This is a genomic window from Octadecabacter sp. R77987 (assembly GCF_042466115.1).
Classification (GTDB): domain Bacteria; phylum Pseudomonadota; class Alphaproteobacteria; order Rhodobacterales; family Rhodobacteraceae; genus SW4.
Map to the genome: position 1 here is coordinate 1139624 of NZ_JAXHBQ010000001.1, position 227077 is coordinate 1366700.

221 protein-coding genes, 3 tRNA genes and 5 pseudogenes (1 of these 229 only partly in view) are annotated in these 227077 nt (G+C 60.2%); 94 read left to right on the plus strand and 135 right to left on the minus strand.

The annotated features are described in order from the left end of the window. The 3 genes in view from SJY21_RS05710 to SJY21_RS05720 are tightly spaced (each overlapping or abutting the next) and all read right to left on the minus strand, a layout consistent with a single transcriptional unit that may run on beyond the window. Positions 1-648 carry the 5' portion of a metal ABC transporter permease gene (locus SJY21_RS05710; RefSeq protein WP_377507443.1) on the minus strand. 141 nt of this gene lie to the left of the window's left edge, so the window shows 648 of its 789 coding nt (coding positions 1-648); its start codon is at positions 646-648; its stop codon lies beyond the left edge, outside the window. Next, positions 648-1373 (minus strand): ATP-binding cassette domain-containing protein, encoded by a 726-nt coding sequence (locus tag SJY21_RS05715; protein ID WP_377507446.1) that lies wholly within the window; start codon positions 1371-1373, stop codon positions 648-650. Before SJY21_RS05715 ends, SJY21_RS05710 begins: the two co-directional genes overlap by 1 nt. Continuing rightward, the gene (locus tag SJY21_RS05720) at positions 1370-1864 is read right to left on the minus strand and encodes a transcriptional repressor (RefSeq protein WP_377507448.1); all 495 of its coding nucleotides are present in this window, start codon (positions 1862-1864) and stop codon (positions 1370-1372) included. Before SJY21_RS05720 ends, SJY21_RS05715 begins: the two co-directional genes overlap by 4 nt. Positions 1865-1937: 73 nt before the next feature. Between SJY21_RS05720 and SJY21_RS05725 the strand changes: the two genes are divergently transcribed. Next, the gene (locus SJY21_RS05725; protein ID WP_377507450.1) at positions 1938-2828 is read left to right on the plus strand and encodes a zinc ABC transporter substrate-binding protein; all 891 of its coding nucleotides are present in this window, start codon (positions 1938-1940) and stop codon (positions 2826-2828) included. Here the strand turns inward: SJY21_RS05725 and SJY21_RS05730 are convergent. The 3 genes from SJY21_RS05730 to SJY21_RS05740 all read right to left on the minus strand — a co-directional run bounded on the left by SJY21_RS05730 (position 2825) and on the right by SJY21_RS05740 (position 5526). After that, positions 2825-4384, minus strand: coding sequence for a trimethylamine methyltransferase family protein (locus tag SJY21_RS05730; protein WP_377507453.1), 1560 nt, complete (start codon positions 4382-4384; stop codon positions 2825-2827). The two genes, SJY21_RS05725 and SJY21_RS05730, sit on opposite strands and share 4 nt — an antisense overlap. 85 nt (positions 4385-4469) lie before the next feature. Beyond that, complete coding sequence (locus SJY21_RS05735) at positions 4470-5168, minus strand: HAD family hydrolase (RefSeq protein WP_377507455.1); 699 nt, start codon at positions 5166-5168, stop codon at positions 4470-4472. Positions 5169-5247: 79 nt separating this feature from the next. Continuing rightward, a complete protein-coding gene (locus SJY21_RS05740; protein ID WP_377507458.1) occupies positions 5248-5526 on the minus strand; it encodes a DUF3572 domain-containing protein in 279 nt (92 codons plus the stop codon). 93 nt (positions 5527-5619) lie between these two features. Between SJY21_RS05740 and SJY21_RS05745 the strand changes: the two genes are divergently transcribed. After that, entirely contained in the window at positions 5620-7020 is a 1401-nt protein-coding gene (locus SJY21_RS05745) for a diguanylate cyclase (RefSeq protein ID WP_377507461.1), read from the plus strand. Between the two features lie 6 nt (positions 7021-7026). Here SJY21_RS05745 and SJY21_RS05750 read toward each other — a convergent pair whose 3' ends face one another. The 4 genes from SJY21_RS05750 to SJY21_RS05765 form a co-directional block, all read right to left on the minus strand. Next, complete coding sequence (locus SJY21_RS05750; protein WP_377507464.1) at positions 7027-7512, minus strand: periplasmic heavy metal sensor; 486 nt, start codon at positions 7510-7512, stop codon at positions 7027-7029. 3 nt (positions 7513-7515) lie between these two features. After that, positions 7516-7869, minus strand: a complete 354-nt coding sequence (locus SJY21_RS05755) for a hypothetical protein (protein ID WP_377507466.1) — start codon at positions 7867-7869, stop codon at positions 7516-7518. Beyond that, entirely contained in the window at positions 7850-8449 is a 600-nt protein-coding gene (locus SJY21_RS05760) for an RNA polymerase sigma factor (RefSeq protein ID WP_377507469.1), read from the minus strand. The genes SJY21_RS05755 and SJY21_RS05760 overlap by 20 nt, the downstream gene beginning before the upstream one ends. Positions 8450-8549: 100 nt before the next feature. After that, positions 8550-9056: an EF-hand domain-containing protein gene (locus SJY21_RS05765; RefSeq protein WP_377507472.1), complete on the minus strand. Its 507-nt coding sequence runs from the start codon at positions 9054-9056 to the stop codon at positions 8550-8552. A gap of 190 nt (positions 9057-9246) precedes the next feature. Between SJY21_RS05765 and SJY21_RS05770 the strand changes: the two genes are divergently transcribed. Together SJY21_RS05770 and SJY21_RS05775 are read left to right on the plus strand one after the other, a co-directional pair. Next, positions 9247-9636, plus strand: a complete 390-nt coding sequence (locus SJY21_RS05770) for a DUF983 domain-containing protein (protein ID WP_377507475.1) — start codon at positions 9247-9249, stop codon at positions 9634-9636. 12 nt (positions 9637-9648) lie between these two features. Next, entirely contained in the window at positions 9649-10332 is a 684-nt protein-coding gene (locus tag SJY21_RS05775; protein ID WP_377507478.1) for an NUDIX domain-containing protein, read from the plus strand. On the opposite strand, the gene SJY21_RS05780 is transcribed toward SJY21_RS05775, so the two are convergent. The 3 genes from SJY21_RS05780 to SJY21_RS05790 are packed head-to-tail and all read right to left on the minus strand — an operon-like array spanning position 10325 to position 12336. After that, positions 10325-11227: an EamA/RhaT family transporter gene (locus SJY21_RS05780; RefSeq protein WP_377507481.1), complete on the minus strand. Its 903-nt coding sequence runs from the start codon at positions 11225-11227 to the stop codon at positions 10325-10327. The two genes, SJY21_RS05775 and SJY21_RS05780, sit on opposite strands and share 8 nt — an antisense overlap. Positions 11228-11246: 19 nt before the next feature. Beyond that, a complete protein-coding gene (locus SJY21_RS05785) occupies positions 11247-12140 on the minus strand; it encodes a fatty acid desaturase (protein ID WP_377507484.1) in 894 nt (297 codons plus the stop codon). Continuing rightward, the gene (locus SJY21_RS05790; RefSeq protein WP_377507487.1) at positions 12133-12336 is read right to left on the minus strand and encodes a DUF2061 domain-containing protein; all 204 of its coding nucleotides are present in this window, start codon (positions 12334-12336) and stop codon (positions 12133-12135) included. Before SJY21_RS05790 ends, SJY21_RS05785 begins: the two co-directional genes overlap by 8 nt. Before the next feature lie 104 nt (positions 12337-12440). On the opposite strand from SJY21_RS05790, the gene SJY21_RS05795 reads away from it, so the two are divergent. Continuing rightward, positions 12441-13301, plus strand: coding sequence for a helix-turn-helix domain-containing protein (locus SJY21_RS05795; protein ID WP_377507490.1), 861 nt, complete (start codon positions 12441-12443; stop codon positions 13299-13301). On the opposite strand, the gene SJY21_RS05800 is transcribed toward SJY21_RS05795, so the two are convergent. The 7 genes from SJY21_RS05800 to SJY21_RS05830 form a co-directional block, all read right to left on the minus strand. Further along, positions 13298-14050, minus strand: coding sequence for an SDR family oxidoreductase (locus SJY21_RS05800; protein WP_377507493.1), 753 nt, complete (start codon positions 14048-14050; stop codon positions 13298-13300). The genes SJY21_RS05795 and SJY21_RS05800 overlap by 4 nt on opposite strands. Next, positions 14050-15513 carry a carnitine 3-dehydrogenase gene (locus SJY21_RS05805; protein ID WP_377507496.1) on the minus strand — a complete coding sequence of 488 codons (1464 nt, stop codon included), beginning with the start codon at positions 15511-15513 and terminating at the stop codon, positions 14050-14052. Before SJY21_RS05805 ends, SJY21_RS05800 begins: the two co-directional genes overlap by 1 nt. A gap of 47 nt (positions 15514-15560) precedes the next feature. Further along, positions 15561-15875 (minus strand): hypothetical protein, encoded by a 315-nt coding sequence (locus SJY21_RS05810; protein ID WP_377507498.1) that lies wholly within the window; start codon positions 15873-15875, stop codon positions 15561-15563. Further along, on the minus strand, positions 15875-16426 hold the full coding sequence (locus SJY21_RS05815) for a hypothetical protein (protein ID WP_377507501.1): 552 nt from the start codon (positions 16424-16426) through the stop codon (positions 15875-15877). The genes SJY21_RS05810 and SJY21_RS05815 overlap by 1 nt, the downstream gene beginning before the upstream one ends. Further along, positions 16414-16737: a hypothetical protein gene (locus SJY21_RS05820; RefSeq protein WP_377507504.1), complete on the minus strand. Its 324-nt coding sequence runs from the start codon at positions 16735-16737 to the stop codon at positions 16414-16416. Before SJY21_RS05820 ends, SJY21_RS05815 begins: the two co-directional genes overlap by 13 nt. Next, positions 16734-17645 (minus strand): 3-keto-5-aminohexanoate cleavage protein, encoded by a 912-nt coding sequence (locus SJY21_RS05825; RefSeq protein WP_377507507.1) that lies wholly within the window; start codon positions 17643-17645, stop codon positions 16734-16736. Before SJY21_RS05825 ends, SJY21_RS05820 begins: the two co-directional genes overlap by 4 nt. An 83-nt stretch (positions 17646-17728) precedes the next feature. Then, positions 17729-18772 (minus strand): aldo/keto reductase, encoded by a 1044-nt coding sequence (locus SJY21_RS05830; protein ID WP_377507510.1) that lies wholly within the window; start codon positions 18770-18772, stop codon positions 17729-17731. A gap of 121 nt (positions 18773-18893) precedes the next feature. Between SJY21_RS05830 and SJY21_RS05835 the strand changes: the two genes are divergently transcribed. Both SJY21_RS05835 and SJY21_RS05840 read left to right on the plus strand, forming a co-directional pair. Then, entirely contained in the window at positions 18894-20120 is a 1227-nt protein-coding gene (locus tag SJY21_RS05835) for an MFS transporter (RefSeq protein WP_377507513.1), read from the plus strand. Positions 20121-20195: 75 nt separating this feature from the next. Then, entirely contained in the window at positions 20196-20936 is a 741-nt protein-coding gene (locus SJY21_RS05840; protein WP_377507517.1) for an SDR family NAD(P)-dependent oxidoreductase, read from the plus strand. Positions 20937-20978: 42 nt separating this feature from the next. Here the strand turns inward: SJY21_RS05840 and SJY21_RS05845 are convergent, their stop codons facing one another. After that, positions 20979-22328, minus strand: a complete 1350-nt coding sequence (locus SJY21_RS05845; RefSeq protein ID WP_377507520.1) for a calcium-binding protein — start codon at positions 22326-22328, stop codon at positions 20979-20981. A 123-nt stretch (positions 22329-22451) separates the two neighbouring features. Between SJY21_RS05845 and metG the strand changes: the two genes are divergently transcribed. Then, complete coding sequence (gene metG / locus SJY21_RS05850) at positions 22452-24164, plus strand: methionine--tRNA ligase (RefSeq protein ID WP_377507523.1); 1713 nt, start codon at positions 22452-22454, stop codon at positions 24162-24164. On the opposite strand, the gene SJY21_RS05855 is transcribed toward metG, so the two are convergent. Next, complete coding sequence (locus SJY21_RS05855) at positions 24161-25012, minus strand: formate/nitrite transporter family protein (protein ID WP_377507526.1); 852 nt, start codon at positions 25010-25012, stop codon at positions 24161-24163. The two genes, metG and SJY21_RS05855, sit on opposite strands and share 4 nt — an antisense overlap. 264 nt (positions 25013-25276) lie before the next feature. On the opposite strand from SJY21_RS05855, the gene SJY21_RS05860 reads away from it, so the two are divergent. After that, positions 25277-26077: a lytic transglycosylase domain-containing protein gene (locus SJY21_RS05860; protein ID WP_377507529.1), complete on the plus strand. Its 801-nt coding sequence runs from the start codon at positions 25277-25279 to the stop codon at positions 26075-26077. Between the two features lie 34 nt (positions 26078-26111). Here SJY21_RS05860 and SJY21_RS05865 read toward each other — a convergent pair. From SJY21_RS05865 to SJY21_RS05875, 3 genes are all read right to left on the minus strand, one after another. After that, a tRNA-Leu gene (locus SJY21_RS05865) sits at positions 26112-26197 on the minus strand. A 44-nt stretch (positions 26198-26241) separates the two neighbouring features. Further along, a complete protein-coding gene (locus SJY21_RS05870) occupies positions 26242-26781 on the minus strand; it encodes a tetratricopeptide repeat protein (protein ID WP_377507532.1) in 540 nt (179 codons plus the stop codon). Positions 26782-26831: 50 nt separating this feature from the next. After that, complete coding sequence (locus tag SJY21_RS05875; protein ID WP_377507535.1) at positions 26832-27323, minus strand: Lrp/AsnC family transcriptional regulator; 492 nt, start codon at positions 27321-27323, stop codon at positions 26832-26834. Between the two features lie 105 nt (positions 27324-27428). Between SJY21_RS05875 and putA the strand changes: the two genes are divergently transcribed. The 4 genes from putA to SJY21_RS05895 all read left to right on the plus strand — a co-directional run bounded on the left by putA (position 27429) and on the right by SJY21_RS05895 (position 32504). After that, positions 27429-30884 carry a bifunctional proline dehydrogenase/L-glutamate gamma-semialdehyde dehydrogenase PutA gene (gene putA, locus SJY21_RS05880; protein WP_377507538.1) on the plus strand — a complete coding sequence of 1152 codons (3456 nt, stop codon included), beginning with the start codon at positions 27429-27431 and terminating at the stop codon, positions 30882-30884. A gap of 61 nt (positions 30885-30945) precedes the next feature. Continuing rightward, complete coding sequence (locus tag SJY21_RS05885; RefSeq protein WP_377507541.1) at positions 30946-31350, plus strand: RidA family protein; 405 nt, start codon at positions 30946-30948, stop codon at positions 31348-31350. Between the two features lie 45 nt (positions 31351-31395). Then, a complete protein-coding gene (locus tag SJY21_RS05890) occupies positions 31396-32136 on the plus strand; it encodes a rhomboid family intramembrane serine protease (protein ID WP_377507544.1) in 741 nt (246 codons plus the stop codon). Further along, on the plus strand, positions 32133-32504 hold the full coding sequence (locus SJY21_RS05895) for a GFA family protein (protein ID WP_377507547.1): 372 nt from the start codon (positions 32133-32135) through the stop codon (positions 32502-32504). Before SJY21_RS05890 ends, SJY21_RS05895 begins: the two co-directional genes overlap by 4 nt. On the opposite strand, the gene SJY21_RS05900 is transcribed toward SJY21_RS05895, so the two are convergent. Continuing rightward, on the minus strand, positions 32501-33295 hold the full coding sequence (locus tag SJY21_RS05900; RefSeq protein ID WP_377507550.1) for an inositol monophosphatase family protein: 795 nt from the start codon (positions 33293-33295) through the stop codon (positions 32501-32503). The two genes, SJY21_RS05895 and SJY21_RS05900, sit on opposite strands and share 4 nt — an antisense overlap. 159 nt (positions 33296-33454) lie before the next feature. On the opposite strand from SJY21_RS05900, the gene SJY21_RS05905 reads away from it, so the two are divergent. Further along, a complete protein-coding gene (locus SJY21_RS05905; RefSeq protein ID WP_377507553.1) occupies positions 33455-35404 on the plus strand; it encodes a putative bifunctional diguanylate cyclase/phosphodiesterase in 1950 nt (649 codons plus the stop codon). Here the strand turns inward: SJY21_RS05905 and SJY21_RS05910 are convergent. Next, positions 35401-36306 carry a LysR family transcriptional regulator gene (locus SJY21_RS05910; protein WP_377507556.1) on the minus strand — a complete coding sequence of 302 codons (906 nt, stop codon included), beginning with the start codon at positions 36304-36306 and terminating at the stop codon, positions 35401-35403. The two genes, SJY21_RS05905 and SJY21_RS05910, sit on opposite strands and share 4 nt — an antisense overlap. Before the next feature lie 91 nt (positions 36307-36397). On the opposite strand from SJY21_RS05910, the gene metF reads away from it, so the two are divergent. Next, a complete protein-coding gene (gene metF / locus SJY21_RS05915; protein ID WP_377507559.1) occupies positions 36398-37264 on the plus strand; it encodes a methylenetetrahydrofolate reductase [NAD(P)H] in 867 nt (288 codons plus the stop codon). Here the strand turns inward: metF and SJY21_RS05920 are convergent. From SJY21_RS05920 to SJY21_RS05930, 3 genes are read right to left on the minus strand one after another with little or no spacing between them, the layout of a single operon-like run. After that, entirely contained in the window at positions 37261-38313 is a 1053-nt protein-coding gene (locus tag SJY21_RS05920; protein WP_377507562.1) for a DUF2235 domain-containing protein, read from the minus strand. The genes metF and SJY21_RS05920 overlap by 4 nt on opposite strands. Continuing rightward, the gene (locus SJY21_RS05925) at positions 38300-40606 is read right to left on the minus strand and encodes a xanthine dehydrogenase family protein molybdopterin-binding subunit (RefSeq protein ID WP_377507565.1); all 2307 of its coding nucleotides are present in this window, start codon (positions 40604-40606) and stop codon (positions 38300-38302) included. Before SJY21_RS05925 ends, SJY21_RS05920 begins: the two co-directional genes overlap by 14 nt. A 49-nt stretch (positions 40607-40655) precedes the next feature. Further along, positions 40656-41777, minus strand: coding sequence for a type III PLP-dependent enzyme (locus SJY21_RS05930; protein WP_377507568.1), 1122 nt, complete (start codon positions 41775-41777; stop codon positions 40656-40658). A gap of 113 nt (positions 41778-41890) precedes the next feature. On the opposite strand from SJY21_RS05930, the gene SJY21_RS05935 reads away from it, so the two are divergent. Both SJY21_RS05935 and SJY21_RS05940 read left to right on the plus strand, forming a co-directional pair. Continuing rightward, positions 41891-42331: an Lrp/AsnC family transcriptional regulator gene (locus SJY21_RS05935; RefSeq protein WP_377507571.1), complete on the plus strand. Its 441-nt coding sequence runs from the start codon at positions 41891-41893 to the stop codon at positions 42329-42331. 60 nt (positions 42332-42391) lie between these two features. Then, a complete protein-coding gene (locus SJY21_RS05940; protein ID WP_377507574.1) occupies positions 42392-45424 on the plus strand; it encodes a valine--tRNA ligase in 3033 nt (1010 codons plus the stop codon). Positions 45425-45437: 13 nt separating this feature from the next. Here the strand turns inward: SJY21_RS05940 and SJY21_RS05945 are convergent, their stop codons facing one another. Next, positions 45438-45629, minus strand: coding sequence for a Tat pathway signal protein (locus tag SJY21_RS05945; protein ID WP_377507578.1), 192 nt, complete (start codon positions 45627-45629; stop codon positions 45438-45440). Positions 45630-45689: 60 nt separating this feature from the next. Between SJY21_RS05945 and SJY21_RS05950 the strand changes: the two are divergent. Then, positions 45690-46803, plus strand: a pseudogene (locus SJY21_RS05950) (pyridoxal phosphate-dependent aminotransferase). A gap of 6 nt (positions 46804-46809) precedes the next feature. Here the strand turns inward: SJY21_RS05950 and SJY21_RS05955 are convergent. Then, positions 46810-48039, minus strand: coding sequence for a pyridoxal-phosphate-dependent aminotransferase family protein (locus tag SJY21_RS05955; RefSeq protein WP_377507581.1), 1230 nt, complete (start codon positions 48037-48039; stop codon positions 46810-46812). 131 nt (positions 48040-48170) lie between these two features. Between SJY21_RS05955 and SJY21_RS05960 the strand changes: the two genes are divergently transcribed. The 3 genes from SJY21_RS05960 to SJY21_RS05970 are packed head-to-tail and all read left to right on the plus strand — an operon-like array spanning position 48171 to position 51326. After that, positions 48171-48857 carry a tyrosine-protein phosphatase gene (locus SJY21_RS05960; protein ID WP_377507584.1) on the plus strand — a complete coding sequence of 229 codons (687 nt, stop codon included), beginning with the start codon at positions 48171-48173 and terminating at the stop codon, positions 48855-48857. Beyond that, positions 48854-50608, plus strand: a complete 1755-nt coding sequence (locus tag SJY21_RS05965; protein WP_377507587.1) for an ABC transporter ATP-binding protein — start codon at positions 48854-48856, stop codon at positions 50606-50608. Before SJY21_RS05960 ends, SJY21_RS05965 begins: the two co-directional genes overlap by 4 nt. Next, positions 50601-51326 carry a YgfZ/GcvT domain-containing protein gene (locus SJY21_RS05970; protein WP_377507590.1) on the plus strand — a complete coding sequence of 242 codons (726 nt, stop codon included), beginning with the start codon at positions 50601-50603 and terminating at the stop codon, positions 51324-51326. Before SJY21_RS05965 ends, SJY21_RS05970 begins: the two co-directional genes overlap by 8 nt. Before the next feature lie 48 nt (positions 51327-51374). On the opposite strand, the gene efp is transcribed toward SJY21_RS05970, so the two are convergent. Next, positions 51375-51938: an elongation factor P gene (gene efp / locus SJY21_RS05975; protein ID WP_148056114.1), complete on the minus strand. Its 564-nt coding sequence runs from the start codon at positions 51936-51938 to the stop codon at positions 51375-51377. Between the two features lie 224 nt (positions 51939-52162). Here efp and SJY21_RS05980 point away from each other — a divergent pair, with 224 nt between their 5' ends. Beyond that, positions 52163-52486, plus strand: coding sequence for a DUF6280 family protein (locus SJY21_RS05980; protein WP_148056115.1), 324 nt, complete (start codon positions 52163-52165; stop codon positions 52484-52486). An 81-nt stretch (positions 52487-52567) separates the two neighbouring features. Here SJY21_RS05980 and SJY21_RS05985 read toward each other — a convergent pair whose 3' ends face one another. Beyond that, complete coding sequence (locus tag SJY21_RS05985) at positions 52568-53149, minus strand: cobalamin biosynthesis protein CobQ (RefSeq protein ID WP_377507593.1); 582 nt, start codon at positions 53147-53149, stop codon at positions 52568-52570. Between the two features lie 52 nt (positions 53150-53201). On the opposite strand from SJY21_RS05985, the gene SJY21_RS05990 reads away from it, so the two are divergent. Beyond that, positions 53202-54659, plus strand: coding sequence for a cobyric acid synthase (locus SJY21_RS05990; protein WP_377507596.1), 1458 nt, complete (start codon positions 53202-53204; stop codon positions 54657-54659). On the opposite strand, the gene SJY21_RS05995 is transcribed toward SJY21_RS05990, so the two are convergent. The 3 genes from SJY21_RS05995 to SJY21_RS06005 form a co-directional block, all read right to left on the minus strand. Then, a complete protein-coding gene (locus tag SJY21_RS05995) occupies positions 54656-55495 on the minus strand; it encodes a hypothetical protein (RefSeq protein WP_377507599.1) in 840 nt (279 codons plus the stop codon). The two genes, SJY21_RS05990 and SJY21_RS05995, sit on opposite strands and share 4 nt — an antisense overlap. A 75-nt stretch (positions 55496-55570) precedes the next feature. Then, positions 55571-56929: a TolC family outer membrane protein gene (locus SJY21_RS06000; protein ID WP_377507602.1), complete on the minus strand. Its 1359-nt coding sequence runs from the start codon at positions 56927-56929 to the stop codon at positions 55571-55573. A gap of 60 nt (positions 56930-56989) precedes the next feature. After that, positions 56990-57643 (minus strand): protein-L-isoaspartate O-methyltransferase, encoded by a 654-nt coding sequence (locus SJY21_RS06005; RefSeq protein WP_377507605.1) that lies wholly within the window; start codon positions 57641-57643, stop codon positions 56990-56992. A gap of 117 nt (positions 57644-57760) precedes the next feature. Between SJY21_RS06005 and SJY21_RS06010 the strand changes: the two genes are divergently transcribed. Together SJY21_RS06010 and SJY21_RS06015 are read left to right on the plus strand one after the other, a co-directional pair. Further along, positions 57761-57834: transfer RNA gene (locus SJY21_RS06010), tRNA-Cys, on the plus strand. 51 nt (positions 57835-57885) lie between these two features. Beyond that, a complete protein-coding gene (locus SJY21_RS06015) occupies positions 57886-58824 on the plus strand; it encodes an ATP-grasp fold amidoligase family protein (RefSeq protein ID WP_377507608.1) in 939 nt (312 codons plus the stop codon). A 29-nt stretch (positions 58825-58853) separates the two neighbouring features. On the opposite strand, the gene modC is transcribed toward SJY21_RS06015, so the two are convergent. From modC to modA, 3 genes are read right to left on the minus strand one after another with little or no spacing between them, the layout of a single operon-like run. Next, positions 58854-59951, minus strand: coding sequence for a molybdenum ABC transporter ATP-binding protein (modC, locus tag SJY21_RS06020; protein ID WP_377507611.1), 1098 nt, complete (start codon positions 59949-59951; stop codon positions 58854-58856). Next, positions 59948-60640: a molybdate ABC transporter permease subunit gene (gene modB, locus SJY21_RS06025; protein WP_377507614.1), complete on the minus strand. Its 693-nt coding sequence runs from the start codon at positions 60638-60640 to the stop codon at positions 59948-59950. Before modB ends, modC begins: the two co-directional genes overlap by 4 nt. After that, a complete protein-coding gene (gene modA / locus SJY21_RS06030) occupies positions 60633-61391 on the minus strand; it encodes a molybdate ABC transporter substrate-binding protein (protein WP_377507616.1) in 759 nt (252 codons plus the stop codon). The genes modB and modA overlap by 8 nt, the downstream gene beginning before the upstream one ends. A 126-nt stretch (positions 61392-61517) precedes the next feature. Between modA and SJY21_RS06035 the strand changes: the two genes are divergently transcribed. Together SJY21_RS06035 and SJY21_RS06040 are read left to right on the plus strand one after the other, a co-directional pair. Then, on the plus strand, positions 61518-61985 hold the full coding sequence (locus tag SJY21_RS06035; protein WP_377507619.1) for an NUDIX hydrolase: 468 nt from the start codon (positions 61518-61520) through the stop codon (positions 61983-61985). A gap of 63 nt (positions 61986-62048) precedes the next feature. Continuing rightward, a complete protein-coding gene (locus SJY21_RS06040; RefSeq protein ID WP_377507621.1) occupies positions 62049-62462 on the plus strand; it encodes a DUF1178 family protein in 414 nt (137 codons plus the stop codon). Positions 62463-63127: 665 nt separating this feature from the next. Here the strand turns inward: SJY21_RS06040 and SJY21_RS06045 are convergent. Together SJY21_RS06045 and yghX are read right to left on the minus strand one after the other, a co-directional pair. Beyond that, positions 63128-63760 (minus strand): annotated as a pseudogene (locus tag SJY21_RS06045) (tyrosine-type recombinase/integrase). Between the two features lie 170 nt (positions 63761-63930). Further along, positions 63931-64818 (minus strand): YghX family hydrolase, encoded by an 888-nt coding sequence (yghX, locus tag SJY21_RS06050; RefSeq protein ID WP_377507624.1) that lies wholly within the window; start codon positions 64816-64818, stop codon positions 63931-63933. A gap of 220 nt (positions 64819-65038) precedes the next feature. Here yghX and SJY21_RS06055 point away from each other — a divergent pair, with 220 nt between their 5' ends. Beyond that, positions 65039-65527 (plus strand): twin-arginine translocation pathway signal, encoded by a 489-nt coding sequence (locus tag SJY21_RS06055; protein ID WP_377507627.1) that lies wholly within the window; start codon positions 65039-65041, stop codon positions 65525-65527. A gap of 68 nt (positions 65528-65595) precedes the next feature. Continuing rightward, positions 65596-66147 (plus strand): ferric reductase-like transmembrane domain-containing protein, encoded by a 552-nt coding sequence (locus SJY21_RS06060; RefSeq protein WP_377507630.1) that lies wholly within the window; start codon positions 65596-65598, stop codon positions 66145-66147. An 86-nt stretch (positions 66148-66233) separates the two neighbouring features. On the opposite strand, the gene SJY21_RS06065 is transcribed toward SJY21_RS06060, so the two are convergent. Together SJY21_RS06065 and SJY21_RS06070 are read right to left on the minus strand one after the other, a co-directional pair. Then, positions 66234-66425: a DUF2892 domain-containing protein gene (locus SJY21_RS06065; protein ID WP_377507632.1), complete on the minus strand. Its 192-nt coding sequence runs from the start codon at positions 66423-66425 to the stop codon at positions 66234-66236. A gap of 71 nt (positions 66426-66496) precedes the next feature. Then, positions 66497-67087, minus strand: coding sequence for a Crp/Fnr family transcriptional regulator (locus SJY21_RS06070; RefSeq protein ID WP_377507635.1), 591 nt, complete (start codon positions 67085-67087; stop codon positions 66497-66499). Positions 67088-67349: 262 nt separating this feature from the next. Between SJY21_RS06070 and SJY21_RS06075 the strand changes: the two genes are divergently transcribed. Together SJY21_RS06075 and SJY21_RS06080 are read left to right on the plus strand one after the other, a co-directional pair. Beyond that, entirely contained in the window at positions 67350-67931 is a 582-nt protein-coding gene (locus tag SJY21_RS06075) for a DUF4956 domain-containing protein (protein ID WP_377507638.1), read from the plus strand. Between the two features lie 93 nt (positions 67932-68024). Further along, the gene (locus SJY21_RS06080) at positions 68025-68810 is read left to right on the plus strand and encodes a polyphosphate polymerase domain-containing protein (RefSeq protein WP_377507640.1); all 786 of its coding nucleotides are present in this window, start codon (positions 68025-68027) and stop codon (positions 68808-68810) included. A 105-nt stretch (positions 68811-68915) separates the two neighbouring features. Here SJY21_RS06080 and SJY21_RS06085 read toward each other — a convergent pair whose 3' ends face one another. Next, complete coding sequence (locus SJY21_RS06085) at positions 68916-69191, minus strand: hypothetical protein (RefSeq protein WP_377507643.1); 276 nt, start codon at positions 69189-69191, stop codon at positions 68916-68918. Between the two features lie 152 nt (positions 69192-69343). Here SJY21_RS06085 and SJY21_RS06090 point away from each other — a divergent pair, with 152 nt between their 5' ends. Next, positions 69344-69772, plus strand: coding sequence for a hypothetical protein (locus SJY21_RS06090; RefSeq protein WP_377507646.1), 429 nt, complete (start codon positions 69344-69346; stop codon positions 69770-69772). A gap of 18 nt (positions 69773-69790) precedes the next feature. Here SJY21_RS06090 and SJY21_RS06095 read toward each other — a convergent pair whose 3' ends face one another. The 3 genes from SJY21_RS06095 to SJY21_RS06105 form a co-directional block, all read right to left on the minus strand. Continuing rightward, positions 69791-70429, minus strand: coding sequence for a response regulator (locus tag SJY21_RS06095; protein ID WP_377507648.1), 639 nt, complete (start codon positions 70427-70429; stop codon positions 69791-69793). Beyond that, positions 70426-71826 carry a sensor histidine kinase gene (locus SJY21_RS06100; RefSeq protein WP_377507651.1) on the minus strand — a complete coding sequence of 467 codons (1401 nt, stop codon included), beginning with the start codon at positions 71824-71826 and terminating at the stop codon, positions 70426-70428. Before SJY21_RS06100 ends, SJY21_RS06095 begins: the two co-directional genes overlap by 4 nt. Before the next feature lie 212 nt (positions 71827-72038). Beyond that, the gene (locus SJY21_RS06105) at positions 72039-72518 is read right to left on the minus strand and encodes a c-type cytochrome (RefSeq protein ID WP_377507653.1); all 480 of its coding nucleotides are present in this window, start codon (positions 72516-72518) and stop codon (positions 72039-72041) included. 98 nt (positions 72519-72616) lie between these two features. Between SJY21_RS06105 and SJY21_RS06110 the strand changes: the two genes are divergently transcribed. Then, complete coding sequence (locus tag SJY21_RS06110; RefSeq protein ID WP_377507656.1) at positions 72617-73483, plus strand: LysR family transcriptional regulator; 867 nt, start codon at positions 72617-72619, stop codon at positions 73481-73483. A 12-nt stretch (positions 73484-73495) separates the two neighbouring features. On the opposite strand, the gene SJY21_RS06115 is transcribed toward SJY21_RS06110, so the two are convergent. The 3 genes from SJY21_RS06115 to SJY21_RS06125 form a co-directional block, all read right to left on the minus strand. After that, positions 73496-74461: a c-type cytochrome domain-containing protein gene (locus tag SJY21_RS06115; RefSeq protein WP_377507659.1), complete on the minus strand. Its 966-nt coding sequence runs from the start codon at positions 74459-74461 to the stop codon at positions 73496-73498. 64 nt (positions 74462-74525) lie between these two features. Continuing rightward, complete coding sequence (locus SJY21_RS06120; RefSeq protein ID WP_377507662.1) at positions 74526-75035, minus strand: pseudoazurin; 510 nt, start codon at positions 75033-75035, stop codon at positions 74526-74528. Positions 75036-75125: 90 nt separating this feature from the next. Beyond that, positions 75126-75650 (minus strand): hypothetical protein, encoded by a 525-nt coding sequence (locus SJY21_RS06125; RefSeq protein WP_377507664.1) that lies wholly within the window; start codon positions 75648-75650, stop codon positions 75126-75128. Positions 75651-76419: 769 nt separating this feature from the next. Here SJY21_RS06125 and SJY21_RS06130 point away from each other — a divergent pair. Continuing rightward, entirely contained in the window at positions 76420-77655 is a 1236-nt protein-coding gene (locus tag SJY21_RS06130; protein WP_377507667.1) for an aspartate kinase, read from the plus strand. 66 nt (positions 77656-77721) lie between these two features. Here SJY21_RS06130 and SJY21_RS06135 read toward each other — a convergent pair whose 3' ends face one another. Together SJY21_RS06135 and SJY21_RS06140 are read right to left on the minus strand one after the other, a co-directional pair. After that, positions 77722-78123 (minus strand): group III truncated hemoglobin, encoded by a 402-nt coding sequence (locus SJY21_RS06135; protein WP_377507670.1) that lies wholly within the window; start codon positions 78121-78123, stop codon positions 77722-77724. Beyond that, positions 78120-78275, minus strand: coding sequence for a hypothetical protein (locus tag SJY21_RS06140; protein WP_377507672.1), 156 nt, complete (start codon positions 78273-78275; stop codon positions 78120-78122). Before SJY21_RS06140 ends, SJY21_RS06135 begins: the two co-directional genes overlap by 4 nt. A gap of 80 nt (positions 78276-78355) precedes the next feature. On the opposite strand from SJY21_RS06140, the gene SJY21_RS06145 reads away from it, so the two are divergent. Further along, complete coding sequence (locus SJY21_RS06145; RefSeq protein WP_377507675.1) at positions 78356-78784, plus strand: RrF2 family transcriptional regulator; 429 nt, start codon at positions 78356-78358, stop codon at positions 78782-78784. Between the two features lie 102 nt (positions 78785-78886). Beyond that, positions 78887-81139, plus strand: a complete 2253-nt coding sequence (ptsP, locus tag SJY21_RS06150) for a phosphoenolpyruvate--protein phosphotransferase (RefSeq protein ID WP_377507678.1) — start codon at positions 78887-78889, stop codon at positions 81137-81139. Here ptsP and SJY21_RS06155 read toward each other — a convergent pair. Both SJY21_RS06155 and SJY21_RS06160 read right to left on the minus strand, forming a co-directional pair. Beyond that, a complete protein-coding gene (locus SJY21_RS06155) occupies positions 81136-81948 on the minus strand; it encodes an EcsC family protein (RefSeq protein ID WP_377507680.1) in 813 nt (270 codons plus the stop codon). The genes ptsP and SJY21_RS06155 overlap by 4 nt on opposite strands. Before the next feature lie 31 nt (positions 81949-81979). After that, positions 81980-82462, minus strand: a complete 483-nt coding sequence (locus tag SJY21_RS06160) for a GNAT family N-acetyltransferase (RefSeq protein ID WP_377507683.1) — start codon at positions 82460-82462, stop codon at positions 81980-81982. Between the two features lie 91 nt (positions 82463-82553). Between SJY21_RS06160 and SJY21_RS06165 the strand changes: the two genes are divergently transcribed. Then, positions 82554-83159, plus strand: a complete 606-nt coding sequence (locus tag SJY21_RS06165) for a flavin reductase family protein (RefSeq protein ID WP_377507686.1) — start codon at positions 82554-82556, stop codon at positions 83157-83159. Here SJY21_RS06165 and glyA read toward each other — a convergent pair. Further along, on the minus strand, positions 83156-84472 hold the full coding sequence (gene glyA, locus SJY21_RS06170) for a serine hydroxymethyltransferase (protein WP_377507689.1): 1317 nt from the start codon (positions 84470-84472) through the stop codon (positions 83156-83158). The two genes, SJY21_RS06165 and glyA, sit on opposite strands and share 4 nt — an antisense overlap. A gap of 100 nt (positions 84473-84572) precedes the next feature. Here glyA and SJY21_RS06175 point away from each other — a divergent pair, with 100 nt between their 5' ends. After that, positions 84573-85487, plus strand: a complete 915-nt coding sequence (locus tag SJY21_RS06175) for a LysR substrate-binding domain-containing protein (RefSeq protein ID WP_377507692.1) — start codon at positions 84573-84575, stop codon at positions 85485-85487. Here SJY21_RS06175 and SJY21_RS06180 read toward each other — a convergent pair. After that, positions 85451-87118, minus strand: a complete 1668-nt coding sequence (locus SJY21_RS06180) for a SulP family inorganic anion transporter (RefSeq protein WP_377513165.1) — start codon at positions 87116-87118, stop codon at positions 85451-85453. The genes SJY21_RS06175 and SJY21_RS06180 overlap by 37 nt on opposite strands. 197 nt (positions 87119-87315) lie before the next feature. Here SJY21_RS06180 and SJY21_RS06185 point away from each other — a divergent pair, with 197 nt between their 5' ends. The 3 genes from SJY21_RS06185 to SJY21_RS06195 are packed head-to-tail and all read left to right on the plus strand — an operon-like array spanning position 87316 to position 89401. Continuing rightward, complete coding sequence (locus SJY21_RS06185) at positions 87316-88185, plus strand: S-methyl-5'-thioadenosine phosphorylase (RefSeq protein ID WP_377507695.1); 870 nt, start codon at positions 87316-87318, stop codon at positions 88183-88185. Continuing rightward, positions 88182-88853: a DUF2927 domain-containing protein gene (locus SJY21_RS06190; protein ID WP_377507698.1), complete on the plus strand. Its 672-nt coding sequence runs from the start codon at positions 88182-88184 to the stop codon at positions 88851-88853. The genes SJY21_RS06185 and SJY21_RS06190 overlap by 4 nt, the downstream gene beginning before the upstream one ends. A gap of 17 nt (positions 88854-88870) precedes the next feature. Then, positions 88871-89401, plus strand: a complete 531-nt coding sequence (locus SJY21_RS06195; protein ID WP_377507700.1) for an adenine phosphoribosyltransferase — start codon at positions 88871-88873, stop codon at positions 89399-89401. Here SJY21_RS06195 and SJY21_RS06200 read toward each other — a convergent pair. The 10 genes and pseudogenes from SJY21_RS06200 to coxB all read right to left on the minus strand — a co-directional run bounded on the left by SJY21_RS06200 (position 89398) and on the right by coxB (position 98396). Then, positions 89398-90806: pseudogene (locus tag SJY21_RS06200) on the minus strand (FAD-binding oxidoreductase). The gene SJY21_RS06195 and the pseudogene SJY21_RS06200 sit on opposite strands and share 4 nt — an antisense overlap. Before the next feature lie 4 nt (positions 90807-90810). Further along, entirely contained in the window at positions 90811-91395 is a 585-nt protein-coding gene (locus tag SJY21_RS06205; RefSeq protein ID WP_377507703.1) for a GNAT family N-acetyltransferase, read from the minus strand. Beyond that, positions 91395-92660 (minus strand): M16 family metallopeptidase, encoded by a 1266-nt coding sequence (locus SJY21_RS06210; protein ID WP_377507706.1) that lies wholly within the window; start codon positions 92658-92660, stop codon positions 91395-91397. The genes SJY21_RS06205 and SJY21_RS06210 overlap by 1 nt, the downstream gene beginning before the upstream one ends. Beyond that, positions 92657-94045 carry a threonine synthase gene (gene thrC / locus SJY21_RS06215; protein ID WP_377507709.1) on the minus strand — a complete coding sequence of 463 codons (1389 nt, stop codon included), beginning with the start codon at positions 94043-94045 and terminating at the stop codon, positions 92657-92659. Before thrC ends, SJY21_RS06210 begins: the two co-directional genes overlap by 4 nt. Position 94046: 1 nt before the next feature. Then, the gene (locus tag SJY21_RS06220) at positions 94047-94721 is read right to left on the minus strand and encodes an SURF1 family protein (RefSeq protein ID WP_377507711.1); all 675 of its coding nucleotides are present in this window, start codon (positions 94719-94721) and stop codon (positions 94047-94049) included. A gap of 100 nt (positions 94722-94821) precedes the next feature. Beyond that, positions 94822-95622, minus strand: coding sequence for a cytochrome c oxidase subunit 3 (locus tag SJY21_RS06225; protein ID WP_377507714.1), 801 nt, complete (start codon positions 95620-95622; stop codon positions 94822-94824). 51 nt (positions 95623-95673) lie between these two features. Continuing rightward, positions 95674-96279: a cytochrome c oxidase assembly protein gene (locus tag SJY21_RS06230; protein WP_377507717.1), complete on the minus strand. Its 606-nt coding sequence runs from the start codon at positions 96277-96279 to the stop codon at positions 95674-95676. Beyond that, entirely contained in the window at positions 96276-96494 is a 219-nt protein-coding gene (locus SJY21_RS06235; protein WP_377507720.1) for a hypothetical protein, read from the minus strand. The genes SJY21_RS06230 and SJY21_RS06235 overlap by 4 nt, the downstream gene beginning before the upstream one ends. Next, a complete protein-coding gene (cyoE, locus tag SJY21_RS06240) occupies positions 96494-97429 on the minus strand; it encodes a heme o synthase (protein ID WP_377507723.1) in 936 nt (311 codons plus the stop codon). Before cyoE ends, SJY21_RS06235 begins: the two co-directional genes overlap by 1 nt. Positions 97430-97535: 106 nt before the next feature. Continuing rightward, positions 97536-98396, minus strand: a complete 861-nt coding sequence (coxB, locus tag SJY21_RS06245) for a cytochrome c oxidase subunit II (RefSeq protein WP_377507725.1) — start codon at positions 98394-98396, stop codon at positions 97536-97538. A 196-nt stretch (positions 98397-98592) separates the two neighbouring features. Between coxB and tldD the strand changes: the two genes are divergently transcribed. From tldD to SJY21_RS06290, 9 genes are all read left to right on the plus strand, one after another. Further along, a complete protein-coding gene (tldD, locus tag SJY21_RS06250; RefSeq protein ID WP_377507728.1) occupies positions 98593-100014 on the plus strand; it encodes a metalloprotease TldD in 1422 nt (473 codons plus the stop codon). Further along, positions 100011-100475 carry a hypothetical protein gene (locus SJY21_RS06255; RefSeq protein WP_377507731.1) on the plus strand — a complete coding sequence of 155 codons (465 nt, stop codon included), beginning with the start codon at positions 100011-100013 and terminating at the stop codon, positions 100473-100475. The genes tldD and SJY21_RS06255 overlap by 4 nt, the downstream gene beginning before the upstream one ends. Before the next feature lie 166 nt (positions 100476-100641). Further along, positions 100642-101784 (plus strand): DNA-processing protein DprA, encoded by a 1143-nt coding sequence (dprA, locus tag SJY21_RS06260; RefSeq protein ID WP_377507734.1) that lies wholly within the window; start codon positions 100642-100644, stop codon positions 101782-101784. Between the two features lie 127 nt (positions 101785-101911). After that, positions 101912-104515, plus strand: a complete 2604-nt coding sequence (gene topA / locus SJY21_RS06265; RefSeq protein ID WP_377507737.1) for a type I DNA topoisomerase — start codon at positions 101912-101914, stop codon at positions 104513-104515. 81 nt (positions 104516-104596) lie between these two features. After that, positions 104597-105310, plus strand: coding sequence for a CoA transferase subunit A (locus SJY21_RS06270; protein WP_377507740.1), 714 nt, complete (start codon positions 104597-104599; stop codon positions 105308-105310). After that, positions 105307-105930, plus strand: a complete 624-nt coding sequence (locus SJY21_RS06275; RefSeq protein ID WP_377513167.1) for a 3-oxoacid CoA-transferase subunit B — start codon at positions 105307-105309, stop codon at positions 105928-105930. Before SJY21_RS06270 ends, SJY21_RS06275 begins: the two co-directional genes overlap by 4 nt. 202 nt (positions 105931-106132) lie before the next feature. After that, positions 106133-107137: a YbhN family protein gene (locus tag SJY21_RS06280; protein WP_377507742.1), complete on the plus strand. Its 1005-nt coding sequence runs from the start codon at positions 106133-106135 to the stop codon at positions 107135-107137. A 3-nt stretch (positions 107138-107140) separates the two neighbouring features. Next, positions 107141-108442, plus strand: coding sequence for an FAD-binding protein (locus SJY21_RS06285; protein WP_377507745.1), 1302 nt, complete (start codon positions 107141-107143; stop codon positions 108440-108442). Beyond that, positions 108439-109176 (plus strand): SDR family NAD(P)-dependent oxidoreductase, encoded by a 738-nt coding sequence (locus SJY21_RS06290; protein ID WP_377507748.1) that lies wholly within the window; start codon positions 108439-108441, stop codon positions 109174-109176. Before SJY21_RS06285 ends, SJY21_RS06290 begins: the two co-directional genes overlap by 4 nt. A 7-nt stretch (positions 109177-109183) precedes the next feature. Here the strand turns inward: SJY21_RS06290 and SJY21_RS06295 are convergent, their stop codons facing one another. Both SJY21_RS06295 and SJY21_RS06300 read right to left on the minus strand, forming a co-directional pair. Next, positions 109184-110605: a UbiA family prenyltransferase gene (locus SJY21_RS06295; RefSeq protein WP_377507751.1), complete on the minus strand. Its 1422-nt coding sequence runs from the start codon at positions 110603-110605 to the stop codon at positions 109184-109186. Between the two features lies 1 nt (position 110606). Beyond that, positions 110607-111461 (minus strand): lytic transglycosylase domain-containing protein, encoded by an 855-nt coding sequence (locus tag SJY21_RS06300; protein WP_377507754.1) that lies wholly within the window; start codon positions 111459-111461, stop codon positions 110607-110609. Positions 111462-111818: 357 nt separating this feature from the next. Between SJY21_RS06300 and SJY21_RS06305 the strand changes: the two genes are divergently transcribed. The 14 genes from SJY21_RS06305 (at position 111819) to SJY21_RS06370 (ending at position 122960) form a co-directional block, all read left to right on the plus strand. Further along, positions 111819-112007, plus strand: coding sequence for a Flp family type IVb pilin (locus SJY21_RS06305; protein WP_148056186.1), 189 nt, complete (start codon positions 111819-111821; stop codon positions 112005-112007). Positions 112008-112033: 26 nt separating this feature from the next. Next, a complete protein-coding gene (locus SJY21_RS06310) occupies positions 112034-112222 on the plus strand; it encodes a Flp family type IVb pilin (RefSeq protein WP_148056187.1) in 189 nt (62 codons plus the stop codon). A gap of 26 nt (positions 112223-112248) precedes the next feature. Next, a complete protein-coding gene (locus SJY21_RS06315) occupies positions 112249-112437 on the plus strand; it encodes a Flp family type IVb pilin (RefSeq protein ID WP_148056187.1) in 189 nt (62 codons plus the stop codon). Positions 112438-112605: 168 nt separating this feature from the next. Next, positions 112606-112791 (plus strand): Flp family type IVb pilin, encoded by a 186-nt coding sequence (locus SJY21_RS06320; protein WP_377507757.1) that lies wholly within the window; start codon positions 112606-112608, stop codon positions 112789-112791. Between the two features lie 136 nt (positions 112792-112927). Next, on the plus strand, positions 112928-113782 hold the full coding sequence (cpaB, locus tag SJY21_RS06325; RefSeq protein ID WP_377507760.1) for a Flp pilus assembly protein CpaB: 855 nt from the start codon (positions 112928-112930) through the stop codon (positions 113780-113782). A gap of 204 nt (positions 113783-113986) precedes the next feature. Then, the gene (locus SJY21_RS06330) at positions 113987-115411 is read left to right on the plus strand and encodes a type II and III secretion system protein family protein (RefSeq protein ID WP_377507763.1); all 1425 of its coding nucleotides are present in this window, start codon (positions 113987-113989) and stop codon (positions 115409-115411) included. Positions 115412-115426: 15 nt separating this feature from the next. Beyond that, positions 115427-116080, plus strand: a complete 654-nt coding sequence (locus tag SJY21_RS06335) for an OmpA family protein (protein ID WP_377507766.1) — start codon at positions 115427-115429, stop codon at positions 116078-116080. A gap of 289 nt (positions 116081-116369) precedes the next feature. Further along, positions 116370-117617 carry a CpaE family protein gene (locus SJY21_RS06340; protein ID WP_377507769.1) on the plus strand — a complete coding sequence of 416 codons (1248 nt, stop codon included), beginning with the start codon at positions 116370-116372 and terminating at the stop codon, positions 117615-117617. Between the two features lie 10 nt (positions 117618-117627). Next, positions 117628-119043 carry a CpaF family protein gene (locus tag SJY21_RS06345; protein WP_377507772.1) on the plus strand — a complete coding sequence of 472 codons (1416 nt, stop codon included), beginning with the start codon at positions 117628-117630 and terminating at the stop codon, positions 119041-119043. Between the two features lie 5 nt (positions 119044-119048). Next, the gene (locus tag SJY21_RS06350) at positions 119049-120017 is read left to right on the plus strand and encodes a type II secretion system F family protein (protein WP_377507776.1); all 969 of its coding nucleotides are present in this window, start codon (positions 119049-119051) and stop codon (positions 120015-120017) included. A gap of 10 nt (positions 120018-120027) precedes the next feature. After that, positions 120028-121011 carry a type II secretion system F family protein gene (locus SJY21_RS06355; protein ID WP_377507779.1) on the plus strand — a complete coding sequence of 328 codons (984 nt, stop codon included), beginning with the start codon at positions 120028-120030 and terminating at the stop codon, positions 121009-121011. Positions 121012-121016: 5 nt separating this feature from the next. Continuing rightward, positions 121017-121577: a tetratricopeptide repeat protein gene (locus tag SJY21_RS06360; RefSeq protein WP_377507781.1), complete on the plus strand. Its 561-nt coding sequence runs from the start codon at positions 121017-121019 to the stop codon at positions 121575-121577. A 26-nt stretch (positions 121578-121603) separates the two neighbouring features. Next, on the plus strand, positions 121604-122464 hold the full coding sequence (locus SJY21_RS06365; RefSeq protein ID WP_377507784.1) for a tetratricopeptide repeat protein: 861 nt from the start codon (positions 121604-121606) through the stop codon (positions 122462-122464). 10 nt (positions 122465-122474) lie between these two features. Next, positions 122475-122960 carry a prepilin peptidase gene (locus SJY21_RS06370; RefSeq protein ID WP_377507787.1) on the plus strand — a complete coding sequence of 162 codons (486 nt, stop codon included), beginning with the start codon at positions 122475-122477 and terminating at the stop codon, positions 122958-122960. Here SJY21_RS06370 and SJY21_RS06375 read toward each other — a convergent pair. Then, positions 122957-124582 (minus strand): hypothetical protein, encoded by a 1626-nt coding sequence (locus tag SJY21_RS06375; protein ID WP_377507790.1) that lies wholly within the window; start codon positions 124580-124582, stop codon positions 122957-122959. The genes SJY21_RS06370 and SJY21_RS06375 overlap by 4 nt on opposite strands. Before the next feature lie 145 nt (positions 124583-124727). On the opposite strand from SJY21_RS06375, the gene SJY21_RS06380 reads away from it, so the two are divergent. After that, positions 124728-126038 (plus strand): ATPase, encoded by a 1311-nt coding sequence (locus SJY21_RS06380; protein ID WP_377507793.1) that lies wholly within the window; start codon positions 124728-124730, stop codon positions 126036-126038. 12 nt (positions 126039-126050) lie between these two features. Here the strand turns inward: SJY21_RS06380 and SJY21_RS06385 are convergent, their stop codons facing one another. From SJY21_RS06385 to ruvC, 18 genes are all read right to left on the minus strand, one after another. Continuing rightward, positions 126051-126689, minus strand: a complete 639-nt coding sequence (locus tag SJY21_RS06385) for a LytTR family DNA-binding domain-containing protein (RefSeq protein ID WP_377507796.1) — start codon at positions 126687-126689, stop codon at positions 126051-126053. A 226-nt stretch (positions 126690-126915) separates the two neighbouring features. After that, on the minus strand, positions 126916-127809 hold the full coding sequence (gene folD, locus SJY21_RS06390; protein ID WP_377507799.1) for a bifunctional methylenetetrahydrofolate dehydrogenase/methenyltetrahydrofolate cyclohydrolase FolD: 894 nt from the start codon (positions 127807-127809) through the stop codon (positions 126916-126918). A gap of 45 nt (positions 127810-127854) precedes the next feature. Next, a complete protein-coding gene (locus tag SJY21_RS06395; protein WP_377513169.1) occupies positions 127855-129531 on the minus strand; it encodes a formate--tetrahydrofolate ligase in 1677 nt (558 codons plus the stop codon). A gap of 132 nt (positions 129532-129663) precedes the next feature. Beyond that, positions 129664-130245, minus strand: coding sequence for an MOSC domain-containing protein (locus SJY21_RS06400; RefSeq protein ID WP_377507801.1), 582 nt, complete (start codon positions 130243-130245; stop codon positions 129664-129666). 118 nt (positions 130246-130363) lie between these two features. Continuing rightward, on the minus strand, positions 130364-132280 hold the full coding sequence (ftsH, locus tag SJY21_RS06405) for an ATP-dependent zinc metalloprotease FtsH (protein WP_377507804.1): 1917 nt from the start codon (positions 132278-132280) through the stop codon (positions 130364-130366). Between the two features lie 84 nt (positions 132281-132364). Continuing rightward, the gene (gene tilS / locus SJY21_RS06410) at positions 132365-133600 is read right to left on the minus strand and encodes a tRNA lysidine(34) synthetase TilS (RefSeq protein WP_377507807.1); all 1236 of its coding nucleotides are present in this window, start codon (positions 133598-133600) and stop codon (positions 132365-132367) included. Further along, positions 133597-134427, minus strand: coding sequence for a tol-pal system protein YbgF (gene ybgF, locus SJY21_RS06415; protein WP_377507810.1), 831 nt, complete (start codon positions 134425-134427; stop codon positions 133597-133599). Before ybgF ends, tilS begins: the two co-directional genes overlap by 4 nt. Positions 134428-134446: 19 nt before the next feature. Further along, entirely contained in the window at positions 134447-134968 is a 522-nt protein-coding gene (gene pal / locus SJY21_RS06420; RefSeq protein WP_377507813.1) for a peptidoglycan-associated lipoprotein Pal, read from the minus strand. Between the two features lie 82 nt (positions 134969-135050). Continuing rightward, on the minus strand, positions 135051-136364 hold the full coding sequence (gene tolB / locus SJY21_RS06425) for a Tol-Pal system beta propeller repeat protein TolB (RefSeq protein WP_377507816.1): 1314 nt from the start codon (positions 136362-136364) through the stop codon (positions 135051-135053). Further along, positions 136361-137491 (minus strand): cell envelope biogenesis protein TolA, encoded by a 1131-nt coding sequence (locus SJY21_RS06430; protein ID WP_377507819.1) that lies wholly within the window; start codon positions 137489-137491, stop codon positions 136361-136363. Before SJY21_RS06430 ends, tolB begins: the two co-directional genes overlap by 4 nt. A 7-nt stretch (positions 137492-137498) precedes the next feature. Further along, a complete protein-coding gene (locus SJY21_RS06435; protein WP_377507822.1) occupies positions 137499-137975 on the minus strand; it encodes an ExbD/TolR family protein in 477 nt (158 codons plus the stop codon). A gap of 1 nt (position 137976) precedes the next feature. After that, positions 137977-138651 carry a protein TolQ gene (gene tolQ / locus SJY21_RS06440; RefSeq protein WP_377507824.1) on the minus strand — a complete coding sequence of 225 codons (675 nt, stop codon included), beginning with the start codon at positions 138649-138651 and terminating at the stop codon, positions 137977-137979. A gap of 112 nt (positions 138652-138763) precedes the next feature. Beyond that, the gene (ybgC, locus tag SJY21_RS06445) at positions 138764-139153 is read right to left on the minus strand and encodes a tol-pal system-associated acyl-CoA thioesterase (protein ID WP_377507827.1); all 390 of its coding nucleotides are present in this window, start codon (positions 139151-139153) and stop codon (positions 138764-138766) included. An 11-nt stretch (positions 139154-139164) separates the two neighbouring features. Continuing rightward, positions 139165-140202 carry a DUF418 domain-containing protein gene (locus SJY21_RS06450; RefSeq protein WP_377507830.1) on the minus strand — a complete coding sequence of 346 codons (1038 nt, stop codon included), beginning with the start codon at positions 140200-140202 and terminating at the stop codon, positions 139165-139167. After that, a complete protein-coding gene (locus SJY21_RS06455; RefSeq protein ID WP_377507833.1) occupies positions 140199-140831 on the minus strand; it encodes a hypothetical protein in 633 nt (210 codons plus the stop codon). The genes SJY21_RS06450 and SJY21_RS06455 overlap by 4 nt, the downstream gene beginning before the upstream one ends. 51 nt (positions 140832-140882) lie before the next feature. Continuing rightward, positions 140883-141899 (minus strand): Holliday junction branch migration DNA helicase RuvB, encoded by a 1017-nt coding sequence (ruvB, locus tag SJY21_RS06460; RefSeq protein WP_377507836.1) that lies wholly within the window; start codon positions 141897-141899, stop codon positions 140883-140885. Positions 141900-141908: 9 nt separating this feature from the next. Beyond that, complete coding sequence (gene ruvA, locus SJY21_RS06465) at positions 141909-142571, minus strand: Holliday junction branch migration protein RuvA (protein ID WP_377507839.1); 663 nt, start codon at positions 142569-142571, stop codon at positions 141909-141911. Further along, a complete protein-coding gene (gene ruvC, locus SJY21_RS06470; RefSeq protein WP_377507841.1) occupies positions 142568-143074 on the minus strand; it encodes a crossover junction endodeoxyribonuclease RuvC in 507 nt (168 codons plus the stop codon). Before ruvC ends, ruvA begins: the two co-directional genes overlap by 4 nt. A gap of 327 nt (positions 143075-143401) precedes the next feature. Between ruvC and SJY21_RS06475 the strand changes: the two genes are divergently transcribed. Continuing rightward, positions 143402-143620, plus strand: coding sequence for a DUF1127 domain-containing protein (locus SJY21_RS06475; protein ID WP_377507844.1), 219 nt, complete (start codon positions 143402-143404; stop codon positions 143618-143620). Between the two features lie 78 nt (positions 143621-143698). On the opposite strand, the gene SJY21_RS06480 is transcribed toward SJY21_RS06475, so the two are convergent. The 3 genes from SJY21_RS06480 to SJY21_RS06490 all read right to left on the minus strand — a co-directional run bounded on the left by SJY21_RS06480 (position 143699) and on the right by SJY21_RS06490 (position 146265). Next, on the minus strand, positions 143699-144046 hold the full coding sequence (locus SJY21_RS06480) for a hypothetical protein (RefSeq protein ID WP_377507847.1): 348 nt from the start codon (positions 144044-144046) through the stop codon (positions 143699-143701). A gap of 104 nt (positions 144047-144150) precedes the next feature. After that, entirely contained in the window at positions 144151-145023 is an 873-nt protein-coding gene (locus SJY21_RS06485) for a 50S ribosomal protein L11 methyltransferase (RefSeq protein ID WP_377507849.1), read from the minus strand. Between the two features lie 12 nt (positions 145024-145035). Continuing rightward, the gene (locus SJY21_RS06490) at positions 145036-146265 is read right to left on the minus strand and encodes an MFS transporter (protein ID WP_377507852.1); all 1230 of its coding nucleotides are present in this window, start codon (positions 146263-146265) and stop codon (positions 145036-145038) included. 80 nt (positions 146266-146345) lie between these two features. On the opposite strand from SJY21_RS06490, the gene SJY21_RS06495 reads away from it, so the two are divergent. After that, entirely contained in the window at positions 146346-146639 is a 294-nt protein-coding gene (locus tag SJY21_RS06495; protein ID WP_377507855.1) for a DUF6958 family protein, read from the plus strand. A 319-nt stretch (positions 146640-146958) separates the two neighbouring features. On the opposite strand, the gene SJY21_RS06500 is transcribed toward SJY21_RS06495, so the two are convergent. Together SJY21_RS06500 and SJY21_RS06505 are read right to left on the minus strand one after the other, a co-directional pair. Further along, on the minus strand, positions 146959-149148 hold the full coding sequence (locus SJY21_RS06500) for a primosomal protein N' (protein WP_377507858.1): 2190 nt from the start codon (positions 149146-149148) through the stop codon (positions 146959-146961). Between the two features lie 3 nt (positions 149149-149151). Then, positions 149152-149778, minus strand: coding sequence for a LysE family translocator (locus SJY21_RS06505; RefSeq protein WP_377513171.1), 627 nt, complete (start codon positions 149776-149778; stop codon positions 149152-149154). An 85-nt stretch (positions 149779-149863) separates the two neighbouring features. On the opposite strand from SJY21_RS06505, the gene fsa reads away from it, so the two are divergent. The 4 genes from fsa (at position 149864) to SJY21_RS06525 (ending at position 153025) form a co-directional block, all read left to right on the plus strand. Further along, positions 149864-150517, plus strand: coding sequence for a fructose-6-phosphate aldolase (gene fsa / locus SJY21_RS06510; RefSeq protein WP_377507861.1), 654 nt, complete (start codon positions 149864-149866; stop codon positions 150515-150517). Between the two features lie 134 nt (positions 150518-150651). Then, positions 150652-151359 (plus strand): DUF484 family protein, encoded by a 708-nt coding sequence (locus tag SJY21_RS06515; RefSeq protein WP_377507863.1) that lies wholly within the window; start codon positions 150652-150654, stop codon positions 151357-151359. A 5-nt stretch (positions 151360-151364) separates the two neighbouring features. Further along, positions 151365-152291, plus strand: coding sequence for a tyrosine recombinase XerC (locus SJY21_RS06520; protein WP_377507866.1), 927 nt, complete (start codon positions 151365-151367; stop codon positions 152289-152291). Between the two features lie 35 nt (positions 152292-152326). After that, positions 152327-153025, plus strand: a complete 699-nt coding sequence (locus SJY21_RS06525; protein WP_377507869.1) for a CDP-alcohol phosphatidyltransferase family protein — start codon at positions 152327-152329, stop codon at positions 153023-153025. Here the strand turns inward: SJY21_RS06525 and SJY21_RS06530 are convergent. Beyond that, a complete protein-coding gene (locus SJY21_RS06530) occupies positions 153022-153474 on the minus strand; it encodes a methylated-DNA--[protein]-cysteine S-methyltransferase (protein WP_377507872.1) in 453 nt (150 codons plus the stop codon). The genes SJY21_RS06525 and SJY21_RS06530 overlap by 4 nt on opposite strands. A gap of 26 nt (positions 153475-153500) precedes the next feature. Next, positions 153501-156446: an isoleucine--tRNA ligase gene (gene ileS, locus SJY21_RS06535; RefSeq protein ID WP_377507875.1), complete on the minus strand. Its 2946-nt coding sequence runs from the start codon at positions 156444-156446 to the stop codon at positions 153501-153503. Between the two features lie 296 nt (positions 156447-156742). Here ileS and SJY21_RS06540 point away from each other — a divergent pair, with 296 nt between their 5' ends. Further along, positions 156743-157567: a bifunctional allantoicase/(S)-ureidoglycine aminohydrolase gene (locus SJY21_RS06540; protein ID WP_377507878.1), complete on the plus strand. Its 825-nt coding sequence runs from the start codon at positions 156743-156745 to the stop codon at positions 157565-157567. On the opposite strand, the gene bhcR is transcribed toward SJY21_RS06540, so the two are convergent. Next, positions 157564-158388, minus strand: coding sequence for an HTH-type transcriptional regulator BhcR (bhcR, locus tag SJY21_RS06545; protein ID WP_377507881.1), 825 nt, complete (start codon positions 158386-158388; stop codon positions 157564-157566). The genes SJY21_RS06540 and bhcR overlap by 4 nt on opposite strands. Before the next feature lie 173 nt (positions 158389-158561). On the opposite strand from bhcR, the gene bhcA reads away from it, so the two are divergent. The 5 genes from bhcA to SJY21_RS06570 all read left to right on the plus strand — a co-directional run bounded on the left by bhcA (position 158562) and on the right by SJY21_RS06570 (position 163452). Beyond that, positions 158562-159752, plus strand: a complete 1191-nt coding sequence (bhcA, locus tag SJY21_RS06550) for an L-aspartate--glyoxylate aminotransferase BhcA (RefSeq protein WP_377507884.1) — start codon at positions 158562-158564, stop codon at positions 159750-159752. Further along, complete coding sequence (gene bhcB / locus SJY21_RS06555; RefSeq protein WP_377507887.1) at positions 159752-160705, plus strand: beta-hydroxyaspartate dehydratase BhcB; 954 nt, start codon at positions 159752-159754, stop codon at positions 160703-160705. Before bhcA ends, bhcB begins: the two co-directional genes overlap by 1 nt. A gap of 59 nt (positions 160706-160764) precedes the next feature. Beyond that, positions 160765-161928, plus strand: coding sequence for a 3-hydroxy-D-aspartate aldolase BhcC (bhcC, locus tag SJY21_RS06560; RefSeq protein WP_377507890.1), 1164 nt, complete (start codon positions 160765-160767; stop codon positions 161926-161928). 123 nt (positions 161929-162051) lie between these two features. Next, complete coding sequence (gene bhcD / locus SJY21_RS06565; RefSeq protein WP_377507893.1) at positions 162052-163017, plus strand: iminosuccinate reductase BhcD; 966 nt, start codon at positions 162052-162054, stop codon at positions 163015-163017. Positions 163018-163074: 57 nt separating this feature from the next. Next, entirely contained in the window at positions 163075-163452 is a 378-nt protein-coding gene (locus tag SJY21_RS06570; protein ID WP_377507896.1) for a hypothetical protein, read from the plus strand. A 69-nt stretch (positions 163453-163521) separates the two neighbouring features. On the opposite strand, the gene SJY21_RS06575 is transcribed toward SJY21_RS06570, so the two are convergent. The 3 genes from SJY21_RS06575 to puuE are packed head-to-tail and all read right to left on the minus strand — an operon-like array spanning position 163522 to position 166895. Then, positions 163522-164943: a uracil-xanthine permease family protein gene (locus tag SJY21_RS06575; protein WP_377507899.1), complete on the minus strand. Its 1422-nt coding sequence runs from the start codon at positions 164941-164943 to the stop codon at positions 163522-163524. Positions 164944-164991: 48 nt separating this feature from the next. After that, on the minus strand, positions 164992-165486 hold the full coding sequence (locus SJY21_RS06580) for an ureidoglycolate lyase (protein WP_377507902.1): 495 nt from the start codon (positions 165484-165486) through the stop codon (positions 164992-164994). Then, positions 165483-166895: an allantoinase PuuE gene (gene puuE, locus SJY21_RS06585; protein ID WP_377507905.1), complete on the minus strand. Its 1413-nt coding sequence runs from the start codon at positions 166893-166895 to the stop codon at positions 165483-165485. The genes SJY21_RS06580 and puuE overlap by 4 nt, the downstream gene beginning before the upstream one ends. A 152-nt stretch (positions 166896-167047) precedes the next feature. Between puuE and uraH the strand changes: the two genes are divergently transcribed. Continuing rightward, the gene (uraH, locus tag SJY21_RS06590; RefSeq protein ID WP_377507913.1) at positions 167048-167401 is read left to right on the plus strand and encodes a hydroxyisourate hydrolase; all 354 of its coding nucleotides are present in this window, start codon (positions 167048-167050) and stop codon (positions 167399-167401) included. Here the strand turns inward: uraH and SJY21_RS06595 are convergent. Continuing rightward, on the minus strand, positions 167386-168318 hold the full coding sequence (locus SJY21_RS06595) for a LysR family transcriptional regulator (protein WP_377507916.1): 933 nt from the start codon (positions 168316-168318) through the stop codon (positions 167386-167388). The two genes, uraH and SJY21_RS06595, sit on opposite strands and share 16 nt — an antisense overlap. Positions 168319-168418: 100 nt before the next feature. On the opposite strand from SJY21_RS06595, the pseudogene SJY21_RS06600 reads away from it, so the two are divergent. Next, a pseudogene (locus SJY21_RS06600) lies at positions 168419-169649 on the plus strand (urate hydroxylase PuuD). A gap of 71 nt (positions 169650-169720) precedes the next feature. Beyond that, a complete protein-coding gene (locus tag SJY21_RS06605; protein WP_377507919.1) occupies positions 169721-170914 on the plus strand; it encodes an FAD-dependent oxidoreductase in 1194 nt (397 codons plus the stop codon). Here the strand turns inward: SJY21_RS06605 and SJY21_RS06610 are convergent. Both SJY21_RS06610 and SJY21_RS06615 read right to left on the minus strand, forming a co-directional pair. Beyond that, a complete protein-coding gene (locus SJY21_RS06610; RefSeq protein ID WP_377507922.1) occupies positions 170906-171901 on the minus strand; it encodes a YcjF family protein in 996 nt (331 codons plus the stop codon). The two genes, SJY21_RS06605 and SJY21_RS06610, sit on opposite strands and share 9 nt — an antisense overlap. Further along, entirely contained in the window at positions 171898-173307 is a 1410-nt protein-coding gene (locus SJY21_RS06615; protein ID WP_377513172.1) for a YcjX family protein, read from the minus strand. The genes SJY21_RS06610 and SJY21_RS06615 overlap by 4 nt, the downstream gene beginning before the upstream one ends. 109 nt (positions 173308-173416) lie before the next feature. On the opposite strand from SJY21_RS06615, the gene truA reads away from it, so the two are divergent. Further along, a complete protein-coding gene (gene truA, locus SJY21_RS06620; RefSeq protein WP_377507925.1) occupies positions 173417-174184 on the plus strand; it encodes a tRNA pseudouridine(38-40) synthase TruA in 768 nt (255 codons plus the stop codon). On the opposite strand, the gene SJY21_RS06625 is transcribed toward truA, so the two are convergent. Genes SJY21_RS06625 through SJY21_RS06635 form a run of 3 tightly spaced genes read right to left on the minus strand, consistent with a single transcriptional unit; the run spans position 174181 to position 177324 of the window. Then, positions 174181-174696, minus strand: coding sequence for a DUF3726 domain-containing protein (locus tag SJY21_RS06625; RefSeq protein WP_377507928.1), 516 nt, complete (start codon positions 174694-174696; stop codon positions 174181-174183). The two genes, truA and SJY21_RS06625, sit on opposite strands and share 4 nt — an antisense overlap. Continuing rightward, positions 174693-176348 carry a hypothetical protein gene (locus SJY21_RS06630; protein WP_377507931.1) on the minus strand — a complete coding sequence of 552 codons (1656 nt, stop codon included), beginning with the start codon at positions 176346-176348 and terminating at the stop codon, positions 174693-174695. Before SJY21_RS06630 ends, SJY21_RS06625 begins: the two co-directional genes overlap by 4 nt. Then, positions 176341-177324 carry a membrane dipeptidase gene (locus SJY21_RS06635; protein ID WP_377507934.1) on the minus strand — a complete coding sequence of 328 codons (984 nt, stop codon included), beginning with the start codon at positions 177322-177324 and terminating at the stop codon, positions 176341-176343. Before SJY21_RS06635 ends, SJY21_RS06630 begins: the two co-directional genes overlap by 8 nt. Positions 177325-177472: 148 nt before the next feature. On the opposite strand from SJY21_RS06635, the gene SJY21_RS06640 reads away from it, so the two are divergent. Further along, complete coding sequence (locus SJY21_RS06640) at positions 177473-179266, plus strand: autotransporter assembly complex family protein (protein ID WP_377507937.1); 1794 nt, start codon at positions 177473-177475, stop codon at positions 179264-179266. Further along, the gene (locus tag SJY21_RS06645) at positions 179266-183045 is read left to right on the plus strand and encodes a translocation/assembly module TamB domain-containing protein (protein WP_377507940.1); all 3780 of its coding nucleotides are present in this window, start codon (positions 179266-179268) and stop codon (positions 183043-183045) included. Before SJY21_RS06640 ends, SJY21_RS06645 begins: the two co-directional genes overlap by 1 nt. Positions 183046-183076: 31 nt before the next feature. Here SJY21_RS06645 and SJY21_RS06650 read toward each other — a convergent pair whose 3' ends face one another. The 6 genes from SJY21_RS06650 to SJY21_RS06675 all read right to left on the minus strand — a co-directional run bounded on the left by SJY21_RS06650 (position 183077) and on the right by SJY21_RS06675 (position 189042). Further along, positions 183077-183304 (minus strand): hypothetical protein, encoded by a 228-nt coding sequence (locus tag SJY21_RS06650; protein WP_377507943.1) that lies wholly within the window; start codon positions 183302-183304, stop codon positions 183077-183079. 110 nt (positions 183305-183414) lie between these two features. Beyond that, on the minus strand, positions 183415-184422 hold the full coding sequence (locus SJY21_RS06655) for an oligopeptide/dipeptide ABC transporter ATP-binding protein (protein WP_377507946.1): 1008 nt from the start codon (positions 184420-184422) through the stop codon (positions 183415-183417). Beyond that, complete coding sequence (locus tag SJY21_RS06660; RefSeq protein ID WP_377507949.1) at positions 184422-185390, minus strand: oligopeptide/dipeptide ABC transporter ATP-binding protein; 969 nt, start codon at positions 185388-185390, stop codon at positions 184422-184424. The genes SJY21_RS06655 and SJY21_RS06660 overlap by 1 nt, the downstream gene beginning before the upstream one ends. 1 nt (position 185391) lies before the next feature. After that, positions 185392-186315, minus strand: coding sequence for an ABC transporter permease subunit (locus SJY21_RS06665; protein ID WP_377507952.1), 924 nt, complete (start codon positions 186313-186315; stop codon positions 185392-185394). A gap of 13 nt (positions 186316-186328) precedes the next feature. After that, the gene (locus SJY21_RS06670; RefSeq protein ID WP_377507955.1) at positions 186329-187339 is read right to left on the minus strand and encodes an ABC transporter permease subunit; all 1011 of its coding nucleotides are present in this window, start codon (positions 187337-187339) and stop codon (positions 186329-186331) included. Positions 187340-187401: 62 nt separating this feature from the next. Further along, positions 187402-189042 (minus strand): peptide ABC transporter substrate-binding protein, encoded by a 1641-nt coding sequence (locus tag SJY21_RS06675; protein ID WP_377507958.1) that lies wholly within the window; start codon positions 189040-189042, stop codon positions 187402-187404. Positions 189043-189386: 344 nt separating this feature from the next. Between SJY21_RS06675 and SJY21_RS06680 the strand changes: the two genes are divergently transcribed. Both SJY21_RS06680 and SJY21_RS06685 read left to right on the plus strand, forming a co-directional pair. Further along, entirely contained in the window at positions 189387-191792 is a 2406-nt protein-coding gene (locus SJY21_RS06680) for an FAD-dependent oxidoreductase (protein ID WP_377507961.1), read from the plus strand. Further along, positions 191789-192421, plus strand: a complete 633-nt coding sequence (locus SJY21_RS06685; protein ID WP_377507964.1) for a TetR/AcrR family transcriptional regulator — start codon at positions 191789-191791, stop codon at positions 192419-192421. The genes SJY21_RS06680 and SJY21_RS06685 overlap by 4 nt, the downstream gene beginning before the upstream one ends. Here SJY21_RS06685 and SJY21_RS06690 read toward each other — a convergent pair. After that, complete coding sequence (locus SJY21_RS06690) at positions 192418-196740, minus strand: beta strand repeat-containing protein (RefSeq protein ID WP_377507967.1); 4323 nt, start codon at positions 196738-196740, stop codon at positions 192418-192420. The genes SJY21_RS06685 and SJY21_RS06690 overlap by 4 nt on opposite strands. Positions 196741-197010: 270 nt before the next feature. Between SJY21_RS06690 and hisD (SJY21_RS06695) the strand changes: the two genes are divergently transcribed. Continuing rightward, positions 197011-198306 (plus strand): histidinol dehydrogenase, encoded by a 1296-nt coding sequence (hisD, locus tag SJY21_RS06695; RefSeq protein ID WP_377507970.1) that lies wholly within the window; start codon positions 197011-197013, stop codon positions 198304-198306. On the opposite strand, the gene SJY21_RS06700 is transcribed toward hisD (SJY21_RS06695), so the two are convergent. The 16 genes and pseudogenes from SJY21_RS06700 to SJY21_RS06775 all read right to left on the minus strand — a co-directional run bounded on the left by SJY21_RS06700 (position 198288) and on the right by SJY21_RS06775 (position 214180). Beyond that, positions 198288-199601, minus strand: a complete 1314-nt coding sequence (locus SJY21_RS06700) for an amidase (protein WP_377507973.1) — start codon at positions 199599-199601, stop codon at positions 198288-198290. The genes hisD (SJY21_RS06695) and SJY21_RS06700 overlap by 19 nt on opposite strands. Further along, complete coding sequence (locus SJY21_RS06705; protein ID WP_377507976.1) at positions 199594-200295, minus strand: alpha/beta fold hydrolase; 702 nt, start codon at positions 200293-200295, stop codon at positions 199594-199596. The genes SJY21_RS06700 and SJY21_RS06705 overlap by 8 nt, the downstream gene beginning before the upstream one ends. Then, positions 200292-201413, minus strand: coding sequence for a cobalamin-independent methionine synthase II family protein (locus tag SJY21_RS06710; RefSeq protein ID WP_377507979.1), 1122 nt, complete (start codon positions 201411-201413; stop codon positions 200292-200294). Before SJY21_RS06710 ends, SJY21_RS06705 begins: the two co-directional genes overlap by 4 nt. 12 nt (positions 201414-201425) lie before the next feature. Further along, a complete protein-coding gene (locus tag SJY21_RS06715; protein ID WP_377507982.1) occupies positions 201426-202454 on the minus strand; it encodes a dipeptidase in 1029 nt (342 codons plus the stop codon). Next, positions 202442-203407 (minus strand): cupin domain-containing protein, encoded by a 966-nt coding sequence (locus tag SJY21_RS06720; protein ID WP_377507984.1) that lies wholly within the window; start codon positions 203405-203407, stop codon positions 202442-202444. Before SJY21_RS06720 ends, SJY21_RS06715 begins: the two co-directional genes overlap by 13 nt. A 139-nt stretch (positions 203408-203546) precedes the next feature. Beyond that, a complete protein-coding gene (locus SJY21_RS06725) occupies positions 203547-204521 on the minus strand; it encodes an ester cyclase (RefSeq protein WP_377507987.1) in 975 nt (324 codons plus the stop codon). Continuing rightward, positions 204518-205540 (minus strand): nuclear transport factor 2 family protein, encoded by a 1023-nt coding sequence (locus SJY21_RS06730; protein WP_377507989.1) that lies wholly within the window; start codon positions 205538-205540, stop codon positions 204518-204520. Before SJY21_RS06730 ends, SJY21_RS06725 begins: the two co-directional genes overlap by 4 nt. 3 nt (positions 205541-205543) lie before the next feature. Then, complete coding sequence (locus SJY21_RS06735; protein WP_377507991.1) at positions 205544-206557, minus strand: LacI family DNA-binding transcriptional regulator; 1014 nt, start codon at positions 206555-206557, stop codon at positions 205544-205546. Continuing rightward, positions 206557-207315, minus strand: a complete 759-nt coding sequence (locus SJY21_RS06740; RefSeq protein WP_377507993.1) for an SDR family NAD(P)-dependent oxidoreductase — start codon at positions 207313-207315, stop codon at positions 206557-206559. The genes SJY21_RS06735 and SJY21_RS06740 overlap by 1 nt, the downstream gene beginning before the upstream one ends. Next, positions 207312-208300: pseudogene (locus tag SJY21_RS06745) on the minus strand (ester cyclase). Before SJY21_RS06745 ends, SJY21_RS06740 begins: the two are co-directional and overlap by 4 nt. Positions 208301-208335: 35 nt before the next feature. After that, entirely contained in the window at positions 208336-209667 is a 1332-nt protein-coding gene (gene hisD / locus SJY21_RS06750) for a histidinol dehydrogenase (RefSeq protein ID WP_377507995.1), read from the minus strand. Then, positions 209664-209867, minus strand: a complete 204-nt coding sequence (locus SJY21_RS06755; protein WP_377507997.1) for a hypothetical protein — start codon at positions 209865-209867, stop codon at positions 209664-209666. The genes hisD (SJY21_RS06750) and SJY21_RS06755 overlap by 4 nt, the downstream gene beginning before the upstream one ends. Further along, positions 209864-210919: an ABC transporter ATP-binding protein gene (locus tag SJY21_RS06760; protein WP_377507999.1), complete on the minus strand. Its 1056-nt coding sequence runs from the start codon at positions 210917-210919 to the stop codon at positions 209864-209866. The genes SJY21_RS06755 and SJY21_RS06760 overlap by 4 nt, the downstream gene beginning before the upstream one ends. Before the next feature lie 11 nt (positions 210920-210930). Next, positions 210931-211812 carry a carbohydrate ABC transporter permease gene (locus SJY21_RS06765; protein WP_377508002.1) on the minus strand — a complete coding sequence of 294 codons (882 nt, stop codon included), beginning with the start codon at positions 211810-211812 and terminating at the stop codon, positions 210931-210933. A 14-nt stretch (positions 211813-211826) separates the two neighbouring features. After that, entirely contained in the window at positions 211827-212855 is a 1029-nt protein-coding gene (locus tag SJY21_RS06770; protein WP_377508005.1) for a carbohydrate ABC transporter permease, read from the minus strand. Positions 212856-212947: 92 nt separating this feature from the next. Continuing rightward, positions 212948-214180: an ABC transporter substrate-binding protein gene (locus SJY21_RS06775; protein WP_377508008.1), complete on the minus strand. Its 1233-nt coding sequence runs from the start codon at positions 214178-214180 to the stop codon at positions 212948-212950. A 304-nt stretch (positions 214181-214484) separates the two neighbouring features. Between SJY21_RS06775 and SJY21_RS06780 the strand changes: the two genes are divergently transcribed. Next, the gene (locus SJY21_RS06780) at positions 214485-215639 is read left to right on the plus strand and encodes an ester cyclase (RefSeq protein ID WP_377508011.1); all 1155 of its coding nucleotides are present in this window, start codon (positions 214485-214487) and stop codon (positions 215637-215639) included. A gap of 48 nt (positions 215640-215687) precedes the next feature. Here the strand turns inward: SJY21_RS06780 and SJY21_RS06785 are convergent. Both SJY21_RS06785 and ychF read right to left on the minus strand, forming a co-directional pair. Continuing rightward, positions 215688-215777: transfer RNA gene (locus SJY21_RS06785), tRNA-Ser, on the minus strand. Between the two features lie 243 nt (positions 215778-216020). Beyond that, positions 216021-217118 (minus strand): redox-regulated ATPase YchF, encoded by a 1098-nt coding sequence (gene ychF / locus SJY21_RS06790; protein ID WP_377508014.1) that lies wholly within the window; start codon positions 217116-217118, stop codon positions 216021-216023. Between the two features lie 122 nt (positions 217119-217240). On the opposite strand from ychF, the gene trpA reads away from it, so the two are divergent. Then, complete coding sequence (trpA, locus tag SJY21_RS06795) at positions 217241-218032, plus strand: tryptophan synthase subunit alpha (protein ID WP_377508017.1); 792 nt, start codon at positions 217241-217243, stop codon at positions 218030-218032. Between the two features lie 95 nt (positions 218033-218127). Beyond that, a complete protein-coding gene (locus SJY21_RS06800) occupies positions 218128-219291 on the plus strand; it encodes an L-lactate dehydrogenase (RefSeq protein ID WP_377508020.1) in 1164 nt (387 codons plus the stop codon). Here SJY21_RS06800 and SJY21_RS06805 read toward each other — a convergent pair. Beyond that, positions 219288-220439, minus strand: coding sequence for an MFS transporter (locus tag SJY21_RS06805; protein ID WP_377508023.1), 1152 nt, complete (start codon positions 220437-220439; stop codon positions 219288-219290). The two genes, SJY21_RS06800 and SJY21_RS06805, sit on opposite strands and share 4 nt — an antisense overlap. Positions 220440-220613: 174 nt before the next feature. On the opposite strand from SJY21_RS06805, the gene SJY21_RS06810 reads away from it, so the two are divergent. From SJY21_RS06810 to SJY21_RS06830, 5 genes are all read left to right on the plus strand, one after another. Then, positions 220614-221273: a 50S ribosomal protein L25/general stress protein Ctc gene (locus tag SJY21_RS06810; RefSeq protein ID WP_377508026.1), complete on the plus strand. Its 660-nt coding sequence runs from the start codon at positions 220614-220616 to the stop codon at positions 221271-221273. A gap of 100 nt (positions 221274-221373) precedes the next feature. Continuing rightward, positions 221374-222057 carry an aminoacyl-tRNA hydrolase gene (gene pth / locus SJY21_RS06815; RefSeq protein WP_377508029.1) on the plus strand — a complete coding sequence of 228 codons (684 nt, stop codon included), beginning with the start codon at positions 221374-221376 and terminating at the stop codon, positions 222055-222057. Then, a complete protein-coding gene (locus tag SJY21_RS06820; RefSeq protein WP_377508032.1) occupies positions 222054-223088 on the plus strand; it encodes a DUF2332 domain-containing protein in 1035 nt (344 codons plus the stop codon). The genes pth and SJY21_RS06820 overlap by 4 nt, the downstream gene beginning before the upstream one ends. Before the next feature lie 63 nt (positions 223089-223151). After that, on the plus strand, positions 223152-224315 hold the full coding sequence (locus SJY21_RS06825) for a serine hydrolase domain-containing protein (protein ID WP_377508035.1): 1164 nt from the start codon (positions 223152-223154) through the stop codon (positions 224313-224315). Between the two features lies 1 nt (position 224316). Then, positions 224317-224688 (plus strand): DUF2237 family protein, encoded by a 372-nt coding sequence (locus SJY21_RS06830; protein WP_377508038.1) that lies wholly within the window; start codon positions 224317-224319, stop codon positions 224686-224688. Here SJY21_RS06830 and SJY21_RS06835 read toward each other — a convergent pair. The 4 genes from SJY21_RS06835 to SJY21_RS06850 form a co-directional block, all read right to left on the minus strand. After that, positions 224685-225212 (minus strand): helix-turn-helix transcriptional regulator, encoded by a 528-nt coding sequence (locus SJY21_RS06835; protein ID WP_377508041.1) that lies wholly within the window; start codon positions 225210-225212, stop codon positions 224685-224687. The two genes, SJY21_RS06830 and SJY21_RS06835, sit on opposite strands and share 4 nt — an antisense overlap. Before the next feature lie 10 nt (positions 225213-225222). Continuing rightward, the gene (locus tag SJY21_RS06840; protein ID WP_377508044.1) at positions 225223-225672 is read right to left on the minus strand and encodes a PepSY domain-containing protein; all 450 of its coding nucleotides are present in this window, start codon (positions 225670-225672) and stop codon (positions 225223-225225) included. 136 nt (positions 225673-225808) lie between these two features. Further along, positions 225809-226432 (minus strand): TIGR02466 family protein, encoded by a 624-nt coding sequence (locus tag SJY21_RS06845; RefSeq protein ID WP_377508046.1) that lies wholly within the window; start codon positions 226430-226432, stop codon positions 225809-225811. A 120-nt stretch (positions 226433-226552) separates the two neighbouring features. Then, positions 226553-227050, minus strand: a complete 498-nt coding sequence (locus SJY21_RS06850; protein WP_377508049.1) for a PepSY domain-containing protein — start codon at positions 227048-227050, stop codon at positions 226553-226555. Between the last annotated feature and the right edge of the window lie 27 nt (positions 227051-227077).

Here is a 227077-nt window from a genome sequence, read left to right on the forward strand (position 1 = left end):
CAACACCGCCATCCCTTCGGGGGTGCGTGCCATCCCGCGCGCGGCGGCGGCGGGAACGATCAACAAGGCCGTGATCAACAGCGCGCCGACGACCTTGATCGACACGGCCACGACTGCGGCCAACAGCAAGGTCAGGATCAACTGTTCACGGCGCGGGTTGATCGTGGCCGCATGGGCCAGATCAGGCGAAAGGGTTGCCGTCAGCAAGGCCGTCCAGTGTCGCCACAACACCAAACTGACGATAAGCGCCCCACCCCAGATCACTGCCAGATTTGTCTCGCTCACCAGATAGACATCGCCAAACAGATAGGCGTCCAGATCAATCCTTTGTCCCGGCACCAGCGACACGGCCACAAGCCCCAACGCCAGCGCGCCGTGCGACACAACCCCCAGCAAGGTATCCAGCGCCACGCCCCGCCCGCTAAGGGCGAACACCAGCAGCGCCACCGCCAGCGATACCGCCAGAACCCCTGCGAAAACCGACAACGAAAACGCCAATGACAGCGCCACCCCAAGGATCGCCGCATGGGCCGTCGCATCTCCGAAATAGGCCATGCGCCGCCAGACCACGAAACAGCCCAACACGCCGGTGGCAAGGGCTGTGCCGATGGCTGCCAACACCGCACGCGTCACGAAATCATCCAGCATCAGGCGTGATCCTCGCAGTCGTGATCGTGATCATGGTCGTGACGATAAAGCGCCAGCGCGCCTTTGGTCCCTGTCCCGAATAACTCGCGATAGGCAGGCGCGGCGGTCACAACATCCGGCGTGCCCTCACAGCAAATATGTCCGTTCAAACAGATCACGCGGTCTGACGCACTCATCACCACGTGCAATTCGTGGCTGACCATGACAACGGCGCAGCCAAGTTCGTGGCGCACCGCGTCAATCTGGCGATAAAAACTGGCTGATCCGGGCTGGTCCAGCCCCTGTGTCGCTTCGTCCAGCAACAGCAGGTTCGGGCGTGACAGGATCGCGCGGGCCAGCAGGACGCGCTGGAACTGCCCGCCTGACAGTGTCACCATCTGCTGCTGCCCCAGCCCAGCAACGCCCGCCTTTTCAAGGGCTTGCGCGGCGTCCTGCGATGAAACGCGATGGGGCAGATCAAGGAAACGGCGCACCGTCATCGGCAAGGTCGGGTCGATATGCAGGGATTGGGGCACATAGCCGATCCGCAGATCGGGCGCGCGGGTCACGCTGCCTTTGGTCGGCTGCAACGCACCGATCATCACCCGCAACAGCGTGGATTTGCCCGACCCGTTCGGGCCGACAATCGTGACGATCTCGCCCTTTTCGATGGTCAGGGACACGTTATGCAGCACCGCGCCGCCGCTATGGCGCGCCTCGATCTCCTTCATGGTCAACAGGCTCATGGCTGCGCACCTTTTTGGCAATCCGGGCACAGGCCTTCGGCCTCGATCACGGTCTGTTCAATCCGAAAGCCGCTGCGTGCGGCGCTGTCGCCCAGTGGTTTCAGTGCACGCGCTTCGGCCACGGTGCCGCAGGCGCGGCAAATCATGAACGCGGGGCTGTGGGTTTCATCGGGCGCTGTGCAGGCGATGAAGGCATTCAGGCGTTCGATCCGGTGCACGAACCCCTGATCCACCAGAAACGTCAGGGCGCGGTAGGCCACGGGTGGCTTTGATCCCATCCCTTCGGCATCCAAACGCGCCAGAACATCATAGGCGCCCAGCGCCTCGTGGCTTTCCAGCAGGATTTCCAGCACACGGCGGCGCACCGGTGTGAATTGCACCCCGCGCGCGGCGCACAACCTGTCCGCGGTCGCGAGGGCGGCGGATTGGCAGGCGCTATGGTCATGTGCGGCGAACCCCAACGGGGTGGCGGATGTGTCGTGACGGGCCATGGTGATCCAAGGGGTTGTTACGTTATAACATATCTTCTATATCCACCGCGCATTCCGTTCGCAAGAGGTTCAAATGATTCGTTTCGCCCTGCCTTTTCTGATGCTTGGCCCTGTCGCCCTGCATGCCGAAACACCCAAGGTGCTGGCCGATATCGCGCCTGTGCACAGCCTTGTGGCGCAGGTGATGGGCGATCTGGGCGAACCCGCGTTACTGCTGCGCCCCGGTGCCTCGCCGCATGACTATGCCTTGCGGCCCGCAGATGCGCGCGCCCTGCAGGATGCGAATGTGGTGATCTGGGTTGGCGAAGGTTTGACCCCGTGGTTGCATGATCCGATCGAAAGCTTCGCGGATGGCAAGACCATGCTGGCCCTGCTGGAAACCGATGGATGGGAGGTGATTGGCCTCGAAGAAGGCCACGACGATCATGACCATGATCACGACCACGGCGATACCGACCCGCATGCATGGCTGGACCCGGATGTGGCGCAGGTCTGGTTGACGCAGATCGCAGAAACCCTGACCGCCGCGGACCCCGAAAACGCCGCGACCTACAAGGCAAACGCAACCGAGGCGGGCGCTGCGCTGGCCGCGCTTTCGGCAACTATTGACGGGCAACTGCGCCCTGTGCGCGGCACGCCCTATCTGGTGTCGCATGATGCTTATGGCTATTTCGCACGCCGCTTCGACATTCCCGACAGTGGTGCAATCGCCCTGTCAGATGCGCAAACGCCCAGTGCGGCACGCATTTCGGGCCTTCAGGAAACGCTTGCAGACAGCAATGTCAGTTGCATCCTGACCGATCCGCAGGTCGACTCCCGTTGGGCCGCGCTGGTCGGTGAAGGGACCGATGTGCGGCTGGTGCAGGTTGACGCCATCGGTGGCGATATTCCAGCGGGGGCAGACCACTATGCGGCGATGTTGACGCAATTGGCCGATCAGGTCACGGCCTGCCTGACGCCCTAGAAATCAGTCGGCGCGCCGCCCTCGGCCTTGCGCCGCTCCACGAATGCAGCAAGTTCTTCCTTGATGGCAATGTCCATCGGCGGGGCTTCAAATTCAGCGATGATGTTCTTGAACATCTTGTGGGCGCGTTCGGCTGTCCAGACCCCGCCCGCGATCTCCCAGGCTTCAAAGTTGCGCCAGTCACTGATAAAGGGCTGGTGGAACGCGGTTTCATAGCGGTCCTGCGTGTGCTGCACCCCGAAAAAGTGGCCGCCGCTGCCGACTTCCTTGATGGTGTCGACGGCAATTTCATCCGGCCCCGTGGCGGTGATCGCCGGGTCCATGTAGCGCTGGATCATCTGCAGGATTTCGCAATCCATGATGAATTTTTCAGGGCTCGCAATCAGCCCGCCCTCAAGCCAGCCTGCCGCGTGATAGACCACGTTGGTGCCCGATTGCACGGCCGACCACAGGCTGTTTGATGTCTCCCACATGGCCTGCCCGTCCGGCACGTTGGCCGCACACACACCCGATGCGCGCATCGGCAGCCCGTAAAACCGCGCCATTTGGCCCGTCATCTGCGTGGCGCGCATGTATTCCGGCGTGCCGAATGCGGGCGCGCCCGACATCATATCGACGTTGCTGGTAAATGTGCCGATCACGCAGGCGCAACCGGGGCGCACGTATTGGAACAGGGCAATCGCACTCAGGCCCTCGGCGATCGACAAGGTCACAGCGCCAGACATCGTAACGGGCGCCATCGCACCGGCCAGCGTAAAGGGCGTGACGATTACCGCCTGCCCCTTGCGGATCGCGCGCAGGCAGCCGTCAATCATCGGCACGTCATGTTTCAGCGGGCTGGTGGAGTTGATATTGGTGTACATATGCGGCTTGGCGGCGAATTCTTCATCCGTTAGCCCCCCCGCAATGCGCACCATTTCCATCACATCCTCAACCCGCTCCTTGCCCAAGCTATAGGCATGGCAGGCCTTGTCGGTCAGCAGCAGCTTGTCGTGCACCACGTCAAGGTGACGCACGGATGCATGGACATCCACAGGTTCAACCGGATAGCCGCCCGCGAAATGGATGCAGTTGAAATACTGCGTCAGTTTCAGCAGATTGGCGCATTGTTCGCGGTTGCCACTGACCTTTCTGCCAATTTCGAGGTCGAAATAGTTGGGCGGTGACGACACATTGCCAAACAGCATGTGTTTGCCGCCGATGGTGATTTCACGGTCGAGATTGCGCGGGGTGATGGTGAATTGCGCAGGCGCCTTGGCCAGCATCTCCATGACCCAGTCGCGGCCCATGCGCACATTGGTGCCATTGACCGTGCAACCGGCCTCCCTGAAAATCTCGAGCGCTTCTTCGTTCAGGAATTCGATCCCGATATCTTCGAGGATCCGCATCGCGCCATCGTGGATTGCCTGCACGCCATCGTCGTCCAGCGGTTCGGTCGGCCGGTCAATGTTGATTGGCGGGTTGAACGGCATCTGCTTGAACAGCTGCGCGCCACGGCGGGCGGTATTGGCAGCACGGCCACCAGAGCGGCGTTTGCGGGGGCTGGCATCGGTCATGGGAATCTCCGTTTCTCGCCCCAGCATCGCGCCGACAGATATTCATCGCGGGGCCGTTCGCGACGTGTTTTGTCGCAAACTGCGATTAGGGGTCGCAACCGTCCAGCCAGGCGGGAATTTCGGCGATACTGCGCAACACGATATCCGCACTTGGTGCCAGATCGGCGCGCGTGGCCAGGCCGGTTAGCACGCCCACCGTCACCATCCCCGCAGCGCGCCCGGCGTGCAGGTCGTGCAAGCTATCCCCGACCATGGCACATTGCGCAGGCGGCAGGCCGATATGATCGCAAAACGCCACAAGCTGCCCTGCGGCGGGCTTTGCGCCAAATCCGCTGTCAAATCCGGCGATGAAATCGAACATTTGCGCAATTCCGGCCGTATCAAGATGCGCGCGCGCAGGCGCTTCGGCATCGTTTGTCGCCACCCCAAGGCGCAATCCGCGCGCCGCCAGATCGGTCACGAAGGGGATCAGGGGCGTAGCTTCGGTTTGGGGTGCATGGGCGGCCTTGGCGTTCATCCGCGCGATCAGGCTGGCCTTGGATTGGGGTGGTAACAGCGGCAGGATCACATCGGCAACCTCGTCCGCCGTATGGGCGATCACGATACTGTCGGCGCGAAACAGGCCCGTGCCCAGATCATACCCCATGGCATCGGCCAAAGCCGCCATCAGCGCCGCATCACCACCGGATTCATCGTCCAGCAGGCCGCGTGTCCACCCGCCCCATGTCGCATTGAAATCAAACAGCGTGCCATCTTTGTCGAACAGGATCGCGTTAATCTTCATGTTAGGATATCCGTAAGGTTGATGAAGACGCGCGCAAGGTTTGCATCACGTTTTCGTTTACTGCGATGGTCTGTTGTGGTCATGTCCAGCTGATTTGTTCGGCACCGGGCAAGGAATAACGCGCGCGCAGCGGCAGATCGTAACTTAGTCCGTGATCGTCACAAAAAGCGATGATCCATTGATCATCCATCGTCAAATACTCAAGAACCGAGGCCAAAAAGGCCGGATCAGCGGCGCGCGCGCGCAAATCCTGGGCACTTGCCCCCGTCTGCCCAAGAAAGGCTGGGCCAAGATCGTCATGCCCCGCCAGCCAGCCCAAGGCCTGAATTGCGATCAGTTCGGCACGTTCAGGAGTCATTTTTGTTCCTTACGCAGACGGAAACAGTTTCTTAACCATTGCACGTCAGATTAGCACCATTGGTCGTTAAGACCCCGTGAAAGGACGGCAATAATGTCTGGCAAAATTCTGATTGTCGATACAGTTGCGACGAACAGAATCGTACTAAGGGTGAACCTTGTTGCGAGCCGGCACGAAGTGCGCCTGTGCGCCTCGCTTGATCAGGCGCGCGCCACCCTGAACGGCCCCCTGCCCAACCTGATCATCTGCGACACCGCCAATGGCGAGGACGCAGCGTTCGCATTCTTCCGCAGCGTGAAATCGGACCCGAAAACAAGCCATATCCCGATCATTGCGACCGGTCAGTTTGACACGCCCCAGGCGCGCGTTGCCGCACTTGAGGCGGGCGCGGACGACTTGCTCGCCAAACCCCTGAGCGACGATGTGTTGCAGGCGCGCATTCGCAGCCTGCTGCGCGCACAAGATGCGGAATCCGAACTGCGCCTGCGCGACGATACCAAACGCGCACTGGGATTTGCCGAAGCACAGCAAGCCTTTGTTACAGCAAGCGAAATCACGGTCGTCACGGCCCGCACCGACACTGCGCAGATGGATTGCGCTAAACTGGTCACTGGCGAAGGGCGCCGTTGCAACCGGGTTGCCCCGCAACAGCTGTTGACCTGCTTCAACCTGAACCCTTTTCCCGACTTGTTCGTGATTGACGCCACAAACGTTGCTGAAACCGGGTTGGGAATGGAAAAGCCGCAAATCTACAAACTGGTGTCCGAACTGCGCAGCAGATCAGAAACGCGCCACGCCGCCCTGTTGGTCCGCTTTCCCGAATGCGCGGATGATGTGGCCGCGATGGTGCTTGACCTGGGCGCGAACGACATTGTGCCCGCAACCGCCGATCCGGGCGAAGTCGCGCATCGTATCAACGCGCTATTGCAACACAAGCATCAACAAGACCGCCTGCGTGACACCGTGCGCTACGGCTTGCAGGCCGCCGTCACCGACCAGTTGACCGGCCTTTTCAACCGCCGCTACGCCCTGCCCCATCTGAAACGCATGGCGGATCGTGCTGCCGCCACGGGGCGGGATTTTGCCGTGATGGTTCTGGATATCGACCACTTCAAGGCCATCAATGACTCCCACGGTCACGCTGTGGGTGACGAAGTATTGACCGAAGTCGCCGACCGTTTGCGCAACAACCTGCGCGCCATCGACATGATCGCACGGATCGGTGGTGAAGAATTCCTGATCGCCATGCCCGACACCACATCGCGCGAAGCTCGCGATGCGGCCAAACGCCTGTGCGCGCTGATCCAGAATAACCCGTTCCAAAGTGCCACCAACGGCAAATCCATCCCCGTGACCCTGTCGATTGGTGTTGCCCTTGGCCACGGTCAGCAGCTTGCCGACAACGGCACAACCGAAATCATGGGCCGCGCCGATGCCGCCTTGTTTGATGCGAAAACCTCGGGGCGCAACACCATCGCCGTGTCGCCCGCCTAGCCGCGCCTAGTTGTCGCGCGCGCCGCCATTGCGGCCCATTTCCTGTTCAAGCCGATCCGCAAATGCTGCACGACCTTCCACGCTCATCCGGGCGATCCGATCCAGCACCAGCTCCTGCCCCAAAGCTTGAAACTGCGCAACGCGACCACGCTGTCGTGACAGGATTTCGGCGGCTGTTTCAGCATCATAGGGGTCGGCGCGCAGGGCCGCCACAAAGTTGCGCGTGTCCTCGATCATTGCCCGCCGGTCGCGGCGTAAATCGGGGCCACGCCCGCGCATTTCCGTGCGGATCGCGCTTACATCGCTGGGGTCAAGCGCGCGCGCATATGGCCCAAGCGACAGATCAACGCGCCGCCCGTCACCACCGCGCCCCGACAAAAGCCCTCCCGCGACCACGCCAACAACCAGCAGGTTCAAGGCAAGCGAGATCACCAGAACAATCCGGGTCTTGCGCCCAATCGCGTTTCGCGGTGGTAAGTTGTCACTGGCCATGGCCTAACCCTCCAATCCAAACGGATCATTCATCTCAAGGAACGGCACCGCCACATCGCTGGTGCCCAGCAAATCACTTGCAAGGTTATCAAGACGTTGTGGCGGCGCGAAACCCAACCAAAGACCGGCAACTGTGGCCGCAGCCAGCCCACCGATAGCCGCCCAGCCCCCCAAGGCGCCGACAAGTGTCGCGAAAAATCCGCCGCGCGGCGTGGCCAAGCGCGGCGCGGATGGTGCAAGCGCAGTTGCATCCGCCGAAATCCGCGCCATCAAGGCGTCGGATGGAACCACATCACGCCCGCGCGCCTGCGCAAACAGATCGTCCAGCATTTTGTCGTCATTCGCTGTCATCTTCATACCCCAAATCCGCCTTGCGCGGTGCCAGTGCGGCAACCAAGGCCCGTTTGCCCCGTGCGATCAGACTTTCGACCGCCTCGATGCTGATGTCCATGATCTGTGCAATCTCGGGATTGCCCAGTTCTTCAAGGTGGCGCAGGGCCACCGCTTGGGCCTGCCGTTCAGGCAAGCCTGCCAATCCGTCACGCAGCGCCATCATCCGCGCATCGTCCTGCATCTGCTGCGCCGCCGATGGCGCACCGCTTGCAGGTTCCGCGACCATGTCGAGCGCGACACCGCGTCCGCGTTTGCGCAACCGGTCCGTGCACAGGTTGGCGACCACGCGATAAAGCCATGTCGTGACCCGCGCCTCGCCCTGACGCCAGTCGGGTGCGATTTTCCAAAGGCGCATCAACGCATCCTGGGTCACATCCTCGGCCTCGGCGTGGTCTTGCAACATCCGATAGGCCTGCCCCATGATGCGCGGTGCCAATCGTGTGGCCAGTTCCTGCGCAGCCGCAACATCCCCGTTCGCATAAGCGATCAGAAGTGCATCGTCCGGTGCGTCCGTTTGGGCGCTGGGGGCCGGTCTTGTCTGCATTGATCGCTTTGCTAATCCCTTGCGCCGCATGCGGCAATACTGGTGCCCGCCCGCGTTGCGGGACAGCGGGAAGACGCGGGCGGGCACCACCGACCACAGCTTAGTTGCCGTGACGTCCACCACCATGACCGCGACCGCCACGTTCAGCCATATAGGCCAATGCCGTTTCGTATTCCTGCGCGCTTACCGACCCATCATCGTCGGTATCCATCATGTCGAACATGCGGCCCTGGCCTTGGGCGCGGCGGTCATCCCCACGGGCTTGCATTTCTTCAATTTGCAAGACCCCGTCACCATTGGTGTCCAGCCGCGCGATCATGCGGGTAATGTTGCTGTCACGGCGGGAATTTTCGCGGGCCAGCGCGGCAGCGGCGAGTTCTTCGGCCGAAAGCGCACCATCGCCATCCGTGTCGGACTGCGCAAACCGTTCGGCCGCCTGCGCCTGCATCGCGGCTTGCAGTTCTGCGGTTGTGACCAGACCGTCGCCATTGGCGTCAATCTGTTCAAACGCGGGCAATTCCGGCCCTTGGCCGCCTTGGCCACGGGCTTCGGCCACGTTTACCATCAATGCCGTTGCGATACCTGCCATCAGTAGAGTCGTTTTCATTTTTAGGTCCTTTCGAGGTTCAACTTTATCAGCGGCCCTCACCTGCCGCCGATACACCTCAAACGGGGCAGCGCGCCTATTCCGTCGCAACAAAATGCCCCTTTTTGCGACATCGCGCCGCAACATCCCCAACTCCCCTAGATTTTTCACTGCCAAAGCCGCATGTCTGGACCTGCGAAAAGGATCGAACATGCCCCAGGATACAGCCATCGCCGATGACCGCCCGACAAAGCCCGCCATCTGGCGGGGGTTCCGGCGCAAGTGCCCCAACTGCGGTGAAGGGCATCTGTTTCAAGGCTATCTGCGGGTCGTGGATGAATGTCCTGCCTGCCGTGCCGAAATGCATCACCACCGCGCCGATGACGGCCCTGCCTATCTGACGATCCTTGTGGTAGGTCACCTGATGGCACCCCTGTTGCACGTGGCCTTTACCCAGTTTCGCCCCGATCCACTGATCCTTGCCACCATTTTTACGGTTGGTTGTGTGGGCCTGTCGCTTTACCTTCTTCCCAGACTGAAAGGTGTTGTGGTCGCCATTCAGTGGTCACGCCGGATGCACGGGTTTGGCACGCCCCAATAACGGGGGTTTCAGATGGACAAGACAGCGATCCGCGACGCGGCAACGATCATCGTGCTGCGCGACCGTGCCACCAATCCGCGTATCTTGATGGGGCAACGTGGTGCCAAGGCCGCCTTCATGCCCAACAAGTTCGTCTTTCCCGGTGGCGCGATTGATGCCGGTGATGCAGGTATCGCGCTTGCAACGCCGATTGCCGATCCTTGTGCAGAGCGCCTTGCTGATCAAAGCACCCTGCCCGCCAATGCCCTTGCCGCTGCCGCCATCCGCGAGTTGTGGGAGGAAACCGGCCAGATCCTTGGCACCGCCGCCGACTGGCCGGATGCCCCGCAAGGCTGGCGCGGATTTGCGCGCACGGGCCACCGCCCTTCGCCTGATGGTTTGCAATTTGTCTTTCGCGCTGTGACGCCCAAAGGCCTGCCACGCCGTTTTGATGCGCGGTTCTTTCTTGTCGATGCGGATGCCCTCGCCAGTGACCCCGATGATTTTACCCATGCCGAGGATGAACTGCGCGACCTGCAATGGATTCCCCTTTCACAGGCGCGCGATTTTGATTTGCCCTTCATCACGCAGGTGGTGCTGGCCGAAATTGCGGCACGGGTCGATGACCCCGCCCCACCCGACACGGTGCCGTTCTTTCGCAACGACGACGAGGCGCATCTGGTTGCGCAACTGGGTGGTGCCAACCCGCTTAGATAAAGGCGATCAGGGCGATGATCGCGACACACAGGATTGCCACGCCCTGATATTCGCGCACGGTGGTTTTTTCCTTGAATATCAACGCCGAAACAAGAAACGAAAAGATCAGTTCGACCTGCCCGAGCGCTTTGACATAGGCGACCGTTTGCAAGGCGAAGGCCGTGAACCAGCAGATCGACCCGATCATGCTGGAGACCCCGACCAGCGCGCCAACGCGCCACACCGCAAACACGCGGCCCATTTCGCCCCGTTCGCGCCACGCCATCCAGCATGCCATCGCCAAGGTTTGAAATGCCGTGACACAGGCCAGCGTGGTCAGCGCGCGCAACAGCGCATCGCCGTGTGACAATGACAGCGCCGCGCCACGATATCCCACGGCCGAAATGGCGAACAGCAGGCCCGAAAGGATGCCCAAACCCGCCGCGCGGTTGAAAATCCGGCGGTGCCACGCCCCTGTGGCCGCAGGCGGGTCCGACAGCAGCAACACGCCCACCAACCCCAGCAGGATCGCGCCAAAGCCGGTCCAACTGACACCTTCGCGCAGCACGATCATACCGACGATCACCGACATGATGACTTCGGTCTTTTTAAAGGTGATGCCGACGGCAAAATTGCGATGGGCGAACAGCGCGACCACACACATGGTTGCAAGGATCTGCGCGGTGCCGCCTGTCAGGGCATAGACCCAGAACTGCGCGGGGATTGCCGGAAGCGCCTGCGCGCTGACCTGCCCATAGCCCAACATCAACAATGCCACCAAGGGCGCGGAATAGACAAAGCGCGCAAATGTCGCGCCAGCTGTCGACAGGCGCGTGGCCTTAAGCTGCTTTTGCAGCCCGAACCGCGCCGTTTGTACCAGCGCGGCCAAGATCGTGATGGGAATCCATGCGTCCATGGCCCCCTATGCGCCTAAATCACTGATCGCGCCAGAGCGGGTGCGGCACCGGATCCTTGGCCCGCCAGAAATAGCGGCGCATGACCTCGCGGTATGAACCATAGCGATAGCCGCTGTTGCGCTGCAGGAACCCATCGCGCTGCGCGCCGAAAAGCTGCGGAAGCCGATACCAGGGCACACTTGGATGGGCATGATGCACAACGTGCAAGTTGTTGTTCAGGAACAGAAATGCCAGCGGCCCGCGATCTTCGACGATCACCGTTCGCCCCTGTGCATCCTCAAAGGCGCGGTGTTCCAGAAAGGTGCGTATCTTGATCAGGGCATGGCCAAGATAGGCCGCGATCAAATTGGCCCAGACGGGCATGGGTGACAACACCACCAGCCAGATCACCACAGCCACAGCCGGAATATGCGCCAGCCAGCCGATCAGCACGCCCCTGTCGCCACGCCGCATTGCCCGCCAGTCCGATGCCATCCACGCAATCTGCCCCACCAGCGGTCCGATCAGCAACCGCCCCGCCAGCGTGTTGTTGAACCGCAAAACCGCGCGCAAGGGTGCGCCCAGCCCGCGCCAGACAGCAGGATCAAGGTAATTGCTTTCGGGATCGTCGTAAGGATCAGTCAGGCTTTCGTCGGTGTGATGCGCCAGATGGGTGTCACGAAACCGCAGATAGGGCACGCAAAGCGACAGCGCAGGCGCGACCAGCGCCGCGTTCAGCCATGCGATCCGTGTGGGGTGACCGTGAATCGCCTCGTGCTGCAAGGATGCGTGCTGTGCCGTGGCGATCCCTGCAATAATCACCGCCAAAGGCAGCCAAAGTGCCGCCAGCCAGAACACCGCCACGCCCCAGACCACGTAACAGGCCGCGAGCAAGGCAAGTGTCGGCCATTCGAGTGATGGCACCCTAAACATAACGGCCCCACCGCACCCGCGACCAAACCCGTTCATAAATCAGGTAGCTGCACAATCCGATCGCGGTATTGATCACCGCCATGGCCCCACCGACCGCGAAAGACCCGGTAAAGGCAAAACCAACGCTGGCCATCACGGCCAAGCCGATGATATTCCAGATGATTGCCTTGATCAGGCTGCGCTGCCAGCTTTCCATGATTGCTCCGGTTGATGTCTTGCATCGGTGCTAGCGCAAGACGCGGGCATGGCACATTCTGAAAACAATTCACAAAATCCCGCAATTGTTGTATTTCCCTTGGAATGGTGACAAAAATCGACAAACGCGACCGCGCAGCGGTCTTTCGCAACCGCCTTGCCACGGCAATGGACGAAGCGCACATGACCCAAAGCGGCCTTGCACGGCGCGCGGGCGTTGATCGCTCGACCCTGTCGCAACTGCTGAAATCGGACGGTCCGCGCCTGCCCAATGCGCAACTGGTCGCAGAATGTGCCAACGCCCTTGGGGTCAGCGCGGACTGGTTGCTGGGCCTGTCTGACCGGCCCGAACAGGCGGCCGATCTGGTTGCCGCCGCCCTGTCGATCACCCAGGCACCGCGCACACATGTGGATGAACAGATCTTTGCCTGGCATCAGGAAGCCGAGGGCTACAAGATCCGCCATGTGCCTGCGGGCCTGCCTGATATGCTCAAGACCGACGCGGTGCTGCGCTGGGAATACCGCCCGTCACTGGGCCGCTCGACGGATCAGGCGGTCGGGGCATCGCACGACAGGCTCGACTGGATCAGGCAGGCACGGTCCGATTATGAAATCGCCATGCCGCTGTTCGAGCTTTACAGCTTTGCCGAAGGGGGCGGGTATTATGCGGGGCTGGACGCCGACACGCGCCACGCCCAGCTTGATCATATCGCCGATCTGCATGACCAGCTTTATCCGACCCTGCGCCTGCATCTGTTTGATGCCCGCCGCCTGTATTCCGCGCCGGTCACGGTGTTCGGCCCCCTGCTGGCCGTGCTGTATCTGGGGCAGAATTATATGGCATTCCGCGATACGGAACGCGTGCAGTTCATGTCGCGCCACTTTGATCTGCTGGTGCGCGAAGCCCGCGTCAGTTCACGCGACATGCCCGCCCATCTGGACGAATTGCGCGCGCTGATCCGCTAAAGTCTGGGGCCGGGGTTTTCGGTGTGGCCGTCCACGGCAATCACCTGCCCGCTGACCATGCCAGCACGGTCCGATCCCAGAAACAACGCCATGTCGGCGATGTCCTGCGCTGCCACGAATGACCGCATCGAAGTTCCGGCAGCATAGCCCTGATAAACCTGATCGCGGGTCATGCCCTTGGCGGCGGCTTCGCGCGCCATCACCCCTTCCATGCGCGGCCCCTCGACCGCGCCGGGGCATATGGCGTTGGCGCGGATGCCGTGCGGGCCCAATTCCATTGCCAGCGTTTTCATCAGCCCGATGATCGCCCATTTCGCCGCCGAGTAGGGCGCGCGGTTGGGATAGCCATAGATACCTGCCGTGGACGAGGTGAATACCATCGCCCCCGCGCCGCGTGCCTTCATCATGGGCGCGGCATATTTCGCGGCCAGAAACGCGCCTTCAAGGTTGACCGACACACAGCGCTGCCAGTCGGACAGCGCCACATCCTCGACCCGCGCAGTCGGCCCCGCGATCCCCGCATTGGCGCATAGCACATCCAGCCCGCCCGCCGTTTCAAGGGCCGCGAACACCGTCGCCACGGCGGCTTCGTCTGCCGCATCGGCATGGTGGCATGTCCAATCGGGCGGGCAATGCGCCAGCGCCACGCTATCTACATCCGTGATCCAGACATCCCAGCCCGCCGCATCATAGGCCTGCGCCATGGCCTGCCCGATGCCACTGGCCCCGGCGGTGATCAACACGCGCATCAGCGCACCCCGATTGCGGCACCGGCCCCTTCGGGGCGGGGCAGCTTGGCATGGGCGTCTGCCAGTCTCGCCAATGGTTCGGCAACACTGGCGGCGGGTTCGCTGGCCTTGCGGGTCTCAAGGCTAACGTGGATCAGCATGTGTTCGCCCGTGGCCAGCAACCGGTCGCCCGCATACATCCAGTGAAACAGGTGCATCTTCTTGCCCGCACCGTTTAACACCTGCGTTTCAACCCGAATACGCGCGCCAGCGTGGATTTCATCCAGATGGCGAATATGGGTTTCGGCGGTGAAATAGCTGCCACCCGTGGCGATATAATCCGCATCACAGCCGACGATCATCATCAGCCGGTCGGTGGCATCGCCAAAGGCCTGCAGATAGCGTGCTTCGTTCATGTGGCCGTTGTAATCTGTCCAGTCCAGCGGGACGGCACGATGCACGGTCAGCACAGGCTGGCTGATGTCAGCGACCTGATCCAGCGATGCCGCCAATGCCGTGCTGTTGCGATCCCGCACGTTCAGCACCTGCCCGGCCCCCCAGTCCTGCGCCTTGAGCCCGCGCAGGATCGTCACCAGATTGTTGTCGCGGATGCGTTCCAGTTCGCGGATCGTGTGCATGCCAGATTGCGCATCGGATTGGTCGGCAATGGCATTGATCAGATCGTCAGTCAGGTCCGGCACGTCCATCAGTTTGGTCCACGGCCACGACAGGCAGGGACCGAATTGTTCGATGAAATGGCGCATCCCCGCCTCGCCACCGGCAATCCGGTATGTTTCAAACAGACCCATCTGCGCCCAGCGCAACCCGAACCCCATGCGGATCGCCTCGTCGATTTCCGCCGTTGTCGCGATCCCGTCCTTGATCATCCAAAGCGCCTCGCGCCAGACCGCCTCGAGGAAACGATCCGCAATATGGGCGTCGATTTCGCGGGTCAGGCGCAGGGGGAACATGCCGATGTCGCGCAGGATCGTTTCGGCGCGTGCGGGTAGATCATCGCCATTCAGATCAGTCGTGACCAGCTCCACCAGCGGCAACAGATAGACCGGGTTGAACGGATGGCACACGACGATCTGGTCGGGGCGCGTGGCGCACCCCTGCAACTCGGAGGGCTTGAAACCGGAGGTGGACGACCCGATCACCGCATCGGGTGCGCAGTGTTCCTGCAAGGTCTGGTAAACCTTGCGCTTCAACTCAAGCCGTTCAGGCACGCTTTCCTGAATCCAGATGGCCCCGTCCACCGCATCCGACATGGCGTCATGAAAGCTCAACTGCCCTTCATCAGGCAGGGCCACATCCGACAAACCGGGCAAGGACCGGCGCGCATTGTCCAGCACTTCGCCGATCTTGCGCTGCGCCTGCGGGTCCGGGTCGAACACCCGCACATCCCAGCCCGCAAGCAGAAATCGCGCCGCCCAGCCACCGCCGATGACGCCGCCGCCGATGATGGCCGCCGTGTTGGTCATTTCCGTTCCTCCCCGAAACGTCGGGGCGCGGCCCCTGATTGTGGTGATTAGCCTTCGGTAGTTTCCGTTTCGGCCGCCTGTGGCACCGGCGATCCGGGATGGTCAAATTCGTTCGCGGGCACGGGCTGGCGCGTCACGCGCGGATCGCAGGCCACCATCGGGCTACCATTGTCGCGAATGATGATCCCCCCGCGCGAACGGCATTCCTCGAAACTCATGGACGATCCCAGAACAAGGTATTCGCGGAAACCGCCACCGCCGCCCGTTGATCCACCGCCCATGGCAGCACCAAAACCGGCACCGGCTGGCATCTCCTCGCAAGCCGCCAAAAGCAGCACCGCGCCCAGAATCAGTTTCTTCATCAGTTCGTCCCTCCGAGTCGGGCCATATCATAGCCAAACCATTCCAGAATGTCCCGCGCCGCAATGATCCGGTCTGTGCCGCCTTCGGCGCGATGATCAAAGATTGCCGCGTAACTGCCCACCGGATCGCCCACAACAAAGGTGCGGCGATCAAAATCCATCCAAAGCACCCAAAGCGCGTCGGGGCCACTATAGCCCGCAGGCGTATCATCCTGATTTACTTTGACAAATCGTCCTTCGCGACTTGGCACGTAACGTGTCTCGAACGGCACGGGTTCACACAGGTCGTCACTGTTGCAACCCAAAACGACCTCGCGCAGCAGCAAACCGGCCCCATCGGCGGATATTTGCACAGTGCCATCGCCGCGCGGCCATGCCCCCGCAATCCGCTGACGCAAATACCAAGTGCCTTCCAGATCCTGCGCTGACACATCCACCTGACTGGCAATCGGCGCTGTCGGGTCGCGATACGAGAGGACATCGACGGGCGCAGCACCTTCGACGCAGGCCGCCAGACCTGCAAAGGCAATCAGCCACCTCAATCGAGACATAGGGTCACCACCACGCCATCCTCGACAACCTCGTGGCAACCAAAGAACGGGCTGCGCGGCACGCATTGGCCGCCCGCCGCGCTGGCCAGACACAGGCCGCCATCACAGCTTGTCCCAGTTGTGCAGGCCTGCCCCGCATCCGCCATCGGCATCACGCAATGGGCCACGCCCGCAAGGCCGCCGATGCCAACCGTGCCACCCTGCCCCAGACAGGCCATTTCCTCGACCGAGGACATGCCGCCCAGTTGCACAGGTGGTTCTTCGGCCTGACAGGCCGCTAGCAGGATGATCAGGGACAGCGCCCGTTTCATGCAACCGGTGCGCGCTTGACCAGACCCAGCTTCTTGCGCACCTCCTCGGGGCCAATCACCCGCGCGCCAAGGTTTTCGACGATGCCGACCGCACGTTCCACCAGTTGCGCATTGCTCGCCAGCACACCCTTGTCCAGCATCAGATTATCCTCAAGGCCGACGCGCACATTCCCCCCCGCCAAAACGGATGCCGCGACATAGGGCATTTGCGAACGCCCCAGCCCAAAGGCGGAAAACGTCCAGTCATCGGGCACGTTATTCACCATCGCCATGAAGGTATTGAGATCATCCGGCGCGCCCCACGGCACGCCCATGCACAGTTGCACCAGCGCGCCCTTGTCCAGCACACCGTCCTTGACCAACTGCTTTGCATACCACAGATGGCCCGTGTCAAAGGCTTCGATTTCGGGTTTCACACCCAGCTTGGTCATCAGCCCGCCCATGGCCACCAACATCCCCGGCGTGTTGGTCATCACGTAATCGGCTTCGGCGAAATTCATCGTTCCGCAATCAAGCGTGCAAATCTCGGGCAGGCATTGCGCCACATGGGCAACCCGTTCGGTTGCACCGACCATATCGGTTCCATCGACCGTGGGCAGCGGGTTTTCCACGCCGCCAAACACCATATCCCCACCCATGCCCGCGGTCAGGTTCAGCACCACATCCACATCGGCTGCGCGGATACGGTCTGTCACTTCGCGGTATAGGTCCAGCCGGCGCGATGGCACACCACTGTCAGGGTCACGCACATGGCAATGCACGATTGCCGCACCGGCCTTGGCCGCATCAATGGCGCTGTCGGCAATCTGCTGGGGTGATCGGGGCACATGCGGGCTGCGATCCTGTGTGCTGCCCGATCCGGTGACGGCACAGGTGATGAACACCTCGCGATTCATTTCCAACGGCATGACGACCCTCCACGTTCCAGTTTGGCAAACCGTCCGCGATTCCCCTCGCGCGCGCAACCCCGCTTCTTCTGTTCTGAAATACGCTAATACGGCATCGGGTGGGCGCGATGGATCTCGTCGATTGCCGCAACGACAGCCCCGTCCAACACCAGATCGCGGCCCTTTAACAGGTGTTCCAGCTGCGCCACCGTCGTTGCACCGAAAATCGCACTGATCGGGAACGGGCGCGTGGCCTGCCACGCCATGGCCATGTGCACCGGGTCCAGCCCGTGCTGCGCGGCCAGATCAAGATAGGCCTGCACAGCTGCAAACAGGCGCGGCGTCTTGCGCCCGCCCATTTCCGGCGCAAGGTCCATCCGGCTGCCCTTGGGGATGACACCGTTCTGATATTTCCCTGTCAGCAGCCCGGCAGCAAGAGGCGAGAACGACAACAGCGTTACATCCTCGTTCACCGCCATTTCAGCCATGTCGGTGTCATACAAACGGCACAGCAGCGAATATTCGTTCTGCACCGCCACCACACGTGGGCCGCCCACAATAGCGGCACGGTCAGCCCAGCGGGTCGTGCCCCAGGCGCTTTCGTTGGACAGACCAAAGGCGCGCACCTTTCCCGCGTCAATCTGTGCCTGCATTGCGCCCAGCACGCTGTCCATGTGATCCAAGGTTGCCGCGCGGTCCTGCCCTGACGGATCATAGGTCCAGTTCTGGCGGAACATGTATGATCCGCGATCAGGCCAGTGCAGCTGATAAAGATCAATCACATCGGTGTTCAACCGTCGCAGGCTGTCATCCACCGCTTGTGCGATGTTGTCGGCGTTATACCCTTCACCGCCACGCATGAACCCGCCGTTGGGGCCGGAAATCTTGGTGGCGATCACCACGTCTGCGCGCCGCCCGCTGGCAGCAACCCATGCGCCCACGGCTTCCTCGGACTGGCCGGCAGTTTCGGCGGCAACAGGGTTCACCGGATACATTTCTGCCGTGTCCAGACAGTTGATCCCGGCGTCCAGACACATATCGATCTGGCGCGCACTATCGGCCACAGATGTATGCGTGCCAAAGGTCATCGTGCCAAGGCACCAGTCGCTGACCATAATGTCGCTACGGCCTAGGGGGATCTTTTTCATCGTCTTTCCTTTCCAAGTGTTGGCCAGACACTAGCCCCGCGCGCGCGAAGAACAACCCAAAGCGACACCCGATGTCGAAAACCCCCTAGCGGCCCTGACCTGCGCGGTCCAAGGTGCCCGAATGCGGATGATGATCTCCTTTGCCTCGTTGTTTTTATCGGTGGCCCTGTTGCAGCTTTCCTCGGGCGGGGTTGGCCCGCTCGATGCGCTCACGGGGCTGGCTTATGAGTTCACACGGGCCGAAGTCGGTTTTCTTGGATCGGCGCATTTCTTTGGCTTTTTCATCGGCTGCTGGTGGGCACCCCGTCTGATGGGCAGCGTCGGCCACAGCCGCGCCTTTGCCACGTTCACGGCCATGGGCGCGATTGGCATGGCAGCGCATGTGATCATCATCGACCCGACAGCTTGGGCGATCATGCGCATCGCGTCGGGCATCTGCGTCGCGGGGTGCTATACCGTGATCGAGGCCTGGTTGCAGGCCAAAGTCACCAACGAGACCCGTGGGCGCGCGATGGGCAGCTATCGCATCGTCGATATGGGCGCATCATTCGTGGCGCAGTTCATGATCGGCGCTTTGGCCGACCTCGAAGTCTATCTGGCATACAACATTCTGACGATCCTGTGCTGCGCGGCATTGTTGCCGCTGACCCTGACCAAGGCCTCGCAACCGGTAACACCCACTGCCCCGCGCCTGCGTCCGATGCTGGCGTGGCGTTTGTCGCCACTGGCCGTGGTCGGCGTGATCGTCGCCGCCATGTCAAGCGCATCGTTCCGCATGGTCGGCCCGATCTATGGTCAAGAGGTCGGCCTGGCGGCCAGCCAGATCGGCTATTTCCTTGCGGCCTTTGTGGCCGGTGGCGCATTGGCGCAATATCCGACCGGATGGTTGGCGGATAAATACGACCGCCGCTGGGTGCTGATCGGCATGTCGGTGGCGGCGGTGCTGTCGTGCGGGTTCACCGTGATGACGGCATCCTTTGGCACGTTTGGCGTAATGCTGGCCGCCGGGTTCTTTGGCCTGACCAGCTTTCCGATCTATTCGATTTCCGCCGCGCACGCCCACGATTTTGCCACCAGCGAAGAACGGGTCGAACTCTCGGCGGCGCTGATGTTTTTCTATGCAACCGGTGCGATTGCCTCGCCCTGGTTGACGTCAGCGCTGATCACCGCCTTCGGGCCGCCCGCTTTGTTTGCCTTTATTGCTTTGGGTCATGTGGCACTCGTCGTCTTTGGCCTTGCGCGGATGCGCGTGCGTCAAGCCCCTGATGCGCGCACACCCTATGTCTATGCGCCGCGCACCTCGTTCACGATCGGGCGGTTGCTGCGCCGTTCACGGGACGCGGATTAATCTGGATCAAGGCAGGGGCGAAACTTTGGGCCTATAGTTCTGTTTCGACTGAAACCGGACAAGGAGGCCCAAGACATGACCTATGACTTCGATGGAAAGACCGCCATTGTGACCGGAGGCGGGTCTGGCATTGGCAAGGCGATTTGCGAACATCTGGCCCGTGACGGTGCCTTTGTCATCGTCGCGGATCTGGACATGGACCGCGCCGAGGCGGTCGCCAAGGAAATCGGCGGCAAAGCCTTTCAGGTCGACACCGCCAAGCCCGATCAGGTTGCGGCGATGGTCGACTTGGCCAAGGACCAAGGTGGCGCGCTGCACTATCTCGTGAACAACGCCGGCATTGGCGGGCCCGCCGAACTGGTTGGGAATTACCCGCTGGATGGCTGGCAAAAGGTGATCGACGTGAACCTGAACGGCGTCTTTTACGGCATGCGCTATGGCCTTCCGGCAATCGCAGCCGCAGGGGGTGGCGCAATCGTCAACATGGCGTCGATCCTTGGGTCCGTCGGTTTTGCCACGGCCAGCGCCTATGTCGCCGCCAAACACGCGGTTGTCGGCATGACCAAGGTCGCGGCGATGGAATACGCCGCGCAAAACATCCGCGTGAACGCCGTGGGACCGGGGTTTATCCGCACGCCACTGGTGGAAAGCGCGCTGGATGCCGACACGCTGGAAATGCTGGAAGGGAAACACGCCAGCGGACGCCTTGGCACCGCCGACGAGGTCGCTGCCCTGACCTGTTTCCTGCTGTCGGAAGGCGCCAGTTTCATCACCGGCAGCTACCATCTGGTCGATGGCGGCTACACGGCGCAATAGGGTGGTGGGGCTGTCCAATGACGGCCCCACCCATCCCACGGATCACAGGATAAAATCGCTGGAGTCCAGAACGCTGATCGACACGCCGCGCAGTTCGATCATATCGCCCGCCTGAAACGACAGCGTTGACAGATCAATCTGCACATCCGCGCCGACCGTCGTCATGACGGCGGCCAGATCGCTGTAGTTCGCGATACCCAGATCGCGCAGGTCGATCTGGTCAAGATTGTTCTGGAAATCCCAGACGATGTCGAAATCACCGCCCACTTCGAACACAAAGACATCCGCGCCTGCGCCGCCATAGATGTCGTCATCACCAAAGCCGCCATTCAGTGTGTCGTTACCGCCCTGTCCACGCAGATAGTCAGCGTCCTTGCCCCCGTTGATCACATCGCCACCGGACCCGCCGAACAGAAAGTCATCTCCGTCAAAGCCCCAGATTTCATCGTCATCGCCCTGACCGAAAAAGGTATCATCGCCGCCTGATCCAAACAGCGTGTCATTCCCGTTTCCTGCATAAAGATCGCCGTTGAACTGGGCGTAAGTGCCCGAGGAGACCTTGTCATCCCCGCCGAACAAATAGACATCTCCGTTTATGATCCCCAAGTTTGCAACGTAATTGTCGGCGCTGTTCCCCCTGACACCGCCTGCGCCACCCTCGATCACGCCATGGCGGGTGTTGATCACATCTGCTGAAAAACCGGTCGCCAGACCGGACAGATCAACGCCCCAGCCCGTATCCGAGGTGATCAATCCTGCGTTCTTGACACTCAGCCCCGTGCCCGATCCGCCAAATGCAACGCCTGCCCCGCCGCCGGTGACGGTCAGGGTCGATCCGAACCAATTGTTGAAAAGGTTATTGCTGCCTTCGATGTAAACACCGTTGCCATAGGTCGCATCGCCCAAGGCCGAGGCGTTGCCTGTCGAAACCATCGTGCCAAAGTTGCGCACAACCTGACCGTCGCCACCATCCAGCCCCATGCGAAACGCGCTACCGGCATTCACCATGCCGCGATTGTCAAAGATGGTATGATCGGTGCCAATTTCGACGCCCACGGCCCAAAAGGCATTAATGGTGCCAAGGTTATAGATTTCACCATACGACGCCTCGCCGGTATAGCGGATCACCGCATCCAGATGGCTGTCGCTTTCGCTTTGCATCAGCCCGCCTTCGTAATTGGCGGTGCGCACATCCGATCCCTGCACCTCAAGGACACTGGCCATGCTCCACATCTCGCCGGAATTATCGACCCGCAGGTTATCGTCCTGCGCCAGCGCGGTCAGTGTATCCCATGACCCCAAAAGGCCACTGGACAGCACATGAAGATTGTCTCCGGGCGAAGAAATCCACTGTGTTCCATACCCTTGCACGTTCGTTGTAATCGCAGTCATACCAAATCCTTTGTAAATATACCTGACGCGACACTGCGAAATCCGGCATCCCTTCGCATCACCCATATGGAGTATTCTGATTGTTCGGGCTAAACGGGCGGCAACAATTTCGGGACGAACGCAATGGCACGACATCTGATCACTTCGGCAATCCCCTATATCAACGGGATCAAACACCTTGGAAATCTGGTGGGAAGCCAGCTTCCGGCTGATCTATATGCCCGATATCTGCGCGCGCGCGGCCACGAAGTTCTGTTCCTTTGCGCCACAGATGAACACGGCACGCCAGCTGAACTGGCCGCGGCCAAAGCGGGCAAACCCGTTGCGGAATACTGTGCCGACATGTGGCAGGTGCAGGCCGATATCGCTGACGGGTTCCGCCTGTCGTTTGACCATTTCGGCCGCTCAAGCAGCCCGCAAAACCACAAGCTGACCCAGCATTTCGCCGGTGCCTTGGCCGACGCGGGGCTGATCGAAGAAGTGACCGAAAAGCAGGTCTATTCCGTGGCTGACGGGCGGTTTCTGCCCGATCGCTATATCGAAGGCACCTGCCCCAACTGCGGCTTTGAATCCGCGCGCGGCGATCAATGCGACAACTGCACCAAACAGCTGGACCCCGTTGATCTGATCGACGCCCATTCCACCATTTCCGGCAGCACCGAACTGGAAATGCGCGAGACAAAGCATCTTTACTTGCGCCAGTCCAAACTGCGCGACGAACTGGATGCGTGGATTTCCGCGAAAACCGACTGGCCGATCCTGACCACGTCGATCGCGAAAAAGTGGCTACATGACGGGGACGGCTTGCAGGACCGTGGCATCACCCGCGATCTGGACTGGGGCGTGCCCGTCAAACGCGGCGATCAGGACTGGCCCGGCATGGAGGGCAAGGTGTTCTATGTCTGGTTTGACGCACCGATCGAATACATCGCCTGCGCGCAGGAATGGCAGGACGCTGGCAAAGGCACCGATTGGCAGCGCTGGTGGCGCACCGACAAGGGTGCGGATGACGTGCGCTATACGCAATTCATGGGCAAGGACAATGTGCCGTTCCATACCCTGTCTTTCCCCGCCACGATCAAGGGGTCGGGCGAGCCGTGGAAGCTGGTTGATTACATCAAATCCTTCAACTACCTGAACTATGATGGCGGCCAGTTCTCCACTTCGCGCGGGCGCGGGGTGTTCATGGATCAGGCGCTGGAAATCCTGCCTGCCGATTACTGGCGCTGGTGGTTGCTGTCGCACGCGCCCGAATCTTCGGACGCGGAATTTACCTGGGAAACCTTCCAGACGGACGTGAACAAGGATCTGGCCGATGTGCTGGGCAATTTCGTCTCGCGCGTCACGAAATTCTGCCGCTCGAAGTTCAGCGAAGCCGTGCCGGACGGCGGCGCGTGGGGCGACACCGAGGAGGCATTGATTGCCGATCTGTCCACCCGCCTGACCGCCTATCAGGCGCATATGGACGCGATGGAAGTTCGCAAATCGGCGGCCGAACTGCGCGCGATCTGGACCTTGGGTAACGAATACCTGCAAACGGTTGCGCCGTGGACGACCTTCAAGACGGACCCCGATCAGGCGGCGGCGCAAATCCGCCTCGCCCTGAACCTGATCCCGTTTTATGCGGTGCTGTCGGCGCCGTTCATTCCCGATGCCAGCGCCGAACTGCTGGATGCAATGAACGCCACCGACACGGCTTGGCCCGATGACGTGCGCAGCGCCCTGACGGCCCTGCCCGTGGGCCACGCCTTTACCGTGCCGGATGTCACGTTCCGCAAGATCACCGATGACGAACGGGTGGAATGGGCCGACCGTTTCGCAGGCACGCGCGACTAGCGGCGGCGCACCCATTGGTGGCGGTGGCCGCCGCGCACCTCGTCCTTGACCTGACCCCAGGCCATCATCGCGAAGATCGCGGTGCCACCGACGATATTGCCCGCCAGCACAGGCAGGAAAAAGCCGAACACCGCCGCGATACTGCCCAGCTGCCCCTGCACGACCAGCCATGCCATTTCGACTGATCCGGCAACCACATGGGTAAAATCACCCGCTGCGATCAGCCAGGTGAACAGGAAGATCACGAAAAATTCGGTGCCCTCGGCCTGCGGCAAGGTCCAGACCAGCGCGGCGATGATGATCCCCGCGGGAATGGCACGCACGAAACTGTCCCACGCGCCCATTCCGGTAGCGTGGATTGACAACTCGGTCACTGCCACCGCCACTTCGGCAGGGAGCGCGTTGCTAAAGGCATAAAACGTGGCGATCACAAATGCGCCAAGGACATTGGCCGCCAGCACAAGCCCCCAAAGGCGCAGGATGCGCAGCGCCATCGCCATGCGCGGCTTGACCATATAGGGCAGCACGGTCGTGATGGTGTTTTCGGTAAAAAGCTGGAGCCGCCCAAGGATCACAAACAGAAAACCCAACGAATACCCCATGTTTTCAATAAGGTAACGGGCAGGCGTATCCGGCAGGAACGCGCGAAACACCGCCTCGCCCAGAACCGAAAAGCTGATCATGATCCCCGCGGCGATCCCGGACCAGAACAACGACCGGGTCGAGCGATCCAACTCGTGCTCGCCGTCACGCCGGATCACTTCGTAGATCAGGCGCGGTGCCAGTTTGCTGGCCTCCTCGACGGCGCGATCATCAATTTTGCGCTGCTGGCGATCTTTCGGGCTCATGTTGTGTCCACTTTGTTGCGGTTGATTTGCCCTGCCGCGCGTGATGGCAACGGGCAAGATCGCGTCAAGTTTGTCGATGTTTCGGCCACTTGCGCAATATAGGGCTGTCATGGCCATGAACAACCGTTCGGCCGTTTTGACGATCATGCCTGGTGTTTTCTCACAATGGCGTCAGGTGCTCAAAGGTCGGGAATTCCGGACATGGATAAGCGGCCAAAGCCATGCTAGCGTTTGACCGACATCCTTGTAGCCGGAGTAACCTTGATGCGTCTTTCAACTGCCCTTGCCACCGCCCTGTCCCTGCTTGCCGCCCCCGCGTTTGCCCAAAGCTGTGGCAATGACGGATCAGGATTTGCGCGCTGGAAACAAGAGTTCGCCCCCGTTGCTGCCGCGTCAGGCGTCGGCGCTGCCGGCCTTCAGGCGCTGGCGAATGCCCAATATTCGCAATCAACAATCAATGCGGATCGCAACCAGCGCGGCGTGCGCTACGAACTGAACGAATTTATCCGCATCCGCCTTGGGTCATTGGACAGCTTTGCAGGCCAGGCGCGGCGCGTGAAATCGCAAAACGCAGCCTTCTTTGACTCGCTGGAAAGCGCCTATGGTGTGCCGACAGGCATTCTGCTGGCCATTCACGGAATGGAGACAGGGTTTGGCCGCAACATGGGTAACACGCCGGTCATCGACAGTATCACCACGGTGGCCTACGACTGTCGCCGCTCGGATTTCTTTACACCGCACGCCATTGCAGCCCTGATCCTTGTGGATCGCGGCGGGTTGGCCGCCAACCAGCGCGGTGCCGCCCACGGTGAAATGGGCCACACCCAGTTCCTGCCCGGCAATGCCCTGCGCTATGGCGTGGACTCGAACGGGGACGGGCGTGTTGATTTCTACAGCATGGGCGATGCGCTTGCCTCGACTGCGAATTTCCTGCGGCAAAAAGGCTGGCAACCCGGCCAACCCTATCAGGAAGGCACCGCCAATTTCCGCGTGTTGAACGACTGGAACGCCGCCACGGTCTATCAGCAGGCGATTGCCCTGTCGGCCGTGCGGATCGACGGCTAAGTCCTCTCGCCACTGCGATCACATGCAATCGCATTGGTGCCCGCGGCCGGACTCGAACCGGCACGGCCATTCGGCCAAGAGATTTTAAGTCTCCAGTGTCTACCATTCCACCACGCGGGCATGCGGGGTGGGGCGACCATAGCCAAACGCACGCGCGCGTAAAGTCAGATGTCTTCGCCCGGTGGTTCCCGAAGGAGGCTGCGCTCTGATAGCCACGGGTTCAGGGCGAGTGCGGCGCGCAAGACCTCTTGCGCTTCGTCGTCGCGGCCCAGCCCCATCAGGGTCAGCGCCTTGCCGGACAATGCGCCAACATGTGTCGGGTTCAGTTCCAGGGTGCGTTCCAGATCAGTCAGTGCAAGATCGAATTCCTGCCGCAAGAAGCTGGCAAATGCGCGCTGGTTATAGCCCTCGGCATAGTCGGGGCAATAGGTGACAAGATCGTCAAACACTGCGCGCGCGCCCAGATAATCATAGGATTCGCGCCGCGCCATGCCCTCGTCAAGCAAGGCCTGCGCCCTTGCATCGGGCGCATCCGTCCACAACCGCCAAAGGCTGTTTGACAGCTCGCGGGCCGCCATTTCCGTTTCAGCATCTTGAAGCTGCACGATAATCGCAGCCAGATCATCCCGATGATCGGGCGCGGGCGGGCAGGTCTGTGCCCAGACGGGGGCAGCGGCGAACAGGAATGGGATCAGCGTTTTCATCACCACAAGAATGGCGCGCCACACGATTGCGTCAAGTCACGCTTTGGCGACTACCCTGTCGCAAGGGGCGTTACCGGCACGACCCCTTCTTCCTTGACTGCCTGCATCGCCACATAGGTCGAGGTATTGGCCACATGCGGCAGAGTCGATATTTTCTCGGCCAGAACAAGGCGATAAGCCGACATGCTGGCTGTGCGCACCTTAAGCAGGTAATCAAACGATCCGGCAATCAAGTGGCACTGTTCAATTTCCGGAACACGGGTGACGGCAGTATTGAAGGCGGCCAGCGCAGTTTCGCGGGTATCGCTCAGCTTTACCTCGACAAAGGCCACGTGATCGCGCCCCAGCCGGATCGGATCGAACAGAGCGCGATAGCCACGGATCACGCCGCTGTCCTCAAGCCGTTTCAGGCGCGCTTGGGTCGGGGATTTCGACAACCCGATGCGGCGCGCAAGTTCGGTGACACTGATGCGGCCCTCGATCGCCATCACGTCCAGAATCTTGCGATCAAAGCGGTCCATCTCGGAAAAGCGTTCGGTCATGTTCATATCCTCTTTTCGGTCCATATGACCTGTTGCAACCTGAATAGCAGGCAAAACGCGCAGCGACAATTGGTTATCATAGGCTAACAGTAACCGAGGTTTGCCATGCCAACTGATTCCCCAAAGTCCCTGCGTCATACGATTGATGCTGCGATTTATGCGCCCGAGGCACCCGTGATCGCACGCCTGCGGGGCGCCGCCAAGCTAAGCGATAGTGACCGCGCGCGGATCAATGCCCAGGGCGCAAACCTTGTCCAGCAAATCCGCGACAGTTCCGATCCGGGCCTGATGGAGGTTTTCCTGGCCGAATACGGATTGTCGACGGATGAAGGCATTGCCCTGATGTGTCTGGCCGAAGCCCTGTTGCGCGTGCCCGATGCCGACACAATCGACGCGCTGATTGATGACAAGATCGCACCCAGCGACTGGGGCACGCACCTTGGCAAATCGGCGTCATCCTTGGTCAACGCCTCGACATGGGCCTTGATGCTGACGGGCCGCGTTCTGGACGATGATCGCGGCATGGCCCAGCCCCTGCGCCGCGCGATCAAGCGTCTGGGCGAACCTGTCATCCGCACTGCCGTTGCCCGCGCGATGCGCGAAATGGGTCGCCAGTTCGTGCTGGGCGAGGATATTCAAAAGGCGATGAAGCGCGCCGCTGGCATGGAAGAACTGGGCTTTACCTATTCCTACGACATGCTTGGCGAAGCGGCGCGCACCGATGCAGATGCCCGCGCCTATCACCTGTCCTATTCCCGCGCGATCAGCGCCATCGCCAGCGCCTGCACCAAGGGCAGCGTGGCCGAAAACCCCGGCATTTCCGTGAAACTGTCGGCCCTGCATCCCCGCTACGAGACCGCGCAGAAGGCCCGCATCATGGATGAACTGGTGCCGCGCGTCCGCTCGCTTGCCATGCTGGCGAAATCGGCTGGCCAAGGGTTCAACATCGACGCCGAAGAAGCGGACCGGTTGTCCCTGTCGCTTGATGTGATCGAGGCGGTGCTGTCGGACAAGGCCCTGAAAGGTTGGGATGGGTTTGGCGTGGTCGTGCAGGCCTTCGGCCAGCGCGCGGGGCCGGTGATTGACTGGCTGCACGAACTGGCCACGCGGCTGGATCGCAAGATCATGGTGCGCCTTGTGAAAGGCGCCTATTGGGACGCGGAAATCAAGCGCGCGCAGGTTCAGGGGATGCCCGGCTTTCCGGTGTTCACCCACAAACCAGCGACCGACATCAGCTATATCGCCAATGCGCGCAAACTGCTGGGCATGACCGACCGTATCTATCCGCAATTCGCCACCCATAATGCCCACACGGTCGCCGCCGTGCTGGATATGGCCAAGGAAATGGGCCAATCGCGCGATTCGTTTGAATTTCAGCGTCTGCACGGCATGGGTGAAACCCTGCACAAGATCGTGCTGAAGGAACATGGCACGCGCTGCCGGATTTACGCCCCCGTCGGCGCGCACGAAGACCTGTTGGCCTATCTGGTGCGCCGCCTGCTGGAAAACGGTGCCAATTCCAGCTTTGTAAACCAGATCGTTGATGAAAACGTGCCACCTGCCGTTGTCGCGGCCTGCCCCTTTGACGCTGACATGCCCGACTTGCACCTGCCACGCGGGCCGGACCTGTTTAAGCCCGAAAGGGAAAATTCACGCGGCTGGGACATCACCCATGAACCCACCCTGGCCGATATCGACAAGGGGCGCGCCCCGTTCCTGAAACACACATGGGCGGGCGCACCACAGCTTGCCAATGGCAAACCCGATGGCAAAGGCAACAGCCGCAAGGTAGTTAACCCCGCGCGGCCCCGCGACACTGTCGGCACCGTGGCCGAGGCCAGCGCAGGCGATATCGCGACAGCCTTCAAGGGCGCGAAACCCTGGGATGCACCCGTAGCGACCCGCGCCGCCACGCTGCGCGCCGTGGCGGACGCCTACGAGAACAACGCCGATGAAATCTTTGCGCTTCTGGCGCGCGAGGCGGGGAAAATCCTGCTGGATGGCGTCGGTGAAGTCCGTGAAGCCGTTGATTTCCTGCGCTATTATGCGGCCCAGGCCGAGTCCGCAGGCGACACCGCACCGCGCGGCATCTGGACCTGCATCAGCCCGTGGAACTTTCCGCTGGCGATCTTTACCGGCCAGATTGCAGCGGCCCTTGCGACCGGCAACGCCGTGTTGGCCAAACCCGCCGAACAAACCGGATTGATCGCCACTCTGGCCGTAAAACTGATGCACAAGGCGGGCGTTCCGAAATCAGCGCTGCAACTTCTACCCGGTGGTGGTGCAGTGGGCGCAGCCCTCACAGGCGATGCGCGCGTGAACGGTGTGGCCTTTACCGGCTCAACCGCAACGGCGCTGAAAATCCGCGAGAATATGGCACAACACAGCGCGCCGGGCACGCCGCTGATCGCGGAAACAGGCGGGCTGAATGCGATGATCGTCGATTCAACCGCCCTGCCCGAACATGCAGTGCGCGATATCCTGCAAAGCGCGTTCCAATCGGCCGGCCAACGCTGTTCCGCCCTACGCTGCCTTTATGTGCAGGAAGACATCGCTGACGGGCTGATCAAGATGCTGAAAGGCGGGATGGATGAACTGGCGGCGGGCGACCCGTTGCAGTTGGCCACCGACATCGGCCCCGTGATTGACGCAGCGGCCCATAAGGGCATCGCCGATCACATCGCACAGGCCCGTCAGGACGGACGCATCCTGCACGAACTTGCGGCGCCCAAAAGCGGCCATTTCATCGCCCCCACTGTGATCCGTGTCGACGGGATCGCAGACCTGACGCGCGAGATTTTCGGCCCCGTGCTGCATGTGGCGACCTACAAGGCTGCTGATCTTGACCGCGTCATCGCGGCGATCAACGCGACCGGATACGGGCTGACGTTCGGGTTGCACACGCGCATTGATGACCGCGTGCAACAGGTCGTCGAACAGGTCAGCGCAGGCAATGTCTATGTGAACCGCAACCAGATCGGCGCGGTCGTAGGTAGCCAGCCATTTGGCGGAGAAGGGCTTTCCGGCACGGGACCAAAGGCGGGCGGGCCGCTTTATCTGACGCGTTTCCGCGCAGATGACAGGCCACAGGGCGGCGCATGGGATGGCCCCGATGATATCACGGCCCTGGCCAAACGCCTGGCCGAGGCACCCGCGGGAAGCGGTGCGCCAACCCGCGATCTGCCCGGCCCCACGGGTGAATCCAACCGCCTGACGGCCCATCCGCGTGGACCGGTCCTGTGCCTTGGACCGGGGGCCGACGCGACCAAGGCGCAAGCGGTGGCTGTTCAGGCCGCCGGTGGCACCGCCGTCAAAGCCAAAGGCCGGATCAAACCCGAAGCGCTTGCAACCTTCGCACCACTTGCTGCTGTTGTCTGGTGGGGTGATGCGGACACCGGGCGCGCCATCGAAACCGCCTTGTCGCAGCGCGAGGGTCCGATCCTGCCGCTGATCACCGGCACCCCGGATGCGGCCACGGTCCTGCATGAACGCCACACCTGCATCGACACCACAGCGGCAGGCGGCAACGCGGCCCTGCTGGCCGAGGTCGCGGGGATGTAAACGCGCAAAATTCCCTGCCGTGCTTCCTTTCGTGCTAGCATGCGCAAAAGGGGGCGACGGCATGGCATTTGACCGCGAACTTATTTCGAACGGAAACCCGATGGAAGCGATCGTCGGGTTTTCGCGCGCTGTGCGGGTTGGACCGTTCATTTCCGTCGGTGGAACAGCACCTGTCGGGCCTGACGGAAAAACCGTTGGTATCGGCGATGTTGCCGCACAAACGCGCCAGTGCATCGAGATCATCAAAGGCGCGCTGGAACAGGCCGGATCAGGTCTGCACGATGTGGTGCGCACCCGTGTCATCCTGACTGATATCGACGATTGGAAAGCAGCGATTGATGTGCGCAAAGCGTATTTTCGCGACGTGCGCCCTGTGGACACGATCATGGCTATTGACCGGTTCGTAAACCCCGAATGGCTAGTCGAATTTGAAGTCGACGCGATTGTCGCCGACTGGAAGTTTTGACGCATCCCACTTGACCACGCGCGCGCCCTGCCCGACTGTCGCGCCATGTTTCCAATTCGTGATCACAACCCGTCATTGCGCACACCCTATGTGACCTACATTCTGATTGTCGCCAATTTGGGGGTGTTCATCTACGGGCTGGTCGCCCTGCAATCGCCCATGGCCGAACGGCAGTTCCTGTTCGACTATGCCATGATCCCGCGCCTGATCAGTCAGGGCGATGGGCAGCTTGGGTTGGTGACGCATATGTTCCTGCATGGTGGCTGGATGCACATTGCCGGTAACATGCTGTTTTTATATGTTTACGGCGACAACCTCGAGGAGGAGATGGGCCATTTCTGGTTCCTGTTGTTCTACCTTGGGTGCGGGCTGGCCGCGGCCTATGCGCAATTCCTGATCGCCCCCAACAGCCCGGTGCCGATGGTCGGGGCGTCGGGCGCGATTGCGGGCGTGATGGGCGGCTATCTGTTGCTGTTCCCCAAGGCCAAGGTCGATGTGCTGGTATTCCTGCTTGTGTTCATTCGCATCATTCCGATCCCCGCATTCATCATGCTGGGCCTTTGGTTCGGCTTGCAGCTGATGAACGGCGTCGGGACCAGTCCACTGGGTGGCGGTGTTGCCTACTGGGCGCATATCGGCGGCTTTGTCGCAGGGCTGGCAGCGACTGTGCCGCTTTGGCTGCGCCGTGGCGGGCCGCAATTCTGGGATCGCACCCATGGCCACCCACCCCATCCCCCCGCGCATTACCCTACGTTGCCCAGCCGCATCCCCAAAGTGCGCCGATGAGCGCGACACGCGACACATCCTGCCATTGTGGTGCGGTGCGCCTGCGCGTCACCCTCGCCGCGCCGCTTTCATCCGCAAGCCGTTGCGATTGTTCGTTTTGCCGACGCCGACAAGCCGCCAACGTCACCGTCATGGTCGGTGACTTGGAAATCCTGCAAGGCGCTGAAAACCTGACGCTTTACACCTTCGGAACGGGCACCGCGCAGCACTTTTTCTGCAAGACCTGCGGGATATACACACATCATCAACGCCGGTCGGATCCGCGCCAGTACGGCGTGAATATCGGCACGATCAAGGGGGTGAACCCGCGCGACTTTGAACCGGTCCCCTGGACGGATGGTGTGAACCACCCGTCTGACCAAACCTAGGCGCTGGGGCTGCGGATCACCTTGGCGAACTGGTCAAAGATCGGCTCGTTTGCGCAAATCACCGCATGGTCGTCCATGATGTTGCCGCCCCTGACCATCGGTTCAACCAGACCACCCGCCTCGCGCGTGATCACCAGGCCGGCGGCCATGGCGCAAGGGTGCACGCCGCGCTCCCAGAACCCGTCAAAACGGCCCGCCGCCAGATAGGACAGATCAAGGCTGGTCGCGCCCCAGTTGCGCAGCCCCGCACAAACCGGCATGACCTGTGCCAGATCGCGCAACGTCGCGGCAAGACCCGTGCGCGCGGCATCGGGAATGCCTGTCGCAAAGACGCAATCAATCATCTTGTGGCGGCTTGACGTGCGCAGGCGGCTTTCATTCATCCACGCGCCTTCGCCTTTTTCAGCATAGAACATTTCGTCCTTGGAAGGGTCATAAACCACACCCGCGACGATCTGGCCTTTGTGTTCAAGGGCAATCGACACGGCCCAATGCGGCGTGCCGTGCAGAAAATTCGTCACCCCATCAAGGGCGCAAACGATCCAGCGGCGCGTCGGATCTTCGCCGTCGACCTCGGCCCCGTTTTCGCCCAAGTAACCATAGGTCGGCCGGGCCTCGATCAACGCCTCGCGGATCACGCTTTCGGCTTCGCGCACGGCACGGGTCACAAAATCGGACGGGCCCTTGGACGACACCTGAAGGTTTTCGACCTCGCCAAAATCCTTGACCAAAGTGCGCCCGGCTTTGCGGGCGACCTTCATCATTACATTTAGATTAGCTGAGCCTGCCATGTGGGCCTCCTGATGTCCGTGCGGGCGTATAGGCTCTTGGGGCGGGCGCGGCAAGGGGCAGCGGTAAGCCCCAATGATGTCATAGAAAAACCACCGCGCGTTAACGACTTGTTTTGTTCAAAAGGCGCATAAGGGGGCGAGGGAAAGTGTTTCAGGTTCATGCCAGCATCCAGACTCGACGATATTCGCTACCAAACGCGCATCATCGCGCATGTGGAACGGCGCGATGCCCCCAAACGGATTGCGTCGGCCGCGCTGATTGTCGCGATCTGCTGGTATGCAGGCGCTGAACGCGCCGCCATTGCCCTATTGGTCATGATTGCGCTTTACGAACTTGTCTCGTTTGCGCTGGGGCACTTCATGCCCCGCGATGGCGATGAATTGCCCTTGGGCTTTGTCTTTTGCTTCTGGCTTGTGAATTGCACTTCGGCCCTGGCCTACCTGATACCGTCCTTTGTTCTTGCGATGCAGCCATCGACCGCATTGATGCTGGTTGGGTTCATCTGGTTGTTTGGCGTTTATGTTCATGTTTCCAACACCTTCGCCGCCTTCCCGTTCTATAACTGGAGCGTGATGGGCCCATCATTCGTCGCCGCATTTTGCCTGCTTTACGTTGTCGCGCAGACCGATTTCCAGCACTCGCCGGTTGACCATTGGATCGTCGCGATCGGGGCGCTGACGGTCTATGTTTTCAACACGATCGAGACGTTGAACAAACAAAAAGACACGCAAAAGGCGCTTGCACTTGCGCGGCGCGAGGCGACAGGCCGGTTGCGCAGGCTGGAACATCTGACGCGCCATGACAATCTGACGGGCGCGCTCAACCGGCGTGCCTTTGACGCGGATCTGGCCAAGATGCTGTTGCATCGCCGTGGCGGGAACGAAATCGCGGTGTTGCTGATCGACCTGGACGGATTCAAGCCGATCAACGATACCTACAGCCACGAAGCGGGCGACGAGGTCTTGATCCAGATCGTCAAGCGCCTTCACGACGTGGCGGGCGAAACCGGCATCGTGGCAAGGCTGGGCGGCGATGAATTTGCCGTGGCCTTTGACGGGCTGCCCTCCAGCGACGCGGCGATGCGCCTTGCGACCTATGTGGGGCGCGCGATTTCGGCGCCGATGATCTGGAACCAGAAAACCTTGCGGATCGCCGCCAGCATCGGTGTGAATGTCACGGGCGCCCTGCCGGTGGGCGACCCCGATACCGTGAGCGCGCTTTGCGCTGGTGCGGATCAGGCCATGTATCGCGCCAAAGCCAGCCCGAATGCGGCACCTGTGCTATTCAAACCCGATCAGTTCACGCCACGTCTATCTCTGACAGATCGCGGCGCACTGATTATCGCGATTCAAAACCATGAAATCCGGCCCTACTATCAGCCGAAAATCCATCTTGGCACCGGACAGGTTGTTGGTTTCGAGGCGCTCGCGCGCTGGATACACCCGGATGGTGCCTTGCGCCTTCCCGCTCAATTTCTAAGCCAGATCAACGAATTGGGACTTCAGGGTGATTTCCTGATCGAAATGACCAAACAGGTCATGGCCGATATATCCACGCTGACCAAGGCGGGGTTTGATCCCGGTCAGGTGTCCATCAATGTGCCCGAAGTGACATTGGCCACGCATAGCGGCCTGAGCGATTTTGAAAGGGTGATCGCCAACCACCCCGACGCCGCCGGTCACATCACGATCGAGATCACGGAAGACGTGTTCATCGCCCGCGCCGCCGAGGCGATACAAAACTCGGTCACGCAGTTGCGCCGCGGTGGCGTGCGTGTGTCGCTTGATGATTTCGGCACCGGGTTTGCGTCGTTCCACCATCTGCGCCAACTTGAATTCGACGAATTGAAAATCGACAGCAGTTTCGTCGCCGATCTGGGCCGCGATCCGGCCGTCGATGTCATGGTGCAGGGGTTCTTGTCGATTGCGTCCGGCCTTGGCGTTGCCGTCATTGCCGAAGGGGTCGAAAACCAGGCGCAGCGACAGGATTTGCTGGGCATGGGCTGTATGGTTGCCCAAGGGTTTCTGTTCAGCGCCGCCCTTCCGTTTGAAAAGGTTGCGCCGCTTCTTGATGCACCCGTCGATGCGGGCAAGGCGCTGCAAAATTAGGCGCGCTGCATTTTTACGGCCTCTTGCCGCGCCAGCCGGATCAGATGCGCCACATAGGGCCGGCTGGTATCATCATCGCGTGTCGCCGCAAAAAGCCGCCGTGTCGTGCCGCCCTTTGTCAGCGGACGCGTTATATAATCCGTGCTGTATTTGATCTGGCGCAGCACCCAATCGGGCAACACCGCCACCCCGCGGTTTGACGCAACCAACAACAGGATCACCGCTGTCAACTCCACTTGCCGGATCGCTGCGGGTTCCACCTTGGCTGGGGTCAAGAGCTGTGAAAAAACATCAAGGCGCGCGCGATCCACCGGATAGGTGATCAGGGTTTCGCCGCGAAAATCTTCGGCCGCGATCCAGGGTTTGGCCGCCAAAGGATGGGTCGCCGCCGCGACAAACACCGGTTCGTAATCAAACAGCGGTGTGAAATCCACATGCGGCAGGTCTTCGGGGTCCGAGGACACGACCAAGTCGACCTCTTCCTTGCGCAGGGCCGGCAAGGCGTCAAACGCCAGCCCGGGGCGAATATCGACATCAACTTCGGGCCAGGCCTTGCGAAACTGTTCCAGCACCGGAAACAGCCACTCGAAACAGGCGTGGCATTCAATGGCGATATGCATCCGGCCTGACTTGCCCGCGACCAAGCCGTTAAATTCCGCCTCCAACGCTGCAACTTCGGGCAAGATCCGTTCAGCGGCCGCCAGCAGGCGCATCCCCGCCGCAGACAGTTTCAGCGGTTTGGAGCGGCGCACAAACAGCTCCACCCCCGCCTGATCCTCGATCCCCTTGATTTGGTGGGACAGGGCGGATTGCGTGATGTTCAAATGATCTGCTGCATGTGACAGCCCGCCGGTATCATGAATTGCCTTGATTGTGCGCAGGTGCCGGAATTCGATATGCATATGAGGTAGATTCATAACCTTGGTGAAAGTTATGAATTTGTCTCACACCCGTACGCGTGACACAAGCAGCTAACCGCCAAGGAGGCCCGATATGTCCACGCCCGCCGTTTCATTTGAATTCTTCCCGCCCAAAAACCTTGAAGGGTCGTTCCGCCTTTGGGATTGCGTCAACACGCTGGCCCCGCTGGACCCTGAATTTGTATCGGTCACCTACGGCGCGGGGGGCGCAACCCGCAAGCTGACCCATGACGCGGTTGGCACGATCCACAAGACATCGGGGCTGAATGTCGCCGCGCACCTGACCTGCGTCGATGCATCCCGCGCCGAAACCTTGGATATCGCCCAGGGCTATGCCGACATCGGCGTCACCCAAATCGTTGCCTTACGTGGCGATGCGCCCAAGGGCAGCAACGGATATCGCCCCCACGCTGACGGGTTCGCCGGTAGCGTCGATCTGATCGAAGCCCTTGCCGAGACCGGAAAATTCGCAATCCACGTGGGTGCCTACCCCGAAGAACATCCCGAAGCCGCCAGCCAGCAGGCCGATATCGACCACCTGAAACGCAAGTTCGACGCAGGTGCGACCAGCGCCATCACCCAGTTTTTCTTTGAAGCAGACACCTTTTTCCGCTTTCGCGATGCCTGTGCCGCCGCCGGCATCACCGCGCCGATCATCCCCGGCATTTTGCCGGTTGAAAACTGGACCGGCGCACGGAAGTTTGCGCAGGCCTGCGGCACATCCATCCCGCCGCTGATCGCCGATGCCTTTGAAAACGCCACCCGCGATGGCACGACCGACTTGCTGGCCACGGCCCTTGCAAGCGAACTTTGCGACGACCTGATCATCGGCGGCGTGGATCACCTGCACTTTTACACGCTCAACCGTCCTGAACTGACCCGCGATGTGTGCCACGCATTGGGTGTCACGCCCAAGGTGCGCTTGCAAAACGTGGCCTAGGCCGATCGCCAGCCCCAAACGCGGCGCGGGGCCACCTGATCAACCGTTTCGTGGATCCGCTCGGACGGGTCGGCACCGACGATGCGCTTGCGCCGGATGAGGAACAGCTTGCTCCAGCCGCGCCACTTGCCGATTGACGGCGCGTTCACATCGCAGGGAAAACGTTCGCGCCAGTGGTCGGGCAGCGCAAGCCCGCAGTCTTCAAGCCGTTCAAGCATCCAGACCAGCGGAATATTGGCCAGGGGGCGCGAACGCTTCAGCCCGTCCACCTGCCCGCCGACATCACCGTGATTGCCGCGAAACCAGACCTGTTCCATCTTCCCGTCCCAGCATGACGGGCAAACCCACATCACCGGGCTATAGGCGGCACGGGTTTCATCCAGCGCAACGGCGTGGAACCCGTGCGCGACGGAATTGCCCAGCGTGTGGTTGTGAAAAGCGTGATGCACCTCGGACCAGCGCCAGACAATCGGCAAACGCAGGCCCAGCGCCTTGACGGTATCCCAAACGGCGACGGCTTCGATCGGGGCGGATGGATGGCAAAACCTGTCACGAAAAACCTGCGATGTCGGGCTGCGCGCGCCTGTGCGATAGTGGCGATAGGCGGTGCGGATCGTGCGCGAGGTTGCCTCCTCGCGCTTGACCAGCCCGACCATGTCAATGACGCCCGCAAGGCTGCGCACCGCATAAGCCCCGCGCGAATAGCCCACCAGCACGATCTTGTCGCCGGGGTGATAACGCGAGGCAAGCACGCCATATGCCCGCTCGATCTGGCGATTGATGCCCCGCCCTGTCATCACATCCACCGTGCCACGCCAATCGCGCCATTGAATGCCGGCCTCGTAATAGATGGACAGGTTTGCGCTATACCCGACCTCGCGCAGCAGTTTCAAAAGCTGACCGGCGTTGGTTTCAAACCCCTTGCGCAGCGACGACATGGTGCCATCAAGGATAATCACATGCGTGGCCTTGCCACGACGCGGGTGAACACCATCCTCTGATCGTGGACGGCGCCCTAGTAGGCCCAGTAACCAGTCACGCAGCGGCACCTTTTCCCTCGCTTGCCTGTTGCAGGCTTAACCATACACGATGCGGGGTAAAGGGCATCTCAACGCCCCTGACACCGCTGTCCCACAGGGCATCCTGCACCGCGTTGGCCACCGCGGCAAGCGCGCCAACAGTGCCCGCCTCGCCGCAGCCCTTCATGCCCATCGGGTTATAAAGGCTGGGGGTGGGTAGATTCTCAAAGCTGATCATCGGCAGGTCATCGGCGCGCGGCATCGCGTAATCCATGAAACTGGCCGACAAAAGCTGCCCTGTTTCGTCATGGACAACCTGTTCCGTGATCGCCTGCCCGATCCCTTGGGCAACACCGCCGTGCACCTGCCCTGCGACCAGCATCGGGTTGATAAGATTGCCAAAATCGTCAACCACAGTATATCGCGCGACCGTCACGACACCCGTTTCGCGGTCAATTTCAACTTCGGCCACATGCGCGCCATTGGGAAACGATCGCTGCTCCAGCGTGATTGTCGCGCTTTGGTTCAGCAGATCGCCGCGCCCTGCGTCCCGCGCCATCTGCGCCACCTCAAGCATGGTTGGCGCAAGGTTCGATCCTGCGATACGGAACTGTGCATCATCAAAGGTAATGTCAGCGGTATCAACCCCTTCGACGGCGGCCAGAAACGCCGCAAAACTGGTCGTTATCTTGTCCACCACGGCCAAAGTCGCCGTGTTTTGCACGGTCACCGACCGTGACCCGCCCGTGCCACCGCCCGTTGCGATCAGGTCACTATCGCCTTGCACCACGGTGATCCGGTCGGCTGGAATGCCCGTCTGGTCAGACAGAAACCGGGCAAAGACCGTTTCATGCCCCTGCCCGTTCGACTGCGTGCCGACAAAAATCGACGCAGTGCCATCAGCGTTGAACACCACATTCGCGGTTTCGGTCGGCGCGCCAAGGATGCTTTCGATATAGTAACACAAGCCCTGCCCGCGCAGTTTGCCCGCCTTTGCAGATGCGTCACGCCGCGCGGCAAACCCCGCGCGATCGGCATTTTCGCCAACGCGGTCCAGAACGGCGGCGAAATCGCCCACGTCATAGGGTTGCCCCGTGGCCGAGGTATAGGGAAACTGGTCGGGGCGGATGAAGTTGCGCCGCCGCAACTCCCACGGATCAATGCCAAGGCTGCGCGCCGCGTGATCCATCACCCGTTCCAGCACGAAAATCGCCTCGGGGCGCCCCGCGCCGCGATAGGCATCGACCTGCGTGGTATTGGTGTAAACGCCCTTGGTGTTCATCCAGACGGTCTGCATGTCATAGACGCCGGGCAGCACCTTTGAAAACAGTTCCGACTGGATCGGCTGCGCATACTGGCTGTTGTATGCGCCCATATTGGCAATGGTTTCAACGCGGTAGGACAGTATGTGATGATCCGCGTCCAGCGCCAGCGTGGCTGTCGACACCAGATCGCGGCCCGCATTATCGCTTTGCATGCCTTCGCTGCGGTCCGACATCCATTTAACGGGACGGCCCAGCGCGCGGGCGGCATGGGCCACCAAGGTCGTTTCAGGATAGGCCATCGCCTTCATGCCAAAGCCGCCACCCACATCGGGATTCGTGACGCGAATGTCGGCAGCGTCCAAGTTGAGGTGATACACCAGATCGGATTTCACCGCCCAGACACCCTGCCCGTTGACGGCCACATGCAGGCGGTTCCCGTCCGGTTCGGCGTAGCAGCCGCGCGGTTCCATCGCATTGCAGATGATGCGGTTGTCAGCCACCTCAAGGGTGACAAAATGCGCCGCGCCAGCCTCGGCCTTTGCTACGGCGTCGCGGTCTCCCAGCCCGAAATCAAAGGCCAGATTGTCGCGCACCTCGTCGTGAATTTGCGCGCCACCCACCATGGGCGTCACCTGCACAGGCAGATCGTCGATATTAAGGCCAATCAATTCGGCCCCATCGCGCGCCTGCGCCAAAGTGTCGGCAACAATAAAGGCAACGGGTTCCCCGACAAAACGCACCACACCGCGCGCCAACAACGGGCGTTCGGGGTCCGCACCCTTGGTCCCGTCGATATTGCGCACGGTGGTGCTTTTCATGCCGACGCGCAGGCCTGCGGTTTCAAGGTCGGACAAAGTCAGGACCAGATGCACACCGTCGCTGTCGCGTGCATCCGTCACATCCAGCGCTGTGATCCGCCCATGCGCCACGACCGAACGCAGAACATAGCCGACCAACGCACCATCAGGGGTGATATCGTCGATATAGCGGCCCGCGCCGGTCAGAAAACGGTGATCCTCGACCCGGGCCACAGACTGCGATTTGCCAAACTTTTCCATGCCACCCCCGGTGTTGCGCCTGTCAGCCTAACCGGAATGGCCGCGCTGTCTAGAGGTGGTCAACCTGCACACTGATCCTGTCGCCATAGCCGTTGAACCGCGTGGTGACGCCGGACAGATAAGCGCCCATCGCCGCAAAGATGATCCAGTCGCCCTCGGCCAGATCACGCGGCAAGGGCAAGGGATCAGGCAGTTGGTCGATGCTGTCACAGGTCGGGCCGAACACGATGCGCGGGTCAGGCACGCCACTGCGCAGTGTGCCATCAGGGGCGACGACACGGAACGTCGGCACGACCATCGACGGAAATTCCGACAGCCCGCCATAGACACCGTCATTCAAATAAACACGTCCTGCGCGCAGGGATTTGACCTGCACGGCGTAAGCATGGCTGTCGGCGACCAGCCCGCGCCCCGGTTCACAGACCAGCGCCGGGCGCTGTGCAAACGCATCCATCGCGCCCGCGATGGCGTCAAAAAACGGCTGCATATCCACCGGCGCGCCATCCCGCGCCGATGGAAATCCGCCCCCAACGTTGAGCCGTGCAATCGTCACACCTGCAGCTTGCGCAATCCGCGCAGCCGCGCGCACGTAGGTGCCATACGCATTCGGGTCGCGGCATTGGGTGCCCACGTGAAATGTCAGTGCCGGTTTGAAACCGGCCGCCGCGACCTGTCGCAACAGCTCCACGGCTTCGCCTTCCTCGGCCCCGAACTTGGCACCGAAATTATAGGCCGCACCACCGACCGGTAATTTGAAACGCACCGCAATTTCGCAATCGGTGACACCCAAGGCGATCAGTTTTGCCAATTCACCAGCATCGTCCACCGACCAGGAATCCACCCTCGCAGCGATGCCAAAGGCAATTTCATCGCGCGAGCGCACGGGGTTGTTGTAATGCAGCGCCGCGTGCGGACACAGCCGCCGGATCAGCGCAATTTCGTCCGGCGAGGCGACATCGAAACCGCCAATGCCACCCGCACAAAGGCGCATGATCACCGCCTCGTCGGGATTGGCCTTGACCGCGTAAGTCACCATCCCGTCAAAGCCCGCACAAAATTCCGCAAGCCGTGCGTCCAAAGCGGCAGGCGCAAAGAAATGCACCGGCATGTCGGGCGCGTTGGCTGCGAGAAAACTCACAGGCGTGGCTTGCGGGACGGTTTGTTGCTGCATCGTGATCCCTGATATTGCTTTTCATCAGGATAGGTGCGGGTTTCGTCAAAATATCGTGGCGCTTTGCACAAAATGACTCTTGTTTTCGCCGGTTTGCCGGAGATACTGGCGATATGACCGATCTTGACCAAACCGACCGCCAAATCCTGGCCCTTTTGGGCAGCAACGCACGGATGCCCGTCGCCAAACTGGCCGCCCATCTGAACCTTGCGCGCACGACCGTTCAAGCCCGCCTTGACCGGCTGGAACGCAATGGCACCATCGCCGGATACACCCTGCGGCTGTCCGATGACGCGCAGGCGGGGATGATCCGCGCGACCGTGCTGATCAAGATCAAGCCGTCAGCGCAGACAGCCGTGCTGACCCACCTGCGCCATCTGCCTGCAGTCGAAAAGGTGCACACCACGTCAGGGCGGTTCGATCTGGCCTGCCAGTTGCGCACAACATCGACGCTGGAACTGGATGAAACGCTGGACAGGATCGGCGCGATTGCGGGTGTTGAAAGCTCGGAATCGCTGATCCATCTGTCCACGCGGATTGATCGCGCCGTCTGACCCTTTCCCTTGCGCGCTGCATTGGGTATTCCCCCATTCAAACCAGATGGGACTAAACTGATGCCAATGGAAAAGACATTCGATTCCGCGATTGCCGAAGGGCGCATTTATGCCGCGTGGGAAGACGCAAACGCCTTTGCCGCGGGGGCCAATGCCAGCCGCGACGACACCTTTTGCATCATGCTGCCACCTCCCAATGTGACCGGTTCCTTGCATGTCGGGCACGCCTTCAACCACACGCTGATGGATATCCTGACCCGCTGGAAACGCATGCAGGGCTTTGACACCCTGTGGCAGCCCGGATTGGATCACGCAGGGATCGCCACGCAGTTGATGGTGGAAAAGGAACTGGCCGACACCCAGCAACCCAAGCGGGTTGAACTGGGCCGCGAGGAATTCCTGAAAAAGGTCTGGGAATGGAAAGCCGCCAAGGGTGGCACCATCGAGCAGCAGGCCCGCCGGTTGGGCGACAGCATGGACTGGTCACGATCCGCCTTTACGATGTCGGGTGCCGAAACCGCGCCCGACACGGAAAAGGACGGAAACTTCCACGACGCCGTGATCCGCGTCTTTGTCGATATGTATGACAAGGGGCTGATCTATCGTGGCAAACGTCTGGTCAACTGGGACCCGCACTTTGAAACGGCGATTTCCGATCTTGAGGTCGAAAACATCGAAGTCGACGGCCACATGTGGCACTTCAAATACCCGCTGGCTGGTGGGGAAACCTATGAATACGTTGAAAAAGACGAAGACGGGAATGTCACCCTGCGCGAAACGCGCGACTATATTTCCATCGCCACGACCCGCCCTGAAACCATGCTGGGCGACGGCGCGGTTGCCGTGCATCCATCTGATGAACGCTATGCGCCGATCGTTGGTAAACTGTGCGAAATTCCGGTTGGCCCCGCTGAACACCGCCGTCTGATCCCGATCATCACCGACGAATACCCTGACAAGGATTTCGGATCGGGTGCCGTGAAAATCACCGGCGCGCATGATTTCAACGACTATCAGGTGGCCAAGCGCGGCGGCATCCCGATGTATAACCTGATGGACACCAAAGGCGCGATGCGCGCCGACGGTAAGCCTTACGCTGACGAGGCCGCCATGGCCCAAGCCATCGCCAATGGCACGGCTGAATTCACCGAAGCCACGGTTGCCGCAATGAACCTTGTCCCCGAAGACTACCGCGGGCTGGATCGTTTCGAGGCGCGCAAACGCGTGGTCGCCGACATCACCGCCGAAGGGCTGGCCGTGTCGACCCTCGTGAAGACCATCGACGAGGAAACCAATTCCGAACATCTGGAAAAGGTGCCGTTTGTCGAATCCAAGAAAATCATGCAGCCGTTTGGCGACCGTTCCAAAGTGGTCATCGAACCGATGCTGACAGACCAGTGGTTCGTGGACACCGACAAGATCGTCGGCCCCGCGCTCGAATCCGTGCGTCAGGGCGATGTGAAAATCATTCCGGAATCCGGCGAGAAGGTGTTCTTTCACTGGCTGGAAAATATCGAACCGTGGTGCATCTCGCGCCAGTTGTGGTGGGGGCATCAGATTCCGGTTTGGTATGGACCTGAAGTCGTTGACGGTCAAATCAACCAAAACGCCAACTCTTCGCCGAAGGCCTTTTGTGCCGCCAGCGGCGGCGAGGCGCGAAAGCTCGCAGAAGCATACTATGGTGAACTTGCGGATGTTAGCTATGCGAGCAACGCCGCCGAGTTGACACAGAAATTCTATGAACTGGGCAAATTGGAAGGCTCAGAGAAACCGCATGTAATGTTGGGTCGCGACCCCGATGTCCTCGACACATGGTTCTCCTCTGGCCTCTGGCCGTTCGGCACGCTGGGCTGCGCCGAGGACACGCCCGAATTGCACAAATACTTCCCCGGCGATGTGTTGATCACCGGGCAGGATATCCTGTTTTTCTGGGTCGCGCGGATGATGATGATGTCCCAAGCGGTGCTGCACGAAAACCCGTTCCACACGGTTTACCTTCACCAGCTTGTGCGCGATGCCAAAGGCGAGAAGATGTCCAAAACCCGTGGCAACGTCATTGATCCTCTTGATATGATTGACCTTTACGGCGCCGATGCCCTGCGCATGTCGAACGCCGCGATGGCCGCCCTTGGTGGTGTGCTGAAAATTTCCGAGGACCGGATCAAGGGCTATCGCAACTTTGGCACGAAACTGTGGAACGCCTGCCGCTTTGCGGAAATGAACGACGCCGTGGGCAGTGACGGGGCCATCCCGACACCCACAGCGCCCGTGAACAAATGGATCATTGGCGAAACAGGTCGCGTGCGCGAAGAGGTAGACGCCGCCCTCACCGCCTATCGGTTCAACGATGCCGCCAACGCGCTTTATGCTTTTGTCTGGGGCAAGGTTTGCGACTGGTATGTGGAACTCTCCAAGCCGTTGTTGATGGACGGGGACGCGGACGCCAAGGCCGAAACGCAGGCGACAATGGCATGGGTTCTCGACCAATGCCTGATCCTGCTGCACCCGATTATGCCGTTTATTACCGAGGAACTCTGGGGCACCCTTGGCACCCGCGACAAATTGCTGGTTCACGCCGATTGGCCCACTTACACGGCGGCTGATTTGGTTGACCCCGAGGCCGACGCCGAACTGGGCTGGACCATCGCCATGATCGAAGGTGTGCGGTCTGCCCGCGCGCAGATGAACGTGCCTGCGGGGCTGAAAATTCCGGTGTTGCGCCTGAACACGGACGCCCCTGCACAGGTGGCGTGGGACAACAACCAAGTGATGATCAAACGCCTTGCACGGATTGATAGCATGACGGCTGTCGATGAAGCTCCCAAAGGCTCGCTCACCGTCGCCACACCGGGCGCGACATTCGCGCTGCCGCTGGCCGATATCGTTGACGTGGACGCGGAAAAAGAACGTATCGCCAAAAGCCTGGGCAAGGTTGAAAAGGAAGCGGGCGGATTACGTGGCCGGTTGAACAACCCGAAATTCGTTGAATCCGCACCCGATGAAATCGTCGCCGAGGCCAAGGCAAATCTGGCCCTGCGCGAAGAAGAAATCGCGCAACTGTCCGCCGCGCTGGACCGGCTAAACGAAATCTAGAACCGATGCGCGCTTAGGGAACCAACCGTTCCACGGCGCGCATCATCCCCAACCCCTTGTCATAGACCAGCGTCAGAATGCGCCGCCCGCCCGCGCGGGTTGCCAGTGTCGGCAGGGCGCGCACCGTCACAGCCGCGCCGGTTGCGGCCAGAAAGCCGCGCCGTGTCAGTTTCGCCATCGGGAAATCCCCCTTTTTGCGATCCATTCGCATCTAGCCACGCATTAACCTCTTTGCAAAGGGGACAAGGGGCGGTTATCTCCCCCTATGACTGATGATCCGCGCCTGACCCCGCTTGCCGCCGCCCTGCCCGCCAGCGTTCCTTTCGTTGGCCCCGAAGCACAGGAACGCGCGCGCGGTGCACCGTTTGCGGCCCGTCTGGGCGCAAATCGAGTCCGTCTTTGGCCCCTCGCCCAAGGCGATTGCGGCGATGGAAGCCGCGGCCAGCGAGATCTGGAAATACGCCGACCCCGAAAGCCATGATTTGCGTGCCGCGCTGGCGGCACACCACGGGATCGCCCCCGAACACATCATGATAGGCGAAGGAATCGACACCTTGCTGGGGCTATTGGTGCGGCTGATGGTCGGCCCCGGCGATGCGGTCGTGACCAGTGCAGGCGCCTATCCGACGTTCAATTACCATGTGGCCGGCTTTGGCGGGGTGTTGCATCAGGTCGCCTATACCGGCAATTTCGAAGACCCCGACCACCTGACCACCAAGGCCCGCGAAGTCCGCGCTAAGCTGATCTATCTGGCCAATCCCGACAATCCCATGGGCAGCGTCCACAGTGCCAAAACGATCCGCCGGATGCTGAAATCCGTGCCCGACCACGCGCTTTTGGTGCTGGACGAAGCCTATGTCGAACTGGCTCCCGACGGCACGACCCCCGACATCGACCCGACCGATACCCGCGTGATCCGCATGCGCACCTTTTCCAAGGGCTATGGCATGGCGGGCGCGCGGGTTGGCTATGCGATTGGACCGGCGCCACTGATCAATGCCTTCAACAAGGTGCGCAACCATTTCGGGATGAACCGGATTTCACAGACGGGCGCGCTGGCGGCACTGGCCGATCAGGACTGGCTGGCACAGGTGCGCGGCAAGGTCGCCACAGCCCGTGGCCGGATCGCGGCCATCGCTGCCGAAAACGGCCTGACGGCCCTCCCCTCGGCGACGAATTTTGTCGCCATTGATTGCGGTGCCGATGGTAATTTTGCGCGTGCGGTTCTGAATGGCCTGATTGCGCGTGGCATTTTTGTGCGCATGCCGTTTGTTGCACCACAAGACCGCTGCATCCGCATCAGTTGCGGAACCGACGCCGATATGGACGCGCTGGCTAGCGCGCTGCCCCAGGCACTGGCCGCGGCGCGCAAGGCCTAGGCTGCCTTAGCCGCAGCACTGTTTGGCCGTGCAAGCAGCGGGCGCGATCGCCACGCGTGACCCATCCGCGATCAACTGGGTCGCCGCCGCGACTGCGCCCTTTCCATGTGGAATATCCAGCGCAACAAGGCCCGCATCCAGACACGCCAGCACGCCCAGAACCATATGTGCATTCACGTGCCCCATGTGGCCGATGCGGAAATAGGCATCCGCCGGTTCACGCCCCAAACCGATGCCAAGTGTCACGCCTGCCACCTGTTCAAGCCATGCGCGCAAGCGGTCACCATCGGGCGACCCGATCCCGATCGACGTGACGGCATGCGAACGTTGCACCGGGTTTGCAACATTCAGTTTCAGCGGACCGCCCTGCCCCCAGACTTCACAAGCTGCCCAGATTGCACGGGCCAGCGTTTCATGGCGATGCCAGACGTTTTCCAGCCCTTCCTCCTTGATCATATCAAGGGCGGCGCGCAGCCCGAACAGGTGGTGCGTTGGTGCGGTGCCATCAAAATGTTGCCAGTATCCGTCCGGGTTGGCGCGCGGCGTCCAGTCCCAATAGCGGCTGACACGGGGCATTTGCGCACGCACCGCGGCGGCCTTGGAGTTGAACCAGACAAACCCAAGCCCGGGTGGCGTCATCAGCCCCTTCTGGCTGGCGGCGATCGTCACATCCACGCCCCATGCGTCCATCTCGAAACGGTCACACCCCAGTGACGCGATACAATCGGCCATCAGCAGCGCGCCGTGGCCCGACAAATCCATGACGTCACGCAAGCCCTTGATATCATTCTTGATACCGGTGGATGTATCAACAAACACAGCCAGGACAGCCTTGATCCGCCCGTCTTTGTCCTGCGCCAAACGTTTTTCAACTGCGCCCAGATCAATCGCCTGCTCGTCGCCAAAGTCGAGCGTTTCAACAGTCACGCCCAATCCATCCGCCATTTCGCCCCAGCCGTGGCCAAACCGCCCTGTCGCCAGCACCAGCACCGTGTCGCCGGGCGCGACAACATTGCTTAGTGCCGCCTCCCACGCGCCATGGCCATTGACGATATAGATTGCGACCTGGTGATCGGTGCGGGCAACGGCACGCAGATCGGGCAGGATGCTTGCGGTCATGTCGATCAACTCGCCCGTATAGATATTGGGGGCGGCGCGGTGCATCGCGTTCAACACGCGGTCTGGCATGACAGATGGGCCGGGAATGGCCAGATAGGGACGACCGTTGGACAGCATGGAAACCTCGTGTGCGGGATCAACCGCGTGACATTACGCGCCTTTGGTGCGGGGTCAATCACTTGCCTTGCTTGCCCTTTGACCCCATTTGCGACTAGACCCGACTAAGCGCCACAGGAGCCCGCCCAAGAATGCTGCAAAGCCTGCTACACAAGATCAACAGGTGGGAACGCAACCTGCACCATTCGTTCGGCACGGATATCACCGACCCGCGCGAACGGCGCAAATCGCGCCTGCACTACCAGCTGTTTGATCACGGGTTTCTGCGTGCCTTCTGGACCAACTTTGATCAGGTTGCCGACGGGGTCTACCGGTCCAATCAACCCGATCATCGGCGTCTTGAAAAGGCGCGCGATCTGGGCGTCAAAACAGTGCTGAACCTGCGCGGCGCGACCAGATACGCGCATTATCTGTTCGAACGCGAAAGTTGCGCGGCATTGGGGCTGACCTTGGTCGACATCCACTTTGACGCACGCAAGGCCCCGCCGCGCGACAACCTGCTTGAATTGCTCGACATATTTGATCGCATCGAACTCCCCGTCCTGATGCACTGCAAATCCGGTGCGGATCGGGCGGGGCTGGCCAGCGCGCTTTACCTGCTTGACCAGACCGGCGCGGATGTGGATAGCGTGCGTGACCAGCTGTCGTTCAGATACCTGCACCTGCGCAAATCGAAAACCGGTGTGTTGGATCAGGTTCTGGATGACTTTGCTGCCAGCAATGCCACCAGCCCGATCAGCATACGCGACTGGATCGCAACGCAGTATGACCCCGCAGTAACCAGTGCCAACTTTGCCGCGAACCGGGGCAAGTCATGACTGAAACCGCTGAAAAGAAAACCAATCTGTTCGGCTGGCTGTGGCGCAATTACCTGCGCCACCATTGGCCCTGGCTGATGGTGGCAACATTCCTGATGGCATTGGAAGGGTCGATGCTGGGCCTGCTGGCCGCCATCATGCAACCGATGTTTGACCAGATATTCATTGCAGGCAGCACCGAGGCATTGTGGTGGGTCGGCATCGGGATCCTGGTCATCTTCACGACCCGCGCGCTTAGTTCCGTTGGCCAGCGGGTGATCCTGAAACGGGTGTCTGAAAAATCAGCTGCGGAAATGCGCTCGGCGTTGTTGCGCCACTTGATGGGGCTGGACGGATCGTTTCACCAGACAAATCCGCCCGGCTATCTGATCGAACGGGTGCAGGGCGATGTGGGCGCGCTGGGGGCTGTCTGGACAGGGCTGATCACCGGCTTGGGGCGCGATGTGGTGGCGGTAATCTGGTTGTTTGGCGTGGCGCTGTTCGTTGACTGGCGCTGGACGATGGTTGCGCTGATCGGCATTCCGCTGTTGGTGCTTCCATCCCTGTTGGCCCAAGGCTATGTGCGCCGCAAGGCCGCCGCCGCGCGCGAAATTGCTGGTCGCATGTCGACCCGTCTGGACGAGGTGTTTCACGGCATCAATCCTATCAAGCTGAATGCCCTCGAAGAGTATCAAGCGCGTCGTTATGATGCCCTGATTGATGCCCGCGTCGAGGCCGAGGTCAAAGCCGCCCTGGGGCAGGCCACGATCCCCGGCCTGATCGACATCATGACAGGTGTCGGTTTTCTTGGCGTCTTGCTTTATGGCGGCGCCGAGATCATCGCCGGTGACAAGAGCGTGGGCGAATTCATGGCGTTTTTCACGGCAATGGCGCTGGCCTTTGAACCCTTGCGCCGTCTTGGCAATATCAGTGGCCTGTGGCAGGCCGCAGCGGCGGCAATTGAACGGGTGCTGGCGCTTTTTCAGATGCAATCAACGCTGGAAATCGCCGCAAAACCCGTTGCCCCGCCAACCACCGCGCCCAGGATCACGCTGCAAGATGTCGGTCTTGCCTATGACGAACTGCCCGTCTTGCGTGGAACGACATTTACGGCCGATGCGGGGAAAACCACCGCGCTTGTCGGGGCATCGGGCGCGGGGAAAAGTACCGTTTTCAACGTATTGACCCGGTTGATTGAACCACAGTCCGGCCACGTGGACATTGCGGGAATTGATATCACACATATGCCTTTGGACGGCCTGCGCGGTCTGTTTTCAGTGGTCACGCAAGACGCCGCATTGTTTGACGAAACCCTGCGCGACAACATCCTGTTGGGGCGCAACGATGTGGACGAAACACATCTGAACGGCGTGCTTGAAGCGGCCCATGTGGCCGATTTCCTGCCCAACCTGCCCGCCGGTCTCAACAGCCCTGCAGGGCCGCGCGGATCAAACCTGTCCGGCGGCCAGCGCCAGCGCGTGGCCATTGCCCGCGCCCTGCTGCGCGACACACCGATCCTGCTGCTGGACGAGGCCACAAGCGCACTTGATACGAAATCCGAAGCCATCGTGCAGGCCGCCCTTGAAAAGCTGTCCAAGGGGCGCACGACACTTGTGATTGCACACCGGTTGTCAACGATCCGCAACGCCGACAAGATCGTCGTGATGGATCAGGGCCGCGTCGTTGACGAAGGCACGCATGACGACCTGCTGGCGCGCGGCGGACTTTACGCCGACCTTTACAACATGCAATTTCGGGATCGCGATGACTGACCGCACTGTTCTTGCCCTCACGGGCGCCGACCGCACGGATTTCCTGCAAGGGCTGGTGACAAATGACATCACACGCGACGGGCTGGTTTACTGCGCGCTGTTGACACCGCAGGGCAAGTATATCGCCGATTTCTTTACGTGGGCAGAGGATGATCGCATCCTGATCGACGTGGCCAGCAGCCACGCCCCAACCCTTGCCCAGCGACTGAACATGTATCGGCTGCGCGCCGATGTGCAGATTGCCGAATCGGGATTGATCGCGTCGCGTGGGACGGCTGAACCACCCAAAGGCGTGCTTGAAGATCCACGCCATCCCGCCCTTGGCTGGCGCAGCTATGGCGATACGAGTGTCGGCGATGACACCGATTGGGATGCCCTGCGCGTGGCGCATTGCGTGCCCGAAACGGGGGTCGAACTGACACCTGACACCTACATCCTTGAAGCCGGGTTTGAACGCCTGCATGGCATTGATTTCCGCAAAGGCTGCTATGTCGGCCAAGAAATTGCCGCGCGGATGAAGCACAAGACCCAGTTGCGCAAAGGTCTGCGCACCGTTGCTATCAATGGCGCGGCCCCTGTTGGGACCGACATCATGGCGGGCGAAAAACCGGCAGGCACCCTGTTTACGCAAAGCGGTGGACAGGCGATTGCCTATCTGCGGTTTGATCGCGCGGTCGGTGACATGACGGCTGGCACGGCAACCATCACCCTGCCCTGATGTAAAAGGCCGCCCCAAAGGCGGCCCCTTCCCGAACATCCAAATGCCTTAGGCGCGTTCGGCGTATTCCATGGTTTCGGTGTTGACGATAATCGCCTCGTCCTGCCCCACAAAAGGCGGCACCATGACCTTGACACCGTTGTCCAGCACGGCCGGCTTGAAGCTGTTGGCAGCTGTCTGGCCTTTGACCACCGGCTCGGTCTCGACCACGGTGCATGTCACTTTTTGTGGCAAACGCACGCTCAGCGCCTCGGACTCGTGATATTCGACCACAGCCGTCATACCGTCTTGCAGGAACGGGCGGCGATCCCCCAGCAATTCCGCAGGCAGTTCGATCTGATCAAAGGTTTCCGTGTCCATAAAGGTCAGCATTCCGTCTGATTCAAACAGGAATTGCTGGTCCTTTTGTTCAAGGCGCACCCGCTCGACTTTGTCGGCGCTGCGGAAGCGTTCATTGAGCTTGGACCCGTTGCGCAGATTGCGCAGTTCAACCTGTGCAAAGGCGCCGCCTTTGCCGGGTTTGACATGGTCCACTTTTACGGCTGCCCAAAGACCACCATTGTGGTCAAGGACGTTGCCGATCTTGATTTCGTTACCGTTGATTTTGGGCATGGTGCAATTGTGTCAAATTCTTGTCAAAAGGTTGATAGAAGCGTGTCCGAGCCTATATCTCGGTGACGTAGGGGCTGCAAGACAACTATATACGGCCCCAATGGAAACAATTCTATGCACTGGACGCATAGGTGGTATGCAAATACTGCTTCCCCGAATCGGGTAGAGTGATGCATATTGCCCTTCATGCCGAAGATACAAGCCGAATAACAAAAGGAAGCGCAATGAGAGATTTCGTTGACGGAACAGCCTTCAATAACGAGCAAGGCAACCGTGCGCGCAAACTGTTTGCTGCTGTCGTGCTGGCAGCACTTGATGATGCAATTGCGGACGACAAGAAATATGGCAACGGCCCCGAGCAGATCGCCCGCTGGGCGCGGTCGCGCGATGGCCGCGAAGTGTTGTCTTGTGCGGGTATCGACCCGAACGAACGTGTCGTCACCGGCCTGATGGATTTTGTCGGCAAGGGTGTGCGCACCTCTGTCGCCCTTTCGCGGGAAGAGAGCGAGCGGCGTCATGCTGCCGAACTGGAAGCGCAAGCCGCCTAACGCCCTCCTGCATCCTGACCCCCAAGCCTGTTGGGAGTGTCATTAAAACGCGGTCCTCTGCTCGGGGCCGCGTTTTTCGTTTCAGGGGCCGCCGGAAAACATGATCCCGAAAATGATCGCCGGGGCTGCTTCGGCAACTGCCAGCACCGCAATCAGCCCGCGCATCCACAGCCCCGTGAACCGCCGCCACAACACCACACACAAGCCAAGGCACAGCAGGACTTCAAGCGGGCCAACAATATTGCCGTAATGCCGCCCGTCCCAATAACTGACGGGGCTTTGGAATATCCAGGTGCTGATCGGCCAGAAATGCGCGCGCCCGTCATCGTGGTGCAACAGGAAATCGCCACCCAGATGCAAAAGCGCTGCGCCACACAGTGCAATCGCCCACCCGCTGCGCGCCATGACGGCCAGCACCAGACCAATCCCCCACAGCACCATCGAATTGTCGATCCGAAAGATGCTTTGCCATGCATCCGAGAAATACATCTGCCCGAACACCACATCGGGCGGTGTTCCCAGGATGAACAAATGCGTGCCAGCCATCAGGTAAAGCGACAGATCAGGGATCAGTGCGCCCGCAAGCGCCGCTCCCGTTACAACTCGCGCATCGGTGCGCCCGAAGACCGTCAGCCCGATGATAAGATGCGCAGGTGTATTCATGGTCTTCCCCCGCGCGGTTTGCGCCCCTAGAACACTAGGGCAAGGGGGGCGTATGGCCAAGGCAATCATGATCCAGGGCGCCGGCTCGAATGTCGGGAAATCCATGCTTGTCGCAGGGCTGGCGCGCGCAGCAGTGCGGCGCGGGCTTTCTGTTGCGCCCTTCAAGCCCCAGAACATGTCCAACAACGCCGCCGTCACCGCGGACGGGGGCGAGATCGGCCGCGCGCAGGCCTTGCAGGCGCGCGCCTGCGGGCTGGACCCGCTGGTGGATATGAACCCTGTGCTACTGAAACCGGAAACGGATGTGGGCGCGCAGGTGATCGTGCAGGGCAAGCGCTTTGCCACCATCAGGGCGCGTGACTACGGCCAGATGAAAACGACCCTGATGCCGCATGTGCTGGACAGCTTTCATCGCCTTGCGGCCACCCACGACCTGATCATCGTTGAGGGCGCGGGCAGCCCCGCCGAGGTGAACCTGCGCGCCGGTGACATCGCCAACATGGGCTTTGCCGAAGCGGCAGATGTGCCGGTGATCCTGATCGGTGACATCGACCGCGGTGGCGTGATCGCACAGCTTGTCGGCACCGATGTGATCCTGCCGCCTGACGACCGCGCGCGGATCAAGGGCTTTGCGATCAACAAGTTCCGCGGTGATCCAACCCTGTTTGCTGATGGCATGACGTTCATCGCCGACCGCACCGGCTGGCAGCCCTTAGGCATTTGCCCGTGGTTTGCCGATGCGTGGAAACTTCCGGCCGAGGATGTGATGGATGTGGCCAGCCGCACAGGGGGGCCGGTAAAAATCGCCGTGCCGCGCCTGAACCGGATCGCCAATTTTGACGATCTTGATCCGCTGGCAGCCATGGCCGAAGTCAGCGTCGATATCATCGAGGCGGGCCGCCCCCTGCCCGCTGATGCCGATCTGATCCTAATCCCGGGAAGCAAATCAACCATCGCCGATCTGGCGCATTTGCGCGCGCAGGGCTGGGACATTGACCTGCACGCGCATATCCGGCGCGGCGGGCATGTCCTGGGCATTTGTGGTGGCTATCAGATGCTGGGCAAACAGATCATCGACGCCGAAGGAATCGAAGGCGCGCCTGCCCGTGTTGCCGGGTTGGGCCACCTGGATATCGTCACTGAAATGAAGCCGCAAAAACGGCTCGCCCTGACAAATGCCACCTTTCTGCCCACAGGCGACACGGTCAGCGGCTACGAGATTCACATCGGCGAAACCACAGGGCCGGACCGCGCGCGCGCATGGCTGGATGTGCAGGGGCGCGGTGAAGGGGCTGCAAGTGCGAACGGGCGGGTGCGCGGCTGTTACCTGCACGGCTTGTTCACATCGGATGCATTTCGCACGGCCTATCTGGCGGACCTGGGCGCGCGGGTGAAAACCGTTGATTACAGTGCAGGGGTCGACGCCACGCTGGATGCGCTGGCCGATCATCTGGAACGTCATCTGGATGTGACAGGCCTGCTGGCCCTTGCCGGAACGGTAAAAGCCTAGTCGAAATCCTGCGACGACAGGATGCGATGGATTTCGCGACGCACAAGTTTACGCACATTGCGGGTGATCCGCTCGCCCATGGTGCCTTGCAATTCCTGACGCACGATTTCCGTGACCAGATCGCGCAGCATGTCTTCATCCATCATGCCATCGTCATCCAGATAGGCATTCAGAACCGCGTCGTCGTCATCATCGCTCAGGTCGACATCTTCGCTGGCATAGTCATCTTCGTGTTCGTCACGGTGATGCTGGAACGGGATGTCATCGACATCTTCGGCGTCCGTTGTATCGGCGCGCACACGCGTGGCTGATCCCGGCCAAACGACCGATTCGATTTCTTCGCTCCCCTGATCGGGTTCAAATTCGTCGTCGGCCCCGACCGCCGCTTCAAGTTCGGCGATCGTGGCTTCAAGCGCCGAACGATCGGGCGTATCTACGGGCGTATCAGCGTGCACAGGTTCGGCGCATGGTTCGGGTGCCTGCGCGTCCGGCGTTTCCCACAGCAATTCCGCGTGGGGCGCGGTTTCGGCCGTGTCATCCCCCTCGACCGCGTCTTCGGGAACGTCATCCCGTGCATCCGCAACGTCACGCGCAGCGTCATCCGCGGCAGGTGGCGGTGCGATTTCATCATCCTCGGCAACCCGAAACGCAGGCGTCAGGACAAGCCGGTCAGGCGCAGGCTGGTCTGCTTGAGCGTCAGGCGCGGCTTGGGCAGTGCCTTCGGCCTCGGCTTCGGCGCTCGAATCGCGGGCGCGCGGCTTGTCGCCGTCGCTCACAAGCCTGCGGATAGAGGACAAAACATCCTCAATTTCAACGTTTGTAACCGGATCGGACATTGTTCATCCTGCTTAAGCCTCGGTTTGACTGTAGCGTCTTGCGCGCGTTCTGCCAACCGATAGCGGGGATTTGAGCTATTCTCCGAGGGCGCGCAACACGCGATCAAGCGCCTGCCCCTGTTCCGACAGCGCAGCCGGGGCATCATCAACCAGCTTGTAATAGGCCGATGGATCGTAGGTTTGCACCGCCAACCCAAGGTGTTGGGCGTTCAACAAACCCATCGAGGCCAGCACCGAATAGGTCGCCACAACCTCGTCTGACTGGGCGGAAATCATGCTGGCTTGGGCGTCCAGCAATTCCTGCTCGGCGTTGAGCACATCCAAGGTTGTGCGCGCGCCCAGCGTGGCCTCTTCGCGCACGCCGCGAAATGCCACGCGGGCCGCACGGATCTGGCGATCAAAGGCATCACGGCTGGCGCGGGCCACAGCCAGCAGCGCATAGGCATTGCCAACCTGTTGTTCGACACCCGCACGGGTAATGTGCAACCCCGCGCGTTCCGCGTCACGGCGCGCCATTTGCTGGCGAATCTGGCTGGCAAGCCGGCCACCGGCGTAAATCGGGCCGCTGATGGTCACGCCAACGCTTTCGGTAGCGTCCCAGTCAGATACAGCCACGCGCCCATTCAGGTTTACGGTGGGGCCTGTTGCCGCCTCGGCGCGGCGGATGTTCAGTTCGGCAGCTGTCACGCGGTGTTGCTGGCCCAACATATCGGGGTGGTTGCGCACGGCAAAGGCGCGGGCAGCGTTCAAATCACGGGACAGGGGCGCAGGGGCGGCCGGTTGCAGGTTGTTGGGGCGGCGCCCCACAACAGCATTAAATTCTTCGGATGCCTGCGCAAGGCTGCCTTCGGCGGCCGACAACAGGCTGCGGGCTGCCGCAAGGCGCGCCTCGGCCAAAGCCACATCGGTGCGGGTCACTTCGCCCACATCAAAACGGTCCTGGGCGGCGCGAAATTCCTGCGTGATCACGCGGACGTTGTTTTGGCGCAGGCTAAGGAATTCAACAGCGCTGCGCACGTTGACATAAGCCTGCACCGTGCGCAGCAAGACCTGTTGTTCAACGCTGATCAGGGTCTGGCGCGTCGCCAAAACCAGTTCTTTTTGGGATTCGGTCGCAAAGTCGGACGCGCCGCCATCGTAAATCAGCAGGTCGGCGGAAATCTGATAGGAATTGGTCAGTGAATCCGCGCCCGGTGCCGGGCTACCCGTGTATTGCACCGATCCTGCCCAGCTGATCACGGGCCGCAAGGCCGCCAGCGACTGCGCCACATCCTCGTCAGCTGCGCGCAACAAGGCGCGGTTCTGCGCCAGAAGGCCGCTGTTTTCATAGGCGTCCGCCAGTGCATCCGCGAGCGTTTCCGCCGTGGCAACAAGCGGGGACACAAGCATCATAGACGCAAGCCCAATTGCCGAAATCGCATGGCGCAGACCCATATCAGGTATCCTTAAACCGTTGGTTATTACAATAAAACGCAGCCAGGGACTGCGTTGCTATCATAGCGCGAAATCCGCTTCCCTGGCAAATCCGTCAACAACCGGCGCACCGGCATTGAACGCAAACCGCCACGTCACGGCACCATCCAACTTGTGGCCGATCCGCACAACACCAAGGGCAGATTCGGCGAAAACAACCGCAATCCGGCCACCTTCTTTCAACTGGTCCAACAGCGTGTCCGGCACCTGTTCGGCGGCACCTTGCAACATGATGATATCATAGGGGCCGCTTTTCTTGGCCCCCTCATGCAGCGGACCTTCGACAACTGCGGCATTATCGACACCATGTTCTGACAGGTTCTGCTGCGCCTCGCCGACGCGATCGCTGTCATCCTCGACGGCAACGACAAATTCAGCCATTTGCGCAAGCACGGCTGTCGAATAGCCCAAACCACACCCCAGATCGAGCACGACATCCGCCGGATCAATCATCAACGCATCCAGCATCTTGGCAAATGTGCGCGGCTCAAGCACCGTGCGACCACCTGCCAAGGTGATGTTTTCGCCCACATAAGCTGATTCCGACTTGTCGGCTGGCAGGAATTCTTCACGCGGGACGGACAGCATCGCGTCAATGATCGGGAACTTGGTCACATCAGACGGGCGCACCTGCGTGTCGACCATCATTGTGCGGCGGGATGCATAGTCGGCCAAAGCTAAACTCTTTCGTTCAGAATCTGTTGATTTGTGATGCCATAATCCGTTCACGGGGGCAACGCCTCATCACCGCTTGCACGACCTGCAATGCTGGTATATCCGGCCTGTGCTTCGGGCGAGTTGGCGGAGTGGTTACGCAGCGGATTGCAAATCCGTGTACACCGGTTCGATTCCGGTACTCGCCTCCATAGCATTCCCCGAGCTTGCCAAGTTGCCCAAAGCCAATCAATTTTGAAACCATGTCAGGTTTTGTGGTATTTTTGGTGCGTTGGGCGGTTTTGCTGCGCCACCCACGGTTGTCTTACTGGTATCGCAAGGTGGATCGCTTCAAGCGGTTGCCCAATCCCGCAAACCCAATGACGATGAACGACAAGTATTATTGGCGAAAGATATTTGATCGCAGCCCCGAATTTATCGAGATTTCAGACAAGTTGCGCATTCGCGGCTGGTTGGAAAAGAACCAAATCCACATTGATGCGCCCGCCATCATCTGGACCGGCAAAGACCCATCCGACATGCCCGGCGATGTGTTGGCACGCGGTGTCGTCGTCAAGGTAAACCATGGCAGCGGGACAAATATCATACTGCACGATGCGCCACCCGATCGTGCGTCCCTTGACCGTCAACTGCGCAAACACCTGCGCAAGCGGCACGGGCGCAAGCGGCTGGAATGGAGGTATTTCGGGATCACGCCAAAGCTGCTTGTCGAAACTTTCATTCCGGGCCTTACGACGGAATTCAAGGTTTACACATTCGGGGACCGTATTGAGCGTCTGGTGATTATCTATGATCGCTTCACCGATGAATTGGCTGATGTCTGGCTTCCGGATGGACAGGGTGGCTGGGCATATTTTGGGGGCGCGGCGGCTGTCGAAAAACGCGCCAACCGCCCTTTGCCCGTCAACACGCACGAGGCCTTGGAAATATCCCGCCAGATCGGTCGACATTTCGATCACATGCGCGTCGATATCCTGTCGGGCGCGGGCAAGATTTGGTTTAGCGAATTCACGATCTATAACATGGGTGGCTATTTGCCCTTTGTCGGTGATGTGCCGGACGAGCCGGTCAACACCTCCTGGGATCTGTGCACTAGCTGGTTCCTAAGCACGCCACAAACCGGATGGCGCAAGATCTATGCCAATAGCCTAAGGGACGTGATCGGATCGCATGAAACCTGAAGTGCTGCGCCCCGTCTGGGCGCGATTGCCTAGCGACGCATCATCCGGTCGCGCCCTGTGCCGGCGGCCGCAACATCACGTGCTGGCACGCCTGTCGCCTTGATCAGCGCAAAGACGGTCATGCCATCGGCAAGACCCATCGCCGCCGCCGACCGCCGTGTCACCCGCGCCAGCAGACGGTCGTTCCCCGATTGCAAGCCTACAGCCACGCCCGGCCCCTGCCCTTGCGACATGCCGGTAATCTGCGCCGCGATCACGTTCAGCGCGCTCATGCCCGTTGGGCGGTGCAGGGACAGGATCACCTCTTGGGCCGGCACGCGGACCCGCACCAGCGTGCCAACCGGGCCCAGATCGCCGGGCAGCAACAATTGCCCCTTGCTGATCGTCACGGTGGTCAGTTGATCGCCCGCGTCATAGCCCATCACTCGGCCCGAAATCACGGCCCCAGCATCACTGGCACCAAGGTAGGGCACGGCCACAGGGCTGCTCAGAACATCGTCAATCGGACCTGACAGGCGCACCTTGCCGTGATCCATCAGCACGATGTGATTGGCCAGCCGCGCAACCTCGGACACATCATGGCTGACATAAAGGATCGGCAGGTCAGTGCTGTCGCGCAGACGTTCAAGATAGGGCATGATTTCGTCCTTGCGCGGCGCATCCAGGGCGCTAAGGGGTTCATCCAGCAGCAAAAGCCGCGGGTTGCGCATCAGGGCACGGCCCAGCGCAACGCGCTGGCGTTCCCCGCCTGACAGGCGATCGGGGCGGCGGTCCAGCAGCCCTTCAAGCCCCAGCATTTGCACAACGTGATCGGCGTTGTGCTGCCCGCCATATGCCAGATTGCGCGCAACGCTCATATGCGGAAACAGGCGCGCATCCTGAAAGACATAACCCACGTCGCGCTTTGCCACCGGCACATTGATCCGCGCATCCCGATCAAACAGCGTCTTGTCCCCAACCGCGATCCGCCCCTGTGTTGGACACAGCAACCCGGCAATCGCATTGATCACCGTTGTCTTGCCTGATCCCGATGGCCCGAATAGCGCCGTCAACCCGACCGGCGCATCAAAGGTCGCATCAAGTGTAAAGCCGTCAAAGGCATGTTTCAGATCGACGCGCAGGGTCATAACCCGCCCCCGCGCAAGCGCCGTGACATCAGTTCCGACACCACCAGCGCGCCCATGGCGATGGCGATCGACACCACCGCAAGGCGCAGCGCCAAAGGCTCGCCGCCGGGCACCTCAAGCAGCAAATCAATCGCCAGCGGAATGGTTTGGGTCTGGCCGGGGATATTGGACACGAAAGTGATCGTTGCACCAAATTCGCCCATCGCCTTGGCAAAACCCAGCACCGCGCCAACAATGATCCCCGGCATGATCAGCGGCAGGGTGATCGTGGTGAACACGCGCAGGCGGGACGCGCCCAAGGTTGCCGCCGCCTGTTCCAGATTGCGATCAACCGCTTCGACAGCCAGCCGGATTGCGCGCACCATCAACGGGAACCCCATGATCGCCGCCGCCAGTGCCGCGCCGGTCCAGCGAAAGGCGAAAATCAGGCCAAACAGGCTCTCGAACACCTGCCCCAGTGGTCCGTTGCGCCCGAACCCAAGCAACAACAGATACCCTGTGACAACCGGCGGCATGACCAGCGGCAAATGCACAAGGATATTCAGCACCCCCCGTCCCCAGAACCGCCTGCGCGCCAGCACCAGCGCGACCGCGATGCCAAACGGCAGGCTGATCACCGTGGCCCAAATGGCAACCTTGAGCGACAACCACACAGCTGCCCATTCTGCGGGGCCAAGGAAATCAGCCATCGGGCGCCACGCTGGTAAAGCCGTGCGCTAGCATCACCTTCTGGCCCGCGATGCCGCGCAAGTCGTGCAGGAAATCCGTCGCCTCGGCAGCCATGGGCGTGCGCAAGACGGCGGCGGGATAGCGAATGGCGGGGTGGCTGTCGGGTGGAAAAGTCGCCGCAATCACCAGATCGGGCGCGGCCATGACATCAGAGGCATAAACAACACCCAAACGCGCCTCACCGATCTGCACCAGGCGCAGGGCCGCACGCACGTTGGCGGTTTGCGCGACATGGGGGGCGACGGCGTCCCACAGATCAAGGGATTGCAAAGCCGCCTTGCCGTAAATCCCCGCAGGCACCGCATCGACCAGCGCCATGGCAAGCGGGCGATCATCAAGTCGGGCCACGATGTCGGCAGGCGCGGTCAGATCAACCGGCGACCCGCCAGACATGACCAGCACAAGGCTGTTGCCCGCGATATCGGCGCGCGTGCCTTCGATAATCAGGTTTGACGCCTCGATCTGGTCCATCCAGTCGGGATTGGCGGATACAAATATATCTGCCGGGGCGCCCAGCATGATCTGGCGCGCAAGTGCGGAACTGGCAGCAAAGGAAAACACGACCTCGTGACCACTTTTGTCGCTCCAGGCTTGCGCTGCATCCTCAAGCGCGTCTTTCATGCTGGAGGCGGCAAAAACGGTGATCGTTTCGGCGCGCGCACTGCCCGCCAGAACAATCAAAACCGCTGTGATGACGCCCATCCATTTCATTGCCGAAACATCGCCCCCCGCCCCCGTATTGGCAAGAGGGGGCGGGCAACTGTTTCAAGGGTTTGCAAGGGATCGCTTGTTCATTAGGCTAAAGTCATGGGCAGTAAGACAATTGCAGCGAAAGCGATGACACTCCACAAGAGCGGCCAACCCAGAATGAACCTTGATGGCGCGCACAAGACCGATGTGCGCACACAATTTGCCGCGCTGTGCTATCGCCTGCACAACGGCAAGGTGGAATTCTGCCTGATCACCAGCCGCAACGCGGGGCGCTGGATCATTCCAAAAGGCTGGCCAATGGATGGCACAACCCCTGCCAAAGCCGCCGCCACCGAAGCCTTTGAGGAAGCTGGGCTTGAAGGCAAGGTGCATGGACAATCCCTTGGGGTTTTCACCTACGAAAAGGAAATCACCGATGGGTCCACCCCTTGCCTTGCGATTGTCTATGCGCTGCGGGTTAAAACGGTGCTGTCGGATTGGCCCGAACGCAAACAGCGCCGCCGCAAATGGTTTGGCCGCAAGAAAGCTGCCGCGCGGATTTCCAACCCCGAATTGCGCCAGATGATCCTGAAATTCGACCCGACCCAGCTTTAGCAGCCTTTGCACGGGCGCTTGGGCGCTCTATCTATGGGGCAGTTGTTCCTTTTGGGCCCCGCCATGATCCGCTTTGATCTCAAATGCAGTGCTGACCACCACTTTGATAGCTGGTTCCAGTCGGGTGCCGCCTTTGACACGGTGCGCGCGGCCGGGATGCTGTCCTGCCCGACATGTGGCACGACCGAGGTGGAAAAGGCGCTGATGGCGCCGCCCGTTACCAAATCGGTCAAAGGCCCCTTGCAATCCAAGGACACCGACACCGAAAAAGCGCTCGCCAAATTGCGCCACGAAGTTGAAACCACATCGGACTACGTTGGCCTGCAATTCGCCAGCGAAGCACGCAAAATGCATGCCGGCGACAGTCCTGAACGCCCGATTTACGGCGAAGCGCGCGCCGAAGATGCCCGCAAACTGCTTGCGGACGGTGTGCCCGTGTTGCCGCTGCCTTTTATGCCCAAACGAAAGACAAATTAGGGCGAGTGTCCAATCCCGATGGCCAATCGTTGGAATACAGGCACCCGAAACTCCCCGAAGCAGTCATTCACATGCGGCCACGCGGAAGTCCTGTTTGCGGGACAAAGTTGCCTTTTGCAGGTGCGGCTATTGCTGACGCAGCATTTGCTCACTCATTCAGAACGCTTGATGTTGTAGCGCGGCGGAAGTCGCCAATCCGGTCGTTCGCAGGCGTCGATTTCGCCTATACCAAGAACGCACTTTCGTTGCGACTATGTTGTACAAGCGAGACGCGCGACTATTATGCCGTTCCGAGTTGCCGGTAGATCACCTTTAGAGAGGGAAACTCGGCGATAGAGATCGCGCTTGGTGCCACGTTCTTTCTTTGATCGGCACGGACCTGCAAGGCGAACAAGTCGTCAAGATCGTCGCGAACGACAGGCGCGAGTGAGATCATCAAACATTTCTCTGATTGAGTGCAAAAGGCTGGGGCCACATGCTATGCGCGGGGTATGTAGCAGAACATTGCGTCCGATACCAAGGGACAGGGCGTTGCCGAAACGGCAAACACCCCCTGCAATCGCGATCTTGGATGGGTAGGTATGGGCTCAGCACCGACGAACGCTGCATTAGATACGGATACCCACTTTGAAATGGCGAACGGCAGGACCGTTCGCCAAGGTAGCTCAGATATCGATGCGCTCCGCGATACTTAGCGCATCTTCGAGTTCAACGCCAAGGTAACGGACAGTGCTGTCGACCTTGGTATGACCCAGCAGCAGTTGGACAGCTCGGAGATTGCCAGTCTTGCGATAGATTTCCGCTGCCTTTGTTCGGCGCAACGAGTGCGTGCCGTAACCGCTCGGCTCTAGCCCTATTGCCGTCACCCAGTCGCGTACAATTCGACCGTACTGCCGCGTCGATATGTGTGGCCGGTCGTGGAAGCGACTTGGGAACATGAAACGGCCCGCGAACATCTCAGACGATTTGACTCAGGCCAATACAGTTTCCCGTGTGTTTTCCGTCAGTTCGAACTGAACAGGTCGCTTCGTCTTACTTTGGATCACGGAAACACGCTCTCGTACTCGATCAACCGTCACGAGATCGCTCACCGCAAGTTTGACCAAATCGCAGCCGCGCAATTTGCTATCGATGGCGACGTTGAACAAGGCAAGGTCTCGCAGATTGCCCGCCAGTTCTAGCCGTGCCCGGATCGCCCAGACCTGCTTCGGTAACAGCGGACGCTTCTGACCGATGATCCGCCCCCTGTTCCATGCTCTGGGTTTTGGGGTAGTTGCTGGAAGTTGGACTCTTGGCATGATTTGCCCTCCAATCCTCCCTCCATTCCCTGACATCAGCACAGCGCTGACGCCAAGACCATACCATCAAGTTGAATGGTTGATCTCAGAACGCCCTAGCCGCAGCAGTTGCCGCGAATGCATTTGGCGGCTAAGAGCACGAACTGAGAGTTTGACATCCTTGCCGTGAGCTAGGTCAAGTACCTTTCAAAATGTGCAATCGTGCGCTCCCATGACAAGTCCGCCATGGCTTCATCAAATCGCGGCGTGCTGTCGTTGTGGAAGCCGTGATTGGCACCCTTGTAGATGTATGCCTCGTAGTTTTTGCCATTGGCGATGAGGGCCGCTTTGTAGTCGGGCCAGCCGGCGTTTACGCGCTCGTCTAACGCGCCATAGTGCAACAGCAATGGCGCTTGGATTCTCGGCACATCCTCTGCGCTTGCTTGCCTTCCGTAGTAGGGAACGGACGCCTTGAGTTCTGGATAGGCCACCGCCGCCGCATTCGCGACGCCTCCGCCATAGCAAAAGCCGGTAATCCCGACGTTTCCGGTTGATCCTTCATGGTTCATCAAAAACTCAACAGCAGCAAAAAAGTCATTCATCAGTTTCCCAGAGTTGACAGTCCGCTGTAGATCTCGCCCCTCGGCATCGTTGCCCGGATATCCGCCCACCGAGGTCAAGCCGTCCGGTGCGAGCGCCATGAAGCCGGCCTTTGCAAGCCGTCGCGCGACGTCTTCAATATAGGGGTTCAGCCCACGATTTTCGTGGACAACGACAACCGCCGGAAGTTTGCCTTCGACACCAGCAGGGCGAACCATATAGCCGCGAACCTCGCCGTGTCCGTTGGGTGACGGATACATGATATATTCCGGCACGATATCAGGATCGTTGAACGAAACCTGTTCTGCCAAGGCGTAGTTGGGCGACATTAATCCTAGGATGGTTGTGGCTGTCATCCCGGCAACCGCGAATTTCGTGGCCCCTTCGAGAAACTCTCGCTTTGTGATCATGCCATGCGCGTAGAAGTTGTAGAGTTCGAGGAGTTTTGGGTCGAAGTCTTTTGCCGTTAGTCGGGTCATAACTATCTCTCCTGAAATTGTGGGATGGTCCGAGTATGACCAATACCCGTGGTCAGACAAAACTTTTTGGTATTCGAACCCTCACCGCGACATCACAATAGTGTGACGATTTCTTCTCCATACGGCAGGCCTCTCGCGGTGAAATTCCAGATCGAAAGTGCTATAATGAGACGTCGATCTAATTGAGTGAAGCATCTGGCGATTGAAGGAAGGACGCAGAATGACCCGCAGACATTACACGCGCCGTGCCGTTGTTGCATCCGCTGGCGCCGCCTTGGCGACAAGTGGTTTAGGCCTGCTATCCGCTGTTCAAGCCCAAGCTCTCGCGCCAACGCCGACCATGCGTGGCGGGGCGAATAACTATCGCCCCAACGCTGCGATTGTTGACCGGATTGGTGGCGGCGGCTTCTGGATGACTGGCACAGTTCGTCGGGCAGGCGACGGGGCACCATTGGCCGGTCAGCGCATTCAAATCTGGGCCCATACAACCGAAGGGCATGAACGTGACCCGCACAGTCATGGCGCGACCCTAACGGACGCAGACGGGAGCTTTCGACTTGAGATGCCGCAGATCGTGCCGGCATTTGGTCAACCTCACGGGCATCTCGCCTATGACAGCGGTGAATTTGAAACCGTGTTTCTGCGACCAGTGATGCAAAGCCCAAGCGACACAAGCCTACATGCAGATTTCGTCCTCGTGCCGGCCTAACGGACGTGCGATCGGAACGTTCGACACGAATGCGAGCCGGCTTGATCTGGGCAATCTTTGCCATTTGCATGATCGGTCCCGCGGGACTGGCTGCGACGAGTCCACTGCTCGCATGGCGAGACCCGATCTATGTCCTCGCTGGGTTTGCGGGGATAATCGCGATGGCCCTGATGCTTGCGCAACCGCTCTTGGCGGGCGGCTACCTACCCGGACTTAATCTCCTTCAAAGCCGCCGAACGCACCGCATGCTCGGCGTCGCGCTCGTGTTATTGGTCGCCCTTCATGTTGTGGGTCTTTGGATTACGAGCCCGCCCGACGTCATTGATGCCCTGACCTTCACGTCACCGACGCCGTTTTCTGTCTGGGGCGTCATCGGGATGTGGGCGATATTTGTTTCGGCTTTGACGGTCGTGTTGCGGAGACGGTTGCGTCTAGCGCCACCTACGTGGCCCCGCGTCCACAAAGCCTTCGCCGTTTTGATCGTGACAAGTACCGCGCTCCACGCACTCCAGATCATTGGCGCAATGGAACCGATATCCAAAGCCCTGCTCAGCGGTCTGATTTTTGCTGTCACAATCGGTGTCATACTCAGGCGCCCCAGACCACAGAGATCGAGATAGATCGACTGTGTCGATTGCGACAGAGTTGGCGACGATGGCCCAAGAACATCCCTGAGGCCATCGTACAATTCGGTCAGCTCACTTGTTCACCCTTTGATCGGGCAGGTCCTGATCCCGAGGATGGAATAGATCGGGCATATTCCCACAAGGCCTGTTGCCAGCGGGACGATGCCAATTAATCCCCACAGAGTTTGTGGGCCGACGAAAACAAGTGACAGCAATGCCAAGCCAACAATGACCCGCAGCACGCGGTCGACGGTTCCTTCGTTTCTAGTCATTTGACGATCTCCTTTGAAAGAAAGTTATGACCAATACTAACAACAGCCCGCGCGTTTCAGCGGTGACAGTGTCACCGATTGTCTGCGGCGACCTGACGCAGTGCGGGGACATCGAGGAGGGCAACGCCTTTGGGTAGCTGTTCTACCAGTCCTTGCTGAACGAATTCTGACAACCGACGGGTCACGTAGGCGCGCCCCGAGGCGGTCTCGGTTGCCAGAGCCGAATGCGACAGAGCAACCACGCCCGCACTGTCGGCAAGTCGAAGCAATGTCCGTGCCAAGCGTGCATCAAAGCGCGTCAAGGCGACCTCTTCAACGAGCGACTGATAGTCGGAAAAGCGCGCGGCAACCGAAGCCATGATCCGGTTTCTGAATGCGGCGTCATCGGCAAGGCGGGTCTTGAACTGGTCTGCGGGGATCAGCTCCCCCTCCAGATCGGTTTCTGCGACGCCTTCGGCGCTGTAGTTTTTTGCATCTATTAGGCAGGAAAATGTCTGCAGACAGATTTCGCCCGGGTTCACACGATATAGGACGACCTCGCGCCCGCTTGTGCCGGACAGCGTGACCTTGATCGTGCCTTCGGACAGTATCACGAACCCCGGGCATTCCTGCCCGGCTTGAAAAATGACCTTGCCTTTGGTCGCTATAAATTTCCGGATCATGTCTTCGGACCACCTGAGTTTAGGCCCATTGTGACTGCAAGAGCGCCTTTGGTCGACAGTCCATGACGTTCCCTTTGAATCAATCCGAGCGAGGGTATCGCAATGATGCATGCAGATGTTTCGCAACCATTTGAGTTTCAGCCCTTAGTCCGAACTTTGGTCCGACCCATGGCAGGTCTTTGGCACGTCGCAATGTGACAGTTCTGTAAAAGATTTATGACGTTCGCCCCGCCGACGTCCTAGTGTTGAATAGGAAGACCACATGACTGAACTGACCCTGAGCGATCCAATCGTAGAACTGGCGCTTCGATTTGCTCTGAATACGTTTGCGATGATTTGCCTGATGTTCGGCATGTTCTACCGCCGCTACCGCGACAAGGAACTAGCAACGACTGCCGCAATGTTTAACGTCTTTGCTTTCGCAGTTCTGACGATCTTGTCGAGTGTGGAATTCAGCATCGCTGCCGGTTTCGGTCTTTTTGCCATTTTGGCCCTGTTCAGCCTGAGATCCGAGGCGATTTCCAAAATCGAAATCTGCTATTTCTTCGGGGCGATAGCGGTTGCTGTGATTTGTTCCGTGTTGGGCACGGGACTAGGGTTCGTCGCGGTGATTATCGTCTTCGTCTTGGCGGCAGCCTGGATTTTGGATCACCCACGATTTCTGCAATCTGCGAGCAGCGCAAAGCTGACCCTTGACCGGATCGAACCTCATGCCCTCTCCGATACCGAGAAGATGCGCGCAGACCTTTCCGAGAGATTGGGGGTCGATGTGATGACCTTTCAGGTCATCGAGTTGAATTACGTCAACGATCTTGCCCGCATCAACGTCTTTTTCCGTACATAGGAGTTCCCGATGAAACACGTTCCCTCAACAGATTGGCTGACTGCGCCGTTTGCCCCCATTTCGCTGGAAGGACTGAACGGAAAGGCTGAAATGATGAGCCGGATCGACAACAAGTTCGTTGTCGAAGGCCCGACGTTGCGCGCGCTTGTTCCTGACCTTGCCCAGACTTTCGATATTCTTGATATCGAGAAACAACGGTCCTTTACCTATGCCACCCGTTACTTCGATGACGACGCCAAAAGCGCCTATTTCGAACACCATCAGGGCGTCAGAAAAGGCTTTAAGGTTCGGGTGCGGCGCTATGTGGATGCAGGGCTTTGTTTTCTTGAGGTTAAAGTGAAAGGCCAGCGCGGCATGACTGAGAAGTATCGCATGCCTTATGATCCCGAAACGCTGGATGCCTTGACCCGTGAGGCGACGGATTTCGCGCAGACGACCTACAGCACCCAATACGAAAAGCCGTTCGACTATGCGCTCGTCCCATCACTTGATGTGCAATACCGGCGGATCACTTTGGTGGCCCGCGAAGGGGGCGAACGGATGACGATTGATACCGATCTGAAGTTTTCGGCAAACGGACGCAATCTGGAAACCGGATCAGACCTGTTCATCGTCGAGACGAAGTCAGCCAACGGTCGCGGCGTTGCGGACGTGTTGTTGCGCTCCGCCAAGGTACGTCCGGCAAAGCGGTGCTCGAAGTACTGCGTTGGTATGGCCGCGATGGGGCAGGTTTCGCGCTACAACCACTTCTTGCCGACCATGCGCCAGCTGGGGCTCGCTCCGTCGTGGCAGCCTTTAGGCCTTTGGTCTGAAACACCATCAGACCTTTTCGCGCATTTGCACGGCCCTTCGTCGATATCGAACTCCGCCGCGGCATGAGACTTTGAGGGCATCGAAACCAGTCCAAGGAGACACCCCATGAAGCCCTCGAACCTCATCGCCAGCGCAATCCTTGCAACAGCAGGATTTATGGCACCCAGCATTTCAATGGCCGGAACGCCAATCAGCATTGACCTTCAGTTGCCCTCTGATCAAAGCGCACCATCCTTCCTTCAAAATGACAGCGATATTGAACTTGTCCGACAGGGACGTGGACGTGGTCGGGGCGGCGACCGTGACCGTGATGACGATCGGGATGACGACCGCAATGATGATCGCGGTGGCCGCGACGACCGCGACGGTGATCGCTCCAGCGGGCGTGACCGCCCCCGCATCCCCGGTGGCTCTGGCTGCGATGATCCGCTCGATCTGATCGAGCATCCGGAGTGCCGCGTTTAGGTCGGCATTCAGCGGTTAAGGAAGTCTTAACCAATTGCCAGACTTTCGTCCGATGCTAACGCGCACTCCCTCCTCTAAATAGGAAGGGGGTGTGCCTCGCCACATCTCATGAACCATCACAAGAATTCAGAGAAATGTTGAAGTTCATCAAGCTCTTACTCGCGACCCTCCTGCTGATTCCCTTCCCGATTGTGATCGAGAGGGCGAAAGACGGCACGTTCCTGTTCGGGGTGGAATTCGCGCATGCCGACCAAGGACGTGGACGAGGGCGTGGCGGCGATGATGATGACGATGACGACGACGACGACGATGAAGATGATGACGACGATGACGATGACGATGACGATGACGATGTCCAGCGGACTGGCCCGAATGGTCAGGGCGCCGGATCAGATCAACTGCAAAGTCCGATCCCCAATCTGCATTTGAGATATCCAAACGGGTGGGACGAGAAAATCCTGAATGGCCGCTATCTGCTGACTGACCCGCAGGGGCGCATGGTCGCCAATCGTAGTGCAACTTACGATGACTGGAGGCGCATGCGGGCCTTGGCGGGGAATTAGCGCCCGCGACATCCGAATCTACTTCTCGGCCCAAGCCTTTTGCGCGATCAGCGCGGCCTCGACACGGTTCCGGGCCTGTAACTTGCTTAGAATGATCGTCATGTAGTGCTTGACGGTCTTCTCCTGGATTTTGAGATCGAGCCCGATTTCTTTATTGCTTTTGCCTGCCGCGACACCCTTCAGGATGTCTTCCTCACGCTTTGTCAGATCGTCAATTGGCCGGTGCTCTGCCTTCTCGCTCTTTTGCATGATCCGAAGCATTTGCGCAGCAAGTCCGGGTGAAACATGCGCTTCACCTGCGGCGATCTTTTGCAGGATGCCACGCAATTCAGCCGCAGAGACCCCTTTGAGGATATACCCCGTCGCGCCCGCTTGCATGGCAGCGGTGACGTCGGCGCCGTCCTCGGACACGGTCAGCATTGCAATCGCGCCGGCTGTGCCCGCTTGCGCGATGCGGGCGGCGGCCGTAATGCCGTTGCCGGGCATCGACAAATCGAGCAACGCCACGTCGGGTTTGTATTGGGCAGCAAGTGCGACAGCCTCCTCGGCGGAGCCACCGATCCCGACCACTTCGAGGGTGCCGGTTTCTTCGATGCTATGAACAAGCCCGTCGCGGAATATCGGGTGGTCGTCAGCGAGGATGATGCGAATGGTCATAGCGAGGCCTCTTCAAAGGGCAAGGTGAGTGTCAGCGTCGTGCCGACGCCCGGATTGGATGAGATATTGAGGTGGCCGCCGATACTCTCTGCTCGGTCGGTCAGTCCGAACAGGCCCTGACCTCCATCGGTTCTAACCTTGCGCGGACGATTGCCGTCAAAGCCCACCCCTTGGTCGGCCACGGTAACTGTCAGAGCCTGGTCATTGGCTGAGGTCGCTACAGAAACCTGATCAACCTTGGCGTGACGGCTCGCGTTTGAAAGCGTTTCTTGCAAGAAGCGGAAAACGCACAATTTTTGCGCATAATTCAGCGAGGCGTTTTTCGGGAATTCCTGATCGATGATGACCCTAAGACCGGTTTGGCGATTGTGATCCTTGACCGCGCGCGCAACCAGTGATTCCAGATCTAACCCATCCAAATCAGGAAGCGCGAGGCCGCGTGAAATGATACGCAACTCGTCCAGCGCCTTATCTAAGGCTTCGCGTACCAATCCCGCGTCTTTGGATAGCGCTTCTTGCCCATCCAGTGCTTCGTCCAGTCGCAATGAGGCAAGAGACAGGTATTGCGCGGGACCGTCGTGAAGGTCCGACCCAATTCGGCGAATGGCACGTTCTGTCTGCGCGGTGGCGCGGGATGATGCCGCGACTGCGCGCTGGCGAAGATCAACATTTTGTGACGAGACTTTCTCGGTCTTGGTAAGTTGTTCCGTCAGGGAATGCCGTTGTTGCCGGATTGTGCGGCCACCCGCCTGAACGATCCAGAACAGCAGCAACCCGCTGGACAGGAACGCACTGCCGACGACCAACCAGCTGGTCTGCCTCGCACTTCGCATGTCAGCATTCAGTTGTTCCGCGACCTCATAGAATTCAGCAACCGCGATCACCTCACCCGTCCAGACTTGGCGGATGGGGCTATAGACTTCAAGCAACGGGATACCCAGCTCTGCCTCGGCCTCATCCTCAAGATCGTTGAGGTCTTCGAAGGCTGATGCAACTTGTCCCGACCAAGCCGCCCTCAATTCATCGGAGGGTTCGAAGACCTGCCCAACAAGGTCCGGGTCAGAAGAATGCACAATCAGCCCGCCATCCAACCAGATCTTGTAAGACACCACCCTTTCACCAAGCGCAGTTCCATCGAACATTTCGGCAAGCGCCTGTCGCGCAGGTGGAGAAAGCGTGTCCGTTTCAGCCAGCTCTTGGCTGAGAGGTGACACGAAGCTTTCCATGAAAAGGGCAGCCGACGCCGCCGAATTCTGAACGACCGACTCTTCAATCCGGTTGGATACCCAATTGCCGACGAGAACCATCGCAACAATCATAACAGTAGCGCCGGCAATCAGAAATTGGCCCGGCAAAGTCAGCTCGCGCCAATGGAGCACTTCAGCAAGTTTTGTCATCAAAGACATATATCTGCCGCCAACACATTTTTACACCGACTAAGGTCTGATAACAGGTCAACCTTGGCTACTCGGATCATTCGAGGGAAAAGGCCGTGGGGTGGCGTGACCGCTTGGCGTTATTGCCAGCCCCAACGCAAATTGTGCCGCGAAGCCTGACGACCCGCGGCACAGAGTCCCGTAGTTTCGATCTACTGCTTAAAGCGACGGCCCTATTCGTTACGCACACGATAGTTGCGGTGGCAGTCTCCACATGCTCCGCCGAGCGGGCCCATCGCGGCCTTCAAGGCATCAAGATCGGTTCCGGCAACGGCCTGCATCGCCAATGCCGCTTCGACAAAAGCTGCGCCCTTATCACCAACATCACTACCTTCAGCCCAGATCGCGGGAAGTGCGCGGGATCCCTCGAAGGATTCGCTGTCGCTTCCCGGCAGCCAGTAGCGAGACTGGGACAATGTCGTCAGAGCGACAATGCTATCGGCGGCGGCAGTTGCGGCAGCTGCGTCGTAGGGCATTTTATCCTGCGCCATTCCGCCAAGGGTCGCGATATGGAACGAGTAAAGCTGCATATGAGACTGGCGGGCATTCACAGAGGTTTCAATCTGTTCGGCGCTGATGTGACCATCGGCGCCGACAAGCGCGCCGATCGAGACCGCAGCGGCGGTTAGACCGGCTAGAACTGGTGTTCGCATTTGGAGAATCCTTGTTGGCTGTGAACAGGGTTGCCGTCAGCCTAACTGTTCGAAAATATGGGAACAGTGCGAATTAATGCGCTCAAGGGTACCAAAAAATGCACAACGAAAACTGGGACGATTTACGCTACGTACTCACTGTCGCCGAGACCGGTTCGGTGTTGCAGGCGGCAAAGCAATTGGGCGTAAACCACGCGACCGTTCTGCGCCATGTCGCCTCGTTTGAAGACCGCCATGGAGCGCCGGTTTTCGAGAGAACCCGAAGGGGTTACCGGCTGCTACCCGATCGTGCGCATGTCATCCATGCCGCGCAAGAAGCTCAGTCAGCGATGAACGAAGTTGCTCGTCTGGCAAGCGGCGGTCGCGCAGCTTTGACAGGCAATGTTAGGATCACTTCAACCGACACGATGTGCGCCATGATCCTACCGGACTTCGCAGCCCAGCTTTCGCAGGAAGACCGCCAATTCAACGTCACGCTCTTGAGCAGCAATACGCATTTGGATTTGATCCGAGAGCAAGCTCATATGGTGGTGCGCCCTACTGTGAACCTGTCCGAAGAATTGATCGGCGACGCAGTAACCAAAATCGGTTTTGCGGCCTATGCGGTCGATGAACACGCGCAGTCTTGGCACGGCTTGACAGGGCCGCCGTCGCGATCCGTCGCAGCGAAATGGATGGCCGATGAGCTTGACCCTGAAACGCTTACCACGGCGAGCGACAGTTTTCTGACATTGCGCGAACTTGCAGTGCATTCGGGCGCCATTGCTGTCCTTCCCTGCTTTGTCGGTGACAGTGACACGCGCTTGGTCCGGTTGCCCAAACGCATGCCCGAGATCAGCGTGCCGGTCTGGGTTGCCCATCACATGGATACGGACACAACCCAGCAGTTGAAGTTGGTTCAAGACCGACTGAAGACTTACTTGGCTGGGCGGCATGAAGTGTTGGCGGGACACTATCACGATTGAACGACTTGGTCCCTAACGTTCGCGGAGCCTCGTCGCCGATATGGTGCCATCGGGCGTGATCCGGCCCCGAACTTCAGCTTCGTCACCAAGCGAGAGCCGATCCTCGACACGGGTTTGGCCCGTTACCGAAAACCTTGCACCGTCAATTTCATTTGGGCCTGTCACATAGCCCCTTAGCCGAATGCGCGCGCCGACAGGCATTGGGGCTGGGTTGCCCGCATCGTCGACGGCACCTTCCTCGATCCAAATGCGGATGGTTTCAATCTGCGCGTCGGTCAGCCAAGGCGGGCCGTCAAACGGCATTCTAGGGGACCCGTACCCCGCGACGCGACGCCAAAGTTCGGAGGCCTCAGCGTTGCCGGGAACCACGACCACACGCTCGCCCCCGCGCAGCACCATCTCAAGGTTGGTAAGCCGCAAGCCTTCTGGTGGCGACGGGTATCTCGAATTGTCCGAATGGCAGACAATGCAGCGCTGTCGCAAGATGGCGTCAACATCCGAGAAGGTCACAATTCCATCGTCGACGGGTGGCTCTTCAACGACCCCAGCAGGGGCGTCAAGCTGTGCTCCTTCGGCAATCCAAGCCTCGATCAGGGCAATTTCATCGGGTTCAAGGAAGGGCGGGCCATCCAAAGGCATTTGTGGTTGTTCGCCCTCACGCAATCGTGTGGGCAGCTTACTTTCAGCGACGTCACCCGGCACGACGATAGGTCCGTTTTCGGACCCGGCAAGGACACCTTCGTGGCTATCAAGGGCAAGCCCTAAGGGCGCGAATTCACCTGCGTGACAAGACACGCAACGCTCGGTCAATAGCGCGCTGACGTCGGGCCAAAGCGGCGATTGCGCGAAGGTGGGAACAGCGAGCACGACGCCGAAGACCGTTGCAGTTATGGCCAGACGTCTACGATTGCGCGCAAAACCACGCTGCGCCGTGGGGTGGTCCGTGAGTGAGAGGCTATGATCGGTTTTCAGGGTCATGGTGATACACATACTTTTTGGGGTCGGTCGAAGGGGAGTTTGCATCGCCCCATCTCAGGATGAGTCAAAGATTGGAAAGCTGTTCTTCAAAACGTGACATGGCGCCACCGGGAATGCGGCCATCAAGATAGCCTTCGGGGGCCCCTGCGATGTCGCCGACAGCAATCGTCATCACCATTCCCATCGCGAAATGCGGCTTACAGCGCACGGCATAAAGGCCGTCGACGTCGAAGGTCACTTCGATTTCTTCGTTGATAGCGCCTTCAAAGACGTCGGCGTCTTCGGGGATCATTTCCGGAATCGATTCAGCATTGTGGCCCCTGTCTGTTGCGACAAATTTCACAGTGTCACCGACCGCAATGCGCAAGAAGGCCGGTTCGAAGATCATGGTTCCAGTATCACCGCGGTTCAACATCTGAACTTCATAATCCTCTGCTATCGCGGCTGATGAGATTGCCGCGCTGAAGACCAATCCGAGTGTAAGTCTGCCTAATGTCATAGTCTTTCCTTTGTGAATTGAACTGGGCGCGGCAAGGATATGTACCGGAAGGGGATGGGCTTCGGCACGGTTCATGCGCCGTCAAATTGACGGTCCGGCGCGCTTTGCTGGGGGTAGGGTGTCAAAGCGCGCCGGACCTTGGGGGACTACGCATACTAGCGAAAGTCATTGTGCCGTCGTCAAAAGACCCGATGGCATTTCTCTGAGGTTAGTCCCCGAGAAATCAATGGACCGATAGATGCCATCGGTGACAAAGACGACGTTCACGGCTTGCCCCCCATTCCGCTTGTTTCGGGTCAGAACGAACCCATGTGTGGCCTGCGAGGCTGCTTGGAGAAACCCACGTGGATCAAGCCCCGCGGGATTGGTGTTGGCGGGGAAACGCAATTGCCCGACACGGTTCAACCAATAGGTCGCGGCCTCCAGATGTCGCGTGGTCAGCGGTTCGACGGACACATAGGTTCGGGTACGCCGTTCCCCTTTGAAGCTGAAAGCTGCATTCCCCGTCGCGGTATCAATCCGGCATCTTGTGACTTCATCGGTTCGAAATCCGTTTCGGCCATCATTGGACGCGATGATGCAATCGAGTGTGCCGCCGGTCTGGGCCTGAACCGTGAGACCAGTAAGCGACATCAAGAGCGCAAGCACGAATGCAAAAAAGGCTCTTTGGGAAGGTTTCAGTCCAATCATTCTCATCTCCTGTGAGCGGCCAATCGTACGGCGAATTCAGGCATTGCACTTGGCAAAAGCCGTTCGCCTGTTCCGAGAGTGCCTTGTGATGATCGAAGGTGGCACTGTCGTTGGTCCGGTGTTGTTTCAGACCTTGGGCTGAAGGGCGTTTGGGGCCGTCGGCATTTACCAATAGTATAGATTTCACTCTTACCAGCGTTTCTGGAACCGCCTTCAAATTCGACGCCCGACTAGTGGCCCTATCTCGAACAAGGCTGGCATTATTCAGGTTGATGTTGCCGCCTTATGGCATTGCTCTTCTGCGCCCCGAAAACCGCGCTGGCCGTTGATACGGCAACCTTCTGGGCGGACGCATCGGACCGGTCGGTGTAGAGTCCAACCATTTTGGATCATCCCAATGGCAGGTCTGGTGAATCTCGCTGCGCTGACGAAGAACCAGTGCTGCAATGGCGAACAAATGCTGCGTTAGCAATAGCCGCAACTGAATAAGGCGGTTTTATCCGCGCCTTGCTCATTGTCCCACGAAATATCGCCGCGCACGACACGAAGGGCCGCTCTTATCGCCGCATTGCCGTGCTCAAGCCAATGCATACGCAGCATAATCTGTGCTGCGAGCGCACGCAGAGAGAAAACCGAATTCACAAGTTGGGCTCGAAGCTGCCGTTCGTTGCAACTTGACCGACTGTCCACTCCCCAGCCAACACATCCTCCCCATTGCCCTTGCCCCCCGCGCCGCTTATGAGGGCTGCGACTTAAGTAAGGGAGCGTCATGCCCGTTCTTGTGATGAAATTCGGCGGCACGTCCGTCGCCACGGTTGACCGGATCCACCGCGCTGCGAAACGTATCGGCGTGGAAGTGGCCAAGGGCTATGACGTGATCGTCATCGTGTCGGCCATGTCGGGCGAAACCAACAAGCTGGTCGGCTTCGTCAACGATACCTCGCCGCTTTATGACGCGCGCGAATATGATGCGGTGGTCAGCAGCGGGGAGAACGTGACCGCTGGCCTGATGGCCCTCACCTTGCAGGAAATGGACGTGCCCGCGCGCAGCTGGCAGGGCTGGCAAGTGCCGGTGAAAACCACCAGCGCCCATTCCAATGCCCGCATTGAAGACATCCCGACCGACAATATCATGGCCAAGTTCGGCGAAGGCATGCGCGTGGCCGTTGTCGCCGGTTTCCAGGGGGTCAGCCCCGAAGGCCGGATCACCACGCTGGGCCGTGGCGGTTCTGACACCACCGCCGTGGCCTTTGCCGCTGCATTCGGGGCCGAGCGCTGCGATATCTACACGGACGTCGACGGCGTTTACACAACCGACCCGCGCATCACATCCAAGGCGCGCAAGCTCGACAAGATCGCCTTTGAAGAAATGCTGGAACTGGCGTCCTTGGGTGCGAAAGTGTTGCAAACACGCTCGGTCGAGCTGGCCATGCGCTACAAGGTGCGCCTGCGGGTGCTGTCATCATTCGAGGAACAGTCCGACGACGCAGGAACGCTCGTCTGTGACGAGGAGGAAATCATGGAATCCAATGTTGTGGCCGGTGTGGCCTATTCCCGCGACGAGGCGAAAATGACGCTGATTTCGGTGGCCGACCGCCCCGGCATCGCCGCCGCGATCTTTATGCCCCTGTCCGAGGCAGGTGTGAACGTCGATATGATCGTGCAGAACATCTCGGAAGAGGGGCGCACGGACATGACGTTTTCCTGCCCCGTCGATCAGGTGAAACGCGCCGAAAAGGCGATGAACGCGGCCAAGGAAAGCGGCAGCATCAACTTTCACGATCTGGTCGCTGACGAAGGTGTCGCCAAGGTCTCGGTCGTCGGCATCGGGATGCGCAGCCACACAGGCGTTGCGGCGAAAATGTTTCAGGTGTTGTCCAATGAGGGCGTGAACATCAAGGTTATCACCACATCCGAGATCAAGATTTCCGTGCTGATTGATCGCAAATACATGGAACTGGCCGTGCAGGCCCTGCACGACGCGTTCGAGTTGGAAAAGGCCTAAGACCGCCCGAAATCAAGCCGCAGGCGCCGGGCGATCGGCGGCCTGCCCCATGAGCTATCAATCGCCCTAGACGCCACCAAATCGCGGCACGTCATCCCGTTCCCGCGGCAATCCATAGCTTAACCCCCGTCCGATCCGGTGCGCCAGAATTGACCAGCCTTGCGCCAACAGGGGCGGCAACTCCTGTTCCAACACCTCGTCAAACAGCGTCAGCCAGACTGGAAAATGCGCGGCGTGAACATTGCCCGCCTGCGCGTGAACCTGCATCGGGTTGCCGTCATAAACACGCTGCAACAACAGCGCGTTACGCCAAAAGCGTCCGATCTTTTCCTCGTGGGTCGGCCAGTCGCAGATATGCGCGGCAAAGACGGGGCCAAGTGTGGGGTGTGTGCGCACGCGCGCGTAAAACCGCGCCACGACAGCATCAATCTGCGCCTCACTCACATCAATGCGCGGCGGCAGGCTCATGCAACGATGATCCAGACGATCACAAGTGCAACCGACAGGTAAACCAACGTATTGATCATCCAGCGGATCAACCCCGCGTCGCCTTCGGGGTCCACGCCCATGTATTCGCAGGCCTTGGTGCCGGGCCACAAAACAATATCGGAAAATGTCATCGGGGCGCTCCTTATCTGGTATTTCGGATGCGGATTAACTACTGCTTTTAAATACGCATTGTAAATGCTAAATAAAACCCATGCAGCTTGATAAATTCACCGACTACGCCCTGCGCATCCTGATGACCCTCGCCGTGCGCGCGCCTGATCGCGTGGCCACGTCGGAAATCGCGGCGCTGTTTGATCTCTCGGACAACCACCTGTCCAAGGTCGCGACCGAACTGGCCCGCGCAGGTTTTGTCAAATCGGAACGCGGACGCGGTGGCGGGTTAACGCTGGCGCACGCACCCGACCAGATCACCATCGGCGCGGTCGTGCGCGCCGTGAAACGCAGCGGCCCCGTGGTCGAATGTTTCGGCACGAAGTCCTCCTGCCTGATCCTGCCCGCCTGCGGGCTGCGCGACCCGTTGGCACAGGCGCAAGAGGCCTTTTTTGCCACGCTTGACGGATACACACTGGCCGATGTGACAGCGCAGCGCGGCGCCCTTTCGGCCCTTCTGACGCCATGAATTACTGCAAGCCGCCCAAATTTCGGGCAGCGCGGGGGCAACCTTTCCTCTCCCCCTTACCCGCCGACTCGCCTATAGGTAGGGCAATGAACTGGGGGCAGAATGCCACAAAAGGTTGAAACAGAAAGCCGCAAGCTGCTGGGCCGCCTGCGCGATGCAATGGCCAAGGACAGCGCCGGACAGGCGCGCCTTGATGAAATCGTGCGGCTGATTGCAACCTCGATGCAGACCGAAGTCTGTTCAATCTACCTGTTCCGCGACAGCGAAACCCTTGAACTTTGCGCCACCGAAGGGCTGCAAGCCGAAGCGGTGCACCAAACCCGCATGCGCCTTGGTGAAGGGCTGGTGGGCCGTGTCGCGCGCTCCAAACGCACCGTCAACGAGGCCGACGCGCCCTCGGCCAAAGGGTTTCGCTATATGCCCGAAACAGGCGAAGAACGGTTTTCATCCTTCTGCGGTGTTCCCGTGCAGCGCCTTGGCGATGTGCTGGGCGTGCTCGTGGTGCAATCACGCGATGCGCGCGAATTTTCCGCCGACGAGGTTTACGCCCTCGAAGTTGTCGCGATGGTGATCGCTGAAATGACCGAACTGGGTGCCTTTGTCGGCGATGGCGCAGCCCTTTCGGCGCGTCATCAGCAGCCGGTCATGATCAAAGGCACTGTCGGTCAGGAAGGCGCTGTGGCGGGGAATGTTTACCTGCACGAACCCCGCGTGGTCGTCACCAATCCGATTTCCGACGACCCCGAGGCCGAAACCGCGCGCCTGCGCGAGGCAATCGACACCCTGCGCATTTCCGTCGATCAGATGCTTGACCAGACAACGACCGTGGACGCCGAACAGGTCGAAGTTTTGCAGGCCTACCGGATGTTTGCCAATTCGCGCAGTTGGATGCGCCGGATGGAGGCAGACATCGACAACGGTCTGTCCGCCGAAGCGGCCGTTGAAAAAGAACAGTCGCTTGCGCGCACCCGCATGAACGGATCGGGCGATGCCTATCTGCGTGACCGCCTTCACGACCTTGACGATCTGTCCAACCGCCTGCTGCGCATCCTGACCGGCCAGGGCAAGGACACCGGCGCGGAAATGCCGGAAAATCCGATCCTTGTGGCGCGCAACATCGGACCGGGTGAATTGCTGGATTATGGCAAGACCCTGCGCGCAATCGTGCTCGAGGAAGGCTCGGTGGGCAGCCACGCTGCCATTGTTGCCCGTGCCTGGGCGATCCCGTTGGTGATCCACGCCAAGGGGGTGCTGACCGAGGCTTTGAACGGCGATGCGATACTGGTTGATGGCGAACAGGGCATCGTGCACCTGCGCCCCGACGATGCGGTGCAAACCGCGTTTCAGGACAAGATCGCGATGCTGACCCGCGCGCAGGAACGCTATGCCTCCATTCGCGACCTGCCCGCCACAGCCAAATGCGGCACGACAATTGCCTTGCATATGAATGCTGGGCTGATGGCTGATCTGCCTTCGCTTGCCGGGTCGGGTGCCGAAGGTGTCGGGCTGTTTCGCACCGAACTTCAATTCCTGATCCGCAACAAGATGCCCCAACGGGCTGAACTTTCCGCACTTTATGCAAGGGTCATGGATGCTGCAGGCGGGAAACGGGTGGCGTTTCGCACGCTTGATATCGGGTCCGACAAGGTCCTGACCTACATGAAGCCCAACGACGAACCCAATCCCGCGATGGGCTGGCGGGCGATCCGTGTGGGGCTGGATAAACCGGGTGTGTTGCGCATGCAGTTGCAGGCGTTGATCCGTGCCGCCAACGGGCGACCACTGGCCGTTATGTTCCCGTTCATCGCCCAACTGGAAGAATTCCGCGCAGCGCGCATCGAAATGGACAAGGCCATGGCGCGCGAACGCGTGCTAGAGCACCCTTTGCCCGCAAAAGTGGAAATCGGGGCGATGCTGGAAACGCCCAGCCTTGCCTTTGCCCCCGAAGTCTTTTTTGAGGAAGTCGATTTTCTGTCGATCGGTGGTAACGACCTCAAGCAGTTTTTCTTTGCTGCGGATCGTGAAAACGAACGGGTGCGCAAGCGCTATGACACGCTCAATGTCAGTTTCCTGACGTTCCTTGAACAGATCATCACCCGCTGCGCTGCGTCCAATACCCCGCTCAGTTTCTGCGGCGAAGACGCGGGCCGCCCGGTCGAAGCCCTGTGCTTTGCGGCCTTGGGTTTGCGCACCCTGTCGATGCGCCCCGCATCAATCGGACCAGTCAAACACCTGTTACGGCGCAGCAATCTGGGCGAGGTCAAAGCGGTGATCGACGCCGCCCGTGCGCGCGGCGACCAATCGGTGCGCGGCGCTGTTTCGGACTGGCTGCGCGATCAGAACGCCACCGGCTAGGCGCGTTTGACGGGCAGCTTTTGCGCGACCAAATCCGCATGAAAGGCGGCTAGAACTGCGTCGGCACCGTGGTCACGCGCCAGGGACCGCAGCCCGAAATGCACATGCGCCATTTCCGTGTAATAGGTCATGAAGGCGTAATTCGTGCCGGCCCCCGCCGCCGCACCAAGGATCGGCACCGCCTGCGTGGCCAGTTTTTGGGACAACACAGCCGCAAAGCGCGGGGCAATGCGGGCGATCAAGCCATTCACAGCCGCGCCGGACAACGCCAGACGCGCGCCAATAAAGGCGGTGTCGATGCCATCGTCCTCCTTACCCGGCCCGCCCGATCCAAAAACGCGCAGACACTCAAGACGGGTGTCTTCCGCCATCGGATCTTCGCCGTGCGCTTGCGCCACTCCTTGCACCGCGCGAAAAATCACGGTGGTGGCCACTGGCAGTTCCGCAAGCGCCGTCGGCAAGCCGCCAACCCCGCCCAAAGCGCCGGAAATCGTTGCCAAAGCACGGTGCGCACGGTCCGTTCCGACCAAGCGCTGACCAATCCGGCCGCGCGTGTGCCCTGCGATGTCATAGGAACTGCGCAGCGCGTGTTTCGCGGCACCCTCGACCTGCTGGCGGGTCTGGGCGGGCAACAGCTTGAGCCCGTCCTCGACCTGTCCACCAACGAAATTCACCATCTGCATGATCACGCCATTGGCGCGGTATTGCCGGGCTGCAAGGGCCGCCACACGGGCGCGCGCGATTTCATTCAGCGGGATCAGCGCAGGTTCGGGATTGACCAGTTTCATTTCAGGCAGATCGTTGTCCATCGCTTATAGATTGGCACGGCGCAGACCGTTTTCAATCACCAAAGCGCGTAACAAGGCCACCAACCCCGTCCCAAGCCCCGCTTTGCAGCGCAAGCCCAAGCACGCGATCAGGGTTCGTGGGCGGCGGCATGGTCACGCCCGAAAGGCGCGAAAAACCGAAACGGGCATAGTATGGCGCATCACCCACCAGCATCACCCGTGTCCAGCCCAGCGCGCGCGCTTTTGTGATCACGGCCTGCATCAGATAACCGCCCAAACCTTCGCCCTGACGTGTCGGGTGGACCGCGACGGGACCCAGCAGTAACGCAGCCTTGCCCCCGACTTTCACCGGCCAGTTGCGGATCGCCCCCCCGACGACACCGTATTCACGCGCCACTAGGCAAAGGTCGGCCACAGGCGGCACCCCGTCACGCAAACGATACGACGACAGCGCCTCGCGCCCGGGCGCAAAGCTAAGGTCAAACAGCGCTTCGACCTCCCACCAGTCGTCATCGGTTTCGATTGCGATTTCCATGGATCACGTTGAACCTTTGTTTTGCTTTCATTGCAAACAGGTTATGCCTGCCTAGACCGTCATCAGAGCCTTGGGATAACCAGCCAGCCTTATGTTTTATGAACCCGAAACGGGCCACGGCCTGCCGCATAATCCGTTCAGTGCCATCGTCGCGCCGCGCCCGATTGGCTGGATTTCAACACGCGGGGCCGATGGCGGCGACAACCTTGCGCCCTATTCGTTTTTCAATGCGGTTGCCTATGACCCGCCGCAGGTGATGTTTGCATCTACCAGCGCCAAGGGTGACCGGATCGGCACCAAGGACAGTGTTTCCAATATCCGCGAAACAGGCGTTTTCGCAGTCAATATCGTGGAATACGCCATGCGTGATGCGATGAACCGCACCAGCGGGCCTTGGCCGCGCGATGTGGACGAATTTGCGGATGCGGGGCTGGAAAAAGACGCCTGCCGCACGATTGACTGTGCCTTTGTCGCCGCGGCGCCCGCTGCATTGGAATGCAAGATGACGCAGATCGTGCAACTGGACGGTGCGGCGAATTTCGTCGTGTTTGGCACGGTTACGGGCGTGCACCTGCGCGACGATTGCATCGTTGACGGGCGGTTTGACGTCACCCGCTTCACCCCCCTCGCCCGCCTTGGCTACAGCGATTACACGGCCGTGCGCGAGGTCTTCAGCATAAAACGACCAACCGACTAATTGACGAAATGCAGCCTGTCAAAGCTGGCCCGCCACGCGGACACTTCGGGAAGCAGGGCGGCAGGATCATTGCTGGCCAGTGCCCGCGCGATCAGATCGGCAAGGCGCGGTGCATCCGCCGCCGTCATGCCCCAGCGCACCAGTTCAGGCGTCCCGAACCGCAGCCCGTTCATGTCGCCCGCCACGTCATCAACCGGCAAGCCGATGCCGCAGGCCAGAAACCCGGCCTTGCGCAGCTTTTTCGACGCCGCCTGCCCGCCGCCATAGGCAGCTGCGTGCAGGGCAAACTGGTGTGAGGCCGTAAACCCCTGCGCGCCGCCAAACACAGGCACCCCGCGCGCGCCCAAAGCACCCGCCAGCGCCATCGCCATATCAATCATCGCCTGCGCATAAGCGGCACCGTGATCGCGCCAATCCAGCATCGTCACCGCCAAGGCGGCTGATTTCGCCGCATCAAAATTGGCCGTCATGCCGGGAAAGGCGATGGCGTCCAGCCGCTCGGTCATTTCGGCATCGTTGGACACGATCAACCCGCCCGCAGGCCCGCCAAGGCTCTTGTATGTGGACATCGTCATGAAATGCGCGCCCTCGGCCAGCGGATTAGACCACGCGCGCCCGGCAATGATCCCGCATTGGTGGGCCGCATCGAACATCACCTTGGCACCAACCTGATCGGCAATGTCGCGCACGGCGCGCACGGGATGTTCAAACAGGTTCAGGCTGCCGCCCACGGTGATCAGCTTGGGGCGCTCGCGTTTGGCCATGTCGCGCAAGGCGTCCACGTCAATGGTATATCCATCCGTATTCACCGGTGCATCCAGCGTGCGCAGCCCGTAAAGCCCCGCACACCCGTCTGCGTGGTGTGTCACATGCCCGCCGATGCTGGCAGGGGGCGCAATGATCGTATCGCCCGCCTTGCAGGTCGCCATAAAGCCGTAAAGGTTGGCAATCGCCCCCGATGGCACGCGAATTTCGGCATACGACGCCTGAAACACCTCGGCGGCAAGTTCGGCGGCAATCACCTCGATTTCCTCGATCGCCTCAAGACCCATTTCGTATTTGTCACCCGGATAGCCCAGCGACGGACGCGACCCGATGCCAGAGGCCAGCAAGGCCTCGGCGCGCGGGTTCATCACGTTGGTGGCCGGGTTCAGGTTGAAACACTCGCGTTCGTGGATATCGCGATTGCGCGCGGCCAGCGCGTCTATCCGGTGGAGGATATCGCCCGACGTGGCCGCCGCCGTCTGCCCCGCAATCCCCTGCACAAGCGTTTCGCAATTTTCCGGCACCCAGGCCCTGCGCGCGATGGTCATGATCTTGATCCTTTGATGGTTGCCGCCAGCTTTCCCAACTTCGCCTTGCACTGCAAACCAGAATTTCAGATGCTGGCTTTAGATTTTCTAGGGGTAATTTATGGCAGTCTCGCCCATGCGCCCGAAAGGGCCACCGCTGAACGCATTGCGCGCATTCGAAGCCGCGGCGCGGCTGGGCAGCTTTGCCGCCGCCGCCGAGGAGCTATGCGTGACGGCGGGCGCCGTTTCCCAGCAGATCAAATCGCTTGAAGACTGGGCGCAGGTCACGCTGTTTCACCGCCGCGCACAGGGTGTATCCTTGACGCCAGCAGGGACGGCCCTGATCCCGACCCTTGGCACGGCCTTTGACGCGCTGGGGCAAGCGGTGCGCGATCTGCGCCAGTCTGCCCGCCACACCGCGTTGCATATCGCGGCCATGCCCAGCGTTGCACAACTCTGGCTGTCGCCGCGTTTGCGTGCGATCCGTCGCGCCCTTCCCGATGTGCAAATCTCGGTGACTGTCACCGAGGCACCACCCAACCTCGCGCGCGAGCTTTTCGATGCCAGTCTGTTCATGCGCGAACCCGCAAGCGCGCCGGGCGCTCTTGAACTGGTGGATGACACGATCTTTCCGGTCTGCACCCCCGCGCTGGCGGCACGGATCACTACACCGCAGGATCTTGCACACCACACCCTGCTGCACGATCAAGCCTGGGCGCGCGATTGGCCACTGTGGGCCCGTGCCGCAGGCCTGAACGGTGCGCATCTGACGGAGGGTCCGCAGTTTTCGCTTTATGCGCTGGCTCTGGACGAGGCAAAGGCGGGCGCCGGCATTTTGATGGGCCATGCGTGCCTTGTGCAGCCTGCACTTGAAGACGGCAGCCTTTGCCGCCCGTTCGCACAGTCTGTCGCCACAGGAAGCGCGCTGATGCTTGAAACGCCACCCGCGCACGCGCCCTCAACGGTAACGCGCCGCCTGATAGACGTCCTGACGGCCAATCAATGCCCGCCCAGCACCCCTGTGCGCACGGAATAATCGGCGGCGATTTCGTAATCGGGATCATCGTCGCTGTCGATCATCAGGTGCCCTGCCTTGGTCAGCAGACGGTGGCAGTCACGCGACAGGTGGCGCAGGCGGATCTGCTTGCCTGCGTCCTCGTAACGGCCCGCGATTGCCTCGATCGCCTGCAACGCGGATTGGTCGACCACGCGGCTGCGGTTGAAGTCGATGATCACGGTATCGGGGTCATTTTCAACGTCAAAGATTTCGTTGAATCCGTCCGTTGACCCAAAGAACAGCGGCCCTTCGATTTCATAGACCTTGGCCCCTTTTTCGGTGTTGCTTTCGCGGGTGATCGCATGGATGCGCTGCGCGTTGTTCCATGCATAGGCCAGTGCCGACACGATCACGCCAACCACCACGGCGGTGGCCAGATCGGTCCAGACTGTGACAACCGTGACCAGCACAATCACAAAGGAATCCGTCAGCGGCACCTTGCGCAGGATCGTCAACGAATTCCACGCGAATGTGCCGATCACCACCATGAACATCACGCCCACCAACGCGGCCAGTGGGATCTGTTCAATCAGACCACTGGCGAACAGGATAAAGGCCAGCAAAAACAGGGCCGCAACGATCCCCGCGATGCGGGTGCGTCCGCCGGATTTCACGTTGATCATGGATTGGCCGATCATCGCACAACCACCCATGCCACCAAAGAAGCCGGTCACGGTATTGGCAACCCCTTGGGCGATGCATTCCTGTGACGCACCGCCACGCTTGCCGGTCATTTCACCGACAAGGTTCAGGGTCAGCAGGCTTTCGATCAGGCCGATCGCCGCCAGAATGACAGCAAAAGGCGCGATGATATAAAGCGTTTCAAGGGTGAACGGCGCAAGCATATCACCATAAAGGCCAACCCCGCCTTCGCCACCAAAGCTGAACGGCATGTGGAACGGCGGGAACGTCCCGCTGATCGAGGACAGATCGCCGACGCGCGGCACTTCAAGCCCAAGGCCAATCACAATCGCCGCGACAATCCCGATCCCCGCCAACGGGGCCGGCACGATCTTGGTGATCCGTGGCATGACCCAGATGATCGCCATGGTCAGCGCCACCAAGGCCAGCATCAGGAACAGCGGCGCGCCGGTCAGCCATTCACCGCTGGCCATCCTGTGCCCGCCGCCACCTTCGGCCGATCCGGGCACCTGAAACTGGCCCAGTTGCGCAAGGAAAATCACGATCGCAAGGCCGTTCACAAAGCCCAGCATCACCGGATGCGGCACAAGCCGGATAAACCGGCCCCAATGCATGAAGCCGACAAAAAGCTGGATCAGCCCCATCAGAATGACGGTCGCAAACAGGTATTCAACGCCGTGCAGCGCCACAAGGCTGACCATCACGACCGCCAATGCCCCCGTCGCGCCCGAAATCATCCCCGGACGCCCGCCGATCAGGGCCGTGATCAAGCCAACGATGAACGCCGCATAAAGCCCGACCAGCGGATGCACACCGGCAACAAAGGCAAAGGCCACGGCCTCGGGGACAAGGGCCAGCGCAACCGTCAGACCCGACAGCACTTCGGTGCGCAGCACAGATGGGGTCAACCCCTTGGTCGTGGGTTTCAGATCATGGTCATCAAGACGTTGGGCAAAGGCCGCGAGCATGGCTTTGGGCAAGAGAGTCACCTGTATTTTCGGATTTTGACCCCACCTATCGGGCGCGCGGCGCAATGTCACGCCCCTTGGCCGCCCCATTGCGCGGTGTTGCAGGCATCACACGTCATTTTTGCGTGCTGGCCACTTTTCATTTCAACAGCCGCGCGCCAAACTGGGGACAACCCATGCGCGAAAGGACAAGCCACATGCCCCGGACGACAATCGGAATCATCGGTGGATCAGGTGTTTACGATATCAAAGGGCTGGACGGGGCAACGTGGCGCACTGTGAACGGGCCTTGGGGCGCGCCGTCCGATCAAATCCTCACTGGGGGCTTGAACGGCGTCGATATGGCCTTTCTGCCACGCCACGGGCGCGGGCATGTTCACACGCCGTCAACTGTCCCTTATCGCGCCAATATTGACGCGCTGAAACGGCTGGGCGTGACCGATATCATCAGCGTCAGCGCCTGTGGTTCATTTCGCGAGGACATGCCGCCGGGTGATTTCGTGATCGTCGATCAGTTCATCGACCGGACCTTCGCGCGCGAAAAGTCGTTTTTCGGCACGGGATGCGTGGCGCATGTCAGCGTGGCCCATCCGACCTGCACGCGCCTTGGCGACATCCTGTCAGCCGCGGCAAAAACCGCCGACATCACCGCCCATCGCGGCGGCACCTATCTGGCGATGGAGGGGCCACAGTTTTCAAGTGTGGCGGAATCCAGGATGTATCGCGCATGGGGCTGCGATGTCATCGGGATGACCAACATGCCCGAAGCCAAACTCGCCCGCGAGGCGGAAATCTGCTACGCCTCGGTCGCGATGATCACCGATTTTGACAGTTGGCACCCTGATCACGGTGCAGTCGACATCAGCGATATCATCGCCACCCTTGGCGCGAATTCCGCCAATGCGCGCAGCCTGATCAGCCAGCTTCCCACCCTATTGGGTGGCACGCGCGTTGACTGCCCCTGCGGCTGTGACCGCGCGTTGGATCACGCTGTGATGACGGCGCCCGACAAACGCGATCCCGCACTTGTGAAAAAGCTGGACGCGGTTGCGGGGCGTGTGCTGTGAAATATCTTGCCGCCCTTTTGTTCGCCCTGTCCCTGCCCGTTTCGGCGCAGGAATTCATCGCCAGCAACGGCCCCCTGACGGATGATGATTTTTACAACACCGTTGCCTGCGGTGCGCGACCGGGGGGCGAGTGCCAAGGGCCCTATGTGCGCTGGGTGCCGCCCAACGGTGATGCAATCACCGTCGCCTTTCAACCGGTCCCCATCACTTTTCCGGCGGGGCTTGAACGCGCCCTGTCGCAGTCACTTGATCGGGCAATCCAGCAGTTGAACAACGTCACCGGCGCGATCGAACTGCGCCGCACCTACAAGTCCGGCAGCGCGGATATCGCGATCTATCTGCAAAGCATCGTTGCGGGTGACGACATCACCGGCATCGGTGTTCCCGAACTGGAAGGCGTGGAAATCGGCGCGGCAATCGTGCAGGTCTGGTGGAACGGCAACCTTGAGATCACCGAAGCCGTGATTGTCTTTGCCAGCGACATCCCGCTGGACGAGGCAGATTCCATCATGCTCGAAGAGCTGACCCAAGGGCTTGGCCTGCTGACCGATATCCGCAATCCGTTCTATGACGACCGCTCGATCTTTTCCGAAGATTCCAACTCGGTGCGCAAACTTGGCCCACAGGACCGGATGGCCATCGCACGCCACTACGCCAACGCAAATTGACCTCGCAGGACATATTCATGAAAACCGTCAAAGACTACATCCGCACGATCCTCGACTTCCCGCATGAAGGGATCATGTTTCGCGATGTGACGACCCTGTTCGCGCACCCACGCGGATTTCGTATGGCGGTTGACCAACTGCTGCACCCCTATGCGGGCGAAGATATCGACGTTGTCATCGGGCTCGAGGCGCGCGGCTTTATCCTTGGCGGCGCAATCGCGCACCAGCTTGGCAAGGGTTTCGTGCCGATCCGCAAAAAGGGCAAACTTCCCGGCAAAACGATCGAACAGGCCTATGCGCTGGAATACGGCGAGGCGGTGATGGAAATGCACGACGATGCAATTCAGGCCGGTGCCAAGGTTCTGGTTGTGGACGATCTGCTGGCTACGGGTGGCACTGCCGAGGCAGGGATCAAACTGATCGAACGGCTGGGTGGGCAGGTGATTGGTTGTGCCTTTGTCATTGACCTGCCCGACCTTGGCGGGCGGACGCGGCTGGAAACGCTGGGCATGGATGTGCATGCGCTGTGCACCTTTGACGGCGACTAGGTGCGCAGCACCGCGCCGGGGTTCATGATACCATCGGGATCAAGGGCGGCCTTGATCGCGCGCATCATCGCCAGCTTGGCTGGATCGCCGTAGCGTTCCAGATCATCCACCTTCAAGCGCCCGATCCCGTGTTCGGCGCTCACAGACCCGCCGAACGAATGCGCCAGATCATGCACGGCTGTCTTGATTGCATCGCGACTGTCGCGGAAATCGTCGCGTGATGCGCCATGGGGCGGAAAGACGTTGTAGTGCAGATTGCCATCCCCAAGATGGCCAAAGCAATTGATCCGAAAATCGCCAATTGCCGCTAATGTCTCCCCGCCCTGCGCAATGAAATCGGGGATGCAGGACAGCGGCACGGAAATATCATGGGACGAGATTGACCCGATCCGCCGGTTTGCCTGGGGATGCTTTCGCGCAGATGCCAGAATGCGGCGCGTTGCGCCAAGGACTGCGCAATCACCCCGTCCGTGACCAACCCTGCCGCATCGGCGGCACCATAAAGATCACCAAGCGCATCATCCGGCGACAGCCCCCGCGGCAAGCCCAGATCAATCAGGACCATCCAGTCGGGCTGATCCGTGAATGGCCGCGCCACCTCCGGCCCCACCTCGGCCAGAAAATCCGGCCCCTGGCGGTGCATCAGTTCAAAGGCGTTGATCGTATCCCCAAGCCGCTCTCCAGCGAGCGCAAGCAGTTCCAGTGCTGCCACGGGCGAATGCACGGCAAAGATCGCCGCGCCAACCTCGGCAGGCACAGGCACCAGCCGCAGCGCCGCTGCCGTGATCACCCCCAGCGTGCCTTCCGCGCCGATCATCAGGTCACGCAGGTCATATCCGGTGTTGTCCTTGCGCAGCCGCGACAGCCCGTGCCAGACCGTCCCGTCAGGGCGCACGACTTCAAGGCCCAGACACTGCGCCCGCGCATTGCCATAACGCAGCACATTCACACCGCCCGCATTTGTTGACAGCAACCCGCCAATTCGCGCCGACCCTTCGGATGCAAGCGACAGCGCGAACATCCGGTCAACGTCAGACGCGGCGCGATGAACGTCAGCCAAAATGACGCCCGCATCAACGACGATCACGTTTTCGGACGGATAAACTGCACGGATCGCGTTCATGCGTTCAAGTGACAGAACAACGGGCGCTGGCCCATCGGGTTGCAACTGCCCGCCCACCAATCCGGTGCCGCCACCATAAGGCACAACGCCGATCTGCGCCTGCGCGCAGGCCGCGACGATCAGCGCAACTTCATCGGTGCTGGCGGGCGCAAGCACCAGCCCCTTCCCTGTCCAGCGTCCACGCGGTTCTTGCAGATAGGGGGCCGTATCAGCGCGAAATGTCGCGGCAGGCAGCCGGCTGCGCAAGCCGTCCTCGAACGCTGCCGTGACCCCGTTCAGCATTGCCCTACCCCACATCCGTTTTGCCGCGCCGATCACTGCGCAGGTTGGCGTAAAGCACGTGGTTGCGCCAGCGCCCGTTGATCTGAAGATAGCTTTGCGCCACGCCTTCATATTTGTAGCCGCATTTTTCCAGCAAGCTGCGCGAGGCGGTGTTTTCAGGCAAACATCCTGCCTCGATCCGGCTCAGGTCAAGGGTGTGAAAGGCGTGATGCACGACCGCGCCAATCGCCTCGCGCATGTAGCCCTGCCGCGCAAAAACCGCGCCGATCCAGTAACCTGTCGTGCCAGCCTGTGCCGGGCCACGGCGGATGTTGTCCAGCGTGATCGCCCCCAGCAGCGCCTCGTCCTTGCGCCGGATCAGAAACAGCGGCACCGCCGTTCCGCTGCTGATTGACCGCTGCGCCCAATAGACCCGATTGGTAAAGGCTTTGCGGCTAAGGTGATCGCTGGCCCATGACGGCTCCCACGGTGTCAGGAATTGCGCACTGGCCTGCCGCAACGCCGCCCAACTGCGAAAATCCGCATGGACCGGCGGGCGAAGCGTAAGCCGTTCGGTTTCAATGCGGACTTTGCGTTTGGGCCTTAGCATCAGGCGGCAAGCCTTTCGCGCAGGGCCGCAAGATCAGGTGTGGCCTTGGCCGGACCATAAATCGTCAGGGCCGCGCCCGATTTTGTCACCATGTCAGCGGCAAGACTTTTGACATCACCGGTCGTGACCGCATCAATCCGCGCGATCACTTCTTCCAGTGGCGGCACGCGCCCCCAGATCGACACCATGCGCGCCAGCCTTTCGGCACGGTTTGACGGGCTTTCCAGCCCCATCAGCAGCCCCGCCTTCATCTGCGCGCGCGCACGCGCGACTTCGTCTGCGCGCATGTCATCGGCGCTGCGCTTAAGTTCATCCATGGTGATCGCAGCCAGATCGCCGATCTGATCGGCAGATGTGCCTGCATAGATCGTTGTCATACCCGTATCCGCATAGGCACCGGCCTGCGCAAAAATCGTATAGCACAAGCCCCGCTTTTCGCGCACTTCCTGAAACAGGCGCGAAGACATGCCGCCACCAAGGGCCGTCGCATAGATCTGCGCCGTATAGATTTCAGGGTCGTTATAGGCCGGGCCTTCGAGGGCAAGGGCAAAATGCACCTGCTCAAGTGATTTGACCTCGTGGCGCTCACCGCCCTGAAACTGCGCGGGCACGATCAGCGCCTGCGCGGGGCCCGCATCCAGATGCCCGAACAGGGCTTCGGCCCGTTTCACGATTGCATCGTGATCAATGGCGCCCGCGGCGGACAGGATCATCTGGCCGGGTTGGTAGTTGGTACGCACAAACTCTGCCAGATCGTCGCGCGAAAACGCGCTGACCCGTTCAACAGGCCCAAGGATCGTGCGGCCAATGGGTTGGTCGGGATAGGCGACCTCTTGCAGCCAATCGAATATGATATCGTCGGGCGTATCCAAGGCCTGCCCGATCTCTTGCAAGATCACGCCGCGCTCGGTTTCAATTTCAGCGGGATCAAAGACGGGGTTCAGCAGGATGTCGGAAATCACATCCAGCGCCAGCGGCACATCATCCTGCAAGACGCGGGCGTAATAGGCTGTCATTTCACGGCTGGTATAGGCGTTGATATAACCGCCCACATCCTCGATCGCTTCGGCAATTTGCAGCGCGCTGCGGGTCTTGGTCCCCTTGAACGCCATATGTTCAAGAAAATGCGCAATCCCGTTCTGGGCAAGCGTTTCATTGCGCCCGCCCGCATTGACCCAAATGCCAAGCGAGGCAGATTTCAAACCGGGCATGTGTTCGGTGACGATCCGCAGACCGTTGGACAGGGTATGAAGTTGGACGCTCACGCGGTGATCCGTTCTTTGATGATGGTTTGCAGGGCGGACAGGTCGTTGGCAACGCGGGTGACACGTTCGTCGCGCGCGAACAGATCGGCCATATGGGGGGGCAGTGCGGGGCGCGTGCCTGTGGCCTGTTCCACTGCATCGGGGAATTTCGCGGGGTGGGCAGTGGCCAGCGTGACCATCGGGGTCGGCCCCAGATGATCGTTGGCAACGCGCACGCCGACAGCGGTGTGCGGACAGAACACTTCGTTGGTCACGCCAATTTGGCCACCGATTGTCGCCAGCGTTTCATCCTCGGATACGCGGCCGGATGCAAAAGTGTCGCGCAGCATCTGATAGGCCCCCTGGCTGATCTTGAACCCGCCTTTGTTCTTCAGATCATCCATCTGCTGCGCAACCACAGCACCGTCCTGCCCATAGGCATAAAACAACGCGCGCTCAAAATTGGACGAGACCTGAATATCCATCGATGGGCTGATGGATGGCGTGACGCCCTCCTTCACTTGCTCACCCGTTTGCAGGGTGCGGTGCAGGATATCGTTCTGGTTCGTCGCGACGACCAACTGGTCAATCGGCAGGCCCATTTCCTTGGCGATGTAGCCCGCGAAGATGTCACCGAAATTGCCCGTTGGCACGGTGAAACTGACCTTGCGATGCGGTGCGCCAAGGCTGACAGCGCTGCTGAAGTAGTAAACAACCTGCGCCAACACGCGGCCCCAGTTGATGCTGTTCACACCGGCAAGGCTAACCTCGTCGCGGAAATCGAAATCGTTGAACATATCCTTCAGTGCGGCTTGGCAATCATCGAAATCGCCATCGACAGCCAACGCATGCACATTGGATTCGGACGGTGTGGTCATCTGGCGGCGCTGCACTTCGGACACGCGGCCATGCGGGAACAGGATAAACACATCAACGTTAGACAGCCCCTTGAAGGCTTCGATCGCGGCTGACCCCGTATCGCCCGATGTGGCCCCGACAATCGTGATCCGCTCACCGGACCGCGACAGCGACGCCTGAAACATCTGACCGATCAACTGCATGGCGAAATCCTTGAACGCCAGCGTGGGGCCATGGAACAGTTCCAGCAGGAAATGATTTGGCGCAAGTTGCACCAACGGCGCGCGCGCGACGTGGCCAAAGCCACTGTAAGCCGCATTGATCAACCCACGAAATTCGCCGTCCGTGAAGGTATCCCCGATGAACGGGCGCATCACGGTGAACGCGATATCCTCGTAAGACTGCCCTGCCATCGCGGCGATCTGGTCAGCCGACAGGGTCGGGATCATGTCAGGCACATAAAGCCCGCCATCGCGCGCAAGGCCCGTCATCATCGCCTGTTCAAACGTCAATTTGGGCGCCTGCCCGCGGGTCGAGATATATTGCATCTTAGTCCTTAGTGCGCAGGATGCGCGTGATCCAAAACAGGGTCATGATGGCCCAGACGACAGCCAACAGAAACCATGTAATTGCATAGTTCAGGTGATCGTTTTTGATGCCGCTGGTGTCAACGGGCAAGGGCGCGATCCGCGCATCCAATCCGTCAGCGTTGTTCAAAACCACCATGATCGGCAGGGTATCAAGGGCAGCGGCCATCGCCGCGACATCACGCCCGAACCAGATATTCTTGCCAAGGTCCGGCGCGGGGGTGGACGCATTCACATCATCGGGCCAGACCAGATTACCCGTGCCGTTCAACGGACCAAGGCTGCGCGGCGCGTCTTTGGCATCCAGCGCAATCAACCCCTGATCCAGCAGGATGCGCCGCCCGTCTTGCAGTTGCAGCGCAGTGATGGCGCGATATCCCGTCCCTTGGGCGGTGCCCGACGTCAGTACATGCAGCTCCTCACCCACGGGGACGCCTGCAAATTCCACCGCCATATAGGCATCACGCGCAGCACCGGGGTCGTCTGGCACGGCCAGGGGCGCTGCGGCCAGGCGGGCGTTGATATCGGCCAGCACGCCCTCTTTCCACGCGAGCCGGTCGACCTGCCAGAATCCCAGCCACAGCAGGATGGCGATACCGCCAAGGCCAAGAACAAGTGGAAAGATCAGACGCGCCATGCGGGGGCCGCTCCGGTGTCAGAATGCGAAACGCGCGAGGGGTTCTCGCGCGTCTCTGGTCTTGTGCAAAGCTGGCAAAGGGTCAACCCCTGTCAGTGCGTCAGGCACCCCAAACGTAGATCGAGGCGAACAGGAACAGCCAGACCACATCAACAAAGTGCCAATACCATGCGGCAGCTTCAAAGCCGATGTGCTTTTCGGGGGTGAAGTGGCCCGCATAAACGCGCATCAGGCAGACGAACAGGAAGATCGTGCCGATGATCACGTGGAAACCGTGAAAACCCGTCGCCATAAAGAAGTTCGCGCCGTAAATGTTACCGGCAAGGCCGAACGCCGCGTGGCTGTATTCATAGGCCTGAAACACCGTAAAGATCGCGCCAAGCGCAATCGCCAGGATCAGCCCCTGCTTGATGTCACGGCGGTTGTTTTCATGCACCAGCGCGTGGTGCGCCCATGTTGCAGCCGCACCCGAACACAGCAGGATCAGTGTATTCATCAACGGCAGGTGCCAGGGATCAAAGGTTTCAATGCCAACCGGCGGCCAGACGCCATCAACCAGCGGGCTTTCAGGGCCCATGGGGTAAAGCGCGTGCTTGAAAAAGCTCCAGAACCAAGCGGCAAAGAACATCACTTCGGACATGATGAACATGATGAAGCCATAGCGCAGACCGATGCGGACCACGGGCGTGTGATCGCCCACTTCGCTTTCGACAATCACGTCAGCCCACCAGCCATACATGCAGTAAAGCACACCGGCGAGACCGATCAGGAACATCCACGGGCCGTTGTCCTGCATCCACATGACACCGCCAAACAGCATGATGAACGCGCCCAGCGCTGACAGCAGCGGCCAGATAGAGGGGTTCAGAATGTGATAGTCGTGGTTCTTTTCGTGCGCCATGTTGGTCTTCCCTATTCCCAAGTCTGGGGCCCATTCAGTTGGGCTTGGTGGTTAGTTCAAATCTATGGCGGGTGTCTCCGCCGGTGTCAAAGGGGCAAGTGCGGCCTGCGCGTCATCTTCGGGCAGGTCGATCTGGTAAAACGTGTAACTCAGCGTGATCGTGTGGACATATTGCCCCTCGCGATCGTCGACGATGGCGGGGTCCACGAAAAACGTCACGGGCATCAGCACGCTTTCGCCCGGTTGCAACACCTGCTCGGTAAAGCAGAAGCAGTCGATCTTGTCGAAAAAGCCGCCCGCCTCGTAGGGGGTGACGTTATAGGACGCCTGCCCCGCGATGGGCTGATCAGTCGGATTGGTCGCCTCGTAAAAGGCCAGTCCGGTTTCACCGATGCGCAGGGTCATTTCACGTTCTACCGGTTTGAACGTCCAGGGCATGTCGCGTTCAAGGCTGCCATCAAAGCGGATGGTAATGGTCTGGTCCAGAACCGTGTCACTGCCCGCTTCGGCCACGTTTGTGGTTCCGCCAAAACCGGTGACACGGCAGAACCAGTCGTAAAACGGCACCGATGCCCAGGCAAGGCCACCCATCAAGAGCACAACGGCCACGGTCTGCGCCAAGGTGCGCTGCGGTCCCTGAAGGCGAGGCAGAATCATTGCGCGCCCTCCTCTGTGGCGTCGATCACGGCGGGTTCAAGCTGTGGTCGGGCCACATGATCAAAACGTTCCATCTGGGCAATACTGGGCAGGTTCAGAACCTTGACAACCGTCAGCCCGAACACAATCGCAATGAACCCAAGCAGCAACAACAAGACACCCCTGTTGCGGCCGCTGCGGCGCTGGTGGATTTCGTGTTCAACGTGAAGTGCCATTACCAGCCCCCCAAGCCCCAAGGCCGCAGGGCAGCCTCGGCCAAAAGCGCACCAAAGTGCAGGAACAGATAGTAAAGCGAGATTTTGAAAACGTGCTTTTCAAGGGCGTAGTTGTCGGCCTCGGCGTCCGCCTCGACGCGGCGCCAGATGTCATAGGCGCCTTTCAGGAACCATGCATTCAGCACCAAAGCGGTCGCTAGATAGATCGGCCCGCCAATAGACGTAAACGCGATGCCAAGCGCCACTGGCACCAGCGCGATTGTGTAGCCCAGCACGTGGTTGCGCGTGACACGGCGACCATGTGTTTCGGTCAGCATCGGCACGCCGGCATCGCCGTAGTCGGATTTCACGAACAGGGCCAGCGCCCAGAAATGCGGCGGCGTCCACATGAAGATCAGCGCGAACATCAGCAGGCTTTCGAGCGATACGCCGCCCGTGGCAACGGCCCAGCCGATCATCGGCGGGAAGGCCCCCGCCGCACCGCCAATGACGATGTTGTGCGGTGTCGACCGTTTCAGCCACATGGAATAGACCACGGCGTAGAAAAAGATCGTGAAGGCCAACAGACCGGCCGCAAGGAAATTGGCCGCCAGCGCCAGCAGGATCACGGCAAAGCCCGACAGGGCCAGACCAATCGCCAGCGCTTCACCCGGCTGGACACGGCCCGCAGGGATCGGGCGGTTGGCCGTGCGCTTCATCAGCACGTCGATGTCCGCGTCCCACCACATGTTCAACGCACCCGACGCGCCCGCGCCCACGGCGATGCACAGCACGGCCACGAAACCGATGAAGGGATGAACCGCAACCGGCGCGACCAGCAAACCGACCAGCGCCGTGAACACGACCAAAGACATCACGCGCGGCTTGAGCAGGGCAAAATAATCGCCCATCTGTGCCTCGTGCTGTTTGGTCTCTGGCAGGCTTGCGTCTGTCATCTGGTCCTCAAGGGGCGTGGGTTGAAACCCACCTTACAAAACAGTGTGGGTTCATAACCCACATTACGGGATTGCGGGTAAGGTGGGTTATGAACCCACCCGCCCCTTAGGCAGGGAATTCTTCCTGCGCACCGGCCAGCCATGCGTCATAGACCTCCTGGCTGACAACCTTGACGGTGATCGGCATATAGGCGTGATCCTTGCCGCAAAGCTCGGAACACTGGCCGAAATAGATACCCTCTTGCTCGGCGGCGAACCAAAGCTGCGCAAGGCGGCCGGGCACCGCATCCTGCTTGACGCCAAAGGCCGGGATCGTCCACGAGTGGATCACATCCGCACCCGTGACCTGCATCACCACAGTCGCACCAACGGGAACAATCACCGATGTATCCGTGGCAAGGCGGAATTCGTCATCCGAATACCCGGCCTCGGCCAGCTGCGCCGAAATCCCGTCATTCAGGTTTCCTTCGCCGTAACCGATCATGTAGCTTTCAAAGAACACGCCCTCGTCAAGGTATTCATAGCTCCAATACCACTGATAACCGGTGACTTTGATGGTGATATCGGCCTCGGGAATTTCCTGCTGCTTGAACAGGACGGGCAAGGAAAACGCGCCGATCACCACAAGGATCACAACCGGCACGATCGTCCAGGCCACTTCGAGGGGCGAATTATGCGTGAATGTCGCGGCATTCGGGTTCGCACGTGCGTTGTAGCGCAAGATCACAAAGGCCAGCAGACCCGTGACAAACAGCGTGATCACAGTGATGATCACCAGCAACATTCCGTCAAGCCAGTGCAAGTCGCGCGCCAGTTCCGTCGCGGCGGGTTGCCAACCCATTTCACCGTCTGTCGGCGCACCGACGATTTCCAGATCTTCGATGGCCGTTTGTGCCGCGACACCTGTGGCGAGAAGTGCGGCGCCTGCTGCGGCCCCGAGCTTGGTGACGAAATTGGTCATTCGCATATCATACCCTGCTTTGATGGTGCCCTGTGGCACCTGTCGTGAGTTGTCCGTGAAAGGCGCGTTGCCACACCCGACACGGAATCCCGTTGTATCCATAAGCGGTCATCCCATATCGTGCGCAGTAACTCAAGAACGAGAGTTGCGGCAAACGGACGCTTTTTGACCTAGATCAAAGCCCAAGGAAGGAAACCGCCAAATGAACATCGACCCATTCTGCCCATTTGACACGAATCTTGATCAGGATACGGCGCTGTCATTGCTGCGCGAGGCTGTTGCGGGTGCCGATGACGGTGAATTGTTTCTGGAACGCCGCCGCGCCGAAGTGCTGTCATTCGACGATGGTCGGGTCAAGACCGCAAGTTACGATGCCTCCGAAGGGTTCGGGCTGCGCGCCGTGCGTGGTGAAACCGCCGGATACGCTCATTCCACAACTTTGGACGAACACGCCTTGCGCCGCGCCGTGGCCACGGCCCGTCTGGCCGTTGGCGATGGCGGCGGCACGCTTGCAGATGCCCCGCCCCGCACCAACCACATACTCTATGCCGACACCGACCCCATGACCGAGGCGACATTCCCCGCCAAGATCGACATCCTGCGCGAGATTGATGCCTTTGCCCGCGCGCTTGACCCGCGTGTCGTGCAGGTCAGCGCCACCATTGCCGCCTCGCACCAAGAGGTCGTGATCCTGCGCCCCGAAGGCACATTGGTCACTGATATCCGCCCGATGAGCCGCGTAAACATCAACGTCATTGTCGAACAGGACGGACGCCGCGAATCCGGCGGCATGGGCGGCGGTGGCCGTGCAGGCCTCATCGGTTTGATCGCCCGCGAGGCTTGGGAACCTGTCGCCCGCGAGGCGTTGCGCATCGCCCTTGTGAACCTTGACGCCGAACCCGCCCCCGCAGGTGTGATGGATGTGGTCCTTGGCAACGGCTGGCCCGGCATTTTGCTGCACGAGGCCGTGGGCCATGGGTTGGAGGGCGATTTCAACCGCAAAGGTTCATCGGCCTTCGCAGGCCTCATGGGCCAGCAAGTCGCGGCCAAGGGTGTGACCGTGCTGGATGATGGCACAATTCCTGATCGTCGTGGCTCCATCACCGTCGATGACGAAGGCACACCATCGGCCAAAAACGTGCTGATCGAGGACGGCAAGCTGGTCGGCTATATGCAGGACCGCCAGAACGCCCGTCTGATGGGCGTGGCCCCCACCGGCAACGGACGGCGCGAAAGTTTTGCGCATATCCCGATGCCGCGCATGACAAACACCTATATGCTGGGCGGCGATACGGACCCCGCGAGCCTCGTGGCCGACCTGAAAGATGGCATTTATGCCGTCGGGTTCGGCGGCGGGCAGGTCGATATCACCAACGGCAAGTTTGTCTTCAGCTGCACCGAAGCCTACCGCGTCAAGAACGGCCGTATCGGCGCGCCTGTCAAAGGCGCCACCCTGATCGGCGACGGGGCCACCGCAATGAAACAAATCCGCGGCATCGGCAACGACATGGCGCTGGATCCCGGCATCGGCAACTGCGGCAAAGCAGGCCAGTGGGTGCCCGTGGGCGTTGGCCAACCCAGCCTGATGATCGGCGGGTTGACCGTGGGTGGTGCGGCTGCGTGACACGCTGGCCTGCGATCCACACGACTGTCGGCGGGCAACGGCATCTGACAGGCAGGATTTACGCTGGCCTTCTGGCGCTCATGCTGATCGTCGTGCCGGCTTGCGGGGTTATGGTCGCGGTTGTCGCAGGCTGGATGGGCAACGGCCTGAACGGCAGCGGACCGATGTCAGTTCTTGCGCTGGTCGGCGTGTTTCTTGGCTATTCGCCGATCCTGTCGTGGGCGGGGCTGTTGATTGGCATGCCGCTTTCGGTTCTGGCGATGTCCAAAGGCAAAGCGGGCTGGCTGGTCGCGCTTGCTGCCGGAGCAATCGCTGGCGGCCTCATCGGGCTATTGCTGCAAGCTGTTGTCGTGACCGCGCCCTTTGGCGCGCTGTTCGGCGGGCTCTATTGGCTGTTCACGCGCTGGTTGGCCCCCGCGGCCCTCTTGTTGCAGCTTGATCAGGGCGGGTCCCCAGCTTAGCGGACCGATATGGTGGCGACCCATACGGTTTCCATACGCTTTCCATACGCCGTTTTTCGGCCCCTGTTTGGCTGACGCGTAACTCTAAGGGGCGATATCGCGCGTCTTCACCTCTCGTTAACCCAGACGGTCTAAACCTGATTCTGCAACAGGCGGAGGACAGGGAATGACCGAAGAACGACTTTCTTCCACTCACCCCCCACTCCCACCCACCACGGAAGATGATCGGCTGAACTGGCTTCGTCTGTTGCGCTCGCGTCGCGTTGGGATAGTGACGTTTTACCGCCTTTTGGCCGAACATGGCACCGCACGCGCCGCCCTTGATGCGCTGCCCGATGTGGCCCGCGCCGCTGGTGTCACTGATTATGAAATCTGCCCTGAAGGCGTTGTTCTTGCTGAATTAAAAACCGCACACCGTTCCCGTGCGCGGATGTTGTGTATCGGCGAGGCTGATTACCCCGCCCATCTGGCCGAAATCGACAGCCCGCCCCCAATTCTGTGGTGCATCGGCGATACTGCCCTGCTCAAACGCCCGCTGATCGCCATGGTCGGCGCACGCAATGCGTCCTCCTTGGGGACACGCATGACCAAACACCTGGCCAGCGATCTGGCCAAAGCTGGCTTTGTTGTCGTGTCGGGCCTCGCGCGCGGCGTTGATGCCGCTGCCCATCTGGCCGCCCTTGATGGTGGCACCGTGGCTGTGCAGGCGGGTGGCGTAGATGTCGTATATCCCATTGAAAACAGCGCATTAGCCGACCAGATTGGCCTTAAGGGGTTGCGCATTTCCGACCAACCCATGGGTGTGCAACCGCAGGCACGCCATTTCCCAGCCCGCAACCGGATCATTTCCGGCCTTGGTCAGGCCGTTGTCGTGGTCGAGGCTGCGGCGAAATCGGGCAGCCTGATCACCGCACGCAATGCATTGGATCAAGGGCGCGATGTGCTGGCCGTGCCCGGCCACCCGTTTGATGCCCGCGCATCGGGGTGCAATATGCTGCTGCGTGACGGCGCGACGCTGGTGCGCAACGCCCAGGATGTGATTGATGCGCTTGCGCCGATGGCAGAACAGCAAACAGCCGAATTACCCCTTGATCCGCCCACCCCAGCGCCGAAGAAATCCAGCCTGCGTGATACCGCAAAGCTGCACAGCCGTATCCTATCGCAGCTTGGCCCCTCGCCATTGGCCGAGGATCAGTTGATCCGCGATCTGGCTCGCCCTGCGACGGAAATCGCACCGGTCCTTCTGGACCTCGAACTTGATGGCAAGATCCAGCGCCAACCGGGCGGGTTGCTGTCACGGGTGAACTGAACACCAGCCAACGAAGCCCGTGATTTGCGTCACCTGCGCGCAAGTTTCACAAGGCCCGTTGACAATCCCCCACGCCCCCCCACATGTTGCCGCGCCAGTGCCCCATGTTCGTTTGCAAAGGATTCCCATGCCAGTCGTCGTCGTTGAATCCCCTGCTAAGGCCAAGACAATTAACAAATATTTGGGGGACAACTACACCGTTCTGGCATCTTACGGTCATGTGCGTGACCTGCCGCCAAAGGATGGCAGTGTTGACCCTGACGCCGATTTCGAGATGCAGTGGGAAGTCGCAAGCGACAGCAAAAAGCATATCAAGGCGATCGCCGATGCATTGGCCAAGGACAACAACCTGATCCTCGCCACCGACCCCGACCGCGAGGGCGAGGCCATCAGCTGGCACCTTGAAGAAGCACTGCGCAAACGCAAGTCCATCAAGAAAGACACCCCCGTCAGCCGTGTGGTGTTCAACGCCATCACCAAGGCCGCCGTGACCGAGGCGATGAAAAATCCCCGTTCGGTCGATCAACCCCTGGTCGAGGCATATCTGGCCCGCCGCGCGCTGGACTATCTGGTGGGATTCAAACTTTCGCCCGTGCTGTGGCGCCGCCTGCCCGGCGCGAAATCCGCAGGCCGTGTGCAATCGGTCTGCCTGCGCCTGATCGTCGAGCGCGAAATGGAAATCGAAGCCTTTAACGCCCGCGAATACTGGAGCGTCAAAGCCCTGCTCGATACACCGCGCGGCCAGCCTGTCGAGGCGCGTTTGACCGTGCTTGCAGGCAAAAAGCTGGAAAAGTTCAGCCTCGAAAACGCCACGCAGGCGGAAATGGCCGAAACTGCGGTGAAATCCCGCGATCTGACCGTCAAATCCGTCGAGGCGAAACCGGCCAACCGCAACCCTTCAGCGCCCTTCATGACCTCGACGCTGCAACAAGAGGCATCGCGCAAATTCGGCTTTGGCGCGCGTATGACCATGAATGCGGCCCAGCGTCTTTATGAGGCCGGATTGATCACCTACATGCGGACCGACGGCATTGATATGGCCCCCGAAGCCGTCAGTGCCGCACGCGACGCGATCAAGGACAAGTATGGCGCGGATTACGTGCCTACCAGCCCGCGCATCTATAAAAACAAGGCCAAGAACGCGCAGGAAGCCCACGAATGCATCCGCCCTACCGAACTGTCCAAGGACGCAAGCGAAGCGAAAATCGCCGACCCGGACCAGCGCAAGCTTTATGATCTGATCTGGAAGCGCACGATCGCCAGCCAGATGGAAGGTGCACGCATGGAGCGCACCACCGTCGATATCGCCAGCGCTGATGGGCAGGTCGAACTGCGCGCCACCGGGCAGGTCGTGTTGTTCGATGGTTTCTTGCGCGTCTATGAAGAAGGCCGCGATGATGACGTGGTCGATGACGACGACAAGCGCCTGCCGCAGATGGCCACGGGCGAAGGCATGACCAAAAAATCGGTCACACCCGAACAGCATTTCACCCAGCCCCCGCCGCGCTACACCGAAGCCACGCTGGTCAAACGCATGGAAGAACTGGGCATCGGCCGTCCATCGACCTATGCCAGCATCGTCACCACGATTCAGGACCGCGAATATGTCCGCAAGGAAAAGAACCGCCTGATCCCCGAGGACAAGGGGCGATTGGTCACGGCCTTCCTGACCAATTATTTCCGCAAATATGTAGGATACGACTACACCGCGAGCCTTGAAGAAGAGCTTGATTATGTCAGCGCGGGTGATGCGGATTACAAAAAGCTGCTCGCCGATTTCTGGGCCGACTTCAAAGTCACCATCGACGAGGCGATGGACAATTCCATCACGGATGTCCTTGAAAAGATCAATGAAGTCCTTGCACCGCACATCTTTCCCCCCAACGAGGACGGCACCGATCCGCGCCTTTGCCCCAACTGCGGTGCGGGGCGTTTGTCGATGCGCACGGCCCGTTCGGGCGGTGCCTTCATTGGCTGCTCGAACTACCCCGACTGTCGCTATACCCGCGCCTTTGGCCCCCCCGGCGGCGACAATTCCGCAGGCATCCCGCCCGAAGGCAAACTGCTGGGCGAAGATGCGGGCGACAAAATCTGGATTCACAAGGGTCGCTTTGGCCCCTACGCCCAGCGCGGCGAAGTCAGCGACGACAACAAAAAGCCGCCCCGCCAGTCGATCCCCAAAGAATGGCCCCCCGAGGAGGTTGAGCTTGAAACAGCCGTCAAACTGCTGTCCCTGCCCCGCCTGATCGGCCCCCACCCCGAGGATGGCGTGAACGTCTGGGCCAATATCGGCCGCTATGGCCCCTATATCAAACACGCCGAAAGCACATCCGAAAGGGGCGGCACCAATGCCAACCTCGAAGGGCTGGACGAAGTGTTTACCGTCGGCATGAACCGCGCCGTGCAATTGCTGGCCGAAAAGGTCGCCTCGCGTGGTGGGCGTGGCGGTGCAGCCAAGACCCTGCGCGATCTGGGCGAACACCCCGATGGCGGCCCCGTGGCAATCATGGAAGGCAAATACGGGCCGTATGTGAAGTGGGACAAGATCAACGCAACCCTGCCCAAGGACAGCGACCCCGAAGCGCTGACCATGGAACAGGCCGTTGACCTGATCGCCGAAAAGGCCGCCAAAAAGGGAACGCGCAAGAAAGTAGCCCCGAAAAAGAAGGCCGCCGCCAAGAAACCCGCCGCGAAAAAGGCAGCGGCCAAGAAGAAACCTGCGGCCAAGTAACGCCCGCCGCAGCGCAGCAATCTCATTGACTCTCCCCGCATCGGACGCAACAACTACGCGAACCGATGCGAGGGGCACTTCATGCAGAAAATATACTCAGACGCCGCCGCCGCCCTTGACGGGTTGCTTCACGACGGCATGTTCATCGCCGCCGGGGGCTTTGGCCTTTGCGGAATCCCCGAATTGCTGTTGGCCGCGATCAGGGATGCAGGCACCAGGGATCTGACATTTGCATCCAACAATGCCGGCGTTGATGATTTCGGCATCGGCATCCTGCTGCAAACGCGGCAGGTAAAAAAGATGATCAGTTCCTATGTGGGTGAAAACGCCGAATTCATGCGCCAGTATCTGTCGGGCGAACTTGAGCTGGAATTCAACCCGCAGGGCACGCTGGCCGAACGGATGCGCGCCGGTGGCTGTGGCATCCCCGGTTTTTATACGAAAACCGGCGTGGGCACCGTGATTGCCGACGGCAAGGAACACAAGGACTTCCCCACCGGCGAAAACGGCGCCATGGAAACCTACATCATGGAAAACGGCATCTTTGCCGATCTGGCCATCGTCAAGGCCTGGAAGGCCGACGAAACCGGCAACCTGATGTTCCGCAAGACCGCACGCAACTTCAACCCGCCTGCGGCCATGTGTGGCAAGACCTGCGTTGTCGAGGTCGAGGAAATCGTGCCCACAGGCAGTCTTGACCCCGACGCGATCCACCTGCCGGGCATCTATGTGCACCGGATCATTCAGGGGACGCACGAAAAACGGATCGAGCAACGCACCGTGAGGACAGCATAATGTGGGATCGCAATCAAATGGCGCAGCGCGCCGCGCAAGAACTGCAAGACGGCTGGTATGTGAACCTTGGCATCGGCATCCCGACGCTGGTCGCGAACTATGTCGGCGACAAGGACATCACCCTGCAATCGGAAAACGGCATGCTGGGCATGGGCCCCTTCCCGCTTGAAGGCGATGAAGACGCCGACCTGATCAACGCGGGCAAGCAAACCATCACCGAATTGAAACGCACTGCCTATTTCGACAGCGCGACGTCATTTGGCATGATCCGCGGTGGCAAGATTGCCGCCGCAATCCTTGGCGCGATGGAAGTGGCTGAAAACGGCGATCTGGCCAACTGGATGATCCCCGGCAAGCTGGTCAAAGGCATGGGTGGCGCGATGGATCTGGTCGCTGGCGTCGGCCGCGTGATCGTCGTGATGGACCACACCAACAAACACGGCGACAGCAAACTCCTGAAAGAATGCACGCTGCCGTTGACCGGCAAGGGCGTCGTCGACCGGATCATCACCAACCTCGGCGTGCTTGATGTCGTCTCTGGCGGCCTCAAGATCGTCGAATGCGCGAACGGCGTATCCGAGGACGAACTGCGCGCCGCGACCGAGGCCACAATCGTCTAATTCTTTTGTTCCAAAATACCTCCCGCCGGAGGCTCCAACGCAAGCCACCGGCGGGACCAAAGATCTGACATGATCACCCGCAACGCCCTGCATAAACTGCGGCGCGGCAGCGCCACCGCTTGATTGGCCAGAAAACCGTTTCCGAACGGGCAACAACTCCATATTCTTGCCCCATTCTGTCGCTAAACGGGCGTCAATGAGCATGAGCAGTATAAATCCGGCCCCGATCCCCGCAGCGCGTCCGCAAAAGGCGCGTCGTTGGCGTGATATCGCATTGCTGGCCATTCTTTTCGCATTTGTGATCGCCGGACTGGCCAGCCTTGCCTATGCGACTGGCTGGGAAGAAACCAAAGCCCAGCTGGCCCGCATCACATGGGCGCAGATCGGGGTCTTGCTGGCCCTGTCGCTGGTCAACTACCTGTTTCGTGCTGCGCGCTGGCATATGTTTGCCCGCCGCCTTGGCTTGCCGACCACACCCATTCAGGACACCCGCCATTTTCTGGGCGGCTTTGCGATGTCCGTCACACCTGCCCGCGTAGGCGAATTGATCCGCATGCGCTGGCTCAAACGCGAAACCGGCTGGGCGGTGGAACGCACGGCCCCGCTGGTGCTGATGGATCGTGCGTCGGACCTGGCGGCGATGGCCGTGATCCTTGCCGTCGGGTTGGCATTCGGCACGGGCGGCATCGCCTTTGCCCTGCCCGTTGCCGCGCTGGCCCTGTCGGCCGCTTTCATCGCCACACGCCCCAGACTGCTGGCCGCCCTGACAACCCTCACCTTTCGGAGCACCGGACTGTTCCCGCGCCTGTTTGCCCGCATCCGCAGCGCCGCGCGATCCCTGCGCGTCTTTACCACAGCACCCATCATCACCGGCGCGCTGGTCCTTGGCCTGATCGGATGGGTGGCCGAAGGCTATGCCTTTCATCTGCTTCTGGTCTGGATGGGGGCCGATATCGGTTTCTTCATGGCCTTGGCGATCTTTACCTTTTCAACCCTTGCAGGCGGTCTGACCGGTGCGCCGGGCGGTGTTGGCGGGGCCGAGGCGGCAATGGTCGCACTCCTGACTCTTGAAGGTATCCCGCTTGACGTCTCGGTGCCCGCCACCGCCATCATCCGCGTCACGACCCTTTGGTTTGCGATTGGCATCGGCCTTCTGGTCTTTCCGATTGCCGAACGCATTTCGAACCGCGCCGCACAAGAAAGCTGAACAATGACCTGGAAAACCGACACATATGCAGGCTGGGGCCGCGCGTTGACAGCCACAGGCGATATCGCCCGCCCCGAACGCGCCAGCGTGTTGGCCAAGCTGCCCGCCGCCCCTGCGATCGGCAACAAGCGCAGCTATGGCGATGCCCCTTTGAACGACAAGGGCCGCGCGATCGACATGACCCGCCTTGATCGGGTGCTGGATTTTGATGCGGCATCCGGCGTTGTCACGGTTGAATCGGGCCTGACCATCGGCGAACTGGCCCGTTTGTTCGCACCCAAAGGCTGGCTGCCCCCCGTCATGCCCGGCACAGGCTTTGCGACGATTGGCGGCTGTGTCGCGATGGACGTGCACGGCAAGAACCACCACCATATCGGCAGCTTTGGCCAGCATATCACCGCGATTACCCTGCTTCAGAACGGCAAACAGCGCCGGATCGCCCCCAAGGACACAACCCTGTGGCAGGCCACAATCGGCGGCCTGGGCCAGACCGGCGTGATAACCAGCGCGTCGATCCAGATGCTGGCCTGCAAGGGCGATGTGATGATGGTCACTGAAAGACGTGCCGAAGGCTGGGACGAACATATCGCCCTGCTTGATGCCTCGCAGGCGACCTATACAGTCGGCTGGATTGATGCGACCGCGCGGGGTGATGCTCTTGGCCGTGGCATTCTGGAAGAAGGCGAAACCGGCGCAGGGCTGGTCCCCAAACCCAAACCCTCGAAATCCGTGCCCTTCAACGCGCCGCATTTCGCCCTGTCCAAACCCATCGTGCGCGCCTTTAATGCCGCCTACTACCGCCGTGTGCCTGCCGATGGCCGCACCGTGGTAAAACCCATTCAGGATTTCTTTTTCCCGCTGGATCGCATCCACGACTGGAACAAATTGTATGGCAAACGCGGCTTTCACCAGTTCCAATGCGTGGTTCCGCTGGATCAGGCCGGCGCCCTGCGCGCGATGCTGGACAAGATCGCGCATAGCGGCCTTGCGTCCCCCCTTGCTGTCCTGAAACGCATGGGCGAAGGCCGCGCAGGATACCTGTCCTTCCCGATGGAGGGCTATACGCTGGCCGTCGATTTCCCCAACCGCGCCGCCGCACGCGAACTGATCGGCGAACTTGAGGATATGACAACATCCGCAGGTGGCCGCCTTTATCTGGCCAAGGACGCGCTGGCGACACCGGAACAAATGGCGGCGATGTATCCCCAATTGCCCCAGTGGCAAAAGGTGGTGGCCAAAGCCGACCCAAAGGGTGCACTCGCCACCGATATGACCCGCCGATTGCAGCTAAGGAGCGCGACATGAGCGATACCTGGATCATCCTTGGCGCCACATCCGCCATTGCGCGTGCGTTCATGCGTGACCGTGCCGAAACCGGTGTGACCCTGATTTTATGTGGCCGCGATATGGACGACATGGCGGGCACGGCCGCGGACCTGAAAGCGCGCGGCGCGGCAGATGCCCATGTGCTGCGCCTTGATGTGCGCGATGCGAAAACGTTCAAACCGATCCTTGATCTGGCCGCCGACATGCACGGCATGCTGAATGCCGCCGTCTTTACCGGATCAATGCCTGATCAAGCGGTGATCGACGAAAACCCTGAAATGATCGACGGCGTGGTGATGGACAGTTTCACTGGCCCCGCGCAATTCCTTCAGCGCCTTGCGCCGATGATGGAGGTTCGCGGAGGCGGTGCCATTGTCGGTGTCGGGTCCGTTGCCGGTGATCGCGGGCGTTTGGGCAACTACGTTTACGGCGCGGCCAAGGCCGGTTTTGCCACCTATCTGTCGGGCCTGCGCAACCGTTTGGGGCGGTCTGGCGTACACGTAATGACCGTGAAACCCGGCCCCGTCGATACGGCGATGACATGGGGGCTTGATTCCATGCCCTTCATGACCACGCCCGAAGCCGCAGCCAAAGACATCGCCAAAGGCCTGCGCAAGGGGCGCAACGTGATCTATACGGCAGGGATTTGGCGGCTGGTCATGCTGGTAATCCGCAACGTGCCCGAACCGATCTTCAAGAAGCTGTCTATATAGATCCGGGCTAGAATCCGAATAGCTGCTGCCAGATACCTGCTGAATAAAACATCAGCGCCAGTGTCATCAGCAACAACCCGATGCCGCGCTTGTCGCGCAGGGCGAAAACAATCGGGTCGTAGTCCTGCTTGCCCAGATAGCCCAGCCGGATCATCCGGAACAGCCAACCCGCGATCGGGATCAGCGCAAGCCACATCAGCCATTTCGTCGGATACAGCACCTGTGCCTGCGCACTGTGGCTGTATAGAAAGAAAATCACCAACGCGCCGACCATGCCAATCGCCGCCATATTCAGCAGATCACCGCGATCGGTGCGTCCGTATCCCCGCCCCGGCAGGCGTTCATCATCGGTCGCCAGCGCCAGTTCCGTCATGCGTTTGACGCAGCCCAGCGTGATAAAGACCGGAAAGATAAAGATCAGCATAAAGACCGATGCATCAACGCGGCTTGCCGCCGCCCCTGCCACCACGCGCAGGGTATAAAGTGTTGCCAGCACGGCGATATCAATCCAGCGCATCCGTTTCAGGCGCAGCGAATAGGCCAGTGACAGGATCATGTAGGTGACGATCACCAACAGGAATGCACTGCCCAGCAACGCGCCAACCCCCAGCGCGATCAGCCCCAGCGCGCCGCAGGCCGCCATGCCAACGGTAATGGGCACGGCCCCGCTGGCAAACGGGCGGCGGCATTTGGTGGCGTGCAGGCGGTCTGCCTCAAGGTCAAGCAGATCATTGACGATATAGATACAGGACGCCGCAGCCGAAAACGCCGCGATCCCCAGCAAGACCAGCCCAAGGGTCGCAAGGCCGAATTCATGTGCCGCCAGCATCGGCAAGAGCAACAGCACGTTCTTGACCCACTGGTGCGGGCGCAAGGCACGGATCAGGTCACGCGGGGCCCAGCCCCCGTCCAGTTTGGTCACGTTGGCCAGTTTCGATGTGCCGCTGACCCCGCCCACGACAATTGCCGTATCCGCATGGGGCCAGACGGCCATATCAGCGGCATCGTTGCCCGCGTAGTCAAAACCACCCTCACCATAGGCAGCAACCAGTGCATCAGCCTTGGCCGCGCCCTTGAGGTTTACGCTACCGTCCGATGCGAAAATGCGCTGGCCCATGCCATAATGATCCGCCAGCGGCTGCACGAGGCTGGCATCGGACGCCGAGGCAAGGAAAACCTCGCGCCCGTCATCGCGCGCCGCAGTCGCCATCGCGGCCACATCTGCGTTCACGGGCAACAGATCGGTGCGGATCTGCGCGATTTGCGCCAGCTCCGCCTTGAGCGCGGCACGATCACGAAAATGCGTGAAACTTGCGCCCAAGGTCGCCATCGGGTCGCGCCCCATGCCCGCCCACCAGCATTCCAGCAGCATATCCGTTTTCAGAAAGGTGCCATCGACATCCAGCACCAGCGGCAGTTTATCAGCCAAGTCAGCCCCCGTTCATCGCAAAAACACAGCCATCCGTCACCAGTTCGGGCGGTGTCATGCAAAGCCCGCGGGCAACCTGCCACGCAGCCAGCACCTTGGGCACATAGGCGCGGGTTTCAGCATAAGGTGGCACGCCGCCATTGGTGCGCACAGCCCCCTCGCCCGCGTTATAGCCTGCCAGCACAAGGATCGGGTCGCGGTCGAATTCTTGCATCAGCCACGCAAGGTAGGCCACGCCGCCTTTGATATTGTCGGCGGCGTCCAGACTGTCCGTGACACCGAAACGCGCCGCCGTGGGCGGCATCAACTGCATCAGCCCCTGGGCGCCTGCATGGCTTTGTGCATCCACGCGGCCCGCACTTTCCACCGCAATCACCGCCAGCACCAAAGCCGGCGACACTTCGGTGCCGACCGTTTCGCGCAGGATGTCCAATCCGTGCGCATTGGCGATTTCAGTCATGGTTTGCAAACGCGGGGCGGGCACGGTGCTGCCCTCGGGGGCATTGCGCATCTCGCGCAGGGCCATGGCAAGTCGCCCTGGCCCGCTATCTTCGATCTTTGGCGATACGGCCAGCCAGAACCATTCCAGTCCGGTGATTTGCGCAACTGCCCCCGCCGTGCCGCCACGTGACACCGGTGCCGGACCGGCACCACCCTCGCCCGCGCGCGCGGGTGCTGCGGGACCCGATGGCGCAGAGGGCGCGATCTGAACGGTAATGCGGTTGCCTGCACCTGCCGTTGGCACAGTCACGCGGCGAAACGTAAAGTCGGGCTGCAAGCGGTTCGCCTCGGCATAAGCCGGCGCTGCCAGCAACGCAGCCACAAGGGCCGTATATAGTGTGACGCGCCGCTTCATGCGGATTCGTGCCCCTGCCTCGTTTCTTATTAGAGTCTTTATCGCAAAGATCGCGGCCTCTGACCACCAATCTGTGAACAATGCGAATGTGCTGCGCTTTATTGGACACGCCTGCGCAACGGTCAACTCCGCTCAAAGACAAAATGAGCTAAAAATTTACACATAAAAACAATTCGTTAACCATGAATTTCCCAGAAAATCACGCTCGCCGAAAAATGCACGAAACCGGTCAAAGTCTCGCCCCATTCCACTGGCTATATATGCCCATCCAAGACGGGGACTGCACCAACAAGAGGCCGGTGCGGGACGATCCGGATAGGTAGTGAAACTGAGCGACACCCTGAGGAGGGACATACAATGCTTAACTTTATCAAGAACTTCCGCAACGACGAAGACGGCGCAGTCACAGTTGACTGGGTTGTGCTGACCGCAGCCATCGTGGGCCTGGGCATCGCTGTCCTGACTTCGGTTGGTAACGGCACCACAGCTTTGGGCGACAAGATCAGCTCGCAGCTCACCGCACAAACCATCGTCGACTATAACTAATCAACCCCGACTTCTGGAGAATACACATGCTTAACTTCATCAAAAACTTCCGCGCCGACGAAGATGGTGCCGTGACCGTTGACTGGGTTGTTCTGACAGCCGCAATCGTTGGCCTTGGCATCGCAGTTCTGACTTCGGTTGGTAACGGCACGACTGCCCTGGGCGACAAAATCAGCTCGCAGCTGACCGCACAGACAATCGTCGACTATAACTAATCAACCCCGACTTCTGGAGAATACACATGCTTAACTTCATCAAAAACTTCCGCGCCGACGAAGATGGTGCCGTGACCGTTGACTGGGTTGTTCTGACAGCCGCAATCGTTGGCCTTGGCATCGCAGTTCTGACTTCGGTTGGTAACGGCACGACTGCCCTGGGCGACAAAATCAGCTCGCAGCTGACCGCACAGACAATCGTCGACTACAACTAAGTCGTCGTGACACGATCAAAACGGGCCGCACCTTTGTGTGTGGCCCTTTTTGTTTCCACGATCCGACTTGCGAAAGCACCAATTTGTCACCCGCCAACCCACTTGCTGCCACATTACAGCGGCAAAACGGATGCAAGACAACTTACACCCCAATTAACGGAGTCCATCATGTTTAATTATTTCAAGCGGTTCCACGCGCAAGACGACGGTGCCATCACCGTTGACTGGGTCGTGCTGACAGCCGCCATCATCGGGCTCGCGCTTGCAGTGATCGCAACAATCGGGGACGGCGCGGTGGATCATTCCAACAGCGTTGGCAACCGCCTCACAAGCCAGGAAATTCCTGAGTATTGATCGACAACTGGCGTGAATTTTCACGCCAAAGCCGCCCCGCTGGCACGAAATCGCCGCAATCGCGTGCAAATGTCGGTGTGAACCGTGCCACGAGGGTGCGGAGAGGCAAAAGAGTTGGTCCTGAAAGGATAGAGTTATGAGAGCCGTATTTGGATTGGTCCTGATTGTAGGCATGGCCCTTGCGGGTTTTGCGATCTACATGGTTCAGGGCTACTTTGAGCAACAAAACGCCGAGCTTGCCGAGCAACGCGCACGCGCCGCACAGAATGTCGCCACCGTCGATGTGATCGCCGTCAACCGGCAGATGACATACGGCGAAGTGATTACCACTGCCGACATTCAGTTCATCAAATATGCAGAACCCTTCCTTCCCGAAGGTGTCTTCATGACCCAGGAAGACCTGTTCCCAAATGGCGGGGACGAACTGCGTGTCGTGCTGCGCCAGTTGGAAGAAAATGAACCGATCATCGCGATCAAAGTCACCGAACCGGGTGAAGATGCAGGCCTGACCTCGCGCCTTTCCCGCGGCATGCGTGCCTTTACGATCCGTGTTGACGTGGCATCGGGCGTGTCCGGCTTCCTGAACCCGGGCGACCGTGTTGACGTCTATTGGACGGGTCGCATCGAAGGTGCCGGTCGCAATGGTGGCGATGTCACCAAGCTGATCGAAACCGGCGTTGAAATCATTGCGGTTGACCAGACGGCCGACAGCAACCGCGGCGAAGCCAGCGTGGCACGCACCGTCACAGTGCAGGTCACGCCCCAGGAAGTTGCCGCACTGGCGCAGGCACAATCATCGGGTCGTTTGTCACTGTCATTGGTGGGTCGCGAAGACGACAGCGTGGTCGATGCCATCGAAGTTGACCAACGTTCGCTGCTTGGGATCGCCGAACAGGTGGTCGTGCCCGAGGCGGTTGAAGAACAAGGTTGCTCGATCCGCACACGTCGCGGCGCCGAAACAATCGACGTGCCAATCCCCTGCACGAATTGATAAAAACGAACATCGCAACAAGGCGCGCCCGTCAAAACGGCGCGCCTTTTCTATGACCCAAGGGCAACCTGTTGCGGTTTATCCACATAAGATTCGCCCCGCAACGCATTGATTCTTGCTATTTTTGCGCGGTTGGGCCATCGTCGCCCCAATGACGGACACAAGTCCGCGTTTTCTTGGGCGTGATCACAGAGGCAGGTCACAATGAAATATGACAGATTTATCAAGGCCGCATTGACTGGCCTTACACTTGCAATCGCGGCGGCACCGACATCGGCACCCGCTGAAACCTTGCAAGTTATGCGTGGTTCTCCATCCAGCGCGCTACAGGTTCCGATGAACCGTGCCGTTGTTGTGGAAAGCGACGTTCCTTTCACAGAACTTAGCATCGCCAACCCCGGCATTGCCGACATTTCCTCGCTCTCGGATCGCACGATCTATGTGTTGGGCAAGGAACCGGGTCGCACAACGCTGACCCTTTTGGGTGCCGATGGCCGCTTGATTACCAATGTCGAGGTCCACGTGACCCCCGACATCGCAGAATTCAAGGAACGGCTGGAGCAGATCCTGCCCGGCGAAAACATCGAAGTGCGCACGGCCAATGACGGGATCGTCCTTTCTGGCACGGTATCCAGCATTTCGCGCCTTGATCGCGCGCTTGAACTGGCCAACCGCTATGCACCCGAACGTGTTTCCAACCTGATGAGCGTCGGCGGCACCCAGCAGGTGATGTTGCGCGTGCGTTTCGCTGAAATGCAACGTTCTGTATCCAAATCACTCAGTTCCTCGCTGGCCCTTGGCGGCACGGCCCTGGGCGGTGATCTGGGAATTTCCGGCGGCACCGGTGGTGCTGTGACGGCAGGTGGCGCGGCAAGCACGCTGACGGGCACCCTGCCCGGCGCCAACGAAAACAACGGCGCGATGCTGTTTGGCTTTAATGCCGGTGGCCTTGAGGTTGGGATCCTTCTGGAAGCCCTCGAAGCGCGCGGTGTCGTGCGCACACTGGCCGAGCCAAACCTGACAGCCCTGTCCGGGCAAGAGGCAAGCTTTCTTGCCGGTGGCGAATACCCAATTCCAGTTGCCCAGGACAACGGCGCGATCACGATCGAATACAAACCTTTCGGGATCGAGCTGAACTTTACACCCCGCGTGGTGGACGGCGACATCATCAACCTTGAATTGATGGCCGCCGTGTCCTCGATTGACCCGACAAACGGCTTTACCCAGGGCGGGTTTACCGTTGATGCGTTCAAACGCCGCGAAACATCGACAACTGTTGAAATGCGCGACGGTGAAAGCTTTGCCATCGCCGGCCTGTTGTCGGACGACTTTATTGACCTCAATGGTCAGGTGCCGTGGCTGGGTGACATCCCGGTGCTGGGTGCCCTGTTCCGCAGCGCTGAATATTCGCGCCAGCAGACCGAACTGGTGATTATCGTGACTCCGCATCTTGTGACACCGACCCGTGGCGAGGCTTTGGCCCTGCCCACCGACCGTGTCCGCCCCCCTTCCGAACGCGACTTGTTCCTGTTCGGCCGTGTCGCCGCTGGCGAAGGCCCGACAACAGGTGGCGCCGGAGAGGTTGCAAGACAGGACTTCAGCGGGTCATATGGCTACGTGCTTGACTAAAAAGGGATGAGACCGATGAAATATCTTGTTGCGACAGCGGCAATCGCGGTCTCACTCGCGGGTTGCACCGATGGGAACAACTTTTTCCCCACGTTCAACCGCGAGGCGGGCAGCCAGATCGATTCAGGCACTTTCGGCAATTCCACGATGGCCAACACCATGGTGCAAACAGGCCAAAGCGGCTACACCATCAACCTGGCGCGCCGCTTCGCTTCCGAAGTGTCATCAACTGTCAATTTCCCGTTTAATTCCACGGCATTGGATGAACAGGCCCGCGCAACCCTGCGTGAACAGGCCCAATGGATCCGGCAGTTCCCCGAAGTGCGTTTCAAGGTTTATGGCCACACCGATCTTGTCGGTTCACAGGCCTATAACCGCCGTCTGGGCCTGCAACGTGCGCAGGCCGTTGTGCTGTATCTGACCAGTCAGGGTATCGGGCGTGACCGGCTTGAAGCTGTTGTATCTTTCGGTGAAACCCAGCCGCTGATCGTGACCGACGGCCAGGAACGCCGCAATCGCCGCACGGTGACAGAAGTGTCCGGATTCGTTCAGAACCACCCGACAATCATGAATGGCCGCTACGGCGAAGTCATTTTCCGCGACTATGTGACCAGTGCCGCCGCCCCAACGACCCTGTCGGGCGGGCGTGGTGCGCAACTCACACCCTAAAACCAAACATATCTCCGGCAAAAGCGGGCCCAGTGTGGTCCGTTTTTGTTTTTGGGGCGGGAAATCGCGAAACAACCCCCGATAAATTCCGGTGATCGTCGCGAGAATTCGCACAATTGGAGTTTTTTGGCCCCAATCTGGTCACGTTTCCCAAGCAAGTTACTCCCAATCGAGAGACCCAAGCCCCGATACGGGCATGGGCATCGGTGGGGATATGCTCCGGCCAATTCAGGGCCGACCGGCAAATCAACGTCCCCGTCCGTTGCCCGATAACAAAGGACGTAAGGCAATGAGTAGCAACGCAGTATTGCAGCCCGACCCACAGCCGATCGTGGCGTGCACGATTAGCCGCGATGTGCAGATTTTTGATCTGCTGATCGAAGACATGGAAGCAACCCTTGGTGAAAACTGGGGTGATCTTGGCTTTGGTGACGCGCTCGCGTTCCTTGAACAGCCCGAAGCGGCTGAATTGCAGTTTATCGCCGTGGCGCTGGACGAGGAGGACGAGGCCGATCTGTCCTTGATCACTGACATCATTGCGGCGGCAAAGTCCCGTGAAATCAAGGTGATACTGATCGCCGAAGATGTCAGCCCGGCATCCTTGCACCAGCTGTTGCGTGAAGGTGGCGATGAATTTGTCCCCTACCCTCTGCCGGAAAACGAACTGGCCCGCGCCATTGAACGTGTCCTGGCCGAACCCGCCGAAGCCCCCGTTGCGCCCGAAATGCAAAACAAGCTCAAGGCGACAGGCGATCGCAATGGCGTTGTGATCCCCGTGCACGGCATGGCCGGCGGCACAGGCGCGACAACCCTTGCGGTGAACCTTGCGTGGGAGCTGGCCAATATCGACAAGGACAAACCACCACGGGTTTGCCTGATTGATCTGGATCTGCAGTTTGGCAGCACATCCACCTATCTGGACCTGCCGCGCCGCGAATCGGTGTTTGAAATGCTGTCGGACACGGAATCGATGGATAGCGAAAGCTTTATGCACTCGCTGTTGTCCTACGAGGACAAGCTGCATGTGCTGACCTCGCCGACCGATCTGATTCCGCTTGATCTGATCGGCCCCGCCGATGTGGAACGCATCATCGAAATGGCGCGCACGAATTTCGACTATGTCGTGATCGACATGCCGTCGACGATGGTGGAATGGTCCGAAACTGTGTTGCATGCCGCCCACGTCTATTTCGCGACGCTGGAAATGGACCTGCGCTCGGCCCAGAACACACTGCGCCTCAAGCGCGCGCTTCAGGGCGAGGACCTGCCGTTTGAAAAGCTGCGTTTTGTGCTGAACCGCGCACCGAAATTCACAGACCTGAACGGCAAGAGCCGCGTCAAGCGTCTGGCTGAATCCCTGGGAATTTCCATTGAGGTGCAGATGCCCGACGGCGGCAAGCCCGTCGCGCAGAACGCCGATCACGGCGCGCCACTGTCCGAAGGCATTCCCAAGAACCCGCTGCGCAAGGAAATCGCAAAGCTGGCCAAGTCTGTCCACGAGGTCAACACGGCCGACGTGGCCGCAACAAGCTCATAAGGGGCATCCGATGTTTTCCAAGTATAAAAAACCCGATGCAAAGGCTGCCAGCAACGTCACACCGATGCCGGTTCCCGAAGCGCCAAAAGCGTCCTTGATGAAGGCCAAACCTGTTGCCGCACAGGCCGCGCCGCAGGACAAGGAGAAAAAGCGCAAGGAGCGGCTGGGCGAGATCAAGCTCGAGCTGCACAAGGCGCTGCTGGACAACCTGAACCTCTCGGCGCTGGAAAACGCGTCCGAGAACGATTTGCGTCAGGAAATCAACGCGATTGCCACCGAAACCCTCGAAGAAATGGGCGTCGTGCTGAACCGCGACGAGCGCCAGTCCCTGAACCAGGACCTTTTCTTTGAAGTCACGGGCCTTGGCCCGCTGGAAACGCTGCTGAAAGACGACAGCGTCAACGATATTCTGGTGAACGGCCCGCAACAGATTTTTGTGGAACGCGATGGCAAACTGCAGCTGACAGATATTACCTTCAAGGACGAACGCCACCTGCTGCGCATTATCGACAAGATCGTGTCGGCCGTGGGCCGCCGCGTCGATGAAAGCAACCCTTACGTCGATGCGCGTCTTGCCGATGGGTCGCGTTTCAACGCGATGGTGCCACCGGTCGCTGTTGACGGCTCGCTGGTGTCCATTCGCAAGTTCAAAAAGGAAAAGCTGGCGATTGACGATCTGGTCAAGTTCGGCGCTTTTACCGAAGAAATGGCCGCCTATTTGCAGGCCGCCGTGTCCACGCGATTGAACGTCATCGTATCGGGCGGGACGGGTTCGGGTAAAACAACCACCCTGAACGCCCTGTCGTCGTTCATTGATGACAGCGAACGCATCCTCACGATCGAGGATACGGCGGAACTTCAACTGCAACAGACCCACGTGGGCCGGATGGAAAGCCGCCCGCCCAACGTCGAAGGCAAAGGTGCGGTCAGCCAGCGTGACTGTCTGAAAAACGCCCTGCGTATGCGCCCTGACCGGATCATCGTGGGTGAAACCCGCGGCGAGGAAGTGATCGACATGCTGCAGGCCATGAACACCGGTCACGACGGGTCAATGACCACAATTCACGCCAACTCGGCGCGTGATGGTGTGTCGCGTCTGGAAAACATGATCGCGATGGCCGGCATCGAAATGCCGCTCAAGGCGATGCGCAGCCAGATTTCATCGGCTGTGAACCTGATCGTGCAGGCCTCGCGTTTGCAGGACGGGTCGCGCCGCATGACGTCGATCACGGAAATCACCGGCATGGAAGGCGATGTGATTTCCATGCAGGAAATCTTTCGCTTCCAGCGTGTCGGCCTGACACCGGACAACAAGATCATCGGCCACTTTACGGCGACGGGCGTGCGTTCGCACTTCTCGGATCGCTTCAAGCTGTGGGGCTATGACCTGCCCCCGGCAATCTTTGAACCCATGGTCGCGGAGTAACGCTCATGACAATTTCCGCCGAACCCATCATCTATGGCCTCATTTTCGTGGCCATTCTGGTGCTTGTCGAAGGTCTGTATCTGACCGTCTTTGGCAAATCCATCAGCCTCAACAACAAGGTCAACCGCCGGCTTGAACTGCTTGAAAAAGGCGCGGGTCGCGAACAGGTTCTGGAACAGCTCCGCAAGGAAATGTCCCAGCACATGAAATCGAAAAGCATCCCGCTTTATTCGATCCTGGCCAGCAAGGCACAAAAGGCCAATATCGCCTTTACACCGCCCCAGCTGATCATGGTCATGGCCGCGCTTGGCGTCATGGCCTTTATCGGTCTGACCGTCGGCACCGGTGCCAGCGTGCAAATTCGCGCGGGCGTCGCGGCCGCGATGGGCGTGGGCGGCGTTTACGTCTGGATCAACGGCAAGGCCAAAAAGCGCATGGCCCTTTTGGAAGAACAACTGCCCGATGCGGTTGAACTGATGGTGCGTTCCTTGCGTGTGGGTCACCCGTTTTCATCCGCCATTGCCATTGTCGCCAAGGAGATCCCCGACCCGCTTGGCACCGAAATGGGCATGATCTCGGACGAGGCCGCCTATGGTCGCGATATGGGTGAGACCCTGAAACACATGGCCGAACGGATGGACATGCAGGATATGCGCTTTCTGGCCGTGGCCGTGACGATCCAGCAAACGGCCGGTGGTAACCTTGCCGAAATTCTGGACGGTCTGGCCAAAGTGATCCGGGCGCGGTTCAAACTGTTCCGCCGTGTAAAGGCGATCACCGCCGAGGCAAAGTGGTCAGGCATGTTCCTGTCCGTCTTTCCGCTGTTGGCATTGGTCGGGATCAACGTGATCCAGCCGAACTATTATGACGATGTCAAAGAAACCTCCGTGTTTATCCCCGCCTGTCTTGTGGTGGCGGCGTTCCTGACGGTCAACGTGATCGTTATGAAAACACTCGTGAATATCAAGGTGTAAGGACCAGACTATGGACATCCTGACAACCATTTCCGATCTGCTGACCGACAAGCTGGGCCCGTTTGGCCCGCTGATTGTCGTGGGCATGCTGGGCGTATTGATGATCTTGCTGGTCTTGCCGACCATGCTCAAGAAAGAGGTCGATCCGCTGGACAAGCTGCGTGCCAGCACGCGCGCGCAAAACTCGGCCCTGTCAAAGGCCGAAAAACTGCGGGCGGGCGGCGGCAAGGACAAGCTGGAAAAATACTCCAACTTTCTGGAACCGCAGGACGAGGAAGAGTTTTCCGCAATCCGTCTGAAACTGATGCAGGCCGGCTACCGCACCAAGAACGCGGTGCGGATGTATCACTTTGCGCAATTTGCGATGGGTGTGGGCCTGCTGTTGGCCGGTGTCGCCTATGCGATCTATGCATCGTCAACCGGTGAACCATCAACCAAGGCGACGATCCTGTCGATCCTGATCCCGGGTGTTGTTGGTTACATGACACCGAAATACTGGGTCACGCGCCGCCAATCCGCGCGTCAGGAAGAAATCGTCAACGGTTTTCCCGACAGTCTTGATATGATGCTTGTCTGCGTCGAAGCGGGCCAGTCGCTTGACCAGTCCATCATCCGCGTTGCCCGCGAGCTGAAATCCGGCTTCCCGGCCCTCGCCTATGAATTCGAGGTCGTCGCCCACGAGATGAAGGCCGGCAAGGACAAGCAGGCCGTGTTGCGCGATATGTCCGAACGCTGCGGCGTGACCGACATCGCCAGCTTTGTGACCGTGCTGATCCAGTCGCAGCAATTCGGCACCTCGATTGCCGAAGCCTTGCGCGTCTATGCCGGTGAAATGCGTGACAAAAGGGTCATGCGCGCCGAAGAAAAGGCCAACACCCTGCCCACAAAGATGACTTTGGCCACGATGATGTTGACGGTTCCGCCGCTTCTGATCATCCTGATCGGGCCGTCGATCTTTAACATCGCGGTAACATTGGGTAACGCGAACTTCTAAGGGTCATGACGCCAAAACCGATTGCAATGATCGCGGTGATTGCCGCCCTCGCCGCCTGTGAACCGGGCGGCTTTGGGCGTGCCGATGGTCAGGTTTATGCGCCCGGTGTGGCCGGACCGGCCGATACGGACGGGCTGATCGTCGGGCATCGGCTGATGGCGGCTGGTGAATACCAGCTTGCACTCGATGCCTATACCCGTGCTGCGGGCCAGCAGGGGCTGAATGTCGACACGCTCAGCGCGCTTGGCTCGGCCAATCTACGTCTGGGGCGGCTGGGACAGGCCGAAACCTTGCTGCGACGCGCCGTTGACGAAGATGCCAGCTTTGCCGCTGCATGGAACAATCTGGGTGTGATCCTGATGGAACGGGGCAAAATCGCCGAAGCGTCACAGGTGTTTCGTCGCGCTTTTGCCACGGATAACGGCAATTCCGACCAGATTCGGGACAACTTGCGCTTGGCACTCGCAAAATTGGACAATCCGGGCTATGAAGACCCCAATGAAGACCAAAAATTCGAATTGGTGCGGCGCGGCACAGGCGACTATGTGATCCTCTCCGCACCCTGAGGCAAGAGCAGTAAAAGGACGCAAAAATGCGCCACCCTATCCTGATGTCCCTGTCATTGGCAGGTGTTGTTGCGTTGACGGCCTGTGGCGATCAATCTGGCGACGCCCAGGTGAACCGCGCCCTGCGCGATGTGAACGTGGTCGATGAAACCAACCTCAACGATGTGATGCTGACGGTCGGTGACCCCAACGAGGCGGTCAACTACTTTGCCCGCGCCAGCGAAAACGATCCTGGACGGATTGACCTGATGCGCGGACTTGCGACATCGCTCGTGCGGGCGCAGCGCCCCGCCGATGCCATCCCCGCCTGGGAGGCCGTGGTTGCCCATGCCGAAGCCACTGCCGACGACAGCGTCGATCTGGCCGATGCCCAGATCCGCAACAACCAGTGGGACGCGGCCGAAATCACCCTTGATAGCGTGCCCCCGACCCACGAGACCTACAAGCGCTACCGCCTTGAGGCGATGATCGCCGACAGCAACGAAGAATGGGACAACGCCGACAGTTTCTATGAAACCGCTGCGGGCCTGACGACCCAGCCTGCCGGTGTGTTCAACAACTGGGGCTTTTCCAAGCTGACACGCGGCGATTATGCGGGCGCCGAACGCCTGTTCGGTGACGCGATCCGCCATGACAGCAGCCTGTTCACCGCCAAGAACAACCTTGTGCTGGCCCGTGGTGCGCAACGCAACTATGATCTGCCCGTCATCCCGATGAGCCAGATCGAGCGCGCGCAACTGCTGCATACGCTGGCCCTGTCCGCGATCAAGCAGAACGATGTGACCATCGGGCGCGGTTTGCTGCGCGAAGCCATCGACACCCACCCCCAGCACTTTGAGGCGGCCGTGCGCAGCCTGCGGGCGCTGGAAGACAACGTCGCGAACTAAGCCCGTGCAGGTGGCCCATTCCGCCAGCGATGCCCTGTGGTATCTGCCCTTGGTCGTGCCGATCTGCATCTTTGTGGCGTGGAACGACATGCGGGTAATGAAGATCCCCAATGTCGCCGTTTATGCTTTGGTCGGGGTGTTTGCCGTCACGGGGTTGCTGACGCTTGATCTGGACGTTTACGCGTGGCGCTGGTTGCACCTGATCGTGATGCTGGTGATCGGTATGGTGCTGAACGCCGCGGGCGTATTGGGCGCAGGCGATGCAAAATTTGCCGCCGCAGCCGCACCGTTTGTCGCGCTGTCGGACCTTTCGACGATGCTGTATATCCTCGCGGCCTGTGCGGCGGGCGGGTATCTGGTGCACCGTCTGGTCAAAATCTCGCCCCTGCGCAAACTGGTCCCCGAGTGGGAAAGCTGGTCATCGGGCAAACGCTTTCCAATGGGCTTTCCGCTTGGGGCGGCACTGGCGTTTTACCTTGCGATCCCGCTGATCTAACCCGCCTTTTCAAACAAAATATACAACGGCGTGCGGCGGATTTCCGTCAGATCATCGGTGCCGCGTTCTGTCACGGCCTTCAGGATCATGACCTGCAAATCATGCGACACGGGACACAGCGGCACCAACAGGTAGTCCGCCGAGTCAAAGCCCGGCAACCCACCATAATACCACGGCGCGCCACCTTCGAGGCGTTCAAGCGCGCCATAAAGCCAGTGCGACGAAAACAGATCGGCGGCCAGCAGGCGCTTGCCCTCGGCCAGCCCGGCCTCTTCCAGATCACGTGTCACTGCATCAAACATGGCCGGCAGGCCCAGTTCCGTCGTGCAATAAGGGAAGACCTCGCCCATGAACTGCGCCTGTTCATCACGGCGCGCGCCCTCGCGGAACTGTTCAAGGCCCGATCCTTCGCCGTCCAGCGCAACACGCCCGTCAACACGCAGTGCACGCAAATCGGCTGTGTGCAAATCCATGTGAATGCCGCCACGGGGCAGGATCGGCGCATATGTCGCCTCGTCCACGCGCAGGTGCCGGAAGGGGCTGTAAAGCATGTTCGCGAACGACGGGGCGATCAGCGCCAGTGCCATCGCCGCCGTGACCAGCTGCGCCGTGCGCAGGTTCAGCCCCATCGCATTTGTCAGGTCAGGCGAGGGCAGCAGGGCCAGCAACAGCACACCCAACAGCAGCAACCACTGCGGATCGTTGCCAAAATTCTGGAACGTCACATAAAAGAACCCCGGCACCAGCAGCAACAGGACCAGCCCCGCATTGGCCTGCCCCGACTGGCGCACAAAGATCACGCCCGCGATCGCCACCAGCGATCCGGCAATATAGGCTGGCGCGCCCATCACCGCGCTAAAGGGTTCACCCGGCTGCGGACGCACATCGGAACTGGCCACCGCCCTAAGATCGCCGATATAGGCCAGCCAATAGTCAACCCCCGCAAACAGGGTGATCAGAACCGCGATCACAACGCCCGTCAAAACGGCAAACATCAGCGTCGACAGGCGTTTGCCCAAAACCAGCGCAAGGACAACCGGCAGGGCAAAAGCAGCGAAATAGGTCACTTTGATCATCACCAGAATAGCCATCATGGCACCGATCACGATACCATCAATGGCCGGTCTCTTGGGGTGGACAGGCGGCAACATGGCCGCAATAACGGCGATAAACGTGGCCGCCCAGGCCCAGCGGTTATAATGCATCGAAAATGAAATGCTGCGCTGCGCCTCGCCGTGGACAAGCGCCAAAAGCAGCCCCATCACGATCAACCCGAACAGCAGCGCAACACTGCGCGACATGCGGCTGTAACCGACCCACCACAGGGCGGGCAGCATCACGGCGGCAAAGGAAACCTGCGCGGATACAATCGCCATGCCAATCCCCATGCCACGGTCCACGAAAAACGCGATTGGCCAGAATGCCAAAGCCCCAATCGGGGTCATGAAATCAACGTGCGGGACCTCTCCGGCGACCATGCGGAACACGATTTGCACCAGATGCAGGGTGTCGCCTTCGTGCCGGCCAATGAAAAACCCGCCCTTGAGCAGGGTCGCCCCGCCCATTGCGACAAGAATTGCCACAAGGAATGCGAAAAATGTAACTGGATTTGGTCGTGTCATGCCTGCCCCTCGCAATGGTTTGTCCATTTTTTCGCCACAATAGTCAGGCAAATAGGGGGAGGCAAAAGGCTTTGTGTCTGATTTGGCGACATTCCCGCCAAAGCGGCGCTTGTGCCACAAACAAATGATAAACGGGCAGACCGACATGAATATGCAAGCGACCAACGTAATGGCCCCACCGGCTCCGAAATCCCTTGCGGGGATGCAACTGCCGATGGCGATGATGCGTGATATCCTGTTGAAAACCATGTTCCGTATGAACCTTGATCTGGTGACAGAAATCGCCAAGGTGATCTGCCTGCCCGTCCCCGTGACGCAGGAACTTGTCGATCTCGCGCGCACCCAGCGCCTGCTGGAAGCCACAGGCACCCTGAACGCCAACAACGGCAATGAAATGGGCTATCAGCTGACCGATGCGGGCAAAGCACGCGCGCTGGATGCTGTCGCGCAGTCGGAGTATTTTGGTGCGATGCCTGTGCCGCTTGATGTGTATCGCGAACAGGTCAAACGCCAGTCGATCCGCAACATCCAGGTGACCCGCGACCAGCTGACAGCCGCCATGGGCCACCTGATCCTTCCCGGCGAACTGTTGGACCACCTTGGGCCTGCGGTCGGCGCTGGCCGCTCGATCCTGATGTATGGCCCTCCCGGCAACGGGAAATCCTCGATCTCGAACGGGATCAGGGATGCCTTGGGCGACAAGATCTATGTGCCGCGCGCGATTGAATATTCCGGTCAGGTGATCACCGTTTATGACCCGATCGTGCATTCGGCCGCCGAAGAAGACATCGACGATCCAAATTCGCTGCGCCGCACATCGGGCAGGTTCGATACGCGCTATGTGCTGTGCGAACGCCCGACCGTGATCACCGGTGGTGAACTGTCACTGTCGATGCTTGATCTGGTCTATAACCCGACCGCGCGCACCTATCAGGCGCCCTTGCAGCTGAAAGCGACCGGCGGGATTTTCATCGTCGATGACCTTGGCCGTCAGGCCGAACCGCCGCAGGCGCTGGTCAACCGCTGGATCGTGCCACTGGAAGAAAACAAGGATATTCTGGCGCTGCAATCGGGCGAAAAATTCGAAGTGCCGTTTGATACACTGGTGATCTTTTCCACCAACTTCCACCCCAACGAGATTTTCGATAAAGCCGCCCTGCGCCGCATCTTCTTCAAGATCAAGATCGACGGGCCGGAACAGGAAGATTTCCTCAAGATTTTTGCCATGGTCGCGCGCAAGCGCAAGATGCCACTGGACGAGGCATCCTTGGTGCATCTGCTGAAAAAGAAATACCCGACCATCGACAACATCTATGCGAACTACCAGCCGATCTTTTTGATCGACCAGATGATCGCGATTTGCGAATTTGAAGGCATCCCCTATCAGATGACCCCCGATCTGGTGGATCGGGCATGGGCAAACATGTTCGTCAAGGAAGAAGAAATCGTTCACTAAGGCAGCATGCGCCTAGTCGGTCAGAACGTTCGCCGCGACCAGATTCGCGCGGTATTTCGGGCCGACAGGCACATGTGCTCCGTCACTTGTGCGCACAAACACGCGCCCGTTGTCGCGCACAACCTCGCCGATATGCGCGCGCGCAACCCAATGCGACCGATGCACGCAGAACCCGTCAATCCCCGACATCTCGGCCACCGCATCGGCAAAGCGCATCAGCAACCGATGTGTCGCACCGCATGACAACAGCACCTCGACGTAGTGATCATTGACCGTCAGGCGCACGATGGAATCTGCGTCGTGGTCGCCCTCGATGCGGTCCAGCAGGCGGGGGCGCGGCGTTTCCGTCGCCGCGGATGACACGATATTGAGGTTACGCAACAGCGTGATGCAAAGCGACACAATCAATACCACGCCCCACATGCGAAAGGCCGACAAGCCCGGCAGTTCCCGGCTCCCCGCGGCGAAGATGGAATAGTAATAAACGCAGGGCGTAAAGAGCAGGGAAAAGACAAATGCGCCAACCAGATCGCGGCGCAGGCGCGGTTGTCCTTGCAGGACCATCGCAACCGAAACCCGCACGCCAACCGCAAGGATGTGGCTGACCGAAACGACCGTGAACCAATAGAGGCTACGGGCCGCGAAACTCATTGAATTATAGGTGTCAAACGGGCCGGTAACCGCAAGAATAAGCGTCGCAATTGCCCACACCACAAGCGGCTTTGGTTGGAAAACCTCGCTTCGTAGCCCTGCTACAAACTTCCGAAAAACACGCACGCGACAGTTACCCCAGCTAACCTTGGGCAACGTTAGCGCGCAGCGCAATGAAATCAAATGCTATTCACGAAAACGGCGAAAACACTTGAAACTGTGTGATTTAAGCAGTCAGCCCTTCAGGTTCGGCCAGCCCGTTTGCGCGGCAACAAGCGGTGATCGTATTGGCCAAAAGACAGGCGATTGTCATAGGTCCGACACCGCCGGGCACGGGCGTGATCGCGCCTGCCACCGCTGCGCAGCTGTCATAGTGGGCATCACCAACAAGGCGCGTGCCGCCTTCGGGTTTGTCGATCCGGTTGATGCCCACATCAATCACCGTGGCACCGGGTTTGATCCAATCACCGATCACCATTTCGGGGCGTCCCACGGCGGCCACAACGATGTCGGCTTGACGCACCACGCCCGGAAGGTCCTTGGTCCGGCTATGGGCAATCGTGACCGTGCAGCTATCGCCCAGCAGCAGGTTCGCCATCGGCTTGCCCACGATATTGGACCGTCCAATCACAACCGCGTTCATCCCCGACAGGCTGCCGTGATGATCGCGCAGCATCATCAAGCAGCCCAGCGGTGTGCAGGGCACCATGGATTTCTGCCCTGTCCCCAAAAGCCCCACATTGGAAATGTGAAAGCCGTCAACGTCCTTGGCCGGATCAATGCTGTTGATCACCAGATCGGAATCAAGATGAGAAGGAAGCGGTAACTGCACCAGAATCCCGTGAATTTCCGGATCGGCGTTCAGCTTCGCAATAAGCGCCAACAGATCGGCTTCCGAGGTGTCCACATCCAGCTTGTGTTCGAAAGAGGCCATTCCGACCTCAAGTGTCATCTTGCCTTTTGAGCGCACATAGACCTGCGACGCGGGGTCTTCACCAACCAAGACAACGGCCAGCCCCGGCGTGATCCCGTGTTCTTCTTTCAGGCGGGCGACATGCGCTCCGACCTTCTCGCGCACGGTTGCGGCGAACGCTTTGCCGTCGATTATCTTGGCTGACATTGTTGATCCTTGGTGCGGTGTGAATGGATTGCCGGGGTGGTGGCGTTAAAACAGCCCTTCGATCTGGCCGTCATCATTGAGGTGGATGTTTTCAGCCGACGGCACCCGTGGCAGGCCCGGCATTGTCATGATCTCGCCGCAGACGACAACCACGAAACCGGCCCCTGCCGACAGGCGCACTTCGCGCACTGGCACCGAATGGCCCGTGGGTGCGCCGCGCAGGTTGGGGTCGGTGCTGAACGAATACTGGGTTTTCGCCATGCAGACCGGCAGATTGCCATAGCCCTGCTCTTCCCACAGTTTCAACTGATCACGGATTTTCTTGTCCATCAGCGCTTCGTCAGCGTGATAAATCCGCTTGGCAATGGTCTGGATTTTGTCGGCCAGCGACATTTCGTCGGGATAGATCGGGGCAAAGGCGCTGATACCGCTTTCGGCGATTTCGGCGACCCGCGTTGCCAGTTCTTCGGAGCCTTTCGATCCATGTTCCCAGTGCTGCGACAGGATCGCTTCGGAACCTTGGGTTTTCACGTAGTCCTTGACGGCCTGCACTTCGGCGTCCGTGTCGGTGACAAAGTGGTTGATCGCAACGACCACAGGCACGCCGAACGATTTCAGGTTGCCGATGTGACGGCCAAGGTTGGCGCAGCCGGATTTCACGGCATCCACGTTTTCCGCGCCCAGATCGGCCTTGGCCACGCCGCCGTTCATCTTCATCGCGCGCACGGTCGCAACCAGCACCACGCAATCGGGGGCCAGCCCGGCCTTGCGGCACTTGATGTTCATGAATTTCTCGGCGCCCAGATCGGCGCCAAAGCCGGCCTCGGTCACGACAAAATCCGCGATTTTCAGGGCCGTGGTCGTCGCGATGACCGAATTACAGCCATGCGCGATATTGGCAAACGGGCCGCCATGCACGAATGCGGGGTTGTTTTCCAGCGTCTGCACAAGGTTGGGCTGCATCGCATCCTTCAGCAGAACAGTCATCGCGCCATCGGCCTTGATGTCGCGGGCAAAGACGGGGCTACGATCACGGCGGTAAGCGACGATCATGTCACCCAGACGCTGTTGCAAGTCCTTCAGATCCTTGGCCAAACACAGGATCGCCATGACTTCGGACGCCACCGTGATGTCAAAACCGGCCTCGCGCGGGAAACCGTTTGCCACACCACCAAGGCTGGCCGTGATCTGGCGCAGGGCACGGTCGTTCATGTCAACAACGCGGCGCCAGACAACGCGGCGCACGTCGATTTCCAGCTCGTTCCCCCAATAGATGTGGTTGTCGATCATCGCGCTCAATAGCGAGTGGGCCGAGGTGATCGCGTGAAAATCACCGGTAAAGTGGAGGTTCATATCTTCCATCGGCACGATCTGCGCATAGCCACCGCCAGCGGCCCCGCCCTTCATCCCAAAGTTCGGTCCAAGCGAGGCCTCGCGGATACAGACAGCGGCCTTTTTGCCGATCCGGTTCAGGCCATCACCCAAACCAACGGTCGTCGTGGTCTTGCCTTCGCCTGCCGGGGTCGGGTTGATCGCAGTGACAAGGATCAGCTTGCCGTTCTTGTTCTTCTGGACCGAGTTGATGAAGGACTGGCTTACCTTGGCCTTGTCGTGCCCATAAGGCAGCAGATCGTCGCTGCCGATGCCCAGTTTCGCGCCGATTTCCTGAATCGGGCGTTTCTTGGCCTCGCGGGCAATTTCGATGTCGGATTTGTAGGCCATGGTGGTGATTTCCCTGTCAGCGGGCGCACGCCCGTGTTTCGTTGCAACAGCTATAGCGGGCTGCGCCAGTCCGTTGCGAAGCGATTGCGACATTTTGCCTGCCGGAATCGTCGGAGTGTCCTTGGGGTGCGTCTAGGGCGCCCAAGCCCGCTGATCGGGGATGTGCAGCGTCAGCAAATCGCCGATAGCCACGCGCCCCTGGGCCGCGACCCAGGCGGTCACGCCGCGCTTGCCAGCGGCGGCCGGTTTGAACGCCTTGCCTTTGCCCGGATGCACCACGTCCAAGGATTTGGCCGGAAAGATGCAGGGGCGGTTCTCCATGTCCACAACCACCGTCGCGCCGCTGGGCGCTTGCAGGCGGGATGAAGGCGGCACATGGGTAAAATCAGGAATGCCGCGAATGACCATCGTTGCACCGATCCGCGCGGGGTCGATGCTGTCCACGCCCATCGCGGCGGCGATCTGCGCCAATTCTTCTTCGCTGACGATACTCAGCTGGCGTTCGTTCTTGATGTCGGTGCCTTTGGGGTATTGCGATGTGACGCGACTGCATGACGGACGGGTCAGGCCTGCGTGAAACGCACCAGCAATTCCTGCAAACGTCAGGTCGATTTGGTCGTATTTTTCCCCCAACATCGCTGTGCGATCATCGCCGGTCAACGCGCCCAGCCAGGTCACGGTGGCGGTCATGTCGGTGGGTTTCAATGCGGGCATTTGTGCAACTCCTGATTTTGGCGCACGATGGCAGAGCGCCCATGCCCCGCGCAACCCCGAAACCTGCGCAAAGAAAAACCCCGCGGCCGGTGGCTGCGGGGTTCTGTCTTTGCCAAAATCAGGCTGTCGGTTCGGGTTCCAGCCCGCCGTCAGATTTCGGCTTTTTCGGTTTGGTCTTGGGGATCGCCGTAACCGAACTGCCGCTGGAGGGTGGCGTGTCGTCGGCATCATCCCCACGGTTCAGCGCCTCGCCCGCGATCACTTTGGTGATCTCGTTGCCGGTCAGGGTTTCGTATTCCAGCAACCCTTGGGCCAGACGCTCAAGTTCGTCGTGCTTTTCGGTCAGAATGCGTTTGGCGGTTTCGTAACCGGTGTCGATGATTTCCTTGACCTTGTCGTCGATGATCTTTTGCGTATCGGCGGAATGGTTCGTCCCGCCGCCATAAGCGCCCAGATAGGAATTCTGTTCATTGGCGTAGTCCACGAAACCCAACTCCTCTGCATAGCCGAACTGCGTCACCATCGCGCGGGCGATCTTGGACGCCTGCTGGATGTCGCTGGATGCGCCGGATGTCACGTTTTCCTTGCCAAAGGTCAGTTCTTCGGCCACGCGCCCGCCCATCGCCATCGCGATCTTCGAGGTATATTTGGTATAGCTGACCGAAAGCTGGTCACGTTCGGGCAGCGACAGCACCAGACCCAGCGCACGCCCACGCGGAATGATCGTCGCCTTGTGGATCGGATCGTGCTGCGGCACGTTCAGCCCCACAATCGCATGTCCCGCCTCGTGATATGCGGTCAGCTTTTTTTCGTCCTCGGTCATGACCATGGAACGGCGTTCGCTGCCCATCATCACCTTGTCCTTGGCGGACTCGAAATCATGCATGGTCACGAAACGGCGCCCCACGCGGGCTGCCATCAGCGCGCTTTCGTTCACAAGGTTCGCAAGGTCCGCACCGGAAAAGCCGGGCGTGCCACGGGCGATGATGCGCAAATCAACATCGGGGCCAAGCGGCACCTTGCGGGCATGCACGGCCAGAATTTTTTCGCGGCCCTTGATGTCGGGGTTGGGCACCTGCACCTGACGGTCAAAACGGCCCGGACGCAGCAGCGCAGGGTCAAGCACATCGGGGCGGTTGGTGGCCGCGACGATGATGATGCCTTCGTTGGCTTCAAAGCCGTCCATTTCAACCAGCAGTTGGTTCAACGTCTGTTCGCGTTCGTCATTGCCACCGCCATAACCGGCACCGCGCGAGCGGCCCACAGCGTCAATTTCGTCGATAAACACGATGCAGGGGGCATTCTTTTTCGCCTGTTCGAACATGTCGCGCACACGGGATGCACCGACACCAACGAACATTTCCACGAAATCGGAACCGGAAATCGTAAAGAACGGCACGCCAGCTTCGCCTGCAATGGCGCGGGCCAGCAGTGTCTTACCGGTACCGGGAGGGCCGACAAGAAGCGCACCTTTTGGGATTTTCCCGCCGAGGCGGCTGAACTTCTGCGGGTTGCGCAGGAACTCGACGATTTCTTCCAGTTCTTCCTTGGCTTCGTCGATCCCCGCAACCTCGTCAAAGGTCACACGGCCCTGCTTTTCGGTCAGCAGCTTGGCCTTGGACTTGCCAAAGCCCATCGCGCCGCCTTTGCCCCCGCCCTGCATCCGGTTCATGAAGTAGATCCACACACCGATCAGCAGCAAGAAGGGCAACAAGCCGATCAGGAACGATGTAAACCCGTTGGTTTCCTGGCTTTTTGCCGTCAGCGGCACGTTCTTTTCAATCAACAGGTTGGTGACTTCGGCGTCATCGGGCTTGATCACGACATAGTCCTGACCGTCCGTCCCGCGATAGCGGATTTGTTCGCCATCAAGCGTTGCACTTGCAACCGCGCCATTTTCCACGGCTGCCACAAAGTCGGAATAATTCTTGGCGTTTGCCGCCTGCGTTCCGGTTCCACTGCTGAACAAATTGAACAGCGCCAGAATAAGAAGGAACATGACGACCCAAACGGCCAGATTGCGCGCGTTGCCCAAGGCAAATCTCCTAAACGTAGGTTTGGCACATGGGCGAGAGTCGCCGCTGGCCACCCATCTAAAATAGAGACCTTGCCGCTTAGTTCAATGCGAAAGCAGAAAGGATTGGAAATCCGCGACAATCCGCGCTGTAAAAACAGGATTGTAGCCCGCAATTGGGGCAGAAATCAGGGTTTCACCCCGCCAGACCGCCGGAGAGGACACCAGCGCCGCGCGCGGCAGACCCGATGCGCGCCAGTCAGGACAGTCACTGATGCCATCGCCCAAGGGCCGGATCGTCAGGTCGGACGCATGGGGGCCGTCGATCTGCCAGCGATTGTCCCAGACTTGATCGCTTGGCGATGCCAGCGCCGTCACCGCCGCGCCTTCGCGGGTTACGACAATTTGTGCGCCTTTGGCGATGACCAATGCGCCATGCAATGTGGCGGTGCCGCCCGAAAGGATGGTTTCAAGCGTGACTTCCAGCGGCGCACGACGCGGGCGATAGGAGTTGGACGACACGAATTGCGCCCCCGCCGCCAACAAGCGCAACTGTGTCTCTTGTTCGACCCCCGCGAACCCGTCACGGTCAAAGACCACATTGCCCGCGACCACCTGCGCGACCCGACGCGCCACATCCACCGCCCTTGCCTGCAAGGCGTTGCGCGCAAGGGCCATCGCACGGGCCGTGTCGGCAAGCCGGTCCACATCAAGATCAAGCGTTTCAATGGCTTGGCGCATGCGAACCCGCGAAAACTGCGGGTCATCGTTACTTGGGTCGTCGACCCAAGGCACCTGCAAGGTGCGCAAGTAATGGCGCAGGTCCGCGCGGCGCATTCCCAGCAACGGGCGCACCACGGCAAAGCCTTCGGCCACATCACGCAGCGGGGCCATCGCCGCCAAACCGTCCACACCCGACCCGCGCTGCACACGCATCAGAAATGTTTCGGCCAGATCATCGCGGGTATGGCCCATCAGGACATGGCGCAAATCCCCACGCCACCCGCCAATCAAACGCAGTCGTGCGCGCCGTGCCGCATCCTGCAAGTTGCCCTGCCCGTCCCAGCCCTGCCATTTCAATGTCACGTGCGGATGGCCAAGTGCGGCACATTCACGGGCAACCATCGCCGCTTCGCCAGCCGAGTCAGGGCGCAACCCGTGATCGACGCTCGCAACCCGCAGGCCGACACCCCAGACCCGCGCCCAACTATGTGCAAGTGCCAGCAGCGCCATGGAATCGCCACCGCCGGATACGGCAAGGCCAATGGTTTCGGGAAAATCGGGGCCAAGCAGATTGCCCATTGCCCCCGCGAACTGCTGGTCAAGCGTTTGCGCGGTCACGAACAGCCAAGGTTGCGCATTTCGGTCTGCGCCGCCAACACCGCCGGATTGCCGGGGAATCGCACGCCAACTTCGGCCAGCGTGATGCAGGCATCCTGCGTCTGGTTGATCGCACCAAGGGATTTGCCAAGGTTGAACAGGGCATCGGGCGCAACGGGGCCTTCGGGTTCACCGGAAAAACTGTCAAGATACGCGCGCGCGGCATTGGTGGTTTCGCCCAAGCCTGTCAGGGCCTCGCCGCGATAGAAATGCGCCTGCCCCGCTAACGGTCCGCCCGGATAGGACGTGACAAAGGTCGCAAACTGGTCAGCGGCGCCGCGAAAGTCACCGGCAGCGAGCGCCTCCTGCGCCCGCTCAAAGTCTTGCTGTTCGCCAATCGCCAGGGCCGGTCCGCCCGAAGGCGGAGGCGCAACGGGGCCAGGCCCCGTGGGTTCGGCATCAACGCCGCCAAGGCTGGGTGTGTCGCCCAGCGCGCCGATATCACAGCCGTCTTCCAGTTCGCACAGGCGGAATTCCAAATCTCCGATCCGGTTGGTCCCGTCAGCGGTGATCCGGCCAATTCGGAAATCAAGGTGTTCGGTCGCAGCTGTCAGGCGCTGCAACTCGGCCTCGATCGCGGTCAGGCGTTCCAGCGGCGAATTGCCTGCAACGCTGCCCGATGGCGCGCCGGTCGTTGACAGTTCGGTCTTGAGGGTCTGGATATCCACATAAAGCACGGTCAACTGCTGCCGAATATCGGCCAGCGTTTCTTCGCGTGTCTGCGCGATAGCGCCGCCAGCCACAGCCGACAGCGCCAAAATCGCAACCCATTTGTGCAAACGGATCATGCCTTCCCCCTCGATGCCTTTAGCTGGTCTGCCCAATCGAGATGATCGTTACCGCGCGGCGGTTCTGGGCATAGCAGCTTTCTTGCGAACAAACCGCAATCGGGCGCTCTTTACCATAGCTAAGCGTGCGGATGCGCGATGATGGCACGCCCTTCGAGATCAGATATTCGCGCACAGCGTTGGACCGGCGCGCACCCAGCGCAAGGTTGTATTCCCGTGTGCCCTGTTCGTCGGCGTGCCCTTCGATCACGGCCAGATAGTCGGAATTGGTCAAAAGCCACTGCGCCTGCCCGTCCAGCGTTGCCATACCGGCCGAAGTCAGGCTGGAACTGTCGACCACGAACAACACCCGATCACCAATGGTCTGGTTGAAATAGGCGGGGCTGCGTGGATCGTCGGCACCGTCCAGCACGCCGGTCGTAACGCCTGCGCCGCCACCTGTCAGGTCAACGGTATCGGTTGTGTCGAAACGGTCTGCATTGGTGCAGGCCGAGATGGAAAGGCCTGCGATCAGCAAACCGGCTTTGATTGATAGGTTCATTTGACTGTCCTGTGTTCTTTTATGCTCGTTCTTGAGCCAACTGTATCATGTGTTTGGGATCATGGGAATCACACTAACGTGCCTAGGGTTGCAACGGCCCCCAAGACGGATCAGACGCCCCGCCACTTGTTGTCAAACGGCGCAGATTGCGCCCCGTGATATCAACCGAATAGATCGAAGATGATCCATCCGCCCCTTGGGTTTCGCGGGTAAACATGATGACCCGCCCGTTGGGCGACCATGTCGGCCCCTCGTCAAGAAATGACGACGTCAACAGGCGTTCCTCGCTTCCATCCGTGCGCATCACACCGATATGGAAACGGCCCGCGTTCTGTTTCGTAAACGAAATCAGATCACCGCGCGGCGACCACACAGGGCTGCCATAGCGCCCGTCACCAAAGGAAATCCGGCGCGGCTCGCCGCCCGTTGCGGGCATGATGTAGATCTGCTGCGTGCCGCTGCGGTCGCTTTCAAACACGATCTGCGTGCCATCGGGCGAAAAGCTGGGCGCGGTTTCAATGCTGGGCGCGCTGGTCAGACGGCTGTGCTGGCCCGTGGCCAGATCGGTGCGCCAGATATCGGTGTTGCCGCCATTGGCGAGGCTATAGATCACCTGCCGCCCATCGCGCGAAAACCTTGGGGAAAAGGCCATTTCGCCCGCCTGCGTCGTCAACTGTTGACGGCCCACATTGGCCACATCCAGCACGTTGATGCGTGGAAAGCCGGACTCGTAGCTGGTGTAAAGCACGCGGTCGCCTGTGGGTGAGAACCGCGGGGCCAGCACGATCGCGCTGCTATCGGTCAGGAATTGCACGTTCGCGCCGTCATAATCCATGATCGCCAGACGCTTGGCGCGGTTATCCTTGGGGCCGGTTTCAGAGACGAACACAACGCGGCTGTCAAAGTAACCCGTTTCGCCGGTGATACGTGTGTAAACCGCATCGGCCACCTTGTGTGCCATGCGCCGCCAGCCGTCGGTGGTGCCGACAAACTGCAACCCGTCACCCATTTCCACGCCCGTGAACACATCATAGACGCGGAATTTGACCACCAGTTGCGTGCCATTCACCGCAACGGCCCCCGTGACCAGCGCCTGCGTATTGATTGCGCGCCAATCGGCAAAGGCGACCGTCTGATCGAATGTCGCGTGCTGGCTGATGAATGCGCTGGCGGGAATTTGCCGAAACAGCCCCGTGCCGATCAAATCCTCGGCCAGAACGCGACTGATATCAGCCGCCATCTGTTCCGATCCGGCGGTTTCCGCCTGAAAGACCGGCACTGCAAAGGGCAGCGGTTCGATCACGCCTTCCTCAAGCGTCAGCCGCAGTGGTTCTTGGGCAAAAGCCTGCGTGCCAAGCATCAGCGCAGCCAAAAGGGTCATCAAACGCACAATCATCTTGTCCTCATTCTCTCTGGATTGAAGGTCAATTCTATATTTCGCCACGTCTCGTATTGGTCACGTGGTAGATCATAACCGTCGCGGGTGCATCTGACCAAGGCCGACTTGGCGATGCGAAAGGCGATATCGGCGGAACCCTGCGTGCCACCCGTAAAGGACACCAGCCGGATCGAGTTGGTATCGGGGCGGCCATCCTCGGTCATGGAAAAGCCAACGGTGACGACCGTGTTGAGCACATCCGTGCCTGCACTTCCCACGCTCCAGCAATTGCCGATTTGGCGCAAAAAGCCGTTCTTGGCATCTGCGCTCAGCTCTCCGCCGCCTTGATTGCCGGTTTGTGGCGGCGCAGTGGCCGCTTCGGTCGCCGCAGCCAAGGCCGCCTCGACAGCAGCGGCTGTCGCGTCATCTTCGGCAGGGGCTGTTGCGGTTGCGGTTTCGGTATCACTTGCGGGTGCCGCGGGCCGGTTCGGCCGCGTTTGCGGACGCAGGGACCGTTCGGGTGCGGCTGCAGGCGTTTCGGCTTCGGTTACAATTTCAGGCGCGGATTCTTCCTGCGCGGTGGTTTCATCCGCTTCGGGCGTGTCCTCGGCGGGGGCAGCATCCGGGTTGGGCGCTGTCTGATCCACGTCCGCGATCGCCACGTCTTCAGGGGGCGGCGCAATCGCTTCGGGCGTAATCCGGGGTGCGGGGCGTGGCTGGGGGCGCAGACTGACACCCACATCAGTTGACGGGGGCGGCGTAACAAGTGTCGCCACATCGGCAGGCGCATCGGGTGGTGTATCCGTGACCTCGGCTTGTGGTGGCGGGGTCTGATCAGGCGCAATCGGCGCTTCTTCTTGCGCAGGCTCGGCCACAGGTTCTGGCGGCGTGACCACCTCGGGCGGGGTATCCACTTCGGGCACAGGCGGGGTTTCGTCAATCACTGGCGCATCGGGCGTTACAGGGGTTTCGCCGGGCTGATCAGGCTGCACACCTTGGGTCAGGGCGGCAAACTCCGCGCCCGACACGACTGACACTTCGGTCACTTCAAACGGCAACGGGTCCGATTGCAGACCCCATCCAAGGATGAGCCAGCCAATCAGTGCCGTATGTCCAACACCTGATATGGTTGTGCCGACACTCATGGTGCTGCTACCCGTCCGACCCGTCAAACGATGGGCCACCAATATCCGTCACCAGCCCGATGTTGTTGAAACCGGCAGCGTTCAAAGCCCCCATGACCTGCGCCACATGGTTCCATGCATTGGCACCATCGGCGCGCAGATAAATGCGGTCACTGTCGCGTTCCGCCGCGATGCCTTGCAAACGGACGATCAGATCGGCCTCGGGCGTTTCCGTGTTCTGGATCAGCACCGCGCCTTCGGCGGTCAGGGTCACGGTCAACGGCTCCTCCTCCTCGCTGGGAAGGGCATTGGCGGCGGTTTCAGGCAATTGCACCGGCACGCCAACCGTCAGCAACGGGGCGGCCACCATAAAGATGATCAGCAACACCAGCATCACATCGACAAATGGCGTGACGTTGATTTCGGCCATCGGCTGAGTGCGCCGCGTGCGACGGCGGCGGCGCTGGCCACCCCCGTCATCTGACTTCATGACACCGGCACCCATATCAGCTGTCCAACTGACGGCTGAGGATCGTGGCGAATTCGTCGGCAAAGGCCTCGTAACCACTGACGATCCGGTCACTGTCGGCACTTAGTTTGTTATAGTAAATAACCGCGGGAATAGCGGCCAAAAGGCCCAGACCTGTTGCCAAAAGCGCCTCGGCGATACCGGGGGCCACAACGGCCAGCGAGGTATTCTGCTGCTCGGCGATCTCGATAAAGGCATTCATGATGCCCCAGACCGTGCCAAACAGGCCAACAAACGGTGCGGTCGATCCGACAGTGGCCAGGACCGGCAGCCCCTTTTGCAAGCGGCCCGCTTCCTTGGCGATGGCAACATCCATGCTGCGGTCGATGCGCGCCTGCGCACCCGCGATCAGCCCGCCATCCTGTCGATGGCTGCGCCGCCATTCCAACATGCCTGCGGCGAAAATCTTTTCCGACTGGCCCTTGGGCTGCGCGCCGATCTTGTCAAACAACGCATCAAGCGGCTCTCCCGACCAAAAGGAACGGTCGAACACGGCCGCCTCGGCGCGGGCTTTGCGGTATTGGATCCACTTGTCAACGATCACGGCCCAGCACCAGATGGATGCAAAAACCAACATGATCATGACGAATTTGACGATAAGGGTCGCGCGGGCAAACAAGGCCCACATGGTAAAGTCGGATGCTGCTTCCATTTGCCTGCTCTTTGGTTTCGGGCGGTTTCGCCTCTGATTGCCTTAACAGCTACCCCATTCCACAGGGGAAATCCAACCAATCCGGCATCACGCTTGCGTTTTCACGCGTAATTCAGTGCAGATTTCGGCGGAAATTCGCTGGCAAGCGGGCAGGCGCGCCCTGTTCGTTCAAAGCGACCAGCGTCACGATGCTGGAAAACAGCACCTGCCCCGCGCGCGTGACATCCTGTTTCAGCACAAGGCGCACGCCGGTCACTGACTCGACACTGGTCACAACCTCGACCTCATCGTCAAACTTTGCGGGGGCCAGATAATCCGCCTCGATCCGGCGCACGGCAAAGACCATCCCCGCGTCCGCCTTCAGTGCCACCTGATCCACGCCAAGGCTGCGCACCCACTCGCTGCGTGCCCTTTCGATGAAACGCAGATAATTGGCGTAATACACGATTCCCGCCAGATCGGTGTCCTCGTAATAGACGCGCAGCTTGAAACGATAAGTCATCCGGGTCTTTCCTAGCCAGCCAGCCTGCGCATGGCGGCTTCAATCGGGCCACGTTTGAAAACGCGCGCCCAAATCCAAGCATAAAGCGTTGCCGCAAAAGAAAACAACAAAGCCGCGACAAGAGCCTGCTGCGCGCTTTGCCCGCCAAGGCGACCCAAGGCTTCAAGCACCCCCATCCCGATCATGATATGGGCGATATATAGGGTTAGTGTCTGGCGACCAGCCGGTGTGACCAGACCCAACACGTCGACCCTGTCCATTGAATCGGCCACCAGCAAGCAAAGACCTGTCACAACCAAGGCAAATCCGGTTCCCGCCGCAATATACTGCGGCATCGGCGGCACCGGCGCGGTGCCGACAAGATCGGCAAGTTCTACGTCAATTGCCACTGCAAACGGCATCAGGATCAACGACACCCCTTCGGCCAGCGCCCACATCACGGCACCAGCGAACACCAAGCGCCGCTGCACCCGCCCTTCCCCCAAGGCAAGTCGCGACACCACGATCCCCACCAACAGAAACGACAACCACGGAATGACTGGATGCCAGCCATTGAAAAACAGGTTCTTTACAAACCCGGCAGGCGTCCAGAAACCGGTATAGGCAAAGGTCACCCAATTCCATTCCGCACTGAAGTCCAGCGTCAGGATCATCAGGACGAACATCAGGTTCAGCGCGATGATGACCGCGATCAACAAGCGCGTGTTCAACGGCAACAAAAGGACACCGAACAGGAAATAGAACGCGTAGTAATGCAGGATATCCGCTTCAAAAATCAGGCTGTTCAGCAGGCCGATGACCAGCAGAAACGCCGCGCGCCGCAGGGTCACGGACATCGTGCTGCCAAAGTCACTGCGTGCCGCGGCCAAACCCAAGCCGACACCGGCAAGAACGACAAATGTCGCCGCCGCCCGCCCTTCCAGCATCTGCGAAAAACGGGCCGCAAACCCGTCTGCGTTCTGCACGCCCATGACGATCTTGAAGTTCACGATCACCATACCGACAAAGGCCAGATAACGGGCCAGATCCAGCCCGCGCAACCGGCTCACGTCGGTGTGCCCGATTGCAAACGGGCCGCCAATCGCAACGCGTGGGACGTGTCCTGTGCCATGACGGGCATCACGCGATCATAGGCGGCACGGATCAGCGCGCCTATTTCCGGGCGGATCACTGCGACATCGCCGTCAATCAACGCCAAGGGCGATTGATCGTGAAACGCCCCGTCCGACCACAACAGGATGCTTTGCACCGCTTGGGACAACGCCAACGTTTCCGCCGACACATCCGCCAAATGCCGATCCATCCGCAGAAACACGAAACAGGCCTTGATCGCGCCCGCCGCATCGAACCGGAAAATCCGGTACTGATTGGCATCCGCCGCCTTCAACCGCCCGACCAGACCGGCCAGTTCCGGCACAAGGCGGTCCAAGTCCCTGACGGCCGTCAATTCATCCCAATCGGCACAGAAAAACAGCATCAGGTTGACGCCCAACTCGGGGTCGGTTTCCGCCATCTGGTGCCCCGCCATCGCCACAACAGCCTCGATCCCGCCCTTCAGGACGGGCAGCGCCGCGTCATCGACCCCGAAAACCACCGGCGCGATCGGGCGTCCCCAACGGGCAAACAGATAGCTACCGTCATTGCGGGTAAAAAACGTCTCGACTGTTTCGGGGCTCATCTTCATCTTGGCTCTACAACTCCCGCCGGAGGCATAAAAGTTCTACGTCCGTCATTCAAACAGATCGCCGGGTCGCGGGGCATCCAGCCCCAGATGCACCCATGCCTTTTGCGCCAGCATCCGCCCGCGCGGGGTGCGTTGGATCAGCCCCTGTTGCAGCAAGAACGGCTCGATCACCTCCTCTAAGGCATCGCGGCTTTCCGACAGGGCCGCGGACAGGGTTTCGATTCCCACAGGTCCGCCCTGATAGTTTTCGGCGATCAGGCGCAGGTAACGGCGATCTGCACCATCCAGCCCCAGATGATCGACGCCAAGCCGCGTTAGTGCGCGGTCAGCAATGTCATGGGTGACTGTGCCGTCGCCTTCGACCACGGCGAAATCGACGACACGGCGCAGTAACCGGCCCGCGATGCGCGGCGTGCCACGGGCGCGCCGCGCAATCTCGTGTGCGCCCTCGTCGGTCGCGGGTGCGCCCATAAGTCGGGCGCCGCGTGTGACGATTTCGTGCAGTTCCTTGACGTTATAAAACTCAAGCCGTGTCGGAATGCCGAAACGGTCGCGCAGTGGCGTGGTCAGCAGGCCCATCCGCGTGGTCGCGCCGATCAACGTGAAGGGCTGCAATTCAATGCGCACCGTGCGCGCGGCGGGGCCTTCACCGATCACCAGATCCAGCTCGAAATCCTCAAGCGCGGGGTAAAGAACCTCCTCGACCGCCGGATTAAGGCGGTGGATTTCGTCAATGAACAACACATCGCGGGCTTCAAGATTGGTCAGGATCGCCGCCAGATCACCCGCCTTGGCCAGCACCGGCCCCGATGTCATGCGAAAGCCGACCCCCAATTCACGCGCCATGATCTGCGCCAGTGTGGTCTTGCCCAAACCGGGCGGGCCATGAAACAGCGTGTGGTCCATCGCCACTTCGCGCCGACGCGCGCTTTCGATGAACACCTTGAGGTTGGCGCGCGCTTCGGCCTGCCCGATGAATTCATCCAGAACCTGCGGACGCAAAGCGCGATCCGCATCTTCGGACAAACGTTCAGGGCGCAGGGTTGGGTCTGGTTCGGTCATCGTGAACCCCTACCCCTTTGGGGCCAGCAGCTTCAAGGCTGCGCGGATCAGGGCGGGGGTGTCGGCGCTGGGGTCTTCGCCGGCGGCTTGGGCCACAGCACCAGCCGCATCGCTAGGGGAATAGCCAAGGTTGGCGAGGGCCGAGAGCGCTTCGGACTGCGCGTTGTTGCTGGTTGCTGGCGTCGGGGTGGCGGGTGTTTCGATGACTGCGTCGTCTTCCGGCGCAGCGCTCCCCATCGCTTGCGAAATCGTGCCCCCCATCGCCATCACACCCGGCGCCTTGTCTTTCAGCTCCAGAATGACCTTTTGTGCGGTTTTCGGCCCCACGCCCTTGGCCTTGGCAATCGCCGCCCAGTCGCCTAGCGCGATTGCGCGGCTCACCCCGTCCGCGCCCAGCGCACCAAGGATCGCCAAAGACGCCTTTGCGCCGATCCCCTGCACGCCCATCAGCAAGCGGTGCCATTCCTTTTCGACCAATGTGGTAAAGCCGAACAGCTGCAAGTTATCCTCGCGCACCAGCAGGTCGGTGAACAGCGACACCGCTTCGCCCGTGCCGGGCAAGGCCGCCATGACCCGTTCGGACACATAGACAACGTAGCCGACACCGCGCACGTCGATCAAAACGTGATCTGTTGCACGATAGTCGATCCGTCCGGAAATCTTGCCGATCATGCGCTGGCCTTTTGCACAGCACGGGTCAAATGCCCCGCTGATTGCAGATGGTGCGCGTGGCAAATGGCGATGGCAAGGGCATCGGCGGCGTCCGGCCCGGCCAGATCGACACCGGGAAGTTGCAAGCGCACCATATGCGCGATCTGTGCCTTGTCCGCATGGCCGACACCAACAACCGCCTTTTTCACGGCATTGGGCGCATATTCACCAACCGAAAGGCCCGCTTGCGCCGGCACAAGCATCGCAATCCCGCGCGCCTGCCCCAGTTTCAGGGTGCCTGCACCGTCTTTGTTGACGAACGTCTGTTCGACCGCAGCGGCATCGGGCGCATGGACGCCGATGATTTCGCTTAATTGGTGATGTAATTGCAACAGCCGCTGGGCAAGGTCGGTGCCGGTCGATGTGCAGATACCATTGGCCACATGGCACAGGCGCGACCCTGTCACGTCAATCACGCCCCAACCCATATTGCGCAGCCCTGGATCTATCCCCAATACCCGCATAACCGCCCCTTTTTGCTCGTCTTTTTTCAGCCGATAGCACAAAACGCGAACATAGGCCAATGACTTTGTTTGCTGCCGCGCAGCGAAATCGCGCAAAACCGACGTCTATTTGCGTCACCTGGGGGTCTGATCACGACCCGAACCAGGGCTTTTTTGTGTCGTTTTTTCAATGCTTTATACCGATTTTTTGCCATGTCGAAAATGCATATCACCCATGCAATCTTGGCACTGGTTTTGTCGCAAACCGCCTCCTATGTGCGGCTCAGAACAACGCATCTTTTATCACATCCGATGCCCCGCATCGCCCTATGACACTGGAACTGAACAATGGCCGCAATCGACACATCCCGCTCCTTCGCAACAACACCGCGTTTTGTAAACCGTGTGAACCGCTTTGTCGCAGAAACTGTTGGCGCATTCGCTGACTGGAACGATGCACGCGTCACACGCAATTCGCTGTCCAAACTGTCAGCACGCGAACTTGACGACATCGGCCTTTGTGCCGGCGACATCGACATGATCGCAACAAGCGGCACCAAGCGCTAAACCAGCGCCAAGCGAAACACGAAAAAGGCCGCGCTTCCTGACATGGAAACGCGGCCTTTTTTGCATCGTGAAACCTGATTAGCGCAGGTAGGTGTTGATCATATCCGCGGCCCAGATCGTGACCGGATCAGCCTGCATCAACCATGCACCGCCCTGTTCGACAATCGTGCCCGATTGCAGAACCGCGACACGGTCATTGTAAGTTGCGGGGCCAAGATCGGCCAGCAGATAGCCCTTGAACGCAAATCCGGCGGCGATCAGCAACAGCAACCCGCGCAGCGGAAAGCGCAATGCGCGACGCCGGGGTTTGGCAATGATCAAGCCATCATGATTTACGGAATGGACCACGCCAGCGCGGTTCATGCGGTTGTGGCGGCGCGAAATCGCGCGCAGACGTTTTTCAAACGGGAGATGGACAGTGCCCATAGCAGCCTCCGAATACGAGGCCCCCACCACGTCTGAGCAATTTCACCCTTAATTGTGGCAAAACTTGGGCAAAACAGGCAATTAAGGCGATTTATCCCTTATTTTTAGGTTTCTTTTCTTAAAGTTAGGGTCGTCCATTCAACAATCTCTTCCCTATGGTCAAGATTGAAGCCGTTTGCGAAATAAACGGCCAGAACATCGTCCGCCTGTTCGTTCAGAATACCCGAGAGAATCGCCCGCCCGCCTGCGGTGACGTTGCGCGCCATATCCGGTGCCAAGGCAACAAGCGGCCCCTTGAGGATATTGGCGAACACCAGATCATAGGGCGCGGCCCTGGTCAGCTTGGGATGGGCAAAGCCCGCCGCCTCGACACAAGGCACCCGCCCCGTCAGGCCATTGGCCGCCATATTCGCAAGTGCCACGTCCACAGCGACCTGATCAATATCAGAGGCCACGACAACCCCGTCGAGCACCTTGGCGGCCGCCATGGCCAAGACCGCCGTCCCGCATCCGATATCAGCCACATTGGCCGGCACAACGCCCTGATCAAGCAACCGGTCGAACGCGCGCAGGCAACCCAGTGTTGTGCCGTGGTGGCCTGTGCCAAAAGCCATCGCCGCCTCGATCAGCAGCGGGATGCAGTCGGCGGGCACCTTGTCGGCGTCATGGTTGCCATAGACGAAAAACCGCCCCGCCGCGACCGGCGACAATTCACGCCGCACATGGGCAACCCAATCGGTTTCGGGCAATTCGGACACCACAAACGGTTTCGCCCCGAATGTCGCCGCCAACAGTGCCAGTTCGGTTTCATCGGGCTGGTCCGTGAAATATCCGCCGACCTCCCAGGTGGCGCTGCCATCCTCGACCTCGAACACGCCGATACCGGTGGGTTCGGGCGTCATACGCTCCATCGCTTCGCCAAGGGCTTCGGCATCGGCGTGACCTGCGAGGGTGGTGAGGGCGGTAAAGGTCGGCATGTCGGGTCCTGTCTATGCAATCGCGCCCTGGGCGCGGGTGAATATGGTTTCATTGCCCGGTGTCGGGTCACGCGGGATCATCAGCGCAAGGATCAGCGACACACCCGCCATCCCCGCAGCCAGAATGAACACACCCGCAGGTGACGCCAGCCAAAGCAAGCCCAACAGCACCGGCAGGAACACCGCCGCGATATGGTTGATCGTAAAGGCCACGGCGGCGGTAGGGGCAATGTCACCGGGATCGGCGATTTTCTGAAAGTAGGTTTTCAGCGCAAGTGCGAGCGCAAAAAACAGATGGTCCACGATATAAAGGACCGAAGCCAGCAAAACGCCCCAGCCAAAGAAATACACGCCGCCATAGGCCAGAAAAACCACGATCAGCCCGATGTATTCAAAGACCAGCGCGCGGCGTTCGCCAAACACCGTCACGATCCGGCCCATAACCGGCGCAAAGATCATGTTGGCCACAAGGTTGATCAGGAACAGCGCCGTGACTTCGTGCACCGCAAAGCCGAACTTTTCCACCATCATGAAACCGGCAAAGACCACGAAAATCTGACGCCGTGCGCCCGACATGAATTGCAGTGCATAATAAAGCCAATAGCGCCTGCGCAGCACAAAGGTTTTCAACTGTGGATTGGGGCTTTCGAATTGCGGATAGGCCAGCAGGCAGAACACGCCCACCAGCGCCGTAAACCCGCCCGACGCCATATAGACAAAATGATAGGACAGATTGAACGTTTCCCAAGTCATCACGATCAGCACATAGGCTAGCAGGGTCGCACCCGAACCGGCGGCCATGATCCAGCCCAGCATCTGCGGCGCGCGCGCCTTGTCGATCCATTGCAGTTGCAGGGATTGGTTGACCGTTTCGAAGTAATGGAACCCGATCGACGACAGCATGGTGATCGTCAGGATGCCCCCCATGCTTGGGAAATGCGCCGTCAGTGCGGTTGCGACACCCAGCAATACCAGCGCGATCAGCCCCAGCACCTGCTCGCGGATAAAGATGATCAGCGCGATCACCCCGATGGCAAAGAACCCCGGAATTTCACGCACGGTGTGCAACAGGCCAATGTCCGCCCCGTCGAAGCTGGCCACTTCGATGACAAAGTTATTGAGCAGCGCCGACCATGTCGCGAATGCCACTGGCAAGGCGGCTGCGATCAGGAATAGCAGCGTGATCGGGCGGCGCCAAAACGGCAGGTGGCGCGCCTCGGACAGGGGGATGGGTGCTTTCATGGCGTCCGGTTACGCCTTTTTCGCGAGCCTTGCCAGACCTGCCGTGCTGCGCAAGACTGACATCAAAGCGGGAGGATGCCATGCCGGACGACAAAGTGATTGTGGAAAACGTCAACCAACCGGGCCAGACCACCCGCGTGGACGCCGCGAAATACAATGCGATGAAAGACGCGATCATGGCCACGCTTGCCCACGATGCGCCGGGCATGACCGCCGCCGAAATGAAAGAGGCCGCCAAACCGTTGCTGCCTGACGATCTGTTTCCGGGCGGGGCAACTTCGGGCTGGTGGGTGAAATGCGTTCAGCTTGATCTTGAGGCCAAGGGCGTGATGAAGCGCAGCACGACCAAACCCCTGCGGTTTTATCTGACCTAGCAAGGAAGCGCCTGTTGTCGCCTTTTGCGCGCAGGGTTTGCTTTGCGGGGCTAAGCCGCCGTTGCCAAAGGTCAACAAGCCGGGCGGTCGGCGGCCCGTGGGTTGGCGATACGACGTTGCCGCTTTGACGCTTTATGGCGGCCACACACATCTTCCGGACCAGTATCATGCGCGGTTGGCAAAATCGCCGACCCGTGGGGACGGGCCGACGATCGCCCGGCGGCTTCGCCTTGATTCCGGGCGGGCCAGCCTCCTCGCAAACGTCACTTCGGGCACGAACCGGCCAACTGGAAACACTGTTCACTACGTGGGAACTTCCTCAATAGAAACTCTGCGGGTCGATATCTATCGCCATCCGCAAAGTTGAGGGCAGTTTGAACTGGGCCGCCCACGCGGCCAGTGCCGCTTGCAAGGGCGCGCCCTTGTCGGCCTTGACCAAGAGCCGCACGCGATGCCGCCCCCTGATCCGTGCAATCGGTGCGGGGGCGGGGCCAAAGACCTGCGCGCCGATCCGGCGCAGGGGCGCATCATTGCGAGCCATTTCGGTGCCCAAATCAAACACTTCCTGCACGTTCGGGCTACTTAGAACGATCCCTGCCATCCGGCCATAGGGCGGCACGCCTGCGGCCTTGCGCTCGGCGGCTTCGGCCGTCCAGAACGCCTCCTCGTCACCGCCCAGAATCGCCCGGATGACGGGATGTTCGGGCTGGAAAGTCTGCATGAGCGCCTCGCCCGGGGCTTCGGCCCTGCCAGCACGTCCCGCCACCTGCCTCATCAGTTGGAACGTGCGTTCGGCGGCGCGCAGGTCTGACCCTTGCAGGCCCAGATCGGCGTCAATCACCCCAACAAGCGTCAGCAGTGGAAAGTTGTGCCCCTTGGCCACCAGCTGCGTGCCGATGATGATATCGGCATCGCCGCGCGTGATCGCGGCGATGTGTTCCTTGAGCGCGCGGGCCGATCCGAAATGATCAGACGACAGCACCGCAATCCGCGCATCGGGAAACAGCGCCGTCGCTTCCTCGGCCATGCGTTCCACACCAGGGCCAACGGGCGACAAACGGTCCTCGGCCTCGCAACTGGGGCAGACGGTGGGCATGGGTTTGGTTTCGCCACATTGGTGGCACATCAGACGTTTCAAAAACCGGTGTTCGACCATGCGCGCATCGCAGTGATCACAGGCAATCTGATGCCCACAGGCGCGGCAAATGGTGACGGGCGCATAACCGCGACGGTTCAGGAACAGCAGTGATTGTTCGCCCTTTTCCAGCCGTGCCCTGATCGCCGCTTGCAAGGTGGGTGAAACCCAGCGCGAGCCTGGCAAATCTTCGACCCGCATATCAATCGCACCCATTTTCGGCATGACCGCCGCGCCAAACCGCGAGGTCAGTTCCAGCTTGGCATACTTGCCCGCGTCGACGTTGGCCCAGCTTTCCAGACTGGGGGTCGCGCTGGCCAGCACCACTTGGGCGTTATTGATATGGGCGCGCAGCACCGCCATGTCGCGCGCATTATAAAGCACGCCGTCCTCTTGTTTATAGGACGTGTCGTGTTCCTCATCGACGACGATCAACCCCAGATCGCGGTAGGGCAGGAACAACGCAGACCGTGCACCAACCACCAGCCCCGCCGCCCCCTGTCCGACCATCCGCCAGCAACGGCGCCGTTCGGTCATGGTCACGCCCGAATGCCATTCGGCGGGCTTGAAGCCAAAGCGCGCTTCGACCCGCGTGATGAATTCGGAAGTCAGGGCAATTTCGGGCAACAGCACCAGCGCCTGCCGCCCTTGGCGCAAGCATTCCGCGACGGCCTCAAGGTAAACTTCGGTCTTGCCCGATCCGGTGACGCCTTTCAGCAGGGTGGTGCCATAGGTGCCGGACGCCACAGCGTGTTTCAACACATCCGCCCCAGCGGCCTGATCCGCGGTCAGTTCCTTGCCGCCGTAATCGGGGTCAAGCGTGGCATAGGCTGTGTCGCGCGGCGCGTCTTCCTCGCTGACGGCACCATGTTTCACCAATCCCTTGATCACCGAGGATGTGACCCCCGCCATCTCGGCCAACTCGCCCAAGGTGAAGGACAGCCCGCCATAATCGCGCAGCACTTCCAGCACCTTGGTGCGCGCATCGGTCATGCGGTCGGGCGTGCCGGTGCCAAGCCGGAACACCTTGCGCATGGATGGCGCATCACCAAGGCCCGGCGCACGGGTCGCAAGGCGCAGCATCGCCGACATGGGCGTCAGGGTGTATTCGGCGGCGCGGGTCAGGAACTGGCGCATTTCGCTGCGCATCGGGGCCACATCCAGCACACGGATCACATGGCGGACCTTGGCATAGTCAAAATCACCCTTGCCCGCCCCCCAGACCACACCCAGCACCTTGCGCGGACCCAGTGGCACCTCGACGAAGGCGCCCAACATGCACCCACCTTCGGGCGCTTTGTAATCGAGGATACGGTCAAGTGGTTGGGCGGTCAGAACACCCACCAGATCACCCTCGTGAAAGAAGTCAGTCACCGGTCAGGCCGCCTTGCGCAGGGTCGCCGTCAGCACGCCCATGGCGATCAGAACACCGCCGCCTGCGCGGGTCATCCATGCCAGCACGGCAGGCTTGCGGATGGTCGCGCGCATGCCATCAGCCAGCAGCGCATAGGCCAGTGCGTTTACGGCAGCGAGGGTCACAAATGTCGCGATCAACACGGCAAATTGCGGCGGAAGCGGGCGATCCAGCACAAGAAACTGCGGCACGAAGGCGATGAAAAAGACGATGGATTTCGGGTTCAGCGCCGTGACCAGTGCCGCATTGCCGAAGACGTGGCGCGGGCTCAGGTTAGGGACATCGTCAAGGTGCGCCAACCTATGCCCACCCGCGCGGATCATGCCAATGCCCATCCACACCAGATAGGCGGCCCCGATCCACTTCAGTGCCGTGAACGCCGTCGCCGAAGCCAGCACAACTGCGCCAAGCCCAAGCAATGACGCGGTCATCGCGATCAAATCACCCGTCGCCACCCCCGCGGCCGAAGCCACCGCCACGCGCCGCCCCTGGGTCAGCGCATAGGTCAGAACCAGCACGATTGTCGGGCCGGGAATCATCAACAGCACGGCAGATGCCGCGACAAAGGCAAACCACACCTGAATTTCCATCGCACTTCTCCCAAGGGGGTTCCAGCCACGCCCCCCATAGGTTAAACGCTGCATCAGCAAACGCCACCCTTGACCGGAGAGACCCATGAAGTTTTTCGTAGATACCGCCGACCTCGAAGCGATCACCGAACTCAACGACCTTGGCATGGTGGACGGGGTGACGACAAACCCTTCGATCATCGCCAAATCGGGCCGTGACATTCTGGAAGTGACCAAGGAAATCTGTGACATCGTCGACGGGCCAGTGTCAGCCGAGGTTGTGTCGCTGAGTGCTGACGAAATGATCGCCGAGGGCCGCAAACTGGTCAAGATCGCCGACAATATCGCCGTGAAAGTGCCGCTGACATGGGATGGCCTCAGGGCCTGCAAGGTGCTGACGGGCGAGGGCAACATGGTCAACGTGACCCTGTGTTTCAGCGCCAATCAGGCGCTGCTGGCCGCCAAGGCCGGTGCGACCTTTATCAGCCCCTTTATCGGCCGTCTGGATGATATCAACCTTGACGGGTTGGAGCTGATCGAGGACATCCGCACGATCTATGACAACTACGGCTACGAGACACAAATTCTGGCCGCGTCCATTCGCAACGCCAACCATATGTCGGAATGCGCCAAGATCGGTGCTGACGTTTGCACGGCCCCGCCAAACGTGATCAAGGCGATGGCCAACCACGTGCTGACCGACAAGGGGCTGGACGGGTTCATGGCTGACGTGAAAAAGGCCGGCATCAAGATTTTGTAAGCCAAAGCGGCCCCGACCCAAGTAGTCGGGGCCACGCGACACAGCTACAACACTTTGACCCATAACAAAAAAACAGGCGAAATCGCCAAACGGGTCTGCTATACAGGCGCAAAGTTACAAAAATGAGTGATGGCATGAGCAGCGATCCCCTTCTGAACGATGACGTTCGGACCAAAATCATGTCCGACCCCGAAGCCTTGCTTGAGGATCAGGACATCATGCGCGCGCTTGTGGCCGCCAACGAAAAATCCCTTGGTGGCAATATCGTTGATCTGCGCGGCATCGCGATGGAACGGCTTGAGGCGCGCCTTGACCGGCTTGAAGATACCCATCGCAGTGTGATCGCCGCCGCTTATGAAAACCTTGCCGGCACCAACCAGATACACCGCGCTGTGCTGCGGATGATGGATGCGACCAAGTTCGAAAGCTTCCTGCGCGATCTGAACACCGATGTCGCGGCCATTTTGCGCGTCGATTGCGTGCGCCTTGTGCTGGAATCCGTGGCCCGCACCGATGATCCCGCCGTTTCACGGCTGGGCGATGTGCTGAACGTGGCCGAACCGGGCTTTGTCGATGACTATCTGACTCAGGGGCGCAACATGCCCGTGCGTCAGGTCACCCTGCGACAGGTCCAGCCCGAGGATCACAGCATATTCGGCGATAAATCCGACTACATCCGCTCCGAAGCCTGCATCAAGCTTGACCTTGGTGATGGCCGCCTGCCCGGCATGTTGATCATGGGCGCCGAAGACCCGCATCAGTTCACCCCGCAGCAAGGCACTGATCTGCTGACATTTTTCGGCGGCGTCTTTGAACGTGCCATGCGGCGCTGGCTGTCCTGAGGGCCGTGATTTCCCCCGCCCTGTCGGATGCCCTGCGCGGCTGGCTGGATCACCAGAAGGCGTTGAATGGCGCGGCGGACAATACGCTGACGGCCTATCAGACCGATCTGCTGGGGTTCTTGTCCTTCATGACGCAGCACCATGGCGGGCAGCAGGGATTGGGGCCAATCTCGGCGATCTCTGTCAGCGATATGCGCGCGTGGATGGCCCATGAACGCGGGCGCGGCGTTGCGGCGCGATCCTTGGCGCGGTCCTTGTCGGCGGTGAAGTCCTTTTATCGCTGGTTGGCGGAACGCGAAGGGTTTGAACCGACCGCCGTTTTGTCGACCCGCTCGCCCAAATTCCAGAAAAAGCTGCCCCGCCCACTGGCCACCGATGCGGCGCGCGCGATGATCGACACCGTTGAACTACAGGCGCGCGATCCTTGGGTCGCGGCGCGTGACACGGCGGTGATCACCCTTCTTTACGGCTGCGGCCTGCGCATTTCCGAGGCCTTGGGCCTGCGCGGGCGCGATGCCCCGCTGCCCGACGTGCTGCGCATCACCGGCAAGGGCGGCAAGGAACGCATCGTGCCTGTGCTGCCCGCGGCGCGCGCTGCTGTGGATGCCTACCTGCGCGCCTGCCCCTATCCGGTTGAACCCGATGGTCCGCTATTTCGCGCCGTGCGCGGTGGCCCCCTTGCCCCGCGCGCGATCCAGAAGGTGATGGAACATGCCCGCCTGCAACTGGGCCTGCCCGCCACTGCCACGCCCCACGCCATGCGTCATTCCTTTGCCACGCACCTGCTGTCGGCGGGCGGTGATCTGCGCACCATTCAGGAACTGCTGGGTCATGCCAGCCTGTCGACCACCCAAGCCTATACAGCCGTCGACACCGCCCGCCTGATGGAGGTCTATGACGCTGCTCACCCGAAATCGGCCAGCAATTCCTGATTGCCCTTGCCCCCCTAATCGGACATGACAGCCAAATGACACTTCGCACCAAGGCACTTGCCGTTCATCTGTTCACTGCCACCGGCGCCGTTTTCGCGATGCTGGCCTTGCTGGCCGCCGTCGAAGAAAAGTGGTCCCTGATGTTCTTGTGGCTGGTCATTGCCTTTTTCGTGGACGGGATCGACGGGCCTCTGGCGCGCAAATACGATGTGAAAACCAACGCCCCCGAATTTGACGGGGTGCTGTTGGACCTGATCATCGACTACCTGACCTATGTCTTCATTCCGGCCTATGCGCTGTTCAAACACCCCGATCTGCTGCCCGGCTGGACAGGATGGGTCGCGATTATCGTGATCACTTTTGCCGCAGCACTTTATTTCTGCGATACCCGCATGAAAACACGCGATTATTCATTCTCGGGCTTTCCGGGATGCTTCAACATGCTGGTGCTGGTGATGTTCGCGCTGAAACCCGACTACTGGGTAATCCTTGTGATTGTCGCGCTGCTGTCGGCGGCGATGTTCCTGCCGATCAAGTTCGTCCATCCCGTGCGCACCGAACGCTGGCGCAATGTGACCCTGCCAATGGCACTGGCATGGACGGCATTTGCAGGCTGGGCGGCATGGGTCGATTTCCACCCGCAAAGCTGGGCGCATTGGGGCTTGATGATCACGTCCGTCTATCTGCTGGGCGCGGGCGCGTTGCAGCAAGTGATGTATCGCGAAAAGCTTTAGATCAACAGCCCCGCCGCGCCTTCGTGGCGCAACAATGCAACCTTGGTTTCCACACCGCCCTTGCCGGAAAACCCCGTCAGCCCCTTGGCCCCCATCACCCGATGACAGGGGATGATCACGGGGATCGGGTTGCGACCACAGGCATTGCCCACGGCCTGTGCCGACTGGCCCAACGCGCGGGCGATATCGCCATAAGTCACCGTATCGCCAAAGGGGATCGCGCGCATCTGATCACAGACCGCGCGCTGGAAATCGGACCCCGCAACGCGCAGCGGCAGATCAAACTGTTTCAGACCACCTGCGGCGTAGGCCCGCAACTGGCGCGCTGTCTCGGCCAGCAATGGCGTGTCATCCACGCCGTTACCGTCCCAGTCCACACCCACAATCGCGCCCTGATCCTCTATCAGGGTCAAAGGGCCGAATTGTGTGGATACGGTAAGGGCAGGCATGACCCACCCTCACCAAATGTCACGCGCTAGGCAAGGGCCGCATCACAGCGCCCGCACACACCGGCATGGGCGTGCGTGCCCACGTCAGGCAGGATTTTCCAGCAGCGCTGACACTTTTCGCCAGCGGCCTTTTCGAACACCACGCCGATGCCGTCCACTTCGGGCAGGCGGAAGGCTTCGGCGGGGGCCGGATCGGCGGTGACGGAAATCGCGCTGGTGATGCACAGATCATCAAATGCGACCGTGCGCAGGATCGCGGCATCGTCTGCGCCCACATGCACCACGGGGGCCGCTTCGAGGCTGGCCCCGATCACCTTGTCTTGACGTTGGACTTCCAATGCGGCTGTCACAACGCGGCGCACACGGCGGATCGCGGCCCATTTCGCGGCGAGCGCATCGTCACGCCACGCCGCAGGCGTTTCAGGAATATCAACCAGATGCACGCTGCTGTCGTCACCGGGGAAGCGTTCAAGCCAGACTTCTTCTATCGTGAACACCAGCACTGGTGCCAACCATGTGGTCAACCGGTGGAACAGGATATCCAGCACCGTGCGCGCTGAGCGGCGGCGATCGGTGTTGCCATCGCAATAAAGCGCATCCTTGCGGATATCGAAGTAGAACGCCGACAGGTCCAGCGTGGCAAATTCGAACACCGCGCGGAACACCCCCTGAAAGTCGTATTTCGCATATCCCTTGCGCACGACTTCATCCAGTTCGGACAACCGGTGCAGGATCAACCGTTCCAGTTCGGGCATGTCGGCCGGTTCAACGCGGTCGGCCTCGCCAAAATCAGCCAGCGACCCCAGCATATACCGCATCGTGTTGCGCAAACGGCGGTAGCTGTCGGCAGTCCCTTTCAGGATTTCCGGCCCGATCCGCTGGTCGTTGGTGTAATCGGTCTGGGCCACCCAAAGACGCAGGATATCCGCGCCGTATTGTTTGACGATCGTGTCCGGCACGATGGTGTTGCCGATGGATTTGGACATCTTCATGCCCTTTTCATCCAGCGTGAACCCATGCGTCAGCACCCCGCGATAAGGCGCGCGCCCCATGGTGCCACAGCCCTGCAACATGGAACTATGGAACCAGCCGCGGTGCTGGTCTGTGCCTTCCAGATAAAGGTCGGCCAGCCCGTCCTCGGACCCGTCCGCACGGTCGCGCAGGGTAAAGGCGTGGGTTGATCCACTGTCAAACCACACATCCAGAATATCCATGACCTGATCGTAGTCATCTGGGTTCACGATCCCGCTCAGGAACCGCTCTTTCGCGCCGTCCTGATACCACGCATCCGCGCCTTCGGCCTCGAATGCCGCGACGATGCGGGCGTTCACCTCGGTGTTGCGCAGCAGGAAGTCATCGTCGGTCGGTTTCGCGCCAACCTTGGTGAAACACGTCAGCGGAACACCCCATGCGCGCTGGCGCGACAGCACCCAATCGGGGCGCGCTTCGATCATGGAATACAGACGATTGCGGCCCTTTTGCGGGGTCCATGTCACCAATTCGTCGATGCTGCGCAGGGCGCGCTCGCGGATCGTCGTGCCATAGGTGTCTTGGCCGTCGCCCACCGCCTTGTCGATCGCCGCGAACCACTGCGGCGTGTTGCGATAGATGATCGGCGCTTTGGAACGCCAGCTGTGGGGATAGGAGTGCTTGATCCTGCCACGCGCCAAAAGCCCGCCGACCTCGGCCAGCTTTGCCATGATCGCGGCATTTGCATCGCCCTCCCAATCGCCCTTCTTGGCTTTTTCGCGCAGGATGCGTTTGCCACCAAAGAACGGCAGATCCTCGCGGAAGGTGCCATCGTCCATGACGTTATAGGTGATCACATCGGCCAGCATTCCCAAATCACGGTAAAGCTCGAACTCCTCCATCCCGTGGGATGGCGCGCAATGCACGAAACCGGTGCCTTCTTCGTCGGTCACGAAATCCGCGGCGCGGAAATCGCGCAGATCGTCCCATTCGCCGTTCGACCCTTCGGCCCCGGCAAGGGGGTGTTGCAATGACAGGCCCGACAGTTCGTCGGCACTTACATCGCGCACACGTTTCCACATGCTGTCCTCAAGACGCGCCTTGGCAAACACATCGCCCGCCAGCTTGTCCGCCAGCAGGAAGCGCTCGCCCACCTCGGCCCAGCACTGCTCGGGCGTGCCGGTCACTTCATAAAGACCATAGGAATAGTCGGCCCCGTAAACCACAGCCTTGTTGGACGGGATCGTCCAGGGCGTCGTCGTCCAGATCACCACCTTGGCACCAGCAAGGTCGTTCACGCCCCGGACCTGATCCGGGGCCTCATCGTGCGCCTGCGCCGCAAACTTCACCCAGATCGTGAAGCTCTCCTTGTCGTGATACTCCACCTCGGCCTCGGCCAGCGCGGTTTCCTCAACGGGCGACCACATCACCGGTTTGCTGCCCTGATAAAGCGTGCCGTTCATCAGGAACTTCTGGAATTCCTCGGCGATCACACGTTCGGCGTGGAAATTCATCGTCAGATACGGATCGTCCCAGTTGCCGGTCACGCCCAGCCGCTTGAATTCGTCGCGCTGGATATCGACCCAACCGGCGGCGAAATCGCGGCATTCCTGACGGAACTCGACAACGTCCACCGCATCCTTATCCAGACCCTTCTCGCGGTATTTCTCCTCGATCTTCCATTCAATCGGCAGGCCGTGGCAATCCCAGCCTGGGATATAGCGGGCATCACGGCCCATCATCTGCTGGCTGCGCACGACCATGTCTTTCAGGATCTTGTTGAGCGCGTGGCCAATGTGCAGGTTGCCGTTGGCATAGGGCGGGCCATCGTGCAGCGTAAACGGTTCGCGGCCCGCTGCCTTTTCGCGCAGCTTGTCGTAAACGCCGACCTTTTGCCAACGTTCCAGCCATTCCGGCTCGCGTTTGGGCAGGCCCGCGCGCATCGGGAAATCGGTCTTGGGCAGGTTCAGCGTGTCTTTGTATTCAGGGGTGTCGGCGCACATTTCAGGCGTCCTTTGTCTTGATCGTCGGGAATAACGGAAGGGGGCGGTGCGATATCTCGAACACCTTTGCCCGGCACCTCATGTCAGAGTGCCGGGGAAATAATTCGCTGGATGATGGCGAAACCATAACGCATGGCGGGCTTATAGGCCTGCAATGTCGCGGGGTAAAGGCTGTCTGGCCGATCCCCAGCCCGATTATCAAATCATCCCAAAAAGTGCTGTCCCGCATTTGCGGGTGGTCAATTCGCCAAAACAATCCACATAGTGCAACGCATTATCAGTCATGGGAATTCACGATGTCAGCCAAGTATTTCGCACCCGATGGCGGCCACCCGCCACAGACCCAGCTGCTGACAGACCGCGCGATTTTCACCGATGCCTATGCCGTGATCCCCAAGGGGACGATGCGCGATATCGTCACCAGCTTTCTGCCCTTCTGGGACAAGACCCGCCTTTGGGTCATTGCCCGCCCCCTTAGCGGCTTTGCTGAAACATTTTCGCAATACATCATGGAAGTCGCCCCCGGTGGCGGATCAAACCAGCCCGAAGCGGACGCAGGTGCCGAAGGCGTGCTGTTTGTTGTCGAAGGCTGCGCCAGCCTGACGGTGGATGGCAAGACCCACACCCTGACCGAGGGTGGCTATGCTTTCCTGCCCCCCGCGACCGATTGGACACTGCACAACGAAACCGACGCGATGCTGCGCTTTCACTGGATCCGCAAGGCCTATGAAGCCGTGCCGGGCCTGGACGCGCCCGAAGTGATCATCGCCAACGAAAACGACATTGCCCCCAATGTCATGCCCGACACCGATGGTGCATGGGCCACCACCCGCTTCGTTGACCCCACAGACCTGCGCCATGACATGCACGTCACTATCGTGACCCTGCAACCGGGTGCGGTGATCCCGTTTCTGGAAACGCATGTGATGGAACACGGGCTGTATGTGCTGGAAGGCAAGGCCGCTTACCGTCTTAACGCCGATTGGGTCGAAGTCGAAGCAGGCGATTACATGTGGTTGCGCGCCTTTTGCCCGCAGGCCTGTTACGCGGGCGGGCCGGGGCCGTTCCGCTATCTGCTTTACAAGGACGTGAACCGCCACATGGCACTGCCGCGCCGCTAGGCCTCGCCGCCGATGGCCAACGTCAGCTGCTGTGCGGCGGTGATCACATGGTCAGCAAGAGCCACAACATCATCTGGCCCAACACGGCTGATCGGGCCGGACACAGAAATGCCCGCAATTGCCTCTTGGTTCACATCAAAGACGGGGGCGGCGATGCAGCGCATCCCAAGGTTCTTTTCCTCGCCGTCAATCGCATAACCACGCGCGCGGATCGCTGCCAGATCGGCGCGCAGGGCGTCAGGATCGGTGAATGTGTGCGGCGTGAATTGCTCCATCGGGGCCGCCAGCGCGCGGTCCAGGCGCCCCTCCGCCATCTGCGCCAGCAGCGCCTTGCCAATCCCCGAAGCATGCATCGGTGACAGCGTGCCGGGCGGAAAAAACGCGCGAATCGTTTCGTGGGTTTCGACCTGGGACACGAACAGCACCATATCAACCTGCGCCACGCCGATGTTGGCGGTTTCGCCCGTTGCCTCCATCAATTCGCGCAGGATCGGGCGGGCGCGTTCCACCAGACTGGTCCGGCGCAAAAACCGCGCACCGATCACGAAAGCGCGCGCACCGATATGCCAGACCTGCGCGCCCGTATCAAATTCCACCAGCCCGCGCCCTTCAAGAGTCACAAGGATGCGATAGACCGTGGCGGGCGACTGGCCCATTTCATCGGCCAAAGTGGACAGCGCCTTGCCCTGATCCTCGCTTAAGTATTCAAACACCTCCATCGCGCGATCCAGCGATTTGATGGTGTTCTGGGCGGTCTTGTCGTCCCAGTCGCGCGGGCGACCACGGGCACGGCGCGGCCCTGTTTTTGGATTATCTGCCATTGCGATGAACTGCCCCCTGCACGAATTGAAAACCCGATTCACAATGTGAAAAATTCAAGCCACTGGCATCATTGCATTTTATCGCAGTTCTGAAAAGTGAAAAACAATTTCAAAAAAATTTCCTTTCACCGCGGCGGCACCTATTGTGCCCTTGACCTGTCAAGGAGACCGACATGAGCTTTCAGAACCCTGTATTCATTCCCGGCCCGACAAACATGCCCGAAGCGATCCGTCAGGCCTGTTACATGCCGACGATCGACCACCGCTCGCCGGTGTTTGGCAAGATCCTGCATCCCTGTCTGGACGGTGTGCGCCGCGTTCTGAAATCAACCTCGGCGCATGTGTTCATCTTTCCCTCGACCGGCACGGGCGGTTGGGAAACGGCGCTGTCCAACTGCCTGAGCGCGGGCGACAAGGTGCTGGCCGCGCGCAACGGCATGTTCTCCCACCGATGGATCGACATGTGCCAACGGCACGGGCTGGACGTGCAGGTTGTCGAAACGCCGTGGGGCCATGGTTTGCCCGCCGACCAGTATGAAACCATCCTCAAGGCTGACACAGATCACGCCATCAAGGTCGTGCTGGCCACCCACAACGAAACCGCAACAGGCGTGAAATCCGACATCGCCGCCGTGCGCCGCGCATTGGACGCCGCAAACCACCCTGCCCTTCTGTTCGTTGATGGCGTGTCCTCCATCGGGTCGATGGATTTCCGCATGGATGAATGGGGCGTGGATGTTGCCGTCACCGGCTCGCAAAAGGGCTTCATGCTGCCTGCCGGTCTGGCCATCGTCGGGTTTTCCGACAAGGCGATGAAAGCCACCGAAACTGCCACCCTGCCGCGCACGTTCTTTGACGTGAAAGACATGCAAAAGGGCTATGACAACAATGCCTTTCCCTACACGCCCCCTGTTGGGCTAATGAACGGGCTGAAACTGTCGCTAGAAATGATCGAGGCCGAGGGGCTGGAAAACGTCTTTGCCCGCCACACCCGCATCGCCACAGGCGTGCGCCGCGCGGTGCAGGCCTGGGGGCTTGACCTGTGCGCCGCCTCGCCTGATGTCTATTCCGACAGCGTTTCGGCAATCAAAACACCCGAAGGGTTCAACGCCACCGATATCGTCACAGTGGCGGCCGAAAAATATGGCATGGCGTTCGGTGTTGGACTGGGTGAGGTCGCGGGCAAGGTGTTCCGCATCGGCCATCTGGGCAGTCTTACGGATGCGATGATGCTGTCGGGCCTTGGCGTTGCCGAAATGGTCATGGTTGATCTGGGGCTGGACATCAAACTGGGGTCCGGCGTGGCCGCAGCACAGGAGTTCTATCGCCACGGATCAGGTGCAGGCAAAAAGGCAGCCGCGTAATGTATATCCCCACCTATCAGGACATGTTGGATGCGCACGACCGCATTAAGCCGCATATCAAGCGGACACCGGTGATGACCTCTGCCTATCTGAACGAACTGACCGGCGCGCAGCTTTTCTTTAAGTGCGAGAACTTCCAGACGCCGGGTGCATTCAAGGTGCGCGGCGCGTCAAACGCCGTGTTCGGGCTGGATGATGAACAGGCAAAACTGGGGGTGGCGACGCATTCGTCGGGCAACCACGCATCCTGCCTGTCCTATGCCGCCAAACTGCGCGGAATTCCCTGCAACGTGGTCATGCCCAGCACGGCCCCGCAGGCCAAGAAAGACACCGTTGCGCGCTATGGCGGCAAGATCACCGAATGCGAACCCTCCACCACCTCGCGCGAGGCGACATTTGCCAAGGTGCAGGCCGAAACAGGTGGCGATTTCGTGCATCCTTATAACGACCCGCGCGTGATTGCGGGTCAAGGCACCTGTGCATGCGAGTTTATGGATCAGACTGACGGGTTGGAGATAGTCGTCGCGCCCATTGGCGGCGGTGGCATGATTTCCGGCACCTGTCTGACCCTGTCCAATCAGGCACCCGAAGTGCAAATCATCGCCGCCGAGCCCGAACAGGCCGATGATGCCTATCGCAGCTTCAAGGCGGGCCATATCATCGCCGATGATGCGCCCAAGACGATTGCCGATGGGCTTCTCGTGCCGCTGAAAGACCTGACGTGGCATTTCGTGTCCAACCACGTCAGCGATATCTTCACAGCCTCGGAAACCGAAATCATCGACGCGATGAAGCTGACGTGGAAGCATCTGCGCATCGTCATGGAACCCAGCAGCGCCGTGCCGCTGGCCACGATCCTGAAAAACAAGGACCGGTTCGCAGGCAAGCGCGTCGGTGTCATCATCACCGGCGGGAATGTCGATCTGGACCGCCTGCCATGGAACGTGGGTTAAAACCCACCTTACCAACTCGTAACGTGGGTCTTGACCCACCCCGCCCAAAAGGAAACACCATGAACACGCACCCGAATTTCGAAGACTTTGAAGTTGGTTACGACATCCCCGCCAAGCCCGGCATGGACGCGGCCGACATCCAGACACCGGCGCTTGTACTGGATCTGGACGCGCTCGAGCGCAACATCAAGAAGATGGGCGACTACGCCAAATCACACGGGATGCGTCACCGCGTGCATGGCAAGATGCACAAGTCCGTCGATGTGGCGAAACTGCAAGAAAGCCTTGGCGGGTCATGTGGTGTGTGCTGCCAAAAGGTGTCCGAGGCCGAAGTCTTTGCGCGCGGTGGCATCAAGGACGTTATGGTGTCCAACCAGGTGACCGACCCTGCCAAGATCGACCGTCTAGCGCGGATGCCGAAACTGGGCGCGCGCGTTCTGGTCTGTGTCGATGACCCGACCAATGTGGCCGATCTGTCGGCAGCTGCGGTCAAGCACGGCACCCAGATCGAAGCGCTGGTCGAGATCGACTGTGGCGCAGGCCGCTGCGGCGTGACCTCGACCCAGGACGTCGTCAACATCGCCAAGATGATCGACGCCGCCGAAGGTCTGAAATTTGCCGGTATTCAGGCCTATCAGGGCGCGATGCAGCATCTTGACAGCTATGACGAACGTCAGGGCAAAACGCAGATCGCCATCGACATGGTCAAGGACGCGATTGCCGGTCTCAAGGCCAATGGTCTGGAATGTGACATCGTCGGTGGTGGTGGCACCGGGTCGTATTACTTCGAAAGCAATTCCGGCGTGTTCAACGAACTGCAGTGCGGATCCTATGCCTTCATGGATGCCGATTATGGCCGGATTCTGGACAAGGACGGCAACCGGATTGACCAAGGCGAATGGGAAAACGCACTGTTCATCCTGACCACCGTGATGTCGCACGCCAAGGCCGACAAGGCCATCGTCGATGCGGGACTCAAGGCGCAGTCCGTCGATAGCGGGTTGCCAACCGTCTATGGCCGCGATGATGTGGAATACGTCAAATGTTCGGACGAACATGGCGTCGTGATGGACCCGAAAGGCGCGTTGAACGTAAACGACAAGCTGCGCCTTGTGCCGGGCCACTGCGACCCGACCTGCAACGTGCATGACTGGTATGTCGGTGTGCGCGGCGGCAAGGTTGAAACCGTCTGGCCCGTCTCGGCCCGCGGCAAGGCCTATTGAACAGGGGCGTGGGTAAGACCCACCTTACGTCCCAGCCTTCGCGCCGGGACCACTGCAACATGACGCGGCCCAGGATCAGGTCCGGGGCGCGACACCTCTAACAGCAACCCAAGGAAATGACCCATGCTGATCGTCCCCGAACGCGACATCGCCGACCTGCTGACCCGCGAGGCATCCTTTGATGCTGTCGAAAAGGTCTTTGCCGCCATGGCCGCGGGTGATGCCTATAATTTCCCTGTCATCCGCGAGGCAATCGGCCACGAGGATGCGCTTTACGGCTTCAAGGGCGGGTTTGATGGCAAGGGGATGACGCTGGGCCTCAAGGCGGGGGGCTACTGGCCGCACAATTTGGAAAAGCGCGGGTTGATCAACCACCAGTCCACCGTGTTCCTGTTTGACCCCGACACCGGCAAAGTCGCGGCGATGGTCGGTGGGAATTACCTGACCGCCCTGCGCACCGCGGCCGCCTCATCCGTGTCGATCAAGCATCTGGCCCGCAAGGACGCCAAGGTGATGGGCATGATCGGCGCGGGGCACCAAGCCACGTTCCAGCTGCGCGCCGCGTTAGAACAGCGCGATTTCGACAAGGTCATCGGCTGGAACTACCACCCCGAAATGCTGCCCAACATCGAAAAGGTCGCGAGCGAGGCTGGCGTGCCGTTTGAGGCTGTCCCGCTGGAAGGCATTGTGGAGGCGGATGTTGTCATTTCCATCACCTCGACCTTTGCGCCTACCGTAATGGCCAACCACATCTCACCCGGCACCCACATCGCCTGCATGGGCACCGACACCAAAGGCAAGCAAGAGGTCGAAGCGGCCCTGCTGGCCCGTGCGACCGTGTTTACCGACGAGGTCGCCCAGTCGATCAGCATCGGCGAGGCACAGCACGCCGTGGCCCAAGGGCTGATCGCTGAAAGCGATGTGCACCAGATCGGCGCGGTCATCAACGGCACCCACGCGGGGCGCACCTCGGACGATGAAATCACACTGTTTGACGGCACAGGCGTCGGCCTTCAGGATCTGGCCGTGGCTGCATCCGTTGTGGAACTGGCCGTTGCGCAGGGCATCGCGATCGAGGTTGATTTCTAGGCGATGCTGTCGGCATTGCGTTTACTCTGGCGCGGCAGGCGTCCATAAATCACGGTGATGAGACAACAATATCACGCACGCCGTGTGGGCAACGACACACTGATCTGGGACGTGCACCGTTTGGTGCGGCTTTCCAAAACACTACCCGTGCATGACATCCCCCTTTCCGACATCGCCGAGCTTGATGAGGACTGGTGGTTCCAAGAACCGGCTGATGTGGCAACACCGCGCGGTGTCGCCGCGCATTTCGCACTGGTCCAAGCTTGCGATCTGCGCCATCCGATCATCCTGTGCGCTGAGGGGCGCTTGATGGACGGGATGCACCGTGTCGTCAAAGCGCTTGGTGAAGGGCGCGCTACGATCCGCGCCGTACGATTTCCCGCAACACCCCCACACGACCATATGAACGTCTCGCTTGATCAAATCCCCCACTAGCACAACAATACGCACAAAAAAGCCCCCGCCAATCACTTGGCGGGGGCGTTCGTGATCAAGTGTTCCTGCTTAGTCGTGCGGCAGTTGGCCTTTGCCTGTCCCGTGCATACCGCCCGACACTTCCTCGGTTGATTCCGCGGCCAGTTCGGCAGGCAGGATCAGGTTCAGCACAATCGCGATCAGCGCGGCGGGCAGGATGCCCGATGTCGCAAGCACCTTCCACGTGCTTGGCAGGTGCTGAAGCGCGCCCGGTTCAAGTTGCAGACCAAGACCCAAAGACAGGGCAATCGCAAAGATCACCATGTTGCGGCGGTTCCAGTCAACATCCGACAGCATCGACATACCGGCGGCCACGACCATACCGAACATAACGATCACGCCACCGCCCAGCACTTCGATTGGCACGGTCGAGATGATCGCGCCAATTTTCGGCACCAGACCGCAAAGGATCAGGAAGATCGCACCGATGGTCACAACATGGCGGCTCATCAACCCGGTCATGGCGATCAGGCCCACGTTCTGGCTGAACGATGTGTTTGGCAGCGCACCGAACAGGCCGGACACGGCAGTGCCAAGACCATCAGCAAAGGTCGCGCCCTGAATTTCGGTGTCGGTTGCTTCGCGACCTGCACCACCTTTGGTGATACCGGAAACGTCACCCACAGTTTCAACCGCCGAGACAAAGCCCATCAGGCAGAAACCCAGAATGGCGGCAAAGGTGAACTCAAGCCCAAAATGCAGCGGGTTGGGCAATGCGAAAGACGCCGCGCGCCCCACGTTGCCAAAGCTGACCATGCCCATGAAGTAGGCGACGACATAACCGGCGATCAGGCCGATCAACACGGCCGACACCGACACCATACCGCGGGCAAAGAACTTGAGGCCCAGCGTGACAAGGATCACGACACCGGCGACCGTCCAGTTTTGCAGGCTACCGTATTCTTCGGTGCCGATGGCAGGCACACCGCCCGCCGCATACTGAATGCCGACCTTCACAAGCGCCAGACCGATCATCGTGACCACAAGGCCCGTCACCAGCGGCGGCAAGGCAAAGCGGATCTGTTTGATGAACAAGCCAAGGAATGCATGGAACAGACCCCCGACCAGAACACCGCCCATGACAATGGCAAGCGCTTCTTCGCCTTTGCCCGCCACCAGCGGAATCATGATCGGAATAAAGGCAAAAGATGTGCCCTGCACGATCGGCAGTTTGGCACCCACGGGGCCAAGACCGATTGTCTGGATCAGTGTGGCGATGCCTGCAAAGAACATCGACATCTGGATCATATAGGTCATCGCCGGAAAGCCCAGCGCGCCCTGATCAGACCCGAAACCGATACCGGCGGCACCACAGATGATGATCGCCGGCGTTACGTTTGAAACGAACATTGCCAGCACGTGCTGGATGCCCAGTGGAACGGCGCGGTGAAGCGCCGGTGTGTAGTTTGGGTCGCGGAGTTGTTCCGGTGTCCCGATAGATGTATCAGCCATTATCGTTCCCTCTCTGATGATACGTCGATTGACCAGTCTTGTTGCTGGCTAGGTATTGCCGTCCTGAATTGTGAACGGGGTCGTGAAAAAGTGTTCTTCAAGGTTTGGCCCCGCGCCGATCCTGTCGATCACAGCGAAAAGCCCGGGCACGTGCAGCGGGCTCAGCACCCCGTGCCAAGTGCCCCGATGATAGTTCACGCCTTGCCCCGGCGCGGTCACAAAGGCCCGCGGGGTGCCGGGCGTGCCCCCCTCGTCGGGTGCAACCACGACGACAAAGGGATCAAGCGACATGGGCAGGAACGCCTGACTGCCTTCGGGGTGGCGTTCGACCATATCCAGCGTGATGGGAAAGGGGCGTATCTGGGCATGGAACAGGCTGATGCCTGCGCGCCCGTCACTGAAATCAAGCGTGGCACGGTCGTGATAGCGCCCGCACATCCCCGCATTGATCAGCTTGTCAGGATCGCCCGACACATCCAGCACATCGCCAAACGGCGCGAATGCCTTGGCCGTCAGGGGCTGTGCGGTGATCACGATGCTCATTGGCCCAGCTTCTCGATCAGGCGCAGTTCGGCGATGCGTTCGACCTGTTTGCAGGCTTCGGCAAATTCGGTGACGCGGTCGTTTTCGATGCGTTGATGGAAGGCCGCGAGGATCGACGGCTTGTCATAATCACGCACGGCGATGATGAACGGGAACCCGTGACGTTCTACATACTGCGTATTCAGCGCCTCAAAGGTCTCGCGTTCCTGATCGGTCAGCATATCAAGGCCGGCACCCGCCTGCTCGGATGTGCTTTCGGCCGTCAACTTGCCCGCCGCAGCCAGTTTACCTGCCAGATCAGGGTGGGCTGTCAGCACGCCAAGGCGCTGGTCCTCGCTGGCCGAGCGGAACACGCGGGCCAGCGCATTGTGCACGCCCTGCGCGGTGTCATGGGTCGGGCCCAGTTCCAGCGCATGTGCACCTTCGGCGATCCAGGGGCTGTGTTCAAAGACGCCACCAAATTCGGCTACAAACGCCGCACGCTCCATTTCTGATGGGCGGGTGCGTGTCATCGGCGGGTGCTCCTTGGCCCAGTGGTCTGCGATCTGCAAACGGGTGGCGAACCACACGCCTTCATGGGATTGAAAATGTTCGATGGCACGGCGCAGGGCGGCAGCGCGGCCCGGACGGCCGATCAGACGGCAGTGCAACCCGATCGACAGCATCTTGGGCGCGCCTGCGGTGCCTTCGGCGTAAAGACAGTCAAAGCTGTCTTTCAGATAGCTCTCGAACTGATCGCCCGTAGTGAAACCGGCCTGAATGGCGAACCGCATGTCGTTGCAATCCATCGTGTAGGGCACGATCAGCTGGTCACGCCCGCCGGCCTGCGCCCAATAGGGCAGATCGTCGGCGTAGCTGTCTGCGACATAGGCAAACTGACCCGTTTCAGCCACCAGATCGACGGTGTTGTTGGAACAGCGGCCCGTATACCAGCCACGCGGTGGTTCACCCACAACTTCGGTATGCAGACGGATCGCTTCGGCAATCGCCGCGCGTTCCTCGTCGGCGGGCATGTCCTTGTGTTCGACCCATTTCAACCCGTGGCTGGCGATTTCCCAACCCGACGCTTTCATCGCGGCGACCTGTTCAGGCGCGCGCGCAAGGGCCGAAGCCACGCCGTAAACCGTGACCGGCAGATCCGACAGCATCCGGTGCACGCGCCAGAAACCGGCCCGCGCGCCGTATTCGTAAATCGATTCCATGTTCCAGTGGCGCTGGCCCGGCCAGGGTGCCGCGCCGGTGATTTCCGACAGGAACGCCTCCGAGGCCGCATCACCGTGCAAGGTATTGTTTTCGCCGCCTTCTTCATAGTTCAGCACAATCTGCACGGCAATTTTTGCGCCATTCGGCCAGTTGGCCGCGGGCGGATTAGCACCATATCCTGTCATATCACGGGGGTAGCGGTTCACGAATTCATCCCTTCTGGTCTTGCCTTACTCATAGAGCAAAACAATCCCGCTGTTTTTCAAAAAATATCATAAAGAGCATATCGTCTGCCATGCTTTGCACCTGACGGCATGGTCGGACTATACCAAGGAATACCTTGCAGGGAGAATGCGCAATGTCCGGATACCTGACCACCCATGTTCTTGATACGGCGCGCGGCTGCCCGGCCCAAGGGCTGCGCATCGACCTTTACCGGATCGACGGGGACACCCGCACCCATCTGATCACGCTGACAACCAACGATGACGGGCGCACCGATCAACAGATCCTGCCCGCCGATCAATTCGCCACAGGCACTTATGAACTGGTGTTCCATGCCGGTGCCTATCTTGATGCCATCGGCACCCCGCCCGAAGATCCGCGATTTCTTGATGTGATCCCGCTGCGTTTCGGGATGTCCGAGGCCTCGCACTATCACGTGCCGCTGCTACTGTCGCCCTTTGGTTATTCCACCTATCGCGGCAGCTGAGCCAGTTTTTCACTGTCCCGCACGGCCGCGCTGATCTTTTCGGTCACAAACTCCATGAACAGGCGCGTTTTCGGGTCTTGGCGGCGGCGGTGTGTGAACAGGCAGGCCATCTGGATGGGTTCGGGCGGGTTTTGGACCGCGACAGGCACCAGACGACCCGCCTTGATGTGCTCCGCGACCTCGAACACGGGCTTCATGGCGATCCCGTTGCCCGCCAGCGCCCAATCGGTCAGCACATCGCCATCATCGGATTCATAGCGCCCCGCGATGCGGAACCGTTTCGGGCCATCCGGCGTGACCAACCGCCACTGGAATTCCGTCGCCCCCGGAAAGCGCAGGTTCAGGCATTCATGCCCGTCCGCGACCAATTCATCGCCCGATGCCGGATTGCCGTGTTTGGCGATGTAATCGGGCGCGGCACACAGCACCCGTTCTACATCGGCGATCTTGCGGATACGCAGGTTGCTGTCTTCGGGCGTGCCCAGAAAAAACGCAAGGTCCAGCCCCTCGGTCGTCAGATCAACCCTGCGGTCGGTCAGGCGCAGGCGGATGCTGACTTCGGGGTAAGCGGCAAGAAAATCAGGCACTTGCGGCGCGAGTAACCTGCGCCCGACCCCTAACGGACAGGCCACATACAGCGCGCCTTTGGGATTTTCGGTGATGTTGACAACTTGGGCCTCGGCATTGTCCACCGACTCCAGTATCTCGCAGGCCCCGCCATAGAATGCGCGCCCCTGTTCGGTGGGCGTCAGGCTGCGGGTGGTGCGCTGGAACAGGCGCACGCTCAGGTGCTCCTCAAGCTGGGAAATCCGCGAGGACGTAACCGCAGGCGACACCCGCAAATCACGCCCCGCAGCCGACATGCTGCCAAGTTCATAGACACGGACAAAGGTGCGGATATTATCCAGATAGGACATTGTTTTGCTTTTTTTGATGCTGCTTGGTCTTTGCCGACAATAGCAGAACAATCAACGCTCGCCTAGTCTGACCGCAAAGCGAATCTTGGGAGGGACGTCCATGTATGATCTGGCAATCTTGTGGGACTGGATCGCGTTCAGTGTGCGCTGGCTGCATGTCATCACCGCGATGGCATGGATCGGCGCATCCTTTTACTTTATCGCGCTTGATCTGATGCTCAAACCCAACGATGCCCTGCCCGATGGTGCCTCCGGTGAAGAATGGGAAGTCCACGGCGGCGGGTTCTATCACACGGTCAAATACCTTGTGGCCCCCGCGCGGATGCCCGAGCCACCTGACCTGGCACAAATGGCAAAGCTATTCGACATGGCTGTCGGGTGCCGCGCTTTTGATGATCATTTATTGGGTTGGCGGTGAACTGTATCTGCTTGACCCGACCAAAGTCGATTTGGCCCTGTGGCAGGGCATTCTGATTTCCGCCGGATCGCTGACAATCGGCTGGTTGCTTTATGATGCCATGTGCAAATCCAAACTGGCCGACACGCCGACCGTGCTGATGCTGCTGCTGTTCGTGATCCTTGTGATCATGTCATGGGGCTATAACCAGATTTTCACGGGTCGCGCAGCGCTGCTGCATCTGGGTGCATTTACGGCGACGATCATGACGGCCAACGTGTTTTTCCAGATCATGCCCAACCAGCGGATCGTCGTGCAAGACCTCAAGGAAGGGCGCACACCGGATGCGAAATACGGCAAGATCGCCAAGGTGCGTTCGACCCATAACAACTACCTGACCCTGCCTGTCGTGTTCCTGATGCTGTCGAACCACTATCCGCTGTCGTTCGGCACACAATACGCGTGGATTATCGCCGCGCTGATTTTCCTGACAGGCGTCACGATCCGCCACTACTTCAACACCATGCACAAGACCGGCAAGGGGCCGCATTGGACATGGGGCGTGACCGTCCTGCTGATGATCGTGATTGCCTGGCTGTCGACCGTGCGCAGCGGCGATACTTATGAGGAGTTGATGGCGCGCGAGCTGACCGCCTATGAAGAACGCTATGCCAGCGCAGACGGGTTCGATGATGCCTACAACACAATCATCGGCAACTGTTCCATGTGCCATGCCCGCGAACCGGTCTGGAACAACATGCAGTGGGCGCCCAAGGGCGTGCTGCTGGAAACGACCGGCGATGTCGCCCGTCACGCCCGCCAGATATACTTGCACGCAGGCGTCAGCCACGCCATGCCGCCGCCCAACGCCATCCAGATGGACGCTGAATCCCGCGAGATCATCATCGCGTGGTATCAGGCCGCCAACGACTGACCGCGACGATTGCGCGCTTGCATCGGTGTGTGCGGCGCGGCTAGGACTTCCCCGCAAGTAACGGGGATGCCATGCCACTGAATATCGCCATCGCCGGTGCCGGAATTGGCGGGCTTGCCGCCGCAGCCCTGCTGGCCGATCAGGGCCATACCATCACCATCTATGACCAGTTCGACGCGCCCCGCCCCGTGGGGTCCGGTTTGGTGATCCAACCCGTTGGTCAGGCTGTGCTTGACCAGATCGGCGCGGGCGATACGGCCCGCCAAAAAGGCAACGCGATCCACCGGATGCTGGGACACGAGGCCGATCATGGCCGCCGCGTGCTCGACGTCTGGTATGACCGCAAGGCGGGTGAAAGCTTTGGGCTGGCGATCCACCGCGCCGCGCTGTTCGATGCGATTTTGCAGGCCGCCCTGACGCGGCCAAACATCACTATCATCCCTTCTGCCGCCATTGCCGATGTGACCGATCCTGCAAAGGGCACCCGTAGCCTGATCCTTGCCGATGGCGCCCGCACCGATCCGGCCGATCTGGTGATCGACGCGGCGGGGGCGTCATCGCCACTGTCGCCGCTGGTGTCGCGCCCGCTGACCTATGGCGCAATATGGGGCACGGTGGATTGGCCCGACACCGCGCTGCCCCACGACCAACTGACACAGCAATACCGGCGCGCGGACCGCATGATCGGCGCGCTGCCCATCGGCACGATGCCGGGTGAAACCGTGCAAAAGGCGGCTGTTTTCTGGTCCCTGCCCGCCGACAGCCACGCGGCGTGGCAGGCCCGTGGGCTGGACAGATGGAAGGACGAGGCACGCAGCCTTTGGCCCGCCATCGCCCCGTTTCTGGAACAGATCACCGACCCCGACCAGATGACCATGGCGCGCTATAGCCACGGCACCCTGCGCCGCCCCTTCGGCGCACATCTGGCCCATATCGGCGACGCCGCGCACCGCGCCAGCCCGCAACTGGGCCAAGGGGCGAACATGGCGCTGCTTGATGCATTGGCGCTGGCCGAGGCGTTGCGCCAGCACCCGCTTGCAACGGCCTTGCCCGCCTATATGCGTGCGCGCCGCTGGCATGTGGCGATCTATCAGGCGATGAGCTGGGCCTTCACCCCGCAATACCAATCCGACAGCCGGATGCTGCCCATGCTGCGGGACCGCGTGTTGTTTCCGGTGTCGATGATACCGCCTGTCTCGCGCCTTCTGACTGCCCTTGTGCGCGGGTCGATGATCAATCCGCTGGGGCGGCTTGGTTCACTTTGATCCCTGCCCGAACAGCCCCGTCAGCGCCCGTTTCACCAGCGCCGTGACGGCGGGGCGCTTGACCGCGTGAAATGGCAGCGGGCGGCAAACCTCGATCGCGGCCACACCCACACGCGCGGTCAGCGCACCGTTGATCACGCCTTCACCAAAGCGGCGTGACACTTTGGACAGCACACCGCCACCAGCGACCGAGCCGATCAGATCGTCGCCCACGGCCACCGCACCCGTGGCCACAAGATGCGTCAGCACCGTGCGCGTCAGGCGCCAACTGCCCAGCACACCGGATCGCCCGCCATAGATTTCTGCAATGCGCCGGATCATCCGCAGGTTCGCCGTCAGCGCCGTAAACACATCGGCCAGCGCCAGCGGCACAATCGCCGTGACCATCGCCACCTGCCGCGCGGCGGCTTCGACCTCGCGCAGGGCGCGCTGATCAAGGGGGGCCAGCACATCGGCCTCGGCCAACCCGATCAGCCCGTCCGCGTCCAACACATCACCACTGCGTTCGCCCAGCCGTTCGCGGCCCCATTCCGTATCGGCGCGACCCTTATACAGCGTTTCAAGTTGCCCCAGCACGGCGCGCGCGTCTTTGACATCACCGCTGACCAGTGCCGCCGCCGCAGCGGTTTGAATCTTGTCCACGCGGCGCAAGCGGCTGAACGCCGCCAGTTCGCGCAGGGCGATAATCAGCAACACGATGCAAAACAGCGCCACCAGCGCCATGGCGATCCCGCCCAAGACGGGCGAGCGGTCTAGCAATCCGTTCACGAAATCCCACGCGGCGATGGACACGGCAAAACCGACAATCGCCGCCAGCAACGACCAGAACCACCGCGCCAAACGCGACGGTTTGCGCGCGGCCAGCACCGCCGCCTGCTGCATCGCCGCCTGCGGGGCCACGTCCGGCACGGCGGGCGCGGTGGCAGGTGTCAGGTCAGGCGCATCGCCTTCAAGGTCGATCAGCACGGGGCCGGTTTTCCTGGTCATAACCGATCCCCGATCAGAAACTGCGCGGCCTTGTCCAAGCGAATATGCGGTGGACCGTCACCCGGTTTCAGGGTCAGCGGGGCGGGCGCGAAATCCATCACGCTATAGTCCGCATCAAGCCATTTTTCGGCCCCCTCGCGCGCTGGCCCCAGCAGATGCGCGGGGTCATCGGGCAGATCGCCGGGATAGAAGGCAGCCTGCTTTCCACCCTCCAGCAACTGCCCACGCACCACGTCCAGTTTGCGGCCATCATGGCTGATCTGATCCTCCACCGTGGTGCGCAGCGCGGCGATGGACATGGCGGCTGTCTCGGCCCCTGCGAAATCGGCACGGTCCTTGGCGTCACGCAGCAGAGCTTGGGTGATCGCTGTCAGTTGCGGGTGTTGTGAATGGTGCAGATGGTCGGCCTTGGTCGCGGCGAACAGGATCTTTTCAACCCGCCGCCCCTGAAAAATGCGGCTCAGAAATGCATTCCGTCCGGGACGGAACGCCGCAAGAATATCAGCCATCGTGGCGCGCATGTCCTCGACCGCGGGCGGGCCTGCGTGGATCGCGCCCAGCACATCAACCAGCACGATCTGGCGGTCGATCCGTGCGAAATGATCGCGAAAGAACGGCTGCACCACGTTGCGTTTGTAGCTGTTGTAGCGGCGCGCAAATTCGCGACCCAGCGACCGGCGCGGCGCATCGCCCGCCGGCAAAGGCGCGAATGTCAAAACCGGCGAGCCTTCCATATCGCCGGGCAACAAAAACCGCCCCGGCGTGCAATCGGAATACCCCGCCGCGCGCGCAGCCTGCAGATAGGCCGTGAACGCCGCGGCCAGATCTTGGGCGACGGTTTCGTCCAGCCGCGCGGTGGTGTCCGTTTTGGCGAGCAATGCAAGGAATGCGGCCGCTTCGGCCCGCCCTTCCATGCGCGCCAGTGTATTTGCCGACCACTGCGCGAAATCCTTGTCCATCAACCCAAGGTCCAGCAGCCATTCACCCGGATAATCAACAATATCCAGATGCACGGTGCGCGGCCCCTGCAAGCCCGACAGCAGCCCAGTGGGTTGGACACGCAGCGACAGGCGCAATTCGCTGATCCGGCGCGTGCCTTGCGGCCATTCAGGGGATTTCGCTGTCAGTTTCGCCAGATGCGCCTCGTAATTGAAACGCGGCAACGTGTCGTCGGGCTGGGGCTGCAAATAGGCCGTCTGGATCGCACCATTGGCGGCAGCGACCAGTTGCGGCATCCGGCCGCGGTCCATCAGGTTCGCCACAAGGGATGTGATGAACACCGTTTTGCCTGCACGCGACAACCCCGTGACGCCCAGCCGGATCACCGGTTCGCTAAAGGGCGCGGTCACGGTATCGGCCACGCCTTCGACGCTGCGCACGATCTGGTCGGCGATGCCGCCTGCGATTGACCCTAACCCCAAGTGTAAACCTTTCCCTACTCGCCCCCAAGATAGGTGGCGCGACACGGGATGTGTAGGGATTGATTTCGCCCCCCCTTCCCCCTATGCGACACACATGCCCAGATATGCCCTGAAAGTAGAATATGATGGCGGCCCGTTTTCGGGTTGGCAGCGGCAGGCAGACCAGCCTTCGGTGCAGGGCGCAATTGAATCCGCGCTTGCCCAGCTTCAGGACGGGGAACACCGCATCGCCGCCGCAGGACGCACCGATGCCGGCGTGCATGGGCTGGGCCAAGTGGCCCATTGCGATCTGACCCGCGATTGGGAGCCCTTTCGCCTGTCCGAGGCATTGAATTATCACCTCAAACCGCAGCCCGTGGCGATTGTCGGCTGCGCGGCTGTGGCCGATGACTGGCACGCGCGGTTTTCAGCGGTCGAGCGGCGCTATCTGTTCCGCCTGATCGCACGGCGAGCGCCCCTGACCGTGGAACGGGGCAAAGCATGGCGCGTGCCCCACCGGCTTGATAGTGCGGCGATGCAGGCAGGGGCGGATCAGTTACTGGGCCTGCACGATTTCACGACCTTCCGGTCGTCGATCTGTCAGGCCGACAGCCCGATCCGCACGCTCGACGAATTGCGGGTCCAACAGGTCCGTGACGGGGATCAGCAAGAGTTCCACCTTCACGTGCGCGCGCGGTCCTTCCTGCACAATCAGGTACGCAGCTTTGTCGGCACGCTGGAACGGGTCGGCGCGGGGGCTTGGGCACCCGATGACGTAGGCGCGGCATTGGCAGCGCGTGATCGCGCGGCCTGCGGCCCCGTCTGCCCGCCCGACGGGTTGTATCTGGCCGGTGTCGGCTACCCCGACGATCCTTTCGCCTAGTCGTTGTCGGTCAGGCCAGCCCCTGCGCCCGCCGCGCGCGAGGTTTCGGTTTCGGGCACAAAGGTGCGCGCGGCCAGTTTCATCAGGGCGGCCCAGGCTGCCCCCTCGACCGTTACAGGCCCGATCGCAAGCGTGACCGTGGCCCCTTGCCCGACGGCAATCACCACGCAGTCGTCCTGCACATCGCAGGCCAGACCCGCGCCAAACCGGTTTGCCATGCTGACCAACCCGACGAAAAGGAGAGGTAGGTCGGCCCCGTTGATCCGTTGTTCGCCCTGCCCTGCGCGCACCAAATCAATCGCGGTCGGGCCTGCCATCACAGCGCACCCGTGGCCATCTGTCCACGCCGTGTGCGGACAATCCAGTGCCGCCGCCAAGGCACCCATATCCCCGCCCAGCGCGATGTAATCGGGCATGGCAGCGGCGATGTCCTCGGCGTGGCCAAGCGGCACGCCAGCGCCGCGCGCCGCCTTAAGGACAAGGCCCTGCACCTCGTTGAGGGACCGCATCATGCGGCAAAGGTGGGCAGCCACCAATCGTCAGCGCAATCCAGTTCATCGGCCAATGGCGCGCCCTGTGCCAGCGTGATCCGCGTCCAGCGGTCCGACTTTGGGTCAAATTTCGCCGCGCCAAAGAACGCCAGCTTGCAACGCAGCATATCAATCGGCAGGCAGTTATCGCAGATCAGGTTGTCGCGGATTTCAGCATAGGGGTGGCGTGCCAGCGTCTGCACGCGCCGCGCGGCGGACCGCAATTCGGGACGGGCGGCCAGCAACGGCGCAATCGGGCCGGTCTCCCCGTCCAGTGCCTGCGCCAGCGCCTTGACCTGCCGCGCAATATCCAGCGGGCTTTCCAGCTCGGCCCCGTCCTCGATGAATCGCGACCCAAGACGGGGTTCCTGTTTCGCCTCGGACACATACCAGAACTGCGCACACTGGCGCGGGTCCGCAAAATCGGTGTCAACGGCCCACTGCCAATCCTGCAGGATCAGCGCCGCCAGATCGGCACAGGCCATCGCCGGATCAAGAACGGGAACAAAGGGCGTCGACATGCAATCGGTCAACCCGTCGATCAAGTCACCAAAGGGTTCCAGAACCAGCGCCGCGATCAATTCCTGCGTATCCACAGACCAGCGTGTGCTGTCATCAATCAACCGGTCCAGCGGGGCAGCGCTGCTCATGAAATCTGGCGTCAGAAACGCGGCGACCTCGGGCCATTCGCGGCGCAGCACATCAATCCGGTCCTGCGCGATCCGGTCGGGCACCTGCCATTCCGCCAGATGCTGCGCCGCCCGCATCACCAGTTCATAGATGCGCGCGATCTGATCAGGCGTCAGCGTTTCAACAGCCCGCACGCGCGCCAAAGCGGTTTCACGCACCTGCATCCACGCATCCAGCAACAACGGGTGCGACACCAGAAACGGGGCCATTCCCAACCCCGTCGAATTGCCAATCCCAAGGTGGCGTTTCAGGTGGCGATCAAGGGGGGCGCCACCCACATGTTCGACCAGATCGTGGGTAAAGCCACGGATCAGCCAGACCGTCAGCATTTCGGCAGCAAAAGGGCCGGACATGCCTGCACGGTCGCTGAACTGGCCCCGATCGGCGATCCCGAACTTGCCGTTGCCATAAACGGCCGTCGTGCGCATCAGGTAGCCGATATCGCGGATCATCGCTTCGTCCGGTTGGCCACCTGCGCGCAAGGCGTCCACCACATGGGCAAACAGGCGCACGGATTTGTTGGCACGGCTCAGGACCAGATCGCGCGGATCAAAGCGCGCGGCTTCCTGTTGGGGGGCGGCACGACAGATGCGCGCGATTGCGCTGTCATCGGGCACCCCATCATACAACACATAGGATGTGTCCCACGCCGTCGCGATCACGCGGTCGGTGCGCATTTCCGGCGGCAGATCGGTTGAAACCGCCACCAGCGAATAGGTATGGCCGCCAAAATCCACGCTATAGACCGCATGACCGAACCCGTTTTCGTCAATCTTCCATACCGGACGCATGACCTGCGCGCCCTCGGCCCCAAGGCGGCGGGTGACGGATCGCAGGAATGACAGGCGCGTTGGAAACCCCGCCCCCATGCGGCGCAGGCGCATCACATCGGCAGGTGGACGCAGGGGCCTTTGCGGGATACTGGGGTGATGATCGTCAAGCATGTGCAGCCCCGAAACTGTTGTCATAAAACGCCAGCCAGTTGTCGCCCATGATCCCGTCGACCTCGGCCGTATCAAACCCGACAGCGGCCAGCCCGTCGCGGATATTGCCGAAATCACGGTTGTCGTTGAACCAGCTTGGCATCGGCGGGAAACCGGCATCGCTGGCCGATCCTTCACCATAATCAATCACCTTGGACCAACGGCCCACGCGCATCCATTCGACAACGCTGTCGGGGTGGTCCTGACACAGGTCCGTGCCGATGCCCAAGTGCCTTGCGCCGTAACGGCTCGCCGCCTCGGCCACCATTTCGCAGAAATCCCGCACCGTGCAATCGGACCCGCCCTTCAGGTGATGGGGATAGACGGAAAAGCCAAGCATGCCGCCCGCATCCGTCAGCGCGCGCAACACATCGTCGGATTTGTTGCGCAGGGCAGGATGCCACCAATGGGGATTGGCATGGGTGATGGCGATGGGACGAGTGGAATGATCAATTGCTTCCAGCGTGGAACGATCACCGGAGTGGCTCATGTCCACCACCAGCCCGACACGGTTCATTTCATGCACCACCTGTCGCCCCATACGGGTCAGGCCGGTGTCATCGTCTTCGTAACAGCCCGTGGCCAGCAAGGATTGGTTGTTATAGGTCAGCTGCATGAACCGGATGCCCAGCTGGTGACAGATTTCCACAAGGCCGATGTCGTCTTCGATCGGGCTTGGGTTCTGAAAACCAAAGAAAATCGCCGTGCGCCCCGTGTCGCGCGCGCGGCGCACATCGTCGCCCAAAGTGCCCTTGAAGATCAGATCGGGGAACTGTTCAAAGTAGCGGTTGAACCGTTCCAGTTGCAGCACCATCTCGCGGAAACTTTCGTGGTAGGCGATGGTCACATGCACCGCATCAACACCGCCCGCGCGCATCTGGCGAAAGATCTTTTCCGACCAATTGGCGTATTGCAGATTATCAATCAAATATCCCATGCGGCAAGGTTAGCGCCTTGTCACATCAGGTAAAGCGCATTCGCGCCGAAAACGGGCTGTTTCCCGCCCGAATGAAACCCGATCACATGGATATGCGTTTCAGTTCCCGCAGGACTGCGTTAATGGTAAACCAAAGACGGGGGCGATCATGCGAGCAGCTTGGCAAGCCATCATAGCAACGACTTTTCTTGGCTTGGCAGGCACGTCTGCACAGGCGCAAGAGGTGCGTTTGAATGCCCCGGGTGCCAGCGCCGACCTGCGCAGCGCCCTGCGCGGCGCGTCCCTGACGATCAGCCTGTCGCGTGATGACGAAGGCGCAGTCGCCCAGGACTTTGTCGCCGCCGCGCGTGCCGATTATCAACGCCTTTTGACCGGACTTTACAGCGAGGGATACTACGGCGGCACGATCTCGATCCTGATCGACGGGCGCGAGGCGGCAGGGATCGCCCCGCTGGATTCCCCCGCAAGCGTTGGCGTGATCACCCTCAACGTTGATCCCGGACCGCGATTCACCTTCGGGCGCGCCGAAATTACGCCCTTGCCCACCGGCACGGTGTTGCCCGAAGGGTTCGCCACAGGCCGCCCTGCCCGCTCGGATACGATCCGCGAGTCTGTGATCGTGGGTGTCGATGCCTGGCGCGACGAGGGCCACGCCAAGGCAGCACCCGCAGCGCAACAGATCACCGCGCGCCACGGTGATGCCGCCCTTGATGCCCGTGTGCAGATTGACCCTGGTCCGCAGTTGAGATTCGGACCACTGATCGTGCGCGGGGCTGAAAACATCCGCCCCGAACGGATCATCGAAATTGCGGGCCTGCCCAGTGGCGGCATCTTTTCCCCCCAAGAACTGGACCGCTCACTTGCGCGGTTGCGCCGGGTCGAGGCCCTGCGCTCGGTCGCGTTTTCCGAAGGCGAGATCGCGTCGGGGAACACCCTGCCGATTACCGCGCAGATATCCGAACAAACCCCGCGCCGCGTTGGTTTCGGGGCTGAATACTCATCGGTGAATGGCGCGACCCTGTCGGCGTTCTGGATGCACCGCAACCTTTTGGGCGGGGCCGAACGGTTTCGCGTCGCGGGCGAAGTTTCGGGCCTTGCAGGGGAAACTGCGGGGCTTGATTACACGCTGGGGGCCAGTTTCCTGCGCCCCGGCACCCTGCGGCCCGACGTGGATTTCTATGCCGATCTGGACCTTATGCAGCTGGACGAACCCGACTATTTCTTGCGTCAGGTCACGGCCGAAACCGGCCTGATCCGCCGCGTGCGCGAGGAATTCATCCTCGAGGTCGGCCTTGGCATCCGCAGCGGTGAGGTCAGTGATGATCTGGGCGATCGCCGCTATACCCTGCTGACGCTGCCGATCGAGGGGACATTGGACATGCGCGATGACCCGCTAGACGCGACGATAGGGTTTTATGCCAACGCCGAAATCACGCCTTTTGTCGGGTTGACCGGAAGCGCCAATGGCGGGCGCATCTACGGTGACGGCCGGATTTATCGCAGCTTTGGGACCGATGATCGCGTAACACTGGCGTTTCGTGGCCAGATCGGATCGTTGATCGGCGCCGATGCCACAGATGTCCCCTCGGACCTGTTGTTTTATTCGGGTGGCGGCGGCACCGTGCGCGGCCAACCCTACCAATCGCTGAATGTCGATCTGGGAGGCGGTGTCGAAATCGGCGGCAGTTCGTTTCTGGGCGCACAGATAGAAGCCCGCGTGGACGTGACCGATACCATCGGTATCGTCGGGTTTTATGACGTGGGTTATATCGGAACGGACGCCGTGCCGTTGCAAAACGGCGATTGGCACGCCGGTGCGGGCATCGGGCTGCGCTATGACACTGGCATTGGGCCGATCCGGCTTGATGTTGCAACTCCTGTCGGGGGCGACACCAGCGGGTCAGCGGTGCAAATCTACCTTGGGATTGGACAGTCGTTTTGATGCGCTGGATTGCACTCATATGCCTGTTGTTTGTTGCACCATTTGCGGCAACCGCGCAAGACATGGGCGATGATGGCCCCGGATATCTGGCCGAACTCATTCAGGATAGCCTGTCGGATGCGGGCCGCGATGTGCGCATCGAAGGCTTTGAAGGTGCGCTCAGCGCGCAGGCCACGATGGACAAGATGACCATCGCCGACGACAACGGCATCTGGTTCACCATGCAGGACGTGACGCTGGACTGGTCGCGCACGGCCCTGCTAAGCGGGCGGATCGAGGTCGAGACACTGAGCGCGCAGCGCATCGAAATGACGCGCCTGCCCGAAACCCCGCAAAGCGATGTGCCCTCAGCCGCCGCACAGCCCTTTTCATTGCCCGAACTGCCCGTATCGGTCGAGATCGGCAAGATCACGGCGGACGAAATCACGCTTGGTGCCGATGTTCTTGGTCTTGCCCTGACCGTGTCCTTCGAGGCAAGCCTGAGCCTGATCGACGGCGCGGGCAGCGCCGATCTCCAAGCGCTGCGCATCGACGGACAGGACGGGCGCTTTGACATCAGCGCAAGCTACGACAACGCCAGCGAAACCCTTGCCGTTCTGCTGATCCTCGACGAAGGCACCAACGGAATCGCGGCTACATTGCTGGACATTCCTGACAGGCCTGCACTGGCGCTGCGGGTGCAGGGCGATGCACCGCTCAGCGATTTCACAGCCAACCTGAGCCTTGCAACGCAGGGCGTTGAGCGACTGTCGGGGCAGGTCCAACTGGCAAGTTCCGGCACAGGCGCCGCCGATGATGCCACGCCGGTTGACCGCGAATTTTCAACCACCCTGCGCGGCGATCTGACCCCGCTGGTCGCTGACGAATTTGATGCCTTTTTCGGCACGGCCGCGACCCTGACAGCCCAAGGCACCGCTTTTGGTGACGGGCGGCTGGACCTGACGGGGTTCGATCTGGCGACCCGGTCGTTCGGGATCAGCGGCGCACTGACCCTTGGCACGCAAGGGTGGCCCGAAGCTTTTGATATCAGTGGCCAGATCGGTGATCGGCGCGGCACGCCGGTGCGCCTGCCGCTGGGTGGCGAAGCTACGACCGTGCGATCTATGGACTTGTCGCTGCGCTATGATGCGGCGGCGGGCAACACCTGGGAGGGGTCTTTTGACCTGCAGGACCTGACCCGCCCCGACCTTTCAATTGCGACCCTGAAACTGGAGGGCGGCGGCACAATCACGGCCGGAGAAGGCACGCCCGTTGGCGGTGTCGATCTTAAAATGACCTATGGCGCGACTGGTATCGCGCTGGATGATCCGGCCCTTGCCACCGCCATTGGCAGCGACTTGCGCGGCGACATCAGCGCGCGTTTGACCGAAGACGAACCCCTGCGCATTTCCCGCATGACGCTGATCGGCGAAGGGATGGACCTTGGGCTCACCGCGACGATTGCGGGCCTGGACGCCGGTTTTGAAACCGATCTTTCCATCGGCGGACGTGTTGGGAATTTTGCCCGGTTTACGTTGCTTGCAGGGCAATCGTTGAACGGGTCCGGTTCGCTGCTGCTGTCGGGCAAGGTTTCGCCACTGGGTGATGCATTTGATCTGGCACTGCTGGCCGCGACGACAGACTTGCAGGTCGGTATTGCGCAGCTCGATCCCCTTTTTGGCGGCAATGGCCGCCTGACCCTGAACGCACAGCGTGATACCATCGGCACACGCATCACCGATCTGGACGTGCGCACGGACGGGCTGATCGCGTCGGGCGATCTGAACATCACGCCAACAGGTCTTGCCGCCGCCCTTGATCTGACATTGCCCGTGCTGGATCGCCTTGGAGTCGGCCTGAGCGGCGCGGCCAGTTTCAACGGCGCCGTCGTGCAGGACTCCACAGGGTCTTATGACGTCGAAGGCGCGCTTGGCGGTCCTGATCTGATCAGCACTATCACTGCGCGTATCGGCCCGGCAGACACCGATTACGCCACCACCGGACGGATGACAGGACGGGTCAGCGACCTTGCGCCTTATGGCAGCCTTGTGGGTCAGTCACTTGCGGGTGCGGCGACCTTGGCCCTGACGGCAGAGGGCACTTTGGCAGACGGCGCGTTCAGCGCCAGGGTCCAGTCACTTGCGACCAATCTGTCGGTCGGTGTCCCTGCCCTTGCCACGGCCATGCGCGGCACAGGTAGCTTGCGCGCCGATGTAACGCGCAGCGCGGCAGGGCGCATCGGTGTGCAAGACCTGCAACTGAAGTTTCCAAACCTGACGGGCACCGCGGGCATCACGACCGATGGCGCATCATCGGATGCGGTGTTTGATCTGCGTCTTGCGGATATCGCCCTGTTCACACCCGAATTGAACGGCCCCGTCACAGCGCAAGGCACCGCAACGCAAAGCGGCACTTCCCCGTGGCAGATCAGCGTTGACGCCACGGGCCCGGGCGGCACGGATGCGCGCGCAACCGGCACGATCACCACCGCAGGCAGCACCGATCTCAATATCAGCGGCGCGGCCCCCTTGGGGTTCGCCAATCCCTATATCGCGCCGCGCCAGATCAGCGGGCGAGCCGATTTCGACCTGCGCGCAAACGGGCCAATCGGGCTGAACGCACTGTCAGGTCCCGTGCGCATTTCTGACGGACGCCTAACCGCACCGACCCTTGGGCAATCGCTTGAGGGGATCGCAGGCACCGTGCAACTGTCCAGTGGAACGGCGCAGATTGCGCTGGGCGGAAACAGCAGTGCGGGGGGCACGTTGGCACTGTCCGGTCCTGTATCGCTTGCGGGGCAACAGAACGCCGACCTGACGCTGACCCTTGACCGGATCGTGCTGCGTGATCCGCAGCTTTATGAAACGACAGTTGGCGGCACAATCACGTTTACCGGTCCGATCGCAGGCGGCGCGCGCGTAGCCGGTGGGCTGACGCTTGGGCGCGCCGAAGTGCGCGTGCCGTCTTCGGAAATCAGCAGTTTGGGCGAATTGCCCGAAGTCACGCATATCAGCGCGCCGCGCGATGTTGTTGCAACCCTTGACCGCGCAGGGCTGACAACCCAAGGCACACCGCCGGCAAGCGAAGCGCGCAGCGGGCCGGCCTACCCGCTTGACCTGACGATCAGCGCACCGTCGCAGATATTCGTGCGCGGTCGCGGGCTTGATGCGGAACTGGGCGGGCAACTGACCCTCAGCGGCACCAGCAACAACGTCATTGCCACCGGGCGGTTCGAACTGATCCGCGGGCGGCTGGACATCTTGCAACAGCGCTTTGACCTGACCGAGGGCTATGCCCAGCTTCAGGGTGATTTCACGCCCTACATCCGGCTGCAGGCGACAACAACCGCCGACACGGGCACGCTGGTCAGCGTCATCGTTGATGGGCCTGCCACCTCGCCACAGGTGCGGTTCGAAAGCAGCCCGCAGCTCCCCGAGGACGAAGTGCTGTCGCAGCTGCTGTTCGGGCGTGATCTGGCGTCGATCAGCCCGCTGCAAGCGGTGCAACTTGCCTCGGCGATCAGCACTCTGGCCGGGCGCGGCAGTGGCGGGCTGATCGGGCAAATCCGCGACGGGCTTGATCTGGACAATCTGGATTTCACCACTGACGAGGCTGGAAATGCCGCCCTTCGCGCGGGCAAATACATCTCCGACAACGTCTATACCGACATCACGATCGGCAGTGACGGAACATCGGAAATCAATCTCAACCTTGATATCACCGACGACATCAGCGGGCGCGGCAGCTTTGGCGCGGATGGTGAAACCAGTGTCGGGATTTTCTTCGAGCGCGACTATTAGGGCAGAACTGCGCCCGCCCCGTATTCAGCATTCAGATGTAAAGCGACGCGCCAAAGATGCGGCTGACTTCGTCCTGACGCGTGGTACCCAGCGCGGTCAGGTCCTCATCAGACAATTCGTTCAGTTTGCGCACCTGAACCATGCGGCTATCTGCTTCGGCCAAGACGATCAGACCGCGAAAGACGGCCTTGAACGGGCGCGCAATTGCGGCGCCAATAGCGGATGCATCAAAGTGAACATGCGTTGCGGAAAGTGCCATTTGGAAAACTCCTAGGTCGTTTAGGTTTTTCCTCCCACCCACAACCTACACGCGGCGGTCACATTAATCACCACACAATTGCAGGACGCCGCCTTGCGTCAGGTGCAACGCTAATCCGTTGTGACCAATACCTTTTGCACTTCTTGAAAGGGGCAAGCTACGAAATGATCGTTGCCCACATCCTGCATCACCGGCAGATCACCCGCACAAGACGGCTGCGCCTTGGGGCAGCGGGTGCGGAACACACAACCCGACGGCGGGTTCAAAGGTGATGGCAGTTCCCCTTCGAGGATCGGGCGGTGGCGTGCTTTTTCGGCCACCGGATCCGGAATCGGCACCGATGAAATCAGCGCCTGCGTGTAGGGGTGGCGCGGTTCGCGGGTCAGTTCGCGCGCCTTGGCCAGTTCCATCACGCGGCCCAGATACATCACCAAAATCCGGTCCGAGATGTGTTTCACAACCGACAGATCATGGGCGATAAAGATCATCGCCAGCCCCATGTCGCGCTGCAATTCGCGCAGCAGGTTCACCACCTGCGCCTGCACCGACACATCCAGTGCCGATACCGGTTCGTCACAAATCACCAGTTCCGGCTTGAGGATCAGCGCGCGGGCAATCCCGATGCGCTGGCACTGTCCACCGGAAAACTCGTGTGGATAACGGTTCACCAGATTGGGCAACAACCCGACCCGTTCCATCAGTTCGCCAACGCGGCGTTTCACTTCGGCGCGGCTGGTGTCGGGTTCGTGGGTGGTCAGCGGTTCGGCGATTATCTCGCCCACGTTCATGCGCGGGTTCAGGGCCGCCAACGGATCCTGAAAGATCATCTGCACATCGCGCCGGTGCTTGCGGCGTGTTTGCGTTGTCATCGCGGCAAGGTCGTCACCCTTCCACACCACCTTGCCCTTTGTGACGGGCACAGTCCCGACAATCGCGCGCGCCAGCGTCGACTTGCCTGACCCGCTTTCACCAACGACGCCCAGCGTTTCCCCCGCTTGCAAGTCAAACGACAAGCCACCGACCGCTTGCAAAGGCTGCGAAGGGGTCCAGGGCCAGGCTCCCTGGCGGCGCACATCAAAGGTCACATTCAGGTCTTGGACCGACAGGATCGGGGACATCAGATCACCTCTGCAACGGGAACGTGACAGGCGCGCATCCGGCCTGCGTCAAAAAGATCAAGATTTGGCCGGATCGCGGAACAATGCGGCAAGACCTGCGCGCAACGCGGCGAAAACGGACAGCCCGCGGGCAGTCGTGACATATCCGGTGGTTCCCCGGCGATGGTCTGCAATTCATCATCGTCACGGTCAAGGCGCGGCACGGCTTTCAACAGCCCGCGCGTATAGGGATGGGACGGCGCGGCAAACACATCCGTCGTCGCGCCCTGCTCCATGATCTGCCCGCCATAAAGCACCAGCGTCTTGTCACAGGCATCCGCGACAATCCCCAGATCATGTGTGATCAGGATGATCGCCGTGCCGAATTCACGCCGGATTTCTGCCAAAAGATCCATGATCTGCGCCTGCACCGTCACATCCAGCGCCGTTGTCGGCTCATCGGCGATCAACAGGCGCGGACGACACAGCAAGGCCATCGCGATCATGATCCGTTGGCGCATGCCGCCGGAAAATTCATGCGGGAACATGGTGATGCGCGCCTTGGCATCGGGAATGCGCACCGCGTCCAGCATCTGCACGGCTTCGGCCACGGCCTGCCGTTTGCTCAGCCCCTTGTGAAGTTGCAGCACCTCGGCCATCTGGTCGCTGACGCGGATATAGGGGTTCAACGATGTCATCGGATCCTGAAAGATCATGCCGATGTCCTGCGCGCGCACCTTGTTCAACTGCTTGGGTGTCAGCTTCAGCAGGTCGGTGCCATCAAAGTTGACCTTGCCGGTCGCCGCCCCGTTGCGCGCCAAAAGGCCCATCACGGCAAAGGCCGCCTGACTCTTGCCTGACCCGCTTTCGCCGACAATCGCAAGGGTTTCGCCCTTATCAATGTCAAACGACAGGCCATTGACCGCATGCACAGGTCCATCGGCCGTCTGAAAGGTGACGCGCAGGTCTTCGATCTCAAGAAGGCTCATACTAGCGGTCCTTTGGGTCAAGCGCATCCCGTAGGCCATCACCCACGAAGAAGAAAGCGAACAGGGTAATCAGGAAAAAGAACAGCGGATACATCAGCATCCAAAGCGTGCCGTTGTTCATCTGCGCCGCCCCCTGATTGATCAACGCCCCAAGCGACGTCATCGGTTCCTGCACCCCAAGGCCCAGATAGGAAATGAAGCTTTCAAAGATGATCATTTCTGGCACCAGAAGCGTCGCATAAACGATCACGATGCCCAGCAAGTTGGGCACGATATGACGCAAGACAATTACCACCGGGGATACGCCCGTGGCCACGGCGGCCTCGACGAATTCCTTGTTCTTGATCGTGAGCGTCTGGCCCCGCGCGATCCGTGCCATGTTCAGCCACGAAATCAATCCGATCCCGATAAACAGCATCAGGATTGACCGCCCGAAAATCACCAGCATCAGGATCAGCACGAACATGAACGGGATCGACATCAAAATGTCGACGATCCGCATCATCACCCCGTCAACACGCCCGCCGACATATCCGGCAGTCGCACCATAAAGTGTGCCGACAATCACCGCGACCATCGCCCCGACGATGCCGACCATCAATGAAATGCCCGTGCCCTGCACCGTGCGGGCAAACAGGTCGCGCCCGTCGATATCGGTGCCAAAGTAGTGGCCGGTTTCAAATGACGGCACGCCTTGATAGGCATTGGCCCCCATCAGGCTGAAATCCACATAGTCGGGTTCGTATTGGGCGAACCAACCGCCCAACAACGCGAACAGGCCGATAGCGATCAGCACGATCAGACCAGCCACAGCCGCCTTGTTGCGAAAGAAACGCCTGCGCGCGTCCTGCCACAGGGACCGGCCTTCGATCTGGCTCAGTTCGGCAACGCCTTCGACGGCGGCAACGGATGATTTGTTGAACATCGCGCGCGCCCCCCTAATACCGGATTTTCGGGTCGATCCATGCATAGAGCACATCGACCAAAAGGTTGAACAGGATCGTCAACGCCCCCACAAGGATCGTGATCCCCATGATAACGGCATAGTCGCGGCTAAAGGCCGAGTTCACAAAGAACTGCCCGATCCCGCCTGTGGAAAACGCCACATCAACCACCACCGATCCGGTGATCATCCCCACGACTGCCGGCCCCAGATAGGAAATCACCGGCAGCAACGCCGGCTTGAGCGCATGGCGCAAGATCACGCGGCGCATGGGCAGGCCTTTGGCCTGCGCGGTGCGGATAAAGTTGGAGTTCATCACCTCGAGCATGGATGATCGCATGATCCGCGCAATCGACGCCATATAGGATGTGGACAGGGCAACGACAGGCAAGATCAGGTAGTCAAACCGCACTGATCCGCCCCAAGGCACCCCGAAACAAAAGTTGTCTGTCGCACTACAGGACCCATCAATGAAAACGCCACCTGCCCAACCGCCACCGGGCAGGAGCGGGGCACCGGTCCACCAGAACCAACCCAGCGTAAAGACCAGCACCAACACCGGCGCCATCACAAAGTTCGGCAAGGCCTGCGCCCCGATGGTGATGCCAACGGCAAGATAATCGAGCCATGTATTCTGGCGCAGGGCCGCCGCGATCCCAAGGCTGACACCCACGATCACCGCAACCAGCGCCGACCAGGCACCATAGGTCAGCGTGACCGGAAAGCCTTGGGCGATCACATCATTCACCGTGCGGTCACGGTATTGAAAAGACGGACCAAAATCGAAATGCAGCACGATGTTCTTGACGTAGTTGAACATCTGCACAACGTAGGGCTGGTCCAGCCCATAGCGCGCCTCGATATTGGCTAGCACGGCAGGGGGCGGCGGGCGTTCATTGCTGAAGGGGCCGCCGGGGGCCGCGAACATCAGAATGAACGAGAAAATCACAAGGATAAGCAAGGTCGGCACCGCAATCGCGAACCGTTTTGCAATGAAGCTATACATCGAAGTGTCCCCCAAAAGGTCCCGCGCCACCAAGGGCGGCGCGGGTGATCTCAGGCGGTCTGTTATTCAGACGCGGCGATGTATAGGTCTTTGGAATACCAGTTTTGCAACAGGTTTTCGGTTGGCCAGTTCATCAGGTCAGGCGACTTCATCCGCACCGATGCATAGTGGTAGATCGGCAGGAAGTAGGTGTTCTCGGACGCGATGCGCTCGATTTCCTGATACAGCGACATGGGATCGTCAGATGTCTTGGCTTCGTCGGCCAGCGCGTCAATTTCTTCATCGACAAACTTGCCATCGTTATAGTTCGACCCGGAAGTCAGCAGATCAATATAGGTGCTTGGTTCGTTGTAATCCGCGCACCAGCCCGAACGGGCGATTTCGTAGTTCTGCTCGCCGCGGGTATCAAGGAAGGTCGCCCATTCCTGATTGGCCAGAGTCGTTTCAACGCCCAGCGTCTGCTTCCACATCTGGCCAATGGCCACGGCCACGGACTGGTGGCTGTCGGATGTGTTATACAGAATCTCCAACGTCAGCGGATTGTCGGGGCCGTAACCGGCCTCGGCCATCAGCTCGACGGCCATGGCGTTACGCTCTTCCTGGGTCATGGCGGACGCCGGAATGTCTGGCTGCTCCCAACCGTTGATCGCCCAGTGCGTAAAGGTCCAGGCTGCGCGCTGACCACCGGCCAGAACGTTGTCCACGATCACATCGCGGTTCACCGCAAGCGACAGGGCGCGGCGAACATTTGGATCCTGCAGCGCTTCTGGACCAGAAGGCGACTGGTTGAACTGGTAGTAATAGGAACACGAGTTCGGGAAGCTGAGTGCCTCGCCGGGGTATTCGGCGTTCAGGCGCGGGAACTGCCCCGCAGGCACGTCCATCACGAAATCAATTTCGCCAGCCAGATAGCGGGTCAGCGCAGCGTTACTGTCATTGATGATCAGCGCTGTAACTTCGTCGATGATGGTGTTGTCGTTGTCCCAATACATGTCATTGCGCACGCGCACGAGCTTTTCCTGAGGCACATATTCGGACAGCTTGTAGGCACCGTTGGACACCATGAATTCCGGCTTTGTCCAGTCATCGCCATGCGCTTCGATTGTGGCGCGGTGGGCAGGGAACGTGGTCGGGAATGTCGTCATCTGCGGGAAGTAGGGGCGCGGTGCGTCAATCGTAAGCACGACCGTATAGTCATCAGGCGCGCTGACACCCAAAGCATCCACGGGCATTTCGCCAGCGGTCACGGCTTCGGCATTCGCAAGGCCCATGACCGTCAGATACCACGCATATTCCGAGGCCGTTTCAGGATCGGCAGCGCGCTGCATCCCGTAAACGAAATCGCCCGCGACAACGGGATCGCCGTTCGACCACTTGGCATCCTGGCGCAGGGTAAATGTATAGGTCAGACCATCGTCAGACACGGTATAGCCTGTGGCCACACCGGGCTGCACGGTGCCGGTCGCGTCCTCGGTCATCAGACCCTCGAACAGGTCGCGGGCGACCGATGCGCCTTCAACGTCTTCGACCAGGGCAGGGTCGATCGACGGAAAGTCGTCAAGGATCGAATAGGTGAACGACTGGTCGCTTGCCAGCGCCGCACCGGTTTCGGGGTGGGTTGCATGTGCATCGGCCCAAACGGCCCCGCCCATCGCAATCAGCGCAGCCGCCGTGGTTGCGCGCAAAGTTGATTTCAAAGTCATTTAAATTCTCCCTCTTTTTGAATCCGTCGCCAGACGCAGTGTCTGACAAAATTTCCGGAGCGTTGATGCGTGCGTGTCGCACGAATGAAGCAATCTTTTGACGTCTGTGCGCAAATGGCAAGGGGCTTTGCGAAATTGACCTTGCGGCAGATTGCCAAAGCCCTTGCCTGCTTGATTTGCAGGCGGGATGCGCATTCGCCACAGGCACAAGATTCCGCGCCGATCAGCCTGCAACCTGCGATGGAATCGCTTTGGCGCGGCGACTGGACACAAATGTCTAGACGGATCGTTTTTGCTGCCCTACCCATGATCTGACGGGAATCGCAGGTCAGGGAGGCACTGCCATGAAATCGCATTACAGGGTTGTTGTTATCGGGGGCGGCGTTGTCGGCACCTCGGTGTTGTATCACCTCGCCAAGATGGGGTGGTCCGATGTCTGTTTGATCGAACGCTCGGTCCTGACGGCCGGATCGTCGTGGCATGCGGCGGGTGGCATTCACGCGCTGAACGCCGATCCCAACATCGCCCAGCTTCAGGCCTATACCATCGACCTGCTGCCCGAGATCGAAAAGGAAAGTGGCCAGAACATCGGGCTGCATATGACGGGCGGCTTGACCATGGCAGGCACGCCGGAACGCTGGGAATGGCTGCAATCGGCCTACCGCACCTTCCAGTCCATCGGCATCGAAGACTGCCGCCTCGTGGACGTCGAAGAGGCTGTGGCCCTCAACCCGATCATGTCGGGCGATGGGTTGCTTGGGGGCATGTGGGCCGACCGCGAAGGATATATCGACACAACTGGCACCGTGCACGCCTATGCGGGTGCTGCCAAAAAGAACGGCGCAACGGTGATCGAACATAACCGCGTGCTGGAACTGAACCAAACGCTGGAAGGCTGGCAGGTCGTCACCGAAAAGGGCACGATCAACTGCGAACATGTGGTCAACGCCGCGGGCCTTTGGGCGAAACAGGTGGGTCGCATGGCCGGCATCGAATTGCCGGTGTCGCCGCTCAACCACCACTACCTGATTTCCGACACGATCCCCGCACTGCAAGAGATTGACTTCGAAGTGCCGATGACTGTCGATCTTGAGGGGTTCACCTATCTGCGCCAAGACCAGAAAGGTGTATTGCTGGGTATCTACGAAGTCGATCACCAGCACTGGATGATGGACGGCGCACCGTGGGAATACGGGTTCGAGCTACAACAGGAAGACCCCGACCGGATCGAACGCGAGTTGATCCTTGGCTTTGAACGCTATCCCGCCTTGCAAGAGGTCGGCGTCAAAACATGGGTCAACGGTGCCTTCACGTTCAGCCCCGATGGCAACCCGCTGGTCGGCCCCGTGCCGGGCAAGCGCGGCTATTGGTCCGCCTGTGCGGTCATGGCCGGATTTCTGCAAGGGGGCGGCGTTGGCAAATCGCTGGCGGAATGGATGATCCATGGCGAACCCGAAGCAGACGTTTACGGCATGGATGTTGCCCGTTACGGCATCTGGGCGGAAAACAAGCAATACATCAAGGAAACCACCGGCCAGTTCTACACCCGCCGTTTCGTGATGACCTATCCCAACGAACAACTGCCCGCAGGCCGCCCGATCAAGACCGCGCCGGCCCATGCGGATATGACGGCCGCAGGCTGCCAATGGGGGCAAAGCTGGGATCTGGAAGTGCCGCTGTATTTCGCCGAACCGGGTTTCAAGGAAACGCCCTCGCTGAAACGCTCGAACGCGTTCGATATCGTCGCACGCGAATGCAAGGCGGTGCGCGAAAACGTTGGCCTACTCGATATCTCGGGCTTCTCGCGCTTCGAGGTCACGGGTGACGGGGCCGAAGACTGGCTGAACACCATCTTTGCCACCAAGCTCCCCAAACCGGGTCGGTCGCGCCTTGCTGTGGCCTTGGGCGAGGACGGCCGCCTCAAGGGTGATCTGACCCTGTTCAACTGGGGTGACGGGACATGGTGGATCATGGGCAGCTATTATCTGCGCACATGGCACATGCGCTGGTTCAACGATCACATGGGCGCGAATGTTGAGCTGCGCGATCTGGGGGATGAAGTCGCGGGCTTCTCGCTGTCGGGCCCCAAATCCCGCGCGGTGATTGAAAGGCTAAGCGATGGCGATGTGGGCGTCCTGCCCTTCATGGGTTGCGGTGCGTTCGACATCGGCTTGCTGCGCTGCAAGGTCGGGCGGCTGTCGGTGACGGGCGAGTTGGGCTATGAAATCCACTGCCGGATGGGCGACCACGCAACGCTGCGCAAGTCGCTGCTGGCGGCAGGTGCGGACCAGGGCATGATCGAATTTGGCTTCAACGCGTTGCTGTCGCTGCGACTGGAAAAATCCTATGGCATCTGGTCGGCAGAATTCACCCAAGGCTACACCCCCGGCATGACGGCGATGGACCGCTGGATCGACTGGGACAAACCGGCGTTTGTCGGGCGTGACGCGGCGCTGGCCGAACGCGATGGCAACGGCCCCGCACAGGTGCAGGTCACGCTTGAGGTGGATGCAAAAGACGCAGACGCAAGCGGCTATGAACCGGTCTGGCACAAGGGCGAAAAGGTCGGCTTTGTCACCTCGGGCGGGTTCGGGCACACGCTGGGCAAATCCTATGCGATGGCATTGGTGAACGCCGATGTTGCGGCGCAAGGCACCGACCTGACCCTGCATGTAGTCGGTGTCGAACGGGGCGCGCGCGTCATCGCCCCCTCGCCCTATGATCCGGCGGGCAAGGCCATGCGCGCATGAACGAAGCGCTGCAAGGCAACACCAAAGTCACGCGCGCCGATTGGCTGCGCGCGGCTTTGGACGCGCTTGTGACGGGCGGGGCGGAACGGGTGAAAATCCTGACGCTTGCAAACACCTTGGGTGTGTCGCGCTCAAGTTTCTATTGGTATTTCCAAAGCCGCCAGGACCTGATGGATGCGCTGCTGGATCACTGGCTTGCGACAAACACGCGCCTGTTGGTCGATGCCGCAGCCACGGACGCGCCGACAATCACCGCTGCAGTGTGCAACGTCTTTGCCTGTTTCATCGACCCGACGCAATTTGACACGCGGCTGGATTTCGCCGTGCGCGACTGGGCGAAACGGACCGCCAAGGTGCGCGATGTCCTGATGCAATCGGACGATCAGCGGATCGCGGCCCTGACGGACATGTTCACGCGTTTTGGCTATGGCGCGGGCGAAAGCCTGATCCGTGCCCGCGTGCTTTATTACATGCAAATCGGCTATAATGATGCCGACCTGCACGAACCACTGGCCGCACGGATGGCCGCGATACCGGACTATCTGTTGACCTTCACAGGCCGCATCGCGCCCGAAGCCGAGATCGCGACCTATCGCACCCGCATGTCACGGATCATGCAACCGGTCTAGATCAGGAAGTCACCTGCATCCAGGTCCGCGACCGACAGCCCTTCAAGCAGGATACTGTCTGTGCCGATCGTGACCAACACGTCGCCACCCTGATCCGTTATCGTCAGGTCCGCAAAGCTATCAAGCCCGGTGATATTGCGCATATCCAGCTTTTCAACGCCATCGTTGGCAAAATCCGTCACACGGTCATTGCCAAACCCGTTGCGGAACACAAACACATCGGCCCCCGCGCCGCCGGTCAGCACATCATTGCCATCCTCGCCCCAAAGCGTATCCGTGCCAGCGCCACCATCAAGCGTGTCATTGTCTGCACCGCCACGCAGAGTGTCATTGTCATCGCCGCCAGCAAGCGTGTCGTCACCCAGATCGCCAAACAGCTTGTCTGCGCCCGCACCACCAACCAGTTGGTCGTTCCCGTCAACGCCGCGCAGCGTATCATCGCCAACGTCACCGATCAGAACGTCATTTCCGGCACCGCCGTTGACGCTATCATTGCCCGCGCCGCCATAAATCGTGTCATGGCCCAGACTGCCGGTCATCAGATCGTCGCCGTCACCGCCATCAATCGTATCGCTGCCAGCGCCGCCATAAAGGCTGTCACCACCCGCACCGCCGAAAATCGCATCGTCACCGCCACCACCCGAGATATGGTCTCGGCCATCATCGCCAAAAATCTGGTCGTTTCCGGCACCGCCGTGCATCAGATCATCGCCATCGCCACCATTCAGTGTATCGGCGCCCCCTTGGCCATAGATCGTATCCGTGCCCAGCGCGCCCGTGGCGATATCATCGCCCGTCCCGCCAAAGATGGTGTCGCTTCCCGTGCCACCGTCGATCACATCGGCGTCGCCGTGACCAACCAGAACATCCGCCCCTTCACCGCCGCTGATGCTGTCGTCGCCGCCGCCTCCGCGAATGGCGTCATCACCCAACCCGCCAAAGATCGTATCATCGCCGGTGCGCCCGTCGATCAGATCAATACCGTCACCGCCATAAAGCATGTCGTTGCCAGCACCCCCATCAAGGTTGTCGTTGCCTTCGCCACCGCGCAACAGATCATCACCTGCCCAGCCGGTCAGCCTGTCATTGCCAAGCCCGCCATCAAGCGTGTTGGCACCACTGTCACCCAGCAGATAATCAACGTAATCGGACCCGATCAGTGCTTCGATCCCGTCATGGCTGTCGCCTTCGGCAAATCCGGTGTTGGCGCTTGCATATCGCAGGTCAACCGTCACTCCCGACGTCGCATCAGCGTAACTTGCGACATCAATGCCATCGCCACCAAACAAGGCGTCAGCGCCGATCCCGCCAATCAAAAGGTCATCGCCCGCGCCACCATAAAGGGTGTCGGCCCCACCGCGTCCGTCAAGCGTGTCGTCACCGGCACCACCACCCAGATCATTGGCCCCGCCCGTGCCTGACATCTCGTCGTTCAATGCCGTGCCGACATAGGCGTCGATCCCGGAAAACAGATCGCCTGCTGCGTGGCCGGTGTTGCGCGTGCCATTGGCCAGATCAAGGATGATCCCCGTGCCCGAACCCGCATAGCTCATGATGTCAAAACCACCACCGCCCGCCATGCTGTCGGCCCCGTCACCGCCAAGGAACACATCGTGCCCCGTGGCCCCGATCAACGTATCGTCACCGGCCATGCCATCCAATGTGTCGTCACCGCCAAGACCCTGAATGTAATTGGCAAAACCATCCCCGCGGATCATGTCATCATAGGCGCTGCCGATCACATCCTCGACGCCTGTCACGAAATCTCCGTCGGCATCTCCGGCCGTGCCACCACCCGCTGCAAGATCAACGGAAACCCCAAGCACCGATGTCGCGTAGGTCAACAAATCATGGCCTGCACCACCGTCGATGGTGTCCGCACCGACCCCACCGTCAAGCGTATCATTGCCGTCACCGCCGCTTAGGGTGTCAGCACCGTCAAGCCCCTGCAGCGAGTCGTCACCAAACCCGCCCAGGATCGCATCGTCCCCGGTGCCGCCATTCAGATGGTCGTCCCCGTCGCCACCCCCAAGCACATCCTGACCGTCACCGCCATAAAGCATGTCGGTCCCGCCATCGCCTTGAAGGGTATCGTTGCCCTCGTTGCCGACAAGCCAGTCATCACCCGAGCCGCCCTCAAGGATGTCTGCGCCATCACCACCGGTCAGGCTGTCATTGTCGTCGCCGCCAAACAGGCTATCGTCGCCGTTTCCACCATTCATGGTGTCTGCGCCGGCGTCCCCGAAAAGATCATCAGCGCCTTCGCCACCTGACAGCGTGTCGTTACCGGCCCCTCCAACGATCGTGTCGTTCCCCGCACCACCGCTAAGGTCGTCGTTGCCGTCTTCACCAAACAGGGTGTCGTTGCCATCACCACCTGACAGCACGTCAATGTCGCCACCCCCGTAAAGAATGTCGTGGCCTGACCCTCCTGTCAGATCGTCAATGCCATCGCCACCCGTAAGCGTATCATTACCAAGCCCGCCGCTCATGCTGTCGGCGCCCGCCCCGCCCGACATCACATCATCACCATCGCCACCGTTCAATGTGTCGTCACCGGTTCCGGCGTTCATCACGTCATTGCCACTGCCACCGCTCAGGCTATCCGCGCCCTCCCCACCAAAAAGCGTGTCGTCCCCGTCACTTCCGTTCAGGGTGTCATTCCCGTCATCCCCCCATAGGTGATCGGCATCGTCACCACCTGTGATGTCGTCGTGTCCTGCGCCGCCGTGCAAGGTATCGGCACCTGCGCCACCATTCAGCCAGTCGGCATCATCCCCTCCCAGCAAAAGATCGGCCCCTTCGTGCCCCATGATGCTGTCATTGCCCGCGCCGCCTGAAATCACGTCATCGCCAGCGCGCCCGTCGATCGCGTCGTCGCCATCGCTTGCCGTTATCTGGTCGGCCCCATCGGTGCCGTTGATGCTGTCGGCCGCAATGGTGCCCGAAATCGTGCTCAGGGGCACGCCCGATACCGTCACAAGCTGCGATGTGCCGAACTCGGCCACGGCAATCTGGCCGTTGCCGTAGTTCACGTAAGTCATGTCACCCAGTGAATAAAACGCGTTGGCAGCGTAAACGCCATATTGCGTGACGACATTCCCGTTGGCGTCCAGATGGCCGACACTGGCAGAACTGCCCGACACGACGACATTGGTCGCCTGCTGGATGAAGTAGTCGGAAAATGTCACCGGATCGCCATTGCCATCGACAGGCTGACCCGCAGCCAGCCCGTTGGAATACGCGGTTCCGTTGATGACGGTGATGTTTGATGTCGGATAGGGCTGCGTGACCGATGTCAGCACGGACGTGGGCGCAGACACCAACGCAAGGTCTTCGCCCGCCAGAAATTGCGCGCCAAACGCGCTTGAAATCCAGATCCGGTCATCAAACACACCCATGATCGTCGCCGTGGCACCCGAGGTTGCGCCGACGATGAACATCCCCGCCGAAAGCCCCCACGAATTGGCAACATCAAGGGCAAGCCCCGAACTGCCAAGGTTGAACCCGTGCCCGTCCGCACCTGCCGCCGTGCAATCAACCAGCGTCACGTTGGTCGAACTCCACGATACCGTTATTCCGTTTTCGCCACCGTTCAGCGACGTCACGTTTGTCAGCGTCGCGTTATTGACGCCCTGAAGCGTGACCTGATCAGCCGTAAACCCGTTGCTGGCAGAAAACTCGCCGCCAATCATCGTGCCACCTGGCCCAAGGGGCTGCGCGCCGTCCACCAGCAGGTTCGTGACGGTCAGCCCCTGCACCAACGGGCCGTCAAGGCCGGGGCGGTTCGTGATCTGGAACGGAAAAATAACATCCGTCGCAGCAGGTTCGCTGATTTCAAGGTTTTCGACAGTGATGTCGGTCGCGGCTTCGGTCGCGCTGGATTCGATCACAACGCCGTATTTCCAACCCTTGATCGTCAATTGGTCGGGTGGATTTCCGGTGCCGCCGATATTGCCGATCTGCACGTCATGGGCCGCCGTGCCCAAAACTGCTGTTCCCGCATTACCAGCAACATCAAAGGTGCCACTGCCCGTCAGCCCGGCAAAGCTGGTGCCCGACAGATCATAGGCAGGGCCCGCAATCGCCGTGTCCAACGACAGCGTCACGCCCGAATTGATGTTCAGGGAAACGTTATCCTGCGCAATCAGGGTTTGGGAAAAACCTGTCGATGCTGTCACGTTCACAACGCCCGACGTCGCCGTGCCATTGGCCGCAACATAGGCCTGCACAGCTTCAAGGGCTGCGTTGATATAGGCACCGTCAGTGACATCGACCTGTGCGACGCCATTCGTTTCCGTGATTGTAAAACCGCTCACACGTTTCCCTTTTTGCCAATACCGTGCCGCCAGCACGGCACACATCCTGCGTCATTGCGGGGCGGGTCTATCTGGCCTTTTCGCTGATACGGTGACGGGAATGTGGCGGAACCGCGAACTGCCGTTCAAATGCAACACTTTGCGCAACTGAACGGGTGCGCGACCGGGAATTTGCCGGATTGATTGTTTGAATACGTTTGCAAAAATGCAAAACCACGCTACGCTTTAGCGACCAACCCGAACCAGATTCTCACGCAGACAGGAACAACGATGTCGACGATCCATGCCCCCTTTGACGGTGTCACACATATACGCAAACCCAAGGACGTGGGCGCCGCCGACACAACCAGCATTCAGGACACTGTTTCTGCTGTTCTCAAGGATGTTCAGGCGCGCGGTGATGCGGCTGTGGCCGAGTATGCCGCCAAGTTCGACCAAAGCGATCTTGCCGTTTTCGAAGTGTCGGTATCCGCGCGCGAAGCCGCTTTGGCGGCCCTTGATCCCCAGACCCGCAAGGACACTGAATTTGCCATTGCAAACGTAACCAAGTTTGCCCGCGCGCAACTGGACACAATGCTCCCGCTTGAGATCGAGATCCGCGAAGGCGTGCATCTGGGCCACCGGATCGTTCCGGTTGAACGGGTCGGGTGTTACGTTCCGGGCGGGCGCTACCCGCTGTTGTCCGCCCCGATCATGACGATCGTGCCCGCCAAGGTCGCTGGCGTTGACGAGGTCATCGCCTGCCTTCCCCCCAATGCCCACCCCGCGATGATTGCCGGTTGCCATCTGTCGGGTGCCGACCGGATTTTTCGCATTGGCGGCGCGCAGGCGATTGCCGCGATGGCCTATGGCACCCAAACCGTGCCTGCCGTCAACAAGATCGTCGGCCCCGGCAATGCCTTTGTGAACGAGGCAAAGCGGCAAGTGTTCGGCCCCGTCGGCATTGACCAGCTTGCCGGTCCATCGGAAATCTACATTCTTGCCGATCACACAGGCGATGCGGAAATGATCGCGACTGACCTGCTGGCGCAGGCCGAACACGATGTGCGCACGCGCGTCGGACTGATCACGACAGACGCCACCCTTGCCCATGCCGTCCAAGCCGAAGTCACGCGCCAGTTGACCGAGCTTGCCACCGCTGAAACAGCCGCGCAGGCGTGGGACGACTACGGCGAAATCGCCCTTTGCGACACCGAGGCCACAATGATCGCCTATTCCGATCATATCGCCGCCGAACACCTGCAGGTGCACACCGCTGATCCCAAAACCTTTGCCACCAAGCTGCGCAACTATGGGTCACTGTTCATCGGCGAACTGGCCAGCGTGGTTTATTCTGACAAGTGCTGCGGCACGAACCACACGCTGCCGACTATGGCAGCAGGCCGTTATACGGGCGGTCTTTGGGTCGGGACTTATGTGAAAACCGTGACCCATCAGTGGCTTGAACCATCGGGCATTGCCCAGGTCGCGCCCCCCGCCGTGCGCCAAAGCACCAGCGAAGGGTTGGACGGACACCGCCGCGCGGCGCAACTGCGCCTTGACCGGCTTCAGATGAACGAAGGCTGACCGACGCCATGATCGGTGGCCGCTTCGAACGCGGCCCCGATCGCCAACACCGTGTTTTCATCGCCGTGCCGTCCGACAATTTGCAACCCAAGCGGCAGGCCATCCACAAACCCCATCGGCACCGAAAGCGCGGGATGACCTGTCATATTGAAGGGCAGCGTACGCATCGCCGTCCAGACCGGCACACCGCTGGCAAAGTCCGAAAATGGCGGCGCGGTGCCTATCGTGGTTGGCAGGATCAGGGCATCATGGTTTGCCAGTATCGCATCAATCGCGGTGCGTAACGGCGCGACATGTGCCCGCGCCTTTGCTTCGTCGGCAACCTTGGCACCCGACAGGATACTGGCCCGCGCCATGTCACCCAGTTTCCCGGCCTTGGCCGCTGCGCCATGGGTCGCGAAACATTCGGCCAGCAATATGTCCGTTCCGGCGCGTTCCGCCGCGTCATAATCGGGCATGTCGACCAATGAAATGCGCGCGCCGCAAAGGCTGAGGGCTGATGCCACCGCATCCAATGCGGACAACACCGGCCCATCCGCCCAGCCGCGCCCATAGGCAAGTGACATGCCGGACATGTCCCGCAACGCACCACCCTGCCCGCCGATCACTGCAAACGCTGCCGCCGCATCCGCAACCGTGCGCGCGATCGGCCCCACATGATCCAGTGAGGGAGACAGCGGCATCACACCCTGCATCGGCACCGCCCCGAATGTCGGCTTGAACCCGACGACCCCGCAATAGGACGCAGGGCTGCGCAGTGATCCGCCGGTATCCGTGCCAAGGGAAACGCGGACCATGCCCGCTGCCACCGCCGCCGCCGATCCTGATGATGATCCACCCGTGATGTGATCAGGGTTCCAAGGGTTCACAGGGGGCGGGTAGAGGCTGGTAAAATCTGGCCCCACTGTCGCAAGTTCATAGGTCGCCACAAGGCCAAGTGGCACCGCGCCCAGATCAATCAAACGCTGCACGGCGGGTGCCGTGTGTGTCGCTTTGCGCGTTTCCTGACTGCGCGATCCCCAGCGCACGGGCCAGCCCGCAACATCAATCACATCCTTGATTGCAAAGGGAATTCCTTGCATCGGGCCGTGGTCCATGCCTGCCTGAAACATCTGATCCGCAGCGGCCGCGGCCTGTAATGCATCCTCCCGTGCGACATGCACAAAAGCGCCAATCACCGGATTGCGCGCATCAATCCGTTCCAGATGCGCCTTGGTCAGTGCCAGCGATGTCAGCGCCCCGTCCCGCAAGGCCCGCCCTGCCTGCGCAATATCAAGATCGGCAGGGTTATCCATCAATGCGTTCCAACCAATGCGCAAGCGCGGCTGTCGTCTGTTCGGGCTGCTCCAACGTTGGCAGGTGTCCCGCATTTTCAATCACCTGCAGGGTGCTGCCGACCACAAGACCATGCATCAAATCATGTCGCGCCACCGGACACAGCGCATCATCACGCCCACACAGGATCAAGGTCGGGCAGGTCACGCCGTGCAGGGTGTCCTGCTGGTCCGGGCGCGATTGCAAGGCGCGGGATTGGTTGATGAACACCTGCGCACCAAGGCTGTGAGCCATGGCCATGCAGAGGTCCAGAATGTCGGCGCGGCGCGGGCCGTCTGTCAGGTAGTTCGGTTTCATTTCTTCGCGCATCACGGATGCAAGGCGGCCCGCCTGCACAGATGCGATTTGCGGGTCGCGCTGTGCCGCCACAGCTGCGTTTTCCGCCTTTGGGTTGGTATCAAGCAGCGCCAGCCCAAGCACGCGATCAGGCGCTTGGCGGATCACCTCCATCGCGACGATCCCGCCCATGCTAAGCCCCGCAAGCGCAAAATGCGGCGGGGCGTGGGCAAGAACATCCTGCGCCAGCGCTGCGATGGTGTCGGCGCCGCCGATCGGTGCCACCTGCACCGCACGCCCTGCCGAAAAAGCCGCGATTTGCGGCGCGAACAACCGCGCATCGCACATCATTCCGGGCAACAAAACCAGTGGTGTCATGACGCGCGCTTGGCCCCTTCGGACAGGGCGGCAAGTTTCGCATAGGCGATGTCAGGATCAACCGCACCAAACCCTGCGAATGTGCCAAAGCCGCAATCACTGCCTGCGATGACGCGATCAGCCCCGACGATATTCACAAACCGTGCGACACGTTCGGTCACCAGATCAGGGTGTTCGACAAAATTCGTTGTCGTATCCACAACCCCCGGCACAAGCACCTTGGTATCGGGAATATCCGCCGCGCGGTCACGGAACACGGCCCATTCGTGGCCATGGCGCGGGTTCGAGGTTTCAAACAGCGTGTAGCGGGCCTTGGCCGACATCAGCGTGTCAAACATCTTGGCCATGGGAATGTCGCAGATATGCGGCCCCTCGTAATTGCCCCAGCAGATGTGGATGCGCACACGGTCTTCGGGAATGTCCTGCAAAGCATGGTTGAGCGCCTCAACGTGGCTGGCGGCGACCTTGATGAATTCATCGTCCGACAGATCGTTGAACAGCATATGCCGCGACAGGGCCAGATCGGGGCAATCCAGTTGCAGGTCCAGACCCGATGCCACGATGGTTTCGTATTCCGCCTTCATCGCATCCGCCAGGGCGGCCAGATATGCATCGCGCGTGGCATAGAAATCGTTTTGCAGGAACAGCGAAATCACACCGGGGCTGGCCGCATTCATAAAGCCGCGTTCGGCACCGTGTTCGGCCATGGCGGCGCGCAGATTGGCGATGTCTTTTTCCAGCTCGCCCTGCCCTTTGGACTTGACCTCGCTCACGCACATGGGGCGCGCGTATTGCGGGCTGCCGCCATCATCGGCAAGACGTTTCAGAAAGGTCGGAAACTGTTTGAGATCGGCAGGCGCGTTGCGCGGGCTGTCACCGTCAAAACCGGTGTAGCGATCCTTGACGTAGGTGGCATAGCTGATCTTGGATGTCTCGCCATCACTGACAATATCAACGCCCGCCGCAACCTGTTTGCGCACGGTTTCGGACACCGCTGCGGTCATGCAGGCATCGAAATCCGGCTGATCGAATTCCTTGCCATTCTCGCGCGCGAAAATGAAATCAACCACCTCCTGCGTGCGCGGGAGGGAGCCGACATGAGTGGTAAGAACGGTCATCTTCTGGTCCTTTCAAAGTGCATTTCGCAAGAATGCGCGCCAGTTACCGGCACAAAGTTTGTCGATCAGCGCATCACCAAATCCGTGGGTCTGCATCGCGGTCACAAGGTTGGGCAGGTCAGCGGCCGATTGCAGCGCGTCAGGCATCGGCGCACCGTCAAAATCCGATCCGAACCCGACATGGTCCTCGCCCGCGTGGGTGATCATGTGATCAAGGTGGCGCAGGCAGGCATCAATCGTGCTGCGCCGCGTGGTCCAACCCGCCTCGTCCAGAAAGATCGTGCCAAAATTCAACCCGACCATGCCACCGGTTTCGCCCACGGCGCGCAGTTGCGCATCGGTCAGGTTGCGCGTCACAGGGCAAATCGCGTGGGCATTGGAATGGGTTGCGACCAGCGGCAAGCCCGCCTCGCCCACATCCCAAAAGCCCTTTTCCGTCAAGTGGCTGGTGTCGATCACCACCCCCAGATCGCGGCAGCGCGCAATCAGCGCCTGCCCCCGTTCCGTCAGCCCCGGCCCCGTATCACCTGTGCGATCCCAGCCAAAGGGCACGCCTTCGCCAAACACCGTGCGCCGTGACCAGACAGGCCCAAGCGAACGCAGGCCAAGCGCATAAAGCGCATCCAGCGCCAACAGATCCGGCCCGATACACTCCGCCCCTTCAAGGTGCAGCACGCAGGCAATCGCGCTACTGCCAAAGGCGGAATCAAGGCTGGCCGCATCGGTGCAGATCACCAGATGCCCTGCCGCCTGCAACTGGTGCGCAAGTCCGGCCTGCCCGATGATAGCCAGGGCCGCGATATCTTCGGGCAGGTCGGGCGGCAACGCCCCTGTCATCAAGGCCGGGTCAAAATCGTCCAGATCAAATGGTTCGCGCGCGGACGGTGCGAACATGGCAAAAAACCCGCCCGCGAACCCGCCTGCACGTGCGTTTGGCACATTGACATGGCCTTGGGCGCGCGCGAAAGTATCCGGCGTTTCACGCGCGGCCCACATCCGCCCCAAAGCATCATTGTGCCCGTCAAAAATCAGCCTTGCCATGTCAGGCCGGCCGGATCGCCTGTGGCGACAACATGATAAAGGCTTGCCTCGCCGGTCATTGACGGCACCGCACAATGGGCAAGGTTTTCCGGCACCGACATGGTGTCACCTGGTGCCAGCGTTGCCGCGCCACCATCCCATGTGACCCGCCAATGCCCGCGCATGGGCATCAGCACGGACGGGTAATTGTGGCTGTGTTTCGCATCGGTTGCGGACCCGCGTGTGATGAAATCAATCTCGAACCCCGGCTTGTCGCGCAACAGGCCGTGTTCGCCGACAACCGTCACCGGTTTCCTATCCGCCAGCGCCATCATATCCCAATAACGGGCCACGTGATTGGGCAGCACTTGGGCCGTGGTCGGTTCGGGCCGTTTGGCCAGTTCCGCGTCCGACATCAGCGGCATCGGCTTTACGCCATCTGGCAGTTTTTGCTGGCGTTTCGTGTCATAGAGCTTGCCGTTGTCGCCCAGGATCAGCCCATGATCGGCGGCATCTTCAATCACTTGCGGCGCCCACATGACACCGCCACCGGCATCGTCACCGCCCAGCACGGCCATGATCATCCCGTAATCCGTGCCGATGTTTTCAAATCCGCGGAAAATGCCCGTCGGGATGTTGAAAATGTCACCTTCTTCCAGCGTGACCTCGCCCGCGTCGCCATACCGGCCCCAGAAAAACCGCCACTTGCCCTTGAGCACGAAAAACACCTCGGCTGTGTGGTGATCATGCAGGCTGTTGCGGCACTTGGGCGGTTGGCCCGCCGCACCAATGTTGAACCCGTGCGGGATCGCGATATGCACGTGCTGGTCGGGGCTTTCGGATACTCCACCACCGATGATGGTAAAATTTTCCTTTTGATCCGAACCGGGCGTATGCGCATCAATAAAGGCGGTTTTGCAGGGTTGCAGATCGCCGTAACGAACGATGCGGGATTCCATTTCTTGCGGTGTCATTTTGATTATCCTGGCAATAAATTTGATTTTTCATGTTCAAGTTTGCCTTTTCAGGACGGCGGACGCAGGTTGAGCCGCCGTGCGCGACGGCTCGCCAGATACCCGTGCAACGGTCGCAATCCAAGCGCCAATGGCAACATCAGATAACCCCTGTGTGCAGGTGGATCTGCTTCCAGATCGCAACCTCGTCGATCAAAGTATATTCGCGGCGCAGGCCACGTTCGCCCCATTCGGCGTGGGTAATGCCCATGACATGCACCTCGGCCCCTGTTGGCGCGCCAAAGAACCCTGAACCGGCGTGTTTTCCGGTCAGCGACCAGCGCACGGCGGCACGGTTGGGCAGGCCCGCGTCATCGCGCCCGATCTGGTGATCAATCCTGAAATCGGCGGTCGGAAAGGATGACCGCAGGCGCATCCAGTCGGTTTCGACAAAATCCCAGCCCCAGCCGCCACGCGCACCCCAGTGTTCGGTTTTGACGGCGCGGTCATAATCGCTGCGGATCACAGCGAAATCCTTGTCCATGATTCGTTGCAGGATCGTCGCAAGGGTCTTGCCCCATGCATTGTCATTGCCCCGCCCCTTGTATGGCCCCTGCACATCGTGGCTGGGGTGAAAGGGGCGCTGGCACTTGTCCGGCCCGCCTTCCTGGGCGATCTGATACTGCGCATAGTCGGACGGATCCCAACCCAACTGGCGCGCAATCCCGCCCACATCGCGGATCAACCATTCATCGTCGATCACGTCATTGCGGGCGGCGCAATCGGCAATGGCATGGATCGTGAAACGCTTGCCCGTCGGCGCGCCAAAAGCGCCGTGGCCGGTGTGCGTGCCCGATGTCACCAAACGGTGCGACGACAGGAACCCGTCATCTTCGTTGCCCGACCAGATCACATCATCGGCCAGCAATTCACGGTCGGGAAATTCGGCCAGCGTGGCCAGGGTGCCGTCAATCACACCCGCGTTGCCCGTCACAAGGCCGGACGGAAACCGCATGGGGATGTCCTTGGCATAGTAATGGTGCAAGGTGGCCAGCCCGCGATCTTCCCAGATTTCCTTGGTGATCTTCACGATATAGTCTGGCAAGTCTTTGAACTGGTTTGAAAACCCCTTCATGCGTGGGCTCCTGTCTGAAGTAGAATTTGTTTCCAGATCGCGGTTTCGTCGATCAGTGTGTATTCGCGCCGGATGGTCGGATCGCCCCACGTGCCCTTGCCCGCAAAGGGGCCGAATTCGGCGTGGCTGATTCCCATGATGTAAACCTCGGCACCTGTGGGCGTGCCAAAGCGGCCCCAGCCTGCGTGCTTGCCATGCAGCGACCAGCGCACAGCTGCGCGCGGCGGCATCATTGGATCGTCCCGCCCGATCACATGATCAATGGTGAACGCGGCGTCGGGAAAGGCACTGCGCAGACCCATCCAGAAATTGTCGGCATCCGCCCAACCCAGCCCGTCCTGCGCGCACGGATAATGCAGGTTCACGGCACGATCATAATGGCGCGGGATCACGTCCATGTCCGCGCCCATGATCGCGCGCAGGGTATCGGCATAGCGCGCGCCGATTGGGTTATCGTTGCCCTGCCGGTCATAGGGGCCAGCCACATCATTGGCGGAGGTCATGGGGCGCACGCAGGTGTCCGGCCCCCCTTCGCGGGCGATCAGATCGCGGGTCCAGTCAACCACGTCAAAGCCCATCTGGGACACAATCGCCGATTGGTCACGCACCAGCCATTCGTCGTAAACCGCGCCATCACGGATCGCGCAATCGGCCAGAATACGATATTTCACCTGCTTGCCGGTCGGCGCGCCATACATGCCCGCGCGGTCATGCGTTGCGGTGCAGATCAGCCGGTGCGACGACAGATAGGCATCCGAAGTCTTGGTCGCCCCATCAGGATCGTCGCACCAGATCACATCTTCGCCCAGCAATTCGCGGTCGGGAAATTCGGCAAGCGTGGCCATTGTGGCGGCGATCACATTTGTATTGTCCACCACCACGGACGCAGGCGAGCGCACGATCAACCCGTCCGAATATAGCCCGCGCAGCGACCCGATACGCCGGTCCTCCCAGATTTCCTTGGTGATGCCGATGATGTAATGGGGGACATCCTGCCATTTGGGATCAAAGCCGCGCATGTCTTATCCTGTGGTATCTTGGGTCGAGCCGCGCAAAACCAGCTCTCCCTTCAGTTTGATCTTGTCGGCGGGCACACTTGGGTCGGCGATACGGATCAACAGTGCATCAACAGTTTGCGCCACCATCCGGTTGATCGGCTGGCGGTAACTTGTCAGATCATAGGCGGGCCAGGCGGCAATCGGCACATCGTCAAAACCGGCAATCGCCACGTCTTGGGGCACCCGCAATCCCAGCTTCAACCGCAGCGCATCCAGCACCGCAAAGGCCATGTGATCGTTGCACACGAATGCCGCATCCGGGCGATCACCCCCTGCAAACATTTCCAACGCGGCGGCGCGGGCGGCGCCATATTCAAACGCACCAACCTCGCGCGAATGAAGCGACAACCCCGCCTCCGCAAGTCCGTCACGAAATCCTGCCTCGCGGTCGCGCTGGGTCGAGGCACCCTCAAAGCCGGCGATATATCCGATCCTGGTATAACCAAGCGCTGCAAAATGCTGCGCAATCTCGAACCCGCCGCGATAGTTGTCGGTTGTCACGGAACACATCGAGTCATTGTTCTGGTCACGGTTGAACAGGACGACAGGAATACCGTGATCCTGACAGCGTTCGGCCAGTTCAGACGACATTGAAACCGACGCCAGAACAATCCCATCTACCTGATAATCAAGAATTTCCTTCATCACATCCTGCACATCGCCCACCGTGGGCGCGGCCATGAAAACCAGCACGTGATAGCCCTGCGCCTGCAACGCAACCGAAAGCCGCTCGACGGCCAGCGGATAGAACTGGTTATCAAGATAGGCGACGACAAGGCCGATGATCCGGCTTTTGCCGGTAATCATCGCGCGGGCCAGAACATTGGGGCGGTAGCCCAGCACCCGTGCCGCGCGTTCGACCTTTTCACGGGTGCTTTGCGATACACTTGCGCCGGGGGTAAATACGCGGCTCACGGCCGATTGGCTGACGCCCGCCTTTTGGGCAACTTGTTGCGATGTGACGCGGTCACTGGCCATCAGTCTGCTGTCCAACCTCCGTCAATCAACATCGACGTGCCTGTCACCAGTGCCGACGCGGGCGAGGCAAGATACAGCACTGCCCCCATGATATCCTCGACCTCGCCAACCCGGCCCAGTTTGATCTTGTCGGCAATCCACGCGGCGCGGTCGGGGTTGTCAAATGTAGCGGCTGTCAGGGGCGTGCGAACAAAGGTCGGGCAGATCGTGTTCACCCTGATCTGGCGGGGGCCCCATTCGATGGCCATGGATTTCACCATGCCCTCCAGCCCATGTTTGGACGCGCAATAGACCGCGCGATCAATCCCGCCCACATGGCCCATCTGGCTGCTGATATGGATAATGCTGCCGCCGCTTTCAGGCATCTGCGCCGCGGCGTAACTGGACAGGAAATAAGCGGCGCGCAGGTTCAGATGCATCACAGCATCATAGTCATCGGGAGTGGTTTCAAGGGCTGCGGAATGGCGCGCCGTGCCTGCCGAATTGACGACAATATCAAGGGCGGGCAGCGCATCAATTGCCACCTTCAGCGCGTCCAGATCACCGATATCCAGCGCCAAGGCTTCGGCAGACCAGCCCGCGGCTGTCATTTCATCAACGCTGCCTTGCAGCTTGTCGACACCCCGCGCTGCGCAAACCACATGCGCCCCCGCTTCGGCCAAAGCCACTGCACAGGCCTGCCCGATACCGGACGACGCCCCCGTCACAAGCGCGCGCTTGCCATCAAGACGCAGGGAAGGGGTGCGGGGCAGGGTCATGCAAATTGTCCTTCGGGCAGTGTGACGGCGCCAAGGTTGCGCGCCTTGTTAAACTCGCCCATCCGCGCCAGAACGTCGACTCCCAGTTGCGCGTAAAGGTCCAGCAGATCGACCAGCACCCAGTTTTCGCGGATCAGCCCGTTTTCCACGCGCCAGAAATCAAGGCTGCGCAGCAGGATTTCGCGCCCTGCGGGGGCGATCCCCATCCAGCCGCCATCTGTCAGGGTAAGCCGCATGTTCGGCCAGCCGGTTTCGCAGACATGTTCGCCTTGGGCGAACCAATGGGACATCAGATCGCCCAACGCGTCGAGCTTGCGGTCGGGCATCGCGCGCAGGAAAGGAATCTGGTGCCAGTTGCGAAAACCCGCGATGCCCCGCCCCGTGCCAATGCCCGTTGGCCCATACCAGTTGTTGCGTGGATGCCAGTAGGTTTCCAGTTGCATCACCGCCGGATCAGGGTCGGCAGGGTGCTTGCACAGGTCCGTCAGCATGGCAATCACATGATCCATCGCCGCCGTGCCATCGCCAGCGGCGGTCAGCCCGTCCTGCGTCATCGGCGCGGGTGTGCAAAGGTATTTGCCCAGTTGCGGTGCCATCGGCCAGGCGTTGGCTTGCACCATCACCTCGGGGATGTCCCATATGATCTGCGCCTCGCTTACCCTGCCGTCTGTAATGCGGAAAAACTCGTGATAGCGCATGTGGGTCAGGTGGCCGGTGGGCGGAATGCCAAGCCACGGGCGCAGCATCGTGCCCATGTAATTGCCCATGCAGCCGACCCAATCCTGCCCCTCGGCGTGGTTCCCGACAGCACGATCATATCACGCCGCTCCAGATCGGGCATGGCGTCCAGCAGAGGGGCATAGAGCGCGTCGTAAATCTGTGTGCCAGTTACAGTGCCAAAGGGATGGCACAGCTTGATCACCGCATCGGGCGCAAAAGTCTGATCGCAGGCCGCTTGCGCAGCCGTGGGGGTGGCCGTCACCAGCGCGTTCTGAAAAGCTCTCAGAGCGGGATTGCTTGTCACTCGGCCGCCTCGCGATAGGGTGCGCCTTCACCGTAAGGCACGTTGATCCCGCCGTAACGGCGCACGCGGATGTTGCATTGTTCGGCGTGGCCGACAAACCCTTCCAGCATGCACAGGCGCGATCCGTATTCACCGACCATCGTTGCCGCCTCGTCCGTGGTCACGCGCTGATAGCTGTGGGTTTTCAGATACTTGCCAACCCAAAGCCCGCCCGTATAGCGCCCGGCCTTTTTGGTCGGCAAGGTGTGGTTCGTGCCGATCACCTTGTCGCCATTGGCCACGTTGGTGCGCGCACCCAGGAACAGCGCGCCATAGCAGGTCATGTGTTCAAGGAACCAATCGTCGCGGTCGGTCATGACCTGCACATGTTCGGATGCGATATCATCAGCCACCGTCAGCATCTCGTCATAAGTGTCGCAAACGATAACTTCTCCGTAATCCTCCCAGGACTTGCTGGCGGTGTCCGCCGTGGGCAGGATTTTCAGGATACGGTCAATCTCGGCCATTGTTGCCTCGGCCAGCCTGCGCGAATTGGTCAGCAGGACGCAGGGGCTGTTATAGCCGTGCTCGGCCTGCCCCAGCAGATCGGTGGCGCACAGTTCGGCGTCCGCTGCCGTTTCATCGGCGATCACCATGGTTTCTGTCGGACCTGCGAACAGGTCAATGCCCACACGCCCGAACAACTGACGCTTGGCCTCGGCCACAAAGGCGTTGCCGGGGCCGACAAGCATATGCACCGGATCAATGGTTTCAGTTCCGATCGCCATGGCACCGATCCCCTGAATGCCACCCAGGACATAAATCTCGTCTGCACCACCCAGATGCATCGCGGCAATCACAGCCGGATTGGGTTCGCCCTTGAACGGGGGCGTCGCGGCGATGATCCGTGGCACCTTGGCGACCGAAGCCGTGGCAACAGACATATGCGCCGATGCGACCATCGGAAACTTGCCCCCCGGCACATAGCAACCCACCGACTGCACGGGGATATTCTTGTGGCCCAGAAATACGCCAGGCATTGTTTCCACTTCGATATCCAGCATGGAATCCCGCTGGGCCTGCGCAAACTTGCGCACCTGTGCCTGCGCGAACTTGATATCGGCCATTTCACGGTCGGACACCTTGGCGATGATGCGCTGGATATCATCGTCAGACAGGCGATAGCTGGGCGGGCTGTAGCTGTCGAACTTTTCGGCCATCTCGCGCACGGCCGCATCGCCCCGCGCCGCGATATCGGCAAGGGCGGCTTCAACGGTGGCGCGCACCGCACTGTCGTCGGCGGCGCGCTCGGCTTCGGGTTTGCCCCGTTTCAGGTAGGTCACGGTCATACTGTTTTCCTCGGGTGTAGGGGCGTATTGCTGCCGTCATCAAAGTGTTCCCAGCCGTGTTCGGTGCAACAGCCCGTATTGCCATTCCAGCGAAACTCCTCGTGGAAATGGGCGGCCATGTCGTCAGAGTTTTCGGCAAGTGCCGCCTCCATCTGCAAGATGCCCTGACGGGTCGCCTCGGCTTGTTGGGTTGGGGTCATGACAGGGCGATCCTTTCACCGCTGGCCGTGTCGAACAGATGGCAGATCTCGGCGGGAATCCGGGCGCTTACGACATCACCAATCGCGGCGCGATATTCCTTGTGGGTTTTGATCGACACCAAAGCACCGCCAAGCCGCCAGGTGATCATCGACGCCTCGCCCAGCAACTCGATCGAATACATCGGCGCGGCAATCTCGCCCCCGCTTTCGACAATCTCGGCGTCCTCGGCACGAAACCCAAGGGTGACATTGCCGGACGGACCTGTTGGCAGCCCCTTCACCTCGATGCCTTCGCCCTTGAACACGCCGCCCGCCAAGGTGCCTGCGACAAGGTTCATCGCGGGCGATCCGATAAAGCTCGCCACAAACGTGTTAGCTGGCATGTCATAAATGTCGGTGGGTGTGCCAACCTGCTGGATCTTGCCGGCATTCATCACCACAACACGGTCGGCCAGGGTCATGGCCTCGATCTGGTCATGGGTCACATAGACGGTCGTGGTCTTCAATTTCGATTGCAGGTTCTTGATCTGCGCGCGCGTGCTGACACGCAGTTTGGCGTCCAGATTGGACAGCGGTTCATCCATCAAAAACACGGTCGGCTTGCGCACAATGGCACGGCCCAGCGCCACGCGCTGGCGTTGTCCACCCGACAGATCGGCGGGGCGGCGATCCATGAAATCTTCCAGTTCGACCATCTGCACGGCCTTCATCACCATCTCGTGGTGCTGGGCCTTGGGAACCTTGCGCACACGCAGCGGGAAACGGATGTTTTCGTAAACCGACAGGTTCGGATAAAGGCCATAAGACTGGAACACCATTGAAATGTCGCGGTCCTTGGGATCAAGGTCGTTGACCATCCGGTCCCCCAGCCAGATTTCACCCTCGGTGATGTCCTCAAGCCCTGCGATCATCCGCATGGTCGTGGATTTGCCGCAGCCCGACGGCCCCAGCAGCACCAGAAATTCCTGATCCGCAATATCAAGATCAAAGTTTTCGACACCGATGAACGATCCCCAGCGCTTGTTGACGTTCTTGAGTTGCAGTCTGGCCATGTAAAAGCCCCCTATCCTTTGACGGCGCCAGCGGTCAGACCGCTCACGATTTGGCGTTGGAAGAACAAAATCAGCACGAAAAGCGGCACGATCGCCGACACAACAGCAGCGACCGCATACATCACCTTGCCCTCTTCCTGGGTGGACCCAAGAAAACTGCTGATGCGCGGAATCATCGTCGCGTTTTCCTGCGTCAGCAGCATGGATGTGACGGTGAAGTCGTTATAGGCAAGCAGGAAACTGAACAGCCCCGTTGTCACCACACCCGGCCACATGACCGGAATGATCGCAAGCCGGAACGCCTGAAAACGGGTGCAGCCGTCAACCATCGCCGCCTCGTCCAGATCCTTGGGGATGCTCAGGAAAAAGCTGTGCAGCATCCACAGGGTGAACGGCTGGTTGATCGCCACAAGCACGATAATCGTCGTCGGCAAATAGCCCCAGATGTTCAATTCAAAGAACGGCAGCAAATAGCCCGACACCAGCGTCACATGCGGCATCGCACGAAACACAAGGGCAGCCATCAACAGCCAGAACGTGTACTTGAAACCGGACCGCGCCAGCGCATAGCCACCCAAGGTGCCCAGCGTCAGCGAGATGATCACGACCGACACCGTGACGATGGCCGTATTCACCACCGCGCGCCAGAATTCCTGTTGAATCCACGCGCCCTCGTAACCATCCATCGTGAACGATCCGCCGGTCTGTCGTTGGGTCACGGGCCCGATGATGGCGTTCATCCAGTCGGCGCGGGAAAAGAAATCCCCCTCGACCTTGAACGACCCCCACATGGTCCACAGAAACGGAAAGGCGGCGACGAAAAGCCAGAACAGCACGAAACCGGTCGACAGCGCGACAAGCGGGAGTGGCCGTTTATGGAGTTTGTCCGACATGGTCTTGCTCCCCCTCAGGACTTGCGGTTGAATTCGCGCCAGTTGCGGCGCAGGACCGGCAACAGCAGAATGATGACACCGACAATTGTCAGCATGGACGTGGCCGCGGCCGACCCGAACAGCGGCGATTCAGCCGCCCGCAGATCGTTGTAGATCAGGTAACTGAGCGACGTCGCGCTGGCGGCAGCGGAAAAGCCGATGATCGGTTCAAAGACGCGGAAATTGTCCATCAACTGCATCAGCGCGATAAACGTCACCAGCGGCATCAGATAGGGGATGATTACGAAACGGACACGTTCCCAGCGGCTTGCCCCGTCAACCATTGCCGATTCAAGCGTGTCTTGCGGCACGGTTTGCAGCCCCGCATAAAACACAACGAACGCAAATGGCGCCGAGTGCCAGACCCCGTAAACAAACAGCGTGACCCAGGTCAGCGTCGGTGACGCCTTGAGCGAAAGCGACGGATCGGCGAACAGGTATTGCAGGAACGCCCCGATGATCCCGCGGCTGTCGATCATCCAGAACAACACCAGCGACCCGACCAGCGGTGTCACGATCATCGGCAATAGCGAGAAAAAGATCACCGGCCCCTTCAGCATCTTCGGGATCGAATTGACGACCACGGCAATGATGAACCCAAGGACAATCACCAGCGGCGTCACGATGAACGTATAGGCCAGCGTAAAGGCCAGCGCCTTGTAGAACGGCAGGTTCATGACGCGCGATCGGATTTCACCAAAGTTTTCACTGGTGGCAACGATCTCGGTGATTTCATCAACGGCAAGATGTGTTGAATTGGTGTAGGTGCCCAAGCCGTTGAAACGGCCTTGCGGCTGGGTTTCACGCAGCTCGGCCATGGCCTCGACGTCGACGCTAAGTTCGGTCGTGCACCCGAACGGGCCACATGTTTCTCCCTCGATCATGATCTGTTCGTGATTGATGAAAAGCGACTGATACCCAACCGAGAAGATCGGGATGGCGATAAACAGGATCATGGCAAACAAAGAGGGCCAGATGAAGGCCAGGAACGTCTTGTGTGGCATGACTATCCTCCTGCCTTGCCGTGGAAAGTGGCAAAGCTGCTATCGCAAAGATCCGGGGGGAAACGGGGGGCCGGCGGCCCCCCGCGTATCGCTTAGTTCAGGTAACCGGCTTCTGTCGCCGCAGCAGTGTAGGCTGCGGTGATGTCGGCGATTGCCTGTTCGGCGCTTTCGCTGCCTTGCAGGTATTCGGCAAGGTTGTCACCCAATGCGGTGTGCAGCAGACCCATGTAGGGCAGCATCGGATAGGGACGCGCACCACCCTGCAGGTCGGCGATCACGCCGTTGGCGGCGCGTGACGGCTCGTAACCTTCGATCAGCCAAACGGCTGCATCACGGTTTGCTGCCATCATTTCAGGGGAAATGCCAACCATCATGGCACGGAAGGATGCTTCGGCATCTTCGTCGCTGATGTTCTTGGCAATCGTGAACCCGTCCCACCACAGGGCGGCACCCGGCACGTCACCAACCGTTGGCGCTGCGGCAAACTGTGTCGCAGCGGCAATTTCAGGTGCGGGGCTGTCGTCTGCGATGTAGGCGCCCGCGCGCGACCCCCATGAAATCGACAGCGCCGCTTCGCCGGCTTCCCAAACGGGTTTTTGCGAGTTGCTGTCATAGGTCGCCCAATCGGCGCTCATGTATTCGGTCATCTGCTTCATCGCCTCAAGAACGGCCATGCCGTTTTCGTTGTCGATGGCCAGTTCAGCCGTGCCGGGCACAAAGAAATCATCTCCGGTGCCAAGGTATGTGTTGACGAATTCGGCGGCAATGTTCCAACCGGGCATATAGTTGGACGACAGCGGTGTTTCCATCACACCGTTAGCGCGAAGGGTTTCCGCAGCAGCGAACAGTTCGGCATAGGTCGTGGGCACTTCGATACCGTTTTCCGCCAGAATGTCTTCGCGGTAGAACAGGTGCTGGGCGTTGGCCATAAAGGCAATCGCCATGATCTTGCCGTCAACGCGGATCAGCTGGCTTTCGGTCAGTTGCTGACCGTATTCGGCAACCAGATCATCCAGCGGGCGGATCAGGTCATCATTCAACAGCGGCACAATCGAGTTCGTGGCGACAACCGCAACGGTATATGTTGCCGGATCGGTAGTCAGCGCGGCTACCTGGATGTTCTTGTGTTCTTCGGTCTGGTTGCGCGTCACCTCGACGACGTCAGTCGCGCAGGTTTCAGCGGCATCGGCAATCACATGCAGCGCCTCAAAGTCGTTGGACAGAATACGGACCGAGCCCGATTCGATCCCGCAATCCGCCCAGGCAACGCCCGCGGATGCGATCAGCGCACAGGCGGCGACCATAGTTTTTGTGTTGAAAATCATTCCGGTTTCTCCCGTTGGTGGGCAGCCCTGTTTTGCCGAAAAGGCGCAGGCCACTCTTTGTATGTCGACGTCAGGCAGATTCCGACGCCCCATCACGTTAGCCACGTTTGAATACGCTTGCAACAGATTCGTCATGCGCGACGCGATCACCCGTTATCGCCGAAATACTCAATAGAATTTGCTGCATCGCAGCGCATAAGTGACACAGGAACGGCCTGATATCTTCCAGTATAAAGATTGTTGCAAACGTATGCATTTTGTGGCGAAGTTAACCCCGAATCCCCTGACCAAAGAAAGTCACCCCATGGCTGGCAAAGAAAGCACCCCAAAAGAAACGTCCCGCGGCAAAAGCAAATCGGTCCTGCAATCGGAACGCCGCGATTTCACCGACATGGTCCCCACCGACCGCGAACGTGTGCAGCCGCTGAAAGGGTTCGACCCGATCTATACCGACATCGTCGACTATATCGTGCGCTGCACCCACCGCATCTGGGACGAACGCAATGTCGGGCTGATCTACAGCCACTACACCCACAACTGCGTGGTCTATAGCGCGACCGGCACAACCTACACCCGCGAAGAGGTTGTCCAGGGCACGATCCAGCGGATGTTCATGCTGCCCGAACGGCGCGGTATGGCCACCCACGTGATCTGGAACGGAAACGAGGATGACGGCTTTTATACCTCGCACCTTGTGACCGGTCAGGGGCGTCACACGCAGCCCGGTATCTATGGCAAACCCACAGGACGGTCATTCGTGGCACGCACCATCGCAGACTGCATGATCTACGAAAACATGATCTATCGCGAATGGCTGGTCGTGGATTCCATGGCGCAGGTCAAGCAGATCGGGCTTGACCCGCAGGCCTATGCCGAAAACCTTGCCACATCGTATTTCGACAAGGGGTTGCTGGCCGTCGACATGGGCGAAAACCGCCGCCTGATCGGCCAGTATCCCCCCGAAAGCGAGGCCGATCTTTCCATCGCCAACACCGACCTTGAACGCGAGGTTCTGGGCTGGCTGCACGACATTCACAACAAACGCATGTTCGGAAAAATTGATGATGTTTACGCGGCCACCGTGCAATACCACGGCCCCCTGATGAAGGAACTATACGGGCGCGGGGCCGTCACCCATCAGACCCTCGGTCTCTATTCCGCCATCCCCAACGGGTTCTACATGCCGCAGCACATCTGCTCGACCCCCTGCGAAGAAGGCGGCACCAAAGTCGCCGTGCGCTGGCTGGTGGAAGGCCACCACCTTGGCTGGGGCGTGTTCGAAGACCTTGGCGCGCCTACCGGAAAACGGGTGCAGGTCATGGGCATGTCGCACTTCCACATCAAGGACGGCAAGATCGTCGATGAATGGACCAACTACGATGAAATGTCCGTGCTGATGCAAGTCAAGCTCGCGCAAATGGCCGACCGCGACAGCGCCGTCCTGCCCGACGAAGCCTAACGCCCCACCCCGCCATCCGGCGCATGAAACGACGATCTATAAGGTAGGTGGCGGAGACGAAGGGATTCGAACCCTCGAGACCCTTCCGGGCCTACTCCCTTAGCAGGGGAGCGCCTTCGACCACTCGGCCACGTCTCCGCCGACCCGTTTAGCGATGGTGCAAAGGGGGGGCAAGTCGGAAAAGCCCGCAGCGCCCCTAATCCTTAAAACACCCTGACCGCGCGGTGCGTTAACCGTGCCTTCGCCCATACTGCGGCCATACGGTTTCCATACGCATTCCAGACGGTTTCCATATGGCAGATTTGTGGGATTTTCTGTTGTTCACCAGGCAAGCCTGCGCGATTCGCCGCGCGCAAGGGGCGCGGCGTTCACAGTTCGGTATCAGGTGTTAAACAGGAAGTGCAAAACATCGCCGTCCTTGACGACATATCCCTTACCCTCGGCGCGCATCTTGCCGGCTTCTTTGGCGGGCTGTTCACCACCCAATGTGACAAAGTCGTCAAAGGCGATCGTCTCGGCGCGGATGAAGCCCTTTTCGAAATCACCATGGATCACGCCTGCCGCCTTGGGCGCGGTCGTGCCCGCGCGGATCGTCCATGCGCGCGCCTCCTTGGGGCCAACGGTGAAATAGGTTTCAAGGTGCAGCAGTTGATACCCCGCCTCGATCAGGCGATCCAAACCGGCCTCGGCCAGCCCCATTTCGGTCAGGAACATCTCGGCCTCGTCGGCGTCGAGCTGGCTGATTTCCTCTTCGATCTGGGCGCTGATAATCACATGGGCATTGCCCTCGGCGGCGGCCATTTCGGCAACGGCCGCTGAATGTGCATTGCCCGAAACGCTTTCGTCCTCGCCCACGTTGCAGACATAAAGAACCGGCTTAGTCGTCAGTAATTGCAGCATTTTCCACTGTTTCGCGTCGTCGGCATCCACGTCGACCATGCGGGCGGGCTTGCCGTCTTCCAGCACGGCCTGCGCGGCTTTCAGCAGGCGTTCCTGCTGCACCGCTTCCTTGTCGCCACCACGCACCTTGCGCGTGATATTGACCAGACGCTTTTCGATGCTTTCCAGATCGGCCAGCATCAATTCCGTTTCAATCGTGGCGGCATCGGCGACCGGATCAACGCGCCCCTCGACGTGGGTCACATCGCCATCTTCGAAACAACGCAGGACGTGGGCAATCGCGTCAACCTCGCGGATGTTGGCCAGAAACTGGTTGCCCAGCCCCTCGCCCTTGCTGGCCCCTTTCACAAGGCCGGCAATGTCCACAAACGTTATGCGGGTCGGGATGATCTGTTTGGATCCGGCTATCGCCGCAAGCTGATCAAGCCGTTTGTCGGGCACCGCCACATCGCCCACATTGGGTTCGATCGTGCAGAACGGAAAGTTCGCCGCCTGCGCCGCCGCCGTGCGGGTCAGCGCATTGAAAAGGGTCGATTTGCCCACATTCGGCAGACCCACGATACCCATCTTGAAACCCATGGCACAAACTCCGACTTGATTGTTTGCGCGCTTCTACGGCGCGGCAGGCAGCGCTGCAAGCCACCCCTTGATTTTCCTGCATTCATGGCGCAAACCGCCCTTGATTTACACAGGAACTGGCCATGACTCGGATCGACGACACATTCGCGCGGCTGCGCAAAGACGGGCGCAAGGCTTTCGTGGCCTATGTCATGGCGGGCGACCCTGATTATGACACCTCGCTAGAAATCGTGCGCGGCTTACCGGACGCGGGCGTGGATATCATTGAACTTGGCCTGCCGTTCACCGATCCGATGGCCGATGGCCCGACGATCCAGCTGGCCGGACAACGTGCGCTGGAAGCAGGGCAAACGCTTGAAAAAACGCTGCAAATCGCCCGTGAATTGCGCAAGGAAAACGACACGACGCCGATCGTGCTAATGGGCTACTACAACCCGATCTATTCGCGTGGCGTGGATCGTTTTCTGAAAGACGCAGTAGAGGCCGGTATTGACGGGCTGATCATCGTCGATCTGCCCCCCGAGGAAGACAGCGAATTGTGCATCCCCGCGCAGGCCGCTGGCATCAACTTCATCCGCCTCGCCACCCCCACGACCGATGACAAACGCCTGCCAAAAGTGCTGCAAAACACATCCGGTTTCGTCTATTACGTCTCGATCACCGGCATCACCGGTGCCGCGGCAGCACAGGCCGCCGATGTCGCCCCCGAAGTGGCGCGGATCAAATCCAAGACCGACCTGCCCGTCATCGTCGGCTTTGGCGTGCGCACCCCCGAAACGGCCGAAAACATCGCCGCCGTGGCCGATGGCACCGTGGTTGGATCAGCCATTGTCGAACGGATCGGCAAAGGCGACAGCCCCGCCGATGTGCTGGCCTTCGTCAAATCCCTCGCCGACGGCGCACACCGCGCCTAGGGCGCATTGCATCCTCGTGCGACATTGATGGTTCTTGCCCAAATCTTGGCGAATTGGTAATAGAACTTCACCAATCTCGCGCGAAAGGCCCGGCCATGCCCGTCATCACCACCATCGACGATCTGAAACGCATCTATAAGCGCCGCACGCCGAAAATGTTCTATGACTACGCCGAAACCGGTAGTTGGACAGAACAGACTTTTCGCGAAAACACATCCGACTTTGACCGGATCCGCCTGCGCCAGCGGGTTGCGGTAGATATGACCAACCGCACGACCAAGACGCAAATGATCGGGCAGGATGTGGCGATGCCCGTTGCCCTTGCGCCGGTCGGGCTGACGGGGATGCAATGCGCCGATGGTGAAATCAAGGCCGCCAAGGCTGCGGAAAAGTTCGGCGTGCCTTTCACGCTGTCGACCCTGTCGATCTGTTCGATCGAGGACGTGGCAGAAAACACCACCAAGCCTTTCTGGTTTCAGGTCTATACCCTCAAGGACGATGATTTCATGCGCCGCCTGTTTGATCGCGCGCGCGACGCAGGTTGCAGCGCCATCGTCATCACGCTTGATCTACAGGTGCAGGGCCAACGCCACAAAGACCTGAAAAACGGTCTTTCCGCCCCGCCCAAACTGACTATGGCCAGTATCGCCAACCTTGCGACGAAATGGGGCTGGGGGCTGCAAATGCTGCAAACCAAACGGCGCACCTTCGGCAATGTGATTGGCCATGCCAAAGGCGTCTCTGATCCGTCGTCCCTGTCGTCTTGGACCGCCGAAGCCTTTGATCACGCCCTTGACTGGAAGCGCGTGGCGGACCTGATGAAGATGTGGGGCGGCAAGGTGATCCTGAAAGGGATCATGGACGTGGAAGACGCGAAAATGGCCGCCAAACTGGGCGCGGATGCGATCATTGTCTCGAACCACGGCGGGCGGCAGTTGGACGGCGCGCTGTCGTCAATCCGCATGTTGCCTGCGATCCTTGATGCGGTTGGTGACAAGGTCGAAGTGCATCTGGATAGCGGTATCCGCTCCGGTCAGGACGTGCTCAAGGCGATGGCGATGGGGGCCAAGGGCACCTATATCGGCCGTGCATTCGTCTATGGCCTTGGGGCGATGGGCGAAAAGGGTGTGACCACTGCGTTGAACGTGATCCACAAGGAGCTCGACACCACGATGGCGCTATGTGGCAAGCGTGACATTCAGGATGTGGATCGCGATATCCTTTTGGTTCCCAAGTATTTTGAAGGGTCGTGGGCCTAGGCCGCCTTGATCGCGGCGCGCAGTTGGGCCGCGATCAGCGACAGCGGCACAGCCGTCACCAACAACAACGCAACGCAAGCAAATGCCACGCGCAGGCCCAGTGCCTCGCTCACGTAGCCCATGAACACGGGCGCGATGAAAAAGCCGGAAAAACCCATGACCGCGGCCTTGCTGATCGCTTCGGTCCGGTGATGTGGCGCAACCAGCTTGCCGACCAGCGCAAGGCCCATCGGACCAATGACCGACACGCCCAAGCCCAGCACACCAAAGCCCAGATAGGCAAGCATCGGCGTGGGCGCAAATGCGGCGATCAACGCACCACTGGCTGATATCAGCGAGGACCAGAAAACCACTGTGACCTCGCGCAGACGCTCCGACACGACCTGCCCTGAAAACCGACCGAATGCCATGGTGATACCCAGCATCGCGGGGCCAAGCGCACCCTCGGCCGCGCCCCCGCCCAGCGTGCGTTCAACGTGCAAGGCCGACCAAGCCTCGACCGTGGCTTCGGACATGAAGGCGACCAGAACAATGCCACCACACACAAGAATCGGGATCAAGGGGTAACGCCCGCGAATGCCGTCTTCGGGTTCGACTGTATCCACATCCATGCGCAGTTGCGCGGCGATGGCCAGCGTCACCAACCCCATGCCGCCAAACACCCACAACGGGTCCAACCCGGCTTCGCGCGCGGCACCCGTGACCAGCGCGCCGGTGGCATAGGCCAGCGAAAACATGGCGTGATTGCCGTTCATCAGGCTGCGGCCCGTGCGCCCCTCAAGCTCGCTGACGCGTGCATTCATGATCACGTCCAGAAGACCGGAACACAGGCCAACACATACGAATGCGACGAAAAACAGTGTTGGTGTCGTGATCTGCGCTGGAAACAGCCAGATGAATGCCAGCAGGATCGCCGCGAATTGCATCCCCCGCGCGCCCAGCAACCGGTCCACCCGTGGCGCTAGAAACATCGACGACACAAGGCCAAACGCCGACCCCAGCAACAACGTGCCGAACTGCGCGTCATTCACATTCAATTGCGCTTTGATCACAGGGACATAGGCGGCAAAACAGCCCCAGAACAACCCCACCACCACAAAGGCAGAGGCCGGACGGCGGGACAGGATGAGAGCGCTAACAACGGACATGGCGGCGATTAGACATGCCCCGCCCGTCGACGCAAGGCAGAATCACCTTTTCAAACGGCCAAACCTGCCCTATACGCCCAACTTCACTGGGATTTTGACGCCAATGTCATGCCCATATTTGAAAGCGGGCCCCAAACGAAAAAGGGGTGCGCGAGATATGCAAAGGACAAGACAATGGCAGGTAAAATTCCTGATCTTCACGCTGACATCCGCACCGGCACAGGCAAAGGTGCGGCACGTTCCGCCCGCCGCGCCGGCAATGTTCCCGGTATCGTTTATGGCGGTGACGCCGATCCGCTGCCGATTTCGATCCCGTTCAACCCGCTGCTGACACGCCTGCGCGCTGGCCGCTTCATGTCGACCCTGTTCAACCTCAAGGTTGAAGGCCAGGAAGACGTCCGCGTGATCTGCCGTAACGTGCAGCGTGATGTGGTCAAGGACCTGCCAACGCACCTTGACCTGCTGCGCCTCAAGCGCACATCAAAAATTGCGCTGTTCCTGACCGTTGAATTCATTAACGAAAACGACGCGCCCGGCATCAAAAAGGGCGGCGTGCTGACGGTTGTGCGTCCTGAAATCGAACTGCTGGTAACTGCGGGCGATATTCCTGAACACATCATCGTTGACCTGACCGGCCTTGAAGTTGGCGACACCGTGACGATTTCCTCGATCGATCTGCCAGAAGGCGTGAAGCCAACGATCGACCGTGACTTTGTGATCGCCAACATTCAGGCTCCTTCCAGCCTGCGGTCGGCAGATGACGAAGACGAAACCGAAGAAGAAGTCGCAGCCGACGAAGTGCCAACTGCTGGCGACGACGCTGCCGAGGAATAAATCGTTCCACGACAATGAATTTGAAAACGGGGCCTTTCGGGGCCCCGTTTTTCGTTCTGGGGTGCTGGTAAGGGGCCGTGATCATCGCTAGTTTGCGCCTATGAAAATGTTTGTAGGCCTTGGCAATCCCGGCGCGAAATATGCGCAAAACCGTCATAACGTCGGCTTTATGGCGGTCGATCAGATTGCTGCCGACCACGGCTTTGCGCCATGGCGCGCCAAGTTTCAGGGGCAGGTCAGCGAGGGGCGGCTTGGCACCGACAAGATCGTCCTGCTGAAACCCGAAACCTTTATGAATCTGTCCGGCCAATCCGTCGGCGAGGCAATGCGTTTTTACAAGCTCGACAGCACCGACATCACCGTTTTTCACGACGAGATTGATCTGGCCCCGGCCAAGGTGCGCCTGAAAGCGGGCGGCGGGCATGCAGGGCACAACGGATTGCGCTCGATCCATCAACATATCGGGCCGCATTACGACCGTGTGCGCATGGGCGTGGGCCATCCCGGCCACAAAGACGCCGTACCCGGATATGTGCTGCGTGATTTCGCCAAGGCAGATGCCGAATGGCTGGATGACGTGCTGCGCGGGTTGTCGGACGGGGCTGTTGCACTGGCCCAAGGGGACGGGCCGCGCGCGTTGAACGCGGTTGCCCTGCGGGTCGCACCGGCACGATCATCCACGACAACGCCCAAGGCGAAACCGGCCAGCGCACCGGATCCCGATCCACCTGCCGCCGACACGCGCAGCGCCTTGCAGAAACTGGCAGACAAGTTTCGCCAATGATCCGCGATCCCGACGATCTGCGCGCCGCCTTCCGGTTTCAGGCCGTGAACTGTGCGGCACTTGGCTCACCCTTTATGGCGCAGCTGTGCAACTTGTTGGCTGATCACCTGCAACCCGACAGCCCTTTGACCCTGCGCATGTTCAACTGGCCGGGCGATCTGACACCAGGTGGCGAAAGCGTGCCGTTGCGACTTTGTGGTGCGTTGCACGCACTGCGCCTCGAAGGGCGCGCAGGGCTGGCGGATGTGTATCCGCCACATCAACCGGACGACAATTCGCTCAAGACAGCAATTTTTCAAGCGATGGATGTTGAGGGTGATTTCATCACCGCCTTCATCGACTCGCCCCCGCAAACCAACGAAGTGCGCAGATCAGCCGCCTTGATCGCGGCAGGGCATTGGTTGGCTGACCGGTTCAGACAACCGATGGTCACGTCCGAACTGGGCGCAAGTGCAGGGCTGAACCTGAACTGGGATCGCTACGGGATGGTTGCGCAAGGCCGGCACTTTGGTGCACCCGATCCGATCCTCACCTTGCACCCCACGTGGGATGGCCCTCTGCCCCCCGATACCGCCCCGCAAGTCGTGGATCGCGCAGCCGTTGATCTGAACCCGCTTGACCCGCAGCGCGACAGTCTGCGCCCGCGCGCCTATCTTTGGCCCGATCAGCCCGAACGTATGGCACTGACGAATGCTGCACTGGCGCCTGCGCAAATGCCCGACAAAGGCGATGCGATCGACTGGCTTGAACCACGGTTGGCCACGCCCCACGATGGCCATCTGCACCTGATCTATCACACGATTGCGTGGCAGTATTTTCCCCCTGCTGTGCAGGCTCGTGGCGCTGCCCTGATCACGGCGGCTGGCGCGCGCGCCACTGATGCTGCACCGCTCGCTTGGCTGGGGTTGGAAGGGGACGAGCAAACACCCGGCGCCGCACTGACCCTGCGCATCTGGCCCGGTGACGGCGCGCCGATCCATCTGGGCCGCGTCGATTTTCACGGCCGCTGGATCCAGTGGGCCGCGCCCTGAACGCAGGGTTGCAATTGCGCAAGTCTGACGCGCGTGACAGGCTGGGCGAAAAGGGAAAAACAGATGAAAACGTTTCTGAAATGGTTGCTGCGCGCGGGTATCGTGCTGCTGCTTGTCGCGCTGGTTCTGGGCATCTGGCAGCGGGAACGACTGGTGCGCTTGATGGCCGTCAACAGCCTGTTTTCCACCAAAAAGATCGTTGGAAACTTTTCAGCGATGGATACCCTGTTCGTGACCGTCGAGATGCCGCGTGGCGACGGGCCGGTGTCGCCATTGCCCGCCGGTGCCCCCTATGCCTTGCCCGCCGAGGTGCAGGACTGGATCGTTGCGCGCAACGTCACTGGGTTGGTGATCTTGCAAGACGGCCAGCTGCGCCACGAAAGCTATTATCTGGGTGGCGACGCGGATGATCAGCGCATCAGCTGGTCGGTGGCCAAGTCGTTCCTGTCCGCCTTGATCGGCATTCTGATTGACGAAGGTGCGATTGACAGCATCGACGATCCGGTAACGAAATATGCCCCCGAATTGGCCGGATCAGCCTATGACGGCGCGACCCTGCGCAACGTCCTGAACATGTCGTCCGGTGTGGTGTTCGACGAGGATTACCTGGATTTCTGGAGTGATATCAACAAAATGGGCCGCATCCTTGGGCTTGGCGGGTCAATGGACGGGTTTGCTGCCGGTCTTGACCAGCGCTTCACTGATGCGGGCGATCAATGGCAATATGTGTCGATTGATACGCATATTGTCGGGATGGTGGCCCGCGGTGCAACCGGGCGCTCGGTGCCTGATCTGCTGAATGACAAGGTGCTGCGCCCGCTTGGCCTCGAGGGGAGCCCCTATTACCTGACCGATGGCTATGGCGTGGCATTTGTGCTGGGCGGATTGAACATGTCGACCCGTGATTACGCCCGTTTTGGCGCGATGATTGTGCAAGGTGGGGAATGGAACGGCAACCAAATCGTGCCTGCCGACTGGATCGCCAACAGCATCGCGCCCAGCGCGCCCACGGCAGCCGGTGATATCGGCTATGGCTTTCAATGGTGGATCCCGCAGGGATCTGATGCAGGCGTCACAATGGCACGCGGAATATACGGGCAATACATCTATATCGACACGGCGCGCGGTGTGGTGATCGCCGTCAATGCCGCTGATCGCGCCTTTCGCGAGGCGGGTGTGGCCGACCGGAACATCGCCATCTTCCGGCAGATCGCGCAGGGGCTTTAGCATGGATATGGACCCGTCCCGCAACGTGTTCGGCGCACCGCTGATCCCCTGCTCAATGGATCCGGTTACAGGGTTCTTTCGCAATGGCGCTTGCGATACCTGCGCCCAAGATCGTGGCAGCCACACAGTTTGCGCCGTTATGACGGCAGAGTTCCTCGCCTTCTCGAAATACCTTGGCAACGACCTGACGACACCGCGCCCCGAATTCGGGTTTGCAGGGTTGAAACCGGGGGATCACTGGTGCCTCTGTGCCAGCCGTTTCCTGCAAGCACACGACGAGAATTGCGCGCCGCGCGTCAACCTTGCAGCGACCCACGAACGGGCGCTGGAGATCGTGCCGATGGATGTTTTGGAGCGCTATGCAACTGGTTAGGCGGCTGTGTCGTCGCCAAGATCGCCATCCGTGCGCGTGCCGTTCGGCAATGGCCCCGCCATCAGATCATCAATAAACAGGCTTAGCAGCTGCGGGCGGCCCGACACGCCAGCCTTGCGATAAATCGCGTTGGTCTGCGCCTTGACTGTCCCTTCCGAGGTGTTGCGCATTACTGCGATGTCAGCCGTCGAAACGCCCTTGATCGAGAACAGCGCAACATCCCTTTCCGCCGGGGTGAGCCCCCACTCGGCAAACCTTTCGTCCAGCACATCCATGAAGGCGCCCGAGGCAAGCCGCAACTGGCCCTCGACCTTGGCGGTGCGCCGCAAGGCACGCGCGGCCAACACCGCCCCCATCACCGCCCCGACAATCAATCCCAAGGCCGCAGCAATTTCGATCAATTCGCGTGCCCGCCAACTGATCGGTGGCAAACCCAGCAACGCTGACAGCGTCGAGAACAGGAAAAACCCCGCGCAAATGACTTGCGCGACCAACAAGGCAAGAAGGAGTGGCCCCAGCTTCATCCGTTAGCGATCAATCATCATCTTCGTCTTCATCGTCGTCATCATCATCATCGTCGTCATCATCTTCATCATCGTCATCTTCGTCATCATCATCTTCGTCATCATCATCTTCGTCATCATCATCGTCGTCATCATCATCTTCGTCATCATCATCGTCGTCTTCATACCCGCCGCCATGACCATTCCCCCCCGGACGATCAAGCAGCGCGCCCATGGCACCATCATCCCCCAGCGTGATCCAGTAATCGCGCAAAATCTCGCCGGTGGTAGGGTTCATGACTATTTCGCGCCGATATGCCTCACTTATGGCGACAATCCGGATGCGCCCCAAAAGCGTCCGGTTAACGGAAATGCTGGAGTATCCCTGTGATTGAAGCTGGCTCACCACGGCATCCAGCGGCGTCTGCGCGAATGCAGGCGCAGCAAGCAGGGCAAACAGAACAGCAAGGACTCGAATCATAGACGTTGCCCCAACGCGTTGCCCCCCGCCATGCGGCAGGTGGTGTCGGTTCCGTGAGCAGTGTTTTTGTCAGTCATCATCATCGTCATCATCTTCATCAGCATGGTTGTCATCATCTGGCATACCGGATGAATGGTCATCCTTTCTTTGCTTTTCTGAACGTCCCATTGAAGGCGATCGACCATCGTTCCTCGTCCGCTTCGTTGGGATAGACCCAATGGGCAAGGTAAGAGGGAAACAGGATCATTTCGCCAGGTTCGGGTCGCAACTTTTTCTTCATCCGGAATGGCGCTGCCTTAAGAATGCGCCAGTTCGGCAGGTCAGTGCGAGGATCAAGAAATTCGATCATCCCGGAATTGCCCTCTTCGATTTCGGGCTGTGCCACGTAATAGACACCCGACCAATGGGCGCCAGGATGGGTGTGGGGCGCGTTGAAGCCGCCTTTTGGATTGGCGTTCATCCACGCAAAAATCTTGAGCGCGAGCGAGGCGGGGTCAGCCTTGGCCCCGATTTTTTCATTGGCTTCAAGGATGGCCTGCGTGGCGAGCTCCCTAAGTTGAACAACGCAGGGCGCATCGTTGTCGAAAAGGTTTCCCTCGGAATGCCAGCCGCCCCGGTTGGATTTGGACGCCCCTTCGGAGAGGGCACGCATACGGTTACCCTCTTCCATAAGAGCCGCGTTGAACGCCTCGGCCTCCGGCACCTGAAAGCGGAACACCGGGGTGGAGAACAGTTTTTCGTATTTGACCGGTTGGAGCATCGGGATTGGCCTTGGTCTTGCTTGGGGTGGGAAGGCCGCCCCGCCGGAACGATGCCGAGGGGCGGCCAAGAAAGCAAACGTTTGGAGTTCACTCAGAAGACACTGTGTGTCTCCGCCGGGTTACTCGTCGTCGTCATCTTCATCGTCGTCTTCGTCGTCGTCATCGTCTTCATCATCGTCGTCGTCATCGTCTTCATCATCGTCGTCGTCATCGTCTTCATCATCGTCGTCGTTATCTTCTTCATCGTCCTGCTCGTCGTCGTCTTCCTCGTCGTCGTAGCTCTCGTCGTCATCTTCCGCGTCGTCGAATTCATCGTCATCCAGAAAGTCTTCGGAGTCGCTGTCGATTTCCACGCCGGGCATCGTATCGTCATTTGCATCAACCGCTTCCATCTCTTGCTTGATGATCGCGCCGGTCAGTGCATTATAGATGATCTCGAGCTTTTCATTGCCGCGGATCGCTTCGACCTTGATTTGTGTCGGACCGTTGGTGATTTCCACGCGGGTGAACCCCTGCGCCTGCAGGTCGGCGATAATCTGGTCGTTGGACGTCTGCGCAAATGCAATGCCAGCACCCAGAACAATGGCAGCGGTTGTCGAAAGAAGGGTCTTTTTCATATCAGTCTCCATGGTTGGACATGCGGA

Excerpts from the sequence above, each read along its gene's own strand:
- SJY21_RS06665 (WP_377507952.1), bottom strand. The coding sequence starts at position 186,315 with ATGTTCAACAAATCATCCGTTGCCGCCGTCGAAGGCGTTGCCGAACTG.
- putA (WP_377507538.1), top strand. The coding sequence starts at position 27,429 with ATGCCAACTGATTCCCCAAAGTCCCTGCGTCATACGATTGATGCTGCG.
- SJY21_RS06015 (WP_377507608.1), top strand. The coding sequence starts at position 57,886 with ATGTCAGGTTTTGTGGTATTTTTGGTGCGTTGGGCGGTTTTGCTGCGC.
- SJY21_RS06570 (WP_377507896.1), top strand. The coding sequence starts at position 163,075 with ATGAGACAACAATATCACGCACGCCGTGTGGGCAACGACACACTGATC.
- coxB (WP_377507725.1), bottom strand. The coding sequence starts at position 98,396 with ATGCGAATGACCAATTTCGTCACCAAGCTCGGGGCCGCAGCAGGCGCC.
- SJY21_RS06330 (WP_377507763.1), top strand. The coding sequence starts at position 113,987 with ATGAAATATGACAGATTTATCAAGGCCGCATTGACTGGCCTTACACTT.
- SJY21_RS06145 (WP_377507675.1), top strand. The coding sequence starts at position 78,356 with ATGCAGCTTGATAAATTCACCGACTACGCCCTGCGCATCCTGATGACC.
- SJY21_RS05860 (WP_377507529.1), top strand. The coding sequence starts at position 25,277 with ATGCGTCTTTCAACTGCCCTTGCCACCGCCCTGTCCCTGCTTGCCGCC.
- SJY21_RS06350 (WP_377507776.1), top strand. The coding sequence starts at position 119,049 with ATGACAATTTCCGCCGAACCCATCATCTATGGCCTCATTTTCGTGGCC.
- SJY21_RS06305 (WP_148056186.1), top strand. The coding sequence starts at position 111,819 with ATGCTTAACTTTATCAAGAACTTCCGCAACGACGAAGACGGCGCAGTC.
- SJY21_RS05830 (WP_377507510.1), bottom strand. The coding sequence starts at position 18,772 with ATGAAAAAGATCCCCCTAGGCCGTAGCGACATTATGGTCAGCGACTGG.
- SJY21_RS05760 (WP_377507469.1), bottom strand. The coding sequence starts at position 8,449 with ATGCAGACAAGACCGGCCCCCAGCGCCCAAACGGACGCACCGGACGAT.
- modB (WP_377507614.1), bottom strand. The coding sequence starts at position 60,640 with ATGGCTGATTTCCTTGGCCCCGCAGAATGGGCAGCTGTGTGGTTGTCG.
- cyoE (WP_377507723.1), bottom strand. The coding sequence starts at position 97,429 with ATGACAGACGCAAGCCTGCCAGAGACCAAACAGCACGAGGCACAGATG.
- SJY21_RS06070 (WP_377507635.1), bottom strand. The coding sequence starts at position 67,087 with ATGATCCGGAAATTTATAGCGACCAAAGGCAAGGTCATTTTTCAAGCC.
- SJY21_RS06290 (WP_377507748.1), top strand. The coding sequence starts at position 108,439 with ATGAGCGATACCTGGATCATCCTTGGCGCCACATCCGCCATTGCGCGT.
- SJY21_RS06315 (WP_148056187.1), top strand. The coding sequence starts at position 112,249 with ATGCTTAACTTCATCAAAAACTTCCGCGCCGACGAAGATGGTGCCGTG.
- SJY21_RS05905 (WP_377507553.1), top strand. The coding sequence starts at position 33,455 with ATGCCAGCATCCAGACTCGACGATATTCGCTACCAAACGCGCATCATC.
- SJY21_RS06605 (WP_377507919.1), top strand. The coding sequence starts at position 169,721 with ATGCCACTGAATATCGCCATCGCCGGTGCCGGAATTGGCGGGCTTGCC.
- SJY21_RS06760 (WP_377507999.1), bottom strand. The coding sequence starts at position 210,919 with ATGGCCAGACTGCAACTCAAGAACGTCAACAAGCGCTGGGGATCGTTC.
- SJY21_RS06105 (WP_377507653.1), bottom strand. The coding sequence starts at position 72,518 with ATGCGAACACCAGTTCTAGCCGGTCTAACCGCCGCTGCGGTCTCGATC.
- SJY21_RS06810 (WP_377508026.1), top strand. The coding sequence starts at position 220,614 with ATGGCAGGTAAAATTCCTGATCTTCACGCTGACATCCGCACCGGCACA.
- SJY21_RS06165 (WP_377507686.1), top strand. The coding sequence starts at position 82,554 with ATGTTTTATGAACCCGAAACGGGCCACGGCCTGCCGCATAATCCGTTC.
- SJY21_RS05800 (WP_377507493.1), bottom strand. The coding sequence starts at position 14,050 with ATGCGCGTGTTGATCACCGCCGGGGCCAGTGGCATCGGGCAGGCCATG.
- modC (WP_377507611.1), bottom strand. The coding sequence starts at position 59,951 with ATGACCCTGCGCGTCGATCTGAAACATGCCTTTGACGGCTTTACACTT.
- modA (WP_377507616.1), bottom strand. The coding sequence starts at position 61,391 with ATGAAATGGATGGGCGTCATCACAGCGGTTTTGATTGTTCTGGCGGGC.
- SJY21_RS05810 (WP_377507498.1), bottom strand. The coding sequence starts at position 15,875 with ATGAAGAAACTGATTCTGGGCGCGGTGCTGCTTTTGGCGGCTTGCGAG.
- SJY21_RS06635 (WP_377507934.1), bottom strand. The coding sequence starts at position 177,324 with ATGGGATATTTGATTGATAATCTGCAATACGCCAATTGGTCGGAAAAG.
- SJY21_RS06700 (WP_377507973.1), bottom strand. The coding sequence starts at position 199,601 with ATGGATAACCCTGCCGATCTTGATATTGCGCAGGCAGGGCGGGCCTTG.
- SJY21_RS05855 (WP_377507526.1), bottom strand. The coding sequence starts at position 25,012 with ATGAGCCCGAAAGATCGCCAGCAGCGCAAAATTGATGATCGCGCCGTC.
- SJY21_RS06090 (WP_377507646.1), top strand. The coding sequence starts at position 69,344 with ATGTTGAAGTTCATCAAGCTCTTACTCGCGACCCTCCTGCTGATTCCC.
- SJY21_RS05985 (WP_377507593.1), bottom strand. The coding sequence starts at position 53,149 with ATGAATACACCTGCGCATCTTATCATCGGGCTGACGGTCTTCGGGCGC.
- SJY21_RS05995 (WP_377507599.1), bottom strand. The coding sequence starts at position 55,495 with ATGTCCGATCCGGTTACAAACGTTGAAATTGAGGATGTTTTGTCCTCT.
- SJY21_RS06505 (WP_377513171.1), bottom strand. The coding sequence starts at position 149,778 with ATGGAAATTCAGGTGTGGTTTGCCTTTGTCGCGGCATCTGCCGTGCTG.
- ybgF (WP_377507810.1), bottom strand. The coding sequence starts at position 134,427 with ATGATCCGTTTGCACAAATGGGTTGCGATTTTGGCGCTGTCGGCTGTG.
- SJY21_RS06680 (WP_377507961.1), top strand. The coding sequence starts at position 189,387 with ATGAAATCGCATTACAGGGTTGTTGTTATCGGGGGCGGCGTTGTCGGC.
- ileS (WP_377507875.1), bottom strand. The coding sequence starts at position 156,446 with ATGTGCGCCGACACCCCTGAATACAAAGACACGCTGAACCTGCCCAAG.
- hisD (WP_377507970.1), top strand. The coding sequence starts at position 197,011 with ATGTCGACGATCCATGCCCCCTTTGACGGTGTCACACATATACGCAAA.
- SJY21_RS06095 (WP_377507648.1), bottom strand. The coding sequence starts at position 70,429 with ATGACCATTCGCATCATCCTCGCTGACGACCACCCGATATTCCGCGAC.
- SJY21_RS06645 (WP_377507940.1), top strand. The coding sequence starts at position 179,266 with ATGCGCTGGATTGCACTCATATGCCTGTTGTTTGTTGCACCATTTGCG.
- SJY21_RS05815 (WP_377507501.1), bottom strand. The coding sequence starts at position 16,426 with ATGTCTCGATTGAGGTGGCTGATTGCCTTTGCAGGTCTGGCGGCCTGC.
- SJY21_RS06400 (WP_377507801.1), bottom strand. The coding sequence starts at position 130,245 with ATGCCCGCATTGAAACCCACCGACATGACCGCCACCGTGACCTGGCTG.
- SJY21_RS06365 (WP_377507784.1), top strand. The coding sequence starts at position 121,604 with ATGCGCCACCCTATCCTGATGTCCCTGTCATTGGCAGGTGTTGTTGCG.
- SJY21_RS06270 (WP_377507740.1), top strand. The coding sequence starts at position 104,597 with ATGCAGAAAATATACTCAGACGCCGCCGCCGCCCTTGACGGGTTGCTT.
- SJY21_RS05750 (WP_377507464.1), bottom strand. The coding sequence starts at position 7,512 with ATGGCCAGTGACAACTTACCACCGCGAAACGCGATTGGGCGCAAGACC.
- SJY21_RS05940 (WP_377507574.1), top strand. The coding sequence starts at position 42,392 with ATGCCAATGGAAAAGACATTCGATTCCGCGATTGCCGAAGGGCGCATT.
- SJY21_RS06610 (WP_377507922.1), bottom strand. The coding sequence starts at position 171,901 with ATGACCAGGAAAACCGGCCCCGTGCTGATCGACCTTGAAGGCGATGCG.
- SJY21_RS06710 (WP_377507979.1), bottom strand. The coding sequence starts at position 201,413 with ATGACCGTTCTTACCACTCATGTCGGCTCCCTCCCGCGCACGCAGGAG.
- SJY21_RS06435 (WP_377507822.1), bottom strand. The coding sequence starts at position 137,975 with ATGGGTGCCGGTGTCATGAAGTCAGATGACGGGGGTGGCCAGCGCCGC.
- SJY21_RS06040 (WP_377507621.1), top strand. The coding sequence starts at position 62,049 with ATGATCCGCTTTGATCTCAAATGCAGTGCTGACCACCACTTTGATAGC.
- cpaB (WP_377507760.1), top strand. The coding sequence starts at position 112,928 with ATGAGAGCCGTATTTGGATTGGTCCTGATTGTAGGCATGGCCCTTGCG.
- SJY21_RS06540 (WP_377507878.1), top strand. The coding sequence starts at position 156,743 with ATGTCAGCCAAGTATTTCGCACCCGATGGCGGCCACCCGCCACAGACC.
- SJY21_RS06380 (WP_377507793.1), top strand. The coding sequence starts at position 124,728 with ATGAATATGCAAGCGACCAACGTAATGGCCCCACCGGCTCCGAAATCC.
- SJY21_RS06285 (WP_377507745.1), top strand. The coding sequence starts at position 107,141 with ATGACCTGGAAAACCGACACATATGCAGGCTGGGGCCGCGCGTTGACA.
- SJY21_RS06730 (WP_377507989.1), bottom strand. The coding sequence starts at position 205,540 with ATGCGCGGCTTTGATCCCAAATGGCAGGATGTCCCCCATTACATCATC.
- SJY21_RS06320 (WP_377507757.1), top strand. The coding sequence starts at position 112,606 with ATGTTTAATTATTTCAAGCGGTTCCACGCGCAAGACGACGGTGCCATC.
- SJY21_RS05775 (WP_377507478.1), top strand. The coding sequence starts at position 9,649 with ATGGACAAGACAGCGATCCGCGACGCGGCAACGATCATCGTGCTGCGC.
- SJY21_RS06185 (WP_377507695.1), top strand. The coding sequence starts at position 87,316 with ATGCCCCGGACGACAATCGGAATCATCGGTGGATCAGGTGTTTACGAT.
- SJY21_RS05990 (WP_377507596.1), top strand. The coding sequence starts at position 53,202 with ATGGCCAAGGCAATCATGATCCAGGGCGCCGGCTCGAATGTCGGGAAA.
- SJY21_RS06225 (WP_377507714.1), bottom strand. The coding sequence starts at position 95,622 with ATGGCGCACGAAAAGAACCACGACTATCACATTCTGAACCCCTCTATC.
- SJY21_RS06515 (WP_377507863.1), top strand. The coding sequence starts at position 150,652 with ATGAGCAGCGATCCCCTTCTGAACGATGACGTTCGGACCAAAATCATG.
- hisD (WP_377507995.1), bottom strand. The coding sequence starts at position 209,667 with ATGACCGTGACCTACCTGAAACGGGGCAAACCCGAAGCCGAGCGCGCC.
- SJY21_RS06670 (WP_377507955.1), bottom strand. The coding sequence starts at position 187,339 with ATGTATAGCTTCATTGCAAAACGGTTCGCGATTGCGGTGCCGACCTTG.
- SJY21_RS06835 (WP_377508041.1), bottom strand. The coding sequence starts at position 225,212 with ATGAAGCTGGGGCCACTCCTTCTTGCCTTGTTGGTCGCGCAAGTCATT.
- SJY21_RS05935 (WP_377507571.1), top strand. The coding sequence starts at position 41,891 with ATGACCGATCTTGACCAAACCGACCGCCAAATCCTGGCCCTTTTGGGC.
- SJY21_RS06845 (WP_377508046.1), bottom strand. The coding sequence starts at position 226,432 with ATGCTCCAACCGGTCAAATACGAAAAACTGTTCTCCACCCCGGTGTTC.
- SJY21_RS06110 (WP_377507656.1), top strand. The coding sequence starts at position 72,617 with ATGCACAACGAAAACTGGGACGATTTACGCTACGTACTCACTGTCGCC.
- metF (WP_377507559.1), top strand. The coding sequence starts at position 36,398 with ATGTCCACGCCCGCCGTTTCATTTGAATTCTTCCCGCCCAAAAACCTT.
- SJY21_RS06840 (WP_377508044.1), bottom strand. The coding sequence starts at position 225,672 with ATGATTCGAGTCCTTGCTGTTCTGTTTGCCCTGCTTGCTGCGCCTGCA.
- SJY21_RS06490 (WP_377507852.1), bottom strand. The coding sequence starts at position 146,265 with ATGAAAGCACCCATCCCCCTGTCCGAGGCGCGCCACCTGCCGTTTTGG.
- SJY21_RS06830 (WP_377508038.1), top strand. The coding sequence starts at position 224,317 with ATGGATATGGACCCGTCCCGCAACGTGTTCGGCGCACCGCTGATCCCC.
- SJY21_RS06685 (WP_377507964.1), top strand. The coding sequence starts at position 191,789 with ATGAACGAAGCGCTGCAAGGCAACACCAAAGTCACGCGCGCCGATTGG.
- SJY21_RS06360 (WP_377507781.1), top strand. The coding sequence starts at position 121,017 with ATGACGCCAAAACCGATTGCAATGATCGCGGTGATTGCCGCCCTCGCC.
- SJY21_RS05955 (WP_377507581.1), bottom strand. The coding sequence starts at position 48,039 with ATGCTGTCCAACGGTCGTCCCTATCTGGCCATTCCCGGCCCATCTGTC.
- SJY21_RS05740 (WP_377507458.1), bottom strand. The coding sequence starts at position 5,526 with ATGACTCCTGAACGTGCCGAACTGATCGCAATTCAGGCCTTGGGCTGG.
- SJY21_RS06000 (WP_377507602.1), bottom strand. The coding sequence starts at position 56,929 with ATGGGTCTGCGCCATGCGATTTCGGCAATTGGGCTTGCGTCTATGATG.
- SJY21_RS05715 (WP_377507446.1), bottom strand. The coding sequence starts at position 1,373 with ATGAGCCTGTTGACCATGAAGGAGATCGAGGCGCGCCATAGCGGCGGC.
- SJY21_RS05960 (WP_377507584.1), top strand. The coding sequence starts at position 48,171 with ATGCTGCAAAGCCTGCTACACAAGATCAACAGGTGGGAACGCAACCTG.
- SJY21_RS06130 (WP_377507667.1), top strand. The coding sequence starts at position 76,420 with ATGCCCGTTCTTGTGATGAAATTCGGCGGCACGTCCGTCGCCACGGTT.
- SJY21_RS06820 (WP_377508032.1), top strand. The coding sequence starts at position 222,054 with ATGATCCGCGATCCCGACGATCTGCGCGCCGCCTTCCGGTTTCAGGCC.
- SJY21_RS06640 (WP_377507937.1), top strand. The coding sequence starts at position 177,473 with ATGCGAGCAGCTTGGCAAGCCATCATAGCAACGACTTTTCTTGGCTTG.
- tldD (WP_377507728.1), top strand. The coding sequence starts at position 98,593 with ATGAACATCGACCCATTCTGCCCATTTGACACGAATCTTGATCAGGAT.
- SJY21_RS06850 (WP_377508049.1), bottom strand. The coding sequence starts at position 227,050 with ATGAAAAAGACCCTTCTTTCGACAACCGCTGCCATTGTTCTGGGTGCT.
- SJY21_RS06525 (WP_377507869.1), top strand. The coding sequence starts at position 152,327 with ATGACACTTCGCACCAAGGCACTTGCCGTTCATCTGTTCACTGCCACC.
- SJY21_RS06805 (WP_377508023.1), bottom strand. The coding sequence starts at position 220,439 with ATGTCCGTTGTTAGCGCTCTCATCCTGTCCCGCCGTCCGGCCTCTGCC.
- SJY21_RS05780 (WP_377507481.1), bottom strand. The coding sequence starts at position 11,227 with ATGGACGCATGGATTCCCATCACGATCTTGGCCGCGCTGGTACAAACG.
- SJY21_RS06160 (WP_377507683.1), bottom strand. The coding sequence starts at position 82,462 with ATGGAAATCGCAATCGAAACCGATGACGACTGGTGGGAGGTCGAAGCG.
- fsa (WP_377507861.1), top strand. The coding sequence starts at position 149,864 with ATGAAGTTTTTCGTAGATACCGCCGACCTCGAAGCGATCACCGAACTC.
- SJY21_RS05840 (WP_377507517.1), top strand. The coding sequence starts at position 20,196 with ATGACCTATGACTTCGATGGAAAGACCGCCATTGTGACCGGAGGCGGG.
- SJY21_RS06310 (WP_148056187.1), top strand. The coding sequence starts at position 112,034 with ATGCTTAACTTCATCAAAAACTTCCGCGCCGACGAAGATGGTGCCGTG.
- SJY21_RS05770 (WP_377507475.1), top strand. The coding sequence starts at position 9,247 with ATGCCCCAGGATACAGCCATCGCCGATGACCGCCCGACAAAGCCCGCC.
- SJY21_RS05720 (WP_377507448.1), bottom strand. The coding sequence starts at position 1,864 with ATGGCCCGTCACGACACATCCGCCACCCCGTTGGGGTTCGCCGCACAT.
- tolQ (WP_377507824.1), bottom strand. The coding sequence starts at position 138,651 with ATGGAAGCAGCATCCGACTTTACCATGTGGGCCTTGTTTGCCCGCGCG.
- SJY21_RS06575 (WP_377507899.1), bottom strand. The coding sequence starts at position 164,943 with ATGGCTGATACATCTATCGGGACACCGGAACAACTCCGCGACCCAAAC.
- SJY21_RS05785 (WP_377507484.1), bottom strand. The coding sequence starts at position 12,140 with ATGTTTAGGGTGCCATCACTCGAATGGCCGACACTTGCCTTGCTCGCG.
- SJY21_RS06060 (WP_377507630.1), top strand. The coding sequence starts at position 65,596 with ATGATCGGTCCCGCGGGACTGGCTGCGACGAGTCCACTGCTCGCATGG.
- SJY21_RS06180 (WP_377513165.1), bottom strand. The coding sequence starts at position 87,118 with ATGCTCGCGGCCTTTGCCCAACGTCTTGATGACCATGATCTGAAACCC.
- bhcD (WP_377507893.1), top strand. The coding sequence starts at position 162,052 with ATGCTGATCGTCCCCGAACGCGACATCGCCGACCTGCTGACCCGCGAG.
- SJY21_RS06355 (WP_377507779.1), top strand. The coding sequence starts at position 120,028 with ATGGACATCCTGACAACCATTTCCGATCTGCTGACCGACAAGCTGGGC.
- SJY21_RS06205 (WP_377507703.1), bottom strand. The coding sequence starts at position 91,395 with ATGCTAAGGCCCAAACGCAAAGTCCGCATTGAAACCGAACGGCTTACG.
- SJY21_RS06655 (WP_377507946.1), bottom strand. The coding sequence starts at position 184,422 with ATGTCCCCGATCCTGTCGGTCCAAGACCTGAATGTGACCTTTGATGTG.
- SJY21_RS05895 (WP_377507547.1), top strand. The coding sequence starts at position 32,133 with ATGAGCGCGACACGCGACACATCCTGCCATTGTGGTGCGGTGCGCCTG.
- efp (WP_148056114.1), bottom strand. The coding sequence starts at position 51,938 with ATGCCCAAAATCAACGGTAACGAAATCAAGATCGGCAACGTCCTTGAC.
- SJY21_RS06675 (WP_377507958.1), bottom strand. The coding sequence starts at position 189,042 with ATGACTTTGAAATCAACTTTGCGCGCAACCACGGCGGCTGCGCTGATT.
- SJY21_RS06375 (WP_377507790.1), bottom strand. The coding sequence starts at position 124,582 with ATGACACGACCAAATCCAGTTACATTTTTCGCATTCCTTGTGGCAATT.
- SJY21_RS06300 (WP_377507754.1), bottom strand. The coding sequence starts at position 111,461 with ATGAAGCGGCGCGTCACACTATATACGGCCCTTGTGGCTGCGTTGCTG.
- SJY21_RS05970 (WP_377507590.1), top strand. The coding sequence starts at position 50,601 with ATGACTGACCGCACTGTTCTTGCCCTCACGGGCGCCGACCGCACGGAT.
- SJY21_RS06055 (WP_377507627.1), top strand. The coding sequence starts at position 65,039 with ATGACCCGCAGACATTACACGCGCCGTGCCGTTGTTGCATCCGCTGGC.
- SJY21_RS05805 (WP_377507496.1), bottom strand. The coding sequence starts at position 15,513 with ATGACCAACACGGCGGCCATCATCGGCGGCGGCGTCATCGGCGGTGGC.
- SJY21_RS06335 (WP_377507766.1), top strand. The coding sequence starts at position 115,427 with ATGAAATATCTTGTTGCGACAGCGGCAATCGCGGTCTCACTCGCGGGT.
- truA (WP_377507925.1), top strand. The coding sequence starts at position 173,417 with ATGCCCAGATATGCCCTGAAAGTAGAATATGATGGCGGCCCGTTTTCG.
- SJY21_RS06775 (WP_377508008.1), bottom strand. The coding sequence starts at position 214,180 with ATGATTTTCAACACAAAAACTATGGTCGCCGCCTGTGCGCTGATCGCA.
- SJY21_RS06230 (WP_377507717.1), bottom strand. The coding sequence starts at position 96,279 with ATGATTCTGCCTCGCCTTCAGGGACCGCAGCGCACCTTGGCGCAGACC.
- SJY21_RS05925 (WP_377507565.1), bottom strand. The coding sequence starts at position 40,606 with ATGGAAAAGTTTGGCAAATCGCAGTCTGTGGCCCGGGTCGAGGATCAC.
- SJY21_RS06530 (WP_377507872.1), bottom strand. The coding sequence starts at position 153,474 with ATGCCTGCCCTTACCGTATCCACACAATTCGGCCCTTTGACCCTGATA.
- ychF (WP_377508014.1), bottom strand. The coding sequence starts at position 217,118 with ATGGGTTTCAAGATGGGTATCGTGGGTCTGCCGAATGTGGGCAAATCG.
- SJY21_RS06780 (WP_377508011.1), top strand. The coding sequence starts at position 214,485 with ATGGCTGGCAAAGAAAGCACCCCAAAAGAAACGTCCCGCGGCAAAAGC.
- SJY21_RS06085 (WP_377507643.1), bottom strand. The coding sequence starts at position 69,191 with ATGCTCGATCAGATCGAGCGGATCATCGCAGCCAGAGCCACCGGGGAT.
- bhcB (WP_377507887.1), top strand. The coding sequence starts at position 159,752 with ATGTATATCCCCACCTATCAGGACATGTTGGATGCGCACGACCGCATT.
- SJY21_RS06765 (WP_377508002.1), bottom strand. The coding sequence starts at position 211,812 with ATGTCGGACAAACTCCATAAACGGCCACTCCCGCTTGTCGCGCTGTCG.
- SJY21_RS06135 (WP_377507670.1), bottom strand. The coding sequence starts at position 78,123 with ATGAGCCTGCCGCCGCGCATTGATGTGAGTGAGGCGCAGATTGATGCT.
- SJY21_RS05910 (WP_377507556.1), bottom strand. The coding sequence starts at position 36,306 with ATGCATATCGAATTCCGGCACCTGCGCACAATCAAGGCAATTCATGAT.
- SJY21_RS05875 (WP_377507535.1), bottom strand. The coding sequence starts at position 27,323 with ATGACCGAACGCTTTTCCGAGATGGACCGCTTTGATCGCAAGATTCTG.
- trpA (WP_377508017.1), top strand. The coding sequence starts at position 217,241 with ATGACTCGGATCGACGACACATTCGCGCGGCTGCGCAAAGACGGGCGC.
- SJY21_RS06125 (WP_377507664.1), bottom strand. The coding sequence starts at position 75,650 with ATGATTGGACTGAAACCTTCCCAAAGAGCCTTTTTTGCATTCGTGCTT.
- metG (WP_377507523.1), top strand. The coding sequence starts at position 22,452 with ATGGCACGACATCTGATCACTTCGGCAATCCCCTATATCAACGGGATC.
- SJY21_RS05945 (WP_377507578.1), bottom strand. The coding sequence starts at position 45,629 with ATGGATCGCAAAAAGGGGGATTTCCCGATGGCGAAACTGACACGGCGC.
- SJY21_RS05930 (WP_377507568.1), bottom strand. The coding sequence starts at position 41,777 with ATGCAGCAACAAACCGTCCCGCAAGCCACGCCTGTGAGTTTTCTCGCA.
- SJY21_RS06800 (WP_377508020.1), top strand. The coding sequence starts at position 218,128 with ATGCCCGTCATCACCACCATCGACGATCTGAAACGCATCTATAAGCGC.
- bhcC (WP_377507890.1), top strand. The coding sequence starts at position 160,765 with ATGAACACGCACCCGAATTTCGAAGACTTTGAAGTTGGTTACGACATC.
- SJY21_RS05835 (WP_377507513.1), top strand. The coding sequence starts at position 18,894 with ATGCGGATGATGATCTCCTTTGCCTCGTTGTTTTTATCGGTGGCCCTG.
- topA (WP_377507737.1), top strand. The coding sequence starts at position 101,912 with ATGCCAGTCGTCGTCGTTGAATCCCCTGCTAAGGCCAAGACAATTAAC.
- SJY21_RS05790 (WP_377507487.1), bottom strand. The coding sequence starts at position 12,336 with ATGGAAAGCTGGCAGCGCAGCCTGATCAAGGCAATCATCTGGAATATC.
- SJY21_RS05980 (WP_148056115.1), top strand. The coding sequence starts at position 52,163 with ATGAGAGATTTCGTTGACGGAACAGCCTTCAATAACGAGCAAGGCAAC.
- SJY21_RS06220 (WP_377507711.1), bottom strand. The coding sequence starts at position 94,721 with ATGGCGCGTCTGATCTTTCCACTTGTTCTTGGCCTTGGCGGTATCGCC.
- SJY21_RS05965 (WP_377507587.1), top strand. The coding sequence starts at position 48,854 with ATGACTGAAACCGCTGAAAAGAAAACCAATCTGTTCGGCTGGCTGTGG.
- tolB (WP_377507816.1), bottom strand. The coding sequence starts at position 136,364 with ATGATTGTGCGTTTGATGACCCTTTTGGCTGCGCTGATGCTTGGCACG.
- SJY21_RS06080 (WP_377507640.1), top strand. The coding sequence starts at position 68,025 with ATGAGCCGGATCGACAACAAGTTCGTTGTCGAAGGCCCGACGTTGCGC.
- SJY21_RS06065 (WP_377507632.1), bottom strand. The coding sequence starts at position 66,425 with ATGACTAGAAACGAAGGAACCGTCGACCGCGTGCTGCGGGTCATTGTT.
- SJY21_RS06155 (WP_377507680.1), bottom strand. The coding sequence starts at position 81,948 with ATGGACAACGATCTGCCTGAAATGAAACTGGTCAATCCCGAACCTGCG.
- ruvC (WP_377507841.1), bottom strand. The coding sequence starts at position 143,074 with ATGCGGGTATTGGGGATAGATCCAGGGCTGCGCAATATGGGTTGGGGC.
- SJY21_RS06650 (WP_377507943.1), bottom strand. The coding sequence starts at position 183,304 with ATGGCACTTTCCGCAACGCATGTTCACTTTGATGCATCCGCTATTGGC.
- SJY21_RS06725 (WP_377507987.1), bottom strand. The coding sequence starts at position 204,521 with ATGAAGGGGTTTTCAAACCAGTTCAAAGACTTGCCAGACTATATCGTG.
- SJY21_RS06385 (WP_377507796.1), bottom strand. The coding sequence starts at position 126,689 with ATGAGTTTCGCGGCCCGTAGCCTCTATTGGTTCACGGTCGTTTCGGTC.
- SJY21_RS05735 (WP_377507455.1), bottom strand. The coding sequence starts at position 5,168 with ATGAAGATTAACGCGATCCTGTTCGACAAAGATGGCACGCTGTTTGAT.
- SJY21_RS05825 (WP_377507507.1), bottom strand. The coding sequence starts at position 17,645 with ATGCCGTTGGAAATGAATCGCGAGGTGTTCATCACCTGTGCCGTCACC.
- dprA (WP_377507734.1), top strand. The coding sequence starts at position 100,642 with ATGACCGAAGAACGACTTTCTTCCACTCACCCCCCACTCCCACCCACC.
- SJY21_RS05820 (WP_377507504.1), bottom strand. The coding sequence starts at position 16,737 with ATGAAACGGGCGCTGTCCCTGATCATCCTGCTAGCGGCCTGTCAGGCC.
- pal (WP_377507813.1), bottom strand. The coding sequence starts at position 134,968 with ATGAACCTATCAATCAAAGCCGGTTTGCTGATCGCAGGCCTTTCCATC.
- SJY21_RS06345 (WP_377507772.1), top strand. The coding sequence starts at position 117,628 with ATGTTTTCCAAGTATAAAAAACCCGATGCAAAGGCTGCCAGCAACGTC.
- SJY21_RS06595 (WP_377507916.1), bottom strand. The coding sequence starts at position 168,318 with ATGTCCTATCTGGATAATATCCGCACCTTTGTCCGTGTCTATGAACTT.
- SJY21_RS05795 (WP_377507490.1), top strand. The coding sequence starts at position 12,441 with ATGGTGACAAAAATCGACAAACGCGACCGCGCAGCGGTCTTTCGCAAC.
- SJY21_RS05890 (WP_377507544.1), top strand. The coding sequence starts at position 31,396 with ATGTTTCCAATTCGTGATCACAACCCGTCATTGCGCACACCCTATGTG.
- SJY21_RS06075 (WP_377507638.1), top strand. The coding sequence starts at position 67,350 with ATGACTGAACTGACCCTGAGCGATCCAATCGTAGAACTGGCGCTTCGA.
- SJY21_RS05900 (WP_377507550.1), bottom strand. The coding sequence starts at position 33,295 with ATGGCAGGCTCAGCTAATCTAAATGTAATGATGAAGGTCGCCCGCAAA.
- SJY21_RS05885 (WP_377507541.1), top strand. The coding sequence starts at position 30,946 with ATGGCATTTGACCGCGAACTTATTTCGAACGGAAACCCGATGGAAGCG.
- SJY21_RS06120 (WP_377507662.1), bottom strand. The coding sequence starts at position 75,035 with ATGAACCGTGCCGAAGCCCATCCCCTTCCGGTACATATCCTTGCCGCG.
- SJY21_RS06175 (WP_377507692.1), top strand. The coding sequence starts at position 84,573 with ATGGCAGTCTCGCCCATGCGCCCGAAAGGGCCACCGCTGAACGCATTG.
- SJY21_RS06485 (WP_377507849.1), bottom strand. The coding sequence starts at position 145,023 with ATGCCGACCTTTACCGCCCTCACCACCCTCGCAGGTCACGCCGATGCC.
- SJY21_RS05755 (WP_377507466.1), bottom strand. The coding sequence starts at position 7,869 with ATGAAGATGACAGCGAATGACGACAAAATGCTGGACGATCTGTTTGCG.
- bhcA (WP_377507884.1), top strand. The coding sequence starts at position 158,562 with ATGAGCTTTCAGAACCCTGTATTCATTCCCGGCCCGACAAACATGCCC.
- SJY21_RS06755 (WP_377507997.1), bottom strand. The coding sequence starts at position 209,867 with ATGACCCCAACCCAACAAGCCGAGGCGACCCGTCAGGGCATCTTGCAG.
- SJY21_RS06340 (WP_377507769.1), top strand. The coding sequence starts at position 116,370 with ATGAGTAGCAACGCAGTATTGCAGCCCGACCCACAGCCGATCGTGGCG.
- SJY21_RS06035 (WP_377507619.1), top strand. The coding sequence starts at position 61,518 with ATGACACTCCACAAGAGCGGCCAACCCAGAATGAACCTTGATGGCGCG.
- SJY21_RS05745 (WP_377507461.1), top strand. The coding sequence starts at position 5,620 with ATGTCTGGCAAAATTCTGATTGTCGATACAGTTGCGACGAACAGAATC.
- SJY21_RS05845 (WP_377507520.1), bottom strand. The coding sequence starts at position 22,328 with ATGACTGCGATTACAACGAACGTGCAAGGGTATGGAACACAGTGGATT.
- SJY21_RS06770 (WP_377508005.1), bottom strand. The coding sequence starts at position 212,855 with ATGCCACACAAGACGTTCCTGGCCTTCATCTGGCCCTCTTTGTTTGCC.
- ybgC (WP_377507827.1), bottom strand. The coding sequence starts at position 139,153 with ATGACTTATCGTTTCAAGCTGCGCGTCTATTACGAGGACACCGATCTG.
- SJY21_RS05765 (WP_377507472.1), bottom strand. The coding sequence starts at position 9,056 with ATGAAAACGACTCTACTGATGGCAGGTATCGCAACGGCATTGATGGTA.
- ruvA (WP_377507839.1), bottom strand. The coding sequence starts at position 142,571 with ATGATCGGCAAGATTTCCGGACGGATCGACTATCGTGCAACAGATCAC.
- SJY21_RS06660 (WP_377507949.1), bottom strand. The coding sequence starts at position 185,390 with ATGAGCCTTCTTGAGATCGAAGACCTGCGCGTCACCTTTCAGACGGCC.
- yghX (WP_377507624.1), bottom strand. The coding sequence starts at position 64,818 with ATGACCCGACTAACGGCAAAAGACTTCGACCCAAAACTCCTCGAACTC.
- ptsP (WP_377507678.1), top strand. The coding sequence starts at position 78,887 with ATGCCACAAAAGGTTGAAACAGAAAGCCGCAAGCTGCTGGGCCGCCTG.
- SJY21_RS06480 (WP_377507847.1), bottom strand. The coding sequence starts at position 144,046 with ATGGGCACTGTCCATCTCCCGTTTGAAAAACGTCTGCGCGCGATTTCG.
- SJY21_RS06630 (WP_377507931.1), bottom strand. The coding sequence starts at position 176,348 with ATGCTTGACGATCATCACCCCAGTATCCCGCAAAGGCCCCTGCGTCCA.
- SJY21_RS06495 (WP_377507855.1), top strand. The coding sequence starts at position 146,346 with ATGCCGGACGACAAAGTGATTGTGGAAAACGTCAACCAACCGGGCCAG.
- SJY21_RS05730 (WP_377507453.1), bottom strand. The coding sequence starts at position 4,384 with ATGACCGATGCCAGCCCCCGCAAACGCCGCTCTGGTGGCCGTGCTGCC.
- folD (WP_377507799.1), bottom strand. The coding sequence starts at position 127,809 with ATGTCAGCCAAGATAATCGACGGCAAAGCGTTCGCCGCAACCGTGCGC.
- SJY21_RS06280 (WP_377507742.1), top strand. The coding sequence starts at position 106,133 with ATGAGCAGTATAAATCCGGCCCCGATCCCCGCAGCGCGTCCGCAAAAG.
- SJY21_RS06715 (WP_377507982.1), bottom strand. The coding sequence starts at position 202,454 with ATGGCAAGGCTGATTTTTGACGGGCACAATGATGCTTTGGGGCGGATG.
- ruvB (WP_377507836.1), bottom strand. The coding sequence starts at position 141,899 with ATGACCGAACCAGACCCAACCCTGCGCCCTGAACGTTTGTCCGAAGAT.
- uraH (WP_377507913.1), top strand. The coding sequence starts at position 167,048 with ATGTCCGGATACCTGACCACCCATGTTCTTGATACGGCGCGCGGCTGC.
- glyA (WP_377507689.1), bottom strand. The coding sequence starts at position 84,472 with ATGACCATCGCGCGCAGGGCCTGGGTGCCGGAAAATTGCGAAACGCTT.
- pth (WP_377508029.1), top strand. The coding sequence starts at position 221,374 with ATGAAAATGTTTGTAGGCCTTGGCAATCCCGGCGCGAAATATGCGCAA.
- SJY21_RS05870 (WP_377507532.1), bottom strand. The coding sequence starts at position 26,781 with ATGAAAACGCTGATCCCATTCCTGTTCGCCGCTGCCCCCGTCTGGGCA.
- SJY21_RS06735 (WP_377507991.1), bottom strand. The coding sequence starts at position 206,557 with ATGGCCAGTGACCGCGTCACATCGCAACAAGTTGCCCAAAAGGCGGGC.
- thrC (WP_377507709.1), bottom strand. The coding sequence starts at position 94,045 with ATGCAATATATCTCGACCCGCGGGCAGGCGCCCAAATTGACGTTTGAA.
- SJY21_RS06395 (WP_377513169.1), bottom strand. The coding sequence starts at position 129,531 with ATGGCCTACAAATCCGACATCGAAATTGCCCGCGAGGCCAAGAAACGC.
- SJY21_RS06825 (WP_377508035.1), top strand. The coding sequence starts at position 223,152 with ATGAAAACGTTTCTGAAATGGTTGCTGCGCGCGGGTATCGTGCTGCTG.
- SJY21_RS05725 (WP_377507450.1), top strand. The coding sequence starts at position 1,938 with ATGATTCGTTTCGCCCTGCCTTTTCTGATGCTTGGCCCTGTCGCCCTG.
- SJY21_RS06720 (WP_377507984.1), bottom strand. The coding sequence starts at position 203,407 with ATGACACCGCAAGAAATGGAATCCCGCATCGTTCGTTACGGCGATCTG.
- SJY21_RS06430 (WP_377507819.1), bottom strand. The coding sequence starts at position 137,491 with ATGAGTGTCGGCACAACCATATCAGGTGTTGGACATACGGCACTGATT.
- SJY21_RS06740 (WP_377507993.1), bottom strand. The coding sequence starts at position 207,315 with ATGACCCTGCCCCGCACCCCTTCCCTGCGTCTTGATGGCAAGCGCGCG.
- SJY21_RS06580 (WP_377507902.1), bottom strand. The coding sequence starts at position 165,486 with ATGAGCATCGTGATCACCGCACAGCCCCTGACGGCCAAGGCATTCGCG.
- SJY21_RS06475 (WP_377507844.1), top strand. The coding sequence starts at position 143,402 with ATGGCCGCAATCGACACATCCCGCTCCTTCGCAACAACACCGCGTTTT.
- SJY21_RS06705 (WP_377507976.1), bottom strand. The coding sequence starts at position 200,295 with ATGACACCACTGGTTTTGTTGCCCGGAATGATGTGCGATGCGCGGTTG.
- SJY21_RS06115 (WP_377507659.1), bottom strand. The coding sequence starts at position 74,461 with ATGACCCTGAAAACCGATCATAGCCTCTCACTCACGGACCACCCCACG.
- SJY21_RS06625 (WP_377507928.1), bottom strand. The coding sequence starts at position 174,696 with ATGATGCGGTCCCTCAACGAGGTGCAGGGCCTTGTCCTTAAGGCGGCG.
- SJY21_RS06140 (WP_377507672.1), bottom strand. The coding sequence starts at position 78,275 with ATGACATTTTCCGATATTGTTTTGTGGCCCGGCACCAAGGCCTGCGAA.
- SJY21_RS06235 (WP_377507720.1), bottom strand. The coding sequence starts at position 96,494 with ATGGCACTTCACGTTGAACACGAAATCCACCAGCGCCGCAGCGGCCGC.
- SJY21_RS06100 (WP_377507651.1), bottom strand. The coding sequence starts at position 71,826 with ATGACAAAACTTGCTGAAGTGCTCCATTGGCGCGAGCTGACTTTGCCG.
- SJY21_RS06195 (WP_377507700.1), top strand. The coding sequence starts at position 88,871 with ATGAAAACCGTCAAAGACTACATCCGCACGATCCTCGACTTCCCGCAT.
- bhcR (WP_377507881.1), bottom strand. The coding sequence starts at position 158,388 with ATGGCAGATAATCCAAAAACAGGGCCGCGCCGTGCCCGTGGTCGCCCG.
- SJY21_RS06455 (WP_377507833.1), bottom strand. The coding sequence starts at position 140,831 with ATGAGCCCCGAAACAGTCGAGACGTTTTTTACCCGCAATGACGGTAGC.